This window comes from Kribbella alba (assembly GCF_039529635.1).
Taxonomy (GTDB): domain Bacteria; phylum Actinomycetota; class Actinomycetes; order Propionibacteriales; family Kribbellaceae; genus Kribbella; species Kribbella alba.
In genome coordinates, this window is the sequence record NZ_BAAANE010000007.1 from 682753 (window position 1) to 910514 (window position 227762).

The following is a 227762-nucleotide window of genomic DNA, read 5'->3' on the forward strand; positions in this document are numbered from 1 at the left end:
CTGCCGACGGCACAGACGTGACGGAGGCCATCCGCGATCCGCGGATCAGCGCCAGCGTGAGCAAGATCGCCACCAACCTGGCTGTCCGCGAGGAGCTGATCCGACGGCAGCGAGCGATCATCGACGAGGCCGTCGACGACACGGGCGGCATCGTGGTCGAGGGCCGGGACATCGCCACCGTGGTCGCTACCCACGCCGAGCTGAAGGTCCTGCTGACTGCCGACCAGGACGCCCGGATGGAGCGCCGGAAGGCCGAACTGGCCGAGGGCGCCGTGACCGCCGAGCAGTTGCGTGACCAGATCGTCCGCCGTGACGCCGACGACGCCACAGTCTCGGAGTTCCAGGTGGCCTCCGACGGCGCGGTCACCGTCGACTCCACCCATCTCTCGCTCGAGGAGGTCATCGATGTGATCAGCCGACTCGCCAAAGAGGCCGAGGCCGCCCCTCGCGACCGGGAGTCATGACCGCCGAGCTGACGAGGCACCTGGACCTGCCCCGGACCGACGACCTCCCCTCGCTGCCGTGGCGGCTCGCGCTGCCGATGCGCTGGATCGCCACCCCGTACTTCCGCCGCCGCTACGACCTGACCGTGTACAACGAGGACCGGTTCCCGCGGACCGGTCCCGTGCTGCTGGCGCCGAACCACCTCGGCCTGCTCGACGGACCCCTGCTGGGCGCGATCGCGCCGAGGATGCTGCACCAGCTCGGCAAGGTCGAGGCGTTCACCGGGCTTCAGGGCAGGGCCCTGCGGTGGATCGGGCAGATTCCCGTCGACCGTTCGACGTACGACCCGCTCGCGGTCCGGAGAGCGATCCAGGTACTTCGCGACGGCCGCGTGCTGAGCCTCTACGCGGAGGGGACCCGGGGGCCGGGTGACTTCCGCCGGGTGCGGACCGGGATCGGTTACCTGGCCGCGGTGACGGGGGCGCCGATCCTGCCGGTGGCGCTGCTCGGGACCCGGCTGGCGGGCGGCAATGTGGAGCATTTTCCGCCGCGGGGGACCCGGGTGGACGTGGTGTATGGCGAACCCTTCACCGTGGAGCGCGTACCCTTTCCCCGGAGGCACTCCGACGTACGCGCGATTGCCGACCAGATCGGCGAGGTGCTGCGGGCTCATGTCCGCGCGTCGGTCGAAGCCACCGGCAACCCGCTTCCGGGCGTGCCAGACGAGAAGGATCCTGATGAGTGACCTGCCCACCGGCTACGAGTTTGCCGAGCCGACCCACGAGCGCGAGGACACTGGCCCGCTGCCGGTGCTCGCCATCGTAGGCCGTCCGAACGTCGGCAAGTCGACGCTGGTGAACCGGATCATCGGCCGGCGCGAAGCCGTCGTCGAGGACACCCCGGGGGTCACCCGCGACCGGGTGTCGTACGACGCCAACTGGGCCGGCCGCGGGTTCACCGTGGTCGACACCGGCGGCTGGGACCCCGACGCGGTCGGCATGGCCGCGCTGGTAGCCGCCCAGGCCGAGGTGGCGATCAACGCTGCTGACGCCGTGCTGTTCGTGGTCGACGCGACCGTCGGGATCACCGACGCCGACGAGGCCGTAGTACGGGTGCTCCGCAAGTCGGGCAAGCCCGTCGTGCTGGCCGCGAACAAGGTGGACGACCAGCGGGTCGAGTCGGAGGCGATGAACCTCTGGAGCCTCGGCATCGGCGAGCCGTTCCCGATCTCCGCGATGCACGGACGCGGCACCGGCGACATGCTGGACGCGGTGCTCGCCGCCCTCCCCGAAGCACCGCCCGAGCGCGACGCCGAGACCGGGGGACCGCGGCGCGTCGCGATCGTCGGCAAGCCGAACGTGGGCAAGTCCTCGCTGCTGAACAAGGTGGCCAAGGAGGACCGCGTCGTCGTCAGCGAGGTCTCCGGCACGACGGTCGACCCGGTGGACGAACTGATCGTCCTGGGCGGCAAGCAGTGGCGGTTCATCGACACCGCCGGCATCCGCCGCAAGGTGAAGAACGTCCAGGGGCACGAATACTACGCCAGCCTCCGCACCAACAGCGCGATCGAGCGCGCCGAGGTGGTCGTGGTGGTGATCGACGCGTCGGAGCCGATGACCGAGCAGGATCTGCGGATCATGAACACGGTCGAGGAAGCCGGCAAGGCGCTGGTGATCGCGTACAACAAGTGGGACATGGTCGACGAGGACCGGCGCTACTACCTGGAGCGCGAGATCGACCGCGACCTGGTCCAGTTCCGCTGGGCGCCGCGGGTGAACATCAGCGCGCTGACCGGCCGGCACATGGAGAAGCTCGTGCCCGCCATCGAGGCCGCGCTGGACGGCTGGCAGACCCGCGTCCCGACGGGCCAGCTGAACGCGTTCCTCGGCCGGCTGGTCGCGGCGCACCCGCACCCGGTGCGCAGCGGCAAGCAGCCGAAGATCCTGTTCGGCACCCAGGCCACGACGATGCCGCCGACCTTCGCGATCTTCACCTCCGGCCAGTTCGAGCCGTCGTACCAGCGGTTCATCGAGCGCCGGCTGCGCGAGGACTTCGGCTTCGTCGGCAGCCCGGTGCACGTCCAGATCCGGGCCCGGCAGAAGAAAACCAAACGCTGAGAAACCTGGTGAGAACCACCCCATCGGATGGGGTAAGGTTTACCCGCTCGCTCCTTCGGGGGCCTGCGTTCGGGCTGTGGCCTAGTTGGTAAGGCGCTAGTCTGGGGGACTAGAGATCGCGAGTTCAAGTCTCGCCAGCCCGACACCCAAGAGGGGCACCGATACCCATCGGTGCCCCTCTTTCTCGTTGTACGTCGACGCCTTCGCAACTCCTGCCCCCACCTGCGCGTGCCTAGGGGGCACCTCCGTCGCCAGTCCCCGCCTGCCCTGGCCTGCGGGAGCTCCGTCGCTGCTGCCGGCGGCGGATTGACCGGCCAGCGTCAACGCCACGCCCGTCATCCCGCGGGAACCGGTAGGCCCCGGACCGCCAACACTCACCAAGCTCAGCTCGAACGGCGCACCCACGCTCGAGCCCGACCAGGGCAGAGAGCGCAACTGATCTTGGTGAGTGTTGGCGGTCCGGGCGGCTTCCCCGACTTCGGGTGAGGCGAGGGGGTTACCCACTCATCTTGTGGGTTGCCCCATCGGAATATCGGGCCAACCCACAAGATGAGTGGGCAACCCCAGCCGCGGGCCGCAGCACGCGCCGGATGGGTGGCTGGGCTGGAGACGGCAGGGCCTTGATTGCGCTGTAATGATGTAATCAGGAGGCGGCAAGATGGCAGAAGACGACGTACTGGATGCGTACTCCCGGGTAGTCTCGGGTGTCGCGGAACATCTCATCCCGCGGGTGGCGAGCCTGCGGGTCCAAGGCCGGCGAGGCGACTCGTCCGGATCTGCCGTCGTGCTGACTGACGACGGTCATCTGCTCACCAACGCGCACGTGGTCGGCGACGGGATCAGCGCCACCGCGGAGTTCGCCGACGGGACTGCTGCGCAGGCGCGGGTGGTCGGCGTGGACCGGCTGTCCGACCTGGCCGTACTGCGGGCCGACCGGGCGATCCCGGACCCGCCGGAGTACGGCGACGCGGATCTGCTGAAGGTCGGGAACCTGGTGGTTGCCGTGGGCAACCCCCTGGGACTTGCGGGGAGCGTCACGGCCGGCGTGGTGAGCGCTCTCGGGCGTTCCCTGCCGGTCCGGGCGGGGTCCGCGAACAGGATCATCGAGGACGTGATCCAGACCGACGCGGCCCTGAATCCGGGCAACTCCGGCGGAGCGCTTGCCGATGGCAACGGTCGGGTGATCGGCATCAACACGGCGGTCGCCGGGATCGGGCTCGGCTTGGCCGTCCCGATGAACTCGACAAGCCGCCGGATCATCTACTCCCTGCTGCACGACGGTCTGGTCCGTCGCGCGTATCTCGGACTGGTCACCACGCCGGCACCGCTGCGCCCGCAGTTGGTCGAGCGCTTCGGTCAACGGACTGCTTTGCGCGTGGTCGAGGTCCTCCCAGGCAGCCCGGCCGCGGAAGCCGGCCTACGCCAGGGCGATCTGGTGCTCGCCGTGGACGGCACCCCACTGCGGGACGCCCAATCCCTCCAGCGCCAACTCTTCGCCGAAGCGATCGGCCGCCGCACCGAGATCACCGCCGTCCGCAACGGCGCCATGGTCGACGTCGTCGCCGAACCAGCCGAGCTGACAGACAGATAGCGAACGGCCCCGCCGCCTCACGAGTTCGCCTGCGCTCAAGAGGTCGTGGGGCACCTGAGCGTCAAGAGGTCGTGGGGCACGAGCCCACCACGATCCAGACCTTTGAGATCCCGGACATCACCTTCTGACTCCCTAGGATCGACCGGAGCCGATGAGGGGCGGGTCACCTTGATGTTGCCCGCGAGTTGCTGGAGGCATCGAACAGGTCACCGCGGCACGCGCCCGACTCTGAGGGCGCTAGGCGAGTGGGCCGCCGCGGAGGGGGTGGCCGTCGACTGCGCGGTGTTCGTTGTCTCGGAGTCGGGGCTCGTAGTGGGCGAAGAAGATCTTGCCCACCAGGTCGCGGCGGCTGCGAACGCCGGTCTTGTCGAACACGCTCTTGAGGTGCTGTTGCACAGTATGAGCCGAGACGAAGAGTCGCTCGGCGATGTCAGTGGTCGAGTTGCCCTGGAGGACCAGCCGGGTGACCTCCTGCTCTCGATCAGTCAGCCCGTAGGCCGCCATCAGCAGCGGAGCGATGCGTGAAGGATGGGCAGGCTCGACGATGACGGCGACCCGGCGGGAGCTCGAGGAGATCAGCGAGGTCCCGTGCAGCACGACCCAGCGGCCCGTGCGCGACATGACCCGCGAGACCGCGACTTCGCCTGCCGCGTCCGGGTACGTTGCCGTTCTCAGAGCCCGGCCGGCGACCGCGAGCACTGATGAGGGCAACCGGCCCGTGGCCCAGTCGCCATCCGGCAACTCGGAGAGCCACTGCTCGACGCCAGGCGTCGCGGACTCGATCTGCCAGTCTTCGGTGACAACGATCAGGCCGGGCGCGTCCGCACCTTCCGGGTCGGTCGCTTCACCGAGGAGCAACGAGTTGCGGGCACCTTCCGCGAGGACAGGCGCGATCGCGTGGACGAAGTCCAGCTCGTCGGCATCAAACATCGGCTGCCCCGGCTCGCGGTAAAGGCCCAGCGCACCCCACACCTCGCCGCTCTTGGTCCGCAGGCACGCGATCAGCTCCTGGTCCCCACCGAGCGTCATGTTCTCGTGCCATCGAGGACTGCTGGCCGGGTCGCCACCCGTGGCTTCGTGCAACGTGGAGATGCCCTGCTCGGATCGGGCGACGTCGGCGAGGTTGTTGACGTCGTCCTGGTAGTACTCCTGCGCCAGCCATTCGGGCGGGAGGAGCGGCAACTGGTCGTTGAAATGGCTGGTGACCAGCAAGGAGGCCGGGTCCAGCGTGTACCAGCAGGGCGCCCAGTAGTACGGGACGGCGCCGGCGATGGCCTCGGACGCCTCCCGCCAAAGGGTCGGGAGATCGAGGCCCTGGCGCGTCAGCGTCGCGATCCTGTCCCTCGCCCCCCGCTTTGCATACCCGCTCACGTCACCACCGTACGGCCGCCGGCGTCGTTTGCAGATACCACATTTGTGGAATGTGCCGCGGTCGCTCCCGGTCGTAGCTTCAGTCGTGTCAACACAATCGAGGAGGCACGATGAACCAGCAGATCAAAGCCGCCATCAGCGTACGAGTCGTTGGCCCGACCGACGGCGAGACCATGACAGATCCACAGGGCCGGACCGACCGGTATCTGATCGACACGGCGGATACCGGTGGTGGGTTCTCGCTGGTGGAGCACACCCTGGCGCCCCACGTGCTGGCGGCTCCGCTGCATCTGCACACGCGGGAGGACGAGTACAGCTTCGTCCTCGAAGGCCGATTGGGGGCGCTACTCGGCGATGACGAGGTCTTCGCGGATGCCGGCACCCTGGTCTTCAAGCCGCGTGGCCAGTGGCACACGTTCTGGAATGCCGGTGACCAGCCGGTCCGCCTGCTCGAGATCATCTCGCCCGGCGGCTTGGAGCAATTGTTCCGCAAGCTCGGCGAGCCCGGCGGTGAGTACGACCCCGGGACGCTACCGGCGCTGGCGGCAAGCTACGGCTGTGAGGTCGACTTCGAGCGGACGATGCCGATCGTCGAGCGCCACGGCCTGGCGTTCTAGGCGTCATCGTGGCCGGCGCGCGAACCCCGGAGGAGCTCGAGACGATGCTCGAAGACGCGTTCGTCGTCCATGATCACGAGCTGCTCGAGCAACTCTTCGAGCCGGAAGCCGTGCTCCACACGAAGGGATCGCAGGCCTGCGGTCGAGCTGAGATCAAGCGCTTCGTCACCCGGCTGTGGGACCACCAGGGCACCTACCTCGCCGATCCAGGAACAGTCCTTCAGGCGCAGGGCACTGCCCTGATGGTCAGCGGTCGAGCCATCAACGTCGTACGCCGGGGCGAGAACGGGACGTGGCGCTACGCCATCGTGTTCCTCACCTTGAACAGCGGCCGGTAGAGGCTCACCAGCCGCGGGCGCGCCACTCGGGCAGGCTGGCGCGCTCGGCGCCGAGGGTGGTGTCGGCGCCGTGGCCGGGGTAGACCCAGGTCTCGTCGGGGAGCCGGTCGAACAGCTTGGTCTCGACGTCATGGATCAGCGACTCGAAGTTCTTCTTGTTGCCGCGGGTGTTGCCGACGCCACCGGGGAACAGCGAGTCTCCGGTGAACAGATGCGGCGCGCCGGTCGGGTCGTCGTACAGCAGGGCGATCGAGCCAGGGGTGTGGCCGACCAGCTGGATCACCTCCAGGCTGAGCTCGCCGAGCTGGATCCGGTCGCCGTCGCCCACGGGTTCGTCGGTCGGCACCGGGATGCCGTCGGCGTCGTCGCGGCCGGCCACCGTGATGGCGCCGGTCCTGGCGACGATCTCGGCGAGGGCCTGCCAGTGGTCGCCGTGCTGGTGGGTGGTGATGACCCGGGTGATGCCGCCGGAGCCGATCACCGTGAGCAGGGTGTCCGCCTCGTTCGCGGCGTCGATCAGCACCTGCTCGTCGGTCTGCCGGTTGCGCAGCAAGTACGCGTTGTTGTCCATCGGGCCCACGGCGACCTTGGTGATCATCAGCTTGGCGAGTTCGTGCGTCTGCACGGCCCCGCCGACGCGGACCTTGCCGTCATACTCCGTCATGCGCTCTCCCATGTCCCTCGCCTTTTCAGCCCCACACCGGCACGTCTGGCAACGCGCTGTCCGACGTGAGCGTGCTTCCGTCGCTGCGGCCGAGCACCCAGCTCAGAAGAGCCGCCGTGCCGCCAGTGACGATCCTTGCACCAGCCGGGCGCACAGGCGACGCCCACTCGCCCTCCGAGCTCTTCAGTACTACGGCAGTGTCGTCCGGCCACCTGGTGGTCACATACGTCAACAGCGCCTCGCGGAGCTCCGGCGGCACATCGTCGAAGGTGTACCCGAGGCCCAGATCGACGTGGTGCACCTCCAGCTCGTTCAACCGGGCCACCACGATCTGGTCCGCAGTACGAGTCATTCCGCTCGGCCACACCACCTCCGCGCGCCACGCATCGGCCGGCAGATCCTCGAACCGCTCCAGCAGCCGCGCCTCCGCTGCCACGAGATCCTCGACCTGTACTGCGAGGTTCCGCGCGGCGCCCGCCTCGATATCGGCCTCGCGGGCCTCCTTCGACGCGTACATCGGCTTGCGGACTCCGGTGAGAGCCCAGTCACACAGATTCACCAGAGCGTCGGCGTTCCGGGCGAGGTGGCTCAGCACGTGTCCCACCGTCCAGCCGGGCAGCAGGGAGGACCGCAGTACGTCGGCGTCCGTCAGCGGAGTCAGCGTGTCGAGCAGTCTCCGATTAGCGGACGGTAACTCCGCGACCAGCAGCGTCGTTGCGTCGGGTGCGACCATGGGCTGAGACTATCGAATATGCTTTCGAAGAGGCTGCCAGATCCGTCGGAGGACGGCCCCGGGTCCCCGGGCCGGACCTCGGCGGAAGTTTTTGTCGGAAGCCCTCGTTAGCATGATCGGGCATGTCCCCTGAGCGTGTCCGGAAGCCCCGTGGTGGGCACCCGGACGGCCACGAAACCCTCGAGAACGGCTGAGAGTGAGCTTGTGTCTGATCGTCTGATCGTGCGTGGAGCGCGTGAGCACAACCTGAAGGACGTCTCGCTCGACCTGCCACGCGACGCCATGATCGTCTTCACCGGGCTGTCCGGGTCCGGCAAGTCCAGCCTGGCCTTCGACACGATCTTCGCCGAGGGCCAGCGGCGCTACGTCGAGTCGCTGTCGGCGTATGCCCGCCAGTTCCTCGGTCAAATGGACAAACCGGACGTCGACTTCATCGAGGGTCTGTCCCCGGCCGTGTCGATCGACCAGAAGTCCACCTCGCGGAACCCGCGCTCCACCGTCGGCACCATCACCGAGGTCTACGACTACCTCCGGCTGCTGTTCGCGCGCGCCGGCCGGCCGCACTGTCCCGAGTGCGGCGAGCCGATCAGCCGGCAGACCCCGCAGCAGATCGTCGACCGGGTGCTGGAGCTGGACGAGGGCATCCGGTTCCAGGTGCTCGCGCCGGTGATCCGCGGCCGCAAGGGGGAGTACCTCGACCTCTTCCGGCAGCTGACCGGTCAGGGCTTCTCGCGCGCCCGCGTGGACGGCGAGACGATCCAGCTGACCGAGCCGCCGAAGCTGGACAAGCAGAAGAAGCACACCATCGACGTGGTGGTCGACCGGCTCGCGGTGAAGGGTTCCGCGAAACAGCGGCTGACCGACTCGGTCGAGACCGCGCTCGGCTTGGCCGGTGGCATCCTGACGCTGGACTTCGTCGACCTGCCGGAGGACGACCCGCACCGCGAGCGCCGGTTCTCCGAGAAGCTCGCCTGCCCGAACGACCACCCGCTGGCGATCGACGAGCTCGAGCCGCGCTCGTTCTCGTTCAACTCGCCGTACGGCGCCTGCCCGGTCTGCTCGGGGCTCGGCACCCGGATGGAGGTCGACCCGGAGCTGCTGGTCCCCGACCCGTCGAAGTCCCTCGACGAGGGCGCGATCCAGCCATGGTCGGGGGCGAACGTCTCGCAGTACTTCGAGCGGCTGCTCGGCGCGCTGGCCAAGGATCTGAAGATCAAGACGAGCACGCCGTTCGGGGAGCTCCCGGCGAAGGCGAAGAAGTCCCTGCTCACCGGGCACGACCGGCAGGTCCACGTCTCGTACAAGAACCGCTACGGCCGCGAGCGCTCGTACTACACCACCTTCGAAGGCGTCATCCCGTACGTCGAGCGCCGACACGCGGAATCGTCCAGCGACACGAGCCGGGAGCGGTTCGAGGGCTACATGCGCGAGGTCCCCTGCCTGGCCTGCAACGGCGCCCGGCTGAAGCCGATCTCGCTGGCGGTCACGCTCGGCGGCAAGAACATCGCCGAGATCAGCGCGATGTCGATCGACGAGGTGCATGGCTTCCTCGCCGACATGGAGCTCTCGCCGCGGGAGAAGCAGATCGCGGAGAGAGTGGTCAAGGAGATCGGCGAGCGGCTGCGGTTCCTGCTCGACGTGGGCCTGGACTACCTGGCCCTGAACCGCCCGGCCGGCTCGTTGTCCGGCGGCGAGGCGCAGCGGATCCGGCTGGCGACGCAGATCGGCTCCGGCCTGGTCGGCGTGCTCTACGTACTGGACGAGCCGTCCATCGGGCTGCACCAGCGCGACAACCGACGGCTGATCGACACCCTCGTCCGGCTGAAGGACCTCGGCAACACGCTGATCGTGGTCGAGCACGACGAGGACACCATCGACCACGCCGACTGGGTGGTCGACATCGGCCCGGGTGCTGGTGAGCACGGCGGCCAGGTCGTCGTGTCCGGTACGGTCGAGGACCTGCGCAACCACCCGGACTCCATCACCGGTGCGTATATCTCGGGTCGCAGGGAGATCCCGATCCCGCCGGTGCGCCGGCCGCTGACCGAGGGCCGCGAGCTCACTGTGTACGGCGCGCGCGAGCACAACCTGCAGGACATCGATGTGACGATCCCGCTCGGGGTCTTCGTCGCCGTCACCGGCGTGTCCGGCTCGGGCAAGTCGACGCTGGTGAACGACATCCTCTACACCTCGCTGGCGAGGCAGATCTACGGTGCCAGGACGATTCCCGGCCGGCACACGAAGATCAGCGGCATGGAGCTCGTGGACAAGGTGATCCACGTCGACCAGTCGCCGATCGGCCGGACGCCGAGGTCCAACCCGGCGACGTACACCGGGGTCTGGGACCACGTCCGCAGGCTGTTCGCGGAGACGCCGGAGGCGAAGGTCCGCGGCTACCAGCAGGGTCGGTTCTCGTTCAACGTCAAGGGCGGTCGCTGCGAGGCGTGCTCCGGCGACGGCACGCTGAAGATCGAGATGAACTTCCTGCCGGACGTCTACGTCCCGTGCGAGGTCTGCCACGGCGCCCGGTACAACCGCGAGACGCTCGAGGTCCACTACAAGGGCAAGACGGTCGCGGACATCCTGGACATGCCGATCGAGGAGGCTGCGGAGTTCTTCGCCGCGATCCCCGCGATCTCGCGCCACCTGACCACACTGAACGAGGTGGGTCTGGGGTATGTGCGGCTGGGTCAGCCGGCACCGACGCTGTCCGGTGGTGAGGCTCAGCGGGTGAAGCTGGCGTCGGAGTTGCAGAAGCGGTCGACCGGCCGCACGGTCTACGTGCTGGACGAGCCGACCACCGGTCTGCACTTCGAGGACATCCGCAAGCTGCTCGGCGTGCTCGGCAGCCTGGTGGACAAGGGCAACTCGGTGTTGGTGATCGAGCACAACCTCGACGTCATCAAGACCGCGGACTGGATTATCGACCTCGGTCCGGACGGCGGTCGCCGCGGCGGCACGCTGGTCGCGGAGGGCACCCCGGAGGAGGTCGCGACGAACCCGGGCTCCTACACAGGCGAGTTCCTCGCGGAGATCCTGCAGGGCCGGGCGGCCAAGCCCAGCGCGAAGAAGCTGGCGGCCGCTGCGAAGTCCGGCGCCACCACGACGAAGAAGGTCGCCGCCAAGAAGGTCGCTGCCAAGAAGGCCACCGCCACGACGGCGACCGGCGCGAAGACCGCGGCCGAGACGAAGACCGCCCCCGCGGGAAAGACCGCGTTGAAGAAGGCTGCTGCCAAGAAGGCACCGGCCAAGAAGGTCGCCGCGAAGCGAGCTGCGAGCTAGCACCACGGCCACCTCGATCACCGCGACGACGCCCGGCGCAGCAGGCCTGCCCGGGCGTCGGCCGTTTGTTGCCCAGCGATTCGTTGTCTATTGCAACGACTTTGACTCCGCCTCCAGACAAGCACGCCCGGATGTGCCAGAACTGCTGGCATCGCGGCCGTGATGGTGGTAGAGGTGACTAGCCGTAGTGAATCCGGATGATCCCGCCATCAGTTGAACCAGTCGGGCTGCTGCTCCGTGTATCGAAGACACCGGTCCTTTGCCGATTTGGGCAGATCGGCTAGAACAGTAAGTAGAGCGTTCAACTATTTTGTCAGCGTCCTGGAAGGAATTCGATCGATGACCAACGACATGACTGATCGGCGCGCAGTTCTTCGCGGTGCGGCCGTGGCCGGTCTCGCGGGGGTCAGCGTGCCGCTGATCGCTGCTTGCAGCAGCAACGACAGCAGCAGCACGCCGACCAGCTCGGCCCCGACGTCCGCTCCGTCCTCGGCTCCGTCATCGAGCGCACCCGCCGGGGGCGGGGTGCTCGGCCCGGCGGCGGACGTTCCGGTCGGCGGCGGTGCGGTGTTCAAAGACGCGAAGGTCGTCGTCACGCAACCGGCGGCCGGTCAGTACAAGGGGTTCACCGCGGTCTGCACGCACATGGGCTGCATCGTCGCTACAGTCGCGAACAACACGATCGACTGCCCGTGCCACGGCAGCAAGTACAGCGTGACTGACGGCAGCGTGGTGAACGGCCCGGCGACGAAGCCGCTCGCACCAGTCCCGGTCAGCATGAAGGACGGCAACATCGTCTCGGCCTGAACCGGCCTGAACAAGCGGGAAGCAGGCAGTAGAAAGCCCCAGCCAAGCACGGACCGGGCAGCGAAAGGTCTGACCGAGCGGTGAGCGGGCAGCGAGAGATCTGACCGAGCGGTGAGCGGGTAGCAGGAAGGCCCGGCCAGGTGGCCGGGCCTTCCTCGCTTGCGTCGGTTCGGGTCAGTGCTGCGCGCTCGCTGGGTCCACCGCGCCGACGTAGAGCAGCTTGTTCGGTGAGCCCGTGCCGGGATCGCCGACCTTGTCCGGAGTCGCCGCACCGGTCAGTGCCGTGGCGACGTCGGCCGGCTTGGCGTCCGGGTGCGCGCTCAGGTAGAGGGCGATGCCACCCGCCACGTGCGGGGTCGCCATCGACGTACCGCTCATCTTCACCGTCGCGTCGGGACCGGTGATGCCGACCGACTCGACATCGACGCCCGGTGCGAAGACGTCGACGCACCTGCCGAAGTTGGAGAAGGTGGCCCTGGCATCCTGATCGTCGGTCGCGCCGACGGTGATCGCGGACGGCTCGTCGGCCGGCGAGCTCGTGCAGGCGTCGGAACTTTCGTTGCCTGCCGCAACGGCATAGCTGACGCCGGAGCCGACGGAGGCCTTCACCGCCGCATCGAGGGCCTGATCGACGCCACCGCCGAGGCTCATATTGGCGACGGCCGGCTTCTTGGCGTTGGCCGTCACCCATTCGATGCCGGCCACGACACTCTCGGTCGTGCCGCCGCCCTTGCAGTCGAGCACCCGGACGCCGACGATTTTCGCGCCCTTGGCGAGCCCGAAGTTCGTGCCGGCGATGGTGCCGGCGACGTGGCTGCCGTGGCCCATGCAGTCGACGCCGTTCTGGCCGTCGCCGACCGTGTCGGTGCCCACGGATGCCCGGCCGCCGAAGTCCTTGTGGTCGGCATAGATACCCGTGTCGATCACATACACGTTGACGTTGTCCGCTGTCGCGGACGGCTCGAACTTGTTGTCCAGGGGCAGGGCCCGCTGGTCGGTGCGGTCCAGACCCCACGGCGGGTTGTCCTGGTTCGCGGTGATCTTCTGGTTCTGCTGCACGAACGCGACCCGCGAGTCACCGGCCATCTTCTTGGCCTGCTCCTCGGTCATGCTCGCGGAGAATCCCTTGATGGAAGCGCTGAACTGCCGCCGCACCTTGACGTCGTACGACGTCGCGAGGCTCTGGTTGGTGGCCCTGGTCGACGCGGGGGACCGGTTGCCCGCCAGCACGACGACATAGCTGCCCGGGATCGCCGTGGGACTGCCGGCGCCGCGGACGGAGACGTCGGCCGTCCGCGGCGAGGCCTCGCCGGCCTCGCTGGCATGGCCGGGCGCCGCGGTGGCGGCCAGTCCTGAGACGGCCAGCGTGGCAGCCGCTGCCGCGCCGAGCACGGTCCGTACTCCGCGCGGTGTGGCGAATGGGTTCATGGGCGGAACTCCCTCGAGTCAGCGCAAGGCCCGGTTGCCTCACGCAGGTCGTGCACGACCACCCTGAGTGACAAGCTACGGATCCGGCCCATCCCAATCTGGGGTCAAACCGGCGATATGGGGCGAGTCGCAACGCGACCTTTGCGGGATCGCAAGGTGCGTCCGGGGTTGTCGGCGGGGCGAACTAGGGTGGATCTGTGGCTGATCCCTCCTCCTACCGCCCGGCTCCGGGCTCGATTCCCGATTCGCCCGGGGTGTACCGCTTCAGCGATGCCGCCGGGCGGGTGATCTACGTCGGCAAGGCGAAGAACCTGCGGGCCCGGCTGTCGTCGTACTTCCAGGACCTGGTCAATCTGCACCCGCGCACGCAGTCGATGGTGACCACCGCGGCGAAGGTCGACTGGACCGTGGTGGCCAACGAGGTGGAGTCGCTGCAACTGGAGTACTCCTGGATCAAGGAGTACGACCCGCGCTTCAACGTGAAGTACCGCGACGACAAGTCGTACCCGTGGCTCGCGATCACCCTGAACGAGGAGTACCCGCGGGTGATGGTCGGCCGCGGCCCGAAGAAGAAGGGCGTCCGGTACTTCGGGCCCTACAGCCACGCCTGGGCGATCCGGGAGACCGTCGACCTGCTGCTGCGGGTGTTCCCGATGCGCTCGTGCAGCAAGGGCGTCTTCAACCGGCACCGCCAGATCGGCCGGCCCTGCCTGCTGGGCTACATCGGCAAGTGTTCCGCGCCCTGCACCGGTCAGGTGAGCCAGGACGAGCACCTCAAGATCGTGGAGGACTTCTCGGCGTTCCTGTCCGGCCAGACCACGACGTACGTGCGCCGGCTGGAGAAGGAGATGAAGGCCGCCGCGGCCGAGCTCGAGTACGAACGGGCAGCCAAGATCCGCGACGACCTGGCCGCGCTGGAGAAGGCGCTCGCCAAGAACGCGGTGGTCCTCGGCGATGGCACGGACACCGACGTGATCGCGCTGTCAGAGGATCCGCTCGAGGTCGCAGTACAGATCTTCTACGTCCGTGGCGGCCGGATCCGTGGTCAGCGGGGCTGGATCGCTGACAAGGCAGACGGGACGGCGACGACCGCGGACCTCGTCGAGAGGTTCATCCAGCAGACGTATGCGGGGGAGTCCGGCGACACGATCCCGCGGGAGATCCTGGTGCCGACCCTGCCGGAGGACCAGGAGGCTCTGACCGAGTGGCTTTCCGAGCTGCGCGGTTCGCGGGTCTCGATCCGGGTCCCGCAGCGCGGTGACAAGAAGGGCCTGATGGAGACCGTCGAGCGGAACGCGCTGCAGACGCTGACCATGCACAAAACCAAGCGGGCCAGCGATCTGACCACCCGAAACCAGGCGCTCGAGGAGATCCAGGCGGCCCTGGACCTGCCCGAGGCGCCGCTGCGGCTCGAGTGCTACGACGTGTCGAACCTGCAAGGCACCGAGGTGGTCGCGTCGATGGTGGTCTTCGAGGACGGCCTGCCGCGCAAGAGCGAGTACAGGCGGTTCGTGATCAAGGGCGTCGAGGGGCAGAACGACGTCGCCTCGATCGCCGAGGTGCTGACCCGGCGGTTCAAGCGGCTGCTCGATGAGCGCGGTACGAGTGTCGAGAGCGACGAGGACCCGACTGCCGGCCTGATCGACCCCGAGACCGGCCGGGCGAAGAAGTTCGCCTACACGCCGGGCCTGGTGGTCGTCGACGGTGGTCCGCCGCAGGTGGCCGCCGCGCGGCAGGCGATGGACGAGCTCGGCCTCGGCGACATCCCGGTCGTCGGTCTGGCCAAGCGACTGGAGGAGGTCTGGCTCCCTGACGACGAGGACCCCGTCATCTTCTCCCGTACTTCGGAGGGGCTCTACCTGCTGCAGCGCCTGCGCGACGAGGCACACCGGTTCGCCATCACGCACCACCGGAGCAGACGGTCCAAGTCGATGGTGGAGAGCGTGCTCGACGAGGTCCCCGGTCTAGGCGAGGTCCGCCGGAAGACCCTGCTGCGGCACTTCGGTTCGCTGAAGAAGTTGCGTCACGCCTCGGTGGACGAAGTCGCCGAACTGCCCGGTTTCGGACGTCGTACGGCGGAGTCCGTGGTCCTGGCGGTGAACTCAGCGGCAACTAAGGCCGACACAGGTCGCGCACCGGCCGTCAACACCGCCACCGGCGAGATACTGGACGATGACGCGCCGGTCGGCGTGCCGGACGGGGACCCAACGGGGAGATCTGAGAACTGATGGACGAGTCGAGCGGCAACCTCATCATCGTGTCGGGCATGTCCGGCGCGGGACGAAGTTCGGTCGCGGACGTGCTGGAGGACCTCGGCTGGTTCGTGGTCGACAACCTGCCGCCGATGTTCCTCACCACCATCGTGGAGCAGGTGGTAGGCACCGGCGCATCTCCGCGGCTGGCGGTGGTGGTCGACGTACGGACCGGGATGTTCTTCGACGAGCTCGGGTCGGCGCTGGAGGACCTGCGGGCCAAGGGATACCGCCCGCTCACGTTGTTCCTGGAGGCTTCGGACGACGTCATCGTGCGGCGGCAGGAGAGTGTGCGCAGACCGCATCCGTTGCAGGGCGAGGGCCGGCTGCTGACCGGGATCGAGCGCGAGCGTGAACTGCTCGGCGACATCCGGGCCGGCGCCGACCTGGTGATCGACACCTCGAACCTGAACATCCACCAGCTCGCCGCGAGGATCGTGAACGCCTTCGGCGACGAGGAGAACGTCGAGCTGCGGGCGACCGTGGTGTCGTTCGGCTTCAAGTACGGCATCCCCGTGGACGCGGACGTGGTGGCGGACATGCGCTTCGTGCCGAACCCGTACTGGCAGCCCGATCTGCGGCCGATGACCGGCCAGGACAAACCTGTGTCAGACTTCGTGCTCGGTCATCCGCTGGCCCAGCAGTTCCTGCAGAACTATGTGGACGTGCTGGACACGGTGCGGACCGGCTATCTGAACGAGGGCAAGCGGTTCGTCACGGTCGCGATCGGCTGCACCGGTGGGAAGCACCGGAGCGTCGCGATGGCCGAGGAGATCGCCAAACGGCTGCGCGAGAAGGGTTCACCGACGTTGGTCGTGCACAGGGACCTGGGGCGGGAGTGACCGCCTAGTGTCACGGGCTCCGCGAGTCGTCGCACTCGGCGGCGGGCATGGGCTGGCCGCCTCGTTGTCCGCCCTCCGCCACGTCACGGATCAGCTGACTGCCGTGGTGACGGTCGCCGACAACGGCGGCTCGTCCGGTCGGCTCCGCCGCGAGCTGGGCGTGCTGCCTCCAGGTGATCTGCGGATGGCGCTGGCCGCGTTGTGTCGCGACGACGAGTGGGGCCGCACCTGGGCCAGCGTGCTGCAGCACCGCTTCCGCAGCGACGGCGAGCTGCACGATCACGCGGTCGGCAACCTGCTCATCGTGGCGTTGTGGGAGCTGCTCGGCGAGGCGGTCGACGGTCTCGACTGGGTCGCGCGACTCCTTGGCGCGCAAGGCCGCGTGCTGCCGATGTCGGCCGTTCCGTTGGACATCACCGCGCGCGTGATCGGCCTGGATCCCTTGCATCCCGAGGTGATCACCGAGATCAGGGGCCAGGCCGAGGTGGCGACCACCGAGGGGCAGGTAGTGGACGTCGCACTCGATCCGGCCGACCCTCCGGCCTGCCCGGAAGCCCTGGTCGCGATCGCGGAGGCCGACTGGGTCGTGGTCGGCCCGGGGTCGTGGTTCACCTCGGTGATCCCGAACTTGCTCGTCCCGGCGCTGTCCCGCGGCCTTCAGGAGACCCAGGCGCGCAGACTGCTGACGTTGAACCTCGGCGAACAGAAGGGTGAGACCGACGGCTTCTCCCCGGAGACCCACCTCGAGGTATTGGCCGCGCATGCGCCGGACCTGCGGATCGACGTAGTACTGGCTGACGAGGACCATGTGCCGGACCCCGCGTCGTTGCGCCGTACGGCGGAGTCGCTGGGCGCGGAGCTGGTGATCGCCGACATCGCCGACGACCACCGCCACCTCCACCACGACCCGGTTAAACTCGCCAAGATCTACCGCGAGATCTTCGCCTGACCCGGTTCCAGAAGGACGCCCACTTCCAGAAGCAGGCCCACCTCCAGAAGCGGGCCCACCTCCAGAAGCGGGCCGACTTCGGGAAGCCGGTCTACTTCCGGAAGATCGGCTGCCTGTCCGCGTTGTAGCCGTCGACGGGGTTGTGCACGTTCGAGTCGAACCGCGCGACCTCCCGATCGCGGGAGTCGTAGAAGACGGCCGTGCATATCCTGACCCCCGCCCCACCACCCCGGTCAGGTGCATATCCTGACCCCCGCCCCACCACCCCGGTCAGGTGCATATCCTGACCCTCGCCCCGCCATCCCGGTTCAGGTCGGCCGTAACGGGGAACGGGGTCGGGGAGTTGGATCGGTGCGGGCACGAGGGTCTTTGACAGCAGTGGGAGGATTCCCTACATGGCGATGACAGCACAGGTGAAGTCCGAGCTGACCAGCATCCAGGTCACCAAGCCCTGTTGCCGCAAGGCCGAGGTCTCCTCCGTGCTGCGGTTCGCGGGCGGGCTGCACATCGTGTCCGGCCGGATCGTGGTCGAGGCCGAGCTGGACAGCGGTGCCGCGGCCCGGCGGCTCCGCAAGGACATCGCCGAGATCTTCGGGCACCCGTCGGACGTCGTGGTGATCTCCCCATCGGGGATCCGCAAGCAGACCAAGTACGTCGTGCGCGTCGTCCGCGACGGTGACGCCCTGGCGCGGCAGACGGGCCTCGTGGACAACCGCGGCCGCCCGGTCCGGGGTCTTCCCCCGGCAGTGGTGTCGGGGGCGTCCTGCGACGCCGTGGCGGCCTGGCGTGGAGCCTTCCTCGCGCACGGCTCGCTGACCGAGCCCGGCCGCTCCTCGTCGCTGGAGGTGACCTGCCCGGGCCCCGAGGCGGCGCTGGCGCTCGTGGGTGCCGCGCGGCGCCTCGGTATCGGTTCGAAGGCGCGGGAAGTCCGCAATGTGGACCGCGTCGTGATCCGCGACGGCGACGCGATCGGTGCGCTGCTGACCCGTCTCGGCGCGCACGAGTCGGTGCTGGCGTGGGAGGAGCGCCGGATGCGGCGCGAGGTCCGCGCGACCGCGAACCGGCTCGCGAACTTCGACGACGCGAACCTGCGCCGGTCCGCGCGCGCAGCTGTTGCCGCCGGTGCACGGGTCGAGCGGGCGCTGGAGATCCTCGGTGACGATGTCCCGGATCACCTGCAGGTGGCGGGAAAGCTGCGGCTGGAGCACAAGCAGGCCAGCCTCGAGGAGCTCGGCCAGCTGCACGAGCCGGCGCTGACCAAGGACGCGGTGGCGGGCCGGATCCGGCGGCTGCTGGCGATGGCCGACAAGCGCGCGTCCGACCTCGGCATCCCCAACACCGAGGCGAACCTCACCCCCGACATGCTCGACCCCGCCTGACCCGGATCACCTCGGGTTGTCCGGTGGTCACTGGTCATGAGTGGATGTAACCAGTGGGCCGGGTGGGCGGTTGGGCTAGTGTTTCGGGTGCTAGCAGTACTGCTCGGAGCCACTTTTGAGGAGACGTAGTCCCGTGACCGTTCGCGTAGGTATCAACGGCTTCGGCCGGATCGGCCGTAACTTCTTCCGCGCCGTACAGGCGTCCGGTGCCGACATCGAGGTCGTCGCCGTCAATGACTTGACCGACAACCAGACCCTGGCCCACCTGCTGAAGTACGACTCGATCCTGGGCCGCTTCCCCGGTGACGTGTCCGCGACCGAGACCGACATCAGCGTCAGCGGTCACACCTTCAAGGCGTTCGCCGAGCGCGACCCCGCGAACCTGAAGTGGTCTGATGTGGGCGCCGACATCGTGATCGAGTCGACCGGCTTCTTCACCGACGCCACCAAGGCCAAGACGCACGCCGACAACGGCGCCAAGAAGGTCATCATCTCCGCCCCGGCGAAGAACGAGGACCTGACCGTGGTGATGGGCGTGAACCACGAGCTGTACGACGCCGACCAGCACACGGTCATCTCGAACGCCTCCTGCACCACGAACTGCCTCGCGCCGATGGCCAAGGCCATCCACGACGAGTTCACCATCCAGCAGGGCCTGATGACGACGATCCACGCGTACACCCAGGACCAGAACCTGCAGGACGGTCCGCACCCGGACCTGCGCCGCGCCCGCGCCGCCGCGCTGAACATCGTGCCGACCTCGACCGGTGCCGCCAAGGCGATCGGCCTGGTCCTGCCGGAGCTCAAGGGCAAGCTGGACGGCTACGCGCTGCGCGTGCCGGTGCCGACCGGTTCGGCCACCGACCTGACCATCACCGTCGGCCGTGAGACCTCGGTCGAAGAGGTCAACGCCGCGGTCAAGGCCGCCGCAGAGGGTGGGCTGAAGGGCTACCTGAAGTACACCGAGGACCCGATCGTGTCGACCGACATCGTCACCGACCCGGCCTCCTGCATCTTCGACGCCGGCCTGACCAAGGTGCTCGGCAACCAGGTGAAGGTCGTCGGCTGGTACGACAACGAGTGGGGCTACTCCAACCGCCTCGTCGACCTCGTCACCTACGTCGGCGCCTCGCTCTGACGTTCCTTCCCCACAGCTTGCGTCCGAGGGAGCCCTGGTGCCTCTTCGGGCGCAAGCCTGTTCGACAGAGGATTGCTGAACTGTGAAGACGATCGAAGACCTGGGTGATGTCGCGGGGCTGCGGGTGCTGGTGCGCTCGGACCTGAACGTGCCCATCGACGGTGAGAAGATCGGCGACGACGGCCGCATCCGCGCCAGCGTGCCGACCCTGGTGAAGCTGGCCAGGGCCGGTGCCAAGGTGATCGTGACCGCGCACCTCGGCCGTCCGAAGGGCAAGCCGAACCCGGAGTTCAGCCTCGCCCCGGTCGCCAAGCGGCTGGGCGAGCTGCTGCAGCCCGAGGGCATCAAGGTGCACTTCGCCACCGACGTGACCGGCGACAGCGCACAGGAGAGCGTCCAGGAGCTGGACGAGGGCGAGGTGCTGCTGCTCGAGAACGTCCGGTTCGACCCGCGCGAGGAGAGCAAGGACGACGACGAGCGCAAGGCGCTGGCCGAGGAGCTCGCCGGTCTGGCGGACGTGTTCGTCAGCGACGGTTTCGGCGTGGTCCACCGCAAGCAGGCCAGCGTGTACGACGTGGCGCGTCTGCTTCCGCACGCGGCCGGCGACCTGGTCCTGGCCGAGGTCAACGTGCTGAAGAAGCTCACCGAGGACCCGGCCCGCCCGTACGTCGTCGTACTGGGTGGCGCGAAGGTGTCCGACAAGCTGGCCGTGATCGACAACCTGCTCGCCAAGGCGGACAAGCTGCTGATCGGTGGCGGCATGGTGTTCACCTTCCTCAAGGCCCAGGGCTTCGAGGTCGGCAAGAGCCTGCTCGAGGAGGACCAGCTCGACGCGGTCAGGGGCTACCTGGAGACCGCGAAGGCCAAGGGTGTCGAGATCGTGCTGCCGACCGACATCGTGGTCGCACCCGAGTTCAAGGCGGACGCACCGGCCACGGTCGTCGCCGCGGACGCGATCCCGGCCGACCAGCTCGGCCTGGACATCGGCCCCGACTCCGGCAAGGCGTTCGCCGCCGAGATCGCCGGTGCGCACACCGTCTTCTGGAACGGCCCGATGGGTGTCTTCGAGATGGAGCCGTTCGCCGGGGGGACCAAGGCCGTCGCGCAGGCGTTGACCGAGGTCGACGGGCTCAGCGTGGTGGGTGGTGGCGACTCGGCCGCCGCGGTCCGGCAGCTAGGCTTCGCCGACGACCAGTTCGGGCACATCTCCACCGGTGGTGGCGCGTCGCTCGAATACCTCGAGGGCAAAGAGCTCCCGGGTCTCGCTGTGCTGGAAGAGGACTGACACCTGATGGCTGACAACACCGCTCGCAGGGTTCTGATGGCGGGCAACTGGAAGATGAACGTCAACCATGTCGAGGCCGTGCACCTGCTGCAGAAGCTGAGCTGGACCCTGCAGGACAAGAAGCACGACTTCGAGCGGGTAGAGGTCGCGGTGCTTCCGCCGTACACCGACATCCGCAGCGTGCAGACGCTCGTCGACGGTGACCGGATGAAGATCGTGTACGGCGCGCAGGACGTTTCCCAGCACGACGAGGGTGCGTACACCGGCGAGATCTCGGCGAACATGCTCACCAAGCTCGGCTGCACCTACACGCTGGTCGGGCACTCCGAGCGCCGGCAGTACCACCACGAGGACGACGCGCTGGTCAACGCCAAGGCCGCCAAGGCGCTGGAGAAGGGACTCGTCCCGATCGTCTGTGTGGGTGAGGGGCTGGAGGTCCGCAAGGAGGGCAGGCACGTCGAGCACACGCTCGCCCAGCTGGACGCCGCGTTGGCCGGCCTCAAGCAGGACGACGTCCGCAAGGTCGTCATCGCCTACGAGCCGGTCTGGGCGATCGGCACCGGCGAGGTGGCCACCCCGGAGGACGCGCAGGAGGTCGGCGCCGCGATCCGGGGCCGGCTGGAGGAGACGATCTCACCCGCCGTGGCCGACTCGGTACGGATTCTTTACGGGGGGTCGGTGAAGATGAGCAGCGCAGGTGGCATCATGGCCCAGCCGGATATCGACGGCTGCCTGGTAGGCGGAGCAAGCCTCAAGGTGGACGAGTTCGCCGGTATCTGCCGTTACCTGGACCTTCAGTTAGGCTACTCCTCGTGATTCTCGCTTTCTCGATCGTCGTCGTCATCTGCAGCCTGATCCTCACGCTGCTCGTGCTGCTGCACAAAGGCCGCGGTGGCGGTCTTTCCGACCTGTTCGGTGGCGGGGTCTCGTCCAGTCTGGGCGGATCCTCGGTCGCCGAGCGGAACCTCGACCGGATCACGATCGGCGTCGGGCTGATCTGGTTCGCGGCCATCGTCGCGCTCGGCCTGCTGTACAAGCTCGGCTGAGAGGGGAGTAGCTCCCGTGGCTGGTGGTGGCAGCGCAATTCGTGGTAGCCGGGTCGGCGCCGGACCGATGGGCGAGGCGGAGCGCGGCGACACCGCGCCCCGGCAACGCATCGTGTTCTTCTGTGCCAACGGGCACGAGACCGCGACGGTGTTCGCCGTCGAGGCGGCCATCCCGGAGGCTTGGGACTGTCCGAGGTGCGGTCTACCGACCAGCACCGACGTCAACAACCCACCGCCCCCGCCGAAGATCGAGCCGTACAAGACGCACCTGGCCTACGTGAAGGAACGCCGCAGCGAGCAGGAAGCCGCCGAGATCCTCGAAGAGGCCCTCGAGAAGCTCCGTGCCCGGCGTGCCCGCGGCGAGGTCATCTTCTGATTCACCCGAAGGCCCGGGCAGTCCAGCACACAGGACCGCCCGGGCCTTCGGCATGCCCTACGGGTCGTGACCGGCCCCCACCTGCCGTCAGGTGCGTGGGGCCCGGATGTTGTCGGGGATCTCCGAGGCGGCGGATTCGTCCAGGAGCCAGAGAGTGCGGCTCAGGCCCTTGACGGCCGCGGCCGGGATCTGCGGCCGACCTGCGCCGGACAGGGCGAGGCGAACCGCCTTGGCCTTGTCCTCCCCGGACACCACGAACCACACCTCGTGCGCCCGCGACAACGCCGGGAACGTGAGCGAGATCCTCGTCGGCGGCGGCTTAGGCGACCCGTGTACAGCAACCACGGGCCGGTCGTCGACCTGCAACGCGGGATGCTCGGGGAACAGCGACGCCACGTGCCCGTCCGGACCGACACCGAGCATCAGCACGTCGAACGTCGGCACCCCGTCGCGGTCACCCGGACCAGCCACGGCAGCGAGCTCGGCAGCGTAGGCGTCGGCGGCTTCCTCAGCCGTCTGACCGGTGTCAGCCGGCATCGGATGCACCCGGGCTGGATCGACCTCGACGTGCGACAACAACGCCTCCCGGGCCTGGGTTTCATTGCGTTCGGGGTCGCCGTCGGGCAGGAATCGCTCGTCGCCCCACCAGAACTCCACCCGGCCCCAGTCGATCGCGCTGCGAGCGGGTGACTCCGCCACGGCCCGGTAGACGGCGGCAGCGACGCGACCGCCGGTGAGCACCACCTGCGCGATCTCGCCGCTGCTCTGGACATCGACCAGCCGGGTGATGAAGCGGGCCGCGACGGCGTGGGCGAGACCCTCGGCGTCGCGGTTGACCAGGACCGTGGGCGAACTCATGACCGCCCAGCCACCCTCTTGCCCGCGCTCTTCTTGGCGGCGACCCTCTTGCTCGCGGTCTTCTTCGACGCTGCCGTCTTCTTGGACGCCGCGGTCTTCTTGGACGCCGACGTCTTCTTCGAGGCCGCGGTCTTCTTCGTGGCAGCGGCAGGGGCGGTCGACTTCGAAGCAGCGACCTTCTTCGTCGTGGAGGAAGCCCCCTTCTCAGCGGCTACGGACTTCGCGGCAGGACTGTCCTGCTTCGAGGTCGCGGTCTTCCGCGCGCCGCGCGTCTTCCCAGCCGCCTTCGCCTGCAGCGATCGGGAGGCGGCCTTGCCCTTGACCGCCGTACGTTCGGCGGCCTTCTCCGCGGCGCCCTGAGCAGAACGGCGATCCGCCGAGCTGACCGTCTTCGCCTCGGCCGGCATCTTCTCCCGCTCGACCATGCACCCCAACGTCTGCGCGTACACGTCGTCCGGGTCCAGTCGCCGCAGTTCCTCGGACAACAACTCGGACGTCGTACGCCGCTTCAACGCCACCGGCCGGTCGGGCTGACCCGGAATGCTGAAGGTCGCCACCGCCCCGTCCGGTCGGGTCAGCGCGATCGGACCAGCCGGTGTGAACATCCGTACTGCGGTGATGCCCGGCCCGCGGGAGGTCCTCTGCTCCACGGGTACGCCGAGCCGGCACTGCAGCCAGGCGGCCATCAGGTCCGCGCTCGCGTTGCCCTTGGCAGACACGACCTCGGCACCTCTGACCTTGGTCGGGTACTGGTCCAGTGCGGCGGCCATCAACGCACGCCAAGGCGTCAACCGCGTCCAGGCGAAGTCCGTGTCGCCGGGTTCGTAACCCTCGGCTCGGGCGATGAAGGCATCGGCGGCCCGGCGGGTCGCCGCGGCATCCGTGACGCGACGCCGACCCAACTGGCCCAGCGGGTCCTCGGCAGGCGCCTTCGGCCCGCCGCCCGGCCACCACACGATGACGGGGGAGTCTGGCAGCAGGAGCGGGATGATGACCGACTCCGGCACCTTGGCGAGCTCGCCGTGCAGCCGGAGCAGCACGGCCTCACCGGGGATGCCTTCGCCGACCCGGACCTCCGCGTCCAGGCCGCCCTCGCCGCGGCCGGGCCGCAGGATCGCCACCAGGACACGGGACGGGTGTTCCCGGCCGGCCTCGTTCGCGGCCTTCATCGCGTCGTGGTGGGACGCCTCGTCGACGACCACCACGACCGTGCCGACCATGCCCATCGCCGGCGAGCCCGCGTTGCGGCGGGCCTTGAGCAACGCCGACGCGATCTCGCTAGACGTGGTGCGGGTGAGATCGATGATCATGGCCGCCTCCAGGCGCGTCCGTCGCGGGCGAGCATCTCGAAGGCGGATTGCGGGCCCCAGCTACCGGACGGGTACTGCTCCGGCTTGCCGTGCTCGGCCCAGTAGTTGATCACCGGGTCGAGGATCTTCCAGCCCAGCTCCACCTCGGTGTGTTGCGGGAACAGCGGCGGATCACCGAGCAGGACGTCGAGGATGAGCCGCTCGTAGGCCTCGGGGGACGACTCGGTGAACGACCCGCCGTACGCGAAGTCCATGTTCACGTCGCGGATCTCCATCATCGTGCCCGGCACCTTCGCGCCGAACCGCATGGTGATGCCCTCGTCCGGCTGGATCCGCATCACCAGGGCGTTCTGGCCAAGCTCCTCGGTCTCCGTCTGGCTGAACGGCAGGTGGGGTGCGCGCTTGAACATCACGGCGACCTCGGTGACGCGACGGCCGAGGCGCTTGCCCGTGCGCAGGTAGAACGGCACACCGGCCCAGCGGCGGGTGTCCACGTCGACGCGCAGGGCTGCGAACGTCTCGGTCTTGGAGTCCGGCGGGATCCCGTCCTCCTCCAGATAGCCCTTCACCTTGACGCCACCCGCCCAGCCGGCGGAGTACTGACCGCGGGCGGTGTGCTGGTCGAGTCGCTCCGGCAGCTTCACCGCTGCCAGCACCTTCTTCTTCTCCTGCCGCAGCGACCAGGCGTCGAAGCTGACGGGCTCCTCCATCGCGGTGAGCGCGAGCAGTTGCAGCAGGTGGTTCTGGATCACGTCACGGGCGGCGCCGATGCCGTCGTAGTACCCGGCGCGGCCACCGATGCCGATGTCCTCGGCCATGGTGATCTGCACGTGGTCGACGTAGTGGCTGTTCCAGACCGGCTCGAACATGGAGTTGGCGAAGCGCACCGCCAGCATGTTCTGGACGGTCTCCTTGCCCAGGTAGTGGTCGATCCGGAACACGGCCTCGGGCGGGAACACCGACTCGACCACACGGTTCAGCTCGCGGGCGCTCTTCAGGTCGTGGCCGAACGGCTTCTCGATCACCACCCGCCGCCAGGAGCCCGGCCTCTCCTCGGTCAGCCCGTGCTCCGACAGTTGCCGGACGACCTCCGGGAACAGTCCCGGCGGGATCGACAGGTAGAACGCGTGGTTGCCGCCGGTGCCGCGGTTGACGTCCAGCTCCTCCACGGTCTCCCGCAGCCGCTCGAACGCGGCGTCGTCGGTCAGGTCACCCGGCACGAACCGGAACCCCTCGGCGAGCTGCTGCCAGACCTCCTCGCGGAACGGCGTCCGCGCGTGCTCCTTGACCGAGTCGTGCACGATCTGCGCGAAGTCCTGGTTGGAGAAGTCGCGCCGGGCGAACCCGACGAGCGCGAAACCCGGCGGCAGCAGGCCGCGGTTGGCCAGGTCGTAGACGGCCGGCATCAGCTTCTTGCGCGCCAGGTCGCCGGTGACACCGAAGATCACCAGGCTGCAAGGTCCGGCGATCCGCGGAAGGCGCTTGTCCTGGGGATCCCGGAGCGGGTTCACCGGACGGGGCGCCAGCTCTTCATCGAGCTCTGCGGTCATGTGCCGCTTTCCTCCGACTTATCGTGTGCGTCGAGTAGGGAGATCAACTGCTGTACTCCGGCGGCCGGGTCGGTCAGGTGCAACCGCAGCACCGGGCGACCGCGATCCGCCAGTACCTTGGCGTCTCCGGTTGCCTGCGCGGAGATGAGGGTGCCGAAGGTGAACGGCCGGTCCGGGATCTCGACGTCGATCGACTCCGAACCGGTGATCTGCAGGAAGACGCCCTGCGGGTGGCCGCCCTTGTGGTACTGGCCGGTGGAATGCAAGAACCGCGGGCCCCAGCCGAAGGTGACGGGACGGCCGGTGCGGGTGGCCAGCGCGGGCCGGATCGCCATCAGGTTCTCGTCGCGCTCGGAGTCCAGGTACGCCATGACTGCGAGGTACCCATCGGCGGCGAGCTTGCTCAGGAGGGAGTCGATCGCACCCTGCACGCTGTCGATGCCGTCCAGCAGGCCCTCGGTGGCGCGGACCTCGACGACACCGTCGGTGAAGGCGGCAGGCTCCGGCTCGGGCTGTGCGTCCAGCAGACCTCGTGCGGCCTGCTTGGCGCTCTCCACGTCCGGCTGGTCGAACGGGTTGATCCCCAGCAGGTAGCCGGCCACAGCAGTAGCCGTCTCCCACAGCAGGAACTGCCCGCCAAGCGACCCCGACGTCAGAGCGGTCGGTACGTCGCTGGTGGCCTTGTCCGCGAGTAGTGCGTGGACGATGTCCGGCAGGTTGTTGTGGAGCTCAGGCGCGTGCATGCCCTTCACAGCGACAGGCAACACCCCCGTGCCGTTCTTGCCGGTGCTCTCAGCGATCAGTTGCTCGGCCCAGTCGGGGAAGCCGACGATGTCCGAGCCGTCCGATGCCACGATGGCCTTGTCCCGCCCAGGACTGGCAGCCAGTACTGCGCCCAGCAGCAGCGCAGGGTTGTCCGCGGAGTCGGCCTGAAGCGCGGGTGCTGCCTCAGCGGCCTGGTCGAGCAGTTCGGCCACATCGGCCCCGGCCAGAGCCGAGGGAACCAGGCCGAACGCTGTCAGGGCGCTGTAGCGGCCGCCGACGTGCGGGTCGGCCAGGAAGGTCTTCCGGTAGCCCTCGTCCTCCGAGAGCTTCTGAAAGGGTGAGCCCGGGTCGGTGACGACGACGATCCGCGAAGGCGCGTCGATCCCGGCGTCGGTGAACGCCTTGATGAACACCCGGCGCTGGCTGTCGGTCTCGACCGTGCCGCCGGACTTGCTCGACACCACCAGGACAGTGCGCTGGAGGTCGCCGGCAAGCGCCCGTGCGATCACGCTCGGGTTGGTCGAGTCCAGTACTACGAGCTCGACCCCGGCCGTCCGGGTGATCACCTCGGGAGCCAGCGAGGAACCGCCCATCCCGGCCAGCACGATCCGGTCCAGGCCCTCCGACCGCAGATCCGCCTGCAGCGCCTCGAGCTCGGCGAGCAGCGGCCGCGACGTCTCGTGCAGGTCGACCCAGTTCAGCCGGACGGAGGCCTCGGACTCGGCCTCCGGACCCCAGATGCTGGCGTCCTTGGCGGCGATCCGGGAGGCGATCTTCTCCGACACCAGCCGGTCGATCGTCTCCGTCCAGTCGCCGTTCTCGGTGCGAACGGTGGGGGTGCTCACTTTGCGGCCGCCTTCTTCAGGGCCGAGGTGACGGTGTCCTGCAGTTCGGTCCAGGACGCCTCGAACTTGCTCACACCCTCGTCCTCGAGCACCTGCACGACCTGGTCGTAGGAGATACCCAGCCCTTCGAGGTCCGCGATCACCTTGCGGGCCTCGTCGTAAGTGCCGCGCACGGTGTCACCCTTGACCTCGCCGTGGTCGGCGAAGGCGTCGATGGTTGCCTGCGGCATCGTGTTGACCACGCCGCTGGTGACCAGCTCCTCGACGTACATGGTGTCCTTGTACGACGGGTCCTTGACGCCGGTGGACGCCCACAGCGGGCGCTGCGGCTTGGCGCCGACGGTCTCGATCTCGCGCCAGCGGTCGGTTGCGAAGACCTCTTCGTACACCTCGAAGGCGAGCCGTGCGTTGGCGATCGCGGCCTTGCCCTTCAGGGCCTTCGCCTCATCGGTTCCGATGGCATCGAGCCGCTTGTCGACCTCGGTGTCGACCCGGCTGACGAAGAAGGAAGCCACGCTGCCCAGCTTGGTGACGTCGTGGCCGTTGTCGATCGCCTTCTCGACACCGGTCAGGAACGCGTCCGCGACGGCCTTGTAGCGGTCCAGCGAGAAGATCAGCGTCACGTTCACGCTGATGCCTTCCGCTAGCGTCGCCGTGATCGCCGGGATGCCCTCCTTGGTGGCCGGGATCTTGATGAAGACGTTCTCCCGTCCGACGATCTCCCACAGCTCCTTGGCCTGGTTGATCGTCTTCTCGGTGTCCCGGGCGAGACCGGGCTCGACCTCGATCGAGACCCGGCCGTCGACGCCGTCCGTGTCGTCGTACACCGGCTTGAAGAGGTCGGCGGCGTCGCGGACGTCGCCGGTGGTGATGACCCGGATCGCCTCGTCGGTGGACACGCCCTCGGCGGCCAGCCGGGCCACCTGCTCGGCGTACGCGCCGGCGTCGGAGATCGCCTTGGCGAAGATCGTCGGGTTGGTGGTCACCCCGCTGACGTGCTGGTCATGGATCATGCCTTCCAGGTTGCCGCTGGTCAGCCGCTGCCGGGACAGGTCGTCCAGCCAGATGGAGACGCCTGCGTCGACTAGTTCCTTCAAACGATCAGTCATGGTCCGAAGCCTCCGGATGTTCTGTTGTGGGTTGTTCAGTTGCGCTCGTTGGTGGCGTCGGCGTCCGGGTCGGCGCTCACACTCGGATCGTCGCCGGGCCCGACCGGACCCGCGGCTGCGCGACCGGCCGGAGCACCGGAGCCACCGAGCTCGGCGGCTGCGGCGATGCTGTCCCTGGCGGCCTGTACGACGGCGTCGGCGGTGATGCCGAACTCCTTGTACAGCACCTTGTAGTCGGCCGAAGCACCGAAGTGCTCCAGGCTCACGATGCGCCCGGCGTCACCGACGATCTCGCGCCAGCCCTGCGCGACGCCGGCCTCGACCGACACCCGGGCCCGGATCGCGGGCGGGATGACCTCGTCGCGGTAGGCGGAGTCCTGCTCGTCGAACCATTCACGGCTGACCATCGAGACGACCCGGGCCTTGATGCCCTCCTCGGCCAGCTTCGTCCGGGCCTCGACCGCGAGCTGCAGCTCGGAGCCGGTGCCGATCAGGACGACGTCCGGGGTGCCATCGGCATCGATCAGGGTGTAGCCACCCTTGGCCACGTTCTCCGTGGTCGCGAAGCCGTCAGTACCGCGCGGGAAGGTCGGCACGTTCTGCCGGGTCAGCGCGAGACCGGCCGGCCGGTCGGTGTGCTCCAGTACCGCGGCCCAGGCAGCCGCGGTCTCGTTGGCATCAGCGGGGCGAACCACGTCGAGGCCGGGGATCGCCCGCAGTGCCGCCAGCTGCTCCACCGGCTGGTGGGTCGGGCCGTCCTCGCCGAGGCCGATCGAGTCGTGCGTCCAGACGTAGGTGACGGGGAGCTTCATCAGCGCGGCCAGCCGGACCGCCGGGCGCATGTAGTCGCTGAAGATGAGGAACGTGCCGCCGTACGGGCGGGTGCCGCCGTGCAGGGTGATCCCGTTCAGGGTCGAGCCCATCGCGTGCTCACGGATGCCGAAGTGCAGCACGCGGCCGTACTCGTTGCCCTGGAACTCCTTGGTGGCGTGCTCGGCCGGGATGAACGACGGCTCACCCTTCGGGGTCGTGTTGTTCGAACCGGCCAGGTCGGCCGAACCGCCCCAGAGCTCGGGCAGCACCGGCGCGAGCTTGGTGAGCACCTCGCCGGAGGCGGCCCGGGTGGCGACACCCTTCGGGTCGGCCTCCCAGCTGGGCAGTGCGTCCTTCCAGCCGGCCGGCAGCTCGCGCTTCTCCAGCCGGGCGAAGAGCGCAGCGCGCTCCGGCGCCGCGGCTGCCCAGGCCTCGAACTTCTTCGTCCACTCCGCCTGGAGTGCCTTGCCCCGATCGATGGCGTGCCGGGTGTGGTCGATGATGTCCGCGGCGACGTCGAAGCTCTTCTCCGGGTCGAAGCCCAGGATCTTCTTGGTCGCGGCCACCTCTTCGGCCCCTGCGGCCGAGCCGTGGATCTTGCCGGTGTTCTGCTTGTTCGGTGCCGGCCAGCCGATGATCGTGCGCAGCCGGATGAAGGTCGGCTTGTCGGTGACCGCGTTCCCGGCCAGGATCGCGTCGTACAGCGCCTCGACGTCCTCCTCATAGCCGGTGCCGCCGTTGGTCCAGTCGACGTCATGGACGTCCCAGCCGTACGCCGCGTAGCGGGCCGCGACGTCCTCGGAGAACGCGATGTTGGTGTCGTCCTCGATCGAGATCCGGTTGTCGTCGTAGATCAGCGTCAGGTTGCCCAGCTTCTGGTGGCCGGCCAGCGAGGAGGCCTCCGAGGAGACGCCCTCCTCCAGGTCGCCGTCCGAGGCGATCGCGTAGATGTGGTGGTCGAACAGGCTCTCGCCCTTGGCCGTCTCCGGGTCGAACAGGCCGCGCTCGCGGCGGCTGGCCATCGCCATCCCGACCGCGTTCCCGACACCCTGGCCGAGCGGACCGGTGGTGGTCTCGACGCCCTTGGTGTGGCCGTGCTCCGGGTGGCCCGGGGTCAGGCTGCCCCAGGTCCGCAGCGCCTTGAGGTCGTCCAGCTCGAGACCGTACCCGGCGTAGTAGAGCTGGATGTAGAGGGTGAGGCTGGAGTGTCCGGCGGACAGCACGAACCGGTCGCGACCGGCCCAGGTCGGGTCGGCCGGGTTGTGCCGCATCACCTTCTGGTACAGCAGATACGCGGCGGGGGCGAGGCTCATCGCAGTACCGGGGTGGCCGTTGCCGACCTTCTCCACAGCATCCAGCGCGAGCACCCGCACGGTGTCGACCGCGCGCTTGTCGAGCTCGGTCCAGTCAAGCTTGGGGCTGGTCTTCTCCGTCACGCCGGCGGCGCTCCTCTCGATGGCTGCGAACACTCCGTCTGGTCGGTGTCCAGGGGCTGTCCGGGCCTGGCTCTCCCACGCCTTGCGCGCCCCCGCGCACCACCGTGAGCGAGCCTACTCGCCTGCTCCGGCTCAAACCCTCCATACCTCGGCAACCCGGCTTGTCCCCACCTTGTTCCCAGGTCCGGCCGCCCGTCTGCCATGTCACACAGTTCCCGGTGGCGTCCTTCTCATTCCTGCCCTGCCTCTTATCCCATGCCTTGATTACCGCAGCCCGACGACCGCGTTACCGCGGTGGCGCGGTTGGCCGTCAGACTGCCGTTCGCGCCGGCCGCCAGGGCTGCCCAGTGGCTGCGTGTGGGTGGGTGCGTGGGACTCCTACGGGCAGTCGTAGACTGTCGAACCGTCAGCGCCGCAACCGGCGTCATCCCACTCAGTTCGAGGTGTTCGTGACGGCCGTCGACCCGCGTCCAACCGCGACGACGTCGTACCCGGCGCCGCTGCCGACCGACGCATCCCTGCAGCTCGAGCAGTCTCAGGAGATGACCAGCCCGTCGGTGCGCGACGTGATCAAGGCGTACGTCGGTCTGACCAAGCCGCGCATCATCGAGCTCCTGCTGATCACGACCGTGCCGGTGATGTTCCTGGCCGCGGGCGGCGTTCCGGGGCTCGGGGTGGTCGCGGCGACCCTGGTGGGCGGCATCCTCGCCGCCGGCAGCGCCAACACCATCAACTGCGTGCTCGACCGCGACATCGACGAGCAGATGCGCCGCACCCGCCGCCGGCCGCTCCCGCGGCACGCGGTCAGTCCGCGCTCGGCGACGATCTTCGGGGTCGCGCTGGGCATCCTGGCCACGCTCGAGCTCGGCCTGCTGGTCAACTGGCTCTCGTCGATCCTGGCCCTGGCGGCGAACGCGTTCTACGTCTTCGGCTACACGATGATCCTGAAGCGCCGGACCGTCCAGAACATCGTGTGGGGCGGTATCGCCGGCTGTTTCCCGACCCTGATCGGCTGGACCTCGGTCACCAACGAACTGGCCTGGACCCCGCTTGTCCTGTTCGGCGTGGTCTTCTTCTGGACCCCGCCGCACACCTGGGCGCTGGCGATGCGCTACCGCGAGGACTACGCGTCGGTCGACGTCCCCATGCTCCCGGTGGTGGCGACACCGGTCGCCACGGCGCGTCAGATCCTTGCATACAGCATCGTCATGGTGATCACCTCGCTCGTGCTCTGGCCGGTCGCCGACACTGGCTTCGTCTACCCGCTGGCAGCCGTGATCCTGGGCGTGGTCTTCCTCCGCGAAGCCTTCGCTCTGCTCGCCCGGGCCCACACCGGAGCCGAAGGCGCAGCCCTCCGCCCGATGCGCCTGTTCCACTTCTCCAACATCTATCTCGCCCTGCTTTTCATTGCCGCGGCCATCGATCCGCTGCTGCACTGATCCCCGCGGGCCCCACCCGAGGGGTTGCCCCCTGAAGTTGTTGGTTGCCCCCTGAGATTTTCGTGGGGCAACCCACCAGCTGAAGGGCCAACCCACCAGCTGAAGGGCCAACCCACCATCTGGAGGGCCAACCTCGGCGCGAGGGATGGTTGCTGGGGGCATCGAAGAGGTGCACGAGGTGTGAAGGTGCTGATACGGAGCGTTGCAAGTAGGCGGTCGCCCGCGGGCGGTCCACGGATCGGTGGGGAGTCGGCCCGTTGACCTGTTGGGATCCCGGTGTTGCCATGGAGGGTCGGTGGAATCGTTCCACGCTGGGGAGGACGGGACGCAAGGGGGCACGTCGTGGGGGTCGCAAAAGCACGTATAGCGGCGGTATCCGCCGTAGCACTCGTCAGCACCGCTGTGCTCGCAGCCGGACCAGCTGGGGCCACTGGTGACGGCCGTAGCCACGGTCAAAGCCTCAAACCGGTCGTGACCAAGCTCAACGGGCCTCGCGGAGTCGCACTCACGAAGGACGGCAGCAAGGTCGTCTACAGCGTGGGCGACGGGACTGTGTACCAAGCCTCGGCCTACGGCACGAACAAACACATCAAGAAGCTGGGCAAGGTCCAGGGCGCCGGCGGCATCGCGCCTGCGGTCGACACCAACGCCTGGGGTACGACGTACGCGCTGACTGGTGCCGGTGTAGGGGGGCCTGGAAGCAAGCCCCCGAAGGGTGGCCAGACGTTGTACAAGCTGCGGCCGGGCAAGTCGCCGGTGAAGGTCGCGAACATCGCCAAGTACCAGGCGCACGACCCCGACCCGTACAACCGGGCCGACAGCCCGACGGAATCCAACCCGTTCGGCGTCGCGGCCCTGAAGGACGGCACGGTGCTCGTGTCCGATGCCGCCAACAACGACCTGCTCAGGGTCTGGCCGAACGGCCATATCCAGACGGTGGCGCGGCTCAAGCCGCGGTGGGTCAAGGTCCCGTCCGGTCTGAAGGGCGCGCCTCCTGCCGGGTCGAACTTCCTGGCCGAAGCGGTCGCGACCTCAGTGACCGTCGGTTCGGACGGTTACTACTACGTAGGCGAGCTCCGGGGCTTCCCGGCCACGCCTGGTACGTCGGAGATCTGGCGGATCAAGCCGGGATCGAAGGGCGCGGTGTGCGACCCGAAGCATCCGTACAAGGGCAACTGTCAGCGGTACGCGGACGGCTACACGTCGATCGTCGACCTGGCGGGCGGACCGCACGGCACGCTGGCCGTGGTCCAGCTCGCTAGGAACAGTTGGCTGAAGTGGGAGCAGAGCGGTAACCCGCCTTCCCCGACCGGGTCGGCGGCCATCGGCTCGCTCTACCTGCAGTACCCCGGCAAGCACCACAAGGCCGGCTACAAGAAGGAACTTGTTCGCGGCAAGCTCCACCTGCCAGGCGGTACAGCCATCAGCAAGCACGGCGTGGTCTACGTCGCGGGGCCGGTCTTCGGTCCTGGCTCAGTTTCCAAGGTGAAGTAGTACCTCAAGACGACCCGGGGCGTCCGGCCGCTGGCGGGCCGGGCGCTCCGGGTCCCACCCCCAAGGGCCGCACTAGGTAGCGGGCGTCCCGCGTTCGGCGTACACGGCGGTCACCAACGCGATCAGCACGGCCGCGAAGAACATATGGATGAGCACCAGCCCCCACGGCAACCCCGTGAAGTACTGCGTGAAGCCCACCGCGCCCTGCAACAACTCCATCGCCAGCAGCCAGGCAGCGAGCTTTCGCAAGGTCCGTGAGGTCGCGGTGACCCGGGTCGCGATCACCAAGGCGATCGTGACGCCCAGCAACGCGAACACCGAATCCGCGTGCAACTGACTGATCACCGTCTCGTCGAAACCGTTCCGGCCGGTCTCCGGATCACCGGAGTGCGGACCGGCCCCCGTGACGAGGGTGCCAACGGCAACAACCAGCCAGACCGCCACCACACAAGCAGTTGCCAGCGCGCGAACCACTGGGGGAGTGTGCGGGTAGGGGCTGGTCCGGGACCGGCGCATCATCGACACCGTGAGCGTGATGATGATCGGTGAGACCAGGAAGTGCGCCGAAACGATCCACGGGTTCAGCCCGGTGAGCACGCTCACCCCACCGATCACCGCCTGTAGCGGGATGCCCAGCGCGGCCGCAGTCGCCAGCCTGCGCAGATCCGTACGCCGCGGCCGGTACCGCATCACCACCAGCCAGGTGGCGATCGCGATGACCCCGACGACGAAGCCGAGCATCCGGTTGCCGAACTCGATCGCGCCGTGGATACCCAGCGCGCTGTGCGGCACGTACGACGAGTCGGTGCACGACGGCCAGGTCGGGCAGCCCAGACCTGACCCGGTGAGCCGGACCAGTCCACCCGTCACCACGATGCCGATGTTGGCCGCCACAGAGGCCCAGCCCCAGCGCCGGACAGCGTCAAGGCTCGGCTTGGGCACCAGCCGCCAGAATCCGGTGACGGGATCGGTTTCGCGGGTCGGGGTCTGGGTGGTCACCGGCACACTCTAGAGAATGGTTCGCTCAGTCCCAGCGGAAGGTCCGGGAGACCAGATAGCCCAGCACCCCGGCCCACAACGCCAACGAGAGCGCCGCGGCCCATGGCACCACCCCTTCCAGCGTCGCGTTCGCCAGCCCGTTGGCCAGCGCCGCACTGGGCAGAGCCCGTACTACGCCCCGCATCCCGGCGGGGTATTCGTCCACCGGAGTCATCACCGCGCCACCCACGAGCAGCAGCAGGTACAGCAGGTTCGCCGCGGCCAGCGTGGCCTCGGCCCGCAGGATCCCCGCCATCAGTAGGCCGAGCGCAGCGAAGGCCGCCGTCCCGCACAGCACCATCAGGATCACGCCGAGCACAGCGGCGGCGCCACCGACGGGCTTCCACCCCAGCGCGAACCCCGTGCCGATCAGCACGGCGAGCTGGATCACCTGGATCGCCAGCACCGAGCCGATCTTCCCGGCGAGCAGCCCGGTCCGGGACAGGGGAGAGGCGCCCAGCCGCTTGATCACGCCATACCGGCGTTCGAAGCCGGTGGCGATCGCCAGTGAGGTGAAGGAACTGGACAGCACAGCCAGGGCGAGGACCCGCGGAACGGCCAGATCAACGGTCGGTCCGTTGCCCAGCGGGAGCCGATCACCCAGCCCCGTCCCACCCAGCAGCAACAGCAGCCCCAGCGGAATCACCAGCGCGAGCAGCAGTTGTTCGCCGTTGCGTAGGAGCAGCCTGAACTCCATCCGGGCGTGAGCGAGCACCTTGCGCGGCCAAGGCGCGGAACCCGGGCGCGGGGCGTACGTAGTACTGGTACTCATCGGGTCTCCCGGGCGGGCGGCGCGGTGAGCGCCAGGTAGACGTCCTCGAGCGACTTCGCCCCATGCTCGGTCAGTTCGTCGGGACTGCCTGAGGCGATCACCTTGCCCGCGGACACGACGTGGACCTGGTCGGAGAGTTGCTCGGCCTCGTCCATCGCGTGGGTGGTCAGCACCACGGTGACCCCGTCGTCGCGCAGATCGCGGATCAGTTGCCAGATCTCCCGGCGCCCGTGCGGGTCGAGCCCCGTCGTGGGCTCGTCCAGGAACGCGATCTCGGGCCGCCCGACGATCGCCAGCGCGAGCGACAGCCGCTGCTTCTGCCCACCCGACAAGCGCCTGTACGGCGTCCGTCCGCAGGTGCCGAGGTCCAACCGCTCGGCCAGGGCCGGGAGATCGAGCGGATGCGCGTGCAGCGAGGCGACGTACCGGAGCATCTCCAGTGCGCGGACGCCCGACCAGGCCCCGCCTTCCTGCAGCATCACCCCGATCCGGGGCATGAGTTCGTCGTGGTCCGCGATCGGGTCGAGGCCGAGCACCCGGACCCGGCCGGAGTCGGGCCGGCGGAACCCCTCGCAGCTCTCCATCGTGGTGGTCTTGCCGGCACCGTTGGGGCCGAGCACGGACGTCACTGTTCCGCCGGTTACGGTGAGACTGAGACCGTCGACCGCGGCCTTCTCGCCGTACCTGACGACGAGGTTGTCGATCTCCACCGCACTAGGCACGTGTGCAGTCTAGGAAACGCCCGCGCGTGACGCTGCTCACGGTCCCTCCGGGCGCAGGCGGGGCCGTATGAACCGGTTAGGGCAGCCTTATTTGAAGGCCCCGGGTATTTACGCGACACTGATGTTGTGAAAACTCCCGTGACGACCAGTGGTGTGCCTTCCGGCACCGCTGCCGCGCGGGACGAGTCCACCCGGGACCGGGTCGCCCGCTCGATCCTGACCAACGGTCCGTCCAGTGCCGCGGTGCTGGCCGAGCGGCTCGAGTTGACCCCGGCGGCAGTGCGCCGGCACCTCGACCACCTGCTCGATGCGGGCCTGGTCTTGAGCCGCGACGAGCGGGTCTACGGCCCGCGCGGTCGTGGCCGCCCTGCGAAGGTCTTCGTGCTGACCGACACCGGTCGGCACGCTTTCCACCAGGCGTACGACGACCTGGCGGCCACCGCGCTGCAGTTCATCGCCAAGGCCGGCGGTGAGGACGCGGTCGCGGAGTTCGCCCGGATCCGGGTCCACGAGGTGGAGAAGCGGTACCGGAAGCTGGTCGACGAGGCTCCCGAGGGTAAGAAGGCGGAGGTGCTCGCCCAGGCGCTCAGCGCGGACGGGTTCGCCGCCTCCACCCAGCAAGCCGGTGCCGGCGAGCAACTGTGCCAGCACCACTGCCCGGTCGCGCACGTGGCCGAGCAGTTCCCCCAGCTCTGCGAGGCCGAGACCGAGGTGTTCTCCCGGTTGCTCGGCAAGCACGTCCAGAGACTGGCCACCATCGCGCACGGCGACGGTGTCTGCACGACGCACATTCCCGGTGCCCCGGCATCGGTTTCCCCTGTATCCGACGGCGAATCTGCGAGGACTGCACGATGACGCAAACCGCTCACCCCGAGCTCGAAGGGCTTGGCACGTACAAGTTCGGCTGGTCCGACAGTGACGCCGCCGGCTCCGTCGCGAAGCGCGGACTCAGCACCGACGTGGTGCGGGGCATCTCGACGCTGAAGAACGAGCCGGAGTGGATGCTGGACCTTCGGCTGAAGGGCTTGAAGCTCTTCGACCGCAAGCCGATGCCGTCGTGGGGTGCGGACCTGTCCGGGATCGACTTCGACAACATCAAGTACTTCGTCCGCTCCACCGAGAAGCAGGCGACCAGCTGGGACGAGCTGCCCGCGGACATCAAGAACACCTACGACAAGCTGGGCATCCCCGAGGCGGAGAAGCAGCGCCTGGTCGCCGGTGTCGCCGCGCAGTACGAGTCCGAGGTCGTCTACCACCAGATCCGCGAGGACCTGGAGGAGCAGGGCGTCATCTTCCTCGACACCGACACCGGCCTGCGCGAGCACCCGGAGCTCTTCCAGGAGTACTTCGGCTCCGTCATCCCGGTCGGCGACAACAAGTTCGCCTCGCTGAACACGGCGGTCTGGTCCGGCGGCTCGTTCATCTACGTGCCCAAGGGCGTCAAGGTGGACATCCCGCTGCAGGCCTACTTCCGGATCAACACCGAGAACATGGGCCAGTTCGAGCGGACGCTGATCATCGTCGACGAGGACGCCTACGTGCACTACGTCGAGGGCTGTACCGCGCCGATCTACAAGTCGGACTCGCTGCACTCCGCGGTGGTCGAGATCATCGTGAAGAAGGGCGCTCGCTGCCGCTACACGACCATCCAGAACTGGTCGAACAACGTCTACAACCTGGTCACCAAGCGCGCCACCTGCGAAGAGGGCGCGACGATGGAGTGGATCGACGGCAACATCGGTTCCAAGGTGACGATGAAGTACCCGGCGGTCTACCTGATGGGCGAGCACGCCAAGGGCGAGACCCTGTCGGTCGCGTTCGCGGGCGAGGGCCAGCACCAGGACGCCGGCTCGAAGATGGTGCACAACGCGCCGTACACCTCCAGCTCGATCGTGTCGAAGTCCGTGGCCCGCGGTGGCGGCCGGACCTCGTACCGGGGTCTGGTCGAGGTGGCGCCGGGTTCGCACCACAGCAAGTCCACGGTCCGGTGTGACGCGCTGCTGGTCGACACGATCAGCCGTTCGGACACCTACCCGTACGTCGACGTCCGCGAGGACGACGTGGCGATGGGGCACGAGGCGACCGTCTCCAAGGTCAGCGACGACCAGCTCTTCTACCTGATGAGCCGGGGCATGGCCGAGGACGAGGCGATGGCGATGATCGTGCGCGGCTTCATCGAGCCGATCGCCCGCGAGCTCCCGATGGAGTACGCGCTGGAACTGAACCGACTGATCGAGCTGCAGATGGAAGGGGCCGTCGGCTGATGCCAGCGATTGACACAGCCACCGAAACGTTAGTCACCACCGGTAACCAGGCGCACTCCCACGGGCCGGGCTCGCCGGTCCCGCTGCAGGCCCGCAGCGAGCGCGTCACGTCCTACGACGTGGCCGACTTCGCGGTGCCGAACGGCCGCGAGGAGGAGTGGCGCTTCACCCCGATCAAGGCTCTGAAGGGGCTATTCGCCGACGAGGCCGGGACCGAGACCGTCAAGGTCGAGGCTCACGGCCCGGACGGTGTGGTGGTGGAGAGCGTCGCCGCCGACGCGGTGAAGGCAGGCAAGCCGCAGGACCGGATCGCGGCTGTCTCGTGGAACCACGCGCCCGAGACGCTCGCGGTCAGGATCCCGGCCGACGCCGAGCTGACCGAGCCGGTGCACGTGAACGTCGCAAGCCTCGGCGCCCGCGGCTACACCCACCTGATCGTCGACGCCGGCCGGCACAGCCGCTCGACCGTCGTGATCGACCACACCGGCGCCGGCGAGCTGGCCTCGAACGTCGAGATCGTCGTCGGCGACGGTGCCCAGCTGCGGGTCGTCACGATCCAGCAGGGCGACCACGAGTCGATCCATGTCGCGCAGCACGACGCGCTGGTCGGCCGCGACGCCAAGCTCAACCACGTCGCGGTGACGCTGGGCGGCAAGGTCGTCCGCGTCTCCACCAACATCCGGTACGCCGGGCCGGGCGGCGACGCCGAGCTCCTCGGGGTCTACTTCGCCGAGTCCGGTCAGCACCACGAGCACCGGTTGTTCGTCGACCACGAGGCGATCAAGTGCAAGAGCAACGTGCTCTACAAGGGCGCGCTCGCCGGTGACAAGGCCCGCTCGGTGTGGATCGGCGATGTGCTGATCCGGGCCGCGGCCGAGGGCACCGACACGTTCGAGCTGAACCGCAACCTGGTCCTGACCGACGGGGCACGCGCCGACTCGGTGCCGAACCTGGAGATCGAGACCGGCGAGATCGAGGGTGCCGGGCACGCTTCGGCGACCGGCCGGTTCGACGACGAGCAGCTGTTCTACCTGCAGGCCCGCGGCATCCCCGAGGACGAAGCGCGTCGGCTGGTGGTGTCCGGCTTCTTCAACGACATCATCGGCAAGATCGGCGTCCCCGAGGTGGCCGAGCACCTGCACGAGGTGATCGAGCAGAAGCTGGCCAGGACGGCGGCCCTCACGCAGGCGACCAAGGTCTGATGAGCGACAGTTTCGAGCGCGTGTCCTCGGTCGCCGACATCCCCGAGGACGGAGTGATCTCGGTCGAGGTGGGCGGCGTGGAGGTGGCCGTCGTGAAGACCTGCGATCAGATCTTCGCGGTGCGCGACGAGTGCTCGCACGCGCAGATCCAGCTCTCGGAGGGCGAGGTCGCCGACTGCCAGATCGAATGCTGGCTGCACGGCTCCCGGTTCGACCTCCGCACCGGCGAGCCGACCGGTCTGCCGGCGTACGAGCCGGTGCCGGTCTACCCGGTGCGCATCGAAGGTGAGGACGTGCTGGTCGACGTCAAGAACCCCCTGAACAGTGCTAGTTAGAAGCTTCCTCAACAATTAGACGGAGATAGAAGAACCCCATGGCGACACTCGAGATCCGCGACCTGCATGTGTCGGTCGACACCGAGAACGGCCCCAAGGAGATCCTGCGCGGCGTCGACCTGACCATCGCCGGTGGCCAGACGCACGCGATCATGGGCCCGAACGGTTCCGGCAAGTCCACGCTGGCGTACTCGATCGCCGGCCACCCGAAGTACAACGTCACCAGCGGCACCGTGACCCTCGACGGCGAAGATGTCCTGGACATGAAGGTCGACGAGCGCGCCCGGGCCGGCCTGTTCCTGGCGATGCAGTATCCGGTCGAGGTGCCCGGCGTGACCGTGTCGAACTTCCTGCGGACCGCCAAGACCGCCATCGACGGCGAGGCGCCGAAGCTGCGCACCTGGGTCAAGGACGTCAACAAGGCGCTCTCCGACCTGGACATGGACGCCGACTTCGGCAACCGGAACGTGAACGAGGGCTTCTCCGGCGGTGAGAAGAAGCGGCACGAGATCGTCCAGCTGGAGCTGCTCGACCCGAAGATCGCGATCCTCGACGAGACCGACTCCGGTCTCGACATCGACGCGTTGAAGATCGTCTCCACCGGTGTGAACCGGTTCGCGGAGAAGGGTGACAAGGGCGTTCTGCTGATCACCCACTACACCCGGATCCTGCGCTACATCCACCCGGACTTCGTCCACGTGTTCGTCGACGGCCGGGTCGCCGAAGAGGGCGGCCCCGAGCTCGCCGAGGAGCTCGAGGCGAACGGGTACGAGCGGTTCCTGAAGACAGGCGCGAAGGCATGACCGAGGCCCGGACGTACAGCAGTCCCCTGCAGTCCTCTTTCGAGAGTCCGTTGGACTGGCAGTCGGTCCGGGCGGACTTCCCCATCTTGTCCCGTGAACTCTCAGGTGGGTTCCCGCTCGTCTACCTGGACTCGGCCAACTCCTCGCAGAAGCCGGTCCAGGTCGTGCAGGCGATCGAGGACCACTATCTGAAGCACAACGCCAACGTGGCCCGGGCGATGCACCAGCTCGGTGCGGAGGCCACCGCGGCGTACGAGGGTGGTCGCGACAAGGTGGCGGCGTTCATCGGCGCGCCGAACCGGGACGAGATCGTCTTCACCAAGAACGCCTCCGAGGCGCTCAACCTGGCAGCCCACACGCTGGGCGCTTCGCTGAAGCCGGGCGACGAGGTGGTGATCTCCGAGATGGAGCACCACAGCAACATCGTGCCGTGGCAGCTCGCCTGCGAGCGGACCGGCGCGACGCTGAAGTGGTTCGGGGTCACCGACGAGGGCCGGCTCGACCAGAGCAACATCGACGAGCTCCTCACCGAGCGCACCAAGGTCGTCTCGCTGACCTGGGTCTCGAACGCACTCGGCACGATCAACCCGATCACCGAGATCGCCACGAAGGCCCACGCGGTCGGCGCGACCGTGGTGGTCGACGCCTCGCAGGCGGTGCCGCAGTTCCCCGTCGACGTGTCGACGCTGGGCGCGGATCTGCTCGCCTTCACCGGCCACAAGGCCGTCGGCCCGACCGGGATCGGCGTGCTCTGGGGCCGCTACGACCTGCTCGCCCAGCTGCCGCCGTTCCTCGGCGGTGGAGAGATGATCGAGGTCGTGCGGATGACCGGCTCGACCTATGCGCCGCCGCCGTCCCGCTTCGAGGCCGGTACGCCGCCGATCGCGCAGGCGGTCGGACTCGGTGCGGCGCTGGACTACCTGGCCGGCATCGGGATGGACAAGATCGCGGCGCACGAGCAGGCCGTCACGGCGTACGCGCTGGAAGGTCTGAAGACCGTTCCGGGGCTGACCATTCTCGGTCCGACCGAGGCCGTCGACCGTGGCGGAGCGATCAGCTTCGAGCTCGAAGGAGTTCACCCGCACGACGTGGCAACCGTGCTGGACACGCGCGGGATCGCAGTACGGGCCGGGCATCACTGTGCGCGGCCGGTGCACGAGCGGTTCGGTGTGCAGTCCTCGACGCGGGCGTCCTTCTACCTGTACACGACGCCGGAGGAGATCGACGCGCTCGTCGACGGCCTCGGCTTCGTCCGCTCATTCTTCAAGGTGGCCTGACGTCTATGCAGCTGGATTCGCTGTACCAGGAGATCATCCTGGATCACTACCGGACTCCGCACCACGCGGGGCTCGCGGAGCCGTACGACGTGGAGGTGCACCACGTGAACCCGTCCTGCGGGGACGAGGTCACGCTGCGCGTCGAGCTCGACGGTGACACCGTGACCGGCGTGACCCACCACAGCGTCGGCTGTTCGATCAGCCAGGCGGCGACGTCGGTGATGAGCGACCTGGTGATCGGCAAGTCGGTCGCCGAGGGCATGGCGACGTACGAGAAGTTCCTGGAGCTGATGCAGGGCCGGGGTAAACAAGTGGAGCCGGACTCCGAGGACGCAGCAGTTTTGGAAGACGGCGTCGCCTTCGCGGGTGTCGCGCAGTTCCCGGCCCGGGTGAAGTGCGCACTGCTGGGCTGGTCGGCCTGGCGTGACGCCACCGCCCAGGCTCTGGCGAAGAAAGAAGGAGCGAGCAATGTCTGACCAGACCGAAGAGAAGATCGAGCTGCCCGAGGTGGACCTCGAAGCTGCGAACAAGCCGGCTGGTGGCAGCGTCGCCGTTGAGGACGTGACCGAGGCGCTCAAGGACGTCGTCGACCCCGAGCTCGGCATCAACGTGGTCGACCTGGGCCTGATCTACGGCGTGACCGTGGACGACACCACCACCGCGATCATCGACATGACGCTGACGTCCGCGGCCTGCCCGCTGACCGACGTGATCGAGGACCAGACCCGGACGGCGCTGGACGGCCTGGTGAACGACTTCCGGATCAACTGGGTCTGGATGCCGCCGTGGGGTCCGGAGAAGATCACCGACGACGGCCGCGACCAGCTGCGTGCACTGGGGTTCAACGTCTGAGTTCCCCCTTTGTGGAAGCCCGGGTCAGGATGGCCCGGGCTTTCGCCTGCGTGGGTGACCCGTTCGGATGCGTTAGCGTCGCTGCGTGACCCGATATGTCTCTGTTGCGCCCGCACGGCTCGAACGCTGGCTGTCCGGCTTCACCGAGCGCCACGGCGTCACCTCGTACCACGTGACGCCGTCGCGCCTGAGCGCGTCGGCTCAGGACGGTTCGCTCGCGGAGATCGACGTACCGTTCGGGCCACTCGAAGACCTCACCCCGGCCGGCCTGGTCGCCCACGTGCTCGCCGACCGCCGCCTCGGAGTACTGCTGGTACGGCGGGGCGGCTATGGTGCCGGGGTCTTCGTGGGCGGCGAGCTCGTGGATTCCAAGGTCGGCTCGCGGCATGTGCAGGGAACGACCAAGGCGGGCGGGTGGTCGCAACAGCGGTTCGCCCGGCGGCGGGACAACCAGGCACGCGAGGCGTTCGCGGCGGCCACGGAGGTCGCCGTACGGATTCTTGCGCCGGCCAAGCTCGACGTACTGGTGTGCGGGGGAGATCGCAAGGCGATCGATACGGTGCTCGAGGATCCTCGGCTCAAGGATCTCGTGCCGTTGGTCCGGCCGCCCTTCCTGGGCGTGGCCGATCCCAAGCAGAAGGTGCTCGAACAGGCTGGCGTGGACGCGCTGGCTGTCCGGATCGAGCTGACCGACCCTGCCTAGACCCTCTGTGCGCAGCGCAGGTCCGATCGCAGCGGCGTCAGCTCAGAGCCGGTCGGCGGACCAGGTGTCGCAGGCGGTCATGTCGCCGGAGTCCATGCCGGTCTTGAACCATTTCATCCGCTGCTCGGCGGTGCCGTGGCTGAAGCTCTCCGGGGTGACCTGACCCTGGGTCTTCTGCTGGATCCGGTCGTCACCCACCGAGGCTGCGGCGTCGAGGCCGCGGGCGATGTCGTCCTCGGTCAGGCCTTCGATGAAGGTCTTGCCGTTCTTGTCCGGCACCGTGGTCGCGTGGTTGGTCCAGATCCCGGCCAGGCAGTCTGCCTGCAACTCCGACCGGACCGAGTCCGAGGTCGGGCCTTCGCGGCTCTTGATCCGGTCGAGGATCCCGTAGAGGTTCTGGATGTGGTGCCCGTACTCGTGCGCCACCACGTAGGCCTCGGCGAAGTTGCCGCCCCGCGCGCCCAACTGGGTCTCCAAGGTCTTGAAGAAGCCCAGATCCAGGTAGACCCGGCGATCCGGCGGGCAGTAGAACGGCCCGACGGCGCTGGTCGCGGGACCGCAGCCGGTGTTCACCGAGCCGTCGAAGACCCGCAGCGGCGCCCTGACGTACTTCTTGCCGCGCCTGGGCAGCTCCGCGGCCCAGAAACCCTCGATCGAGTTCTGGTACAGGACGAACCGGCACTCCGGGTTCGACCCGATGTCCGAGCCCTTCTTGCACGCGTTGAGGTTTCCCGGTGCGGTGTTCTGTGTCACCGGCTGGTCACTGCTGCCTCCGCCGCCGGGCAGCCCGCCGTTCAGCAAGAGGATGACGACCAGCAGGATGATGCCGCCGATCCCGCCGCCGACCGGAATTCCCAGCCCGCCCGGCAGCAGGCCACCACCACCGCCGCCACCGCTGCCGCGGGTGTCCTCGACCCCGCTGGTGTCCAAGTCGGCGTCCGGGTTGAATTTCACAGCACATACACTAGACGCAGCCGCGGGAACAGGCCGTCTTGTGACGTGGCGTCGCCGACCCGCTCTCTTTCACCCCACCTCCGATTCTGAGGACTGCTGCGCCACGATGATCACCGTCTCCAATCTCGAGGTCCGCGTCGGGGCCAGGCAACTCCTCGCGCCTGCCTCCTTCCGGGTCGGACCGGGGGACAAAGTGGGCCTGGTCGGTCGGAACGGCGCCGGCAAGACGACGCTGACGAAGATCCTCGCCGGCGAGGGGCTGCCGGCCAGCGGATCGGTCACGTCGTCGGGCGAGATCGGCTACCTGCCGCAGGATCCGCGGACGGGCGACCTCGACGTACTGGCCCGGGACCGGATCCTGTCCGCTCGCGGCCTGGACGAGGTCGTCCGGCGGCTGCGCAACGCCGAGAAGGCGATGGCCAGCGCGGACGACAAGACCCGTGAGAAGGGCATGCGGCGGTACGAGCGGGCCGAGGCGGAGCTGCACGCGGCGGGTGGTTACGCCGCCGAGTCCGAGGCGGCCCGGATCGCTGCCAACCTGGGGCTTCCGGACAGGGTGCTGGGGCAACCGCTGAGCACTTTGTCGGGTGGTCAGCGTCGGCGCGTCGAGCTGGCCCGGATCCTGTTCGCGCAGGCGGAGACGCTGCTGCTGGACGAGCCGACCAACCACCTGGACGCCGACTCGATCGTCTGGCTCCGCGACTTCCTCAAGTCCTACGCGGGTGGCGTGATCATGATCAGCCACGACGTGAACCTGTTGGAGGAGACCGTCACCCGGGTGTTCCACCTGGACGCGAACCGGGCCGAGATCGACGTCTACAACGTCGGCTGGAAGGCGTACCTGACGCAGCGCGAGACCGACGAGCGCCGCCGCAAGCGCGAACGCGCGAACGCCGAGAAGAAGGCCGGCCAGCTGGTCGACCAGGCGAACAAGATGCGCGCGAAGGCGACCAAGGCGACCGCGGCTCAGCAGATGCTCAAGCGGGCCGAGAAGCTGATGGCCTCGCTCGAGGACGAGCGCGCTTCGGACCGCGTCGCCAAGATCGTGTTCCCGACGCCTGCACAATGCGGGAAGACGCCGCTGATGGCCAAGGAGCTCTCGAAGTCCTACGGCTCGCTGGAGATCTTCACGGACGTGGATCTGGCGATCGACCGCGGTTCGCGGGTCGTGGTCCTAGGCCTCAACGGCGCCGGTAAGACGACGCTGCTGCGGGTGCTGTCCGGGATCGAGAAGTCGGACACCGGCGAGGTCATCGACGGACACGGGCTCAAGCTCGGGTACTACGCGCAGGAGCACGAGACGCTCGACGTCGACCGGACCGTGCTGGAGAACATGAAGTCCGCCGCACCGGATCTGAACGAGACCCAGGCGCGGAGTGTGCTCGGTTCGTTCCTGTTCACCGGTGACGACGCGGACAAGCCGGCTCGGGTGCTGTCGGGTGGTGAGAAGACCCGGCTGGCGCTGGCGACGCTCGTCGTCTCGGCCGCGAACGTGCTGCTGCTCGACGAGCCGACGAACAACCTGGACCCCGCGTCGCGCACCGAGGTGCTGAACGCGATCCGCTCGTACGCCGGGGCGATCGTGCTGGTGACCCACGACGAGGGCGCGGTGGAGGCGCTCGAGCCCGAGCGGGTGCTGCTACTTCCCGACGGGGTCGAGGATCTGTGGACGAACGACTACGCCGACCTCGTTTCGCTCGCCTGAGTGGCGTCATCCACAGGTGACGATGACCGCACGGAAAGTGCGGATGGTTCGCGTATGTTCACTGGCATGACAGATCTCGGATTGCGGTTGACGGTGGACGGGCCGGTGGCCCGGGTGGTGCTGGACCGGCCGGAGGTGCGCAACGCGCAGACTCCCGCGATGTGGCGAGCCCTGGCCGACTTCGGTACGACGCTGCCGCCGGAGGTCCGGGTGGTCGTCGTATCGGGGGAGGGGCCTTCGTTCTCGGCCGGGCTTGATCGCCGGCTGATCATGGGCGAGACGGTGGACGGGGAGGAGCCGCTGCTCGCGCTCGGCGCCAGACCGCCTGCTGAGGTGCACGAGATCATCGGGGGCTTCCAGGCCGGGTTCTCCTGGCTCCGGCGGCCGGAGTTCGTCAGCATCGCCGCGGTGCAGGGTCACGCCGTCGGCGCCGGGTTCCAGCTGGCCTTGGCCTGTGACCTGCGGGTGGTGACGCCGGATGCGAAGTTCAGTATGCGCGAGCCTGCTCTCGGGTTGGTGCCTGACTTGGGCGGGACGCAGCCCCTCGTGCAACTCGTGGGGTACTCCCGCGCGTTGGAGATCTGTGCGACGTCGCGGTGGGTCGAGGCTGACGAGGCACGTCAGCTGGGGCTGGCGAACATCGTCGTACCGGCCGAGGAGCTGGCGGGGACCGTGAAGGATCTGAGCTCGGCTCTGCTGACTCCGCTCGCGGGGGCGGTGCGGGAGACGAAGGCGCTGCTGCTCGGCGCCGGCGACCGCTCGTACGAGGATCAGTTGAAGGCCGAGCGGGGGGCCCAGGCCCGGCGGCTGGCGGAGCTGCTGGCGAGTCTCGGCTGACCTGCCGGGAAGTTCTGAACGACCTGAAGTGTTGTCAAGGTTGACGAGTTGAGTGCAGGGAGGGAATGCGGATGTCTTCAGGGATGCGAATGGGTGGCGGCGCGGGCAGCTGGCGGCGGCAGGACGCGTCGGTGCTCGAGCGCAAGCTGGCCAAGGGCACTCTGAAGCGGATCCTCCGGTTCGCCAAGCCGTTCCGCTGGCACATCTCGGTCTTCTTGGTGCTGGTGGTCCTGTCGGCGTTCATGGTGATCGCCTCGCCGCTGCTGTTCAAGAAGATCGTTGACGACGGCATCAGCAAGGGCAACGCCGGCCTGGTGACCGCGCTCGCCCTGGTGGTCGCGCTGCTCGCCGTGGTGGAGGCCGCCCTCGGGTTGATGCAGCGCTGGTTCTCGGCGCGCATCGGTGAGGGGCTGATCTACGACCTGCGGACGAAGGTGTTCGCCCACGTCCAGCAGATGCCGGTCGCCTTCTTCACCCGCACCCAGACCGGTGCGCTGGTGTCGCGACTCAACAACGACGTGATCGGTGCTCAGCAGGCCTTCACTTCGACGCTTTCAGGCGTCGTCTCGAACGTGATCAGCCTGATCCTCGTGGTCGGCGCGATGCTGCTGCTGAGCTGGCAGCTCACGGTGGTGGCGATCCTGCTGCTGCCGGTGTTCCTGCTCCCGGCGCGCTATCTGGGCCGCAGGCTGGCCGCGATGACGCGCGAGCAGATGCAGCTCAACGCCGAGATGTCGACGGCGATGACCGAGCGGTTCAGCGTCGGTGGTGCCCTGCTGGTGACCCTGTTCGGCCAGCCCGAGATCGAGAACCGCGAGTTCGGCGCGACTTCGGGCCGGGTCCGCGACCTCGGCATCCGGATCGCGATGCTCGGCCGCGTCTTCTTCACCGCGCTCACCCTGGTCGCCGCCCTCGCAACGGCCCTCGTGTACGGCGTGGGCGGAAACCTCGCCGTCCGGGAGACCCTGACGGTCGGGACCTTGCTCGCGCTGGTCGCTCTGCTCGGCCGGCTTTACGGTCCGCTGACCGCGCTGTCCAACGTGCGGGTCGACGTGATGACCGCGCTGGTGTCGTTCGAGCGGGTCTTCGAGGTGCTCGACCTGGAGCCGATGATCAAGGACGCTCCGGACGCCCGCGAGCTTCCGGCAGATGCCACCACGGTCTCCTTCGACCACGTGTCGTTCTCCTACCCGACCGCGGAGCAGGTCTCGCTCGCGAGCCTGGAGTCCGTGGCCGTGCTGGACAAGCGAGCTTCGTCGCAGGTGCTCGAAGACATCACGTTCACCGTCGAGCCCGGCCAGATGGTCGCGCTGGTAGGCCCGTCCGGCGCAGGCAAGACGACCATCACGAACCTCGTCGCCCGGTTGTACGACGTCACGGGTGGGGCGGTCCTGGTGGCTGGGCATGACGTGCGCGAGGTGACCTTGCAGTCGCTGCACGACACCATCGGCTACGTCACCCAGGACGCGCACATGTTCCACGACACGATCCGCGCGAACCTGGCCTATGCGAAGCCCGACGCCGGCGACGACGAGATGATCGAAGCCCTTCGCTCGGCGCAGGTGTGGGACCTGGTCTCGTCGCTCCCGGACGGCCTGGACACGGTCGTCGGCGATCGCGGGCACCGCCTCTCCGGCGGAGAACGCCAGCGGCTGGCGATCGCCCGCCTGCTCCTGAAGGCGCCGCGCGTCGTCGTACTCGACGAGGCAACCGCGCACCTGGACTCGGAGTCCGAGGTCGCCGTGCAACAGGCCCTCGACACGGCCTTGGAAGGCCGCACCTCACTGGTCATCGCGCACCGCCTGTCGACCGTGCGAAACGCCGACCAGATCCTGGTAGTTGACCACGGCAACATTGTCGAACGAGGCACCCACGAAGAACTCCTCGCCCTCGACGGCGAATACGCCGACCTCTACCACACCCAGTTCGCCACCTCGGACACAGCCGCCGGCGTATAAGTCCGCCGGCGTCCTTCCGCCGACCCGCTGCGCCTGTCCGCCGACCCGCTGGCCGGTTTTTGGACGAGTAGCGGGCTTGTTCGACGCCAGCGGACGAAGAACCCGCCAGCCGGCAGCCGCCTTCGGTCAAGTTGCTGCCGTCAACCGACGCTGACTCGTCGAGTGGTGCGCTCAGTGCCTGGACTTACGCAGTTGGGGACTATCGATCGGGGTACTGTTCATAGGCGGCAGCATTGTCCTGACGTGAGGAGGACTGGGGGATGATCAAGTTCGCATTGGTCGTCTGCGCGGGCTACACAGGCTTCAAGCTCGCCTATCACTGCGAGGACGGCCAGCACTACGGCAAGGTCGGCGAACAGACCCTGCGCAGAGGTCTCTCCCTCTTCTTCGGCGCCCTCGCAAGCGGCCTCACCTACGCCGCCCTCGTCCTGCACTAGCCGCGCCCGCTTCCGCGTCCACGCGCAGGCGTCCACGCGCAGGCGCCCGATGCAGCCGCGGTCGGCCGACGTCAGTTGGTCGGCGCCTGCTTCCTCGCCTTGTGCTCGTCGTGCTCCAGCAGGTGAAGCACTGGTACGCCGAGGTGGCGGCGGGCGCTGTTGGTCCAGTCCAGGTGGAAGAACTCCGCCACGATGTGCGACCGGGTGAGGATGATGACCTCCTGGCCGCCCACCTTCTTCACTGTCGCGGTCAGCGCGTCGATCGGCCGGTCGTGGGAGATTCCGCCCTCGGCCCGCTGACCAAGATCCCGCAACCGCTGCACGCTCCGCCCGGTGCAGTCCTTGGCCTCGCTGTCGATCGCCTTCTGTGCCTCGGCCAGATCCTCTCGCTGGTCCACGAGGCCGGCCCCGTAGAGGTCCGCTGTGCCCAGTGCGCTCAGCGAGGCCTCCACACCTGCCTCGGCGTTGTGGCAGGGCACCAGCACGTGGTACTTGACCGTCTCAGGCATGTCCTGATGCAGGTCGACGACGCGCTTGGCGTCAGGCTCGGTCAGTTCCTGTTCGATGAGCAGTACGACGTCGTACATCTCCGTACCTCCGGTCCTACCGACTGGTATGGCACCATAATGCCCCGTCCGCAGGCAGAATGGCGGACATGCAGCTACCCGTGATGCCACCGGTCCCGCCGATGCTGGCGAAGGCGGTGAAGCAGTTCCCGGACGGCGACGTCAGCTTCGAGCCGAAGTGGGACGGCTTCCGCTCGATCATCTTCCGCGACGGCGACGAGGTCGAGATCGGCAGCCGCAACGAGAAGCCGATGACGCGGTACTTCCCGGAACTGGTCGAGGCGATCAAGGCGAACCTGCCGGAACGCTGCGTGGTCGACGGCGAGATCGTGGTCATCGGCCCGTCCGGCGATCGGCTGGAGTTCGAGGTGCTGCAGCAGCGGATCCACCCCGCGGCCTCCCGGGTGAAGATGCTCTCCGAGACGACCCCGGCACGTTTTGTCGCCTTCGATCTCCTTGCCCTCGGCGACACGGACTACACCGACCGGCCGTTCGCCGAGCGCCGCGCCGCCCTGGAGAAGGCGCTCGCCCCGGCCGAGGCGCCGATTCACCTCACCCGTACGACGACCGACCTGGCCACGGCGAAGGACTGGTTCGAACAGTTCGAGGGCGCCGGGCTCGACGGCGTGATCGCCAAGCCGCTGGACGGGTTGTACGAGCCGGACAAGCGGACCATGTTCAAGATCAAGCACGAGCGCACCGCCGACTGCGTGGTCGCGGGATACCGCCTGCACAAGAGCGGCCCGAACCGGATCGGCTCGTTGCTGCTGGGGCTCTTCAACGACGAGGGCGTCCTGGCCAGCGTCGGCGTGATCGGCGCGTTCCCGATGGCGCGGCGCGAGGAACTCTTCGAGGAGATGCAGGAACTCGTCACCGACTTCGACGACCACCCCTGGGCCTGGGCCAAGCAGGAGGAGGGCAACCGTACGCCGCGCAACGCCGAAGGCAGCAGGTGGCAGGCGGGCAAGGACCTGAGCTTCATCCCGCTGCGCCCGGAGCGGGTGGTCGAGGTCCGCTACGACCACATGGAGGGCGTCCGCTTCCGCCACACTGCCCAGTTCGTCCGCTGGCGCCCTGACCGTACCCCCGAATCCTGCACCTACGAACAGCTCGAGGAGCCGGTCAAGTTCGACCTCGCCGACGTCCTCGGCTGACCCGGCGACCCCGGGCGGGCGGAGCGTAGTACGGGTCTAGACCTGCGGAGGGGCTGCGCTGGACAGTGAACCGGGCAGCAGCCGACAATCCAGTCATGACATCGACGGGGCTGGAGACGACGCGGCCGTCGGATGCCGAGCGGGATCAGGCGCTGGCGGTCCTGCGCGAGGGCGCGGGCTCGGGCCGGCTGTCGCACGACACCTTCATCCGCCGGATGAACTTCGTACTGCGCGCCCAGACCCGCAGCGAGCTCGCCCACGCCACCCAGGATCTCCCCGGCGAGGAACCGAAGCTCCTGCGGCTGTTCCGTCAGCTCGTCGCACGGATCCCGCGCCTCAGCGTGACCCCGCGAACGCCCCCGCAGATCCCAGGCCTCGCCCTCCCGCGCCCCGGTTCCCCGACGCTACGAATCGGTCGCGGCCCCGGCGCCACCCTCCGCCTCACCGACATCTCGGTATCGCGGTTCCACGCCGAACTGCGCCACGTCGGCGACGGCTGGGTGGTCCGCGACCTCAACTCGATGAACGGCACCCACGTCAACGGCACCCGTATCACCAGCCCGACCCGAGTCCGCCCCGGCGACCACCTCCAGTTCGGCGTCATCCCCTTCACCCTCACCTGGACCGACCCTCACTGACGATTCGTCAGCCGTCACCTGTCGATTGAACGTCCCGCCCGCTGCGCTCTTGCCACTGCTGGATTCGGGAAGCCTCGGGCGAACGTATCGGTGAATTCGTCGCTCCACCAGCCGGTTGCGTCCGAAGGAGCGCGGGTTCTGCCCCATCCCTGTTCGGACGTAAACATCAGCACCCGCTAGCGTCCGAGGGAGCGCGGGTTCTGCCCCCTCCCTGTTCGGACGTAACACCAGCCCCCGCTAGCGTCCGAGGGAGTGCGGGTCCTGCCCCGCCTCTGGTCGGACGCAAGGTGGTCGGGGGGATTCTCGTAGGGTGGGCGGTATGCCGATTCGTCTCACCGGGCGCCGGCCGGAGGTGAGCCCGGACCGGTTGCTGTCGGAATGCGTGCCACCACCCCGCTTCTCCGGCGTACGGTTCGAGACCTACCGCCCCGACCCCGACGAACCGAGCCAGGCCGAAGCCCTCGCCGTACTCCGGCGACGCGGCGAGCTCCTCGCGGAGCCCCGTAGGGAGCGCTCTCTGTGGTCCCGCCTCCGCGGCTCGAAACCGGCCGGGCCCGAGAAGTCCGGGATCTACCTCGACGGCGGATTCGGCGTCGGTAAGACCCACCTGCTCGCTTCTCTGTGGCACGTCTCGGCCGACCCGAAGATGTACTGCACCTTCGTCGAGCTGACGAACCTGGTCGGCGCTCTTGGAATGCGCTCAGCCGTCGAGGCGCTGTCGGCGTACCGGTTGATCTGCATCGACGAGTTCGAGCTGGACGATCCGGGGGACACCGTGCTGATCTCGCGGCTGCTCGGGCAACTCGTCGGGGCCGGCGTCCAGCTGGCTGCCACCTCGAACACCCTGCCGGACAAGCTCGGCGAGGGGCGGTTCCAGGCGATCGACTTCCTCCGCGAAATCCAGGGTCTGTCCGCACACTTCGACGTACGCCGGATCGACGGGCCCGACTACCGCCACCGAGGCCTGCCGGTGGCTCCTGACCCTTGGTCGGACGCGCGCGTCGAGCAAGCTGCCGAGGAACGCCCGGGCTCCTCGTGCGACCACTTCGTCGACCTCCATCACCACCTCGCGGAACTTCATCCGAGCAAGTACGGCGCGCTCCTCGACGGAGTACAGACCGTCGGCATCCTCGACATCCGCGAACTCACCGACGAGAACGTCGCCCTCCGCCTCGTAGTACTGGCGGACCGCATGTATGACCGCGACATCCCGCTCGTCGCCAGCGGCATCCCCCTCGACCGCATGTTCACCCCTGCCATGCTCAAGGGCGGCTACCGCAAGAAATACCTCCGAGCCCTGTCCCGCCTGATAGCCCTCGCCAACACCGGCATGACAGACGCCTGACCCTGTTGGCGACCTCGGCGGCATGCTTCGGATGTGACTGTCGGGTGATGCGTGGACACGCAGCGTTCAGGCCTTTGCATGTGAGTGCAACGGGTGATGGGGGTAGACCTCGGGGCGGCTAGGCTGCGCGCGGAAACCGGTGCTGAGGGGGGTCCCAGTGCCATCGCCTGCATGACACAAGGAGCTATCACCGAATGATTCGTCGTACCCTCACGTCCGTCGTAGCGGCGATCGGCGTAGCTGCGCTGCTGCCGCTCGGCGCTTCGGCGAAGACGCCGGGGCCTGTCAGCCTGCCCAAGAGCGCGACCGCCAAGGCCAACGCTGTTGCGGCTGGTACCTGCAACCTCGCTGTGCCGAACCGTGTGGCCATCGGTCGGCCGTATGTCGGCCTCACGGTGAAGGTCACCGGCAACTGCACCGAACCCAACAGCCTCTCCGGCTGGAATCTGTACCACCCGAGCATGGGCGCCGTCGACGGCCTGCTGTTTGACAATGTGAACAGCCAGGTCTGGGACGTCTACTCGAACTACCCGATCGGCGTCATGACCTGGCGTCCCATCGGTGCGTTCGACGGCTCGGACAACACGCTGACGCAGAACACTCCCGGCACCACCGTCAAGCTGGCGGCCGGTGCGTGGATCTCGTCGTCGCGCACGGCTGACGTCGTCACCCTGAAGGGCACCTCGCTCCTCTACTCGACGTCGAGCAACACCTTCTTCAAGCGTTCCGCCGGGGGTGTGTTCCAGTTCCGTGAGCGGGGCACCACCACCTGGAAGACGCTGAAGTCGGTCTACACCAACTCCAAGGGTGAGGTCACCATGGCCTACCGCTACAGCAAGACCCGGGACTACCGGTTCTCGCTGTACTCCACCTCCATCAGCTGGGACCTCGGCAGCGCCGTCACCACCCGCTGACCGCAGTACGGGCTGAAGTCCTGCCCTGTCCTCACCGGTTCTCCGGTGGGGATGGGGCAGGATGTTCGAATGGCGAAGAACAAGAGCCCGAAGCCGGGTGAGGTCGACGTACCGACCGGCAAGTTGCTGGACGAGTTGCGGGTCCCGCCCGGCGCGGTCGACCTGAGCGCCTACGACACCCGTGCGACGACCGGGTTCTCGGGCAGCAAGGACGAGGGGAAGGTCGCCCTCGAGCAGCTCGGCGATGAGGTCTCGGACTGGCAGGAGCGTCTGTTCGCCGAGGGGCGCAAGGGTGGTCAGCGCCGCATCCTGCTCGTGTTGCAAGGGATGGACACGTCCGGCAAGGGCGGCGTGATCCGCCATGGCGCGGGTCTGATGGATCCGCAGGGCCTCCGGATCACCTCATTCAAAGCGCCGACGCCGGCTGAGAAGCGGCGCGGATTCCTCTGGCGGATCCGCCAGGCTCTCCCCGGGCCGGGCATCGTCGGGATCTTCGACCGGTCGCACTACGAGGACGTGCTGATCGCGCGGGTCCGCAACCTGGTGGCGCCGCCGGTGTGGAACCGCCGGTACGACCAGATCAACGAGTTCGAGGCCGAGGTGACGGCCGCCGGCGTCACGGTGGTGAAGTGCTTCCTGCACATCTCGCGGGAGGAGCAGAAGGCCCGGCTCCTGGCGCGGCTCGACGACCCGACGAAGCACTGGAAGTACAACCCGGGCGATGTGGACGAGCGGCAGCTCTGGCCGGCCTACGCCGAGGCGTACCAAGCCGCGCTGGAGCGGTGCAACACCGCGGATGCGCCGTGGTACGTGATCCCGAGCGACCGCAAGTGGTATCGCAACTGGGCAGTGACCACCCTGCTCCTCGAAACCCTGAAGGGCCTCGACCCGCAGTGGCCCCCGCCAGACTTCGACGTCGAAGCCGAAAAGGCCCGCCTCGAAGCCACCTGACCGTACTGCGAACACACCGCGCCAGCCGGTACTGCGGGTCGCCCGGGCGCCCGGCTGTTCGTAGTACGGGGGCGCGAACGTCAGGCGTCAGGGTCGACGTTGTTCTGGCGGAGCTTGTCGCCGAGGCGGGCGACTTCTTGGTGCAGGCGCTCGTTCTCGTCGAGCAGGCTCTTCAATTCGCCGAGCAGGTGGTGTCTGCGTCCGGGCGTGGCCCAGGAGAAGTTGCCGCTGTGCTCGGAGCCCTCGGCGAGGAATCCCGCGACGGCTGATTCGGCGCGCTGGCGTCGGTCGAGCCAGCTGAGAACCTGCTGGTGCAGCTTCGGCAAGTCGACGCCGAGTTTGACCAGCACCTGTGCGGCGACACCTTTGCCCTCGCCGATGAGGCCGAGCAGGAGGTGCTCGGTACCGAGGTAGGCGTGCCCGAGGTGCAGGGCCTCGCGGTTGCTCAGCTCCAGCACCTTCTTGGCCCGGGGTGTGAACGGGATGTTGCCGCTCGGCTCGCTCTGCCCACGGCCGATGGTCTCCACGACGCTCGCGCGAGCCGCCGCCGTCGAAATGCCGAGGGTCGCGAGGCTCTTCGCGGCGACGCCCTCACCTTCGGCGAGGATGCCGAGCAGCAGATGTTCGGTGCCGACGTAATTGTGCGAGAGCGTTATCGCCTCCTCCTGCGCGAGGACCATCACGCGTTGCGCCCGCTCCGTGAACTTCTCGAACATTCCGACCTCCTCGCAACGGACCTCATTGTGCTCGCCGAAGGTCGAGACGATCACGGCTGCGGCTTCTCTAGGGCGGAGTCGCCCACTCAGCACCTCGACCACTTCGGGCGTCGCCACTCGGGCGTCCTTGATGCGGTCGAGGAGGTCGTCGAGTTCCTCGACCGGTTCGAGCTCGAGGTCGGCGCCGTTGAGGCCGGCGAGCTGCAGCACCACCGCAATCGCGATCGTCCGGTTCGGACCAGCGAACGGCCGTGCCCGCACCAGCCCGGACAGCAACACTGCTGCCGACTCGGCGAGTTCGTCCCGCCACAGCGGTGAGGTCACGTCCAGCAGGACCTGCCCGACGACCTCCAGATCCGTACGGCGGATCGCGGCGTCCGGGTCGCACCGCATCACCCGCGCGGCAACGGCCAGTACGTCGTACAGGTCGAGGTGTTGCATCAGTCGTCCTCGCGCAGCCGCCGGAGCGACTGCTGGTGCCGCGCGAGGTTCTCCTCCAGCAGCCGGCTGAACTTCTCATCCGTTCGCCGGTGCTCCACCAGCGAGGCGATCGCCTCGCGAGCGACATCGGAAACGGACCGGCCCTCGACCTCGGCCACCAGGTGCAACCGCTCGGCCAGCTCCGGGTCCAACCGCAAGAGGATGTTCTTCGTCGCTTCCTTCGACATAGCTAGCAAGATATCACGATATCAACCCTCGGCTAGGGGACGTTGAGATGACGGCGAAGGCTGGGCTGGACGGCAGCGAGAGCGAGGGCGGCTGCGGCGCAGGTGGTCCAGAGGAGGATTGGGCCGGCGAGGTCGAGGAGCTGGGTGGCGGCGAGCGGGGCGAGAGTGGTGGCGATACCCCAACTGATGCCGTAGATCGCCAGGTAGCGGCCGCGCGCGTGCTCCGGCGCCAGTGCCGCCACGATCGTGAAGGCGCGGCTGAGAAGCAGGAGATCGCCCAGGCTCCACAGGACTGCGGCGGCCAGGAACGCGAGCAGATTCGTGGCGAACCCGTTGGCCAACAGACCGGCGGCGAGTAGCAGGTAGCCGATCGTCATCACCTGGAAGGTGTTCAGCTGTCGCAGCCGGCGAATTCGCTGGAGAGGCTGGGCGGCGACCAGCGTCAGCGCGGAGAGTCCGAGGACCAGGCCGATGTTTGATGGCGGCAGTTTGCGTGCGATGAGCGTCAAGGGCAAACCCAGGATGAGCGTCATGTAGATGGTCGCGAAAACGGTGCCGACGGCAAGCATCGCCAACAACCGGCGGTCCCGCCAACCTTCGCCGCCAGTCGCCGGCGTGCCCTGCGCGGTGGATGGGGGAGCAGCAGTGGGCAGTGCAAGGCCGACTAGTACGGCGCACGCCAAGCAGGTGGCTGCGTCGAGAACGAAGAGCCAGCGAAGACCCCAATGGGAGAGTGCTGCAGCGAGAACGCCGGCCGCAACGGCTGCCGCGGCCATGGCCGCGCCCAGTGCGGAGTAGGCGGTCGGTCGATCAGCCGGAGCGGTGACATCGGCGATGACAGCCTGGCTCGGCGGCTCGTAGATCTCGAACACCAATCCAAGCAGCGCGACCGCAAGAACCGCGGACCAGAGCTGGTCGGCCAACGCGATCCAGGTCTGGCTCACCGCGCAGCCGACGAGACCGACGATGATCGTCGGCTTCCGTCCCAGCCGGTCCGCGAGGTGACCGCCGAAGATCCGGGAGGGGATCGTGGCAAGTCCGAACAGCGTCATGACCAGCCCTGCCTCAGCGACCGTCGCACCCAGTTCGACCGTCAGCACGACAGCGAGGAACGGAAGGGTGAACGCGCCGAGCCGGTTGACAGCGCGCGCGATCACCAGGAGCCGGACAGCCGCGGGCAGCCCGGTCCACGACGGCCTCTCGGTTCCTGTCGCAACCGTCATCCGACACTCCTCCCGCGTGACTGTTGAAATGAGTATGGTTAGTCACGCAGGTCGACCCTACGAAGATTCGGAGTGACCAGTCAAGTGAACTTCGATAGTCACGTGCTGAGCCTCCTCACCGCCTCGGTCCAGCTGGTGAACCGGCTGACGGAAGGTCATGCGGGCGGTGTGGCGATTGTCGCGCCTGTCGGCGGCGCCAAGGTGGAAGCGGTCGCGGACGCCTTGGGCGCCGATGGTCGGCCTCGGCCGGTCGTGAAGCCGTCCGACGCCGACCATCTGGCCGCACTGGCGACCCGGATGAGGAAGGTTTTCGAAGCCGCTCACGACGGCAAGACTGACGACGCGGCCGTCGAGGTCAATGCTCTGCTGGTCGACACCGATGCCCGTCCTCAGCTGGACAGGACCGGCAACCCGGGCTGGAACCTGCATTTCCACGGTCCCGACGACACCCTGGCCAAGGGCTGGGCGGCCGGCTGTGCCGCGGGTCTCGCGATCGCGCTGGGCAGCGATCTCGCCGGACGGCTTGGGGTCTGTGCGGCGCCGCTGTGCGATCGCGTGTTCGTCGACACCTCGAAGAACAGCAAGCGTCGCTTCTGCTCACCGCAGTGCCAGAGCCGCGTGAAAGCAGCAGCTCACCGCGCTCGTGCGCGGTGAGCTGCTGTTCTCGATGACCAGTTGTTCTCGGGGTCAGGCGGTGCGGACCAACTCCGGCTGCATCAGAACAGGGCGAGGAGCAGGAGCGAGCGTCAGCAGGTCGAGGCCGGCCACGCCGTACCGGAGCAGGACCAAGCGGGCCACCTCTGCGCTCACTCCGAGCGGGCGGGAGACCGCGACAGCGCCGGCCTTGCGAGCGGTCTGCTCCGCGCGGTCCGGCAGCACGCCAGGCGCCAGGAAGAACGAGCCGACAGCCACGTGGCGACGGCCTTCCAGCCGCCATTGCAGAACGGCCTCGGCCGGGCTGGGCGATGCCGCGGTGGTGAAGGCGGCAACGACGGGGAGCTTGTGGCGCTGACCCCAGAGGCGAGCGAGCCTGGCGACGGCGGCATTCGCCTGCGTGTCGCTGGATCCGGCGCACGCGAGCACCAGCGCGTCCAGCTCACGCACCCGTCCGTCCTTGAGCTCGGCCCGCATGCGCCGGTCGAGCACGTCCAGCAGCGAGTCGTCGTACCCGAGGACGTCGGAGGCGATGATGCGCAGGGCGGGGAAGCGGCTGCGTGCCTCGTCGACCACGGCCGGTACGTCGACCCGGGCGTGGAAGGCGCTCGAGAGCAGCAGCGGCAGGATGACGATTTCCTCGACGCCTTCGGCGCTGAGCTTGTCGATCACCTGGAAGGGCTTCGGCGGGCAGTGGTCGAGGAAGGAGGCTTCGATCCGCAGGTCGTCACGCATCTCGCGCAGGCACTTCACGAGCGAGTGGACGGTGGCGGCCGAACGCGGATCGCGGCTGCCGTGGGCGAGGATCACGAGCGCTGGAGCAGTCACAGCAGTTCCCCTTCTTCGTCGTCGATCATGCCGGCTGCCAGCGTCCACCCGTCGTGGGCGTCGATCAGCAGGAACGATCCAGTGGTGTTGTTGCTGGAGTACGGATCGGCGGCCAGCGGTGCGGCGATCTTGAGCTGCACCTTGCCGATGTCGTTCAGGTCGAGCTCGGTGGCGGGCAAGATATCGAGCGTGCCTGTGCCACTGACGTCAAGCGCCCCGGTGATCTTGGTGACGATCGCCTGGGCAGTCGTGGTGGTGTGCTTGATCAGCAGCCGGGCGCCCACGGTCAGCGGACGGTCCGAGAGCCAGCACAGGGTCGCCGACAGTTCCCGGCGGGTGCCGGGGGAGGAGTCGGCGGAGACGATCACCGAGCCGCGCGCGACGTCGATGTCGTCGGCCAGCCGGACCGTGACGGCCTCGCCGGCTACTGCGGAAGGCCGCTCGGCCACCGCGGTCGAGGTCGCGCTGATCACGGCACGATCGATCCCGGCGACCGTGGTCCGCCGGCCGGCCGGCAGCACGATCACCTTGTCGCCGACGGAAACGGTGCCCGAGGCAACGGTTCCGGTGTAGCCGCGGTAGTCGCGGTACTCGTTGTCGGTCTGCGGCCGGATCACGTACTGCACCGGGAACCGCAGCGGCCGGGCCGAGGCGTCGGAACGCCCGGAAGCGCTCTCCAGGAACTGCAGCAAGGTCGGACCCTCGTACCACGAGGTCGCCGCAGAGCGATCAACGACGTTGTCCCCGACCAGGGCCGAGACCGGGATCGCCTGCACATCGGCGATCCCGAGCTGGTCCGCGAGCTCGGAGACGTCTTTGGCGATCCCTTGGTAGACGGCCTCGTCGTAGCCGACCAGGTCGATCTTGTTCACCGCCAGAACGACATGCGGCACCCGGAGCAGGCCTGCGACGGCGAGATGCCGCCGGGTCTGCTCCAGTACTCCGTGCCGCGCGTCGACGAGGATGATCACGACATCGGCAGTGGAGGCCCCGGTGACCGTGTTCCGCGTGTACTGCACGTGTCCCGGGCAGTCGGCGAGGATGAACGAGCGCTTCTCGGTCGCGAAGTAGCGGTAGGCGACATCGATGGTGATGCCCTGCTCGCGCTCGGCGCGCAGGCCGTCGGTCAGTAGAGCGAAGTCGAAATCAGTACCGTCGCCGCGGGCCCCTGCTCTTTGCGCAGTGACCGTTTGGACGTGGGCGATCTGGTCGGCCAGGATCGCCTTGCAGTCGTGCAGCAGTCGTCCGACCAGAGTGGACTTTCCGTCGTCCACCGAGCCGGCCGTCGCAAGTCGAAGCAGTGTGCTCATCAGAAGTACCCTTCCCGCTTGCGGTCTTCCATGGCTGCCTCGCTGACCCGGTCGTCCGCCCGGGTCGCGCCCCGCTCGGTGAGCTCGCTGGCCGCAACCTCGACGACGACCTCAGCCGCCGACGCCGCAGTACTGGCGACTGCTCCGGTGCAGGACATGTCGCCGACGGTCCGGTAGCGGACCACCCGGCGGGTCACCTCTTCGCTTGGGCGCGGCTGGGAGTAGGGGCCGACGGCAAGCAACATGCCGTCGCGCTCGAACACGTCCCGCTCGTGCGCGTAGTAGATGCTCGGGAGAGCGATCTCTTCGCGCTCGATGTAGTTCCAGATGTCCAGCTCGGTCCAGTTCGACAGCGGGAACACCCGCACATGCTCGCCCGGCCGGTGCCTGCCGTTGTACAGCGACCACAGCTCGGGCCGCTGGTTCCGCGGGTCCCACTGGCCGAACTCGTCGCGCAGGCTGAAGATCCGCTCCTTGGCCCGGGCGCGCTCCTCGTCCCGGCGACCGCCGCCGAAGACCGCGTCGAACCGGTGCCCGTTGATCGCATCGAGCAATGGAATCGTCTGCAGCTGGTTGCGGGTGCCATCAGCGCGCTCCCGGAGCCGCCCGTCCGCCAGGTAGTCCTCGACCCGAGCGACCTCCAGCCGCAGGCCCAGAGCGGCCACGGTTGCATCCCGGTAGTCCAGGACCTCTTGGAAGTTGTGACCCGTATCCACGTGCAGCAGCGTGAACGGCACCGGCGCCGGCGCGAACGCCTTCCGCGCCAGGTGCAGCATCACGATGGAGTCCTTGCCACCGGAGAAGAGGATCACCGGCCGCTCGAACTCGGCCGCCACCTCGCGGAAGACGAAGATCGACTCACTCTCCAGCGCGTCCAGCTCGGTCACCGTCGGCTTGGTGGTTCCGGTTGGCACTGAGATCTTCACAGTCGCCGGCTTCTCCGCTCCAATCGTCGCGGTCATACGTGCAACCCGCATTCGACCTTGCCCTGGCCGGCCCAGCGACCACTACGCGGATCCTCACCCGGAGCCACCTGCTTGGTGCACGGCTGGCACCCGATCGACGGGTAGCCGTCGTACTGGAGCAGGTTGACCAGGACGCCGTTGTCGTTGATGTACTCGTCGAGATCCGCCTGCGTCCACGGGGCGATCGGGTTCAGCTTGACCATGTCGCGCTTCTCGTCGTACTCGACGACCTGGGTGTTCGCCCGGGTCGGAGCCTCCTCGCGGCGTACGCCGGTGACCCAGGCCTTGTAGCCGGACAGCACCCGGTTCAGCGGCTCCACCTTGCGGAGCGCGCAGCACTTGTCGGGGTTGGAGGCGAAAAGATCCTTGCCGTACGTCGCGTCCTGCTCGGCGACGGTCTGCTTCGGGGTGGCGTTGATCAGGTTGATCGGCAGCGTCGCCGCCACCGCGTCACGGGTGCCGATGGTCTCCGCGAAGTGGTAGCCGGTGTCGAGGAACAGCACGTCGACACCCGGTGCCGCCTCGGCCGCGAGGTGGGGGAGTGCCCCGTCTGCCATCGAAGCGGTCACCACCAGCTCGTCGCCGAAGGTCTCCCGCGCCCACGCCAGCACCTCTTGCGCCGAGGCGTCGGCTAGTCGGTCGTTCGCCTCCTCGGCAAGCGCCTTCAGATCCGTACTCATTCCACCGTCACCCGCAGTCCGATCATCTTCAGCTGGAACACCCGTGCACAGGGCCGGCACTCCCACGCGCCGTGCCCTTCCTCGGAAGGACGAAGGTCCTCGTCACCGCAGTACGGGCAGTACAACGGCGCTGCTCGCTCACTCATCGACGTCCTCCCTTCGGTCCGGGCGCCCATCGGGCACAAGTCGCGCTGCACCCACTGGTGAACTCGCTTCGCTCCTTCACTGCAAAGCTCCTTCCTCGGCACGGACGACCCACTGGGCGAACCGCTCGCCCTCGGACCGCTCCTTCAGGTAGTTCTGGGTGACTCGCTCGACGTAGTCGGCCAGGCCTTCCGCGGTGACCTTGTGGCCACGCAACTTCCGGCCGAACCCGGCGTCCAGGCCGAGGCCGCCACCGAGGTGGACCTGGTAGCCGGGGACCTGCTTGCCGTCGGCATCGTTCACCAGTTGGCCCTTGAGACCGATGTCGGCGACCTGGATCCGGGCGCACGAGTTCGGGCAGCCGTTCACGTTCACGGTGATCGGCACGTCGAGCTCGGGGATGCGCTCCTCCATCTCGCCGATCAGCTGGGCCGCGCGGGCCTTCGTCTCGACGATCGCCAGCTTGCAGAACTCGATCCCGGTGCAGGCCATCGTGTTCTGCCGCCAGGCCGACGGGCGGGCCTGGAAACCGAGATCGGCCAGCTCGTGGATCAGCGACTCGACCCGGGACTCCTCGACGTCGAGCACGATCAGCTTCTGCTGCGCGGTGGTCCTGATCCGGTCGGATCCGTGCGCCGCGACGACGTCGGCCACCTTGGCCAGCGCACTGCCGGACACCCGGCCGACGACGGGAGCCACGCCCACGTAGTACCGGCCGTCCTTCTGCTTGTGGACGCCGACATGGTCACCCTGTACTGCGGGGATCTCGGGCGCGGGTCCATCGATCAGCTTGCGCTCGAGGTACTGCGTCTCGAGCACCTCACGGAATTTTTCAACGCCCCAGTCGGCGATCAGGAACTTGATCCGCGCGCGGGTGCGCAGCCGGCGGTAGCCGTAGTCGCGGAAGATGCTGACGACGCCCCACCAGGCCTTGTGCACCTCCTCGAGCGGGATCCAGGCGCCGAGCCGCTGGGCCAGCATCGGGTTGGTCGACAGGCCGCCGCCTACCCACAGGTCGAAGCCAGGGCCGTGCTCGGGGTGGACCACGCCGACGAAGGCGATGTCGTTCACCTCCGGCACCACGTCGTGCGACGGGTGGCCGGTCATCGCGGTCTTGAACTTGCGCGGCAGGTTGGAGAACTCGTCGCTGCCGATGTATCGCTCGACGATGTCGTCGATCGCCGGCGTCGGGTCGATGATCTCGTCCGCGGCGATGCCCGCCACCGGGCTGCCGATGATCACCCGCGGCACGTCGCCGCAGGCCTCGGTGGTGTAGAGCCCGACGGCTTCCAGCTTCTGCCAGATGGCCGGCACGTCCTCGACCCGGATCCAGTGCAGCTGGATGTTCTGCCGGTCGGTGATGTCGGCGGTGTCGCGTGCGTAGGTGGAGGAGACCTCGGCGATCACCCGGAGTTGCTCGGTGCTGAGCTGGCCGCCCTCGATCCGGACCCGGAGCATGAAGTACTTGTCGTCCAGCTCCTCCGGCTCGAGCGTGGCGGTCCGGCCACCGTCGATACCGGGCTTGCGCTGGGTGTAGAGACCCCACCAGCGGAACCGGCCGCGCAGGTCGGCGGGGTCGATCGAGTCGAAGCCACGGTGGGCGTAGATGTTCTCGATCCGGGCCCGGACGTGCAGCCCGTCGTCGTTCTTCTTGTTCTCCTCGTTCTTGTTGAGTGGCTCGCGATAGCCGAGCGCCCACTGGCCTTCGCCCTTGCCCTTGCGTGGGCGGGCGGGCTTGCGGGGAGCAGAGGTGACGCCAGTCATCCGGAACGTGTCCTTGTCTGCTAGAGACAGGTGCGTCCGCGAGGCGAGCTCGAAGCGTCGTCGATTCGATTCGGTCTGCGCGGTGCGCACCCAGCGGTGATCAGGTGATCGGGGGCCTTGAGCCGGCCCGCAGGGTGGCTGTCAGAGCGTCGAAGGACAACAGATGGCGCTGCGCATACGACCGAGGTCGACGTGAATCCGACCTACGAGATGTGTCGAGCGGGCAGCGAGCATGGTGATAAGCCTCGGCGTCGAAGCCTGACAAATCAACTCCCGTTCCTGCGATGTGAGACGCGATCTCACGATGTGACTAAGTCAATTAGTCTGGTCGGGATTGATTCAGGCGTGTTCTGTATACCGCAAGAAATCTTGTGCAAGATTCCTTGTGGAAGCTAATCTCACCCTATGGCCCCCGCGAACCGCCGTTCGGCTGATGTCTCCGTCATCGCCGCGATCCACCATCCGCTGCGCCGCCGCCTGCTCGACCTGCTCCACATCGACGGTCCGGCGACTGCCTCCCGGCTGGCCGCCGCGACCGGCGAACTGGTCGGCAACATGAGCCACCACCTCAAGGTTCTCGCCTCAGCAGGGGTGATCGAGGAGGCTCCGGAGCTGGCGAGGAACCGGCGCGAGCGGTGGTGGCGAGTCGCCGACAGGAGCGATTACTCCTGGTCCATCGCCGACGCCAAAGGCGACCCCGCGGGCGAGCTCGTCACGGCCTCCGCCGAGGATGCGAACCTGTCCCATCACGTCGGCAAAGTGCGGCAGTGGTTCGACATGCGGTACCGGTACGACGAGCCGTGGGTCCGCGCCGCGTACGCCACCGAGAGATGGCTCACACTCACCCCGGAGCGACTCGACGAGCTCAGCGAGCGGATCGAGAACGTGGTCCGCGAGTACGCCGAGAACCCGTCCGTCGGCGACGACGCCGACCGGGTGTTCTTCTTCGCCCACGCTGTCCCGGCCGAGCCGTGACGGGCACCCAGGAGACCGGCCGAGCCGTGACCGGCACCCAGCAGACCGGCCGAGCCGTGGTCCGTCGCGGCTGAAGACACCGGAGCCAGTCCTGTCAGGGTGATCTGGAGTGACCGATTCGTCCCGCGAGGTCTAGGAACCAGCTGGACGCTTGCCTATGCTGCTGTCAGTCAGAGAGGCGGCGATGCCGATGATGCCCAGTTCCGTGGCGCTCGGTGTCCCTGGAGTGCAGATCGCCCCAGGTGACCACATCTGTGCCTTCTACCCGAGTCTGGCCGACCGCGACGAGATCCTCATCCCGTATCTGAGGGAGGGGCTGAAGGCCGGCGACAAGTGCGTCTGCGTCGTGGACGCCTCCGATCCGGAGGCCGTGCTGGCCTCACTGGGTACCGAGGTCGATCTCGGGCCCTACCTCGGGCGGCATCAGCTCGAGGTGCAGCGGTCAGACGAGACCTACCTGCAGGGCGGGGCGTTCTCCACCGACGCGATGCTCGAGTTCTGGAACCAGTCGGTCGGCGGCGCGTTGACCGGTGAGTTCTCCTTCGCCCGCGCGGTCGGGGAGATGACCTGGGCGCTGCGGCAGATGCCGGGTGTGGAAGAGCTGGTCGGCTACGAGTCCCGGCTGAACCGGTTCCTGCCGCGGTATCCGCAGGTGATCCTCTGCCTCTACGAGCTCGACCAGTTCAGCGGCGAGGTCCTGGTCGACGTACTCAAGACCCATCCGAAGGTGTTGCTCGGGGGCATGGTGCTGGACAACCCGTACTACCTCGAGCCCGACGAGTTCCTCGCCACCCGATCATGAGCGCGCCGGTTGTGGCCTTTGCCCCCGCAGCCGGAGCGGATGCCGAGCTGCGCGACCAACTGTCCAATCTGCAGGGTCTGCTGATGCTCTCGATGCTGATGACCGAGAGCGGCGACGAGGACAAGATCGTCCAGCTCGCGGGCTCGTCACTTCCGTCGTTCGGTTGCTGCCGTCTGGTCGGCGTCTACTTCCCCGAGCGTGGTTGGGTCGCGGCCACGCCGTCGATGGCCGGGCGAACCATGCGAGCAGACCTCGAGACCCGGCTCGTCGCCGTCGGCCGGAGCGGTGGAACGATCGAGATTCCCGGCGAGAACTGGGCGTGGGCGCTCCCGATGCGCGGTGTCGCCGGACACGTGGGTTTCTTCGTGACCGCGGCAGAGACCGAACCCTCCACGCACGCGCAGTTCCTCTGCCGGGTGCTCGCCCAGCAGACCGGCGTGGCGCTCGCGAACGCCCGGCTGCATGCGAAGGAACGTGCGACCGCGGAGGAGCTCCGGGGCGCCAACACCGCGCTCGCCGAGACGGTCCGGGCGCTGGAGCAGACCACCCAGATCCACGACCGGTTCACCCGGGTAGCGGTGGCCGGCGAGGGACAGGAAGGCATTGCCCGGGCGGTCCACGAGCTGACCGGGTTCCCGGTCGCGGTGGAGGACCGCTACGGGAACCTGCGTGCGTGGGCCGGCCCGAACCGCCCGGACCCGTATCCGAAGGACCCCCGCGCACGCCGCGAGCAGATGCTGAGGCGCGCGCTGCGCGAGGGCGGCCCGGTCCGTGAGGGCGGTCGGCTGGTGGCGATCGCCAGCCCCGGTGCCGACGTACTGGGTGTGCTGGCGCTGGTGGATCCAGCCGGTGCGGCGGGGGACCAGGAGCAGATCGCGATCGAGCACGGTGCGACGGTCCTCGCGATGGAGCTGGCCCGGCTACGGAGTCTGGCCGAGGCTGAGCTGCGGGTACGACGGGACCTGGTGGAGGAGTTGCTGGCCGGGACGGACGAGGAGAGCGCGCTCGGTCGGGCCCAGGCGCTCGGATACGACTTGGAGCGCCGGCACCGGGTCGTCGTGGTCGAGGGCCGTGGCCGGACGCAGCACGACGACACGTTCTTCCATGCCGTCCGGAGAGCCGCCCGAGAGGCGCATGTCGGTTCGTTGCTGGTTGCCCGCGGCGGGGCTGTCGTGGTGCTGTCGGACTCGGACGCGTCGTGGGACCGATTCCGGTCCGCGGTGCTCACCGAGCTCGGCGGCGGTCGCTGCCGGGTAGGTGTGGGCGGTTGGTGTGAGCAGCCGCGAGACTTCCCGCGCTCCTACCGCGAGGCCCTGCTGGCGTTGAAGATGCAGCGCAGTGCGAGGGGTGCGGACAAGGCGACTTGCTACGAGGATCTCGGGGTGTTCCGGATCCTCTGCGAGGTCGAGGATCCCGCTACCATCGAACGCTTCGTCGGTCAGTGGCTCGGCGCCCTGCTGCAGTACGACGCGCGCAAACGTTCCGAACTGGTGGACACCTTGTGCCGGTACCTGGAGTGCGGAGGCAGCTACGACGCCACAGCGGCCGCATTGTCGGTGCATCGCAGCACGTTGAAGTACCGGTTGCAGCGCATCCGCGAGATCTCGGGACATGACCTGACCGACCCGACGACGAACTTCAACCTCCAGCTGGCCACCCGGGCCTGGCAGACGCTGCAAAGTCTCGGGGACTAGGTCCGGCTACTCGCCAGGGCGCGCATCCGGTTGGGCCGCGTCGGCCGGAACCGGAAGCTCACAGCACACCGACGTGCCGCCGCCCGGCGGGCTGTGCAAGGTGAAGGTCCCGCCCAGCGCGTCGATGCGGTCTTTCAGTCCGACCAGCCCCGAGCCCCGGAGCGGGTCGGCGCCGCCGGCGCCGTCGTCACGCACGCACACCCGAAGGGTGCCACCGGACGCTTCCGCGTTCACCTCGACAACCGACGCCCGGGCGTGCTTCGCCGCGTTGGTGAGCATCTCGGAGACGACGTAGTAGGCGCCGACCTCGAGCTGCTCGGGCAGTCGGCCGTTGATCCGCACGTCCATCTCGACCGGTACGGCTGAGCGGCGCGCCAGCGCTCGCAGGGCCGGCCGCAGGCCCGCGCTGGTGAGGATCGCTGGATGGATACCGCGGCAGGTCTCCCGCAGCTCGTCGATCACGGTCATCAGGCCGGCGGCCACGTCGGCGATCTCGATGCGGAGGTCTTCGCTCTCCTGGGGTGCCTCCGCCGCCGAGCGCAGCCTCAGCGCCAGGGCGACCAGGCCTTGCTGTGCGCCGTCATGCAGGTCCCGCTCGATCCGCCGGCGGGCCTCGTCCGCGGCCGCGACGATTCGCGCGCGGGAGCTGAGGAGCTCCGTCCGGTTCTGCGCGTTCGCGACCGCGGTGGCGACCAGGTCGGTGAACTGCGTCATCCGCTGCTCGGTGTCAGCGGGCATCGGGCCGTTCTCCGGCCCGACCGCGATCATTCCCCACAGCCGGCCGTCGACGTGGATCGGCACGGCCACCGCGGACCGTATCCCCTCGCGGACGGTCGACTCGCCGCCGACAATGGCGCCGTAGTCATCGACACGCGCGGCCCGGCCGGTACGCCGTACGGTCGTGGTCAGGCCGTTGGGCGGATAGCCCTCCCAGCGGTCGCCGACCCGCACGTCGGGGGCCGTTCTGCCTTCGTTGGCAACGAGGGTCGCCGATCCGTCGAGTTCGAACCGGATCATCCTGGCGGTGCCGTCACCGAAGTGCTGGAGAGCCTCCCTGGTCGCGGCCGCGAACACTTCCTCGGGTGGTGCTCCCCCCGCGACCAGCGTGGCGAGGCGACGCAGTGCGGCCTGGGTGCCGGCGAGTTGGCGCAGCTCCTGCTCGGCCCACGCGTTGGCGATCGCCGTCGCAGCTAGTTCCGTGAAGGCGGCCATCCGCGCCTCGGCGCCTGCCGGCAGGTCCTCCTGCGACGTCGCGGCCACAGTCACGCCCCAGCCGCGTCCCTCGACCATGATCGGCGTGGCCACCGCGGCGCGCATGCCGAGCGAGGCGACCCAGGAGCCGTGCGAGCCGTTCGCCAGCCGTTCACCGTAGACCCGGGCCGGGCGGCCGGTGCGCAGCGCGGTTTCCTGGACCATGCCGGGCAACAGCTCGAAGCGAACGCCGACCGGGATACGATCACTGACCTGACCGTAGGACCCCACGACCGTGATGTACGCGTCGAGCTCGCCGTCAGCTCCGGACTGGTGTTCGACGCGGGACACGGACGTCGTCTCGGCGCCGATCAGGCGGCCGAGCTCATCCGCGACGGCAGTGAACACCTCGGCCGGCTGTGCGCCGCCCGCTACCAACGTGGCCACGCGACGCAGGGCGGCCTGCTCGTCGGCAAGCTCACGTAACCGTGTCTGGTCGGGCGCAGCATAGGCTGCCCCAGCATCGGCGTGGTCCACGTTGGCGCCGTTACTCCGGCCAGTCAGAGTTCTGGATGACGTCGACGAAGTTGCCGCGCTCGTAGCCGGGGACGAATCGTTCCAGCACGTCCGCCTTGACGTTGCCGAACGTCGTCTCCGGCTTGGGTGCGATGCCTTCGGTGAACGCCTGGAGGATGCTGCGCTTGAAGTCCGGGCGCGGGTGCAGGGCGGTGATCTGGGCGCGGTCGGCGTCGCTGACGTCGTGGTACCCGATGCCGAGCACGTCGTACTCGACGCCTGCGGTCACCAGTGCTACCTCAGGTTCCATGAACTCGGGGATACCTGGCGTGGTGTGCAGCGCGATGGCTGTCCAGACCCTGCGGATACTGTCCTCGGGGACGCGGTGGCCCTGCAGGAAGCGGCGAGCCTCGTCCGCGCTGTCCACCTCGAAGCGCCGGCCGCTGCCGCGGAACTCCTCGTTCAGACCGAGATCGTGGAACATCGCCCCGATGTACAGCAGTTCAGGGTCGAAGCTGAGTCCGCGATTGCGGCCCTGCAGGCTGCCGAACCAGAAGACCCGGCGGGAATGGTTGTAGACCAGATCGGTCGTGGTATCGCGGACCAGGTCCGTCGCATCGCGGGCCAGCTTGGTGTCCGGCACCGTCACCCCAGCCGCGGTTTGTCCGTTGGTGGGCATCGACTACCTCCTCATGTGGCGTGAAAGGCGAGGTTGATCGCCTATCACTCACCGTGGCGCGACCGGGTGACTTGATCTGCCCCGCAGGCAGGCAACCGCAGTACCGGCTAGCAGGGGGCGCACCTGGGCGGTCGCAGCGATGCCGGCCGGCCGGCCGCATGAAAGACCCGCCCAGCTCCGCCACTCCCAACTACCTCGGGCGTGACTCGGCGCGGTTGGAGTTGCGGGCGTCCTTTCCTGCCTGGGTGAGCGCCAGCCGTGCGCAAGGGTGCGGTTTCAGGGGTCGGCTTCGGGCTCAGCCGTACCGACAGACAGGACGTAGTCGCGGCCCACGCCCGGCGCCCCGCGTGCAGCACCGGCACGGCGCCCCGATCCGACGACCACTTCCTGTCGGTCGGTACGGGCCGTCGCTCCTGGGGTGCCGCGGTCAGCGGCCGTGGCGTTCCCAGTGCGCGGCGAAGAGGTCTTCCTCGGTGACCGGGTGGGGAGCTATCGGACGGGAGACCCAGGTGAGGTTGACGAAGTGGCGGGCGTTCACGTTCTCGGTGGTGACGTTGCCGCCCCAGGTCCCGCAGCTGAGGCTGAGCGTGAACGGCAGACCGTTGCGGGGGCTGCCGGCGCCTTCGTTGAGGTTCTGGTTCACCAGGACCCGTGCGGTTTTGGTGCCCTGGGCAAGAGCTTCGACATGCTCGTCCCGGCTCGTGTGGATGCCGCAGGTGTGGCCGAGGCCCTGGTAGCCCGTGATGGCGTTGACGAGATCCACGGCCCGCGCGATGTCGCCGGTGTACCGGTAGGCGGCCAGTACGACGGACAGCTTCTCGCCCGAGAAGGGATGCTCAGGACCGGCACCGTCCTCCTCGACGATGAGGAACGTTCGGTCAGCGGGGATCGTGAAGCCGGCGAGCTCCGCGATGCGCGGTGCAGGCTTGGCGATGACATCGGGCGAGGGGATGTGCCCGCCATCCGGCCACATCCGTCGCCGCAACGCGTCCTTCTCCTCCTGGCTGCAGAGGTAACCGCCTGCTGCCGTGAGGCGATCCAGGAGGGCGTCGTACACGCTGGTCTCTGCCACGATCGCGTTGTCCGCCAGGCAGCTGGTGGCGTAGTCGAACGTCTTGGCCACCGCGATCGCGCTAGCCGCGTCATCCACGTCGGCAGTCTCGTCCACGACGTGTACTGCGTTGCCCACGCCCACGCCGTACGCCGGGGTGCCGGAACTGTAGGCGGCCTTGACCATCGCAGCACCACCGGTGGCCACGATCAGATCAGCCTGGCGCATCAGTTCCTGCGTCTTCGCGATCGACGGAGCCGGGAGCATCTGGACCAGGTCGGCCGGAGCTCCGACCTGCGTGCACGCCTCCCGCATGTACTCCACCACCGCGGCCGTCGTCTCCGTCGTCCGCGGGTGCGGGGCGACGACGATCGCGTTGCGACCTTTGAGCGCGAGCAACGCCTTGACCGGCGGCGTCGCGTCCGGGCCGGTGGTCGGGATGAGGGCGGCAACCACACCGACGGGCTTGGCGATCTTCACCAGCCCGCGCTCGGGATCCTCCTCCACGACACCCACGGTCCGCAGCGTTCGCATGTCCGCCAGCACGCCGAGGACGCGCTTGTTGATCTTGGTGACCTTGTCGGCATAGTTGCCGAACCCGCCCTCGTCGACCGCGAGCTTGGCCAGGGCCTCGGCCCGCTCCGGGCGCGCGACCGCCCACGCCACCGCGGTGCAGAGCTCGTCGACCTGTTCCTGCGTGTAGTCCTCGATCGTCGCCTGCGCAGCCCTTGCCCGGGTCACGACCTGCTCGACCTCACGCTGGATCCCTTCCTGCTTCGTCATGTCAGCCTGCTTCGCCGTGTCAGTCATGGCCCAACCCTGCCGGGGATCGCGTTCCGACGACTCGGCATGACGGGACGAATCTACTGCTCGGCGTCGTCCGCCCGGGACGGCACGGCGCCGGCTGCGGCATGGTCCCGTGAGGGCGGGAGCGGGAGAGTACTTCGGCTCCTGAGGACGTACCGGCCGTGGTCGGCGTCTCGCAAGCTGGCCACGACGCCAGCTTGAGGAGGAAGACCATGGACCTGCGGGACACCGTGCTGAACATGGGCGAGTGGGAGCGGTTGATCCATCGTGCGGAGACCGGCGAGATCACCGAGCCCCTGGAGAACGTCGACCGCGACGACCCCACGCCGTACGACGCGATCTTCGTCGGCGGCGGTGCCGGCGGCCGGTTCGGATCCGCCTACCTGCAGGCCAGGGGTGGCCGCCAGCTGGTCGTCGACAGGTGGCCCTTTCTCGGCGGCTCGTGCCCGCACCAGGCTTGTGTGCCGCATCACCTCTTCTCCGAAGCCGCGCGGGAGCTGGACTACGCGCGCTGGAACGCAGGGACGCTGTGGTTCGGTGAGTTCGACGAGAAGCGCGCCTCGATCCGCGATCTGATCGAGCTGTTCAAGGCCGGCCGGAACAACCCGCACGCCTTCATGAACTGGCAGAGCAAGGAACAGCTCGGGATGGAGTACATCCTCAACGCCGAGGCCACCGTGCTCGACGCGAACACCGTCGAAGTGGCCGGCAGGCGCTTCACCGCCCGGAACCTGGTGCTCGGCACCGGAGCCAGCACCTATGTGCCGGACATTCCGGGGATCAACCTCCCGGGGGTCTTCGACTTCGCCACCTTGATCGAGGAGCTCGACTACGAGCCTTCGCGCTGCGTCATCATCGGCGGTTCGAAGATCGCCCTCGAGTACGGCTCCTTCTTCCAGGCGGCCGGCTGCCAGACCACGATCGTCTCGCGCAGCCCCCTGATGCGTACTGCGAGCCTGCACCACGTGGACGAGGACCTGCGGACCTACGTCCTGGACGGGATGCGGAAGCGCGGGATGGAGCTGCTCGAAGGCGCCGAGCCGCTCGAGGTGATCGGGAACGGCAAGGTCACCGGGGTCCGGGTCCGGCTGGCCGATGGCGCCGAACTCACGATCGACACCGATTTCGTCTTCATCGGGACGGGCGAGCGCCCGCACTCGCAGCCGTACGTCGACGCGCTCGGCGTGGAGGTGGACGACCGGGGCTTCATCACGGTCGACTCCCGGATGCGGACTTCCGTCCCGGGGGTGTACGCCATCGGCGACCTGATCGGCTCGCCGATGGAGATGTTCAAGGCCCGCAAGTGCGGTATGACCGCGGCCCGCAACATCATGGGCGAGCCGTACGAGTTCGACTTCTCCGAGTACCCGGACTTCTTGCACACGACGTACGAGGTGACCTGGGTCGGGCTCACCGAGGCCGAGGCGCGCGCGCAGTACGACGACGTGGTGGTCATCCAGATGCCGCCCAAGGGCATCCGCGACGACGAACTCGCGCTGCCCTGTGCCGAGGGGTCGATGCTCTACGCCTTCACCCGTCCTGAGCTCACCGGGATGCAGAAGGCCATCTACGACGGGAAGACCCGTCGGCTGCTCGGCGCGCACCACGTCGGGTTCGGCGCCAAGGACGCGTTCCAGTACCTCGATCACCTGCTGCGCAAGGGCATCACGATCGACGAGATGGGCGACATGAACGAGCTGTTCCTCAACCCCGACCACTTCATCCAGCTCTCCCGGCTCCGCGCCGGCAACAGCAACCTCGTCGACCTGTGATGCCGGAACGGAGGCAGTCGTGAGCATCGTCGATGCCGGCTTGAGTCTGGCGGGACTCGCCACCGGAATCGCTCAGAACCGTGCCCGCTGGAAGGATGCCGTCCGCTTCGATCCGGACCAGCGGTACTACGCGCTGCTGGAGCGCACACCGGAGTACGAGGCCTGGCTGTTGACCTGGATGCCCGGACAACACACCGGTATCCACGACCACGGCAACGTCGCCGGAGCCTTCGCCATAGTCCGGGGGACACTCCAGGAGTCGGTCTATCGCGCCAGCCAGGTCGTGCGCACCTTCGACCGCGGCCGGGTCCGCGCCTTCGGTCCCACCCACATCCACGACCTCACGAACCCCGGCCCGTTCCCCGCCGTCAGCATCCACGTCTACTCGCCCCTCCTGACCACCATGACCCAGTACGCCGTACGGGACGGCCGCTTGGTAATCACCGCCCTGGAACAGGCCGGAACCGACTGGTGACCCCTGACTGCGGCACGCGGGTCGCTCCGCGCGGTTGAAGTTGCTGGCGTCCTTTCCTGGCTGGGTGGTCGGTGGCCGTGCGCAGAGGTGCGGTTTGGGGGTCGGCTTCGGGTTCAGCCGTACCGACCGACAGGACGTAGTCGCTGCCCAAGCCCGGCGCCGCGCGTGCAGCACCGGCACGGCGCCCCGATCCGGCGACCACGTCCTGTCCGTCGGTACGCCAAGCGCCCGGGCTGTGCGCCACCAAAACCAGCCGGCGAATGGCGGGGCTCAGCCAGTGGCTAGGGCTCGGGCGGTGGTGATCAAGTCGGCTTCGGAGGCCTGGGCGGTTTGGCGGCGGGTTTGGCGCCAGGCGGTGGATTCGGTTTGCCGATGGGCGAGGGAGCGGCAGTGGTCGCGGACCCGGTCCGGGGCGCTGCCGCCGAGTACTGTGCGGCCGGCCACGACGAGGGCGGGATCTAGCGCGGCGCGTAGGTTCTCGGGGGTGAGGGCCAGAGGATGGCCCAGTACTTCGGTGGCGGCGCGGGCCAAGTCTTCGGGGGTGAGGGTGGTTCGCGCGGTGTCGACGGCGGTGGCTACTGCGCGGCCGACGACTCGGTAGGCGGAGCGGTAGTCGAGGGCGTGGCGGAGGACTAGTTCTTCGGCCAGGTCAGCCGCGCCGGTGAAGTGGCTGCCGGCTGCCGCCGCCAGGGTGTCCCGGTCGATGGTCAGGGTTCGGGTCACTTCGGCGCCGAGTGCGACAACCCGCCGGGACAGGTCGAGAGCGCCGGCAACCTCGCCGTACGCGTGCAACCAGTTGTCTGTGCGGGCTGATGGGGTGCGCTGGGTGACAAGCAGGCCGGTGGCTCTGCCGACCAGGGTCCCTGCGCCCGCGCGGATCACGGCCAGGGCGTAGGGGTTGCGCTTCTGTGGCATCAGGACCGAGGCGCGACACAGAGAAGAGTCGAGGGTGACGTAGCCGAAGCCGGGGCTGGCGAAGATCTCGAGGTCCTCGGCCAGCCGGTCGACTGTGGTCGCGGCCTGCGTTGCGGCGACCACCGCGTCGGCGAGGCCATCGACCGCCCACATGACGTCGCGGGTATGTGCGCCTGCGCTCTCGAAGCCAAGCAGTCCGGCGAGCCGCTCGCGGTCCATCGGCACCCGGCTTCCACCGACGCCGCCTACGCCTGCTGGGGAGCGGTCGGCCCACCGATAGGCCTGCTCGAGCCGGTCGAGGTGACGCACGGCCTCTTCGCCGAAGCCCCCGAGGTAGTGGCCGAAAGTCGAGGGCTGCGCAGGCTGGAGATAGGTGGTGTCAGCCCAGATGGAGCCGGCATGCTCCGTCGCCTGGGTGGTCACAGCGCCCAGGAACCGGCCGACCGCCTCGTGCAGCTCGAGGAGGCGGTCGCGCAGGGCGAGCCGGAAGGCGATGCGGCCGGCCTCCCGCCGGGTGCGACCTGTGTGCAACCACCCTGCGACGCTGCCGAGACGGCGTTCGAGCTCACGTTCGCGGCTGTTGTAGGCGTCGCCGTAGAGCGGGTCGTAAGGGAAGTCCTCGGCTGGAATCTCCAGCAACTCGAGCAGCGCGGCCAACAGGACCCTGGCGTCAGCGGTCGGGATGATCTCGGCCTCGTGGAGTTCGAGGACGTGGGCGAGGTCCGCCAGGCCCAGACCGTGGTGCAGCAGCGGCGCGTCGGCTGTCTCTAGCGCATAACCGGCCTCGACTAGCTCGGGCGCGGGCCCGCTGGTGATCCGCGCCTCAGCGCCGAGGTATCCGTCCGGAACAAGTCGGCTCACAAGGATCCTTTCGGTCCGGCGAACAGTGTGGGCGCCCCGCCACTGACAAGGAAGACGACCGGGCCGTCGACGCTGCCGGCTCTCGCCGCGTCCACCAGGGCCGCCATTGCCTTGGCCCCGAACACAGGGTCGAGGAAGATGCCCTCGGTGCGGGCGACCAGCTGTGCGGCAGCGTCACCGGCGAGTGAGCCCCGCCCATAGCCTTGCCCCAGATATCCCCCGAGCACGGTCACGCAGCCGTCGTCGTCCGGCGAGAAGCCGAGTAGTGACGACGCCCCGCGAGCGAGTGACTCGACGCGGGTGACGCACTCGTCGACTGGACGGCTCACGCTCACCCCGACCACGTCGTACGGGCTGTGCAGCCAACGGGATCCGGCGACGAGACCAGCTTGCGTGCCACACGATCCGGTAGCGAGCCATAGCTGCGAGGGAGCGAGACCAGTGGCCATCAACTGTTCGGCCAGCTCCATGCTGGCGCGTACGTAGCCCGCGGCACCCAGTGGGGTCGCGCCGCCGCGCGGTACGAGATACGGCCGCCGTCCCGCTGCTGACAGCTCCGCCCCGAGCTTGTCGATTCCGGCGTCCACCGAGGCCCGTTCGAGCTCGCCGGTGAACCGCACGTCTGCGCCCAGAAACTCGCTGAGCAACAGGTTTCCGGTCGGCCGGGTTCGCGAGCCGTAGAAGACGAGGTACGGCGTGAGGCCACAGCGGCGTGCTGCAAGTGCGGCCAGCATCGCCCAGTTCGACTGCGACCCGGCGCCGGTGACGAGGCAGTCGCAACCCTGGTCGAGGGCATCACCGAGCAGGTACTCCAGCCCGCGGACCTTGTTGCCGCCGAGGCCCAAGCCGGTGAGGTCGTCCCGCTTGAACCACACCTCGACACCGATCTCCGCAGACAGGCGCGGCGCCGGCTGGAGCGGCGTGGCCGCCGCGACCAGCGGTATCCGCGGCAACGACACCAGGTGCTTCATCAGACGATCCAGTCGTTGCAGGAGGCAACCACTCGGTCGACGAACGCGGGCGCCGCCCCGAGAGCCCCCTGTACGTCGAGGCAGCGGGCGATCTCTTCCGGTGCGAGTTGTCCGGAGATCCGGGGATCGGCGAGCAGGGCGGTCTCCAGATCGACACCACGGTCGAGACCCGCGCGGGTCGCCTCGTACACCACCGTGTGTGCGGCGTGTTTGCCGATCCGGTCGGCCAGCGCATGCATCGCCGGCTCCGAGAGCACGTAGCCGCCGCGGGCTTGCAGATTCTCGCGCATCCGATCGGCGTCGACCTCGAGTCCTTCGAGCAGCCGACAGCCGAAGTCGAGAGCGGCGCCGGTGAGCAGACAGGCCTCGGGGAGCACCACCCACTCGGTCTTCCAGGCCCGTCCGTCTCGCTCGTGCTCGTGCACCATGCCCTCGACAGCGACCGTGGCGTCCGCCCGGACGATCTTGGACAGTGTGACGAGGTGCTCGGACAGTTCGGGGTTGCGCTTGTGCGGCATGGTGATGCTGCCGACCTGGCCGGGGGAGAACGGCTCGCGAAGTTCACCGATCTCGGGGCGCTGCAGGTCGTACACCTCCTGGCCGATCTTCGCGAGCGTCGCGGTCACCATCGCCAGCAGGCCGGCGAACTCGGCGATGCCGTCGCGCGCGGTGATCCAGGGGATGTCGGGAACACCCAGCCCGAGCCGGCGGGCGAACTCCTCGAGCAGTGACAGCGCACGGTCACCCCAGAACTCCATCGTCCCGAGCGCCCCGCCGAGCTGGACCACCTCCCAGCGGACGCGGCCCTCGGCGACCCGGATCCGATGGCGGTGCAGTTCCGACGCCCACACCGCCGCCTTGAACCCGAAGGTGATCGGCAGTCCCGGTTGCCCGTGGGTGCGCCCGCACATCACGGTGTCGCGATGGCGCTTCGCCAGTTCGAGAGCTGCCTTCTCGGCGCGGACGAGGTCGCGTTCGAGGATGTCGGCGACGCGGCGCATCAGGAGCGCGGTCCAGGTGTCCGAGAGGTCCTGCACGGTTGCGCCGTAGTACACCCATTCGCGTGCATCCGGCGGGAGTATTTCCAGCAGGCAGCGGATCAAACCGAGCGTGGAGTGGCCCGTGGCGCGGGTCTGCTCGGCCACCTGGGCAAGGTCGAGCAGGCCGACATCGGCGTGCTTCCTGATCGCGCGCGCCGCGTCCGCGGGGACGAGCCCGACGTCGGCCTGGGCCTCGGCCAGCGTGGCGAGGATCTCGAGCCAGGCCTGCAGGCGGCCTTCGTCGTCAAGCAGTCGGTGGATCTCCGGAGTACTCCAAAGGTGGCCGTAAAGCACGGAGTCGACGAGGTGCGCGCCCATCTAGCTCACCGTGGCTCCGTCGAGCCGCGCGACTCCGGTGAGGCTGCGCAAAGCGGTCCTGATCTCGTCGAGATTGGACCCCCACGGAACCACCGCCGAGCTGCCATCGACCTCCACACCGCGTTCGAGCAGACAGCACTTGGCCAGCGTCGGCTCCCGCCCCGAGACTCGCCGGCGGGGGCAGATGTCCGCCCGTGGTGGCTCGTCGCCGTAGAAGTGGCGGTGGAACTGCAGCGACCGTTCGCAGCCGATCATCAGCCAGTCCTCCCGTTCCGCCGGACGGGTGTCGAGGAACGCGACCTCGCCTCCGAGGTCGACGCCCGAGCCCCGGCACGGCAGCAGGTACTGCGGGGCCGGGTTGGCCGCCGCCAACTCCCTGATGTCGACCGCGTCGAGCACCAGCTCGATCGGCGGCAGGTCCTCGTCGAACGCCACCACCTGCTCGGCCATGGCGAACAGCTTCGGCGGCTCGGGCGGCACAACCTCGGTGACCCGGATCCGCACCGGCGTCGGCTCCCAGATGAAGTTCACGTGTTCGTAGCGGCCCTGCACGACATAGGCACGTACGCCGTCCCGCCGGTGGGCGAGCGCGGTCCGGGCGAGCGCGGTGGCATTGCCGACATCGGTTTCGGGCGAGCTGATCGAGACGACCTGCTCGGGCAGGGCCAGCACTCGTGCTTCGACGACGGGGGAGAAGAGCGGCTCGGTCGACGCCTTCCGTACTGCGACCACCGCGGCCTCGGCGTGGTTACGCAGTACGAGGTAGTCGGTCCGCCGGTACACCTCACGCCCGAGCAGGAACGGCACCAGGTCCAGCTCGGTGAGCGGCACCTCGACCTCCTGGACGGACAGTCCGCGGTAAGGCCGGGTGATGGTGTTCGGCACCGGGTCGGGAATCACCGCGCCGCCACCGATTCCGTGCTGATTGGTTCGGTGCTGATTGGTTCCGTGCTGATTGGTTCGGTGCTGATTGGTTCGGTGATGGCGGTGTCGGCGCGCAGGCCGAGACGCAGGGTCTCCAGGGCGAGTACTTCGTCGAGTGGCACGTTGCCGAGGTTGACGCCCGCGCCGAGCCGGCGGATCAGCCAGGTCTGCTGGGACTTGCGGGGGGCCTCGAAGATGACCCGGTCGACCGGGAGTCTGTCGGCGATCGCGTCGACCAGTTCGGTGCGTACGCTGCCGTCGTCGTGGTACAGCCCGACCGTGCCACTTTCGCGGCCCTCTGCGATGACCCAGCTCGCGCCGGCGACGAGATCCGCTTCCATCTCGGTCAGCCACTGCTCGGTCACGACCGGCGCGTGGCCGTCCTTCGCGCCGGTCTCGGCGAAGACGGTGAAGTCGGTCGCCAGGGCGCGGACGAGCTCGGCCTTCCGGGCCGGGGTGATCGCCTGCAGGCCGTCGGACACCTCGATCGCTCCGATGCCGATGCCCGCCGCCCACCGGCGCAGCTCGTCGACCCGGCCCTGGGCTTCACAGATCTCGAGCAGCGTCCCACCGAGGGACACCGTGACGCCGGCGGCGTTGCAGAGTGCGACGCGCTCCTTGACCGTCGGGTCCACGTAGGCGATCCCCCAGCCGATCTTCAGCACGTCCACGAACTCGCCCGCCTGATCCAGCAAGGCCTCGAGGGCGGCAGTGGTGACGCCCTTGTCGAGCACGTGACTGAGCCCGCGGCGCCGCGGCTTGCTATCACGCTCGGGCAGTTCAAGGAAGTCCGGACGTTCCCACACGGCCATACCTCCAGTCGTTGGCTTCGCCTCGAAGCTAGTTCGGGGGCTTGCCGCCGTCTGTGTCCCTGCTGGACGAACTCCGGGTGATCCTTCGCCCCGCCGGGCCATGGATGCTCCGCCGTCTCGTACCTAGCGTTCGAGCCAGTCAGGGAGGTGTGCCATGAGCCAGCGACTGGTAGTGGTCGGCGGTGGTGCGGCCGGGATGTCCGCCGCCTCCGCAGCTCGGCGGGTCGATCCCGCGCTCGAGATCGTCGTGCTCGAGGCGGGCGGCTATTCGGCGTACGGCATGTGTGGGCTGCCCTACTTCCTCAGCGGCACCGTGGCCCGGGCCGACGCGCTGGTCGCCTACCCGCCGGCGTTCTTCCGTGAGAAGCGTCGGCTCGACCTGCGCCTGCAGACCCGGGCGACGCGGCTCGAGCCGGACAAGCACGTCATTCACTACCGCGAGGACGGCCGCGAGCACCGGCTCGGCTATCACCGGCTGATCGTGGCCGCAGGTGGGAGCCCGTCGCTACCGCCGATCCCGGGCATCGACAACGACCACGTGTTCACCGTGCGCACGCTGGAGGATGCGATCAGCCTGCGGAGCCTGCTCGACGCGGGACATGTCGGGCGCGCTCTGGTCATCGGTGCCGGTTACATCGGCCTGGAGATGGCGGAGGCGCTGGTCCAGCGTGGGGTGGTCGTCACCGTGGCGGAGGAGTTGCCGAGGGTGATGCCGAACCTCGACCCGCCGATCGCCGCGCTGGTCGAGGAGGAGGTACGCCGCCAGGGCGTGGACCTGCGCCTCGGCTCCCGCGTCGACGCGATCCGTAGTACCGACGACGGGCTCGACGCTTTGATCGACGGACAGGTCGTTCCGGTTGACGCCGTGGTGGTCGCAGCCGGAGTGCGGCCAGCTGCGAGTGTCGCCGCTGCCGCGGGGGCGATCACTGGACCGGGCGGTGCGCTGCTGGTGGACGACAGCATGCGCACCTCCCTCCCGGACGTTCTCGCTGCGGGGGACTGCATCGCGCCGTACCACCGGGTGCTCGGCCGGCCTGCGTTCGTGCCGCTGGGACCTGCGGCCAACAAGACCGGGCGGGTGGCCGGCACGGTTGCCGCGGGTGGCGAGGCCACGTTCCCCGGAGTCGTCGGAACCGCAGTCGTCAAGGTCTTCGATCTCGCTGTCGCCCGTACTGGGCTTACGCTCGCGGAGGCCGAGGCCGAAGGAATGCATGCGGTCGCTACCGATGCGCTCGGCCGGTCCCGCGCGAAGTACTACCCCGGCGCTGGGCCGGTGAGCGTGCGGCTGGTGCACGAGAGTGGTGGCCGGTTGCTCGGAGCTCAGCTCGTCGGCAGCGGAGAAGGTGTCGCCAAGCGAATCGATGTCGTCGCCGTTGCGTTGCAGGCCGGCTTCAGCATCGAGGACCTGCTCGCGCTCGACCTGTCCTACGCCCCGCCGTACGCGCCCGTCTACGAACCGATCTTGCTCGCCGCCCAAGCCGCGACCACGAGCGCGCGCGACGCCGCAGTACCGGCCTGAAATCATGGCAGCCGAGCAGTTGGGTTCGGTCGACGAGAGTCGCGTGGCGGTCGTCACCGGCGGCGCGTCAGGTATCGGCCAGGCGACCGTCGCGCGGCTCGTCGCGGACGGCTTCCGCGTTGCCGTCCTCGACGTCGGCGATACGACCGGGGAGGCCAAGCTCGCGCTCCGCGTCGACGTGACCGACGCGTACGCCGTCGAGCGGGCGTTCACGCAGATCGTGGACACCTTCGGCCGCATCGACGTACTGGTCAACAACGCCGGTATCACCGGGTCGGCTGCTGCCACGAACTGCCACCAGACGCCGGTCGAGGAGTGGGACCGGGTACAGGCCGTCAATGTCCGCGGGCCGTTCCTCTGCACCCGGGCAGCGTTGCCGACAATGCTTGCTCAAGGCAACGGGCACGTGATCACCGTGGCCTCGGTAGCCGGTCTGATCGCCTTCCCAGGCAGGGCGGCGTACACCACTTCCAAGGGCGCGGCGGTGATGTTCACCAAGTCTCTGGCGGTCGATTACGCCGCTGCGGGCATCCGGGCCAACGCCGTCTGTCCAGGCATGGTCGAGACGCCGATGACGAAGTGGCGGCTCGACCAGCCGGACCTCCGGGCCCAGGTCGAGTCGAAGATCCCGCTGGGCCGGGTGGCTCAGCCTGACGAGATCGCCGAGGCCATCGCGTTGCTCGCCTCCGATCGGCTGGTCTACCTGACCGGCCACACCCTCGTTCTCGACGGCGGCTGGACCGCTCTCTGACCAACTCGGACATGAACGGACGGACTGACATGACAGGAAGACTGGACGGCAGGGTGGCGCTGATCACCGGCGCCGGCTCGGGGATCGGGCGAGCGGCGGCGGAACTGTTCGCCGCCGAGGGCGCAGCGGTGGCGGTGGTCGACCTCGTCACTGAAGCCGCGGAGGAGACGGTCGGCAAGATCACAGCCGGCGGTGGCCGGGCGGTGGCGCTGGCCGCCAACGTCGCGGTGGCCGAGGAGGTGGAATCTGCGGTCGCGCGAGCCGTCGGCGAACTGGGCCGGCTCGACGTTGTCTACAACAACGCCGGGGTGAACAGTTCGGGTTCAGTCGCGGACGCGACCGAGGACGACTGGGATCGCTGCTTCGCGGTCAATGCCAAGGGCACTTTCTTGTGCTCACGTGCCGCAGTCCCGTACCTCGAGTCCGCCGGTGGCGGCGCGATCGTCAACCAGGGTTCGGTCGCCGGCTTGGTCGCCGTGCCCAACTTCGCGGCGTACTGCGCCGCCAAAGGGGCGGTCGTCGCGCTGACGCGCTCGATGGCGATCGACCTCGCGGCCCGCCGGATCCGGGTCAACGCCATCTGCCCGGGCACGGTGTTCACACCCCTGATGGAGCCGATGCTGCGTGCTCGCGGTGATGGCGACCTCGAGGCCGGCCTGGCCAAGACCGTGGTCAAGTATCCGATCGGCCGGCTCGGCACGCCGGAGGAGATCGCCCGGGTGGCGCTGTTCCTGGCCAGCGACGAGGCGTCCTTCATGACCGGCTCGATCGTGACCGCCGACGGCGGCATGACGGCGCAGTAGGAGAGTCCGATGACCTTTCACCTCGACCCCGACAAGCTCGTCGATCTTGACCGAGCCGCGGCAGTCGTGACCGACGGGGCGCTGGTCGCCCTGGGTGGCGGGTTGTCGGCGCGGCTGCCGATGGCCTTGGTCCGGGAGCTGATCCGGCAGGGCCGCCGAGGCCTGCATGTCGTCGGCTCCGCCCACGGCATCGACGTCGACCTGCTCGTCGCCACCGGTTCGGTCGCGATCTGCGAGGAGAGCTATGTCGGCTTCGAGCAGGACTTCGGGCTCGCACCGGCCTATCGGCGCGCGGCCCAGACCGGGACGATCGAGATCCGCGAGAGCTGTTGCGGCACCATCCTCACCCAACTGCGCGCGGCCGAGTTCGGCGTTCCGTTCCTGCCGGTACGCGGGGTGAAGGGTTCCGACATCCGGCGTCTCCACCCTGAGTACGGCGAGGTCACCTGCCCGTTCACCGGCGAGATCCTGGTTGTCGTACCGCCGCTGCGGCCGGACGTCGCGCTGATCCACGCGCCGCTCGGGGACCGTCGGGGCAATCTCCACCTGGACCAGCCGTACGTGCTCGACGAGCGTTTCGCCGCCGCGTCCCGCAATGTCATCGCGACCGTCGAGCGCATCGCGTCCACCTCAGAAGTGGCCGAGGCCGGTGTGACCATCCCGGGCCACCTCGTGACGGCGGTGGCCGAGGTCCCGTACGGGGCTCATCCCAGCTCGTGCTATCCGCACTATGCCTACGACCGGCCGCACCTGGCGCAGTACGTGCAAGCGGCCACCGCCGGCGAGGCCGACCTGACCGCGTACCTGGACCGCTACGTCACCGGTACGCCGACCGAGGAGGCCTATCGCAAGGTCATCGGTGAGGAGCGGCTGGCTGCCATCGGGAGCTGGTCCGCCTCGACGGAGGCGTGGAAGGAGCTGTTCCGATGACCTTCTCGATCGACGAGTGGTTCGTGGTGGCCCTCGCCCGGACGATCCGCGACCGCGAGGTCGTCTTCCACGGCTTCGGCAGTCCTTGCGCCCAGGTGGCGATGCACGTCGCCCGGCACACCTCCGCGCGGGACATGCTGCTGGTCGAGGGCGCCACCTATGCGGTCAACCCGGATCCGCCGTTCATCCCGCCGACCGGCAACGACCTCAGCCTGCAGCGCGAGGCGTCGTACCGGATGCGTTTCGAGGAGTTCTTCGACGCGGCGCTTCGTGGTGACGTCGACCGGATGTTCCTGTCCGGCGGGCAGATCGATGCCTACGGCAACACCAATGTGACGGCGATCGGTCCGCCCGGCCGGCCGAAGGTGAAGCTCGGCGGGGGTGGCGGCGGCTGCAACCTCGCGGCGACCATCGGGCACCTGACGCTCTGGACGACGCGGCATCGTTCGGGCCGCGCGCTCGTCGAGCACTGCGACTTCGTCACCGACATGGGTCACCGCACGTCCGAGGGGACTCGCGCCGAGCTGGGATTCACCGGCGGTGGTCCCGAGTGGCTCGTGACCGAGCTGGGTGTCTTCGACTATGACGAACAAGGGCAGGCCCGGCTCCGCCAGGTGTTCCCGGACGTCGGTGTCGAGCAGGTCATGGCGGCGACCGGCTTCGAGCTGCGAGTCGCCGCGGACTTGCGGGTCGTGCCGATGCCGAGTGCGGCCGAGATCGCCGCGCTCCGGGCGGTCGATCCCCTCGGGGTACGCCGCTCGGAGTTCGCGCCGGAGGAGCTGCGCCGTACCTTCACCCATGGTGAGAAGGCTGGATGCCTGTGCTGAAAGGCGATCTGTCCGCGGTGTTCGAGCCGCGGCGCGTCGCACTGGTCGGAGCGTCCGACCAGCCCGGCAAGACCGGCGAGCTCTTCTGGCGGAACCTGGCGAGCTTCCCCGGCGAGGTGGTTCCGGTCACGTCCTCGGCCGAGACCGTGGCGGGGCACAAGGCCTATCCGACCCTGCGGGACGTGGAGGGCGAGATCGACCTCGCGGTCGTCGTGGTGCCCGCCGCTGGTGTTCCGGCGGTCATCCGTGACGCGTCGGCCAAGGGTGTGTCCGCTGCGATCGTCATCAGTGGTGGCTTCGCCGAGGCCGGCCCGGGAGGCATCCGCCTCCACGACGAGCTGGTCGCAGCGGCACGCGCGGGCGGCGTACGGATCGTGGGCCCGAACTGCTTCGGAGTCCAGAACTGCGACCTTCCCCTCAACGCGTCGATGGCCGCCGGAACTCCGCGAGGCGGCGGCGGGATCAGTCTCGTCACCCAGTCGGGTGCGTACGGCATGGCCATCCACTCGCTCGGTCTCGACGAGCAGATCGGCTTCGCCAAGGTCTACGCGGCCGGGAACAAGGCGGACATCGGCGACGCCGAGTTGTTGCGCTACCTCGCCGACGACGGGGCCAGCCGAACGCTGTGCTTCTTCCTCGAGTCGCTTCCCGACGGTCGTGCCTTCTTCGAGGCGGCCTGTCGCGCGACTCCTCGTAAGCCGGTGATCGTCGCCATGACCGGCCGCTCGGTCGACGGGGTCCGCGCGGCGCGGTCGCACACCGCGGGGCTTGCAGGCAGCGAGCGGGTCTGGCGCGCGGCGTTCGAGCAGGCCGGGGTGATCCTGGTCCGGTCGGGCCTGGAGATGATGGACGTCGCGCGTGCGCTCGACAGCCAGCCGCCGCCCGTGGGCCGCAGGGTCGCGGTCATCACGAATTCGGGTGGCACCGGCGTCGAGCTGACCGATCTGCTCGCCGATGAGGGACTCGAAGTACCAGAGCTGTCGGTGAAGTTGCAGGACGAGCTGCGGCTGTTGTTGCCGCCGCTCGCCAGCCCTGGCAATCCGGTGGACCTCACGCCGGTGTGGAGCCGGTTCGCCGAGCTGTATCCGCTGTTGGTGGATCGGTTGGCTCGTTCCGGTGAGGTCGACGCCGTCGTGCCCGTTCTGCTCCAGCGCTCGGCGAGTGACGAGCGGGTCGCCATGGGGATCCGTGATGCTGTGGACCGCCTGCGTGCTGACGGCGTGCGGGTGCCTGTCTATGTGTGTTGGGTGGCGCCCAGGACCTCGCGGCCGAATGCCGACCTGCTCCAAGCAGGGGGCGTGCCTTGCTTCGAGTGGCCTGAACGCACCGCGCGGGCGCTCGGGCACGCTGCCCGGTACGGCGAGGCGCGGGCGCCTGCCAGTGCTGGTGCGGTCGGTCCGGCCGCGGGATCGGTAGCGGCTTCGGCTGGTTCGGCTTCGGCTGGGTCGGCTTTGGGGTCGGCTTCGGCTGGGTCGGCTTTGGCTGGCGTGCCCGGGCCTGCTTTGGCGCCGGGGTGGCTAGGCATCGACGCTGCTGCTGAAGTGTTGGCCGGGACGGGAATCCAGACGGTTGCCGGCCGAATCTGCGGAACCGCCGCGGACGCTGTGGTCGCCGCCGACGACCTGGGCTATCCCGTTGTGGTGAAGGCGGTTCACCCAACTCTCCTGCACAAGACCGAGGCGGGCGGGGTGCGCCTTGACCTCGGCGATCCGTCGGCGGTTCAGGCCGCTGCCGCCGAGTTGCTGATGCTCGCCTCCGGCGCCGCAGTCCTCGTACAGCCGCAGGTCCCCGGCACGGAGCTCATCGTCGGCGGCCTCCGTGATCCACAGTTCGGCCCGACAGTGCTGGTCGGCCTCGGCGGAATCTTCGTCGAGGCGCTCGACGACACCGCACTGGGCCTCGCCCCACTGAACCACGAAGCCGCGCGCGGTCTGGTCGGCAAACTGCGCGGCTATCCGGTGTTGGCCGGTGCTCGCGGTGCTGAACCGATCGACCTCGACGCAGTGGCCGCCGTGATCACCGCGGTCGGCGACCTGCTCGTCACGACGCCTGAGATCGCCGAGCTCGACCTCAACCCGGTGCTCGCCGCACCTGACGGCTGCGTCGCCGTGGATTGGCGGATCCTGGTCGAGAATCCGCCCGGCCAGGACCAGGAACGCCCCCAGGATTCGCCCCGTCACGCCGGAGAAACGCGACGCCGCCCGTCGTAGCGTTCGGGCTGAGGCGTCACCGACAAACAACCGGAGAGTCGGGCCTCCGGTGAAAGGGGCCAAAATGCTAGTCGGAACGCAGGACGTGCTGCTTCCCACCACGATGGTGGGCAACTACCCCAACCCCCGCTGGTACGACGGGCAGGCCTTCGCGGTCTTCCCCAAGGGTGAGTTCATCTTCGACGCGATCAGCCGCGAGGCCTTCGAGGACGCGGTCGGCGCGATCGTGCACGACCAGGAGGCCGCCGGGATCGACGTGATCAGTGACGGCAAGGTGTACGGCGGCGACTCGCCGTACGGCCAGATCCTCTACCACTATGTCGAGCGCATGACCGGTTACAAGCTCTCTGGTCCACCGATCGGGCTGCCCATCTACTCCACGCTCTTCGCCCCGACCTGCGTCGGCGAGGTGCGCCGGGAGCACCCGTTCCACCTGGCCAATCTGCGAGCGGTGCGGAAGGCGACGAAGAAGCCGGTGAAGATCTCCTACACCGGCATCCAGGTGCTCGCCGCCGCGACGAACAACCAGTACTACAAGGAGACCAAGGAACTCGCGCTGGCGATCGCCAAGTCGTTCAACGAGGACTTCAAGGAGCTTGCCGACAACGGGTGCGACATCATCCAGGTGGACGAGTTCGTCTGGCCGTACGGGATGGGCGACTGGGAGGTCGAGGTACTCAACACCGCGATGGAGGGTGCCGACTGCCAGTTCTGGGTGCACACCTGCTGGGGCAACTACTCGGGCACGCCGGGGTACTTCCCCGATGACGAGGAGCGCGAGTTCGGCGCCTGGGTGCTGGACCACCGGCCGACCACGGCCTCGGCGCCGGAACGGGCGCACGCGATCTTCCCGAAGGTGCTCGACGCCAACATCGACGCGTTGAACTACGAGGTGGGCCGGACCGGCCCGGACGACCTCAAGCCGCTGGTCGACCACGAGTGGTCCAAGGCCTTCGTGGCCGGCGTGGTGGACGTCAAGAGCACCGTGACCGAGACCGCCGACGAGGTGGCCGACCGGATCCGTTCGGTGCTGGAGTTCGTTCCCGCCGAGAGGCTGGGGCTGTCGACGGACTGCGGGCTGATCAACCTGCCCAGGATGATCGCAGCGGGCAAGCTGCGCGCATTGGCAGACGGCGCCGCCATCGTCCGCGAGGAACTTGCCGCCGACAACAAGTAACGAGCTACCACTGCGGTGGCGAGCGGGTTTACCTACCCCCGGGCCCGCTCCCGCGCCAGCCCTCCGACCGATCGGGAGTCGGCCGGGGGGCTAGCGCGTCTCGGTCAACTTCGGCAGACCCTGCGCACCGGTCTCAGTTCAGGTCGAGGCCCGGGTAGAGCGGGTGCTTGTCGAGCAGTTCGGCGGAGGCGGCACGGACCTTGTCGGCCACGCCGTCGGCGAGCACGTACTTCGCCTTCGACGGAGCACCGGCCGAGGTGGTCGTCGGCGTGACGCTGGACAGCACGTCGACCATCAGGTCCGCGACCCGGTCGAACTCGTCCAGGCCGAACCCGCGGGTGGTCAGCGCCGGCGTACCGATCCGGACACCGGAGGTGTACCAGGCGCCGTTCGGGTCGCGGGGGATCGCGTTCCGGTTCGTCACGATGCCCGCGTCGAGCAGCGCGGACTCGGCCTGCCGGCCGGTGATCCCGTACGACGAGACGTCCAGCAGCACGAGGTGGTTGTCCGTGCCGTCCGTGACGAGCTTGACGCCACGCTTCATCAGGCCCTCCGCCAGGCCCACCGCGTTGTCCGCGACAGCCTGCGCGTACGTCTGGAACGAAGGCTGACGCGCCTCGGCGAGAGCGACGGCCTTCGCGGCCATCACCTGGCCCAGCGGACCACCGAGCACCATCGGGCAACCGCGGTCGACGGCGTCGGCGTACTCCGGCTGGCACAGCACCATGCCGCCACGGGGGCCGCGCAAGGACTTGTGCGTGGTGGTCGTGGTCACGTGCGCGAACGGGACCGGGTCGAAGTCGCCGGTGAAAACCTTGCCGGCGACGAGCCCGGCGAAGTGCGCCATGTCGACCATCAGGGTGGCGCCGACCTCGTCCGCGATCTCGCGCATCTTGGCGAAGTCCACCCTGCGCGGATACGCCGAGTAGCCGGCGATCAGGATCAGCGGCTTGAACTCACGGGCCGTCGCGGCGACCTTGTCGTAGTCCAGCAGACCGGTCTCCGGGTCGGTCCCGTAGGAGCTCTGGTTGAACATCTTGCCGGAGATGTTCGGCCGGAATCCGTGCGTCAGGTGGCCGCCGGCGTCGAGCGACATGCCGAGCATCTTCTGGTCGCCGAGCGCCCTGCGGAGCTTGGCCCAGTCCTCGTCGGACAGGTCGTTGACGTGCTTCGCGCCCACCTCGGCCAGTGCGGGGGACTCGATCCGCTGGGCCAGGATCGCCCAGAACGCGACCAGGTTGGCGTCGATCCCGGAGTGCGGCTGGACATAGGCGTGCGGAGCGCCGAAGAGCGCTCTCGCGTGATCCGCCGCGGCCTGCTCGACGGTGTCGACGTTCTGGCAGCCGGCGTAGAAGCGGTGCCCGATGGTGCCCTCGGCGTACTTGTCGGACAGCCAGTTGCCCATCGTCAGCAGCGTCGCCGGGGAGGCGTAGTTCTCGCTCGCGATCAGCTTCAGCGAGGACCGCTGGTCGGCCAGTTCGGCCTTGATCGCACCGGCGACGGTGGGCTCGACCGCCCCGATCACCTCAAGTGCGTTGCGGTACGCGGCCGATGCGGCGGCAGCATCGAAGGGTTGAGTCATCTTCGTCTCTCCTGAGGTTGCACTCGGTCGCGGCACCCAGGCGCACGGTGCCGGCGTCTTCTCGCTCCCCGGTGGTCGTTCCCACCTCAGCGCCAGTCGCGACGCCGTAACCCTAGCGCGTACGGCGGCCGCCGCACTCAGTTGCGTCCGAACAACCGCGGGACAGTTGCGTCCGAACAACCGCGGGACAGTTGCGTCCGAACAACCGCGGGGCAGGACCCTCACTTCTTCGGACGCAAGCGGCTAGAGGATGCGGTCGACGATGGTGGTGAAGGGGGTGGTGCGGGGGAGGGTGCCGAAGACGCCGCCCCAGTCGCCGGCCAGCCTGGAGGCGACGAAGGCGTCGGCGACCTCCGGGGTGGAGTAGCGGATCAGCAGCGACGCCTGCAGGCAGACGGCCATCCGGGCCGCCAGGCGTCGCGCGCCCGCCTCAGCCTCAGAAATGTCGGAGAGCGCTTCCAGTACGTCGGTCACGGCCGCGTCCAAGCGGTGATCCGCACCCCGGGCAGACCCGACCTCCAGCAGCCAGGCCTCGAGCGACTCCGGCCGCCGGAGCGCTCGGAGTACGTCGAGAGCGTTGACCGTGCCGGAACCTTCCCAGATCGAGTTGAGCGGGGACTCGCGGAACAGCAGGGGCAGCCCGGACTCCTCGACATACCCGTTCCCGCCCAGGCACTCGAGCGCCTCGGCCACCATCATCGAGGTCCGCTTGCACACCCAGAACTTCGCCAGCGGCAACGCGATCCGCCGGAAAGCCGCGGCCTGCTCGTCGCCAGCAAGGGAGGCGTCCACAGCTGCGGCCAGCCGCATCGAGAGAGCGGTTGCTGCTTCGCTCTCGAGCGCGAGATCGGCGAGCACGTTCTGCATCGCCGGCTTGTCCCGCAGCAACCCACCGAAGGCGCTGCGGTGCGACGTGTGCCAGGTCGCCTCGACCAGCGCCCGGCGCATCAGCGCGGCCGAGCCGAGCACGCAGTCCAGGCGGGTGGCCGCCACCATCTCGATGATCGTGCGGACACCGGCCCCTTCGTCGCCGAGGCGGTAGCCGATCGTGCCGTGGAACTCCACCTCGCTGGACGCGTTCGACCGGTTCCCGAGCTTGTCCTTCAACCGCTGCAGGGCAAACGTATTCCGGTTGCCGTCGGCAAGAACTCGCGGGACCACGAAGCAGCTCAGCCCCTCGGGCGCTTGCGCGAGGACGAGGAACACATCCACCTGTGGAGCCGAGCAGAACCACTTGTGCCCGTTCAGCAGGTACTCGTCGGCGGACCCTGACGGAGTCGCGGTCGTCAGGTTGGCCCGAACGTCGGAACCACCCTGCTTCTCGGTCATCCCCATGCCCGCCAGCACCCCCGCCTTGTCGGCCGACCTCAGCCGGCGAGCGTCGTACGACGTGGCGGCGAGGCCGGGGATCCACTCGGCGGCGAGTTCGGGGGAGGCCTTGAGCGCTGGGACCGCGGCGTAGGTCATCGAGATGGGGCAGCCGTGGCCGGGCTCGACCTGCGACCAGAGGTAGAAGCCGGCAGCGCGGGTGAGGTGCGGTGACGGGCTGTCGCTGGTCCAGGGCGCGGCCTGGAGGCCGAAGCCGACGGCCTTGTCCATCAGCCAGTGCCAGGACGGGTGGAACTCGACCTCGTCGATGCGGTTGCCGTAGCGGTCATGCGTGCGCAGCACCGGCGGGTTCTGGTTTGCCGGGAGAGCATGAGAGAGCGCTTCCTGCGATCCCGCGAGTTCTCCGATCGCGACCAGTCCCGGATCCCCGCCGAGGTCGGCGTACGGACGCAGAGCGTCACCGAGTGCCGCGTCCCTGGTGAAGAAGTTCACCCCCTGACATGGGGCAGCCTGATTCGTTACCGCAAAAGGGTCCGCCATGTCAGTACGGTAAGCGGTATGGCACGCTCTGGGTCCGAGACCTCCGTCTCATTCGACTGGGCCCGACGACTCCCCGGGACGACCTGGAAGCTGATCACCCAGACCGTCGGCGTCTGCCTGCGCTACCGCGTCACCGGGCTTGCGGCGGAGGCGGCCTTCTTCGCCATCCTGTCGCTGCCGCCACTGATCTTCGGGCTGGCCGGCAGCATCGGCTTCATCGCCGACCAGTTCTTCGCGGTCGAGACGATCGACAACATCAAGTCGCAGATCGCCGAGCTGGCCGGCCGCGCGTTGACCGCGCAGTCGGTCAGCGACGTGATCGTGCCGACGATCGACAAAGTGCTCGACGGCGGCCGTCCGGACGTCATCTCGATCGGTTTCCTGCTGGCGCTGTGGTCCGGCAGCCGCGCGCTGAATGTCTTCGTCGACACCATCACGATCATGTACGGGATGGGCGGTAAGCGCGGCATCGTCCGCACCCGGGCGCTGTCGTTCAGCCTGTACTGCGGTGCCCTCGTCATCGGCGTCATCGTGCTGCCACTGGTGCTGGCCGGGCCGAACGCGGTCGACGCGCTGCTGCCGCAGCGGGTCGACTTCCTGAACCAGCTGTACTGGCCGGTCGTGACGATCCTGTCGGCGGGCTTCCTGAACACCCTGTACCACCTGTCGGTCCCGGTCCGGACGCCGTGGGTGTCGGATCTGCCCGGGTCGTTCCTCGCGCTGTCGATCTGGATCCTCGGGAGCTTCGTGCTGCGCTGGATCCTGCAGAGCACGGTCGGCGGGACGTCGATCTACGGGCCGCTGGCGGCGCCGATCGCCGTGCTGATGTGGCTTTACATGTCGGCGATCGCGGTGCTGATCGGGGCGGCACTGAACGCGGTGGTGGACCGGTTGTGGCCGAACAAGACCCCCCAGGACCAAGCCGCGGAGCACGAGCCGGTGATGAAGGCCGAATCCGAGGTTCATCACGAGGAGGCCGTCGCGCCGACCGAGCGGCGCCCTGAGGTGAACATCGCCCGCGCCGTCGAAGCCCTTGGTGGATCTGCAGAAGAGAAAGAGCCTGGCGCAGCACCCGCGGGGGAGCCCGTTCCGGTGGTGGCCGAAGCGACCGTCGTAGAGGTGACCGCGGTGGAGGTGACCGCGGTGGAAGCGACGGCGGCGGATGCGGCGGTTGCGGAAGCGGCGGGTGCGGGAGCGGCCGGGGAGCCGGAAGCGGCGGTTACGGGAGCGGCGGGTGCGGGAGCGGCCAGGGAGGCGGAAGCGGCGCGTGCGGAAGCGGCCGGGGAGCCGAAAGCGGCGGGTGCGGAAGCAGCCGGGCAGCCGGAAGCGGACGGAAAGGCGGGGACGGCCGGCGAGCGGAAGCCCCCCACGGATCGGAAGCCGGCGCCGGTCGGAAAACCCGGTGCGCGGGCTGAGCGCGACGACATACGCTGAGGACATCGCGACAGTCCGTCAGCCCGACGGCAGACAGAGAAGGGAGATGACGACCCACATGAGCTTCGATCAGGCCTTCCGGGCCGCAGCCTCCCGCACCGTCCGTCCGCTGAGCTGATCTCGCGGCCGGACCTCTTGAAAGGTTCGTCGCACGATGTCAGCAGAACTCCGGGCCCTGGGTCTCGACAGCACCACGGCCGACTACCTGAACTCAGTTCCCGGTTCCGCCGAGCTCGTGCGGGGCCGCGTAGTACGGGTCGACAAAGGCCTGTCCACCGTGCTCACCGAGGACGGTCCGGTCCGTGCGACCTGGTCCGGCGGCGTGCTCGCGGCCATTGCCGTCGAGCCGCAAGCGACCCCTTGCACAGGGGACTGGGTCGCGCTGCGGCACTGGCCGGACGACCGCATCACCGTCGAAGCCCTCGCTCCACGCCGTACTGCGATAGTGCGGGCCGAGGCCAGCGGTACGTCCAGGGGCCAGGTGCTCGCCGCGAACGTCGACGTGATCGCGATCGTGGTCGGGCTCGAGCCGGAGCCGAACATCGGCCGCATCGAGCGCTTCCTCGCTCTGGCGTGGGAGAGCGGCGCGCGGCCGGTCGTAGTACTGACCAAGGCTGATCTGGTGATAGACGCGGACTCCGTGGCTGAGGACGTGGCGACCGCAGCACCCGGTGCCGACGTACTGGTGTGCAGTGCGACGACAGGAGAAGGCCTGGAAGCTGTCCGAGCTCTCCTGGACGACAACGCCACCATGGCTCTCCTAGGCGTCAGTGGCGCCGGCAAGTCGTCCCTGGTGAACGCACTGGCCGGTGTGGAGCTTCTAGACGTGCAGGCAATCCGCGAGGACGGCAAGGGCCGGCACACGTCTGTACGGCGTGAGCTGATCCTGCTGCCCGGGGGTGGCGTCGTCATTGATACGCCCGGGCTGCGGGGAATCGGGCTGCAGGAGTCCGGCGAGGGCCTAGCGGCGGCATTCCCCGACGTCACGGCTCTGGCCGAGCAGTGCAGGTTCACGGACTGCGCGCACGTGACCGAACCCGGCTGCGCAGTACAGGCGGCTCTGGAGGACGGCAGCCTGCCAGTGCGCCGCTACGAGAGCTGGAAGAAGCTGCAGCGCGAGGCAGCATTCATGGCGCGGCGTACTGACCTGCGGTTGCGGGCCGAAGCCAAGAAGGCGTGGGCCCGCCAGACCAAGGACTACCGCCGCGACTCCAAGCCCCGCCGATAGGCCCCGCGTCGGCCATGACGCCGGATGAAAGACTCGGCGGCATGAGCCGTGCAGTGCTGGTGACCGGAGCATCACGAGGAATCGGCGCGGCCGTGGCGAGGGCGTTCGCGGCTGCCGGTGATCGAGTCGCCGTGCATTACGGCTCATCGCTGGAGTCGGCCGAGGCCGTGCTGAAGGAGTTGCCGGGGGAGGGGCACGTCCTGGCGCACGCCGACCTCGCGGACCCGGCGGAGATCCAGCAGATGGTCGAGGGAGTCGCCTCAGGTCTGGGCAGCATCGACGTACTGGTGAACAACGCCGGCATCTACGAGCCGCATCCGATCCGGAAGTCGTCGTACGAAGAGTGGCAGCGTGCGTGGTCCGGCACGCTCGGGGTGAATCTGATCGGCGCCGCCAACGTCACGTGGTGCGCGGTGCGGCATATGGGCCGCGGCGGGCGGATCGTCAACGTATCGTCCCGCGGCGCGTTTCGGGGGGAACCGAACCAGCCCGCGTACGGCGCGAGCAAGGCGGCGCTGGTGTCGTTCGGTCAGTCACTCGCCCGGGCACTCGGTCCGGAGGGGATCGCCGTGACCACCATCGCGCCCGGCTGGACGACCACCGACATGGCAGCCGAGGCGCTCACCGGCGACGGGTATGACCGCCGGCGACTCGAGAGTCCGCTCGAGCGCGTGGCCTCACCGGACGAGGTCGCCGCCGCGGTCCTCTACCTGGCGTCACCCGAGGCCGAATTCGCCACCGGCACCGTGCTCGACTTCAACGGCGGCTCTCACCTGCGCATGTGAGGTCCGACGGCGCCCCGCAGTACGGGAAAAGCCTTGGAAACAAGGTGTCTCAGGTTGTTGCGGTCACGTCCTATGTTCTTGATCATGTCGCCGCCCGCGCAGTACGGGAGTAACGCCGAGAGGGCTCCTGGATTCCAGGAGCCCTCTGTTCGTGTGGACGATACTGGGATCGAACCAGTGACCTCTTCCGTGTCAGGGAAGCGCGCTACCGCTGCGCCAATCGTCCAAGTTGGTGTATCGAGGTGGAGACGGGATTCGAACCCGTGTACACGGCTTTGCAGGCCGTTGCCTCGCCTCTCGGCCACTCCACCAGAGAGTCCCAGACCGAAAGTCTCAGCCCACCGACCTGTTCCGAGCGAACGACCGGGTTCGAACCGGCGACCTCAACCTTGGCAAGGTTGCGCTCTACCAACTGAGCTACGTTCGCATCTCGCCTGAGCTTGTTCTGCTCGGTGCGAGAGCAGAACAGTAGCGCACTTTCCGCGCACTTCGAAACTGGGTATGCGGCTTGTCGCCAGACTCGGCGTGCAGGCGGGAGGATGCCCCTTTTGTCACACCAGCCCCACTAGGCCTCGAGCGCGGTGACCTCCACCTCGCGCAGGTATTCGGCGTCCGCCAGCAGTTGGATCGCGGTGATCCGGCCGTCGGTGACGGTGAACGCGAACACGACCTGCGGCTCGCCACGATGCGCCCAGACCAGGCCCGCGAGCCCATCGACCAGAGCGAGCTTCGCGGCCTTCGCGCGGCCGGAGAACGTCTCGGCGACCGCCGCGGCGCCGCGCACCATCGCGACGGCACCACCCATGGCGACAACGGTGTCGTCGGCGCGCAGAACCACGCCCGGATCGAGCATTTCCAGCAACGCCTCGAAGTCGCCGCCCCGCGACGCCGCCAGGAACGCGCCGACGATCTCGCGCTGCCGGGTCGAATCGGTGTCGGGAACCTCCGGCGCCCCCTGGACCCGCCGCCGCGCCCGACTCGCCAGCTGCCGCGCGGCCGCGGGGGAGCGGCCGACGATCGGGGCGATGTCGTCGAACGGCACCGCGAACATGTCATGCAGGACGAACGCCAGCCGCTCAGCCGGCGTCAGAGTCTCCAGTACTACGAGCAACGCGAGCCCGACGGAATCCGCCTGCACGGCTTCCAGCTCCGGATCCGGTACGTCGTGGTCGGTCAGCGCGGGTGAGTGTTCCCCGACCGCCTGTTCGGGTCGTCCGCGGCGCAGGCGCAGCATGTCCAGGCAGATCCGCCCGACTACGGTGGTCAGCCAGCCGCCGAGGTTGTCGATCGAGCCGGTGTCCGAGCGGCTGAGCCGGATCCAGGATTCCTGGACGGCGTCCTCGGCCTCCTGCTGAGACCCGAGCATCCGGTATGCCACGGCCCGCAGATGGTGTCGGTTCTCCTCGAAACGCGCCGCAAGCCAGTTGTCTTCCTGCATCGGGCCACTCTTTCATCCGGAGACGTCACACCTTCTGTCCGGTGTTCGCCATGGTGGTGACGTAGTGGAACCCGCGAATGTGACACTGCTAGACCCCGGACAGAGGAGACGAGCGTGACCGACCCCGCCCCACGGCCCCTGGAAACCCGCAAGCAGGACACCCTGCGCCGCCTCCAGGAAGACGTCGACGCCTGGGTCTCCACCGCCTCCCCGGACGGCACGCCGTACCTGATGCCGCTGTCCTTCCTCTGGGACGGCGAAACGCTTCTCCTGTCAACGGCCCACAAGAACCCCACGAGCCTCAACCTCCGGGCCAACAGCCCGATCCACCTGGCAATCGGCCAAACCCGCGACGTAGTCCTTATCACCGGCACCACCGAAACCCTCAACCCCGAAGACCTCTCCCAGCAGACCGGCGACGCCTTCGCAGAAAAGGCCGGTTTCGACCCCCGCACCCTGAAGAGCCCCTACCTCTACTTCCGAGTGACCCCCCACCGCGTCCAAGCCTGGCGCGAGGTCAACGAGCTAGCCGCCAGAACAATCATGGAACACGGCGAATGGCTGGCCTGACCAGGCGACGCCAACCAATGGGGGCCAGTCGACAGGCGACGCCAACCACAGGGGCCAGCCGACACGCGACGCCAACCACAGGGGCCAGCCGACAGACGACGCCAACCACAGACAAGGGGGTGTGGGTGGCGAAGCCCCCACTCCGCGACGGCGAAGCCGGCGCACAAATGACGAAGGCGACGTGTGTCCGCGCACTCCGCGGACACACGTCGCCTATCGCCTTCGTGGACGATACTGGGATCGAACCAGTGACCTCTTCCGTGTCAGGGAAGCGCGCTACCGCTGCGCCAATCGTCCAAGATCTTCAAGGGTGTATCGAGGTGGAGACGGGATTCGAACCCGTGTACACGGCTTTGCAGGCCGTTGCCTCGCCTCTCGGCCACTCCACCCGGTGAGAAAGCTGGCCTGCCGAACCCTCTCCGAGCGGACGACCGGGTTCGAACCGGCGACCTCAACCTTGGCAAGGTTGCGCTCTACCAACTGAGCTACGTCCGCGTTGCGACCGGGTTTTGTTCCCCTCGGCGCGAGAAGAACACTAGCCCATCTCCGCCTGAGTTCAAAAACCGGGGGGTCGCCTGTCGGCGCACCGGGCGTCACCACATCGTCACGCAAGGCCTGCGGATTAAGGTGTCCCGGTTGGAAGGAGCAGGAATGATCATCTGGCTGAACGGCACGCTGCACGAGGATCCGGCGACAGCCGGCATCTCGCCGTTGGACCATGGACTGACCACTGGCGACGGCGTTTTCGAGACGGTGAAGATCGTCGCTGGGCAACCGTTCGCTGTCACCAAGCACCTCGAGCGACTGGTGGGGTCGGCGACGGGACTCGGCCTGCCCGCGCCGGACGTCGCCAAGGTCGAAGAGGCGATCGCGGCGGTGGTGAAGGCGGACCCGGAGATCCCGTTCGGCCGGCTGCGCATCACCTACACCGGCGGGGTGTCGCCGCTGTCCTCCGATCGCGGTACTGCCGGGCCGACCTTGATCGTCGCGTCGCACGCGATCGAGCACCCGGCGCCGAGTTCGGCGATCGTCACGGTCCCGTGGGTCCGGAATGAGCGCAGCGCAACCTCCGGCCTCAAGACCACCTCGTACGCCGAGAACGTCCGCGCGCTCGCCTACGCCAAAGCGCGGGGCGGGAGCGAGGCGATCTTCGCGAACACCGTCGGCGATCTTTGCGAGGGAACCGGCTCGAACATCTTCTGCGTCTTCGACGGCGAGCTGGTCACGCCGACGCTCGAGTCGGGCGCGTTGGCCGGAGTCACCCGCGGCCTGGTGATCGCCTGGTTCGGCGCGGTCGAGCGGGACGTACCGCTGGGCCGCCTGGCCGAGGCGGATGAGATCTTCCTCACGTCGACGACTCGCGACGTCCAGGCGGTTCACCGGGTCGACGAACGCGACCTCGGCGTACCGGGGGAGGTGACCGCGGCGGTCGCCAAGGTCTTCGCCGAGCGCTCCGCCGAGGACATCGACCCTTAGCAACACAGCGTCAGCAACACACCGTCAGAAGAGCAACACAGCGTCCGAAGAACCGCGGGGCGGGCCCTACGGTCCTTCGGACGCAAGGATCACCGGGATCACTCGCCGGCGGACTTGCGGCGTTCGCGGTAGGCGGCGACGTGGAGACGGTTGCCGCAGGTGCGCGCATCGCAGTACCGCTTGGAGCGGTTGCGGGACAGGTCGATCAGGGCGTCGTCGCAGTCCGGTGCCTCGCAGCGGCGCAGGCGCTCGCGTTCGCCGGCCGAGATCACCTGGGCTAGCGCGATCCCGCACTCGACCGTGATCCGGCAGGTCAGCGAGGAGCCGTCCCGCGAGTAGTGGATGTGCCACGGATGACCGTCGTGGTTGGTCAGCCGCGGCGTGGTGGTGCCGCTGGCGACGATCGCGTTGATCATCGCGGCGGCTTCGGCGTCGGACCCGGTGGTGAAGACGGGGGAGAAGAGCGGCCGGAGCTCGCGGACCTCCTCGAGGTCGGTCTCGCTCAGATTCCCGACCGCGCTGAACTCCCGCTCGTGGACGAACTTCTCCAGATCCTCGAGCGTCTCCATGGTGTCGACCTGGCTACTCGGTCCGGGCAGGGTGTTGACGAGCCGGACCAGCGTGCCGAGCGCGTGCTCGGTGTCGTGCGAGAAAGTCACAGTCATGTCTCCAACGCGACGGGGTGTCCGCCTTGCAGACAGAGTAGCCCGGCCGGTTTCGTACGTCGCGGACCAATGCGCTATGGTTTCACCCGCACCGAAGGAAACAGCAACACACAGAGCAACACAGCACGAACTCCGGGCGATTGGCGCAGTGGTAGCGCGCTTCGTTCACACCGAAGAGGTCACTGGTTCGAACCCAGTATCGCCCACCCGGAAAAACAGCAGGTCAGAGCGGGAACCCGGCACCAGCCGAGTCCCCGCTCTCGTCGTTTCAGCCCTCGTCAGGCAGCGAAAGGCAGCAAGAGCCCCTAGAACCCGCTCTTGGGAGCCTCCCTGGACGTGGGTGTAGATCGCCAGGTTCGATCGCCCTCACTCGCGCAGACCAGAGAAGCGGTGAGAGCTGTCCGGGCAGGTCAGGCCGTGTGCGATCGCGAACGCCGCGGGTAGGCGCGACCCGCGGATTCGTTCCGCTTCAACGTCTAGCCCCTGGTCGGGCAGACGCGCGTCGTAGGGGTGTCGGTTCTGTCCAAGACCCCGCGGACACATGCGATATAACGTACGCGGGCCGAGCACGTCGACGGCCGCACGCCGTCGGACCGGAAGGAGAACCGCAGGATGCGCGACCTCATCTACACCGCCTTCATGTCGCTCGACGGCGTCGTGGACTCCCCGGGCGGTGGACCAGGGGAGGAACACCGCAGTGGTGGTTGGGTGGTGAAGGACATCGAGTTCCTGCCCGAGGCGTTCGCGCTCAAGGGTGAGGAACTCGCCGAGACCACGGCATTGATGTTCGGCAGGCGCAGCTACGAGGCCTTCGCCCCGACATGGCGCGATTCGCAGGACCACGCGGCGTACAAGGACCTGCCGAAGTACGTGGTCTCCTCGACGATCTCCGAGGACGCTCTCGTCGAGGGCTGGGGCCAGACCACGATCCTGCGCTCCACCACCGACGTCTCGAAGGTTAAGGAGGGCGAGGATGGGGCGATCTTCATCCACGGCAGCGCCGAGCTGGCCCGCAGGCTGTCGGACGCGAGACTGATCGACCGCTACAACTTGCTGGTCTTCCCAGTGCTGCTCGGTGCGGGCAAGAGCCTGTTCAGCGACGCCGACCGCGACAGGCAGATGTTGCGGCTGCGCGAGTCGCAGGGCTACCCGAACGGCGTCGTGAAGTTGCTCTACGACGTGGTCGGCTGAGGAAGGTCCAGCGCAAGGGCGCCGCCGCTGCCTTCGTGCAACTGGGAGGCCGTACGCCCGATGTAGCGGCGGAGCGCTCGCGCCAGATGTGGCTGGTCGAAGTAGCCCAGCGAGGCGACCACGTCGGTGGCCGTTTTCCCTGCGGCCAGCAGGTAGGCCGCCTCGCGTGCCCGCTCTATCTGGCGCACGGCACCCTGGGTGAGCCCGGTCGCCGCTCGGAACCTCCGCTCAAGAGTACGATCCGAAACATCGGGACGGCCGCCCCGCAACACGTCGCCGACGATCGGGTCGCGAACGATCGCGCCGTCTCTGACGAGGTGCTCGACCAGGGCTTCAGCGTCGTCCGGTACCGGCTTCTCCCAGCGTGACCCGGCGAGCTGGAAAGACCTCCGCGTCGTGTCGGGAAGCTCCACTCCGCCGTCGATGAGCGACGAGGTCGGCAGACCTCGCAGCGATGTGCCGATTGCGAACTCGATGCCTACGAAGCTCGCCCCCTCTGGAACCGGCGCGCTGCCGGTCGCGGTTTCGGGACCAGTCACCCCCGCGTGAGGCCGCCCGTCGTACTGCCAGAAGACCAGCCCGCATCGGGTTGCCGCCACCGATGTCATCTCGCTGACCTGGTCGCTGGTGCACGTCCACACGACATCGACCCACGGCGAGTCCGACCGGCGTGTGGTGAACCGCAGTCCCATGCGCCCATTCTCCAGGCCTCGCCCACGACGTCTCAGTAGTAGCGGCGAAGTTCGGGCCAGAGGGTGGACCACGGCTTGGCCGGGCCGGTGCAGAGGGTCAGCAGGGTGCCTTGTTCCTCGTTGTCGACGCCCTTGCCGTTGTCCACCTTGCCGGCCGGCGTGCAGGTGCCGAAGCGGGATTCGTAGTACGGCGTGGGCTCTTGTTCGATCAGGAGGACCGGGCCGGTTTGGGTGTCGCGGGGCGTGGCGAAGTCGGCGAAGCTCATGTGGCCGGAGTACGGCGTGGGGAGGCCGTGGGCGGGGCCGAACTTGGCGATGGCGCCTGCTTGGCCGTAGTTGACGGCGAAGATGGTTGCTCGGTCGCGCTGTTCGGCGGGGATCTGCTGCCACGCGTTGGCGGCGGCTGAGGTCAGCTGGGGCCAGCCGATCTGCTCGCCTTGCTCGGCGTTGATGGGGATGACGAAGTTGACGGCCGACGCGGGGAGCACTGGCAGGGTGAAGATCGCGGACGTCACCGCGGTGAGAACCGCCCCGGTCACGAGGAGGTTCCGACGTACCGACCGCTGTCCCTGGGCGAGCCAGTCGAGTGTCGGCTGACAACCTGCCGCTGTGAGAACTAGGAGCAGGGGCAGGGCGTAGTACGACTTGCCGCCGACGGCCAGTACTACGACGCAAAGCAGCGGATACGCCAGGGCGACGGCGCGCGACCAGCGGAGGGCCGGGGAACGCCACATGCGGAGGAAGCCGGTCACCCAGATCGGCACCAGGAAAGGTGACAGCTGCAGGATCTGCAGGGGGATGAACATGATCCGGTTCTCGGTGCCATCGTCCTCGCTGATCCCGCCGGCCACCGTTAGCTGGGGCCAGTCGTGGGAGATCTGCCACCACAGGTTCGGCGCCGCGACCAGTCCCGCGGCGACCACGCCGGCCAGGAGCCACCAGCTTCGCAGTACGTCGCGAGGTCCGACGATCAGCAAGGCGATCAGCAGCGCCGCGAGGGGCAGAACCACCAGGTACTTGTTCTCCAAGGCGATTCCCGTGGCAAGGCCGAGGGCGATCCACCATCGGCCGTCGCCGGTGCGGAGCAGCCTGAGCGCGAGCAGGGCGATGACCATCCAGGCGAGGAGGTCGTACGTCGCGGTCGAGGCGAGGTGGCCGACGCCGAGCAGAAAGCCGGAGATCGCGGCGCACCCAGCGGCCATGATCTGCGCCCGGCGATCGCCGCCGAACTCCCTGGCGATCAAGGCGACGACAACCACCGTGAGGGCGGCGGCGATGGTGGAGACCACGCGCAGGCCCATCGGCGTGCTGCCGAAGACGGCGGTCGAGATGCGAGTGAGCAGGGGCGTGAGAGGCGGCTGGTCTGTGTAGCCCCAGGCCAGGTGTTTGCCCGCAACGAGGAAGTAGAGCTCGTCGCGATGAAACCCGTAGCGGCCCGACAGGGCTGTGAGTACTGCGGCCACCACTGCTGCGATGGCGGCAACCGGACCCGTAGCGAACGCTGGGATCGACGAGCGACTGGCGGTCATGCGCGCATGCTGTCAGCCCACAGGTTCGTCGGAACACCTTTCAGCTGCGGACGTCTGGAACTAGCCACCCTGCTTTCCGTCCTCAAGAGCCGGGTCCGCGGTTGGATGCGTAGACGGGTGGTGGGTGTGGATCTAGCCTGAGTGACTGAAGGCCGTGCCTCATGCGTCGGCGGGGGAGCAGGAATTGGACACACTCGCAGCAGGTCGGGAGTGTTTCGTACAGCACGCTTGGGCGGACTGCTACGAGGCACTGACGGCTGTCGACCGCGAGTCGCCGCTAGGTCCGGACGACTTGCAGCTTGTCGGACTCGCGGCCTATCTGATCGGTCGGGAGAGCGAGAGCGTCGACGCCTTGGCGCGTGCGTACCAGTTGCTCGCCGAGGCCGGCGAGGCCGAGCGAGCCGCGCGGTGCGGCTTCTGGCTCGCGTTCGAGTTGTTCAACGCGGGCGAGTTCGCTCGGGGCGGCGGCTGGCTGGCACGGGCCCAGCGGCTACTGGAGGACGCGGGCCGCGACTGTGTGGAACAGGGGTATGTGCTCCTGCCGAGGGCGCATCAGATCCTCGGCACCGGCGACCCCGCGACGGCGTACGCGATGTTCGATCGGGCCGCGAAGCTCGGCGAGCGGTTCCACGAGCCGACTCTGACCGCGCTGGCCACGCTCGGCAAGGGGCAGGCTTCGATGGAACTCGGCCAGACCCGTCGAGCTACTGCCTTGCTCGACGAGGTGATGGTTGCTGTGACGGCCGGTGAGGTGTTCCCGATCGTTGCCGGGATCGCCTACTGCGCGATGATCATCATCTGTCAGGAAACGTTCGACCTCCGTCGGGCCAGGGAGTGGACGACCGCGCTGAGTCTGTGGTGCGAGTCCCAGCCCGACCTTGTTCCCTACCGCGGCCAGTGCCTGGTCCATCGCGCCCAGTTGATGCAGTTGCACGGCGCCTGGCCGGATGCGATGGAGGAGGCGGAGCGGGCGCGCGAACGGCTGTCCGACCCGCCGGGTCAACCGGCGGTCGGAATGGCGCTCTACGTAATGGGCGAGCTGTATCGGCTTCGTGGTGAGTTCGCCGCAGCCGAGAACGCGTACCGGGAGGCGAACCACTGGGGTCACCTGCCCCAGCCGGGGCTCTCGTTGTTGCGGCTGGCGCAGGCTCGTGTCGACGCCGCGACCACCGGGATCAAGCGTGCGATGGAAGAGGCTCCATGGCAGTTGGCCAGGGCGAGACTGCTGCCCGCGTACGTCGAGATCATGCTGGCCGCCGCCGACCTGGCCGCAGCACGTGCTGCGGCGGAGGAACTCGCGGAGACCGCGGCGGACCTGGCCGCGCCTTACCTTCAAACGCTGGCCGCGGACTCACTGGGCGCAGTACTGCTTGCTGAGGGCAACGGTAAGGCCGCGCTGGAGGAGCTGCGCCGTGCGTGGGCCGGTTGGCAGCAGATCGACGCGCCGTACGAGGCCGGCCGGGTGCGGGTGCTGATCGGGCTGGCATGCCGCCGACTCGGCGACGAGGATGGCTGCGAGATGGAGCTGGACGCGGCGCGGTGGGTCTTCCAGGAGCTCGGAGCCATACCGGATCTCGCCCGGGTGGAGGCACTCGCAGGGAAGGTGGTGACCGAGGCCGCGTGCGGGCTCACCGACCGGGAGGTGCAGGTGTTGCGTCTGGTGGCGACCGGTAGGACCAACCGGGCGATCTCCACCGAACTAGTCATCAGTGAGAAGACCGTGGCCAGGCATGTGAGCAACATCTTCACCAAGCTCGAGTTGTCGTCGCGGTCCGAGGCCACCGCCTACGCCTATCAGCACTCCCTGGTCTGAAGAACGCATACTCAGAAATACCCACGTCGGGTGGACAGCGGATGGGTAGTTCGCCCGACGCGGCCGCAGCCGTCGGCTCCTAACGTCGGGAGCAGTTCGAACTGGCGAGGCGGAGGCCATCATGAGCAATCAGTACGACGTGATGCAGCACAGCGCGGATTCAACTGGGGGAGCCGAACGCTTCGACACCGTGGTGGTCGGTGCGGGACAGGCCGGCCTCGCGCTCGGCTACCACCTGGCCAAGCGCGGGCAGTCCTTCGTCATCCTCGACGAGAACGGCCGGGTCGGCGATATCTGGCGACGGCGCTACGACTCGCTGCGGCTTTACACGCCGGCCAAGTACGACGGGCTGCCCGGCAGCCGCTTCCCAGCGAACCGCTACGAGTTCCCCAGCGGGCGGCAGGTCGCGGACTATCTGGAGGGGTACGTCGCGGAGCACCGACTGCCGGTGCGGCCGCGCGTTTTCGTGGACGGGGTGCACAAGACCGCGCAGGGCTTCGTCGTGACCGCAGGAGGTCAGCGGTTCGAGGCAGCTCAGGTTGTCGTGGCGACTGGCGGTCAGCAGTTGCCACGCACCCCTGACTTCGCGGCCGAGCTGGACCCGGGAATCCGGCAGCTCCATTCGTCGGAGTACCGGAATCCGTCGCAGCTGCTGCCCTGCGACGTGCTCGTGGTCGGCGCCAGCCATTCGGGCGCCGATCTTGCCCATGAGATCGCCGGGTCGGGGCATCGGACGGTGTTGTGCGGGCCGTCGCGGGGCGAGATTCCCTTCGACATCGAAGGTCGGCCGGCGCGGCAGATCACGCGGTTGCTGTGGTTCGCGGCCAACCATGTGCTCACCGAGCGGACTCCGATCGGCCGGAAGATGCAGGCCGAGGTGCGTAGCGAGGGCGGCCCGCTGCTCCGGGTGAAATCGGCCGATCTGGCCTCGGCCGGAGTCGAGCGGATCGAGAACCGGATGGCGGGCGTCCAGGACGGCCTGCCGATGCTCGATGACGGCCGCGTGCTCGATGTGGAGAACGTGATCTGGTGCACCGGCTTCCGTCGCGACTTCAGCTGGATCGACGGACCTGTTCTCGGCGAAGACGGCTGGCCGGCGCAGTACCGCGGCGTCTCCGCGACCTGTCCAGGGCTGTACTTCCTGGGCCTGATCTTCCAGTACGCCTTCGCCTCGATGCTGGTCGGCGGCGCCGGCCGGGACGCGGAGTACGTTGCCAAGCACATCGTTGCCCGAACCAAGCGCCTAGCCACGGTCGGGAACTGACTCAGGTGGCCGCTCGGGCAGCAGCATCACCCGGCCGGCGAGGTCGTCTCGCTCGACGCCCGCCTCTCAGAGCGCAGTCGGCGATGGTGGTCGCCGCGGCGGATGAGCGCATGGGGCCGCCTTCTTGGGCGGTTCCGGGCATTGCCATGCGCGCGTGCTCGGATCGTAGGGAGGCCAGTTGACATAGGTCAATATGTCGGAGCCCCGCTCTTGCGCCTGATCGGTCGGGCTGGGACGGTATATCAACTTGTCTGGCCCGGAGGGTGATCATGGCGCTGCTGTACGAGCAGATCAGTACGCATGTGCTCGACGAGATCCGCCGCGGGGCGCTCGGGCCCGGCGACCGAGTGGCGTCGGAGATGGAACTGGCGGCGCAGTTCGAGGTCAGCCGGATCACCTCGAAGCGCGCCCTGGAGGTCCTGCGGGAGGCCGGGCTGATCGAACGCATCCGCGGCAAGGGCTCGTTCGTGGTGAAACACCTGCCGGATCTAGAGGGGATCACTGTGCCCCTCAAGGGGCGGCTCCCACTGCGTCCGTCACGCGGTAACAACCAGCCAGGCGCGATCGCGCTCGTCGTACCGGATGTCTCCGAAGCCTATGGACTGGAGTTGCTCTGCGCGGTGGAGGAACGTTGCGCGGAGCAAGGAGCGAGTCTGATCGTACGGCGGACCCGTGGGCGGCAGAGCGATGAGGAACAGGCCGTGGAGTCGCTGGTCGCGTCCCGCGAGGTGGACGGGTTGATCGTGTTCCCGGTGCACGGCGACTTCTACAACGCGAGCCTGCTGCGGCAGGTGCTCGACGGCTATCCGGTCGTCCTGGTGGACCGGCATCTGTCCGGCATCCCGGTCTCGGCCGTACACACCGACAACGTGGCGGCGTCTCGTGCGCTCACCGAGAGGTTGCTCGACCTGGGCCACCGGCACATCGCGTTCGTCTCGCCCCCGCCGCTGAACACGTCCAGCATCGAGGACCGGCTGGAGGGATTCCGGGCCGCGTTCTCCGAGCGCGAACCCGGCAACTACCAGGCTCATCAGTTGACGGAACTCCGGAGCACGCTGCCGGGGTCGTTCACGCCAGAGAGCGTTCTCTCCGATCTCGAGCTGATCCGGGCCTTCCGCGACAAGGTGCCGGACGTGACCGCGTTCGTGGCCTGTGAGTACAACCTGGCCAGGATGCTGGACCGCGCTCTCGGCCGGCCCCGCGATCAGGTGATCGCCTGTTTCGACTCACCGGGTGACCCGATCGCCGGCCCGCCGTACCTGCATGTTCGGCAGAACCAGCGCGAAATGGGGCGGCAGGCGGTCGACCTGCTCTTCGCGCAACTCCGGGGCGAATCCGTCCCCAAGCTGTCGATCGTGCCGTTCGAACTGGTCGACGCTCACTGAGGCCTCTTGATGAAAGAGGTAAATGGATTACACTTCTTTCATCAAGCAAATAGGCCCCTGAGGAGGCACCCATGTCCACCACCCCGCTGTCGTACGAAGTCTTCGTGTCGGATGGGCCTGTCAGAGCGGGGGACCAGAGGATGCCGAACGGGGATCGGCTGGTGTGGAACCCGCTGTCGACGACGTTGATCTTCGGTGGCGAGGACGCCGTACTGGTCGACCCGCCCTTCACGCGGGAGCAGATCCAGGAGGTCGGCGACTGGGTCGAACAGTCCGGGAAGCGGCTCGCCTTTATCTATGCGACGCACGGACACGGCGACCACTGGTTCGGAACCGGGGAGCTGGTCAAGCGGTTCCCGGGCGCCACCGTCTACGCCACCGAGGGCACGATCGAGGTGATGCGCCAGCAGGCTGGTCGGGGGCGAGAGCAACTGTGGGACAGGATCTTCCCTGACCAGATTCCCGATACTCCGGTGCTGGCCGAGGTCATTCCTGCAGACGGGTTCCTGTTGGAGGGTAACCAGCTCGTGGCCGTCGAGACGGGGCATACCGATACGGATCACACGTCGGTGCTGCACGTTCCGTCGATCGGGCTGGTCGTTGCCGGCGACGTCGTCTACAACGGCGTCCACCAGTACATCCTGGAAGGCGGCGAGGGCGGCCTGCGCGACTGGCTGAGGGGCCTGGATCGGGTTGCTGCACTCGAGCCGCGTGCGGTGGTCGCAGGCCATAAGAACAAGGAACTCGCCGACAGTCCAGCTGCCCTGGATGCGACCCGGCGGTACCTCGAGGACGTGATCCGGTTGCTGGACCGGAAGCCGACGGCCGAGGAGTTCTTCGACGAGATGTTGAAGCTGCACCCGAACCGGCTGAACCCGGGGCCGCTCTGGTACGGCGGCCTCGGCCTGCTGGGTGGGTGAGCCGCACTAGGGAGCTTGAGCCGGGGTTTGTGATGTTGCGGGGACAGGCCCGGACTGCGCAGCGGTCCTCAAGCGGCGACCTTGAACACCAAACAGGGACCACGGACACGAAATAACCTGTTCAAGGCCCCGACGACCTGTCCCAGGTCGCCACTCTTGGTCAGGGCCACATCCCACCCAGCCCTCCGCGGCCCCCTGCCGAAAGGCATCACCACGAACTACGGCCTCGTACTAGCCGTGTGGAAGTCTGTACGACCGCCAAACGACCGGCACAGCGATCGGGCAGTCTGGTGTTCAGCGAGGAGAGGTTTGTATGGCGTGGTCTGCAACGAGCCGGTTCGACATCGAGCCGGCTCCAACCGGTCTGGCACTCGTCCAGGACCTGCTGAACACCGCGGCCGCCGGCCCGGCACCCGACCTCCTCTCCGAGGTAGACAGCGCCGAGGTCTGGCTGAGCGCCGCCCTGGCCGAGTGGTCCTCGGCGACCGGGCGCCCTGTTGCCGAGGTGGTGCTGGACGCTGAGGCTCTGCAGGAACTGCGAGCCTTCCGCGACAACCTCCGCGGGTTGATCACCGGCGCGCAGGAACCCGCACCGGAGACTGTGCCCGACGCTGAACCTGAGTCGCCTTCAACTGCGGCGCGTGACGGCGCCTGCGACCTGCCAGCCGGCGCCGCCGTGCTCGAGCTTGCCAAGGATGGGTCCGTTTACCTGCGACCACAGGAGACCGGTCACGAGATGCTGGTCACGCTGGTTCTGGCGGCTCTGTTCGAGGGCCAGCAGACTGATAAGCGGCGCCGTCTGAAGACTTGCCGCAACCCGCGATGCCAGGTCGCGTTCTATGACCATTCCCGCAACGCCAGCGGTGTCTGGCACTCGGTCCGCACCTGCGGCAACGTCTCCAATCTGCGCGCCCACCGAGCTCGCCGTCGCACTGAGCAAACCTGACCCGGCACACCCGTCCTGGCGGAGGACTCCCGCGGGGCCGGGTGTGGACGGTGGTTATTTTCGGCTGTACTGGGGGAGCTAGGGGGCTGTGCAGCGTCTTGGTTCGTGAACTGGGTGCGAAAGTGGCTGCGAAGTGAGCGAGTAGTGCTGACCGGTAGCGGCCAGGTCACTGGGTCGAGGGATTGGTGCGGCAGGATCGGAGTGGCCGGGCGACGCTCCGGCGGGTGACATCGCGTGGACTCCCGGTCATGGGATAGTGGACCTCTCCTGGGGGTACTCGCCCCCGGACCGTTCCAGCAAATCTCAGAGGGAGCGCCTCGCCGCCCCTCTCTCACAGAATCAGGGGATCGAGGTCGTGACCGACTCGCACAACTCCGGACAGCACAAGGACCGGGAAGCGGCGGCGGCCGAGGTCCGGAGGATGTGGCAGCCGACCCCTTCCTGGACCCAGCCGGATCCGAACGCCACTCCCGCGGCCGACCCAGAGCCGACCGACCAGGCGGATCTGGTGGACAAGGCACCCAGGAGCAGCAAGGCCGTCCCCGAGGACGACCAGGCGGACGAGCTCTCGCAGGACTTCCCGGGTGATTCCTGGTCGCAGCCTGCTCCGCCGCTCGCGTCGGACCCGTGGACCCACCCGGTGTCCGAGCACAACGACCCTGCGCCGACCCCGTCGTCGGGCCCTGAGCTCTCTCCGGCCGCGCAGCACTTCTTCCCGCAGGGCATCCCCGGCCAGCACGCGCCGCAGCCCGAGCGGCAGGTGTCCTACCGCGCCGACGAGCTCCTGCAGGCGCTGCCGCTGCCCCGTGAAGCTCCGGCGGAGAAGGGCGTCCGCAGCGTGCTGCGGCTGCGCCCGGGCTCGTCCGAGCGACTCGAGCGGGTCGCCCGCGCGACCGCGGCGACCGCCTTCCGGCGGCCGGTGACGATCACGGTCGCCAACCCCAAGGGCGGATCGGGCAAGACGCCGACCACGCTCCTGCTGGCAGGTGCGCTCGGCCAGGCTCGCGGCGGCGGTGTCGTCGCCTGGGACAACAACGAGCTGCGCGGCAACATGCACCTGCGCACGCACGACACGAACAGCCGGTCCACCGTGACCGACCTGCTGCAGGCGATGACGATGCTCACCCAGCCGGATGCGCGGCTCGGTGACGTCGGCGCCTACCTGCGGCACCAGGTGTCGGGCCAGTACGACGTGCTGACGTCCGCGACCACGACGTACGCCCAGATCGAGGCCAAGGACTTCGACCAGATCCACCGGCTGCTGAGCCGCTTCTACAAGGTGCTGGTGATCGACACCGGCAACAACGAGGGCTCCAGCAACTGGCGCGAGGCGATGAAGGCATCGGACGTGCTCGTCATCCCGATCAAGTGGAAGAGCCTGTCCTGCGCGGCCGCTGTGCAGATGCTGGAGGAGCTCGACCACCAGGGCCCGGACGCCCAGCGACTGATCCGGCGCGCGGTGATCGCGGTCAGCAACGGCCCCGGCGACGTGAACAAGGAAGTCGAGAAGCAGCTTCGCCCGTACTTCGAGTCGCGGGCCGCCGCCGTCGTCGACATCCCGACCGATCCGCACATCGCTGCCGAGGGTCCGCTGGACCACTCGGCGCTGCAGCCCGCCACCCGGCGTGCCGCTCTGGAACTGGCGGCGAAGGTGGCCGAACAGATCACCATCGCCCTCAACGTTCCTCGGTAACTTCTGAACGTCGCGTAACTGATGGGTGGTGGGCCTGCAAAGGCCCACCGCCCATCAGCGTTTTAGGCGTCTCGGCCGCTTTGGCGGGAGGGCGATCGCCTTCCTCGCCACCACGTTCCGTCGTACAGGCGTCCATTGCAGCGTCGAACGGATGCTGTCAGTCGCGTACTCCGAGGTCACGGACAGCGGCGCGAACGCCGCGATCCAGACCGCTCCGCACAGGCTGCCCACGGTCGACCTCTGCTGGACCGTGATGGTTGCCGTGCTCAGCATTCTCCCGACTTCAGCAGTTCGGGCTCAGCCTCGACCTGAGCTCGAGGGACACGACGCCGCGAAGAAGGAGAAGTTCCGCACCGGATACCGGACCGAGCCCATCGTCAGCGTCACTGCGGCGCGCCCGCCCGGCACATACCGCGCGACCACCCGGTCCACGGCCGGCCCGCTGGCCTGTGGATACGCCGTGCTGGCGCGGAAGCGGAGTCGATACCATCTCCGGTGTGACGGCCCGCTGTGGGCCGGCCTACTTGAGGAGTGAACGTGCCGGAAGTCAAGGTCCATCTGGTCGGCGTCGAGGGCGAGGCTGAGCGGAGTGTGACCGAGACGACGACGATCGGGGAGCTGTTCGCCGAGATCTTCGGCCAGGACCGCTCCGCCATCGCCGCCAAGGTCAACGGCGAACTGCGCGATCTCGCCCGGGTGGTGGCGGACGGCGACGTGATCGAGCCGGTGAAGAGCGACTCCGAGGACGGCCGCGCGATCATCCGGCACTCCACCGCGCACGTGCTCGCCCAGGCCGTGCAAGAGCTTTTCCCGGACGCGAAGCTGGGCATCGGCCCGCCGGTGGAGAACGGGTTCTACTACGACTTCGACGTGGCCACCCCGTTCACCCCGGAGGACCTGGCCAAGCTCGAGAAGAAGATGCAGCAGATCATCAAGGAGCGGCAGCGGTTCAGCCGCCGGGTGGTCTCGGACGACGACGCCCGCGCGGAGCTGGCCGACGAGCCGTACAAGCTGGAGCTGATCGGCATCAAGGGGTCCGCGTCGGCAGAGGCGGCCGAGGGCGCGTCCGTGGAGGTCGGTGCCGGCGAGCTGACGATCTACGACAACGTGCGGCGCGACGACACGGTGGCCTGGAAGGATCTCTGCCGCGGGCCGCACGTGCCCGCCACCGGGTATCTGGGCAACTTCAAGCTGATGCGCGTCGCCGCGGCGTACTGGCGGGGGAGCGAGAAAAACCCGCAGCTGCAGCGGATCTACGGCACCGCCTGGGAGTCCCGGGACGCGCTGAAGGCCTATCTGAACCGCCTCGAGGAAGCCGCCAAGCGCGACCACCGCAAGCTGGGCACCGAGCTCGACCTGTTCAGCTTCCCGGACGAGATCGGCTCCGGGCTCGCCGTCTTCCATCCCAAGGGCGGCGTGCTCCGCAAGGTGATGGAGGACTACTCCCGCCAGCGGCATGTCGAGGACGGCTACGAGTTCGTCTACACGCCGCACATCACCAAGGCGCAGCTGTTCGAGACCTCCGGACACCTCGACTGGTACGCCGACGGCATGTACCCGCCCATGCACCTGGACGAGGAGCGCGGGCCGGACGGCGAGATCCGCAAGCAGGGCCAGGACTACTACCTGAAGCCGATGAACTGCCCGATGCACAACCTGATCTTCGACTCGCGCGGCCGGTCGTACCGGGAGTTGCCGCTGCGCCTGTTCGAGTTCGGCACGGTGTACCGGCTGGAGAAGTCCGGCGTCATCCACGGCATGACCCGGGCCCGCGGTTTCACCCAGGACGACGCGCACATCTACTGCACCCGTGAGCAGATGCGCGACGAGCTGAAGAACCTGCTGACGTTCGTGCTCGGCCTGCTGGCGGACTACGGCCTCGACGACTTCTACCTGGAGCTGTCGACGAAGAACCCGGAGAAGTTCGTCGGCTCGGACGAGGTCTGGGAAGAAGCGACCGAGACCCTGCGGGAGGTCGCCGAGGGCTCGGGCCTGGAGCTGGTCCCGGACCCGGGCGGTGCGGCGTTCTACGGCCCGAAGATCTCGGTGCAGGCACGCGACGCGATCGGCCGGACCTGGCAGATGTCGACGATCCAGCTGGACTTCAACCTGCCGGAGCGGTTCGAGCTCGAGTACACGGCTTCCGACGGCTCGCGGCAGCGGCCGGTGATGATCCACCGCGCCCTGTTCGGCTCGATCGAGCGGTTCGTCGCCGTCCTCACCGAGCACTATGCCGGCGCCTTCCCGCCCTGGCTCGCGCCGGTCCAGGTGATCGGCATCCCGATCACCGACGGCCATGTGGACTACCTGTACGACGTGGCGGCGCAGCTCAAGGCGCAGGGAATCCGGATCGAGGTCGACGCCTCCGACGACCGGATGCAGAAGAAGATCCGCAACGCCCAGAAGGCGAAGGTGCCCTACATGCTGATCGCGGGTGACGAGGACATGGCGGCCGGCTCGGTCTCCTTCCGCTACCGCGACGGTTCCCAGAAGAACGGCATCCCGATCGCCGACGCGATCGCCGAGATCGTCGAAACCGTCAAGAAGCGCGAGCAGGTATGACGGACGACCCGGTCCCGCCCGGCAACCCTCCCGCCGATCAGTCAGGCCGTCATTCCGCTGGCGAGGCAGGCCTTCCGCTCGACCAGCCGGCCGGTTCGGCCGCTGGCGAGGCGGTCGATCTTCCGGCTGAGCAGTCGGGTGGTTCGCCGTATGAGCCGGAGGAGTTCGTCGAGCGGGACGGGGTCGGGGTGCCGGATCCGTTCCTGCGATTGTGGACGCCGCACCGGATGGCCTACATCGCCGGGGAGAACAAGCCCACGAGCACCGAGGCGGGATCCGGTTGCCCGTTCTGCCGGATTCCCGGGCTGCCGGATGCCGACGGGCTGATCGTGCAACGCGCGGACGCGGCGTACGCAGTACTGAATCTGTATCCGTACAACCCCGGGCACCTGATGATCGTTCCGTACAGGCATGTCGCGGACTACACCGAGCTGACCGCGGCCGAGGTTGCCGACGTGGCGAGGTTGACGCAGCAGGCGATGCAGGCGGTGCGAATCGTGTCGGCCGCGCACGGGTTCAACATCGGCATGAACCAGGGGGAGATCGCCGGCGCCGGGATCGCGGCTCACCTGCACCAGCACGTCGTGCCGCGCTGGGGAGGCGACACCAACTTCATGCCGGTCGTCGCCCAGACGAAGGTCCTCCCGCAGCTCCTCAGCGACACCCGGGCGTTGCTGGCGAAGTCCTGGCCGACCGATTAGTCATCTGTAGAAGAGCGGCATCAGCGGGCCGACGAGGGCGAGCAGGGTTTCGAGGCTGACCTCGCGGGCCGGGTTCGTCAGGCCGGTCACGCGGACCACCCGGCGACCTTGGCGGAAGACGAGTTCGCCCTGGTCCGGAAGGTAGTACCCGGGCCTGCCGATCGGCGCGAACAGCGGCGGCGGATTCTGCGCGGCCTCCGGGATCGTGTCGGCGTGGAACGACTCGACGATCGCGACGGTCGCGTCGTAGGTCCCCCAGATGCAGGTCAGCGCGCCGTTCACCCGGTAGTCGCGGCGAAGCTGGACCAGCGCGCCGACGAACCGTTCCGCAGCCTGGTTGGACACCTGACAGGCCGGATCCGACTGCCTCGCGTTGCGCAGGACGTCCGGTACCGCGTCCCGCGCCGCCAGACCGATCGCGATCGCCTTGGCCCGGTCGATGCCAGTGGCCGAACCGCGATCGATCCCGCCTGGCGAGGTGACCCGGACGGCGCGGTCCTCGACTCCGAAGACGAGCCGGGACGCCCCGATCCGCGCCTCCGGGCCGAGCTCGGGCACTCCGATCGTCAGCCCGTTCCCGGTGGCCAGTCGATCGAGGGAGTCGGGTTGCTTCGGGAGAGCGCTGATTCCGATCACCACCGGCCGATCCTCGAGCAGCAAGGTGCACAGGTCGAGCGCGGGGAGTCCGCCGTCGTTCCACGAGTTCGGCTTGGCCGTGACCTTGACGCCGAGCTCGCTGGTCAGGCGGCCAGTGATGGTCGAACACACGTGCGGACCAGGCACCCCGGCGGTCCCGTCAAGCCCTTCGGCCTGCGGAGGAGCGGCCACGGTAGGCGCAGTCACGGGCGCCGGACTCGGTTCCAGCCGGGCCTGGTCCGCCCTCCGAGCCACCGAGCACCCGACTGCGAGCGCGACCACCAGAGCCAAGGGGACAAGCCGGCCAACCCGGCCGGCCGGCCGACGAAGGGCCGGCCTCTGTGCCCGGCGCAACACTGTCGCCGCGGCGGACCGCAGTACGGTCATCGTGGCCTCCTCGGCGGTTGGCGGCCGGGAACACCAGCGGCACGAGGTCGACGGCGGGCCCTCCCGGTGAGGCCATGGTGAGGCACCGGCGAGGCGCGCGGAAGCGTTGCGGGTGCCGCTGTCACCCGATGGTGACCCGCCTGGACTACGATCGCGTCGCCATGATTAGCAGATTCCGGCAGTTCTGGACCAAGGTGATCTCGCCGATCGCCAACCTCCTGCTCAGGCTCGGCGTGAGCGCCGATGCCGTCACGCTGGTCGGCACCATCGGCGTCTCCGCCGGTGCGCTGATCTTCTTCCCGCGCGGCCACTTGTGGCTGGGCGTGGTCGTGATCACCTGCTTCGTCTTCTCCGACCTGATCGACGGCTACATGGCCCGCACCTCGGGCACGTCGTCGAAGTGGGGTTCGTTCCTGGACTCCACCCTGGACCGGCTGGGCGACGGCGCGGTCTTCGGCGGCCTCGTCCTGTACTACGCGGGCAGCGCGGGCCACTCCCGTTGGATGGCGGCGGTGACCTTGTGGGCGCTGGTGATGGGCGCGACCACCTCGTACGCCCGGGCCAAGGCGGAGAGCCTCGGTCTGCAGGCGAGCGGTGGTCTGGCCGAGCGGTCGGACCGGCTGGTGTCCGTGCTGGTGATCGCGTTCTTCTCCGACGTGCTGAACCTGCCGATCCTGCTGAAGATCGTCCTCTGGGCCATCGCGATCGCCAGCACGATCACCGTGGTCCAGCGTGCCGTGTCCGTCCGCAAGCAGGTTTTGGCCGACCCCACCAACGCCCGCCTCGGGACGCCGACCGCGCCGAACCCGGCGGCTGCCGACCCGTCGACTGCGAACCCGACGGCGCCGAACCCGTCGGCGCCGAACCCGACGGCGCCGAACCCGACCTCGGACGGCTCGGTCGCGAGGTCGGCCGAGCACAAAACGCCGGGGCCGGACACGCCGCCGACGACGTCCTGAGCCGTGGACGGGTTGCGCCAGCGAGCCGTCGACCTGGCGTTCGCGCTTGCCTGGGCCCTGGTCCGGCGGCTGCCGGAGTCTGTGGTCAGCTGGCTGTTCCACCGCATCGCCGACATCGCCGTACGGCGGAACGGGCGCGGCGTGCGGCGCCTCCGGAGCAACCTGCAAGTGGTGCGCCCGAGCGCGACCGAGGCTGAGCTCGATGCCCTCACCAGCGCCGGGATGCGGTCATACCTGCGCTACTGGCAGGAGGCATTCCGCCTGCCCGAGTGGGACGACGGGCGCATCGTCGGGCGGGTCCGTACGGTCAACGAGAAGCTGCTCCGAGACGCGCACGAGGCTGGGCGCGGGGTGATCTGCGCGCTGCCGCATCTGGCCAACTACGACCACGCGGGCGCCTGGGCCGGCCAAACGGGGATGCCTGTGTCGACCGTGGCTGAGCGGCTCCGGCCGGAATCGTTGTTCGACCGGTTCGTCGCATATCGCAAGAAGCTCGGTATGGAGGTGTTGCCGCTGACCGGGAGCGGCGAGCAGGTGTTCGGGGTGCTCGCCGACCGGCTCCGCGCGGGTGGTTTCGTTTGCCTGGTGGCGGATCGGGACCTGTCGGAACGAGGCGTGCCGGTGAAGTTCTTCGGCAGGCAATCGCGAATGCCCGCCGGCCCCGCCGCGCTGAGCGTCCGGACCGGGGCGCCGCTGATCCCAGCGACGCTGCACTACGACGGTCCAGACCTGGTGATCACCTTCCACGACGCGATCGAGCCTGCCGGGGGAGCGGCCGCGATGACCCAGCGGTGCGCGGACGCCTTCGCCGAGGGCATCGCGGCGCATCCGGAGGACTGGCACATGCTGCAACGGATCTTCGTGGACTGATGAGGATCGGCGTGGTCTGCCCCTACTCACTCGGTACGCCGGGCGGAGTGCAGAACCACGTTCGCGATCTCGCCGAAGCCCTGCTGGCTCGCGGTCACCAGGTCTCGGTCCTCGCCCCGGTCGACGACAGCGTGACTGCTGCCGGTACCCACGATCAGGGGGAACACGGCCGTGCAACGGTGCCGCCCTACGTCGCGAGCGCCGGGCACGCTGTGGGCGTTCCCTACAACGGGTCGGTCGCCCGGGTCACCTTCGGTCCACGGACGGCTGCGCGGGTCAGGACCTGGCTGGCCGAGGGCGACTTCGATGTCGTGCACGTCCACGAACCGACCTCGCCGAGTACCTCCATCATCGCCTTGTGGTCGGGCGACGGGCCGTTCGTCGCGACGTTCCATACCTGGCAGGTCAGGTCCCGCGCGATGAGTGCCGCGGCCGGCTTGCTCCGGCCGGCGCTGGAGAAGATCGACGCGCGGATCGCGGTGTCGGAGAACGCCCGCTCGATGATGGTCCAGCACATCGGCGGCGAGGCCGTGGTGATCCCGAACGGTCTTTACACGGCGCACTTCAACGGCCAGGCCCGGCCCGAGTGGCAAGGTGCGGACGGCACGATCAGCTTCCTCGGGCGGATGGACGAACCGCGCAAGGGCCTCGGCGTTCTGCTCGCGGCTGTTCCTCGGTTGGTGTCCGAACGTCGAGGGCTTCGAGTCCTGGTGGCCGGCGCGGGACAGGCGGAGGAGGCGCGAAGGTCGCTGCCCCCGTTCTGTCGCGACAACGTCGTCTTCCTCGGGGCGATCGACGATGTGGCGCGGGCGGACATGCTTGCCGGGTCTGACGTGTACGTCGCGCCTCACCTGGGCGGGGAGAGCTTCGGGATCGTGCTGCTGGAGGCGATGGCCGCGGGCGCGCCCGTGCTCGCGAGCGACCTGGCCGCCTTCCGGCAGGTGCTCGACGGAGGTCTCCTGGGGGAGTTGTTCGAGCCCGGCAACGCCGACGCACTGGCTACGCGCGCCCTGCGGCTGCTCGGCTCAGCTGATGAACGGACGAAACTCCGCGGGGCCGGGCAGAACGCAGTACAGAGGTATGACTGGGATGTCCTGACCGGCGAGATCCTGTCCGTCTACGAACTGGTCGCGCGACGCTAGTGCTGAGAGCGGAAGGCGTCGAGGAGTTGTTGAGGAGTTGCAGCGCCGCAGTACTGACCGGCCGGGGCGGCGTACTGTGCGCCGGGGCCAGGCCAGGGGTCAGCGGAGTTCCTGGGCGGTGGCGGCGATGCTGTCCATGTCTCCCGAGCTCGGCTGCCACGGGAGTTTCAGTGGGTCGTCCAGGTAGCGGGGGATGACGTGGAGGTGGGTGTGGAACACGCTCTGCCACGCGGCCGCACCGATGCAGCTGAGCAGGTTCGCGCCGTCGGCGTCAAGACGGTCGATCACCCGGCTGACCATCGACTGGGCCAGCAGGGTGGCCGCGATCAGATCCTCGGGAGCGCTCTCCCGCAGGTCCGTCGCGTGTTCCCGGGGAATCACCAGCAGGTGCCCGCGGGTGGCGGGGTTGATGTCCATGAAGGCGATCGCGCGGTCGTTCGAGGCGACCTGCTCCGACGGAATGGTGCCCGCGACGATGCCGCAGAAAAGACAGTTCTCGCTCATCGCGCCAGCCTAAGGCTCCACCTGCTCGCGCTTGTGGAACCCCTGTGCGTTTGGTGGTGCAGGGGACAACTGGCACGAGGCTGGCCTAAACTGCGCGGGCCTGGATGAACCTAGGGAGCCCCATGCCGGACGAACTGCTGCGCCCGACCATCGGCGCCGGCGTCGACCTTTCCGTCCGCCCGTGGCGGCTGATGTCCCAGACCTACGTCGCGTTCTTCGGCGGTGTGATCTCTGTGACGGTGATCGCGTTCCTGAACGCTCGCCGCCTCGGCGTGGCCCCCGACAAGCGCAGGCTCATCCTTCTCGTCGGCGGCATCGGCCTGCTGCTGGCAGCAGTGGTGATCTCCCTGCTGACGACGGACAGCACCACCTCGGCTGGCATCCGAGTGGCAATCCGCGTCGTGGCCGTGGCCACCTGCCTCGTGCAGCTGCGGATCCAGCGACCGATGGACCGGGCGTTCCAGCTCCGTGCCGGCGAGTACGGCTCGCTGTGGGGACCAGGGATCGCTGCCGTCATCGGTGGCGGTCTGATCGAGGCGATTCTGCTGGCGGTTGTGGCGATCGCACTATGAGCGAACCAGCCGAGGCTAGATTGCAGCTGGCCGGTCATTGGCTGCAGATCGGTCACCCTGAACGCACCCTCGACGAGCTGCAGGGCCTCTGGGGTGACGCCGCGCTCGACTACCGGGCGTACTTGTTCCGTGGTGCCGCGCTGCACCAGCTTGATCGCAATGCGGAAGCGATCGACGTACTGCGGGACGGCCTGTCCCACCACGGCCCCTTCCTCCCGCTGCTGCAGATTCTCGGTTCGGCGCTTCGAGCGGAGGGACGTCTACCCGAGGCCGAAGCGGTGTTCCTCCAAGGCCTGAGCCTCGACCCCAACGAACCTGACCTGCTGCTCGGGTACGCGATGGTCTGCCTGGCCGCGGGGCAGGCCGAGAAGGCCGGGGCATTGGTCGAACGCGCCGCCTCGCACGCCCCCGAGAGCGCGGCGGTCTCGGCCGCCAGAGCGCAGGTGGCCTTTGCCCTCGGCAAGGACAAGGACATGCATCGGCACACCCAGGAAGCGCTCTCTGTGGATCCCGAGGATCCCTCTGCGCGAGCCCTGCACGGCGCGTCGTCCATGCTCACCGGCGACTCGCGATCGGGATACCGCTCTCTCGCGTCCGCGGCAGCGGCCCACCCGGATGATCCTGATCTCCGCGAGGCAGCCCGTGCGGCCAAGCTGGCGAACCATCCGCTGATGCGTCCGCTACGGCCGTTCCAGCGGTTCAATCCGTTGGTGGTCTGGGTGGGCGCGGTCGCCGTGATCTATGGTCTGCGTCTCGCGGGACTCGGCGTTCTCTCGGCCCTGGTGGCGGTCGGGTGGTTCGCGTTCTGCGTCTACTCGTGGGTCGCGCCGCCGCTGGTACGACGCTGGATCAACCGAAGGTGGGGTTCATGACCGACGACCGGATCTCCGCACTGCGCAAGGCGGTCGAGGCGAACCCGGACGACGTCCTGCTCCGACTGGTCCTCGCCGAATCACTCGTCGCCGCGGGCGAGACGGAGCCCGCGCTCGACCAGTACGTCGTACTGCTCGATCAGCAAGGCCTTCCCGATGACCAGCTGGTGGTCGTCGGCGAACTGGCGGCGGCGAACGGCCGGCTCGCGCTGCTGAGGAGCTGCCTCGAAGCGGCACGGCAGGCCGGCATCGTCGAGGGAACTGGTCGGCTCCAGCAGTTGGTGGACGAGATGATCGCCAGTCGGAGTGGTGTGAAGGTGAAGGTCGGCCCGGAGACCGACGAGCTGTTCGTCAGCGACGCGCCCAAGGAGCCGACGACCTTCGACCAGGTCGGCGGGATGGACGAGATCAAGCGGGTGATCCACCGGATGGTGATCCTTCCGCTGAGCCGGCCGGAGCTGTACGAGAAGTACGGCCGCAGGTCCGGCGGGGGCGTCATGCTCTACGGACCGCCCGGTTGCGGCAAGACGCTGCTGGCCCGGGCGACCGCCGGTGAGTGCGGCCTGCCCTTCGTGAACGTCCGCATCGAAGACGTGATGGACCCGTACCTCGGCGTCTCCGAGCGGAACCTGCACGCGGCGTTCGAGAGAGCGCGAGCAAACGCTCCCTGCGTTCTCTTCCTGGACGAGCTGGACGCGCTGGCCTTCGCCCGGCACAAGCACGGCGGCTCCGAATCACGCCGGCTGGTCGACGTACTGCTGCAAGAGCTCGACGCGATCGGCTCGGAGAACGACGGGCTCCTGGTCCTCGCGGCGACCAACGCGCCGTGGGATGTCGACGAGGCGATGCTGCGGCCGGGGAGGTTCGACCGCGTGATCTTCGTGCCGCCGCCGGACGAGCCTGCGCGGGCGGGCATTCTGTCGGTGCTGCTGAAGGATGTCCCTGCAGACGCGATCGATCTGCGGGAGCTCGCGAGGCTGTCGCCGATGTTCAGCGGCGCCGACCTGCGCGCGCTGGTGGAACGCTCGGTCGACCGCGTCATCGACGAGGCCTTGGCGACCGGGGGAGAGCCGCCGCTGTCGATGCGGCACCTGACCGACGCGCTGCCGATGGTGAAGCCGTCCACCCTGGACTGGCTGCACCGCGTCCGGTCCTACATCGAGTTCGCCAACCAGACCGAACGCTACGACGACGTCGCCGCCTACCTCCGCACCCGAGACGTCCGCCGCCGGCTGAGCTGACCCGCGCGCTCTTTTCGCCTGCACGTACTCCGGGGTGCAGGTGTCAGCTGACTGTCTGTTTCACCGGGATCAGACGGACGACTTGACCCGGGCGGCTGCGGAGTCCGGCATCGCTTCGTAGCGAGCGAAGCTTCTGGAGAACGAAGCTGCGCCGTGAGAGAGCGATCTCAGGTCGATCGAGTACCGGGTGATCTCCACCTGCGGCACTTCGGCCTTCACCAGCGTGCGGTTGTCGCCGACGCGCTCGGTGCCGAGGAGTCGTCCCCGGCGGCCCGACAGATCGCTCATCACCGCGCCGACCAGATCGTCCGGCACCAGCACCGAGACAAGGTCCACAGGCTCCAGCAAGCTCACCTTCGTCGCGCTGGCCGCCTCCCGCAACGCCAGTCCGCCGGCCATCTGGAATGCCATGTCCGACGAGTCGACGCTGTGCGCCTTGCCGTCCAGCAGCGTGACCCGGATGTTGACGACCGGATAGCCCGCGCCGACGCCCTTCTCCATCTGCGCGCGAACGCCCTTCTCAACACTCGGGATGAACTGCCGCGGCACCGACCCGCCGACCACCTTGTCGACGAACTCGAACTCCGTGCCATCCGGCAGCGGTTCCACCTCGATGTCGCACACGGCGTACTGACCATGCCCGCCGGACTGCTTCACATGCCGGCCGTGCCCCTTCGCCTTGCCGCCGAAGGTCTCCCGCAGCGGTACACGGAGTTCCACCGTGTCGACCGTCACGCCGTACCGGTTCGCGAGCGCGTCGAGCACCACGTCCGAGTGCGCTTCACCCATGCACCAGAGCACGATCTGATGGGTTTCCGGGTTCTGCTCGATCCGCAGCGTCGGATCCTCCGCGGCCAACCGCTGCAGCCCACCCGACAGCTTGTCTTCATCGGTCTTCGCATGAGCCTGTACTGCGATCGGCAGCAGCGGCTCCGGCATCGTCCATGGTTTGAGCAGCAATGGTTCGGTCTTGTCCGACAACGTGTCGCCGGTCTCTGCGCGGGTCAGTCGCCCGATCGCACAGAGGTCGCCCGCCACCACCGAGGAGGCGGGTCGTTGCTGCCGGCCGATGGGGAACGAGAGGGTGCCGATGCGCTCGTCCTCGTCGTGGTCGGCGTGGGTGTTGCTCTCGCCGAAGAAGGACGCGAAATGGCCCGACACATGAACCGTCGTGTCGGGCCTGATGGTGCCGGAGAACACCCGGACCAGGCTGACCCTGCCGACGTACGGGTCCGACGTCGTCTTCACCACCTCGGCCAGCAGAGGTCCGTCCGGATCGCAGGTCAGCTTCTTGCGGGCGACGCCGTGCGGTGTGAACACCTCGGGCAGCGGGTGCTCGAGCGGCGACGGGAATCCGCTGGTCGCGACTTCCAGGAGTTCCTGGGTGCCGACGCCCGTTCCACTGCAGACCGGGATCGCCGGGAAGAACGATCCGCGAGCAACCGCTCTCTCGAGGTCCTCGATCAGGACCGCCTGGTCGATCTCCTCACCGCCGAGATACCGGTCCATCAGGGACTCGTCCTCGGATTCCTCGATGATCCCCTCGATCAGGGTGCCGCGCTGCTCCTCGATCTGGTCCGCGTACGACGGGTCGAGCGCTTGCGTGGTCCGCTTGCCGTCGGAGTACTCGTACTGCGTCTGCGACAGCAGGCCGACCAGCCCCTCACCCGCAGGCAGGTACAGCGGCAGGACCTTGTCGCCGAACGCGTTCTGGGCAGACGAGAGCGCGTTCTCATAGTTCGCCCGGGCGTGATCGAGCTTCGTGATCACCACAGCCCGCGGCATCCCGACCTGGTCGCACTCCTGCCAGAGCGCCTTGGTGGTTTCGTCGACGGCTTCGTTCGCCGGGATCACGAAAAGAGCGCAATCTGCCGCTCTCAATCCGGCCCGGAGCTCACCCACGAAGTCGGCATAGCCCGGGGTGTCGATCAGGTTCACCTTGATGCCGTCGTGGGGGAGCGGGGCCAGCGCCAGCCCCACTGATCGCTGCTGCCTGATCTCCGCGTCATCGCAGTCGCAGACCGTCGTCCCGTCAACCACGGAACCAGGTCTGGACAACACCCCGGAGGCAACCAGCAGGGCCTCGACGAGGGTGGTCTTGCCGGCGCCGGACGGCCCGACAAGCACCACGTTGCGAATGGCGGCCGGACTGTCCGCAATAGGAGCGGCTCCAGCGCCCGGGGAAGTATTCGTCTTGTCTGCCATGACGTTCCTCCTAGTTAAGCCACCATTCCCCCAACTCCCCGTCCCTGACAAGACCAATCACCTCCAGAACCGTCCGACCTGGTCCGGCCCGCCCCCTCATCGCTTGGGTGGAGCCCGGCCGAGCTGGCACACCCAACCTCCGGCCGCCGGCGCAGAAGCTGGGACCTCGGACAGGCAGTTGGGACCTCGGACAGGCCGCCTGGACCTCGGACAAGAAATGGCCTGTCCGAGGCGCCCACGGCCTGTCCGAACCCCCGACTTCGGCCCTCAGTCCGGGCGCCACCTGAAGTTGGGACCTCGGACAGGCGACCGGGACCTCGGACACGCCGCCTGGACCTCGGACAAGAAATGGCCTGTCCGAGGCGCCCACGGCCTGTCCGAACCCCCGACTTCGGCCCTCAGTCCGGGCGCCACTTGAAGTTGGGACCTCGGACAGGCAACCGGGACCTCGGACAAGAAATGGCCTGTCCGAGGTGCCCACGGCCTGTCCGAACCCCCGACTTCGGCCTGCGGTCCGGGCGCCACTTGGCGACAGCCTGCTCAAGCTCAGCCGTCCCGCAGCCGGAAACCGTGCTGGGCGCCATGCTGATGTGCGGCAGGGGGAGGTTGTGCCTTGCGGTTGGGGTGGTCAGGCGCTGGATCTGGTGGTGAGGGCCGTGAGGACGGCTTGGAGATCTGCGGGGTGGAGGCGCGCGGGGTCGGCCTGGGTCAGTTCGGCGCGAAGGCTGTTGAGCTCGGCGGCCGCTTCGGCAGCGGCTTGGGCGGCTGCTTTCCGGTGGTTCTGACGTTCTTCCTCGAGGCGTGCGGCAAGGGATTCGTAGTCAGTTCGGGCCTGGCGCGTGTCTGCCTCTGCCTGCTGACGGAGGCGGGCGAGTTCTTGCTCGGCTCTGGTCAGCGCCTGGGATGCGGCTTCCTCGGCGGCGAGGCGGTTGGCGTCCGCGTGCGCTCGGGCGGTCTCGGCCTCGCGTGAGCGGTCTCGTTCCAGTGCCAGTTCCGCGCGGAGTGCCTCGGCGTCCGCCCTGACCTGCGCTTCGGCGGAGCGCGCGGCATCGCGCTCTCCTGCGGTTCGTTCGGCGAGTACTGCGACTTCGCGGGTCTCGCGTTCGGCGGCAAGAGCGCGTTCATCTTGCCGGGAAGCAACGGCCTCCGCTGTTCTGCGAGCGGTGGTTGCCTCATCGGCTTCTTGGCGGGCGGCGCCCAGAGCCTCGGTTGCTTGGAGGGCTTGGCGCGCTGCCGCGTTTGCCCGCTCGACCGCCTCGGCCCGTTCCTTGCCGGCCCGCTCAGCCGCCGCCAGGCTCTGCCGAGTGCGATGCTCCGCCGCCTCCCGAGCTTCCTCAGCCGCGACGCGAGCCCGCTCTGCTTCGGCCACTTGAGCGTGCGCAACCTCCACTGCCGCGACTGCCGCTGCCTCAACCTGATCAAGCCGTGTCGTCACCGCGGCAAGCGCGGCCGTCAGGGACTCCACCGGCCCTCTGACGGCATCGAGATGTTCCCGCAACCGCTCCGCATCCAGCCTGAAGGTGTTGCTGCCCGCGTCGAGCCCCAGCGCGCCGAGTGCCTCCCGCTCTGCCCGAGCCATCTGCGAGCAGGTCCGCCCGCCATCCCACCGCGTATCCCGGCAGAAACTCCGAGGCCGCCCGCCCTGAACGCCAGGCGCAGGCAACTCCGCCCGGCACTTGCTATAGCCACATCGCCCGACGTCCTCGCGCACCGTCAACTCCACGTCGCCCCTCCAGAAAGCCCGTTTCGTACGCTCCGGAGCGTAGACGTTCGCGGTTTCAAAACCTGGAAACCGATTCGGCGTTTCGCAAACCAAACCAGTAGCCCACGAAACCAGCGTTTCGTTGGTGCGAGACTGCGGCAGGCGACTTAACGGCTGGCGGCTCGGGCAGGCGTTGGCCGCGCAGGGACTGAGGCTCGAACTGGTGGTCACGCCGGTCGGACGAGTGGGTGGTTGTTCGGTGGTGGTTGGCGTCAGCGCGGCTGCGGGGGTGGTGCTGATAGCGGTGCTGAGCGGCTGGTGCCGATCGCGGTGCTGAGCGGCTGCTGCTGAGCGGGTTGTGCCAAGCGGGTGGTGCCAAGCGGGTGGTGCTGAGTGGCTGGTGCTGAGCAGGTGGTGCTGAGCGAGGCGGTGCTGAGCGAGGTGGTGCTGAGCGAGGCGGCGCGTTCGGCTCAGCGGGGGCGAGTCCCGTCCTTGTGCACAGCCCAGCCGTTTCCGGGCCGTGTAAATGACTGGGCCGCGCACAAGGTCACCACTCAGGGCCGGTTTCCCACCACCCGGCCGAGTGCGCCAGGCCCGATGCCGGGCTGTTTGACCGATAGCGGCTTGCTTGGCGCCAGCCGACGAAATGGCCGCCAGCCGACCGGCTGGCGGGTGGCTCAGAAGGGGTGCTTGGTGGTGGACGCGCGGTGCGCCGGCGGAGAGCGAGTGGTCTGAGAAAGGTGCTCGGTGGGGGTCGGGCGGAGTGAGAAGGCGTGTGGTCGGGCGGCGTCGGAAGGCTGCTCGGTGGGGGTCAGTGTGCCAGGCCCGATGCCGGGCTGTTTGACCGATAGCGGCTTGCTTGGCGCCAGCCGACGAAATGGCCGCCAGCCGACCGGCTGGCGGGTGCCTGAGAAGGGGCGCTTGGTGGTGGACGAGCGGTGCGCCGGCGGAGAGCGAGTGGTCTGAGAAGGGTGCTCGGTGGGGCTCGGGCGGCGTGAGAAGGGTGCTCGATGGGGGTCGGGCGGCGTGAGAAGGCTGCTCGGTGGGGGTCGGGCGGCGTGGGAAAGGCAGGCGGTGGGTGGAGGTGGGCGAGGATCGGGGAGTGGGCGACTTGATGGGTGGCGGTTCCGGCAGCGACAGCGAAGGGCTGCTGGTGGTGCTCGAGGCTGTCCGGACCCAGTTGGCGGCGCCCGAGCGCTCCGAGCAGGAATGGCCTGGTGTCGAGGACGCTGACGTGCTTCAGGCGTTGATCGCGGACTGGCTGAGTCAGTACGCGAATGCAGGAACCCGCCGCACTTACGCCTACGCGCTAGGACTACCCCAGCACTGGGTGGAAACAATGAGCCCGGCCAGCACAAGCGCAGTACCGAAGGCGGCGCCGCCCGCGGCAAGCAGTGGGCCGCTGCATCAGCTGGCGTGGTTTAGGTGGTGTGCAAGCCGCGCGATGGATCCACGTGCGGCAACTGGCCTCGACGTGAAGGCCTGGCTCCACACCCTTGAAGCAGCAGGAGCCGAGAAGCGCACCCGGCAGCGGATGCTCTCGACCCTGTCCGCCTTCTACGGCCATCTCACCGAGGTCGGCGCAGTGGCCGCCAACCCTGCGGCGCTCAACCGAACGCGCCTAGGCCTCAACCGCAGCGCCCGTGATGCTTCGCCGACTATCCGCCTCACGGCCGGGCAACTGCGCGCGCTACTCGACGCAGCAGCCCAGCTACCCAACCGCACCCGCCACCGCGACCTGTACGCCGCTCGCGCGGTCGCTGTAGTCGCCCTGCTGACCCTAGGACTTCGGGTCTCCGAGCTAGTGGGCCTCGACCGCGACAAGCTGATGGTGTCCGGGGGTGAGCCGATGCTGCGTGTCCTGGGCAAAGGTGGCATCCACCGCGAGGTCTACCTGACCGAGCTCGCCGCGACCGCCTTACAGAACTACCTAGCCGAGCGAGACCGCACAGCAGGCACCGCAACCCCTGTACTACGCGGCCGCACGAACGCAGCAGCCGTGTCACCACTGATCGCCACGCGGGACGGTGGACGCTGCTCGCGCTTCGACGTGAATGCCTTGCTCCGGCGAGTCGCAGTACAGGCTGGTCCGGCGCTAGCGGACGTCGCCGATCGCATCCATCCGCACGCGCTCCGGCACGCGTACGTGACGATCGCGCTCGAGCAAGACGCACGGATCCAGCACGTGCAGGCCGATGTGGGACATGCGAGCATCGCGACCACGCAGTACTACGACCGCGGCCGCCGCACCCGGGACACGACTGCCGCGGACCTGGTCGAGGCAGCGATCCGGGCAGCCGGCGACACCAAGCCGAACTGATACGCCCCACGGACCCCGACTGTCGCTACTGTCACGACATGCGTAGGGGACTCTTCGCCGCGGTCACATCGGCCTTCGTGGGCCTGATCCTGGCCGGCTTCGCGGGCGCCACACCAGCCTCGGCCCACACCACCAGCCCGGCCGACCTCGGCGACGTCGTCAACACCATGCAGATCGACTACACCGTCGACAGCGACGGAGTACTGAAGGTCATCGAAAAGATCGACTACCACTTCGGCAGCCCGGGCCGGCACGGCATCTACCGCAACCTGATCACCCGCGAGGTCTACGCCGACGATCGGTCGAAGGATCAGAAGTACGAGATCTCCGACATCAAGGTCTCGAGCCCGACCGGCGCGAGCGCCGAGTTCAGCGAGACGACAAACAAGTCCAACAACGACCGCGATGAGAGCCTGCAGCTCAAGATCGGCTCCGCCGACCAGACCATCAGCTCTACCGAGGCGACCTACATCATCTCGTACGACGTCCGCGGGGCGCTGCGGCACTTCGAGGATCACAGTGAGCTCTATTGGGATGCCACCGGCGACGGCTGGGATGCGGTCCTGCGCAAAGTGTCGGTGAAGGTCGCCGTTCCCGAAGGGGTTCAGCAGGTCGACTGTTTCGCCGGCCCGGTGGGGTCGACCGATACCTGCGAGCAGAAGTCGATCACAGGTGAGTCCGGACTCTTCGGGGCCTCGAACCTGAACCGTGGCGAGCAGTTGACGGTCGTCGCCGGCATCAGGGCCGGCGTGGTCACCAACGACACACCGATCGTGGTCGACCCGCCCGGAGTGCTTCAGCGGGCGGGTGTCAGCGTGCCCGGGCTCATCGGCTCCGGACTCGCCACGCTCGGCGCGATCGTCGCCGCGGTCCTGTACACCAAGAACGGCAACCGCGACCAGCGCTTCGCCGGCCTGCCGCCCGGAACGTTCCCGCCGAGCGGGGTGAACGCCGAACCGGTCAAGGACGACCTGAGCGAGGACCAGATCCCGGTCGCCTTCTCGCCGCCGAAGATCCCGGTCGCCGAGGGCGGCCTGCTGATCGACGCGAAGGCCGACACCACCGAGACCGCGGCGACCCTGATCGACCTCGCCGTTCGAGGCGGACTACGGATCGACAACACCGGTGCCGAGCAGAAGGCGGTTCTGCTGAACCCAGGCGTCGCCACAGCTCCGCACGAGCAGGTGCTGCTGCAGGGTCTGTTCCCCTCGCTGCAGCCGGGTTCGGAGATCACTCTGGAACGCAGGCCGGTGGGGGACACCTCGATGCGGCACGCACACGATGCGATGATCGCGGCCCTGCGCGAGCAGATCAGGCAGCGGCAGTGGTACCTGCGGATGCCCCGCGCCGGCGGCGGCTCCAGCTTCGCAAGTGGCGCCCGCTGCGCCTGCCTCGCCATGGTCGGCATCTGGGTTTTCGGAGCAGGCATCGCCGGTACTGCGATCGGCGCGGCGACGGGTGGCCTGGGCCGGGCCGCCATCATCGTCATCCCGGTCGTCGCGGTACTCGTTGCCGTCGGCATCTGGATCGGGAAGCGCGGCCAGGGCCAGCGGAATCCGGCCGGTCGCGCGGTGACCGATCAGCTGATCGGATTCCGGACCTACCTGGCCACTGCCGAAGCGGACCAGCTCCGGTTCGAAGAGGGCGAGGACATCTTCAGCAGGTACCTGCCCTGGGCGATCGCCTTCGATCTCGCGGATCGGTGGCAGCGGGTCTGCGCCCAACTGGTCGCCGCAGGGCGGATCCCGTCCGATCCCTACTGGTACACGGGACCCTCGTATTACAGCTCGGGCTTCGCGGCCGGCAGCATCAGTCAGACCGTGGCCCACACGTTCGACCCACCCCCGGCGCCTGCCGGAAGCGGTGGCGGAGGCGGTAGCTCCTCCGGCTTCAGCGGCGGCTCATCCGGCGGCGGTGGAGGCGGCGGAGGCGGCGGCTCCTGGTAAAGACCCGCCGCCCTGGGTCAGACCTTGCCGCCGGCGGCGGGAGGTGCGGTCGGGTCTGCGCCGGCGTCGCCGACGACCTCGCGGGCCAGGAAGTCCTCGAGGTGGAAGAGGTTGTCGCCGGCCCGCTTGGCGACGTTGACCAGCGTTGTCATCGCGGCGACCTCCTCGACCTGTTCCTTGAGGAACCACTGCATGAACTGCTCGCCGATGTAGTCGCTCTCGTCGCGCGCCGTCCGGGCCAGCGTCTCGATCTGCTTGGTGACCGTGACCTCCTGCCGCAGCGCGAGTTCGAGCGGCGCCAGCGCGGTGTCGAAGTCGTTCACCACGTCACCGGAGCCGGGGATCTGCGGTCGGATGTCCTTGTCGAGCAGGTACCGGACCATCATCATCGCGTGGTTCCGCTCTTCCAGGGCCTGCTTGTAGAAGTGCCCCGCGAGCCGCGGGAGGTCCTGGTCGTCGTACCAGACAGCCACTGCCGTGTACTGCTGCGCCGCCGTGAATTCGTTACGAATCTGTTCCTGGAGGAGTTTCGCGTACGTGCTCATCCCGCCAATGTAGTGCGCCTGCCTCCGATTCTCACCGTTGGCAAGCCCGCACGGCCCCAGAAACCAGCTCAGCCCAGCCTGACGGTTTCCGTCTCCGCCCCTGGCAAGGTGATAGTCACCTCGTGACCGGACACCGCAAGTTCGATGCCATCGGCAAGCGCCTCGGGCGGGATCGCGTCCCTGGTCAGCAACACAGCGTGCACGAGCACCAGTGGCTCACCGAGATGACCAGCCGTCAGGTACGGCGTGGCTGAGTGCGCGCCGAACGGGTTCGCCCCGAGATCGCGGTACACCCCGGCCTCGCCGTACCCGTGCAGGTCGACGACCGCCGACATCAGCCCGTCCGCGTTCCGCGCCGAGGCCCAGCCGGCGCCGGCCGTTGCCGCAGGCAAGGAGTCGCCCGCGACCGCGAAGCCACCGCTCCGGACCAGGGCCCCGGCCGGCCCTTCCACCAGCGCGCAGCGGATCTCCCAGCCGCCGTGAACCACCGACGCCGTCTCGATCCGCCACGGTCCCTCCTCGCCGAGCCACGCCTTGTGCCACGAGGCCGCGGACCGCGCGCCGATGGAGATCCGCCGGATCCGCCCTCGGCTGCTCGACCGGCCCTGCCGATCGACCAGCGCGATCAGGTTGTCGACGCGGGCGGAGGAGTCGGTCAGCTCGGGCCCGGCGTGGTTGGCGAACGCAAGGCGGTCGTAGTGCGGATCGCCCGCCGGCTCGACACCTTCCGGCTCGGTCGGTGGCGCGTGGTCGGCGCCGTGGTTGATCAACCGCACGACCTGGTCGTGCCGGCTCGCGTGCACCAACCAGCCCGGCGCGGGCATCGAACGGACCTGGTCGGCCTCGTCGAGCGGGATCGTCTCCTCGGGATCACTCCACACCGGGTGCTCCGGCGGCAGCAACAGGCCGATGAACCCCTTGCTCGCCCAGTACGGCGAACCAGGTCCGGAGTACGACTGGGTCGTCGGCAGGAACGTGTCGTACCAACCCAGCGACAGCAACCCGCGCTCATCCGGTACGCCGTGCTGCACGAAGTGGCGGGCGATCCCCGAGCACAGCCGCCGGGTCTGCCCCGGGCTGAGCGGTGTCGCGTCGAGCACCTGACCCATCCAGTACGGCGTGGCCGCGGCCATCCGATACGTCAGCGAACGCCCTTGATACACGGGAGCCCCGTCGTTCCCGACCAGGTGCACCGCGTCCTGGAGGAACAATCGCAGCCTGTCCTGGTAGACCTTCAGCCGATCGTCGTACTCCGCGCCCGGTGTGGCGGCGGCCATCCGCGTCCACAGGCCCGGGTAGAGGTGCATGGCCCAGCCGATGTAGTTGTCGAAGTTCTGCCCGTCACCGTCGGAATACCAGCCGTCGCCGACGTACCAGTCCTCGATCCGGTCCAGCCCACCCTCGATGTCCTCCTTCGAGTACGGCGCGCCGACCGACGCCAGGAACTGCTCGCTGACGACCTGGAACAACCGCCAGTTGTTGTCGTGCGTGGTGGAACCGATGAACCCGCCGAGCCACTCGGCCACGTGCTCCTGAGCGCGGGTGTCGAGCCGGTCCCAGATCCACTCGCGCGACTCGTGCAGCGCGACCGCGATCGCCGCGGCCTCCACCATCTGCTGGGACTTCGGCGTGAGCCGCAGCCAGGCCTCCGGGTGGTCGGGGTTCGCGCCGTTGGCCACACCACGCGCGTACCGCTCGATCAGCTGCTCACAGCCCTTGCCGCGCACGCCGGCGATCCGGAACGCGGCCAGCATGAACGAACGCGCGAATCCCTCGAGCTCGTCGGACGCGGTCCCGGACCGGCTGGGCCGACCGGGCAGCACGACGCGAGCGGCACCGGGGGAGAAGTACGGAACCAGCGAGTCGAGCAGGTGATCCGCGAGCGCCTCCCAGTGGGCCCGGACCCAGCCGGTCTGGCGGGACAGGACGCGATCGGTGTCAGGGAGCACGAGGCGGCTCATGCGATCCTCCCGAGGTCGGTGGCAGTGATGGCATGGAGAAGAGGCACGCCGGCGGCGAAACGTTCGACCTCACCCACTGCGAGTTCGCCCAACCGCGCGACCTCGTTCCCGACGGCGCCGGCCAGGTGCGGGGTGAGGAACACGTTGGGCAGTTCGAGCAGCGGGGAGTCCGGCGGCAGCGGTTCGGGGTCGGTCACGTCGAGGACCGCGTCGATCCGGCCGGACCGGCACTCCTTCTCGAGCGCGGCGGCGTCGATGATCCGGCCGCGGGCGGTGTTGATCAGCACCGAGCCGTCGCGCAGCAACCCGAGCAGCCTGGCGTCCACCAGCCCGACGGTCTCCGGCAGCAGTGGGGCGTGCACGCTGAGGATGTCGCTGCGACTGAACAAGGCGTCCAGCTCGACCAGCTCAGCACCCAACTCGGAAGCCTCTGCTTCGCTCAGATACGGATCGCTGATCAGTACTTCGAGGTCGAAGGCGCGCAGGCGCTCCGCCACCATCCGGCCGATCCGAGACGCCCCGAGCAGGCCGACCGTGCTGCCGTAGTTGCCCGGCACGTTGCTGGGATCCGGCCGATGCTTGGTTGCCTTGTACTCCGCCCCCAGGCGGAGGGCGCGCTTCCCGCTGAGGATGATCATGGCGACCGTGAATTCGGCGACCGGCAACGCATTCGCGACGACCGCGGACGAGACCTGGATGCCGCGGTCGAACACGGCAGGGTCGACGAACCCCTTCACCGAGCCGGCCGCGTGGATGATCGCCTGCAGCTTCGGCGCCGCGACGAGCACCTCGGGGGAGATCGCAGGACACCCCCAACCTGTCAGCAGCACGTCCACCTCGCCGAGGGCGTCCCGGATCTCGGGGTCGGCGAGGAACGCGGCGCCCGGGCCGACCCGCAGTACGTGGGCGACGCGGTCGAGACGGGCGTGGACCGCGGGGACCAGCACCCGGGCGCGGCTGGACTCGTTCATCGCCAGCATCACGGTCGGCTGGGTCGAACCGCCTGCGGGCGGGGCGGAGACGGATGGATCGGATTCGGTGCGCACAGGAGCACGCTAGCAAGCGCTTTCCGAATCCGCTCGTCGTGTCCGCGTCGTGGCACTTGCCGCCAGCCCGGCCGGGACCTTCCTGCCGGCCGGAGGTGGAGCTCAGAAAAGTTCCCAGCAGCAGGAATTCCTGCCCGCCGGGGCGACGTTGAACCCTCAGAAGGCAGGATAGAGGGGCCTACCCGCCCTGAAGGCCACTGTGAAGGAGAACGACGATGCTGCGACCGGACGACCTCTACGAGATCGTCGACGAGTCGGTGGCGACCGGCCCGGCGGCTTCGCCGAAGGTCATGGTGCTCTCGCTGGACGGGTTCATGGACGCCGGGCAGGCCGGCCGCGTGACCGCCGACCACTTGCTCGAAGTGCTGGAGAACAGCCTGCTGGCGCGTTTCGACGTCGATCTCCTGCACGACTACCGCGCCCGCCGTCCCGAGGTGACGTTCGCGGAAGACCGGTTCATCGACTACAGCCCGCCGCAGCTGTCCCTTCACCTGATGAAGGACGACGCCGGCGTGGAATTCCTGCTGCTCGAGGGTGCCGAGCCCGACAACCACTGGAACCGGTTCGCTGGTGCGGTGCGCCAGCTGATCGATCGATACAACGTGACCCTGACCGTTGGTGTGCACGGCATCCCGATGGGCGTGCCGCACACGCGGCCGCTGGGGCTGACCGCCCACGCCACCCGGCCCGAGCTGGTGACGCGGTCGAACATCTGGGACGGCGAGATGCGGCTGCCGTCGAGCGCGGCGACCATGTTGCAGGTGCGGCTCGGTGAGGCCGGCAAGGACGCCATGGGGTTCGCGGTGCACGTGCCGCACTACTTGGCGGAAAACCGCTTCCCCGCTGCTGCGCTGGCGCTGGTGCACGCGATCTCGGCTGCGACCGGCCTGCTTTTACCTAGCAAGGCGTTGCTGGACGAGGCTGCCGTGACCGGGCGACTGGTGGACGAGCAGATCGAGGCTTCCGACGATGCCGCGGCCGTGGTGAACGCGCTGGAGACGCAGTACGACGCTGCTGCCGGCTCTCTTAGCCGCGGGAGTCTGCTGGCCGGCTCCACGCCGTCGGCCGAGGAGCTGGGCGCAGAGGTCGAGCAGTTCCTCGCCGAGCTCAACCGCGACGACGACAACTGAGTACTACGTGACGTCGGTCGGCCGGGCTGCCAAAAGGCAGCCCGGCCGACCGCTGTCTGGACGAGGCGCGCAGGGGCGGGCCCGGAGCGTTCATCGACTTACCGCGTGCGACCGAGAGCTCACCGAAAACCACCGCGTGACCGCAGCCACACCTGCTCAGTCCGGGTCTGCACGGTGTGAGCCGCGTGGACCTGTCAGGATGAGGCATGCCCGAGTCCCTGGAGGATCTGGTCGAGTTGCTCGACCTGGAGATGATCGACGACGACCTGTTTCGCGGCCGGCAGCCGCAGACCTCGGCGCAGCGCGTCTTCGGGGGACAGGTGCTCGGCCAGGCCCTGGTCGCAGCCAGCGGTACGGTCGACCCGGAGCGGATCGTGCACTCGCTGCACGGCTACTTCCTGCGGCCGGGCGACACCGCAGTACCGATCGAGTATCAGACCGAGCGGATCAGGGACGGTAAGTCCTTCAGCAGCCGCCGGGTGGTCGCGTCGCAGCATGGCAGGACGATCTTCTACATGTCGGCGTCGTACCAGCGTCCCGAGCCGGGGCTGGACCACTCCGATCCGATGCCGGACGAGCTGGTTCCACCGGAGCATGCGCCCACCCTCGCCTCGGTCTTCGAGCAGGCCTCGGGTCGCAAGGCCGAGGACTGGAACAAGGAGTGGGCCGCGCTCGACGTCCGGCTCGCCGGTGTAAGTGGCCGGCAGTTCTGGATCCGTGCCGCAGGCAAGCTTCCGGATGATCCGGCCTTGCATGCTTGCGTCCTGGCGTATGCGAGTGACCTGACGTTGCTCGGGGCAAGCTTGTTGCCGCACGGCATCATCATCGGCGACGAGCGGATCCAGCCGGCTTCGCTCGACCATGCGCTCTGGTTCCACCGGCCGTTCCGGGCCGACGAGTGGCTGCTCTACGACCAGGCCTCGCCGTCGGCCTCGGGTGCGCGCGGGTTCGCCACCGGGCGGCTCTTCAGTGAGGACGGCCGGCTGGTCGCCTCGGTCGCGCAGGAAGGCCTGATCCGCCCGGTCGGGCTCGATCTCGGCGAGGAAGACAGTTGACTGGGTCTGTTAGCTTCGACGGCATGAAGCAGCGCGCTGTAGAGACGACGACGCCGAGGTATGTCCCGGCGCGCTGACAGTTGACTGTCGAAATTCGAAGCCCCGGGGCGAGTGCCCCGGGGCTTCGCCATGTGGACACTCGCCTCACCATCTTGAGGAGTCCACATGTACGACCACCGCAAACTCGGCCGTGAACTCGGCCTGTTCGACTCGGATCCGCTGATCGGAGCGGGTCTGCCCTACTGGTTGCCCGCTGGTGCCGCGATCCGGCAGGCGCTCGAGCGGTACATCGTCGAGGTCGAACGGAAAGCCGGTTATCAGCAGGTCTATTCGCCGGTGCTCGGCAAGCGCGAGCTCTATGAGATCTCGGGCCACTGGTCGAAGTACAGCGACGACATGTACCCGCCGATGGATATCGGCGGTGAGCAGATCGTGCTGCGGCCGAGCCTGTGTCCACACCACGCGCTGATCTACCGCTCCCGCGCGCACAGTTATCGCGAACTGCCGCTGCGGATCTCCGAGCTCGGCGGACAGTACCGTTCGGAGCTTTCCGGTGTGCTCGGCGGCCTCACCAGGGTGCGCGCTATGCAGCTCAATGACGGGCACATCTTCTGCAGCCTCGACCAGGTCGCGGAGGAGGCCGGCAAGGCGCTCGAGTTGATCAACCAGGCGTACCGCGACCTCGGGATCAGCGCCGCTCGGTACCTGCTGTCGCTGCCTGCGGAGGGTGCGAAGTTCGGCGAACCGGACAGCAAGTACGTCGGGGATGCGGATAGTTGGGCGCGTGCCGCCGGGCTGCTGAAGGACGTGCTCGACAATGCGGGCATCGACTACGAGGAAGCCCCGGGAGAGGCGGCGTTCTATGGTCCGAAGATCGACATCCAGATGGAGGATGCGGCCGGTCGGGAGTTCAGCCTGTCGACCATCCAGGTGGACTTCCACCAGCCGGCCGCCTTCGGCCTGGAGTACATCGGTGCCGACGGCAACAAGCATCGCCCGGTGATGGTGCATCGCGCGATCGTCGGCAGCATCGAACGAGCCGTCGCCCACCTGATCGAGGTCCACGGCGGCGCCTTCCCGGCGTGGCTCGCCCCGGTCCAGCTCGTAGTACTGCCCATCTCTGACAACGAAGAGAAGGCAGCCGCTGAGGTGGTCCGGCGTGCGATGGATCGTGGGTTGCGAGTCGAGTTGGCGCATGCCGACGAAGGCAGCCTCGGCGCCCGTATCCGAGAGAACCGACTGGCTCCGTACCAGGCCGTCATCGGCGCCCGCGAGGCCGCCGACGGCCTCATCGCCGTCCGCCAACGCGATGGCCGGCGACAGGACCCGGCCGAGATCTCGCCGATCCTCGACCACCTCCGCGACAGCTGCCAACCCCCATCACTCCAACACGCAGCCAGCCGGTCGGAGGCGGTGATGTCGTGACAGCGGGCAGGTCACCTGGGGTGGTCCGAGGTCTGCCGGGGTGAAGGCCTGGAGCCGGCGCGCCTTGGACGGTTCAGCGAGTCTGCAGTTGGCCGACGAGGTGGGTTTGGGTCTGGTCGCCGTTGTAGAGGGCGAAGTCGATCGTGTTGTCGGTGCGGCGGTGCCCGAACCGGACGTGGGAGGGGAGGAGGAGCGGTTTGCGGAAGTCGACGCGGACCGTGTAGGCCTCGGGCAGTCCGCCGGCGCGCTCGATCGACGCGAGGGATGCCGCCTTGGCCCACATGCCGTGAGCGATCTGGCGGGGGAAGCCGAACGCCTGGGCCGACAGCTTGAACAGGTGGATCGGGTTCCGGTCGCCCGAGGCCGCGGCGTACCGGCGGCCCAGGTTGCCGCGGAGATCCCAGAACGCTGTCGGCTCCAGTTCCGGATCCGGTAGGAGGTCCGGATGCGCCGAGGGCGTCCCCGACGAACGGCTCAGCAGCGCGGTCGAGTCCGTCCACACGACCTCGTTGTCCACGCTCACCGAGCTGAGGACGTCGAACACGGTCCCCTTCGGATGCGGCCGTTCCGGACTGCTGTGCACGTTGATCGCGAACTCCGCGTGCATCGGCAGCGGCTTCAGCTGGGTGATCGTGTTCGACAGATGCACGATCCCCATCGGCTTGTACGGGAACGACGGGTCCGACATCAGATCCAGGTGCAGCGGGAAGGCCAGCACGTGGGGATACGTCACCGGCAGAGCCGGCCCCGCGCTGAACCCGGTCACCTCCCGGTACGCCGCGAGGTGGTCCTGGTCGACCGTCGCGCGCGGGAGTTCCAGCGTCAGCCCGTCCGTGTCCGGCTCGTACTCCGCTTTGCGCAGGGTCGCCTTCACCGTCCGGGCATAGAGCGAGCCGAGCCCGGGCGAATCGTCGTACCGGCGGGTCGGCATGTCAGGCGCCGAGCAGGCTCTGGCCGCAGACGCGGACCACGTTGCCGGTGACGCCTGCGGAGGCCGGATCGGCGAACCAGGCGATCGTTTCGGCCACGTCGATCGGCAACCCGCCCTGCTGCAGGGAGTTCAGCCGGCGCCCGACCTCGCGGATCGTGAACGGGATCTTCGCTGTCATCTCGGTCTCGATGAAGCCCGGGGCGACCGCGTTGATCCGGATCTGCCGGTCACTCAGCCGCGGCGCCAACGCCTGCACCAGGCCGATCACGCCGGCCTTGGAGGTCGCGTAGTTCGTCTGGCCGTTGTTGCCCGCGATCCCCGCGATCGAGGAGACCCCGATCACCGAGCCGCCGTCCTTCAGCGCGCCGGACTCCACCAGGTGCGCGGTGATTCGCTCGGGTGCGCGCAGGTTGACGTCGAGCACTGCGTCCCAGGTGTCCGTGCGCATGTTCGCCAGGCGCTTGTCCCGGGTGATCCCTGCGTTGTGGACGACGATGTCGAGCCCACCAAGCTGCTCGGCTGCCGCCGCGACCCTTTGCGGAGCATCGATCGCGGTGACATCCAGGAGCAGCTCGTGGCCGCCGATCGACTTCACGACCTGCCGCAGGTCGTTGGCGTTCTGCGGTACGTCGACGCCGAGCACGGTGGCTCCGTCGCGGGCCAGTGTCCTGGCGATGGCCTCGCCGATACCCCGGGCGGCTCCGGTCACCAGTGCGACCTTCCCGGTGAGCGGTCCGTCCGGGTCGTTGCCGACCACCGGGCCGGTGCCGATCCGCACCACCTGAGCACTCACGTACGCCGACTTGGGCGAAAGGAAGAACCGCAGCGTGGAGTCCAGCTGGTCATGCGCGTCAGGTGCCACGTAGACCAGGTTGACCGTTGCGCCGCGCTTGACCTCCTTGCCGAGCGACCGGGTGAATCCCTCCAGCGCGCGCTGGGCGATCTGCTGCTCGGGACTCGCGGCCAGCTCTGGGGTCCGGCCGACGACGATCACCCGGCCCGCAGTACCGAGCTGGCGGATGACGGGGGAGAAGAACCGCTGCAGCGAGGTGAGATCCGCGGTGGACGAGGCACCGGTCGCGTCGAACACCAGCGCCTTCGGCCGCAACTCGCTCGACGCGACCCCCTCGGCCGCAGTACTGAAGGAGGCTCCGACATCGCGCAGCAGGGCCTGGATCGCCTTGCCCGCGTCGGTTTCGCCGATTGCGCCGAAGACCACCGGTCCGTCGATCACCGCCGCGCCTTCGGTCCACCGCGGCAGCGGTGCCGGGTCCGGCAGCCCCAGGTTCTTCACCAAGGTCCGGCCCAGCGGCGTCCGGGTGAAGGTCTGATAGCGGTCCGTCATCTGTTGCTCCCCTCCAGGATGGCGACGACGCCCTGGCCGCCGGCCGCGCAGATCGAGATCAGCCCGCGCCCACCGCCGCTCTCGTGCAGCTGCTTGGCCAGCGCGGCGACGATCCGCCCGCCGGTCGCGGCGAACGGGTGACCTGCCGCGAGCGAACTGCCGTTCACGTTCAGTTTGTCGCGGTCGATCTCACCCAGCGGCGCGTCCAGGCCGAGGCGCTCCTTGCAGAAGATCGGGTCCTCCCAGGCCTTCAGCGTCGCCAGCACCTGGGACGCGAACGCCTCGTGGATCTCGTAGTAGTCGAAATCCTGCAGAGTCAGCCCGGCGCGCGCCAGCATCCGCGGTACGGCGTACGCGGGTGCCATCAGCAGGCCTTCCGCACCCTTGACGTAGTCGACGGCCGCGGTCTGGGAGTGCGTGAGGTACGCGAGCGGACGCAACCCGCGCTCGGCGGCCCACTCCTCGGTGGACAGCAGCACCGTCGACGCGCCATCCGTCAGGGGAGTGGAGTTCCCCGCGGTCATCGTCGCGGTCTCGCCCTTGCCGAACACCGGCTTGAGCTTCGCGAGCTTCTCGACCGTGGTGTCCGGGCGCAGGTTCTGATCCTTCTCGAGCCCCAGGTACGGCGTGATCAGGTCGTTCTGGAAGCCGCGATCGTAGGCGGCCGCCAGGTTCTGGTGCGAGCGGTACGCCAGCTCGTCCTGCGCCTCGCGGGTGATGCCCCATTCGAGCGCGGTCAGGGCAGCGTGCTCGCCCATCGACTTGCGGGTCCGCGGCTCGGCGTTGCGGGGGATCTCGGGGACGATGTCCTTCGGGCGGAGCTTGGCCAGCACCTTGAGCCGGTCGGGGAGGGACTTGGCCCGGTTGAGGTCGAGCAAGACGTTGCGGAGCTCGTCGTTCACCGCGATCGGCGCGTCGGAGGCTGTGTCGACGCCGCCTGCGATGCCTGCGTCGATCTGCCCGAGGGCGATCTTGTTCGCCACCAGGATGGCCGCCTCCAGCCCGGTCCCGCAGGCCTGCTGGATGTCGTATGCCGGGGTCGTCGGCGCGAGCTTCGATCCGAGCACGACCTCGCGGACCATGTTCCAGTCGCGCGCGTGCTTCAACACAGCACCGGCGACCACCTCGCCGAGCTCCTGGCCGCCGAGTCCGGTGCGATCGACCAGGCCGTTCAGCGCGGCCGTGAGCATGTCGGAGTTCGAGGCGTGCCGGTAGGTCTTGTCCTGCCGGGCGAACGGGATTCGGTTGCCGGCGACAACGGCCACCTTGCGGGTCTCGGTCACGGGTTATCTCCTGCTTTTCGTGAGGTGGAGCGCCGGGTGCTGGTCAGGGCTTTGCGGCCTACTGCGGTGGCCAGGGTGGCGGTGATGGCCGTAGACCGGACGGTGTCGATGTCGGCATGGTGCACGACCGGGTGGCCGGGGCTGTTGCTCGACACGATCAGGCCCATCCGGGCCATGTGCATCGCACCGAGCGTCTGGGTGTAGAGGTGGTTGGCCAGGTAGTCGGTGTCCACCTCGTCGAAGACCCCGGACTTCTGCCCCGCCCGCAGGATCACCGAGATCCGCTCCAGCGCGGTGCCCATCGCCGTACCGAGCTTTGTCATCACCGGTTCGGTGATCTCGCCGAACAGTTCCTCGCCGGTGCGCCGCAACAGGCTCATCGCGCAATCGGCGAACGCGGGGTATTCCAGGCAGAAGTCGACGAAGACCTCGCTCAGCGCGCGGAGCCGGTTCATCGGCGCGCGCCGGGGGCCGTCGACCGCGTCCAGGCGCTCGTCAAGCTCGCCGAGGTAGTCGACCAGCGTGAGCGCGAACAACTCTTCCTTGCCGGCGAAGTGCCGGTAGATCAGGGCCTTGTTGATGCCGACGCGTTTGGCGATGTCGTCGATCTGGGCGTCGATGGTGCCGCGCTCGTCGAACAACTCCCGGGTGGCCCGGATGATGTCCCGCTCCCGGTCGCGACGACGCTCCGCCGTGGTCCGGCGGCGTCCGATCGCGAGCAACGCGGAGCTCATGCCTCCGATCTTAGTCACAGCGGTACCCCTCGGTGCAAACGATAGTTACACTCGTGGGTAACATCACTGTTGAAGCTCCTACCCCTGCAGGTTCGCCGGAGGATTCGATGACCATGACCGACCCGAAGACGCCGCAGCTGTCGGCCGATGTGATGGCGCTGGCGGGGGAGTTGGCCGCCGAGCGTTCGAAGCCGGAGTGGAGCACCTTCTCGCTCCAGCTGAACGACGAGCAGAAGGAGATCCGCGACTGGGCGCACGAGTTCGCCGCGTCCGTGATCCGCCCGGCCGCCTCCGAGTGGGACGAGCGTGAGACGACGCCCTGGCCGGTGATCCAGGAAGCCGCGAAGGTCGGCCTCTACGGTCTGGACGCGAACATCAACCTCTTCATCGACCCGTCCGGCCTGCTGATGCCGCTGGTGCACGAGGAACTCTTCTGGGGTGATGCCGGGATCGGCATGTCCCTGATGGGCACCGGACTGGCCAGCTCCGCGATCTTCTCCAACGGAACCCCCGAGCAGTGGAGCCAGTGGCTGCCGCGCTGCTACGGCACGGCTGACGATGTGCGCGTCGCTGCCTTCTGTTCGTCCGAGCCGGGCGCCGGCTCCGACGTATCCGCGATCCGTACCAAGGCGACGTACGACGAGAAGACCGATCAGTGGATCATCAACGGGCAGAAGGCCTGGGCCACGAACGGTGGAATCGCCGACATCCACGTCGTCGTCGCCACGGTCGACCCGTCGCTGGGGACGAAGGGCCAGGCCGCGTTCGTAGTACCGAAGTCCGAGGTGAAGGGGCTCGAGCAGGGCACCAAGCTGCGGAAGCACGGCCTCCGTGCGTCCCACACCGCCGACGTCTTCTTCGACAACGTGCGGATCCCGGGCGCGAACGTGCTCGGCGGCAAGGAGAAGCTCGACGCCCGCCTCGCCAAGGCGCGGGAGCCCCGCGACGGCAACCGGGCGCGGAACGCATCCATGGCGACCTTCGAGATGACCCGGCACATCGTCGGGGCGCAGGCGGTCGGCATCGCGCGGGCGGCGTACGAGTTCGCGCTCGACTACGCCAAGGGCCGCGAGCAGTTCGGTCGGCCGATCATCGACAACCAGGGCATCGCCTTCAAGCTCGCCGACATGGCGATGGAGATCGACGCGGCCCGCCTGCTCGTCTGGCGTGCCGCCAACATGTCCGCGGCCCTGATGCGCGGCGAGACCCCCGACTACCGCAACGGCGAGGGGTCGATGGCGAAGCTCAAGGCCGGCGAGGTGGCGGTGAAGGTCTCCGAGGAAGCCATCCAGATCCTCGGCGGCAACGGCTACACCCGCGAATACCCGGTAGAGCGCATGCACCGAGACGCCAAGATCTACACCATCTTCGAAGGGACCTCGGAGATTCAGCGGCTGGTGATTTCTCGGGCGATCTCGGGGATGCGTATCCGCTGACGTTCCCACAGCTCAGAGACTGATTCCAGGCTCTCCGCAATCCAGGCCGTCGTGCGGCTCCCATGAGGTAGTGGGCGAGCGTATGGCGGCCTGCTCCATCCCTGCTCCGTGAGATTTCAGAGCGAAAAGCCGAGCCAACCTGGAGTCCACAGCCTTCCGCGCCCGCTCAACCGCAGCGACGATTCGTACTTGATCGCACTGGCCGGATCCACAACCCGCGACGCCAACCACCGCTCCGCCGCAACCTCAAACCGAACCTTCCCCGCATTCGGATCGATGTACTCCCCACGCTCCCGATCGGTCTCCATGGCAGCCCCATGTCGCTCCGCAGCCACCTTCGTCCCAAACGCCTTCGACCGCTCGTCCCCTGAGGATCAATCCAAACTGCCAACCACCGCTTCCCACGTCCCCACTTCCGATTACGCACCCGCTCCGTCGTCCCATCGGCCTTCTTCTCCGGCCGAGTCCACTGATCCTTCGCGTAGGCCATGACGCCGCGCCTCCCTCGTGTTGACGTGCGGTAGCTCAACGCGCGGGTCGAGGAGAGAACGGCGTTCTTGCAGCCGATGGGCGACCACCTTCACCTCGCCCGGCCTCAGCGGCGAGACGGCATCTGCGGTGCGTGACACGCCAGCTACTGTTCGCCTTTGATCGCATTCAACCTAGACTGCAAGTCCATGCAAGCTCGCGAACGGAGTAGAGACATGGCATTGCGATACATCGGCACGGACAACCCCTGCCCGAACACGAACTGTCCGACAGTTTGGGTCGACGACGCCGACAACAGCATCGTCATCCAGGGCTTCAAGCTCGACGCTGAGACGATGGCAGAGGTGAACGCCACGGCCGCAGTACAGGACAACGAGACGGTAGTGCGGATCCCGGCTCGAATGGCGTCGGTACTGAGAGGAGCAATAGGTGACAGCTGAACCCCTGGCCTTCCAACTGTTCCGCTCGGCTCAGCACAGCGCGCTGCACCTCGAGACTCGGGATCTGTACGAACCCGACGACCCGGACTGGAACGAGTGGAAGGCGGGCAACCACTTCGATCCTGCCGAGCGCTGGCAGACGTTCCATGACCTAGTGCGTGACACGACAGGCAGGGGAGTCGAGGTACGGCGAGCCCGCATCGTGTCGGAGCCGATCAGTGAGTACGTGCAGTTCGAGTATGACGTCACCGAGCCGCACAACATAGCCGCCGGCGAGCAGGTGCGTTGGCTGCCGCGGAAGCTGACGGCCGGGCTGTTGGTCCCACCGAACGACTTCTGGGTGTTCGACGAGCAAGTCGTGCTGTGGAACTTCTGCGACGGCAACGGGACATGGGTCGGTGAAGAGCGCACTGACGATCCCGGTCTGGCTAAGTTATGCGTAGCTGCGTTCGATGCTGTGTGGGATCGTGCGATCCCGCACGCGGAGTACAAACCGAGCTGACAAGAGGCCTGTAACCGTTGCCGACGCCCCCTGCCTTCTCGAACGCTCAGAAGGCCAAACGTGACTTTGGTGTCCGTCTCGGTGAGATCCGGAAGACTGCCGGCCTCACCGGGCGGGCACTCGCGTCATCGTGCGGCTGGAGCGAGTCGAAGGTCTCGCGCATAGAGAACGGCAAGACCGCACCATCGGCAGAAGACCTTCGTCTCTGGGCTGCGCAGTGTGGGGCGCCTGATCAGACCGCCGACCTCATCGCCTCGCTGGAAGCGATCGAGGGCATGTTCGTCCAGTGGAGGCGGATGGAACGTGGCGGGCTTCGGCGTGCCCATGAGTCCGTGATGCCTGTCTGGCAGCGCACCAAACGCTTCCGTACGTACTCGCCGTGGCTGATCCCTGGCGCAGTGCAGACCGAGAGCTACACGCGCGCTCTCCTTCGCGGCACCGCAGCCCGCCGCGGACTGCCCGATGACGTCGAGGGTGCCGTCCAGGTGCGGAACGAGCGCCTGAAGTTGCTCCACCAGAAGGACCGGACGTTCGCCGTTTTGATCGAGGAGGCCGTCCTCCGGAACGTCATGGGGGACACCGACGTCATGGCCGGCCAGCTCGGCTACCTCCTCACCGTCAGCGAGTTGCCGTCAGTCTCCCTCGGCATCCTGCCCCTCGGCGCGGACCGTACTGCGATGCCCCCAGTCGAGGATTTCTGGATCTTCGACGACGCCCAGGTCAACGTCGAACTGATCTCCGGGTACCTCACCATCACTCAGCCCGGCGAAATCGCAATGTACGCCGACGCCTTCGCCCGGTTGGCCGAGATCGCCGTTGTCGGAGCCCCCGCGAGACGCCTGATCGCCACTGCTCTCGAGGTTCTCGAATAGCCATGCAAGTCCGTGCAAGTTCGTAGTGGCGGAGTCTTCTGAACTCATACCGTCTAACCACGGTCAGGGCGATGGGTGAGCCCCAGCGTGCGTAGGGCGGCGCGTAGTTCTCCTGCCCTGTCGCCCTGGCCGATCCAAGCGTCAGCAGTGATCGGAGGACGGCAGAGTGAACCTGACCAGGCAGCGGACGCGCGAGTGGCCGGTGCTGCGTTCAGCACAAGAACTGGATTGCGACGGCCGCAACCCGCATACCGATGATCCATGTCTCCTCGGCTACCACCAGGGCCCACACAGGGACGCGGCCGGCATTGCGTGGCTCGACGACGGTGACCTCTCGCGGCCCGACTGGCTGTTTGGGTAGGCGACGGAACGTCGTGACCGGCAATTGCGCCGATGGGTCCTCCGGGCGATGGCGGTGGAACGCCGCAACGGAGGCCGGCCGGATGGCTACGACCCACGCCATCGTTCAGTCGTAAGTGAGCCGCATAAACATACGGATGTCCACCCAGATGTGGGGCCATGCCCCCTATCCCTTGCGGGGCTTCTTCGAGTAGACCTTCGGTTGCCAATCGGCAGCATCGCGGACGAAGTAGTTGTATCGCTGGCTCAGGCGAAACCTGGCGGCCATGAGCTCAGGATCAAGGCCTGCTTGGTCGAGGAACAGGAGTCGGAGAATCCAACGGAGTGACTCGGACGCGGTGAGTAGACGGTCGATTTCGGCCTCGCTCATCCACTCTGTGGATGGTTGGTGCGCATACTCGTTGCGGATGGCGAAGACGAGGTCCTTCCAGCGGGGCGGTATGCCCAGTAATTCCCGGGACGAGTTTCTCGGCGCGGGCGGCCAGCTGCCGTAGTCGAGTTGCGTAGCTGACCTCATGCACGTGGCTGAGGAAACCGCTCACTGCGTCCGCAGCTGCAGGACGGATCGCGCGAACTGCTTCAGTCGCAGCCTGTCGAACTATCGCTCCTTCGTCCTCGGGGAATCGCTTCTCGTCGGGATGCAAGGCTCGGTGCAGGCCTTCGGCGGCCGTGGTCAGGATGAGGATCTGAGCGTCCATGGGCAGGCCGTCCTGCCAGGCGCTGGCGACACCCGCGGGGAGCGATCCAAACACGTCTGCGCGGTCTAACCAGGTTGCCAGGATGCGAAGCGAGATGTCGGACGGTCTAATCAAGGCGTGCGGGGACGCGGAGTTGGCCGCAACGTGGGACGCAGCGTGCACTGACCACCAGGTGCCTGGCCGGGGGCCTGGTTGGATCTCCGACGGTCTGATGCGTTTGCCCGTAGCAAGGGTTAGGAGGGTGCAAATTCACGACAGATCGGCAGAAGCGTGCTGACATAGTGTCCATGGGCGAATCGGCGAAGACGGAAGAGACCGCCGCGCTCTCTGTCCGGGCATTGGATGATGAGACGTGGCCGGCGTTTGCGCGACTGGTGGAGGCGAACAACGGCGTCTGGGGCGGCTGCTGGTGTGTGGGCTTCCACGTCAAGCTCGGCAAGGGTCGTACGGCGGCCGAGAACCGGGCCGAGAAGGAGCAGCGCGTCCACGAGGGGCGTACCCATGCCGCGCTGGTGTTCTCCGACGACGAGTGCCTGGGGTGGTGCCAGTTCGGCAGTCCCGAGGAGCTGCCGGAGGTCAAGAGCCGTCGCCTCTACGAGAAAGGCTTGGTCACCCTGCCTGACTGGCGTATCACCTGCTTCTTCACCGGCAAGGGCTTGCGCGGCCGCGGGGTGGCGAATGCTGCACTCGGTGGCGCGCTGGCCAAGATCGCTCGCCTGGGTGGCGGTACGGTCGAGGGCTATCCCGAAGAGACTGACGATCGCAAAGTGTCGGGATCGTTCCTGCACACCGGACCGATGGTCGCCTTCGAGAACCACGGCTTCACTCGTACGCGTCCGATCTCCCCGCACCGCTGGGTTGTCACCCGCACCGTCGCCCCAGCCTGACCTGCCCCAAACACCCTGCGCGATAGCGTTTGCCCGACCCGAACACCACCGGCAGCACGTCCATCGCCACCTAGTCCACGAGGCCGGGCCCGGCGAGCATGGCGAACAGGCAGCCCATGGCATTCGTCTCGCGCAGTCATGGTCGGCCCACTAGGGGCGACGGTTGACCTGGATCGTTGCTGAGAGCTGACGGTGAGCATCATCCGTGCGGGGTGAATTGATTCGGGTGTTGCACGCCGCTCAAGGCACCTAGTCCGCCCGGGGTGAGGCTTCCCACCGGGGCTGTAGGCATTGTCGACGAGAGGTACGTCGCACTGCGTGCGGCCGCTGTAGCCTGATCAGAGGAGAGACCCGTGGGATCTGACATCAAGGCTTCAGTCGACCTGTACATCGCTGCGTACCCGGACGCGGAGGCGGCGCGAGGTGGCCTCATGTCCCACCGAGAAGAGGCGGCGATCAAGGCCGACGTCGAAGACACCTTGCCGCCCAACAGTTCGCATGCGGACAAGGTGACCAAGCACGAGGTCGACGCGGACAGTACGACGGAGGTCAGGAACGCGGCCAAAGTAGTCCCGAGGAGAAGCACGCCGCGAAAGGGCTGTCCGGGAAGCTGACCCAACACGAAGAGAGCTGACATGAAGGACTATCCGCTGATCGCGGACCACGGCTTGATCGGGGATCTGCAGACTGCCGCGCTCGTCAGCACGGACGGCTCGATCGAGTGGTTCTGCGCGCCCCGCTTCGACTCGCCGAGTGTGTTCGGGGCGCTGCTGGACCACGAGAAGGGCGGCCACCTCCGCATCCGTCCGTCGCATGGCACCTTCGACACCAAGCAGCTGTATCTCCCGGACACGGCTATCCTCGTCACTCGCTTCCTCACCGAGGCCGGCGTTGGTGAGGTGATCGACTTCATGCCGGCGACGAGCAGCACGCACGCGACCCAGAACCACCGAATCGTGCGGCTGCTGCGCTGCGTCCGCGGACGGATGACCTTCGATCTGGACATCGCACCGCGGTTCGACTACGGGCGCAAGGCTCATCAGTGGCACTTGACCGAGCACGGCGGTGTCTGCACGAGCGACGACTCGACGCTGACCTTTCACGATGTGAGGGAGCCCGACGACGAGCGCCTCGTCCAGCCGCAGGTCGACGACGCAGGGGATCTGCAGATCTCGTTCACCCTGGAGGCCGGGCAGCTACGCGGGCTGATGCTCGAGACGGCCGCCGACGGACCGCCACGGGAGATCCGGGCCGCCGAGGCACAGCAGCTGTTCGACGACACGGCGCGCTTCTGGCGGACGTGGCTCGAGCAGTCCACCTACACCGGCCGATGGCGGGAGATGCTCGAGCGGTCGGCGATCACGCTGAAGCTGATGACCTACGCACCGAGCGGCGGCCTGGTAGCCGCGCCCACGGCCGCGCTGCCGGAGCAGATCGGCGGTGAGCGGAACTGGGACTACCGCTACACGTGGATCCGGGACGCGTCGTTCTCCATCTATGCCCTGCTCCGGATGGGGTTCACCGAGGAGGCGACCGCCTTCGCCGGCTGGATGCGGGACCGCGTGCAGGAGAAGGCAGGTGGGGCCAGCGGACCGCTGAACATCATGTACCGCGTCGACGGTTCCTCCGACCTCGTAGAGGAGACCCTGGAGCACTGGGAGGGGTACCGCGGCTCCCGGCCGGTGCACATCGGTAACGGCGCCGCCGACCAGCTGCAGCTGGACATCTACGGCGAAGCACTGGACAGCCTCTATTTCGGCGATCAGCGCGGCCTCACCATAGGCCACGCGGGCTGGCTCGCGGTCCGGGACCTGCTCGACTGGCTCGTCGACAACTGGGACCAGCCCGAGGAGGGCATCTGGGAGACCCGGGGTGGGCGCAAGGACTTCACCTACGGCCGGGTGATGAGCTGGACCGCCTTCGACCGGGCGATCCGGCTCGCCACCAGCCGGTCGCGGCCAGGGCCGGTGGATCGGTGGACCCGTGCCCGGGACGCGATCTACGACCAGGTCATGGAGCGCGGATGGGACCCGGAACGCCGTGCGTTCGTTCAGCAGTACGGCGGCAAGGTGCTCGACTCGTCACTGCTTCGCATGCCCACGGTGGGGTTCATCACCCCACACGATCCCCTGTGGCTGTCGACACTGCGGGCGATGGACTCCGAGCTGGTCACCGACAGCCTCGTCTACCGGTACAACCCCGAGGCGTCGCCGGATGGCCTCCGCGGGTCGGAGGGCACGTTCTCTCTGTGTACGTTCATGTACGTCGACGCGCTCGGCAAGGCCGGCCGGGTCGAGGAGGCACGGCTCACCTTCGAGAAGATGCTCACCTACGCCAACCACCTCGGCCTGTACTCCGAGGAGATCGCCCTGACCGGCGAGCAGATCGGCAACTTCCCCCAGGCGTTCACCCACCTCGCCCTGATCGACGCAGCCATGACCCTGGACGCCCAGCTCGACCGGACGTGATCCGGAAACGTCCTGCGGTGGTCAGACGTCCTGGATGGCCTCGATCCGGTTCGAGGCGATGGCTTTGGCGAAGGCTGCGAAGTCCTGGTCGTTCTGGGCTGCGTAGCGTTCGGAGAAGTCGGTGATCGACTTGTCGAAGGCATCGCCTTCGCCGAGGTAGGCAGCGATGGAAACCGGGTCGCCGGATCGTGCGTGTGCACGGGCCAGGGTCCACCCGCACGTGCGGCCGTACCAGGCCAGCGCTGCGGGTGCCATCAGCTCCACGAGCGCTGAGCCCTTCATGTCGGGCAGTTGGCGCCAATAGTAGTAGCGGTCGGCCTGAACACCCTTGGACCAGCCCAGGAAGATGTCGCTACTGGCCTGCATCAAGCGCTGGCCCTGAACCACCCGTTCGCCAGGTTGATTGAACGCGCTCTTGCGCAAGGTTCCTTCGAGAACCGACCTGGTGGCTTCCTTGACTTGGAGGAAAAGCGGATCGCCGCGGTCACGGCCCTGCAGGAGGACGATGAACGCTCGAGTTCCGACACTGCCGACGCCGACGACCTTGCGGGCCCAGTCGACGATCTCGAAGCGCTCCAGTAGTTGTCGAACGTCGAGCCGAAGACTGGAACGGTACCCCCGGAACTGACCTCTGACGACTTCCTCGAGTTCCCCGGGCTCTACGCCGTACGTCGTGTGGAGCTCGCGCACGGGGACGATCACCGGCGGGACACTGGCGATGCGGTAGCGGCCGTCGACCTCTTCGCCGAGCTTGGCGAGGGCCTGATCGCTGGTGCGGGAATGCGCCTTCTGTGCGTCCTTCTCAAAGCGCTTCTGGGCCTGTTTTGCCTGCTTCGGCGTCAACCCGCTCATACCGTCCTGCTCGCGGGTGCCCTTGCTCCTGCCCTTCTTGTTGCCTTTGCCTTTGCCCTCGCCTTCGGCGCCGGACAGGAAGGCGGTCACCGACTGCTTGATCTGGTCCTCGGCGAGGTGGGCGTACCACACGTCGAGAGTCTTCATGGCGGCGAACTCGGCCATCGACTCCCGGTAGGAGGTGACACCGGCCTTCGTGATCGCACGAGCGTCCGACTCCGAGCAGCCGTTGTTCTGTGCCGCGACCGTGAGGCTCGCTGCCAGACGTTTGACGTCGTACTCGAACGGGCCCGGAAGAGTCTCGTCGAAGTCGTTGATGTCGAACACCAGATTTCGCTCCGGTGATGCGAAGACCCCGAAGTTCGACAGGTGGGCGTCCCCGCACAGTTGGACCTGGAGACCGGCCGTGGGCGTCTCAGCAAGGTCCGCCGCCATGATCTTGGCAGCACCACGGTAGAACGTGAACGGCGAGGCCATCATCCGGCCGTGCCGCACCGGAACCAGGTCTGCGTCACGCCGGAGGTTCTGCTCCTCGATGAGTGCTACCGGGTCCGGCCGGTCCGCGGCGGGCTTCCACCCTGCGTGACTGTCCGGCATCGCTCGGGTGCGAGCCTCAAGGCCGCCCGCGCGGCGCTCCTCCAGAGTCAGATGTTCAACTGTCGTCGACATGATCGGCCGCCCTTCTCTCCGTCGCAGGCGCTCGTCGGACGAGCCGGGCCCACCCTGCAATCCGCGTACTCCGCCAACGATTCAGCATGACTCGGATCGCCGCATCATCCCTGAAACGCCCGCGCCACACAGGTCCAGCACGTGATCGAGGTCCTCGACCCGCTGGATCCCGTAGAGGTCCGCCGCGGGGAACCACAGGAACCCGGGCAGATGCCACTGGCTCTTCGGCATGTCCCTCCTGGGCCTACCTGACATCGACCACATTCGCGCTCGGAGCTTTACATCGCACCCGTGGAACACCATGGTCTCAACCCTGCCGGCCCCGGATCCCGGAGGACCCGTGGTCTGGCACGTGGGGTGTACGGGTCCGACGGAGGTCGTGGGTGCGGAGTATCGGTGACATGACCAATTCAGGTGACATGACCAATTCAACCGTTCACCTCGAGGACGCGCTGGTCACCGGGGGGACGAAGCGCGGACGTTCGAGCCGGACCGCGGGCTTCTGGGCCGTGGCCGCGAGTATGTCGGTCCTGACGGCCTTCTCCACCGCGCCGAGCGCGTTGTACGGCATCTACCGACGACAGGACCATCTGTCGTCCATCACCGTCACGATCGTGTACGCCGTCTTCGCTGCCGGGATCGTGACAAGTCTGCTGCTCGTGGGTCATCTCTCGGACTGGTACGGACGACGGACGTTGCTCATTCCCGCTCTGCTGACGGGCTTGCTGGCTGCAGTGATCTTCGCCAACTCCACTTCGCTGCCGGCCTTGTTCATCGGGCGAGTGCTCACCGGTCTCGCCTTGGGCGCGGCCACCGCGACAGCCACCGCCTACCTGACCGACCTTGCTGCAGGTCCGAACGGGGTACCCACGCGGCGAGCGCAAATAACGTCCACGGTCGCGAACGTCGGCGGCCTGGCGGTCGGCCCCTTGGCGGCCGGGTTGCTCGCGACGTACGTTCCCAGCTTTCCCCGACTGATCTACGTCATCCTCGCGGTGTTGTTGGCGCTCGCGCTGGCCGCCACCTGGGCGGCTCCTGAGGTCAGGCCGCTGCCCAGGCCTCGCCCCCGTTACCGCCCGCAACGGCTGGCGCTTCCTGGAGCTGCACGCACCCAGTTCGGTGCCGCGCTCACCGGCGACTTCCTGGTGTTCAGCGTGTACGGCGTCTTCGCCGGGCTGGCGTCCGCGTTCCTGTCAGGGGCGCTGCATCGCTCGTCGCCCGTCCTGGCCGGCCTGACCGTCTTCATCGCCTTCGGCGTCGGAGCGCTCACTCAGATCATCACCAGGAGCTGGCCGCTGCGCCGCCTACTCGCCGTCGGCATCCCCGTGCTGCTCCTGGGCCTAGGCGTGATTGTGACCGCGGCCTGGTTGCAACCGCCGAGCCTTACCTTCTTCCTGATCGGAGCGGCACTGGTCGGCGTAGGAACCGGCAGCATCTTCCGAAGTGCCTTGACTGTCGTCATCACGACCGCGCCGCCCAACGATCGCGCCGCTGCCTTGGCCCTGTTCTTCGTCGTGGGCTATCTCGGCCTCTCGCTCCCCGTCGTCGGCGCTGGGATCGCCTTGCAGTACGTGACTTTCAAGGTCATCCTCCTCGCCTTTGCCGTCGTCGTCGCCGTCGGCATCCTCATCGCCTCACCATTGCTACTTCGCAGCCTCGTGGACAGGAAGGACAACTGAGATGACTCCCCACTACGACACGTTGACCGTGCAGCAGGAGGGCGCCGTACTGTTCGCGGGCATCAACAGCCCGCCGATGAATCTCCTCGGACCTGAGCTGGTTCGTGACCTGGTGTCGCTGATTCAGCGGGCCGAGGTCGACGGCTCCATCCAGGTGCTCGTGTTCAAGAGCGAGGACCCTGACTACTTCATCCCGCACGTCGACGTGACCCGGATCGCGTCGTACCGGGCCGAGGCGGCCAAGCTGGTGGGCGAGCCGTCGATTGCGCTGCTCTTCCGTCATTTGAGCGCGAGCCGTCTGGTGACGATCGCGCAGATCGAGGGACGGGTACGGGGTGCCGGCAGCGAGTTCGTCCTGGCGTGTGACATGCGGTTCGCCGCACGCGAGTCGGCGATCTTCGGTCAGTTCGAGCCCGCGTTCGGTCAAGTGCCCGGTGGGGGAGCGACCCAGCACCTGGTTCGTCTGATGGGTCGCGGCCGGGCGCTCGAGGTTATGTTGAGCGCGCGGGACTATGACGCCGAGCTCGCCGAGCGATACGGCTGGATCAACCGTGCACTCCCCGCCGACGAACTCGACGAATTCGTCCGCGAGCTCGCCCACCGCATCGCCGGCCTCCCGGCCTCGGGTCAGACTGCAGTCAAGGACCGCGTCAACGCGATCGCCCTCGCACCGGCCGATGACTTCCGCCGCGACTCCGACCTCTTCGGAGAGAGTGTGCGCACCCCCGAGGCCCAGGCCCGAATCCAAGCGGCCTTGTCCAGCGGCTTCCAAACCAGAGAAGCAGAGCTAGACCTTCCTGAATTACTAGGACATCTACCTGTCTAGTACGACAGCCGTAGTTCGTGATGATGCCTTTCGGCAGGGGCCGCGGAGGGCTGGGTGGGTGCGGCCCTGACCAAGAGTGGGGACTTGGGACAGGTAGTCGGGGCCTTGAACACGTTATTTCGTGTCCGCGGTCCCTGCTTGGTGTTCAAGGTCCCCGCTTCGTGACCGCTGGCAGTCGGGGCCCGTCCCCGCAACATCACAAACTCCGGCTGTAGTACTAAGAGCCGTGGAGTTCCGCTCGGGCAGCGAGAACCAGCTCCTCGTTGGTATAGGCGTGGCCCTGCAGTCCCCACCCGCCAGGAGCCGCCTCGGTGAGCAGAACCCAGGTGCGCTCAATCAGAGTGGGATCGTCAGCGGCAGTGGCGACGATCTGGCTGAGTTGTTCGACGACAGCGAGCTGTTTGTCCCGGTCCAGGGCACCGGCGTTCGTGAGGAGCTGGATCCGGACGTAGCTGCCATCCCCGTTCACGTTGGCCAGGCTGCCCGCGGGCAGTTCGTGTACGAACGCCGCAGTGTTCTTCCGGAACATCCCGATATCCGGTACCTGCTCGATGGTCATCACCGCGGTGGCCAGGTCGACGGCGAGCTGGTGGTGGTCGGCGAAGGTGCCGGTTGCGGCGTACACGTCAATCATCGGCACGGTGGACTCCTTCCGCCGCGGCGCGGATGAGTTCGGCGACCTCGTCGGGGTGGGAGATCATCGCGAGGTGGCCGGCCGGGAGTTCGATGGTGGTGGCGCCCATGCGGCTCGCGAACAGGCGTTGGGCGTCGGGCGGGATGGCCTCGTCCTCGGCGGCCACGGCGTACCAAGTCGGCAACGCCTTCCACGCCGGTACGCCGATCACGTCGGCGAACGTGGATCCGGCCAGGGGCTGTTGTACGGCGTGCAGAACCTTGGCGCGGGCAGGGTCGACGCCGGCGGCGAAGTGGTTGACGAAGTCATCCTCGGTCAGCCAGGCGAAACCCTGCTTGTCCGTGAACAGATGCTCGAGCGCGGGCGGCGTGGGCCCCTGGGACAGTAGGGCTCCGAGGGCCTCGCCGTTGTCCAGGCCGAAGGCCGCGACGTAGACCAGGCCGACCACGTTCGGGGCTTCGGTACTCAGGGCGGTGATGATCTGTCCGCCGTACGAGTGCCCGGCGACGATCGTGGTGCCGTCCTGGAGCTCGAGCACGTGCCGCAGCCGGGCCACGTCGTCGGCCAGCGAGGTCAGCGGGAACTGTGGGGCTGTCACGTGGTAGCCGTCGGCTTGCAGCCGCTCGATGACACCGCTCCAGCAAGAACCATCGGCCCAGGCGCCGTGCACGAGGACGATGTTCGGTCGCGCGTTCATCTCGGTACGTCCCTCCGGTCAGGGTGTCGTTGCCGTCATGCTCTCCAACCGATCGCTGCCCGGGTATCCGTATGCTGACTGCAGTTGGGATCGCACGAGGGGTCGAGGTGACTGCCGCGGACATCGGGTTGATCGGGCGGGACCGCGAGCTGGCAGGCTTGTCACAGCTCGTTGACGAACCGCCGGCCGCAAGCCGGGTCCAGGTCCTGCTGGGTGAGCCGGGAGTGGGCAAGACCGCACTGCTGGCTGAATTGACGCGACGTGCACGGTCCACAGGTCTGCAGGTGCTGAGCGTCACCGGCCGGGTCTCCGAGCGCGACCTTGCGTTCGCCGGTCTGCACCAGCTGCTACGGCCGGTAGTCGATCGCCTGCCCGCGCTGCCTGGCCGGCAGGCCAAGGCGTTGCTCAACGCGTTCGCACTGACCGATGACCCGGTGCCACCCGACGCCCTGCTCACCGGGATCGCCGTCCTCACCCTGCTGTCGGCCGTCGCCGACGAAAGTCCGTTGCTCGTGGTCGTCGACGACGGCCAGTGGCTGGACCGCGCGTCGCTCGACAGCCTGGCATTCGCCGTACGGCGACTGGACACCGAGCCTCTCGTACTGCTGTTCGCAGCACGCGGGCCAAGCGCTCCAACTGGATTCGATCGTGACTTCGACGAACTGAAAGTGCCACCCTTGGATACGCCGCAAGCCGGGCGGCTGCTCGACAAGCAGCCACGCCCTCCGCACGGCCGGGCACGCGAACACGTACTGATACAAGCCGACGGCAACCCCCTCGCGCTGATCGAGCTGTCGAAAGTCATCGCCGCGGACCCGGGCGCAGGTCGGCGCTGGACTGCCGAACCGCTTCCGTTGACCGAGAGACTGACACACGTGATGGCCGACCAGTTCGGCGTACTGGCGCCGTCCGCCCGGGCGGCGCTGCTGCTCGCCGCAGTGGCGGACAGCCCGGGAGTGGCCGCGCGGATCCCGGGAGTCGGCGCGACCAGCCTCGCCCCTGCCGAGCGGGCTGGGCTGATTCGTGTCGACGAATCCGGACCGCAGTTCACCCATCCGCTCATCCGTGCTGCCGTCTACCACGCGGTTCCGTTCGCCGAGCGTGCAGCGGCCCACCGGGTCGTCGCGGAGGTTCTGCGCGACCGGCCCGATCGTCGCGGCTGGCACCTCGCGACAGCCGCACTCGAACCCGATGAGCGCCTGGCGGCCCTCTTGGAGGACACGGCCATGCAGGCCCAGCGGCGAGGCGGCGCGGCGGCCGCGGCGCGAGCTCTGGAACGGGCCGCTGAACTCAGCCCCGCCGAAGCGGACCAGGCCAGACGGTTGCTGGCCGCCGCCGGACTTGCTCTCGCCGCCGGTCAGGCGGACTGGGTTCAGGACCTCGCCCGCCAGGTGCTTGCCGTAACGGCCGATCCGCAGTTGCGTCTCGCTGCGCGGGCGCGGATCGGGTGGGCGCTCGTGTGGTCCAACCAGCACGCAGCAGCTTTGTCCACCCTGCTCGCTGTCGTTGAGGGGGCAACACCTGACCTGCCGGTCGTGGCGTGGGACGCGATCGGGTTGGCAGCCACCGTCGCCTACCAGTCCGGCGCAGCCGCCGATCGAATTGCTGTCGTGCGCACGCTGGACCGGCTGTCCGAGCCGGTCCAGCCGCCCGCCGATTGGCCGGTCGGCTTGGCCGACGAGCAACGCGTTTGGGTCAGGGCATGCGTCGAGCCGCTGACTGCGCATACGAAAGGCGTCGACGCGCTGCACCGGATCGCCGCCGGCCGAGTCACGGATCTGGCCAAGGTCGGGGCGTCGGCCTGGCTCCTGGACGAGACTCAACTCGCGGTAGATCTCCTGCGCGACGCACTGAGCCGGCTCCGGGCGCCCGGGCTGTCAGGTGCCAGCGGGGCCGCGCTATCGGCGCTCGAATGGGCATGCATCGACAGCGGCCGTTGGGACGAAGCGCTCGCGGCTGCGCGGGAAGCAGCCGACGCGGCGGCGGCGTACCGAATGGAGATCGTTGCCGCGACGGCCGACCTGTGCACGGCCACGATCAGCGCCCTGCGGGGTGAGTACGAAGAGATCCCGAAGCTGCTGGCCAGCGCAGGGACGAGCACTGATGCGAGAGAGTACCGGTCAATCGCCGCCCGGGCCCGCCATGCTGCCGGATTGTCGGCGTTCGCACAGGGCAACTTCGGACTGGCATACGCCCAGCTTCGGCAGCTCTTCGATCAGACCGGCGCACCGGTGCACCACCATGTGTCGTACCTGGCGATCGCTGACCTCGGCGCCGCCGCGGTACGGGCCGGACGACGGTCCGATGCCAAGACGCTCGTCGAGCGCGCGCTGGCCCCGGTCGAGGAGACCAGCGGTCCGCGATTGCACCAACTCGCTGCTCGTGCCCGCGCACTCCTCGCCGAGTCCTCGAACGCTGAGGCCTACTTCGACAGAGGGCTGGCCGAGGCTGACGGAGAGCAGTGGCCGTTCGAGCGGGCTCAGCTGCGACTCGACTTTGGGGAGTGGCTGCGCCGGCAACGACGGATCAACGAGGCCAAGCCCGTCCTTGCGTCTGCCCTGGAGACGTTCCGCCGTCTGGGTGCGGCGCCGTGGAGCCGGCGTGCCGAAACCGAACTGCGCGCGTGTGGCGTGGCCGAGCCGGTCACGACCACGTCGACCGACCCTCTCGCGGAACTCACCGCACAGCAGCGTGAGATCGTCATTCTCGCGGCTCGCGGCCTGACCAACCCGGAGATCGGCGACCGTCTCTTCCTGTCACCGCGCACAGTTGCCTCGCACCTGTACCGCGCCTTCCCGAAGCTCGGTGTCGCCGGCCGCCACCAACTCCGCGACCTCACCGACCCACCGCACGGGTCGTGAGGACGGACCAGGGACTTTGCCTGGTACCAGCGCAGGCGCCGTCGTGCAGTCGGTCTCGCGCATGACGAGGCCCTGCGGTTGCCGGCGAGCGCATCACGCTGTCTGTTGCTCGTTCACGAACAAGGTCCTTCGCTCGGCCCGCGGTCCGATGGCGATCGTCCCGACCTTCGAAGCGGACTGACCCGCCAGGCGGTGCACCCGTTGGCACACCAGGGGAATCGACTGGCGTGACTGGTTCCGAACCGACGAACAGTGAAGGTAGTGGATCCCTCCAGGGCATCCCTCAAGGAAACGGAACGCACATGTCCACCATTCATTTCACCGAGATCACCACCTCGACACCTGAGCAGTTCATCGCCGGACTCACCGACTTCGGGCCGGGCCGGGCGCAGTTGTTCGCCAACAGTTCGGACGACTTCCTGAAGGTCCACGCCCAGGGGCCCGGGTACGCCGATGTCACCGAGGGCTCAGGCGGCGTCTGGGAACGCCTGCACTACGACTGGTCCGATCCGAACCACATCGTCCTCAAGACCACCGACTCCAACCTCTGGGGCGGCGCGTCCGGCCACACCTACACCCTCCACCGCCGGGCCGACGGGGCGACCACGATCGACGTCTCGATCGTGCGCCAGGGCAAGAACCTGAAGGGCCGGCTGCTCGGGATCGTGTTCGGCCTGTTCGGCAAGAGCGTCCTCGGCAAGCCCTTCCACAACTCCGTCAAGGCCATCGAGGCCCGCAACCTCCAAGCTCCCATCACCAACAACGTAGAGGCGTGAACACCATGATGAGCCTGATTCGCAAGGCACGAAACCTGAGCCGCAACGTCGTTCTGACCGCACTGGGCGGCGCCGTACTGCTGGCCGGCGCAAGCACCGCACCAGCCACGGTGGGAATGCAAACCAATGAGAAACCGACCATCGTCCTGCTCCACGGGGCGTTTGCCGATGGCAACAGCTGGTCCGAGGTGACCGGCCGGCTGCAGAACGACGGCTACCAGGTTGTCGCTCCGGCCGTCCCACTCCGGGGCATCGCGTCCGACACGTCGTATCTGAGCGGCGTACTCGCGACTATCCCCGGTCCGATGGTGCTCGTTGGGCATTCGTACGGCGGTGCCCTGGTCAGCGAGCTGGCTGATACCGCGGGCGTGAAGTCGCTCGTCTACGTGTCCGCGTTCATCCCGGAGGCCGGTGAGACGCTGGGTGCGCTGAACTCGCGGTTCCCCGGGAGCGACCTCGGTTCGGCCACCACGCCGATCACCTACCCGGGTGGGCTCGATCTCGCGATCAAGCCCGACAACGCCCGCGCGGTCTTCGCCGCCGACATCCCGGCCCGCCAGGCCGCCGCGTTCGTGGCCGCCCAGCGTCCGGTCGCAGCCGCGGCCTTCGGCGAGCCGATCGAGCGGACCGCCCCGGCCGCATTGCCGAAGTACGCCGTCGTCCCGACCGGTGACCACGCGATCGCCCCGGCCGCGGAGCGCTTCATGGCCAACCGGGCCGGCGCGAAGATCCTCGAGGTCAACGGCGCCTCCCACCTGGTCATGCTGTCCCAGCCCTCGACCGTGACGAAGGTGATCGAACAAGCCGCCCGCTGAACCCACGCCACAACAACCAAGCCGACCGGAGCAGAACGCTCCGGCCGGCTGGCGCGTCCAGGCTCAAGTGGGGTCGGCTCAGGTGGTGGCTGCGACCCAGTCACCCAGTCGCTGGGGCTAGAGTGAATTCCCTCTTGTCGTGGGGACAGCTGATGGGGAGACCGGGAAGGCGACGCTCGTTCAGCCGGCCACATCGCTCGGGTGAGATGCGAGATCGACAGGCCGAGCGCGACACCGTGGGCGAGTCCCTGGGGGTTCGTGCTGGCCGGAGACCCTGCGTGAGTCGCACACAGGGCGGAGGGAGGTCGTCATGAAGGGGACAAATCGCTGGCGCACCGCATTGTCCCGGCTGGTGCCGTCTGCCCACGACGGCTCCGAGGATCATGCCCTGGCGGCGCTCGGTCTCGCGACCACGTGGCTGAACTCGCGGCCGCTGACCGCGGCCGAGCTGAGAGGTCACGTCGTCCTGGTCGATTTCTGGACTTACACCTGCATCAACTGGCTGCGCACTCTGCCGTATCGCCGGGCTTGGCTCGGGAAGTACGGCGGATACGGACTCGTCCTGATCGGCGTGCACACACCCGAGTTCGGCTTCGAGCACGACCTCGGCAATGTACGGCGGGCGGTCGAAGCGATCGGGGTCGAGCATCCGGTGGCGGTGGACAACGACTACGACGTCTGGACGTCGTTCGACAACCGCTACTGGCCGGCGCTCTACTTCATCGACGCCAGCGGGCAGATCCGTCATCACCACTTTGGTGAGGGCGGGTACGACCAGTCGGAGCGGATGATCCAGCGGCTGCTGGCCGAGTCCGGTGCGAGCGGCTTCAGCACGGACCTCGTCCAGGTTGACCCGGCGGGTGTCGAAGCCGCGGCCGACTGGACCGATCTGTGGTCACCCGAGAACTATCTCGGCTCCGAGCGCGCCGAGAACTTCGCCTCACCCAACGGCGCGGTTCTCGGGACCAGTCACACGTATGTGGTTCCGCCGCAGCTGCCCTTGAACTACTGGGCGCTCGCGGGGGACTGGACCGTCACCCGGCAAGCCGTCGTGCTGAACAGGGCCGGTGGCGTGATCAGCTACCGCTTCCATGCCCGCGACGTGAACCTGGTAATGGCTCCGGCCACGCCGGGCAGTCGCATCCTATTTCAGCTGCGGATCGACGGGCTGCCACCCGCTGCCGCACAGGGAACCGATGTAGATGCTGAGGGCAACGGTGTGCTCGACCAGCCCCGTCTCTACCAGCTCGTCCGTCAGGCCGGTCCCATCACCGACCACACCTTCGAGATCGCCTTCCAGGAGGCCGGTGCCCAGGCCTTTGCCTTCACCTTCGGCTGACCGGATCCTCCAGCCGCACCGCGAGCCGACCCCCGACTACGTCATCGGCTCGCGGCGCCGCCACCAAGCACGCCGCCGTTTGCCGGCCGATGTGCCCGTGCTTACGCCGATCGGGAAAGTTGCCTCGGCGGGGTGCCGGTTCCAGGACTGCTGGACGTCCTCGCCCCCACGCGCCCGATAGCGGGTCCACCAGGGGTAGGGCACGGGACCAGGCATGTGGCCAGGGGTGTTCCCTGGCTCTTCCGGGCGCTGGGGCCGCGAGTCTCGAGGTAGCGGCATCGTCCGATACCGCGAAACCAACTGGAGCAGGGAGCTCAATCATGAACACGAACGGCACAACGAAGGCAAGTGTGGTCGGCACCATCTCCAAGGCGCTCGTGTGGCGCGGTCTTCTGGCGATCGGGATCGGAGCCGTCTCCGTCATCTGGCCGGATATCACCATCGGTGCATTCGTCATCCTCTTCGCGGTGTACGCCTTCATCGCGTCGGCAATGGATGCGGGCCGCGCCTTCAGCAGCGACCGAGGTGGGTCTGTCGTCGGCCATCTGCTGCTCTCGGTGCTGTCGCTGGCGGCCGGAGTCGTCGCACTGATCTGGCCAGGGCCCACGGCAGTGGTCCTGACGCTCATCGTGGGCTGGTGGGCCCTGTTCACCGGTCTGGTGGAAATCGCGATGGTGTTCACGAGCGGCCGTCGGGCCGGAGAGCGCGCCTGGTTGATCCTGAGTGGCCTGGTCTCGATCGCGTTCGCTGCGGCCCTGTTCGTCCGGCCCGATCTCGGCGCGCTGTCGCTGGCGACCGTCTTCGGCCTCTACAGCATCTTCTACGGCGTCAGCACGCTCGTCGTCGCCGGCGAGGGTCGCCAACTGCAGCACACGACCCGGCGCGTCGCCGAGGCCGTTTCCTGATCCGCACCAATCCCAGCAAGGAGCAGACGATGAACTACACCGAGCAACTGGAAGACCTGCAGCAGCGTGTCGACGGCACCGTCGAGGAGGTCCGGCAGGCCGCCGCGGAGGACCACGAACAACTCGCGGCTCGCATCGACAAGAACCAGCAGAACCTGCAGTCAGTGGTCCACAAGGGGCAGCAGCGTCTCGACCAGACGGCGGACCAGATCGATAGCAAATGGGCTCAGGTCAAGGCCGATGCATCCGTCAAGATGGCCGATCTGAAGGCCAAGATGGAACAACGCCGCAGGGAGCGGGATGCCGAGGCAGCCACGACGGACGCCGACTGGGCCGAGGCCGACGCCGAAGCTGCCATCGACCTGGCCTCGTGGGCCACGGACAATGCCCGGCTCGCGATCCTCGACGCTCTCGACGCACGCTGGTACGCCGACGACCTGACCAAGCTGGCCGCCCACCCCCGCTGAACCAGCAGTCACACTGTGGAGGCTGTCGTCTCTGACGACGGCCTCCACAGCTGCGCCGCCGTACTTCGCTGACCGTTCCCGGTCCTGCCTGCCGGTCCTATCATGACGACGTGGTTGCACCGCCGGGACCGGTCCTGCATGGGCGTTCACGCGAGCGCCAGGAGATCGACCGCGCCCTCGGCTGTATCCGGGGCGGTGAGAGCGCGGTGCTGGTCATCCGGGGTGAGGCAGGGATGGGGAAGACCGCGCTGATGCACTACTGCGCCGACCAAGCCTCCGATTGCCAGGTCGCGCAGATCGCCGGGGTCGAGTCCGAGCTCGAGTTGCCGTTCGCGGCCCTCCATCAGCTGTGCACTCCGCTGCTGAAGGAACTTCCGCCTCTGCCCGAGCCGCAGGAGCGGGCGCTCCGGGTGGCCCTCGGGCTTGCTGACGGCAGCATTCCGGGTCGGTTCCTGGTGGGTCTCGCCGTACTGAGCTCACTCGCCGAAGTCGCCGCCAAGCGGCCGCTGGTCTGTCTGGTCGACGACGCCCAATGGCTTGATGAAGCCAGCTCGCAAGTACTCGGATTCGTCGGCCGGCGCCTTCTGGCCGAATCCGTCCTGCTGGTGTTCGCAGTCCGCGAGGAGTCCGACGTACAGCTGTTCGAGGGTCTGCCGACCCTGGCTCTCGAAGGGCTGAGTGACGATGACGCCCGCGATCTACTCACCGCCACCGTCTCCGGCCAACTGGACGCGCAAGTCCGGGACCGCATCATCGCAGAGACCGGCGGAAACCCTCTGAGCCTTCTGGAACTGCCGAGAGCAATGAGCGCCGCGGAGCTGGCAGGCGGCTTCGCCGTCCCACCGACAGCCACGCTGTCAGGTCACCTTCAAGACCTCTACGTGCGGCGGTTGCTGGCCCTGCCTGAGCCAACTCGGCAACTGATGCTGCTGGCGGCCACCGATCCCACCGGAGATGCGACGTTGTTGTGGCGCGCAGCGCAGACGCTCGGAGTGACACGAGAGGCTGCAGAGGCAGCCGAGACGGAGAAGTTGCTCGACATCAGTTCCAGGGTGAAGTTCCGGCATCCAGTGGTGCGGTCCGCTGTTCAGGCAGTCGCCTCCCCGGCGGAGCGCCGCGCAGCGCACCTGGCGATCGCCTCGGTGACCGATGCACAGCAGGATCCAGACCGTCGGATCTGGCATCTGGCCGCTGCAGCGACCGGACCGGACAAGGACTTGGCCGCCGAGCTCGAGCGTTCGGCGGGCCGAGCGCAGGACCGCGCGGGGCTGGCGGCCGCGGCTGCGTTCCTGCAGCGGTCAGCCGCTTTGACCCCAAGTCCCAGGCTACGGGCGGACCGGATCCTCGCTGCCGCACACGCGCACCTGCACGCAGGCGCGTTCGGCACGGCGCTCAGCTTGCTGGCCGAGGCCGAGGCAGCCGCCGTCGACGAGTTGCAGGGCGCCCAGGTCGACCTGCTCCGTGGTCAGGTCGACCGCGCGGCGAGCGCCGGCCGGGAGGCGCCGGTACGGCTGCTCCAGGCTGCCAGGAAACTCGAGTCTCTCGACATCCGTCTCGCACTGAACACCTATCTCGACGCCGCGGCGGCTGCGGCGGTGGCGGGTGGCCTGGCGCGGCTCGGTGGCCGGCTGATCGACGTCGTGACGGCCGCGCAGGCGGCCCCTCCGCCACCAGCAGGCCTGCAGTCGGGTGACTACCTGCTCGAAGGCCTGGCGGTTTCTATCACGGCCGGCCCTGCGGCCGCAGCGCCCGCTCTACGCCGGGCAGTGGACGGAATCCTCCGCGGTCAATTGTCTCCGGACCAGTGGTTTCATTGGGGAATCCTTGCCTCGATGGCCGCGCTCAGCCTGTGGGACTACGAGACCTGGACCAAGTTGAGCGCGCGCCAGGCCGAGGTCGCCCGGTCATCCGGCGCCCTGGCTCCGCTGGCGACCGCACTGAATCTGCAACGGGTGATGGCGACCTTGTCCGGCGACCTGGAGTTGGCAACCTCTCTCGGCGTCGAGGAGGACGCCCTGAAGAAGGCGACGGGGACCAGCAGAACGTCGTACGGCGCCCTGGTTCTGGCCGCTTACCGAGGCCGTGCGGACCAGGCCACCCGGCTCATCGCCAAGGCCGCTGACGAGGCGCTCGCGCGCGGCGAAGGGCTCGGACAACAAAGCGCTTACCTGGCCACCGCAATTCTCAACAACGGGCTTGGCCGGTACACCGCGGCGTTGACCGCAGCGCTGCGCAGCGTGCAGGAGGACTACGTTGTTTTCACGAGGTGGGGGCTCGCCGAGGTGGTCGAGTCCGCGGCGCGAAGCGGAAGACCGGAGCTCGCCGACGATGCGCTCCAACGACTGACGGACGTCACTCTGAAGGGTTCCGATTGGGCCGCGGCCATCGCGGCGCGCTCGCGAGCCCTCCTCAGCAAGGGGACGGTGGCGGACAGTTGCTACCTCGAAGCCGTCGAGCGGTTCGCTCGTACGCCGCTGCGGCCAGAGCTCGCCCGGGCACACCTGCTGTACGGCGAGTGGCTGCGTCGCGAGGACCGACGGCTTGATGCCCGTGAACAACTGCGAACCGCTCACGACCTGTTCACCGAAATGGGTGCCGAGGCCTTCGCCGAGCGTGCACGCAGGGAACTGCTGGCCGTTGGCGACTCGGTCCGCAGACGCAAACCTGACGCTCAGAACGGTCTCACCGCACAGGAACTCCACATCGCTCGGTTGGCACGAGACGGACGCACCAATGGCGAGATCGGCGAGGAGCTCTACCTCAGCGCCCGGACCGTCGAGTGGCACCTGCGCAAGGTCTTCGCGAAGCTGCACATCACCTCGCGGAGGGGTCTCCAGGACGCCCTACCGACCCGTTGAGGCCTGAACGCGGGCCATCGTGGACCGCGAGGGACCGGCAGGGGACTGTGAGACGTGAGAACGGTGTGCGATGCTGTGCCAACCATGAGTGAGGTGGCACGTCGGGACGCAGCGGAGCCTGTGACGCCGCGGACTGCGGAGTCATTGGCCGGCAGCGTGCTGCTTCACCTGCCTGCGGTAACCGACGCGCTTGTAGAAACCATCTACGAGCAGAACCCTGCCTATCGCGAGGTGGACTCGGTTCCGCCGGATGACCTGTGGCAGTCATGTCACGACAACGTCGCCCGGGTTGTGCAGATGATCGCCGGTGCGGATCGCCGCCCGGGCCGGTCCGCAACCGATGAATACTTCGATGCGGCGCATGAGACCGGGCGGCGCCGGGCCGAGCAGCGGATGCCGCTGGATGACGTGCTCCGTTCGTTCCGTCTCGGCGGGCGGTTGGTGTGGGAGGCACTGATTGACGAGGCCCGTGCGCAGGGCGTGGTCGACTCCGATGCGCTGCTGGAGATCGCGAGCAAGGTCTGGGAGGTCGTCGACAACACGTCCTCGCAGGTGGCGATCGCTTATCACAACGCAGAGCGCCAGCTCGTCCGCGCCGACGAGCGACGCAGATCGACGCTGTGGGAAGGGTTGCTGCATGGCCGCGCGAAGGACCGAGTTTTCGTCCAGGAGGCCGCGACAGTCCTCGACATCCCGGTGAATGGCCCCTACGCGGTCGTGGCGATCGACAACCTGATCGACGATGACTGCACGGCTGCCTCGCTCAAACGGCGGTTGGCCGGCGTACGAGTCGCCTCGGCGTGGCAGGTGCGTACGCACACTGTCGTCGGGTTGCTTGCCCTGGGCGCGCAATCTTTGGACGCGGTACTCCGATCGCTGCGCGACGCGGTACACGCGCCTGCCGGCCTGTCCAGTGTCGTAGCTGGACTGGCCGATGTGGACGCTGCCTACCATCAGGCGACGCTGGCTCGGCGAACCCTGCCGGCTGGTCAGGTGGGCGTGGCGTCGCTGACGGAACGGCTGCCCGAGGCGTTGCTACTCAGTGCTCCGGAGCTGGCCGAGCAACTCGTCCGGACGTGGCTGGTGCCGCTCATGAAGGTACCCGCTGCCGAGCGTGAATTACTGCTCGACACCCTTGAGAGGTGGGTGACCGCGGGCGGTTCCGTCCGGCGCACAGCCGAGTTGGCGCACTGCCACCGCAACACGGTGATCAATCGGCTCCACCGGATCCATCAGATCACCGGCCGCAACCTGACCGACGCGGCCTTCCAGGTGGAGCTCGGCCTCGCGCTGCGTGCCATCCGGCTGTTTCCGCCCCAGAGCCGCTGATCCCTCCGGCTGTGCGTTGTGCACAGTCCGGCTGAGCCAAACGTAGGCGTCCTGGCCATGCCGTGATGCCGTCCGCGGTGCCAGACTGCGTTCCCAGCATTGGTCCAGCACGGAGGAATTCTTCATGGCCGAACACCGGCGTTCGCCGCACCACCCCGCCGAGAGCCCCGCCGACGAAGGTGGACGGGTGACACGCCGGCGCGTCCTCGGGTATCTGATCGCCGCGCCCACCCTGGCGGTCGGTGTGAGCTGGATCGCCGACTCGACCGACCCACGGAAGGCGGATGCCGCGGTTCCCTCGCTGCCGCAGCCGGAGGACATTTTCGACCTCGGGGATTTGCAGAACCTCGCCGCGGCACCGACATCCGGCCTGATCTCGGTCGAGCTGAAGACCGACGGCACCGCGTTCTTCGCAGTACCCAGGGCCGAGGTCGGCCAGGGCGTGACCACCGCGATCGCGATGATGGTCGCCGAGGAGCTGGACCTGCCGATGGACAAGATCACCATCGGCCTCGCCGACGCGCGGCCGGAGTTGCTGATGAATCAGCTGACCGGCGGTTCGAACTCGATGCGCAGCATGTACATCCCGGTCCGCACGGCCGCCGCGATCGCGCGGCAGCGCCTGGTGGAGACGGCCGCCGCGCAATGGGGTGTGTCGGCCAGCCAGCTGGCAACCCACGATGGTGTGGTCAGTGGCCCGAGCGGACGAACCGCGACTTACGGGTCATTGGCCCGGGCGGCCGCCAGTTCCCAGACGATCACGGTGTCGGCCCACCTCAAGTCCAAGTCCCAGTTCACCGTCCTTGGACGCCCGCACAACCGCGTCGACGCCCTCGACATCGTCACCGGCAGCAAGCAGTTCGGGATGGACATGCAGGTCCCGAACGCGAAACCGACCATGGTGGCCCGGCCGCCGACGATCAACGGCACGGTGAAGTCGGTCCACAATCTCGCCGCCGTGCGTGCGATGCCGGGCATCACCGACGTCGTCGCCATCACCCACGGTGTGGCGATCCGAGGCGAGACGTTCGGCCAGTGCATCGACGCGATCCAGGTGGTCGACGCGACCTGGGGTCCCGGCACGGTTGACGCCGAGTCCGATGCCACCGTCCTGGCGAAGCTGCGCGCGGCCCAGTTGCCGATGGCCGTGCCGCCGCTGCTGTCGAGCACGATCGACGCCGAGTTCGTCTTCGCCTTCGCCAGCAACAGCCCGCTCGAACCGGACTGTGCGATTGCGGATGTTCGGCCGGACAAGGCGGAGATCTGGTCCAGCCTCAAGGTGCCGATCGTCGCTCAGGAGGACATCGCCAAACAGCTCGGTCTGCCGATCGACGCGGTGAAGGTGCACGTCATCCAAGGTGGCGGCTCTTTCGGCCGGCACCTGTTCCATGATGTGGCAGCCGAGGCGGCGGAGATCTCCCAGAAGATGGGCAAGCCGGTGAAGCTGTCCTGGTCGCGCACAGACAACTTCCGCCAGGGGCGCGTTCACCCGATGTGCACGTCGCGCGTGCGAGTGAACTACCTGGCCGGCAACGTGCTCAGCTACGAGCAGCGGCACACGAGTGTGCAGACCGACTTCGGTCACGGACTCGGCGAGATGATCACCTCGACCGCCGCGCACCTTCCGGTTGGCGGCAACCTGTCGTTCGCCGAGACGATCTTCGCGCTCAGCCAGTCCTCGCCGTACAACTTCGGCGTCACCACGCAGCTGCTCAACGAGGTCCCGCTGAAGTTCAACACTGGCAGCATGCGCAATATCTACTCGCCGAACGTGGTTTGTGCCGAGGAGCTCGTGGTCGACCGGCTGGCCGCGAAGTTGGGCCAGGACCCGGTGCGGTTCCGCCGCAACTTCCTGAAGGATCAGCGGTTGCTGGCGGTGCTGAACAAGGCGGCCGAGGTCGGCCAATGGGGTAAGGCGATGCCGAAGGGCACGGCCCAGGGCGTCGGGCTGCACGCGGAGTACCGGGGCGCCGTCGCAACGCTGGTAGAGATCGACTGCCGGCCGGAAACGGTGAACAGGCCCATTCGGCACGGCGTGAGCGGGCCCCGGGTGACCAAGGCCCTGATCGTGGTCGATCCCGGCTTCTGCATCAACCCTCGCGGGCTGGAAGCGCAGATGATCGGCGGCCTGCAGGACGCCATCGCGCTCGCGCTGACCTCGAGCCTGCACATCAAGAACGGCATTCCCCTGGAAGGTAGCTGGGACGACTACTTCTACACCCGGGAGTGGAACACGCCGCCGGACGTACAGGTCGTCATCATGCCCAACACCAGTGACAGTCCCAGCGGCGCCGGCGAGCTGGCGGTCGCGCCGGCTTTCGCCGCGGTCGCGTGTGCCTATGCCCGCGCCACCGGAACCATGCCGACGTATTTCCCGATCAACCACGGCACGCTCGGCTTCGAACCGTTGCCGCTGGAGCCGTCCACCCCGCAGTCGCCGACCGACGGCCTCGACCACACCTTCTGAGGAATCCATGCCCACGCACACTTTCAAGCTCAACGGCAAGCAGATCAGCGTCGAGGCCGAGGACAACGTCCGGCTCCTGTGGGTTCTCCGCGACCTGCTCGGCGTCACCGGCCCGAAATACGGATGCGCGCTCGAGGTCTGCAAGTCCTGCACCTCTCACATCAACGGCAAAGCGTTCAACCCATGCTCGGTGCAGGTCAAAGACATCCAGCCGACCGATGAGATCACCACCATCGAAGGCCTGCCGGCGACTGTCGGCAAGGACCTGCACCCGATGCAGCAGGCCTGGCTGGACAATGACGTCTCCCAGTGCGGCTACTGCCAGCCCGGCCAGATCATGGCAGCCGTGGCCAAGGTCAAGCAGGCTCGCGCGGAGGGCCACGAGATCGCCGACGCGGACCTCGACGAGCTGCGCAATATCTGCCGGTGCGGCACCTACTCCCGTATTCGCGAGGCCATCAAGGCCGGCGCCAAGGGCATGTGAGGGTCCGGATGATGCACGGCCTGATGCAGGATCGACCGCTGGCACTGCCGCACGTGTTCCACCGCGCCGAGCGACTGTTCGGTCACAAGAACATCGTGACCGCGACCGCCACCGGCGAGGACACCGTCACCTACGCCGAGTGGGCGCAGCGCGTCCGACGGCTCGCGACCGTCCTGGACCAGCTCGACCTCGGTCCGCAGGCCCGCGTAGGCAGCTTCGGCTGGAACACCCGGCGCCACCTGGAGTTGTACTTCGCCGTGCCCTGCACCGGGCGAATCCTGCACACGCTGAACATCCGGTTGTTCGCCGAACAGCTCACCTACATCGTCCAGCACGCCGACGACGAGGTGATCTTCGTGGACCGCTCGCTGTTGCCGGTTCTGTGGCCGCTGGCCGGTCAACTGCCGTCGGTGCGGTTCTTCGTGGTGATGGACGACGGCGCCGACACACCGATCCCGGCCGACCCGCGGGTGCTGGACTATGAAAACCTGCTGGCCGAGGCCGAGCCGAAGCAGGGACAGTTCCAGATCGACGATGAGAACACCGCCGCCGCTCTGTGCTACACCTCCGGCACCACCGGCAACCCCAAGGGCGTGCTCTACTCGCATCGGTCCACCGTTCTGCATTCACTGATGCCCCTGACCGCGGATGTGTTCGCGCTCAGCGAGCGGGACGTTCTGCTGCCGGTCGTACCGATGTTCCATGTCAACGCGTGGGGCCTGCCCTATGCCGCTGTATTCGCCGGCGCCGACCTGGTGTTTCCTGGACCGTTGATGACGCCGGCCGCGCTGCTGCGGCTCATCGAACGGCACCGGGTGACGTTGACCGCCGGTGTGCCCACCATCTGGATGGGCGCGGTGCCCCTGTTGAAGGAGCACGACCTGAGCAGCCTGCGGTTGGTCGTCGGCGGCGGGTCGGCGGTGCCGCCAGCCCTGTCCGAGTCATGGCGAGAGGCGATCGGGCTGCCGATCACCCAGGCATGGGGGATGACGGAGACCAGTCCGGTCGGCACCGCGGCGACCCTGCGCTCACACCACGCGGATCTCACCCAGGAGGAGTTGCAGCGTGTGCGGGCCAGCCAGGGTCAGCCGGTGCCGCTGGTGGATCTGCGGATCGTGGACCCGGACAGCGGAGCCGAACAAGCCTGGGACGGGGTATCCGCGGGCGAGTTGCAGGCCGCCGGCCCCTGGATCGCCAGCGGCTACTTCGGCGGCCTCGCGGATCCGAACTTCACCGATGACGGCTGGCTGCGCACCGGGGACGTGGCGGTGATCGAGGAGGACGGCTACCTGCGGCTGGTCGACCGGGTCAAGGACCTGGTCAAGTCTGGCGGCGAGTGGATTTCCTCGGTGGAGTTGGAAAATCACATCATGGCGCACCCGGATGTGTCCGAGGCGGCCGTGATCGCCAAGCCGGATGTCAAATGGTCGGAGCGTCCTGTCGCCTGTGTGGTCGTCAAGCCTGGGGCGGTGCTGGCCGCCCAAGACATCCTGGAGCACCTGCGCCCCCGTGTCGCCCGGTGGTGGCTCCCCGACGAAATCCGATTCGTCGACGAGGTCCCCAAGACCAGCACCGGAAAGTTCTCCAAGAAGACCCTGCGGGAACAGCTCTACCCAGCGCCGTCCGATACGCACCCCATGGCCGGTGAGGGTCGACGTGCGTGACCTTCTCCCACACATTCGGCAGTGGTACGCCGACGGTGACCGGTTCGCAGTGGCTACGGTCATCGACACGTTCCACTCAGCGCCTCGCCAGCCGGGCGCGGCGATGGCGGTCTCCGGCGACGGCGTCGCGGTGGGCAGCGTGTCGGGCGGCTGTGTCGAAGCCGACGTGTATGAAGTGGCTCATGAGGTCATCCAGACCGGCTTGCCGTCGGTACGGCGGTACGGCGTGTCCGATGATGACGTGTTCGCCGTAGGCCTGACCTGCGGCGGCATGATCGAGGTCCTGGTGGAGCCGGTCGACCTAGCCTCGTACGCCGAGTTCGATGCGGTGTCCGACGCGGTCGACTCGGGTAGGCCGGTCGCCGTCGCGACCGTTGTCACTGCCGGAGACCGCCTGGGCCGGCGACTGGTCGTTTCGCCGGACAGGGTCGCTGGCAGCCTCGGTGACTGGCGCCTGGACGCTGCCGTGGTTGAGGACGCCGCGGGCATGCTTGACCAGGGCGCCACAGCGATCCGGTACTACGGCGCACAGGGCGAATGCGGGCGCACCGACGTCGCGGTGTTCGTACAGGCGTTCACGCCACCGCCGCGGATGTTCGTGTTCGGCGCGATCGACTTCGCGATGGCCGTGGCCCGGGTCGGCAAGTTTCTCGGCTACCACGTGACCGTGTGCGACGCGCGAGGAGTGTTCGCCACCCGGCTGCGGTTTCCCGAGGCGGACGAGGTAGTGGTCAGCTGGCCCCACCGCTTCCTCGAAGAAGCCCTCGAACAGGGCCTGGTGGATCGCCGCACCGTACTGTGCGTGCTGACCCACGACCCGAAGTTCGACGTGCCGTTGCTGGAAGTGGCGTTGCGCACCGAGGCCGGCTACATCGGCGCGATGGGCTCGCGCCGTACCCACGACGATCGGCTGTCCCGGTTGCGAGCGGTGGGCGTGACCGAGGCCGAGCTCGCCCGGCTTTCCTCACCCATCGGTCTGGATCTCGGCGCACGGACCCCTGAGGAGACGGCGATCTCCATCGCGGCGGAGATCATCGCGAGCCGCTCCGACGCCAGCGGACAGCCGCTGTCGTCGACCCTGGGGAGGATTCACGCTGAGACCGTGGACCGGGCCACTGCACGTCAGGAATCACGATCGTTGCCCTCAGCAAGGTCTTCGCAGGGAACGAGCGTGCAACCGGCGGCGTTGAGGTAGGCGTTTGCGCCGCGGTCGCCATGCGCCGCGGCCAGTGCGCCGGCCCAGTGCGCTCGGCCCAGCAGCACCGGATGCCCACCCGATCCGTGGAAGCCCGCCCGCAACAGCACCTGGGTCGGATCATTGCTCCTGCCTGCCGCGACGACGCGACGAACGACGTCCGCGCCCACGTCCGGGAGATCGACCAGGTGGACCACGGCGGCGTCAGCGTCTGTCGCGGCGGCCCACGCCAGGCCGCTCTTCAGAGAAGCGGAAACGCCGTCCTGCCAGGAAAGTGATGGCACGATCGCGACGTCTGCAGCGGCAAGGAGGTCCACCACCTGATCGGCCGCGGCGCCGACCACGACGGCGATCCCGGTGCACCCGCCGGCGCGGAGTACATCGACTGACCGGAGCACCCAAGGCACACCGTCGGCGTCCCGCACGAGGGCCTTCGGCCTACCCATCCGGGTCCCGGCGCCGGCCGCAAGCAGCACCCCGACCGGACTCATAGCCTCACAGTATCCGGCGCGATCGGCAGACCGCCAGCTAGCACCTGGTCGGCCGCTCAATAGCCGTTGCCGCCGTAGTCATAACCAGTCGGTGCCTTGGTGTCGCTGGGGGTTGCGGCGGCTGAGGTGCTTGCGGCGCGCCAGGTGAATTCGGCGTTGCCGAAGCTGTCGTCGAGGTTGTGTCCGTTGTGTTGGGCTGGGCCATTGTCGAGTTTGAAGGTGTACAGAGGCTTGCCGTGATAGGTCAGTTGGTCCATGCCGTTGTCCGGCCGATGGATCACCGCGAGGCCCGGTACGGCGGCCGTGGAGGCGGTGGTGGAATCACCGGGCACCGGGAACCAGAATCCCAGGCAGTCACCTACGCACTTGATCGCCCCGGCTGCTTCCTGGTCGCTGAAGTACAAGGTCTTGCCTGCGCCGTCCACGAGCGCACTGCCGACGTCCGGGACTTCCTTCACTGCCACCGTTCCCGACGAAGGTCCCGAAGAGCTGCCGGTCGGTGCTGGGCCGCCGCCGTACCCACCACCTCCGCTGCACCCAGCGAACGCGAGAGCTGCGAAACCAAAGCCCGCGGCGCGGGGGATCCAGCGGCGGCTGGACGTCCGCCTGAACCCGATGCGCGAGGCAACCATCATCACCGGCTCCTTCTGATAGCCGACCGCCTACCTGCGGCCTCTCGCGGCTGAATACGCGAACGACGTCGAATCGGTTCAGGTCGCCGTTTCCTGGTGACGATGGTGAACCGAATGCTCCTGCTCGGCGTACTAGCCAGCTGAAGCGCAGCCGACATGAGCAGGGGGTGACTGGCCCGTGAGGTGTGGAGAGGCGAGTTCGATCGGTGCGTATGTTCTTGGTGCACTCGACCTGCGTGAGCGTCTCGCGATGGAGCAGCACCTCGGTGTGTGCGCGATGTGCCGTCAGGAACTGATCGAGGTCGCGCACCTGCCGGGGCTGCTGCACCGGCTCACCCTGGACGATGTCATCAAGCGTGCAGCTACGCCCGACAGTTAGCTGTCATCGCGTCGAGTCCGAAACAGAGGTAATGACCTTGTTGTCAGAGTTGACGACGTCTATGCGAGTGATCTCTGAGATGGCGAACGACGAGCTGGCGGGTACGTCCGCCTCAGGTACGTTGGCTGTCGTCGTCCACCATCCTGTGGTCTCTGACTGTCCGCCGCGAGTGTGCACGACCAATGTGCATCGCTGCCCTGGCTGCAGGTCGTTCAGGCGTAGGTTGATGTCCGTTCCCCAGTCGCGCCTGCTGAGCTTCACCAGGGCGTCGATCCCGCCGACGCCATCTGTCGCGGACCAGGTGACACCTCCCCGCGCCTGCGGTGACGGAGTTGTCGAGTACCCGACCAGTTGGCGACCGGTCAGTCCGCCGGCGAGAAACAGGACCACCGCCGCAGCAGCGAGAATCATCCGCCTCGGAGTGAACGGCCGCCGCCTGACCCGCCGGCCGCCTTCAGGTTGGAGATCGTCGTCGAGCGGCAGTGCCAAGACATCTTCCAGTGTGAGTTTGTGCAGCACTCCCGGGAGGTGGGCGAATTGCAAGACCGCCTCGGTGCAGCTCGCGCAGCCTTGGATGTGGTGTTCGATCTGATGGTGTTCCCCCGGGTCGAGCGCACCAAGTACGTAGGCACCGATCGCCTGAGCCTCCGGACAAGTCATGAGCTGGTCACTCCTCGCTCCTCCAGGGCCGCTCGCAGCGCGTGCATCGCATAGAAGCTCCGTGATTTCACTGTTCCGACCGGAATCCGGAGGAGGGTGGCTGTTTCGGAGACTGTTCGCCGGCGATAGAACAGTTCGACGATCACCTCGCGGTGTTCGCGGCTCAGTCCCCGGAGGACCTCGGCGACCTGCCAAGCCTGCAGGGTCCGGTCGATGTCGTCTCCGACTGCCTGCAACTCCTCCTCCACGATCGGTACTTCAGCCGCGCGCGCCTTGCGCCTGCGATGCCCGGAGATGACAAGGTTCCGCGCAACCGTGAAGAGCCAAGGGCCGGCTCGCTCCGGGTCGAGCGAGTCCGAATTCTGCCAAGCGCGCAGCATCGTCTCTTGGACGATGTCCTCCGCGTACTGATAGTCGCCGCCGACCGAGCGCAGGACGTAGCCGAACAACGGGCGCTCGAACCGGTCGTACAGCGCTCCGATGTCCCCTTCGCCGGCGGATCCTCGGTCCACACTCGAGTACTACGCGGCGGTGGTGCCGATGGTTCACACAACTCGGGAAGTGCCGCCCGCGCAGATCTGGCATGGTCGGGGGATGAGCGAGGGGATGGATGCCTGGGCGGTTGAGCGCCCGCGACCGATCGATGAGGGCCCGCTGCGGTTGGTACGCCGTGCCGTTCCGTCGCCGGGGCCCGGAGAGGTCCTCGTCCGGGTGCTTGCCTGCGGACTTTGCCGGACGGACCTGCATCTGTGCGAGGGAGACCTCGAGCCGCGCCGCCCCGGCGTCGTACCAGGACACCAGGCCGTGGGGGAGGTCGTGGACCGTGCGGCCGGGGCCGACAGGTTCGAGGTCGGGGATCGGATCGGGATCGCGTGGCTGCGACGGACCTGTGGATCGTGTGAGTTCTGCAGACGCGGAGCCGAGAACCTGTGTCCGTGGTCGAAGTACACCGGTTGGGACGCGGACGGTGGTTTCGCGGAGTATGTGGTCGTCCCGCAGGACTACGCGTACGCGCTACCGACCGATCGGAGCCCGGTGGAGCTTGCGCCGCTGCTCTGTGCGGGGATCATCGGCTACCGGGCACTGAACCGATCGAAACTTCCGCCAGGCGGTCGGCTCGGCATCTATGGGTTCGGTTCGAGTGCACACCTCACCGCACAGTTGGCGGCAGCGCAAGGCGCCGAGATCTTCGTGATGACCAGGGGAGAGGGGAACCAGGCACTGGCTCGTGAGCTCGGCGTCGCGTATGTCGGTGGTGCCCAGGACAGGCCCCCGGTCGCGCTGGACTCGGCGATCGTCTTCGCCCCCGCCGGCGAGATCGTGCCCTTCGCACTTCAGGCGTTGAAGCCGGGCGGCACGGTGGCCGTGGCCGGGATCTACCTCAGTGACGTGCCGTCGCTGAACTACGAACGCGATCTGTTCCGGGAGCGCGACTGCGCAGTGTCACCTCGAACACCCGCGCCGACGGTGAGGAGCTGTTCCGGCTGGCCGCTCGTCTGTCCGTCGTACCCCGGACCACGGTCGTGTCGTTCGGCCAGATCGATCGGGCTTTGGCGGATCTTGCTCACGGCCGGGCATCGGGATCGCTGGTGGCGGACCTGATCGGCCAGTAGCCCGAGGGGGCGTCACTGGACGTTGGCCGTGGCCGTGACGGGCACAGCAGAGGTTCGGTTCACCCCCGACCCTGCACTGTCAGTCACAGCGTGGTAGCGGGGAGCGCGCGCCGAACCAGGCGTCCAGGACGGCATCGTCGCCGTTGACGCCTTGGCCGGACGGCCCCCGTTCCAGGATCCGCAGGAGCGCGATCAGTCGTCGTGCAGCCTCACTCGTCACCATCGTGTCCAACTCCTCCCTCTGGCTCTATCGGTTCAGCGGGGTGGAGTGTTTCAGGACGTCTGCGGATCAGTACGCCGTGGCTGTGCCGCGGCACGCGAGCAGTGAAGCACGCGGCCGGAGGCCAGTCGTCCGATTTCGGTGGCGCGGTGTGAGAGTCCCGTGAGAGCTGCAGCGCCACCTATGAGAAGTCTGAGAGAAGGCTGCTGACGGGGCAGTCAGCGGTGTGCAGTGAATGTCATGAGTACCAATGCCGAGGAGTGGGGCCGATGAAAGACCTCGTCTATCTCGTGGTCTGTGTAGCTGTCTTCGCGTCGATCTGGTTCGCGCTGCGGGGGGTGGAGAAGCTGTGAGCGCCGAGAACATCGCCGGCCTGGTGGTCGCCGCGGCCCTCGTCCTCTACCTCGTCGCCGCGTTGATCTTTCCCGAGAGGTTCTGATGTCCGACACCGCCGCCGGCCTGTTGCAGGTCGGCCTCTTGGTCGCGCTCCTGGCGGCCGTCTACCGTCCCCTGGGCGGATACATGGCCCGGGTTTACACCACCGACAAGGACCTGCGGGTCGAGCGCGGCGCCTACCGACTGCTGGGGGTCGACTCCAAAGCCGACCAGACCTGGGGGGTCTACGCCCGGTCGCTGATCGCCTTCTCCGCCGTCAGCGTCATCCTGCTCTACCTGCTCCAGCGGCTTCAGGACCACTTGCCGCTCTCCCTCGGACTGCCCGGGGTCGAGTCGGGGTTGGCGTTCAACACCGCCGTGTCCTTCGTCACGAACACCGACTGGCAGTCGTACTCGCCCGAGGTGACGATGGGCCACCTGGTCCAGTTCGCCGGCCTCGCGGTGCAGAACTTCCTCTCCGCCGCCGTCGGCATCGTCGTCGCGATCGCGCTCATCCGCGGCTTCACGCGGTCCAGGACGGACCGGCTGGGCAACTTCTGGGTCGACCTGACCCGGACCGTACTGCGGATCCTCCTGCCGATGGCTGTCGTCGGGGGTCTGGTGCTCGTGGCGATGGGCATCGTGCAGAACTTCTCCGGCGGCCATGAGGTGACCTCGGTGATCGGCCAGACCCAGACCATCCCCGGTGGACCGGTCGCGAGTCAGGAGATCATCAAAGAGATCGGCACCAACGGCGGTGGCTTCTACAACGCCAACTCCGGTCACCCGTTCGAGAACCCGAACCCGCTGTCCAACCTGTTCGAGATCTTCCTGCTGCTGCTGATCCCGGTGGCTCTGACCCGCACCTTCGGCCTGATGGTCAAGGACAAGCGGCAGGGTTACGCGATCCTCGGCGTGATGGGCACGCTGTGGGCGGCGTTCACGTTCTCTGCGACCTTCTTCGAGACCCAGGGCGCAGGTACGGCGACCCAGGCAGCGGGTGCCGCGATGGAGGGCAAGGAGACCCGCTTCGGCGAGTGGGCGTCCGCGCTGTTCGCCACCTCGACCACGGGTACGTCGACAGGTGCGGTCAACTCCGCCCACGACTCGTTCACCCCGCTCGGCGGCGGTACTGCGCTGTTCCACATGATGTTGGGCGAAGTCACACCAGGCGGTACCGGGTCCGGCCTGTACGGCATGCTCGTGCTCGCGGTGATGGCCGTCTTCGTCGCCGGGCTGATGGTTGGCCGGACGCCGGAGTATCTGCGGAAGAAGATCACCGCGCGGGAGATGAAGCTGGTCTCGCTGTACATCCTGACCACGCCGACCGTCGTACTGGTCGGTGCCTCGGTCGCGATGGGCCTGGCGGTGGCGCGCGCGTCGATCTTCAACACCGACAGCCCGCACGGATTCTCAGAAGTGCTGTACGCCTTCACCTCGGCCGGCAACAACAACGGCAGCGCATTCGGCGGCATCAGTGCGAACATCCCCTTCTACAACACCGCTCTCGGGCTGGTGATGGCATTCGGGCGATTCGTGCCGATCGTCCTCGTGCTGGCCCTGGCCGGCTCCTTCGCCAAGCAGCAGCCAGTCCCGGTCACCCAGGGCACGCTGCCCACGCACAAGGCACTGTTCGTGGCGATGCTGATCGGCGTCGTGCTGATCGTCACCGGCCTGACCTACTTTCCCGCACTCACCCTCGGACCCCTCGCGGAGGGACTGTGACCACGCTGTTGAAGACCCCACCCCCGGCATCGGAGAAGGTGGCGAAGAAGACGGCCTCGGGTCTGTTCGACCCGAAGATGCTGCTGACCTCGCTGCCGGACGCGCTGCGCAAGCTCGACCCGCGGGTGATGGTGAAGAACCCGGTGATGTTCGTGGTCGAGGTGGGCGCCGTCGCTTCCACGATCCTCGCCTTCAAAGACCCGAGTGTGTTCGTCTGGTGGATCGTGGTCTGGCTCTGGCTCACGGCCGTCTTCGCCAACCTGGCCGAGGCGGTCGCCGAGGGGCGGGGCAAGGCCCAGGCCGAGACGCTGCGACGCGCGAAGACCGAGACCACGGCTCGTCGGCTGACCGGCGACGGCGCTGCGGAGGAGGAAGTCCCCGCGACCGCGCTACAGCTCGGTGACCTGGTGGTCGTTGAAGCAGGTCAGATCATCCCCGGTGACGGTGACGTCGTCGAGGGTGTGGCCAGTGTGGACGAGTCGGCGATCACCGGTGAGTCGGCGCCGGTGATCCGCGAGTCCGGTGGCGATCGTAGCGCCGTCACCGGCGGCACCAAAGTGCTGTCGGACCGGATCGTCGTCAAGATCACCACCAGGCCGGGGGAGAGCTTCATCGACCGGATGATCGCGCTGGTCGAGGGCGCGTCGCGGCAGAAGACGCCGAACGAGATCGCCCTGAACATCCTGTTGGCGAGTCTGACGATCGTCTTCCTGATCGCCACCGTCACGTTGCCGACGTTCGCCAACTACGCCAAGGTCAACCTGAGCATCGTCGTCCTGGTCGCGCTGCTGGTCTGCCTGATCCCCACCACCATCGGCGCGCTGCTGTCCGCCATCGGTATCGCCGGCATGGATCGGCTCGTCCAGCGCAACGTGCTGGCGATGTCCGGTCGTGCGGTGGAGGCGGCCGGTGACGTGAACACCCTGCTGTTGGACAAGACCGGCACCATCACACTCGGGAACCGGCAGGCCTCGGAGTTCATCCCGTTGGCCGGGGTCAGCGAGACCGAGTTGGCCGATGCGGCGCAGTTGTCGAGCCTGGCCGACGAGACCCCCGAGGGCCGGTCGATCGTCGTGCTGGCGAAGTCGCAGTACGGGCTACGTGAGCGGCACACCGGAGAGTTGCCGCATGCGACGTTCGTGGAGTTCACTGCGCAGACCCGGATGAGCGGAGTCGACGTCGACGGCCGCCAGGTCCGCAAGGGCGCAGCCGGCGCGGTCAACGCCTGGATCCACGGCCAGGGTGGTGCGACGGACGTCGCGCTCGGCGAGATCGTCGACGGCATCTCGGCCTCCGGTGGCACCCCGCTGGTGGTTGCCATCAGCAAGGACGGAGTGGCTCGAGCGCTCGGCGTGATCCACCTCAAGGACGTGGTGAAGGCGGGCATGCGGGAGCGGTTCGACCAGATGCGGGCGATGGGCATCCGGACCGTGATGATCACCGGCGACAACCAGCTGACCGCGAAGGCGATCGCCGAGGAGGCCGGGGTCGACGACTTCCTGGCCGAGGCGACGCCCGAGGACAAGATGGCGCTGATCAAGAAGGAGCAGGAGGGCGGGCGGCTCGTCGCGATGACGGGTGACGGCACGAACGATGCTCCGGCGCTGGCGCAGGCCGATGTCGGGGTCGCGATGAACAGCGGGACGTCGGCCGCCAAGGAGGCCGGCAACATGGTCGACCTGGACTCCAACCCGACCAAGCTGATCGAGATCGTCGAGATCGGCAAGCAGTTGCTGATCACCCGGGGTTCACTGACCACGTTCTCGATCGCGAACGACGTGGCCAAGTACTTCGCGATCCTGCCCGCCCTGTTCGCTGCGGCGTACCCGGGGCTGGACAAGCTGAACGTCATGCAGCTGCACTCGCCCCAGTCGGCGATCGTGTCGGCCATCGTGTTCAACGCGCTGGTGATCGTGGCCCTGGTGCCGCTGGCCCTGCGTGGGGTCCAGTACAAGCCGTCGTCGGCATCGGCGATGCTGCGGCGCAACCTGCTGATCTACGGCGTCGGCGGTCTGATCACGCCGTTCATCGGCATCAAGCTCCTCGACCTGCTGATCTCCCTGATTCCGGGCATCGGCTGATGACACTCTTCAGAAAGGCAAACAGCAATGGCTAGCAGACTCCCCGGCTCGGTCGGGCAGTTCGGGGTGGCGATCCGGGCCCTGGTGGTCTTCACCATCGCCCTCGGCATCATCTACCCGCTGGCGATGACGGGAGCCGCCCAGGTGCTGTTCCACGGCAATGCGAACGGCTCGATCGTGCAGGTGAACGGTAAGGATGTCGCCTCCGACCTGATCGGGCAGGCCTACACCAAGCAGGCGGTCAAGAACGGCAAACCCGAGGTCGATGCCGCCGGCAAACCGGTGATGGTGGCCGACCCGCTGTGGTTCCAGACCCGGCCGTCCGCGGTCGCCTACGACGCGATGGGCAGCGCGGCCTCGCAGTACGGGCCGAACAACGCCGACCTGCTCACCGCGGTCAACGAGCGGCGCCAGGCTGTCGCGGCGCTCGAGCAGGTGGACCCGTCGCAGGTGCCGCCGGACGCGGTGACTGCCAGCGGCAGCGGGCTCGACCCGCACATCAGCCCGGCGTACGCCGCGTTGCAGGTGAACCGGGTCGCGCGAGAGCGCGGACTCAGCGTTGCCCAGGTCAAGCAGTTGGTGAAGCAGAACACCGAGGGCCGGACGCTCGGATTCCTCGGTGAGCCCAGGGTCAACGTAGTGACGCTCAACAACGATCTGTCCGCACTGGGTTGAGCCACGACCGAGACGGTGGGTGCATGAGCGGTAGTGGTCGTGGGCATCTGCGGATCTACCTTGGTGCGGCGCCTGGCGTCGGCAAGACCTACAAGATGCTGGGCGAGGCCCAACGGCGACGGCAACGCGGCACGGACGTGGTGGTCGGCTTCGTGGAAACTCACGGCCGGCCACACACCGCCGCCATGCTCGACGGCTTGGAGGTGGTGCCGCGGCGCATCCTCGACCATCGCGGTGCAAGTTTCACCGAGCTGGACCTGGATGCGCTGCTGGCCCGCCGGCCGGAGGTCGCCGTCGTGGATGAGCTCGCGCACACCAACGTCCCGGGCAGCCGGAACGAGAAGCGATGGCAGGACATCGATGAGCTGTTGACCGCCGGGATCGATGTGATCTCCGCGGTCAATATCCAGCATCTCGAGTCGATCAACGACGTGGTCGAGAAGATCACCGGCGTGCCCCAGCAGGAGACGGTGCCGGACCGGGTGGTGCGGGCGGCCGATCAGCTCGAGCTGGTCGACATGACGCCGGAGGCGCTGCGCCGACGGATGGCGCACGGCAACGTCTACGCCGCCGACAAGGTGGATGCTGCCCTGGGCAACTACTTCCGGATCGGCAACCTGTCCGCCCTGCGCGAACTGGCGTTGTTGTGGCTGGCGGACCGGGTCGACGCGGGCCTGCAGCAATACCGGCTGCAAAATGACATCGACTCCACGTGGGAAGCGCGAGAACGGGTTGTCGTCGCGCTCACGGGCGGTCCCGAAGGCGAGACCCTGATCCGGCGTGCCGCCCGCATCGCTGCCCGGTCCTCCGGAGGGGACCTGCTCGCCGTTCACGTCACCCGGTCAGACGGACTGACCGGCGCCAACCCGACCGCGCTGGCCGAACAACGTCGCCTGGTCGAGAGCCTCGGCGGCACCTATCACCAGACCGTCGGCGACGACGTACCGGCCGCGCTGCTGTCCTTCGCCCGCGCCGAGAACGCCACCCAACTGGTGCTTGGCGGCAGCCGCCGCCCCTGGTTCTCGTCGTTGCTCGGGCCGGGCGTCGGCGCCGGCACCATCCGTGAGTCCGGCGACATCGACGTCCACATCGTCACCCATTCGGAGATGGGTCGCGGCCGGCTGCCGCAGTTGCGTGGGAGCCTCTCGCGCCGGCGACAAGCCTATGGTTTCGTGCTGGCTATTCTGCTGCCGCCGTTGCTGGCCCTGCTGCTCGGTCTCGGTAGCGACACGCTGAACCTGACGAGCAACGTGCTCGCCTTCTTGCTCGCAGTTGTCGTGGTTGCACTGGTCGGCGGGCTGTGGCCTGCGCTCCTGACCGCGGTCGCCGGCACGGTGGTGCTGAACTACTTCTTCACTCCGCCGACCCGCACCTTCAGGATCTCCGAGCCCAACAACGCGCTGGCGCTGGCGATCTTCGTTCTGGTCGCCGCCATGGTCAGCTCTGTCGTCGACCGTGCCGCGCGAAGGACCCGGCAGGCAGCCAGGTCTACAGCCGAGTCGGAGACGCTAGCGACGCTGGCGGGTACGGTCCTGCGCGGAGAGACGGCCCTGCCCGCGTTGATGGAGCGGCTACGGGAGGCTTTCGGCATGACCGGGGTGTGTCTGATGGAGCGGGTCAGCACCGACGAGCTGACCGAGACCTGGCGACCGATCGCCTCAGCCGGCACAGCGACCTGCCGACGGCCTGAGGAAGGCGATGCCGAGATCCCCGCCAGGGATGATCTCGTGCTGGTGCTGCAGGGTCGGTCGCTGGCAGCCGACGAGCGTCGGCTGGTGGGCGCCTTCGCGGACCACGCCGCGGCCCTGGTTGATCGGGCCCGTTTGAGCGAAGCTGCCGCGGAGGCCAAGCCACTAGCAGAGGCCGACAAGTTGCGTACTGCGCTGCTGCGGGCGGTCGGCCACGATCTGCGCTCACCGTTGGCCTCGGCCAAGGCATCGGTCACCAGTCTTCGCAGCGGCGACGTCGAGTGGACCGAGTCCGAGCGGGACGAACTGCTGACGACTGCGGACGAGTCGCTGGATCGCCTGAGCCGTCTGGTCGACAACCTGCTGGACCTGAGTCGTCTCCAGGCCGGTGCCTTGCCGGTGTTCACCCGTCCGATGGCGCTGGACGAGATCATGCCCGCAGTACTGGCCGAGGTGGGTGACGACAGCGGCAAGGTGAAAGTGGACATGCCCCACACCCTTCCGCTGGTGGAGGCGGATCCGGACTTGCTGGAGCGGGTGATCGCCAATCTGCTGGCGAACGCCATCAGGTACTCGCCGGCCAGTCGTCCGCCGCTACTGATCGGGAGCGCGCTCGGTGACGTGGTCGAGATCCGGATCGTCGATCGCGGGCCGGGGATCCCGGCCGCCGACCGGGACCGGGTGTTCGCGCCGTTCCAGCGGCTGGGCGACACCGACAACACGGTTGGCGTCGGCCTCGGTTTGGCGTTGGCCCGCGGATTGGCCGAGGCGATGCACGGGACCCTGCAGCCGGAGGACACCCCCGGCGGCGGTCTGACCATGGTCGTCTCGATGCCGGCCGCGGCGCCCACAGCAGACAAGGCTCCAGTGCCGGGCAGCCGAGAGCGGTCCGAAGCTGAGACGGGGGAGCGCGAATGACCAGGGTGCTGGTGGTCGACGACGAGCCACAGATCGTGCGGGCGCTGCAGATCAACCTGAGGGCCCGGCGATACGAAGTACAGGTCGCGGACAGCGGTGCGTCGGCACTCAAGGTGGCGGCCCAACACCCGCCGGACCTGGTGATCCTCGACCTCGGGCTCCCGGACTTCGACGGGGTCGAGGTGATCCGCGGGCTGCGTGGCTGGACCGAGGCGCCGATCCTGGTGCTGTCCGGACGGACAGACAGCACCGACAAGGTGGAAGCGCTCGACGCCGGAGCCGACGACTACATGACCAAGCCGTTCGGCGTCGACGAGTTGCTCGCCCGGCTGCGCGCGGCCCTGCGGCGCCGCAACCCGGTCCCGGATCAGCCGGTCGTCACCTTGGGTGGCGCTCAGATAGACCTGTCCGCCAAGCGGGTGGAGCTGGCCAGTGGTGAGGACATCCATCTCACGCCGACCGAGTGGCATCTGCTGGAGGTACTGCTCCGGCATCCCGGCAAGCTGATGACCCAGCACCAGCTCCTCACTGAGGTGTGGGGGCCGGGCTACGAGACGGCGAGCGGCAATCTGCGCTTCTACATGGGGCAGCTGCGCCGCAAGCTCGAAGCCGATCCGGCGCGGCCGGTATATCTGCTGACCGAGCCCGGCATGGGTTACCGCTTCGAGCCCTGATGAGTTTCGTTCGTGCCGGGTGAGGAGCTGGTTGCGTCGTGGGTGTGGTGGACAACGCCGTGTACGTCGATGGATGCCGGGCTTGTGAGCCGGATTCGTTGGAGGACACGTACGAACTGCTTCGTGATCGGCATGGGATGGGGTGGATCGGCCTCTACCGTCCCGACGCGCTCGAGGTCGAGTCTTCAAGAAGCCCGGCCGGCTCTAACCTGTGCTTCCATGGCTAGGTGGTCAGTGGAGCTCTGTATGACGACGGGTCGGTCCGGCTGGATGACCATGCCGTCACGCTTCGGCGCTATTACTTCCCACTTGGCGCTAGCAAGCGGATCCCGTACGGACGGATTGAGGCTGTGGGCTCTCAGCAGATGGGATTGGCGACGGGCAAGCTCCGGCTCTGGGGAACCACGCACCCGGCCTACTGGCTTCCCCTCGACCTCAGCCGTCCACGAAAGAACACGTTGATCGTGCTGGACGTCGGTGCCAAGGTGAAGCCGGCGTTCAGCCCAGCCGATCCAGCGAAGGTTTTGGAGCTGCTACATCAGCGAACTCGCAGCGGCTAGTGGTGTCTCGTTACTAGCCGGTGATTGATGCGAGTGCGAGGCCTTCGTGCAGGGGTCTGTGCGGCATGCCAGAACCGGAAGGGCGACCAGCAGGAAACCCGCAGTTATCCGAGGCGCCGTAGCGCTGTCTCGATAGCGACCTCGACCCGGGAAGTCATACCGGGCACATCGACGGGACGGCGCCCAGCGACCTGACTACGGATCCACTTCGGCCCGCTATCGTCATAGTGCAGCAGGGCATACAGGTCCCACCACGGGTCGAGAGTCACCCCGGCGATCGACTCATAGAGCGACCGGAGCTGCTCCGACCACTCGGGCGAGTAGAGCGCCGCCAAGTATCGCCGACAGTGCCCGACGTCAATCGCGCGCGCCCCCCGATGGATGGAGTTCCAGTCGGTCAGTCCGGTAATCCTCCCGCGCGACCACAGCATGTTGACAGGCAGGAGATCGCAGTGCAGAAAGACGGCAGTGTCCTTTGGCGGCGGCGCCGCCATGACACCAAACGCCGCCTTCCACACAGCCGGCTTCTGTGCGTCCACCGGCACCTGAAACCCGTCTAGAGGAGCGATCCAAGAATCCGTCCAAGGTCTGAACATCTTCGCGGGGAGATCGAGGGAATGCAGCAATACAGCAATCTCCGCGATCCTCGTCATCCACGACCGAGGTTCCGCCGGATTGAGGTGAACATGCCCCTGCAACCGTGTCATCAGCAACGATGGCGCGCCCCCCGTCGAAGCACCAGCAACATCAGTAGCCAGGATGCTCGGAACCGGGAGCCCGCTTCCCGCCACCACACCAAGGTTGGCGATCTCCTTCTCCAAGCTCCCCTGCAGGCCAAGCCCGCCCGGGTACTGCCGCAGTACGACGAACGTTCGCATTCCACGTCGCTCGACAGTCAGCCGATTCACGGCGGAGCAGACGCCACCGGTCAAGCGGCGATAGCCAACGATGCGACTGCCCCGGCCCATCGACGCCGCAACCCAGGCGAGAGTCTCCACGGAGGGCCGACGCTGCCTGAACCCGCCATCCCTCCAGTCGCCGTCGGTCACGAGCGCGAGCCTATTCGTCAGGGGGCTGCGGCGATAGGAGTTTTCTAACCCGCCAGCGGCAGTGACCCGGCTGCTGGATGGCCGTCACCATCTGGACCTGCCGTACACCAGCACCAGCACCAGCAGCAGTACGGCGATGGCGATCGTCACCGGATCGTCTGAGGTGACAGTCACCTGTTCACTGTCGGCCCTGTCGGCGGGCTCGATACCCATTCCTCACGGACTCCTCATGCGGTTGCGGCCCGTTCTCACACACTGAGTTGACCTCGACCCTGCGTCAGGGTTCGAGCGGAGCGGCAGCGGTTGATGAAGCTCCTCTTCGCCGACGTTCCACGAGGCCGGCCGTGAGAGGCGTGTGCGAGATCAGTCGGTTGCTGTGGGAGGGGTGTTAGTGGACAGCTCATCAGGCGATCCGACGCCTAGCGTCGAGGGGTGAGCAGATCGATGGATGACCCAGTCCCGCTATTTGTGCCTACCCGGACGGCCGGCGCGCAGGATGTGGCGGCGCCGCAAGTCGGGCGGAGGCCCGACGGGGTCCGGGTAGGCATTGCATTCAGCAGCCTCGAACTCCTCCGTGCGGCGTCAGGACCGCGGCAGGACTGGATGCGGCTGCACGAGGACAATCTGCGCGAACTGTTGGCGGCGCTCGGCGTCAGCGTGATCCAGCTCGATCCGGTGTTGGTCGGACCCGAGGTCGGAGCCCCCGCTCCGGAGCTGGTGGGTTCCCGTGGCCGCTGAGAATCACAAGCCGAAGCCGCCCAAACCGCGGACCGAAGGGTTCGACCCGGAGTTCGTGGCGATGGTCCGGATCGTGCTGGTGACCGGCGCCCTCGCAGTACTGCTCTGGGCCTTGAGCCACCTGGGCTAAGACATGGCGAGGAGCTCAGGGGGTGTTGGCAGGTGGCGATCGCAAGCGAGCCGCCGGACAGGTCGTCCGCGGGCAGCCACAGAGCAGGCGATCCTCGATGCCGCCCTGTTGCAATTGGACGCGGGCGGGGCAGCTTCGGTGCGAAGTACTTCACGACCGAGCAGTTCGTCTGGGGGCTGCAGCGAGTCCTCGACGGACTCGACCCCCACACCTGAGCAGTGCCGCCCGCGGATGGGCGGGGACATTTTCGGGTCGGCGGTCGTTAGTGATCTTGTGTCATCAGATTGGTTGAGATGAGTGAGACGTCCGGCCGGCGTGCTCGCCGGGCGCGGCCGAGCCGTCGGGCTGGGTCTGCTTCGCGCGCGATCGGTCTGACCTTGGTGAGCGCGTTGCTTCCCGGTTCGGGGTTGGTGATGGGCGGCCGGAGGAAGCTCGGCGTCCTCGTCATGACGGTCAGTGTCGGACTGCTCGCGCTCGGTGCGTACTTCGGGTTTGCCCGGCGCCAGGCAGTTCTCGCGCTAGCGGTCAGTCCGAGTCAGTTGTTGATAGCGGCCGCGGTCGTGGTGCTGCTCGGCTTCTGCTGGATCTGCATCGTCATCTTCTCGCACAGGCTGCTCCGTCCGGTCAGCCTGTCCGCCACGGGACGGTTGGCCGGGGCCGCCTTCGTGGGGCTGATCTGCTTCGCCATCGCCGTGCCGACGACTGTCGCCGCGCAGACTGTGATGGCCCAGAGAGACCTGGTCGGCAGCGTGTTCGCCTCCCAGGGCAACTCGAAGAGCGCCACCCGACCCAAGCTCGGCAACCAGAGCGATCCTTGGGCGAAGACGCCGCGACTGAACATCTTGCTGCTGGGCGCCGATGACGGCGCGGGCCGCACCGGGACCCGCACCGACACCGTCATGGTTGCCAGCATCGACACGAAGACGGGTGACACCGCGCTGATGTCGCTGAGCCGGAACTGGATGCGGATGCCGTTCCCGGCGGACTCACCACTGCACAAGGTCTACCCGACCGGGTACTGGGATCCCAGCCTGGGCAACGTCGAGCAGCCCGGGTATTACCTGGACTCCATGTACGACACCATCCCGAAGAAGTACCCAGGCATCCTCGGCGCCTCCGACAACGAGGGCGCGGACGTGCTGAAGGTGTCGGTCGGCGCGGCGATGGGCCTGAAGATCGACTACTACATGCAGGTCAACCTGGCGGGCTTCGAGCAGATCGTCAACGCGCTCGGCGGCATCACCGTCAACATCAACTACAAGGTCCCGATCGGTGGTGACTACGGAACCGGCCCTGGGGCGGGCAATGCGACGCTGCCGTCGGGCTACTTGCAGCCTGGTCCGAACCAGAAACTGAACGGCCACGACGCGCTCTGGTTCGCGCGCGGCCGCTACGGCCTCGATGACGCGTCCAGGCAGGAGCGGCAGCGTTGCACGATCAATGCGATCGTGAACAGCGCAAACCCGGGGACCCTGGTGACGAAGTACAAGCAGATCGCTGCCGCCGGTAAGCAACTACTGCGCACCGACATCCCGCAGGAGATCCTGCCGGCGTTCATCGACCTCGGGCTCAAGGTGAAGAACGCCAGCGTCTCCAGTGTCGACCTGGACGGGAGTAAGAACTTCCCGACGGGGAGGAACCCGAACTACACGGCGATGCGCGAACTTGTCCAGAAGGCCATCCAGCCGAAGACCACCAAACCCAGCACATCGAGCACACCGTCGACCACGACGAAGCCAGGCAAGAAGACCTCGACGCCGCCCGCCGGTACGACTCAGAACCTCGCCGACGCCTGCGCCTACCACCCCACCGGCCAGTGACGTAGACGACCGCGCCGCTCCGGGAGCTGACCACCTGAGGTGAGTTCTCCCGAAGCCCGACGGCGTTGTGATCTAGACAAGAACAAGCCTCGGTGGGGGCGCGTCCGGCCAGCGGCTTCAGCCGGGCAGCGAAGAAGCCACCGTCCAGGAGGCTTGTGCTTCCAGGTGCCCGGCGCGCACGATGAGAACACCAGACCTCTTTATATACTGGTCTGATGCTGTCGGCCGGTAGGCCGAACCCCTCCGGTGCTGCCGGTCGACGAGCTACGGGAGGGGTCGGGGAGCGGAAGAAGGCGCGCCATGGACAGGCACGATATCGAGACCTATTGCGAGCAGGGCGTCTGGAAGAACCGCCGTCGCGACTGTGAGCAACCCTTCTCCAGTGGAGGTTCAAGGCTCCGGCAGGTCGCTGCCGGCGCCGAGGTCGCTCGATGGGTCCAGGGCCGCCACATCATTCGTGGCGAAGACGGCGCAGTGGCAGAGATCATCACCTATGGCACCGACTCTCACGCCTAGGTGCCGACCACAAGGCAGCCTCGATCGCCGGTCCGGTCTGAGGTTCCGCACCCAGCTGGGCTGACGACCGAACCTGACCGCCGCCCACTGATCTTGTGGCGGCCAGTTGACGTTCGCTGAGTCCTCCAGGTGCTGCACGGCATGTTCGGGGCCATAGGCAAGGAAGATTGTCGGTTACATGGACGATGCCGCCCCGGGAGGTCGGTGACGGCGTGTAACGCAACACCGCGGTCCGTCTCCACCGCGTGGTTGAATGATCGGGTGGATATGGCGGATGAGTAGTCGCGCAGCGGGGGCGCGGAAGGCTACTTGGGCGGCGGTGACGGTCGGGGCACTGGGGGTCGTGTTCGGCGACATCGGGACCAGTCCCATCTACACGATCCAGACGGTCTTCAACCCCAGCGATCCGCACCCGGTCCCGGTCTCGACCGAAAGCGTCTTCGGCGTCATCTCGCTGATCTTCTGGTCGGTCACCATCATCGTGACGATCAAGTACGTCCTGCTCGTACTCCGGGCCGACAACGACGGCGAGGGCGGCATCCTCGCCCTCATCACCCTGATCAGGGGGCGGCGGGTCCCCGGCGGTCGACGAACGAAACTGATCCTCGCGGCACTGGGCATCTTCGGCGCCTCGCTGTTCTTCGGCGACAGCATGATCACGCCCGCTATCTCGGTCCTGTCCGCGGTCGAGGGGCTCAAGGTCGTCCAGCCGGGCCTGGGCCAGCTGATCGTGCCGATCACCGCGACCATCATCATCGTGTTGTTCGCGGTACAGCGGCTGGGAACCGCACGAATCGGCCGTTCCTTCGGACCGGTGATGATCTTCTGGTTCCTGGCGATCGGAGCCTGCGGCATCTCCGGTATCGCGCGCCACCCCGACGTACTCAAGGCGCTCTCGCCGACCTATGCCATCGGTTTCCTCACCGGCCACTTCTCCGTCGCGTTCTTCGCCCTCGCCGCCGTCGTGCTCGCGATCACCGGAGCCGAGGCGTTGTACGCCGATCTGGGCCATTTCGGGCGGGCGCCGATCACCCGTGCCTGGCTGTTCCTCGTCTTCCCGGCTTGCATCCTCAGCTACTTCGGCCAGGGCGCTCTTGTGCTGGCCGACCCGAACACGATCAGCAGCCCCTTCTTCCTGCTCATCCCAGGTTGGGCGCGACTGCCGATGGTGCTGTTGGCGACTGCAGCCACCGTCATCGCCTCACAGGCAGTCATCACCGGCGCATTCTCCGTGGCCCACCAGGCCGTCCAGCTCGGCTACCTGCCACGGCTGCGCATCACGCACACGTCCCAGGAGACCTTCGGTCAGATCTACGTGCCCTGGATCAACTGGGTGCTGATGATCTCCGTGCTGACGCTGGTCTTCGCCTTCCAGACGTCCGCGGCGCTCGCCTACGCGTTCGGGATGGCAGTCACCGGCACGATCACCATCACCTCGCTGCTCTTCTTCTACATCGTCCGGCACCAGTGGGGTAAACCACTCTGGCTCGTGCTGGTCGGTGCCGGCACGTTCCTCACCGTCGAACTCCTGTTCCTGGCCGCGAACCTGACCAAGATCATGCACGGCGCGTGGCTCCCGCTCCTGATCGCAGTCACGGTCTTCACTGTCCTCACCACCTGGCAACGGGGGCGCGAACTGGTGACCAGGAGGCGTGAACTCGAGGAGGGGGAACTACCGGTCTTCGTCGACGAACTGCATCAGTCGCAGCCGCAGCGAGTCCCTGGTACGGCGGTGTTCCTCAACCGTGGCAAGGCGACCGTCCCGTTGGCGATGCGCGCCAACGTCGAGCACAACCACATCCTGCACGAGAACGTGGTGATCCTCTCGATCGAGACGCTCCCGGTTCCGCATGTCCCAGACGATGACCGCGTCACTGTCGACGATCTCGGCTACACCGACGACGGCATCATCCATGTCAGCGCCCGGTTCGGCTACGTGCAGAGTCCCGACGTCCCCGAAGTACTGCGGTCGGCCGCCGCCGCGAGCGCGGAACTCAGTCTCGAACTGGAGGAGACGTCGTACTTCCTCTCCACGATCGAGCTCAGCGTGGGCGACGCGCCCGGGATGACTCGCTGGCGTAAGCGGCTCTTCGTTGCCACCTCGAGGATCAGTGCGGACGCAGCCGAGTACTTCCGCCTGCCCCGCGACCGGGTGGTCATCATGGGCTCCCGCATCAGCGTCTAGACCGGTAGGAAAAGACCCCCTTCCAGCTAGCCGGAAGGCGGATTGCCCGCTGGCGGTGCAGATCCCCGCCGTGCGGCGCGCGAGGCTAGCAGAGAGCACCAGTGCGAGGAGATTCGCGATGACAGGCTCTTCTGTATTCGTCACCACCTTCCTGGCAGCCGCTGTCGAGGTGATCGAGATGGTGATCATCGTCGTGGGCGTCGGCAGTGTGCGCGGGTGGCGATCGACGTGGTTCGGGGCGATCAGTAGTCTCGCTGTTCTGGCGGTTCTCGTCCTGGGAGTTGGGACCGCTCTCACGGCGGTGCCGATCAACGCGCTGCGGCTGGTCGTGGGGTCCCTGCTGCTCGTCTTCGGGCTGCAATGGCTCCGCAAGGGAATCCGGCGGGTCAGCGCGAACGGATTCCGGGGCATGGGGGAGCGGACAGCCCCGGCAGAACAGATCCCTGATCACGGCGTCGACTGGACCGCGTTCGTTCTGTCGTTCAAGGGAGTACTGCTGGAGGGCCTGGAGATCACGTTCATCGTGGTCAGCTTCGGCGTCGCGGCCCAGCAACTTGGCAGTGCCGTACTCGGCGCGGTGTTGGCCTTCGTCGTGGTCGCGAGCGCAGGCATGCTCGCCAGCCGGGTGGTGCAGCGCATCCCGCGGAGCGCCCTGCAGTTGCTCGTGGGCACGCTGCTGTCGAGCTTCGGAACCTTCTGGGCCGTGGAAGGAATGGGGATCAATTGGCCCGGCAGTGACGCTGCGATCCTCGCGCTGGTCGCCTGGTACGCGCTCGCGGCGGTCAGCTATGTCGGACTGCTGCGTCGAGCCGGACGCAAGCTCACTACCCGGGAGGTGGTCGTATGAGCACGATCCTGCGCTGGCTGACCGGCTTCGGACGGTTCTGGTACGGGTTCATCGTGGGAGACGACTGGACCGTGGCGGCCACGGTGGTGGTCGCGTTGTTGATGACCTGGCTGCTCTACACCGCATCGGTCGCCGCGTGGTTGCTGCCGCCGCTGGCCGCGGTCGCGGCGGTTGGACTGAGCCTGCGCCGGCACCAATGAGCGCGCGGGGAATACGTCTCGGCCATGACTGGTTCACCGCGATACCCCCGTGGGGTATGGTGATGGTGACGACGAGACGGAGTGTGACATGAGCGACCACGACGCGCACGGTGACCACGGCGCCCATGCCGGGCATCCCGAGCACACCGGCCATGCCGACCACGCCGGCCATGGCGGGCATGCCGACCACCCCGACCATGGCGGGCATGGCGGGCACGGCGATCATGCGGCGCAGTTCAAGGACCGGTTCTGGATCAGCCTGGCGCTCGCGGTACCAGTGGTGTTCTTCAGTGAGATGTTCGCCAATCTGCTCGGCTACATGCCGCCGCAGTTTCCAGGCTCGGGGCTGATCGCGCCGGTGCTCGGCACGGTCATCTTCGTCTATGGCGGGCAGCCGTTCCTGGCCGGAGGCTGGAGCGAGTTGAAGACGCGGCAGCCCGGGATGATGCTGCTGATCGCGATGGCGATCACGGTCGCGTTCGTCGCCTCGTGGGTGACCACACTGGGGATCGGCGGGTTCAGCCTGGACTTCTGGTGGGAGCTCGCGCTGCTGATCGTGATCATGCTGCTCGGCCACTGGCTGGAGATGCGGGCGCTGGGCGCCGCGTCCGGGGCGCTGGACGCCCTCGCCGCGCTGTTGCCTGACACCGCCGAGAAGGTCACCGACGACGGCGTCGTCGAGGTGGCGCTGAGCGACCTGACCGAAGGTGAGGTCGTGCTGGTGCGGTCCGGTGGCCGGGTCCCTGCCGACGGGGTGATCGTGGACGGCCAGGCCGAGGTCGACGAGTCGATGATCACCGGCGAGTCAAGGCCCGTACTGCGGGGCGGGGGCGACGCGGTCGTCGCAGGAACCGTGGCAACGGACAGCGCGTTGCGAGTGCGGATCACCGCGGTGGGGGACGACACGGCGTTGGCGGGGATCCAGCGCCTGGTCGCCGAAGCACAGGCCTCGTCGTCTCGAGCTCAGGCGCTGGCGGACCGCGCTGCGGCATTCCTGTTCTACTTCGCCTCGAGCGCCGGGCTGATCACCTTCGTGGTCTGGTCGCTGCTGGGAAGGGTCGACGAGGCTGTCACCCGAACCGTCACGGTGCTGGTGATCGCCTGCCCCCACGCGCTCGGGCTGGCGATCCCGCTGGTGATCGCCATCTCCACTGAGCGTGCCGCCAGGGCCGGAGTACTGGTGAAGAATAGGCTCGCGTTGGAGCGGATGCGGACCGTTGACGTGGTGTTGTTCGACAAGACCGGCACCCTGACCAAGGGCGAGCCTGCTGTCACAGGCGTCGCCACCGTCGCAGCGGTGACCGAGGAGGAGCTCCTGGAGCTCGCGGCGGCAGCGGAGTCCGACAGCGAGCATCCGTTGGCCAAGGCAATCGTTCGAGCAGCCAAGGACCGTGTTCCAGCCGGAGGCGGCCGTCGCGTCGTCGCATCGGACTTCCGGTCGTTGACCGGGCGTGGCGTCCAGGCTGTCGTCGATGGCGCGGAGGTCGCGGTTGGCGGGCCCGCGTTGCTACGCGAGACGGGCGCAAGGGTGCCCGCCGAGCTCGCCGACAACACACAAGCCTGGATCGCTCGCGGGGCAGCGGTGCTGTACGTGATCCGTGACGGCCAGGTCCTTGGCGCGGTCGCCCTTGAGGACGAGATTCGACCGGAGTCCAAGCAGGCTGTGGATGCGCTGCACCGGCACGGCGTGAAGGTCGCGATGATCACCGGCGACGCACACCAGGTCGCCGAGGCCGTGGCCGCGCAGCTGGGCATCGACGAGGTGTTCGCCGAGGTGCTGCCGAAGGACAAGGACGCCAAGGTCGCCCAGCTCCAGGCCCGTGGGCTGAAGGTGGCGATGGTCGGCGACGGCGTGAATGACGCACCGGCGTTGGCCCGGGCCGAGGTCGGCATCGCCATCGGCGCCGGCACCGACGTGGCGATCGAGTCGGCCGGTGTGGTTCTGGCTTCCAACGACCCGCGGGCGGTGTTGTCAGTGATCGAACTGTCGAAGGCCAGCTACCGCAAGATGTGGCAGAACCTGGTCTGGGCCACTGGCTACAACGTCATCGCAGTACCGCTGGCCGCCGGCGTGCTTGCCTTCGCTGGGATCGTGCTCTCGCCGGCCGCGGGCGCAGTACTGATGTCTTTGTCGACGATCGTGGTCGCACTCAACGCGCAACTGCTGCGCCGCCTCGATCTGGCTCCGGAGCGGCTCGCGCGAAGCTGACATCACCCACGGCGCCGGGCTTCCTCGGGAGAGTTCGGCGCTTCGTCAGGTCGGTGGGTGGAGTCCTGTCAGGACCACTTTGACGAGCCGCCTGGTGGCGGCTTTGGAGCGCAGACTGTCGGCCGCGGCGAGGGCATGAAGGCAGTAGGCGGCCAGTTCCTGCGGCGGTACATCGTCACGCAGCTCACCGGCCGCCGCACCCTCGGCGATGAGCGTCTGGAGGAATCCGGCGAGTTGGTGACGCGCGTCGGTGACATGTTCGCTGCGATGCACCAGCGTCGCGAGGGCGGTCGCTTCATGGCCGCGCGACATCAGCGCATAGGACTCCAGCACGGCCTCGAGCCGCCGCTCGGCGCTACCGGCCTGGTCGCGGATCAGTTCGAGTTGCCGCAGGTGCTCGCGCACCTGGCGTTCGTGCCAGGCGGCGAGGATCGCTTCGACGTCGGGGAAGTATTTGTACAGCGTGGCTCGTCCGATGCCGGTCTCCTGCGCGATCTGCGACATCGTCACCGACGTCGGCCCGTGCTCGGACACCAGTGCCGCGGTCGCATCCAGGACCGCTTCGCGCACGGCGTGACGGTGCGCATCGATGGTGTCGTTCCACAGCTTCGGCACCAGGCAAAAGTACATCATGTCCATCGCTTCGACACTATGACAGTATCGGGACACTATGTATCGCAAACTGTGAGAGGGTTCTGATGGTCAGTTTCGAAGCGTTCGTGAACACCAGCCGGGCCGACCGGTACGTCGAGCAGTTCAGCCGGCACTTCGTCCATCAACCCGGCGGGATCACGGCACGGTCCGACGTCCAGGGACAACTCCTCATCAACGTCGGTGGTGGAACCTGCCTGATGCGAGCCGAGCCCGACGGTCTGGCCCTACGCGTTGACGGACCCGATGCCGAAGCGGCGAGCGCCATCAAGGGCAAGGTCGGCGAACGAGTGGAGCAGGTCGGCCGCCGCGAAGGCCTCCTGGTCCGCTGGCGGCCGGTCCCGGAGCAGAGCAGCGCTGACGACCGCGGCACGCGCCACGAGGAGCCGTGATCGACCACTACTCGTGGCGCGCGCGTGCGGCGCGGGTCAGCTGACCGGCAGTTGACCCATCAGCCTTTGCATAGTCGCGATCTCGCGGTTCTGGTCGGTTTCGATCTTCTTAGCTAGAGCGATCGCCGCGGCCTCCTTGCCTGCGGCCTGTTCCGTCTTGGCCATCGTGACCGCACCCTGATGGTGCTTGACCATCAGCTGCGTCCACATCCGGTCGAACATCGTGCCGGTGGCGTTGCCGAGGTCGGACATCTCTTGGTCGCTCATCATGCCGGCCATCGATCCCGACATGTCGTGGCCGTGCATGGGGGTGGGGACAGGCTTGCCCCAAGTGGTCAGCCAGCCGGACATCAGCTTGATCTCGGGGTCCTGTGCGGCCTTGATCGCCGTCGCGAGTTGCTTCACTGCCGGGGTGGTCGCCTTCCTGATGCCCATGTCGGCCATCTGCACCGCCTGCTGGTGGTGCGGAATCATCTGGCTCGCGAAGGCGACATCGGCATCGTTGAACTGACCGGCCGGCGCGGAGGAACTGGTGGTCGCCGGCGTCATGCCAGACATGGATCCAGGCTCAGGGTTGTCGCCGCACCCGGTTAGTAGCAGTGCTCCGGTGATGATCAGCGTGGTCGTGGCAACGATGGTTCGTCTGAGGTGCTTCATAGGTGTAGTCCTCGGTCTCGCTTCGAAGGCAACTGCGGATCATGAATGTGGTGGCGCGCCGGACAGCGCGGCCACCCGGGCCGACAGGCCTAGGTCCGCAGTACGCACAGTTTCGAAAGCGATGGAGCAAGCCAAGGTGGGGAACGCCCGGTCAGTACGAACCTCTCGACCGGTACTGCGACCTGGACGGCGCGCCAGGCCAGGAGACTGCGCAGGCCCAGCAAGAGCGTCAGCAGCAGCGCCAGTGCAGTCAACATCGCGAGGCACACACCGTCCATCGCGTGATCGTGCTCGTCCGCCGAGATGACCGCATCCCGCGCTGCCTTGGTGTGACCACCGGCGGGGCTGGACATCGCGCTCAGCTGCGGCTCGACCATCGTGACGTCGTGATTTCCCGTCAGACCGTGCATGGCGAACACACCGACGAGCACTACCAAGACCCCCAGGACTCGGGTGATACCCGACCGCGTCGCCCTGACCTGGATGCTCATCGCCCCCAACAATAGCCGGGCAGCCCGCGCCGACTACGCAGTAGTGAGGTCGGCTAGGGCGGGGATGGGGTGGCCGGGTGGGGTGAGGGTCGTCGCCCGATGGGGTGCGCACATCTACTCGGCGCAGCTCAGCCCTTGATCGCGTCTGCCTTGTCCACCAGTTCGGTGATCTCGAGGAGCTCGGCAGCTGTCAACGAGAGACTCGCCGCCTGTGCCGAGTCCCGGATGCTGGCAGGTCGGCTCGCACCGACCAGCGGGAGAACGGGGGAGGACTGAAGGAGCCAGGCCAGTGCGACCTGCTGCGGGCTCGCGCCGCGCGCCTCCCCGAACTCGCGTAGGACTTCCAGCCGACCGGTACCTGAACGACCGCCGCCGGACAGCGGAGAGTAGGCAAGGTAGGCGATGCCCCGCTCGTGGGCCCACCGCGCAAGCGGGGCATCAACGCGGTCGAAGATCGAGAGGTGGTTCTGTACTGCGTCGATGCGAGCCGACCGCCCGGCTTGTTCGAGCTGGGCCTGGCTGACGTTGGAGAGCCCGACCGCGCGGATCTTGCCGAGGCTCCGCAGCTCTTCGAGCGCACCGGCGCTCTCCTCGATCGGGACCTGGGGGTCGGGCCAGTGCAGGAAGTAGAGGTCGATTGCCTCCTGCCCCAGCGCCTTGAGGCTCAGGTCGACGTGGCTGCGGAGGACCTCCGGACGCCCGTCGATCGGGAAATTCTCGGCTGTGCGCCAATGGCCGCCCTTCGAGACCACGAACGCCGATGAGCCGGACGGGTGGCTCTGCAGGGCCTGTGCGATCAGCGACTCGTTGTGATTCAGCCCGTCCAGCGTGGTGTAGGCGTAGGCGGTGTCGATCAGGCGGACCCCGGCGTCCAGGGCCGCGTGGATCACCTCGATCGAGCGACCGTCGTCATGATCGGCCGACAGCGACAGGGCGGCCGCTCCGAGTCCGATGTAGCAGACGGCGGACGCGCCCACGCTTCGTTCGTTGATCACGCTGCATGGTAGATCGATTTCCGAGGGATCCGGCGGCCGTGCCACAGTTTGGGCCGGGCGTACCGCGAGTGGACGGGCCGAAGGTCCCGCGGACTAGTGGCCCTCGGTCCTGTTGATCAGAGCCCGGCGGCACTGACCGCCGGTGTCTCAGCAGCGAGACGCTGTGAGTAGTCAAACGGGAGGGTCGACATGGGGGCTTGCACAAGGACTGGGCCGGTGGTCGTCGAGGTCGACGGTACTGCCCTTGGACTCCCGGTCGTGGACTACGCAGCAGCGGAGGCGATTCGCCACGGCGCCAAGTTGATCCTCGTTGCGCCCTACGAGCCGCATAGCTCGCACGGCCCTATCACGCAGGGTTACGGCCCATGGCCGCCCGCCGACCTGGCGGATGAGGCCCTCCGTGCGGCGGTCGCTCACGTGCGCCAGCTTCACGGCCATGGACTGGCACTCAAGAGCGTGTCGCAGGAGGGCTCACAGCTCAAGGTCCTGTCGCAGGCTGCCCGGGACGCGCGCCTACTGGTCGTCGGCCGCACCCGCGCGCGTGGGCCGCAGCGCTTGGTCGCCGCCCAGGGCAACATCTTCCTCGCCGCCCGGACCGGCTGCCCGGTCGTCGTCGTACCGAACACCTGGAAGCCGACCGCGATGGACCGAAAGGTTGTTGTAGGCATCGACGGTAGGCAGTTGTCGCGATCGGCCGTGGAGTTCGCCTTCCGGACCGCTGCCGAGCGGGAGGCCGGCCTGACCGTGCTCCAGGCGCAGGAAGCATCGCGATCCGACCACCAGGGCAACGGTGTCAGGAACTCCCGGGTTCGCTGGGCGGATCTGCTGGTCGCCGAGACTCTGGCCGGCTGGATAGACGAGTACCCCGACCTGCCGCTGACCCGATCGCTGACCGCACGGCCCGTGGTCGAAGCGCTGGTTCACGAAGGCGCGGAGGCCGGCCTGGTCGTCCTCGGTGCTCGGGCAGGGCTCCTACCGGCTGATGACCCCGTTGCCCGTCGAGCTGTGGCCGCCATGAGTTGCCCGGTCGCGATCGTGCCGCACTGGGTGACCGGACCGAAGCGCAACCAGCGTGCTCGTCGGCTTCGGCCCGCGACGGACATCGTCGTAGCGACGTACTGATCCGGCGTTGGTCGGGTTTCCGTCGGAGGCCGCGGGTACCCGGGCGACCTGGATGCCACACGACCGGGGCGGCCGGTCGGCTCGGGTGGCAGAGGTTCCGGGGGGAGGGGCGGCTCTGGAGGATCGGGTGGTTCCGGCGGCTCGGGGGGTATCGGCGGTCTGGGGATCACCGAATCGATCAAGCCGTCCCGCAGCGCGTCCTCGCAGGTCGATAGTTCGGTCACCACGGCATCGCTGTACCCCAGATGCCTACGGAGTAGTCCCGGGTGATCAATCGGATCCCGCGACCTCGGACGCACCTGCGGGTGGTGATGCCGACCTGTACCGAGCGGTGGCCGTTTCTCAAACCGGAAGTTGTCAGGAGGGGATCGGGACGGCTTGGCGGAACCAGGTGATCGTCGATGCGAGGCCTTCGCGCCAGTCGACCTGGGGTTTCCAGCTGAGGAGTTCCTCGGCCAACGTCGTGTCAGGGCGCCGTACGCCGGGGTCGTCCACCGGGCGGTCCACGAACTCGATGGTGGACCTCGACCCGGTGGCGGCGATCACGTCCTGCGCGATCCGCAGGACGGGACGTTCGTCGGGGTTGCCGATGTTGACTGGCCCGGACTGGCCACTGAAGGCGAGCCGCAGGATGCCTTCGACCGTGTCGTCGACGTAGCAGATCGAGCGGGTCTGACTGCCGTCGCCGGCCACCGTCACGGGCTCTGCGGCGAGGGCCTGGCGGATGAACGTCGGGATGGCGCGGCCGTCGTCGGGGCGCATCCGCGGGCCATAGGTGTTGAAGATCCGGACGATCGCGGTGTCGAGTCCCTCGCTCGTGCGGTACGCCGTGGTGAGAGCCTCGGCATACCGCTTCGCCTCGTCGTACACACCTCGGGGGCCGATCGGATTCACGTGTCCCCAGTACGACTCGGGCTGCGGGTGGACCTGCGGGTCGCCGTACACCTCGGACGTGCTCGCCAGCAGGAAGCGGGCATTCTTCTCGCGGGCAAGGCCGAGCGCGTGCCAGGTGCCGATCGCGCCGACCTTGAGGGTCTGGATCGGGAGTCGCAGGTAGTCGATCGGTGAGGCCGGGCTGGCGAAGTGCAGGATCACGTCGACGTCACCGGGGATGTACACGAACTCGGTCAGGTCGGAGCGCGTGCAGGTGAAGTTGGGATCCTCGAGCAGGTGCGCGACGTTGTCCGGCGTACCGGTGACGAAGTTGTCGAGGCAGGTGACCCGATGGCCGTCGCGCAGCAGTCGCTCACACAGGTGACTACCGACGAACCCCGCGCCACCGGTCACGACCACGTGTGCCCCACTCATGTCGCGGTCGGTACCCCTCGAAAGGCCCCCGAAACGGCTCCGTTGTGATGGCGAACCTTTGTTCGGGGCCCGGCCGATTCCGCTTGAGGCACCGGTGATCGCAACGATCAGCTGCGACGGCCCTGGGCCAGCAACGCCAACCGCTTCAGGGTTTCGTCATTGCGCAGCCGGAGAACAGGGTCGAGCACGGCTTCGGGAATCAGCGTGGCTGGACCCTTCACGGCCTCCTCGCGCATGACCAGCTGACACTCGCCGCCCTTGTCTGTGGCCTCGAACTCGACCCGCCCCTCGCCGGTGGGCCAGGCCCGCACCCTGAGTTGCAGGAAGCGAAGGGGCTCGTACCGTTCGGCGGTGGTGGTGTCGCTGATCAGCAGGGGCCAGACGCCGACGGAGTGGTGGATGCTGTGACCGGGCTGCGGGAAGCCTTGCTCGACGTCGCGGATCCTGGACGCACCAACCACCCAGGCGGCGTAGGTCCACCCGTCCGTGAGGATCGCGAAGACGTCTTCGACTGAGGCGTGGATCAGGCATTCGTTCTCGGTCATACCGAGCCGGTACCCAGTATCACCGGCCGCACGTGCATGCAGCTGCCTGTCATGGCCGTTGGGCGATCGTGCACGACGATCCGTTCGCGTTCCTCCACTCCCGGGCTTCGGCTGAGATTCGGCTACAGGACGTCACGATGCATGACGCTGAAGAAACGGGGTACGGGCTCAGCAGGCAATTGACCGTGGTCCAGAGATGTGCCACGCCGTGACTCAACGTCGCGAGGTCAAACGATGGTTTCTACTCTCAATGCCGCCGCAGCAGTACCCACGCAGTGTCTGACCGCCGAGGACAGAGCCGCCCGCGAGGCCGCCACCCGGGAGTTGTTGGAGCGCCGGGCCCGGACCACCGACGAGACCGAACGGCAGGTGCTGCTCGAAGAGGTCGTCGAACTGAACATCGAGATCGCCCGAGGTATCTCGCACCGCTTCCGCGGTCGCGGTGCCGAGGCGGACGATCTCGAACAGGTCGCCTATCTGGGGCTGGTGAAGGCCGCGCATCATTACCGGCTTGACGCCGAGACCCCGTTCATCGGGTTCGCGATCCCGACCATCCGTGGCGAGGTGAAGCGGTATTTCCGCGACTGCGCCTGGACCGTCCGAATCCCGCGCCGGTTGCAGGAGTTGCAGGGCACGATCTCCAGCAAGCTTCCGGAGCTCGAGCAGCAGTTGAACCGTGAGCCGTCAGCGGCCGAGATCGCCGAGTACCTCGAGGTGGACCAGGACGAGGTGGAGCAGGCGATGGCCGCGAAGGGCTGTTTCAACGTGTTGTCGCTGGATCGACCGTCCGACGCCGATGCGACCCTGACCCTGGCCGATGTGGTCGCCGATGAGGACGACCGGTCGGTGGATCAACTGGAGGCGGTGGACATGCTGCAGCCAGTGCTGGAGGACCTCGGCCCGCGCGAGCGGCGGATCCTGCAGTTGCGGTTCATCGAGGGCTGGACCCAGTCCGAGATCGGCAAGGACATCGGGGTCAGCCAGATGCAGGTCTCGCGCGTGCTTCGCAAGATCCTCGACGACCTCCGTGACAAGCTCTCCCCGCTGCCTGCCGCCGCCTGACCAGCGGCTTTTCAGGAGCCGCTGAGGTCGCGACCGGAGCCAATGCCCTGCACGTCGGGAGTCCGGGCTTGCTCAGCGGCGCGATCGTCGGGCATGTGATCGGCGGCCCGGTCGAGGAGTCGGAGCTGCTGCTCGAGTGCCTTGCGTCGCCCGCCCGAGGCGACGGAGCTGAGATCGAGCAGTGCCGAGCGAAGCCGGCGCGCCACCTTGGGGATGCGTGCGCCGGCTTCACGGACCTCGTCGAAGGCGAGCCGGACGTAGCCGTCCCAGTCCAGCACCCGGATGACGAGGCGCAGTTCGCCGTCCCCATCGGTGTACCGGCCGGTGGGGAGTTCGCGGCCCGCGAGGTTGCGCAGCGCGTCGTGGATGCGGTCGACCGCCTGGACCGTCGTGCTGGGGTCCTCGGCGATCCGTCGGGTCGCGATCTCCACCAGCTTCGTCAGGGCGAACACCGGATCGTCGTGGTGCGTCCGTTCCGGCCCCAGCAGGATGGCTTCGTTCACCCGATCAACCTCCAGCCGGCCGACGTCGCCGTGGATCCGTGCCAGCGGTCCACCGGCAGGCACGAAATCGCCCATCATGACGCAGAGCTCGATCAGCACGTCGGCGTCCCGGGCAAGCCGGACGAGGCGCGACTCGTCTATAGCCACGATGACGCCGGGCTCTGTCGCGAGGATCAGCTCGCTGGGCCGGTACTGCGTACGGTCGGGCAGCCGGGGGAGCTTCTCGATCTCGTGCTGCAGGTGGTCGCCCACCAGATCGATCAGCCCGGCCGCCCGGAGGGCATCCCCGGACCGGCTGATGTAGAGGATCAGCACGACAAGACTGGTGAGCATCAGCAGGTAACTGATGACGACGGTGAGGCCGGGCACTCGGCCGTTCTGGTCATCGATCGAGGTCGCCGCGATGAATGCGAACGCCGCTGCGCCGCCGAACAGACCCATGCTGAGTTTGTTGCCCCGGTCCCGCAGGAGGGCCGGCACGATACGGGGTGAGAACTGCTCCATCGCGAGCTGCACGGCCAGGGTCATGATGGTCAGCACCAGTGTCATCAGGGTGACCATCGCCGTGACGGTCGTGCTGAGCAGCGTCTGGGCCGCGGTCGCCGTACCGGTGATCGTCTCGGGCACGAGGCTGTAGTCGAACCTCCGGTCGATCGCCAGCGTGGTCAGGGCAAGGGCGATCGCGCCGAGGACACAGATCATCGGCAGCACCCAATGGTTCTGATCAAGGAACCTGGTGATCCGGAGCCGCAACGGCATACTCCTATCCTGGCTCCTCCTGGTTACCCGAAGAGAAACGTCGGAAACACAGGGGAGTTCGTTTCCCGCGGGGACGGCTGGAAGGTTCCGGTACCCGACCTCACGCCGAACGGGAACCCAGGTCTGCCAGCAAGGCGTCGGAGCGGATCGTCGTGAGGGATCCGGTCGGCGTCTTGCGGACGGCGTCGAGGAAGCGAGTCGCAAGTTCTCGCAGCGGCAGCCGGCTGCAGCGTGAGTGCCAGACCAGCAGGGCGAACGCCGCATCCTGATCCAGTCCGTAGACGACCATCAGGATGCCCTTGGCCTGATCGATCGTCGCGCGGGTGAGCAGTGCGCGATGAAGATTGCGAACCTCCGCCAGCAGCGTCTCCTGATCGGGCCGGGGCGCACCCGGTGCGGACATCAGCTGCTGCACAGCGTCCTGGAACGAAGGAACTGCCCGTACGTCAAGGTTCCGCTCGGCCGACACCCGCACGAAGGTGTCCCGATGGGCGGGTGCCAACCCGCACACCGCGACCGGTACTGCGTCAGGAACAGTCCGATCCAGGGATTCGGCCAGCCCGACGAGCCCTTGGTCGTCACAGCTGACGAGACCCGACGTGTCCACCACCAACCGCTCGGGCCGCTGCGTCAGCGCATCGCGGAACGAGGCTCTGAGGTACTTCCGGGATCGCGCGGCCAGCTGACCGGACAGCCTGCCGACCAGCAAGGCGGGGGTGAAGTCGAGACTGAGATGAAGTCCGGGCCCCGTTGCCGCAGACAACTGGAACCGGGAGCCGTCCTCGCTCCTCCTTGATCTGATGATCTCGTGCATAGCGATGGATCCTCACCCAGAGGAGGGACTCGGCTGCACTTTGAACCTTTCTCCAAGGTAGGTAGTCACGGTGGTTGCTGTCGAGAGCCGTTCGCTAAGCGGAGAGTGCCGACCTCAGCACCACCAGGATCTGGTGCAGCAATCGCGAGACCTGCATCTGGCTGACTCCGATCTCGTCGCCGATCTCCGCCTGGGTCCGGTGGTCGACGAACCGCCTGCGCAGGATGAGCCGGTCCCGCGGCGGCAGGTCCGCGACGGCGGGACGCAACGCCTCGAGGTTGTCGACCAGTCGGTACGTGTCGTTCTCGTCGGCGACGATGTTCGCCAGCGACAGCGACGAAGTCGTGGTGAGCCGGGCGTCGAGCGAGACCGGGTGAAAACACCCCTGGGCACGCTGGGCGTCGATGATCTGCTCCACCGGTACGCCGATGGCTTCGGCCAGGTCCTTCTCGGTCGGCCAGCGGTGCAGGATCGCAGGTAGTTCACCTTCGGCGGCGTTGATGGCGGTCTGCAGATCCTGGATCCGGCGAGGCGGTCGAACCATCCAGGCGCGGTCGCGGAAGTGGCGGCGGATCTCGCCGCGGATCGTGGGGATCGCGTAGGAACGGAAGTCTGTCTCCGGACCGGGCCGGTAGCCGTGCGCGGCTTTCACCAGGCCGACGTAGGCGACCTGAGCCAGATCGTCGGTGTCCACACCCCGGCGCTGATAGCGAGCAGCCAGGGTGCGGGCCATCGGAACACTCAAGATGATTGCCTGCTCGAGCTGTTCTGACCTTCGCGGGTTCTGCCGGTCAGCGGCATTTCGCAGCAATTTCTCGATCTCGCCTGACGGGAGATTGCGACGGTCCCGTGCGGATCCCGGGGCCGCAGTAGAGGGCCGGGACATCATACTGTTGATGGTCATCGGAAACCTGCTCGCGGATTCCGGCAAGTGCGGCAAGGGGTTTGGGCCACGGGCCGGATGTCGATCTCGTACCCAGGTTTAGCAGACCGAATCGCCTCCCCGAACCCCGTGTTCACGCAGCCGTGGCGAAATCCGCCTGTCTGGCCGGCCCGCTGAGCTCTGCTGCGTCGCCTGTTCGCCACCTTCGATACGCGACTCGCCCGAGGGCGAGCAGTGCTACGACGGTGACACCACCGGCGATCAATCCGCCACGCGCTCCCGCGAACTGCAGGATCAGCCCCAGCACCGAGGGCCCGGCAAGGCCCCAACCGGTGCTCGCGGTTCGCCAGGCACCCAGGACCCGGCCGCGCAGCTCGCGCGGTGGGACGGTCTGGAGCATGGTCGCGGTGGTCGTGGCAGCCGCTGCCTCAGCGGCTGCCATCGGGATGACCACACCGACCAGAACCGCCACGAGTGGTGCCACCCCGGTCAGAACCTGGAGACCAGCCGCGATCGCGGAGAGCAACACGACGTTGCGTAGCCGGGGCTGCCGAAGCCGACCGGCGACGATCGAGCCCGCGATACCTCCGACCGCCAGTGCGGCGGCCACCAGCCCGTACGCCGAACCTGTGGCGTGCAGCGGGCCGGTGACCAGCGCCGCCATGCTCAGCGAGTAGTTGCGGCCGAGCAGGCTGGTCAACGCACCGATCCCGACGAGCGCCAGCAACGTTCGGTGACGGGCGAGGTAGCGCAGCCCGTCCCGAGCACCGCCCGGCGCGGCGACCTCGACCGGCCCCTCCGGGGCGACGTCGGCCAGCTTGAGAAGCGGGATCGTGAGGGCGACCAGGAGGAACGAGATCCCGTTGGCCGCGTAGGCAAGCGGGATACCGATGGCCGCGACGACGGCGCCCGCGGCTGTTCCCGCGAGCCTGCCCACGTTGCCGGCGACCGAGCCGACCGCGATCGCGGACGGCACATCGCGACGGGGCACCAGGTCGTTGCCCAGCAGTGTGCAGGCAGGGCCGTCGACCGTCGCCACGATGCCGGTCAGCAGACCGAACATCATCAGCAGTGGCACGTTGAGGGCGCCCAGGGCGGCAAGGCCGGCTGTGGCGAAGGCGATGGTGGCCATCGCGAGCTGCCCCAGCCCGGCGGTTAGCCGACGGGGCCAGCGGTCCACCAGCGAGCCACCGGCGACGCCGAGCACGATCCCGGGAAGGGCTTGTACCGACAGCGAGACGCCGGTGATCGCGACGGAGCCTGTCAGTCGAAGGACCAGCAGGTTCTGCGCGACCATCTGCATCCACGCACCGGCGTTGCTGAGGGTGTTGGCGACGACCCACAGCCGCATACTCCGGCTCCGCAAGGCGCGCCAGGGACTCGATAATCCGGTTTTGGGAAGGGCAGGACTGCGTCTGTTGGAGACGCGTTGAAGCATCAGGAAATCACTCGTCAAGCAGATCGACTACAGGGAAGAGCCGGAACGGATCAGGAGCCGCGATGGCGACGAAACACCCGCAGGGCAGCCCGTTCACTCACGTCCGACCTTTGTCACAACACCACGGTTCTCCACCGGATTCCCTGCCGGCGCCCGTCACCCGATCGCTTCGGTTCCACCGTATTGACCGGCCGGCGGGCCGATGCGGTTGCCGATGCGGTTGCATGCCATCGGCAACCGCATCGGCCGACGGGGAGTGCCTGGGGTCGGCGCTGGGTACCCGGGGGAGCCAATCGACGACTTGCCTGGGAGTGACGAGATGACTGACAAACCGCAGGACCCGACCAGCCGATTCCCCGGCCCTGAGCAGCAGGGGAGCGAGCAGCTCGACCATCCCGGTGTCACCCGCGACATGAACCTCAAGCCCGACCACGGCGAGGACAGCTACCGGGGCACCGGCAAGCTGACCGACAAGCGGGCGATCATCACCGGCGGCGACTCGGGGATCGGTCGAGCGGTCGCCCTTGCCTTCGCCCGGGAAGGCGCCGACGTCCTGATCGCGTACCTGCCCAGCGAGGAGGACGATGCCCGGGAGACCTGCCGCCTGGTGGAGGACGCAGGCCGCAAGGCCGTCGCGGTGGCCGGTGACATCCAGGACGAGCAGCACTGCGTCGACCTGGTCGAGCGAGCCGTCTCCGATCTCGGCGGGCTCGACATCCTGGTCAACAATGCTGCCTACCAGATGTCGCAAAGCGGGATCGCCGACATCACCACCGAGCAGTTCGACCGCGTGATGAAGACGAACGTCTACGCCATGTTCTGGCTCTGCAAGGCCGCGCTGCCACACTTGGAGCCGGGATCCTCGATCATCAACACGACTTCGATCCAGGCTTATCAGCCGTCCCCGCAACTGCTGGACTACGCGACCTCGAAGGCCGCGATCCTCAACTTCACCAAGGGCCTCGCGCAGGAGCTCGGGCCGCGGGGGATCCGGGTCAACGCCGTCGCCCCCGGTCCGATCTGGACGCCACTGATCCCGGCGACGATGCCGCCCGACAAGGTGGAGCAGTTCGGCGCCGACACCCCGCTGGGCCGTGCCGGACAACCTGCTGAGCTCGCACCGGCGTACGTGTTCCTGGCCTCGAATGATGCCAGCTACATCACCGGCGAACGCATCGGCGTGACCGGCGGCAACCCACTGCCCTGAGTTGCCTCGACGTCGCGTGCATAGCGCTTCGATCACCGGGCACCGGGTCGCCTCAGGCCCGCGACACAGACAGCAGGTAGGTGACCATCATGACCACGGCACGCGAAATCATGACACCAGGCGCGGAGTGCGTCGGTGAGAACGAGACGCTGGTCGCTGCCGCGCGGAAGATGCGTGACCTTGACGTCGGAGCGTTGCCGATCTGTGGCGAGGACAACCGCCTCAAGGGTGTGCTCACCGACCGCGACATCGTTGTCCGCAGCATCGCTGAGGGCGGCGACCCTGCCACCGCGGTGGCAGGACAACTCGCCCAGGGCAAGCCCGTCACGATCGGCGCCGACGACAGTATCGAAGAGGCTCTGCGGACGATGACCGAGCACAAGGTCCGGCGACTGCCCGTGATCGACGGGCACGACCTCGTCGGCATGATCTCACTAGCCGATATCGCCCGCGCGTTGCCGGACGAGGCCACCGGCCGCACAGTCGAAGAGATCACCCAGCCCTCGTAGCGGGCAGGGCTTGGCAGGTCCGCAACCCAGCAGAGGGTTGACCTAGATGGGCTGACCACCTTGCGTCCGAAGAACCGTGGTGCAGGGCCCTCGTTCTTTCGGACGCAAGGACCACCCGGCGGAGCTGCCGACGGCCGCGACGTTCGCTGCGATCGCCGTCCAACTGCATGACGCCGATCGCGGTGGGCGCAGATGATCACCGGGCTCTGTGTCCACAGTGTGGTGCAGGTGCCGATGCTGATCGGCGGACAGGTCGCGGCGAGCTGTCCGCGACGTAGTCGTCAGGCAAAGACCTGCTTGTGCTGCACGGCGGGGCGCGCCGCGACGGGTGAGGACCCAGCCGGTCTACCCCGGGCAGATCAGCGCGACCGAATCAGTCCGGCTGCCCGCTCGCCGTGGCTCGGTCGTCCTGGCTGATGTCGAAGATCACGCCGCGCAGCTCCCGGATGACGGCGTCCGTCTCCTCGATGAACGGCAGGTACGTGTGCGCGTTGCGGGGTTCACGGGCGGCGGCCGAGCTCAGCATCAGGCCGAGGGCGAAGACGCGCTGGATGGTGCGTTCCTGCAGGTCGGCTGCCATCCGGGCGCGCTCGTCGTTCACCGCGAGCACCTGCCGGGCCGCCAGCAGGTCGCGCGAGTTCCGCACCAGACTTGCGCGCATCTTCTCGACGGCCTCAGCCAGCTGGTTGATCTCGGTCGGGCCGCCTGGAGCGATCGCGTGGTCGTAGGAGCCGTCCGCAACGACTTGAACCTGCGCGACGAGGCGCTCGAGCGGCAGCGTGATGAGGCGTCGCAGGGTGGGGATCGAGAGCACCGTGACCGCGATGGCCAGCACGATGGCCAGACCGTTGACCACGTACGCCGCGCGCTGCGCCGACGCGATTCGCCCGAGCTCCTGCGAGACCAGGCCGTCCACATGATCGCTGAGCCCGGCCAGCCCGGAGCGCAGCCGGTCGAACAGAGCCTTGCCTTCGGCAGCGAACCTCTGCAGTTGATCCGCTGGGATGGCGCCCGGGCGTCGGGCCGTGATCCCTGGCTTAGCCGCCTTCGTCTGCCACTCGAGTGCGGCCGCCTCCACCACGCCGACCAACCGAGTGCCCTCCCCTTCCCGGCTGAGGAAGTCCTTCAGGTCGGCCAGTGCCGTGGCCGCCGCGGACTCACCGGCCCGGTACGGCTCGAGGAACTCGACCGCGCCAGTGATCAGGTACCCACGCTGGCCGGTCTCTTGATCGACGTAGGCCTTGATGAGGTTGTCGGTCGTCTTCTGGGCCGGGATCAGCCTGGTCTGCAGGTCATGCTGCGCAGCGGCGACCAGGCGGCGGCCAACCGCGCTCCCGCCGGCGCTGAGCAACAGCAGCACCAGGAAGAAGACGACAGCGAGTTGAACGATGGACCGCACCGTGCGGGGGCGGAGCAGCGAGGACGTCCTCAAGGCGGACGCGAGCCTGCTGGTCACTGACGTGCCCGCGGCGGCGTCCCTTGTCATCCGCCCAGATTAGATCCAGGTCGGCCGGTAGGGCTGCACGATCTCGATGCGCCGATGTGTGGGCTCGCCGGTCGGAGGGTGGTGGTAGATCTCCCAGGCATCGCCGACGGGGGTGCCGCCGTGGGCCTGGAACCAGTCGGCCAGCAGTTCGTAGGCACTGCCGGTCTTGTCGCCTGGTCCGACGTACAGGGTCACGGCGACCGGTCCGGGCGGCAGCACGGCTGCCTGGGCCTGACCGTCACTCACGACGGGTACTGCGACCGGGAAGCCCGCTTCGACTTCCAGGCGGCCCTCGGTCCAGGTGTGGAATCGCGCGAAGGGGAAGCCGTAGGCACGGACACCGCGCCTGCGCAGGAACTCGGACACCTCGCCGAAGGCGCCGACGAACCAGCTGGTCAGCTCGGCGGGCCGAAGTACTGCTCGCCGGACAGCGGTCGGTTGCGCGGCGAGAATCCGCGTCTCGATCACAGCCGTCTGCATGATGCGCTCCTCTCGGACTGCCCGATACCCATTCAACCCGCCAACAGACGATCGCCACAGGGCAGACCCTGTGTCCTGGCCCACCGTCCCGGATGATCGGGACTTTCGACTCTGACCGGTGACCAGGTCCGCGGCCGATGCTGGTCACAGAGGGGGAACGACCGGCTCGCCGGAAGCGGAAACACCTGGTGGCCCGAGGCGGGCGGGCCAGGGCCACTGGGTGTGTCCTAGGACAGTCACCGCTTCCAGGCGAGTCGGTCGACCTTGATCCGGAGCGTGGGGATGTGCACGGCTGTGATCGTGCGCTGATCGAGGGGCGACTCCTGATCAGCTGGAGGGCGCGTGAAGGGGAGCGCGCAACTCCAGCACGGTGCCGTGCGGCTGGTTGGACCCCAGCCGTATGGCACCACCCAATGCGGCCGCACGGTCCTCCAGATTGCGCAGGCCGCTGCGCCGGTCGGAGGAGGTGACGCCGACGCCGTCGTCGGTCACCCGGGCGGTCACGTCCGCGCTGGTCACCGCGAGCTCGACCTTCACCGTGGACGCTTGCGCATGACGGACGACGTTCGACAAGGATTCGCGAACCGCGGCGAGGATCTGCGGTCGCACCGACGCCGGGACCGCGCTGTCGATCGGCCCGGTGCAGATCAGCTCCGGACGGAACCCCAGAGCAGAGGCGTACTCCTCCACCAGCCCTTGGACGTCTGCCCGCAGTGAGCGTTGTCCCGGCTGGTGGTGCAGCTCGAAGATCGCCGCACGCAGATCGCGGATGGTGGCATCGATGTCCTCGACGGCCCGGCTGACCCGCTCCTGCACGTCCGGCCGCACCATCCGGTGCATGCCCTGTAGCTGCAACCCGGTCGCGAAGAGGCGCTGGATCACCAGGTCGTGCAGATCCCGCGCGATCCGGTCCCGGTCCTCCAGAACGGCCAGCATCGACTGGTCCCGCTGGGCCTGCGCCCGGTCCAGCGCCAACGTCGCCTGGTTGGCGAACATCCGGACCAGGTCCGTCCCGACCGTGACACCAAGTACCGCGCCGTGCTGGGCGGCGACCATCAGGATGCCGCCGGCACTACCAGACCCCGGGGGCAGCGGAGCGAAGATGGTGCGACCGAGATCCTCGAGTTCGGGTGTCTCGGAGAGGTGCCCCGTCTCCTTGGCCAGCTGGGCCAGGTCCTCCACCACCACCTGCTCGTCGCCACGGAGCACATCGCCGAGGACCGGCCGGTCGGTCGGCACCCGCCTGCCGAGGTACTTTTCGAAGGAAGCGGGACCGTCCACCGCCTCCACGACGAGGTGATCTCCGTCCAGCAGCAGCACGGCACCAAGCATGCATCCGGAGACCTGACGGGCCCGTCTGGCGATCAGCTGCAACGCCTGCTGCGGGTCGAAGTCGCCGAGCATGAGCTGGGTGATCTCGGTCGTCACCTCATGCCAGCGACGCCGGCGCTCGCTGTCGGCGTACAGGCGGGCGTTGTCGATCATCACGCCCGCGGCGGCGGCCAGTGCGGTCACCAGACGTTCGTCGTCCTCGGTGAAGTCGGCACCCTCGGCCTTCTCGGTCAGGTAGAGGTTGCCGTAGGCATGGTCGCGGGTCCGGATCGGGACGCCCAGGAAGCTGCGCATCGGCGGATGGTTCGGTGGGAAACCGAACGACCCCTCGTGGTCGGCGAGGTCGGCGAGCCGGAGCGGCTCCGGGTGATCGATCAGCAGACCGAGAATCCCGTGACCCTCGGGGGAGGGCCCGATGTCGGCGATCGCCTCGGCGGTCAGTCCGTGGGTGATGAAACGGATGAGACGCTTGCCGTCATGGCCGACGACGCCGAGCGCGCCGTATTGGGCGCCGACAAGGTCACAGGCCGCCGTCACGATCCGGTCCAGCGTGCTGGTCAGGTCGAGGTCGGAACCGATCCCGACCACCGCGTCGAGCAGGTTCCGGAGCCGCTCCTGGGAGCCCACGATCTCGTCGACGCGCCCCAGGAGTTCCTGCAGCAACGCGTCGAGCCGCACTCTGCTCAGCCCGGCGGATTCCAGCGCGCCTTCATCCCACAATCCCCGGTGATGCCCTTCCCGCCCACCCATGGCGTCCACCGTACGGCGGCAACCGACGGTTGGGAACCGCTCCCAAGTCGCCCCGCGTAGCGGTCAGTGCAGCTCGTCCTGCCGCGGATCCTCGTGCCGTTGGACCCACGCGACGAGCCGGCGTCCGTCCAGCGACTCGATGCCGAGCCGGATCAAGTGCCGTTCGCGATCCGGCGGCCACGGCCGTCGCGGCAGTGTCTGCAGCAGGTCCTCGAATTCGTCGGCGTCCACGACGGACAGATGCCCGACCGCGGTGACGGTCCAGCCGCCGTGTTCGTCCAGGTCGATGTCGTCGACCTCGAACGCGACCACGTCTCCTCGCTCGGCGGCGCGGTACCTGTCGGCGTCAGCTGTCGCGAAGACGATCGTGTCGGCGTCCACGACGAAATTGACCAGCCGGACAGTGGGCAATGCGGCGCTGGTGAACAGAAGCCGGCCGACCCGGACCGATCCGAGCAACTTGTGGCACTCGGCCGCGCTGAGGATCTCCAGCCCCGACTGGTCGAAGCGTCGGGAACAGCCGTTCATCGAACCGCCTCCGAGCGACGGATGCGGTCTAGTCTGGGCACCTGGCGAGTCCGTGATCCCGGGAGCGAGTCGGTATGACGATCAAGGTTTTCCTGCTCGACGACCACGAGGTGGTCCGGCTGGGACTTCGGCAACTGCTGGAGAGCGAGTCCGACATCGAGGTGGCGGGCGAGGCATCCACCGCCGCACAGGCCATCGCCCGGGTTCCGGCGCTGCAACCTGACGTGGCGGTGCTCGATGTGCGGCTGCCCGACGGCGACGGAATCACGGTCTGCCGGGAGATCCGCTCGTCGATGGACCGGCCGCCGGCCTGCCTGATGCTGACGTCGTTCTCCGATGACGAGGCACTGTTCACCGCGATCATGGCCGGTGCCGCCGGCTACCTGCTGAAGCAGGTGAGCGGCACAGACCTGATCGGCGCCGTACGCCGGTTGGCGGCGGGGGAGTCCTTGCTCGACCCTGCCATGACGACCGCGGTCCTGGACCGGTTGCGCAATCCCGACGACGAGGACGACGACCCGCGGTACAAGTCGCTCACCGACCAGGAGCGCAAGATCCTCGACCTGATCGCCGAGGGAAAGACGAACAGGCAGATCGCCGAGACCCTTTTCCTGGCAGAGAAGACGGTGAAGAACTACGTCTCCGGCCTGCTCCGCAAGCTCGGGATGGAACGTCGCACGGAGGCGGCCGTCTACGCGGTGGAACGCGCCAAGCGCCGTCCGCCGCGGTGATCGGTGCCAGCCGAGGTTCGACATGAGGTGAACCAGCGTGGCTGGCTGACAGGCAGCCGCACTAGGGCCGAAAGTCCCTAACCGATCGTGGTCCCAAGCAGGCGGGGATGCGCTGCCGGCCGCGTCGCTCCACCGCACTCCGCGGCGGCAGGGGAAGGTCGAAAGTCCCTGTGGCGATGGCCTTCGGTCCCGTCGATGAGAGACGCCGTGCCCTGCTGCGCGACAGCCCCCGGACGAGATCCTCGAGGGAGCGTGAAGGCGAGGATCTGATGGAGAGCTGGGCACGGACGGGGCCGGTGGTCGTCGAGGTCGACGGCAGCGCCGAAGGACGCCGCGTCGTCGAGTACGCCTGTCGTGAAGCGATGCGCTCCGGCAGCGGCCTCCTGCTCGCCGCGCCGTACCAGCCCTACAGCCTGCTCCCCGTCTCCGGCGAGTGGCAGTCACCCGCCGATCTCCTCCGTACTGCGGTCGCGCAGGTCCGGCACCTCGCCGGATCACACCTTCAGCTGGACTCCGTCGCTGTGGAGGGTTCGCGACTGAAGGCGCTGGCCAAGGTGGCCCGCGACGCCCGGGTGCTGGTGGTCGGCCGGACTCCGGTCCGCGGGCCGCAGCGGCTCGTCACGGCGCACGGCGACATCTTCTTGACCGCACGCACAGGTTGTCCGGTGATCGTGGTGCCCGCCACCTGGCGAACGTCCGAGCTCGACCGCCAGGTTGCTGTGGGCATCGACGGTACGCCGTTGTCGCTGGACGCGGTCGAGTTCGCCTTCCGGACCGCGGCAGATCGCGCCGGCGGTCTGACGGTGGTTCACGCCCAGCATGCGCCGCGCCACGGCCGGGACCTGTCGAGCACGGACGAGCTGAGTGTGTCGGAAACCCTGGCGGACTGGGCCCAGCGATTTCCCGAGGTCAAGGTCACCCGCTTCCTGACCGGGCGGCCGGTGGTCGAGGCCTTGGTGCAGGAGGGGCGGCAGGTCGGTCTGGTCGTGGTCGGGGCGCCGGCCGGGTTGCTACCTATCGGTGATCCGGTGGTCCGGCGCACGGTGGCAGGCATGAGTTGCCCCGTGGCCGTCGTACCGCATCAAGCCGTCGACGAGCGGGCCGATACCGCTTACCCCTTTGATCAATCGCTGGAGAATCATGTCTGACCCGGTCCGGGCTCTGGTGGTCTACGAGTCCCTCTTCGGCAATACCGAGCGGATCGCCGGGGCGATCTGCGCGGGACTGCGTTCGTCCCTGCAGGTCGAACTCGTCCGCGTCGACCGGGCGCCTGTGGTGTTGCCTGCGGAGCTGGAGTTGCTGGTTGTCGGCGGTCCTACCCACGCCTTCGGGATGAGCAGGCACGCCGGTCGGGTCCTCAGTGCTTCGGCCCAGGGGCCTGTGGTGATGCCGCTCCACACGGGCATCCGGGACTGGCTGGACCAGTTGCGCCATCGCCAGGGTCTGGCCGCGACCTTTGACACCCGGCTGGCGAAGTCACGCTGGATGCCGGGATCGGCGGCGAAGTCAGCCGCGAGGGTGCTCGATCGGAGGGGCTACAAGTTCCTCGCCGACCCGGCCGGCTTCCTGGTCGAGGATGCTTTGGGTCCGTTGGTTCCGGGCGAGCTGATCCGGGCCCGGGAGTGGGGCGAGCAACTGGCCCTCAGCCTCCACTCGCAAACCCGCCCGAACACGGCCGACACCAGCCCTGGCGACACCGACCACCGCCACACCGCCTGAGTCCCCTTCGTAAGCAGGGAACGTCCCCCCTCGTCGGCCACACCGGCCACCGCGGCGGATGACCGAGCTCGATGTCAGGCGATGATCCCAAACTATCGGTGCTACCGATCAAAAGCATCGGAGATCATCGCTTTTCACGATGCCGAGGCGCCTCCTACAGTCCCGACTATGCCTACCAATGACCAACTCGTGCGGCTCGGGGACGTCGAGCTCTGCGTCGAGACCTTCGGCGATCCAGCCGATCCGGGCGTGCTGCTTATCCAGGGTGGGGCAGCGTCGATGCTCTGGTGGGAAGCCGAGCTGTGCCGTCGGATCGCGGCGCACGGTCGCTACGTCATCCGCTACGACAACCGGGACACCGGCCGATCCACGAACTACCCGCCCGGGCGTCCCGCCTACGCGCTGAGCGATCTCGCCCGCGACGCGCTCGGCATCCTCGACTCGCTGGACATCGATCGCGCTCATGTCGTCGCCCAGTCGATGTCCGGCGGGATCGCCCTCATCCTCGGCGTCGACCACCCGACCAGGATCGCCTCCCTGACCTTCGTCTCCACCAGCACCGGCGCCCCCGGCCTACCGCCGCCGACGTGGTCGTCGTCGGCCGAGCCGACGCCGGCCGAGCCGGACTTCGACAACCTTCCCGCAGTAGTCGACTACATCGTGAGCTGGGCCAGGAGGGAGGCAGGTGATTCGCCGTACTTCGACGAGCAGGCCACGCGCGTTCTGGTCGAGCAAGATGTCGCCCGCGCTCGCAACATCGCCTCGACGCTCACCAACCACTATGCCCAGCGCTTCGACGGCCCGGCCGGAGGTAGCTTCGGCGACATCACCGCGCCTACGCTCGTGATTCACGGAGACCGCGATCCGCTGTTCCCACTCGCTCACGGCGAGGCGCTGCGCGACGCGATCCCGGGTGCCGAACTGCTGGTACTCGAGCAGGCAGGCCACGGTGTACCGCGACCCCTCTGGGACGTCTTCGTCGCAGCGCTGGTCCAGCACACGGGTCGGTGATGGTCGGGTGCTCCGTGCTGTGGTTGCCGCTGTCCGATGAGTGCGCTGCCCCAGACGGCGGACGGGCCTACTCCAGTCGCCGGAGGATTGCGGCCAGCTGGGCCTCGGCTTCCTGTGGGCGAGGGCCGGAGACGGCGAGTGCGTCGAGGATGTGGGTGTAGGCGTCGAGATCGTCCGGCTTGTCGAGGTACAGCGCGCTGGTGAGGTGTTCCAGGTAGACGATGTCGGGCAGATCCGGCTCGGGGAACCGGAGCACGCTGAACGCTCCACCCATGGCCGGGTGGCCGGCGCTTCCGGTCGGGATGATCTGCAGGGTGATGTTGGGCTTGCGAACAGCCTCGATCAACGCGCCGAGCTGCTCGCGCTCCACCTGTGCTCCGCCGATCGGCCGCCACAGCACGGATTCCTCCATCACGGCCCAGAGGCGCAGCGGCGGCTCTCGCTCGAGCACTTGCTGGCGGGTCCTGCGCAGCGCCACAACCTGCTCGACCTCGGCATCCGTCCGCTCACCGCCAGGCGTCAGCCGCGCCACAGCCCTCGTGTACTCCGGGGTCTGCAGCAGGCCCGGCACGAACTGGACCTCATAGGTGCGGATCAGCTCCGCGGCCGCCTCCAATCCGAGATACGCGTCGAACCAGTCGGGCGTGATGCCGCCGTACCGATGCCACCAACCGCGGTTGTTCGCGTCCTGAGCCAGCTTCAGCAGGCGCTCTCGCTCAGCGGGATCGGTCACGCCGTACAAGGTCAGGAGATCGTCGACATCACGCTCCTTGAACCCCACCCGCCCGAGCTCGAGCCTGCTGATCTTCGACTCGGACGAGCGGATCGCCCAGCCGGCGTCCGAGCGGGTGACGCCACTGCGCTCGCGCAACCGGCGCAGATGTGCGCCGAGCATGATCCGCAGCACCGTAGGTCCCGGCTCGTTCCGCCCTGCCATGGACCAAGCCTAGCCCAGATTCGAACATATGTTCCCATAGAATTTCCGGTCCATGCTCTGCCATTGGGCGCCGACTCGGGCTAGCCTTCTGGTTGTGGATGAGGTGATCGCCACGGACGGGCGTGGGAATGCCCTGTTGGCCGTCGCAATCCGGAAAGAGTCGGCTCTCGACGGGCTTGATGCAGCCTGTCCGTTGGCGCTTGCCATCGTTTGGCATCAAGGGCGCTGCCTGATGGTCTTCGATCGCTGGAAGCAGGCGTGGGAACTTCCTGGCGGCAGCCGCGAGGAGGGCGAAACGGCGCGAGCTGCGGCTCTCCGGGAGCTCGCCGAGGAGACCGGCCTGGAACCGCCGTCCCTTTCCTATGTTGGGATCGCCAAGTTCCGGCTGGCCGACGGGCCCGAGGAGTACGGAGCGATCTATCAGTGCGAGGTCGACGCCCTGCGAGAGTTCGATCCGAGCGTCGAGATCGAGCGAGTCACCTGGTGGGACCCTGGGGAACCGCTCGAAGGCGCGGACGGCCCGGACATCTCCATCGTCCGCTGGGTGCACGAACGCAAATCGCGTCGCGGCGGTCCGGCCCGGGTGCAGGATCGCCAGCCGGTTCCGTGAGAGTCAGTCGCGGAGGTATTCGGCGCGCCAGCGGAGCACAGTCGGGTCCGATGGGCTGGGGAAGCGGTCGAGCTGGATCAGCCTGAGGTCAGCGATCGCGAAGGAGTCGATCGCGGCGCGGGTGAGTGGCCAGGGTGGGCCTTCGATGTCGGCGTCGGGCAGGTCGTCGTCGCGGGCGGCCGCGATCACCAGCAGAGTTCCACCAGGTCTCACCTGCTCGCCGACCTGCCTGATGGCCGTCGGCTGGAGCGGGATCGGCAGGGCCTGGACGGTGTAGATCTCGACGACCAGGTCGAAGGCCCGATGCCACTCCGCCGGCGGGTTGAGGAGATCAGCGGTGAGGTACTGCGCCTTCGAGTCCGGGTGGGTCCGCTTCGCCGTCTCGATCGCGCTCGGCGAGATGTCGAAGGCGATCGTGTCGTAGCCGCGATCGGCGATCAGCTCCGCATCCCAGCCCGTGCCGGCGCCGACCACGAGCGCGGACTTGCCGGTGCCGTCCGGCTCGGCGGTGGCGATCCAGTCCGACAGCAGGACGTGGGCCGACCCGCGATCCCACGGTACGACGGCCTGGCCAACCTCGGCTGCCGAGTACAACCGCTCGAACCACCCCGTCGGGTCGTCCGCGGCCAGCGACTCGCGCGCGAACTGCCGCGTCGCGACCTCGGGGTCAACGGGCTCAGTGCTCATCGGTACGTCCTTCACTGGGCTCGTCGGTCGGTTGGTGGTCATCCGTCGGCCGGTGGATGGCTCGCACCGCCTGAACTGTATCCACCTCGGCGGGTGTCTTGTCCTCCCGGTATCGCAGTACGCGGGCGAACCGCAAGGCCATCCCACCGGGATACCGCGTCGAACTCTGCACCCCGTCGAAGGCGATCTCCACCACCACCTCCGGCCTGAGATACACCGTGTACGAGTCCCGGCCGGTCTCGAGCTGCTGGAACTTCTCGGTCTGCCAGCGCAACAGCTCGTCCGTCAGCCCCTTGAAGGTCTTGCCCAGCATGACGAACTCGCCGGTCTCCTCGTCCCGCGCACCCAGATGCAGGTTGGACAACCAGCCCGTCCGACGGCCATGACCCCACTCCGCGGCGAGCACGATGAGGTCGAGCGTGTGTGTCTGTTTGACCTTGACCCAGCCGGAGCCACGCCGGCCGGCCTCATACGGCACCGACAGGGACTTCACCATCACACCCTCGTGGCCGCGTTTCACCGCATCGGTGAAGAACGCCTCGCCCGCTCCGGGATCCTCGGTGACGAAGCGCGGAATCCGCCGCTCCTCGGGGACCACGTGGCTGAGCCACTCGTGCCGCTCGGTGCTGTCGAGGCCAAGCAGGTCGTGCCCGTCGAGGTGCAGGATGTCGAAGAAGTACGGCGTCAGCGGCACCGTCTCGGGACCAGTCGCGGCCCGGGTCGCAGTACGGGAGCCCGTGACCTGGAACGCCTCGGGGCGGCCGTCCGGACGCAGCGCGATCAGCTCGCCGTCGAGGACCACCTGCTCGGCCTTCAGCTCGAGCACAGCTGTGACGACCTCCGGCACCCGGCTGGTGATGTCGTCCAGGGTCCGGGTGTAGACCACGACCTCGTCCCCGTCGCGATGCACCTGGATGCGGATGCCGTCCAGCTTCCACTCGATGGCGGCCGGGCTGCCGGTCTTGGCCATCGCCTCGGCGATGCTGGTGGCGGACTGCGCGAGCATCGGCTGGACGCCGCGCCCGACCTCGAGCCCGAACTGGTCGAGCCCCGCCTCGCCTTCGGTCAGCACAGCCACCGCGACGGGAGCCGCTGCGCCGCGCAGCATGGTCGCCGCGCGGATCTTGTCCAGCGGGATCCCCGTGGCCTTGCCGACCGCGTCGGCCATCACGCCGTCGAGTGCGCCCTGACGCAGCTCGCCCCCGACCAACTGGCGGAGGAACTGCTGCTCCTCCGCCGTGGCCCGGCTGAAGAGCGCGTCGACCGCGTCCCGCCGCTTGGCCTGGGAGCCGGTCCCAGCGAACAAGCTCAGCTCGGCGAACGCCTGGTCGACCTCCTCGATCGTCAGCGAAGGCTTGTCCGCGGGGGCCGGAGCGTCCGCGAGAGTCCGCCAGCCAACGCCCGTACGGCGCTGTCGCAGCTCGCCGGACAGGTAGGTCACGACGATCTCGGTCTCCACCGGATCGGTGGCGGTGGTGAGCAGGGTCGCGATCAGGTCAGCCTTCGCCCGGCGCGACCGGGTCTGGCTCAGCGCGGTAGACGTGGCGACCACATCAGCGAGCAACATGGCCCCAGTGTTCCCCACACCCCCGACAATTTCCGGGGAACCCCGTCAGCGCCTGAGCCGAAGGAGATTCGCAACTCAGGGGGCCGGTGGCAGGTGATCGAGGAAGTTGGCCGACGGGGTGAAGAACAGCGTCCCGGTCGCGGCGGTGGAGAAGTCGAGGATGCGGTCGTAGTTGCCCTCCGGCTCGCCCAGGAACATCCGGCGCAGCATCAGCTCGGTGACGCCGGGGTCCTTGGCGTAGCCGATGAAGTACGTGCCGAACTCCTGGGTGCCGATCTCGCCGAACGGCATGTTGTCGCGCAGGATCTGCAGCTCGTTGCCGTCCTCGTCCTCGATCACGGTCAGCGCGATGTGCGAGTTCGACGGCTTCACGTCGTCGGCGAGCTCGATGTCCTCGAGCTTCGTCCGTCCGACCACGTGCTCCTGCTGCTCGACCGCCATCGAGTTCCACGCCTTCAGGTCGTGCAGGTACTTCTGCACGATCACGTAGCTGCCGCCCGCGAACGACGGGTCCTCCGCGCCGATCACCACCGCCTCGTCGGCCTCGTCGCCGCTCGGGTTCTCCGTCCCGTCGACGAATCCGAGCAGGTCGCGCATCTCGAAGTACTTGAACCCGTGCACTTCGTCGATCACGGTCGCCGCGCCGTCCAGTTCGTTCATGATCTGCGAGGCGAGTTCGAAGCACATGTCCAGCTGGTCCGCCCTGATATGGAACAGCAGGTCGCCGGGTGTCGAGACAGCCTTGTGCTTCGCCCCGGTCAGCTCGATGAACGGGTGCAGCCTGGCGGGGCGCGGACCACTGAACAGCCGGTCCCAGAGCTCGGAGCCGATGCTCGTGACACACGAGAGATTGCCCGCGGGCACCCGGAACCCGACGGCACGGGTCAGCCCGGTGACGCGCTCCAGCAAGCCTCGTGCCGCGTCTTCGCCGCCCGGCTCGATCCGAACGACCAGGAAGATCGCAGCTCCGGTCAGTGGGACGAGGACGGACTGCGGCAACGCACGGGTCGACGCGTACGGTCCAGGAGTCGGATCGGTGACCATCTAGGTTCTCCCCTTCACGGATTCACGAAGCCGGCACAAGCAGTCGATCGTCAGCATGCATCAGAGCGGTCAACGCCGCGTCAGGTGGGTCGCATCAGCCGGCCAGGAAGGCGATCACGGCCGCGATGCCGAGCGTGTCGGTCAGATAGGGCGCTCGGAAGTCACCCACACCTCGCTTGGACGGATCTCATAGAGTCTCGCCATGGGATCGAACCCGGGCGCACCGCCGCCCGAGCAACCGCCTTCGGGGCCTGGCCACGAGGGACCAGGCTTCTGGTCGCCGGACCAGCCACCTCCCTGGGCAGCCCAGCAACCCCCGCCTCAGCGAGGCCAGCAGCCCCCGCCCCCGGAAGGCCAGCAGCCCCCGGCTCGGTGGGCACCACAGCAGCAACAACAGGGCCAGCCGCCCCAGCAGCAACAACCCGGCCAGCGGGGTCCCCAGCAGCCGCCCGGGCAGTGGGGTCCCCAGCAGCCGCCCGGGCAGTGGGGTCCGCCGCCACCTGGTTGGGGCCCGCAGCCTCCCGCGCCTTGGGATCAGCAGCAGCCTGCTCCCTGGGGTCAGCAGCACTGGCAGCAGCAACCTTGGCTGCAGCAGCCGCAGCAGCCGCAGTACTGGCCCTACGGCGCGCGACCGGTCGAACCAAAGGTCTTCCCGGCACCGCCCGGCGAGCCGTACCACCGGCTCGCTCGCAACGCAGTCCACCGCTGGTGGCGCCCGCTGGTCGGCACCTTGCTGCTCGCCGTCCTGGCCTTCTTCCTGACCGCAGCCGTGCTCGTGGCTTGGGCGATCGTGCACCTGCTGGTCGCCGGTGACTTCCCGCAGCCAGAGGGCAACAACATCTTCCCCAGCCCCCTCGAGAACCTGGCCGCCACCCTGGTGATGCTCGGCGTCCTGACGCCCGCGGTCCTCCTGGTGGCCCGGATCGTGCAGCGCCGGCCGGCGTGGAGCGTCGCGTCGGTCGTGAACCGCCTGCGGCTGCGGTGGCTCCTGCTGTGCTGCGTGCCCGCTCTCGGTTACCTCGCGCTTTCCTACGGTCTCGGCATAGCAGTCGATGCGATCTTCCCGAATGCCGATTCCTCACCGCAGGACTCCGGATCCTGGGTCGGGTTCGCCAGTTTCATCGGTCCGGCTCTGCTGATCCTGCTGCTGGTGCCGTTCCAGTCCGCGGCCGAGGAGTTCGTTTTCCGCGGCTGGCTGGTTCAGGCGATCGGCGCGTATGGCCCACAGAATGCCGACAACGTGTTCAAGCGCATCCTGCGGTCGCCCTGGCCTGCTCTGGTGATCAGCAGCGCCCTCTTCGTCTCGGCCCACGGCTACACAGGCTGGGCGATGGCCGACATCTTCCTGTTCGCGATGACTGTCGGGTGGCTCTCCATCCGGACCGGGGGCCTGGAGTCCGGCATCGCGTTGCACGCGATGAACAACATCGTCGCCTTCTTGTTGCCTGCGGCAACCGGTCAGCTGGACGGCTGGGCCGATCAGGGCGCCGGCCCCTGGACCTTGTTCGTGACCGACATCCCCTGCCTGGCCTTCTACGCGTTCGCGGTGCTGTGGCTGGCCAAGCGGAAGCAGATCGCCCGGGTCAGCTGATATCCGGAGGAGATTGTCCGCGCCGTCTGGCAACCTAGGCGCCGTGACGAACGTGGAGAAGGAACCGATCGAGGCCGTGCTGTTCGACTGGGGCGGCACCCTGGCGACCTGGCACACCATCGACCTGTACGCCGTGTGGCGGTCCGTGGCGGAGCTGATCGACGAGGCGCGGGCCGAGGAGCTGGCGGCCAAGCTGGTCGCGGCCGAGGAGTCCGTCTGGCTGCGCTCCCGCGACGAGCACGTCAGCAGCACGCTGGAGGAGGTCTGCCTGCTGGCCGAGGTGGCGATGACCCCGGCCGCCCTCGCGGAGTACGAGCGTCAGTGGCATCCCCACACCGAGCTGGATCCGGACGCAGTGCGGACGCTGCACCAGCTGCGCGACCGTGGGCTGAAGCTGGGAGTGCTCTCGAACACGATCTGGTCGCGGCAGCGGCACGAGGACATCTTCGCCCGGGACGGCGTGCTCGAGCTGTTCGACGGTGCGGTCTACACCAGCGAGGTCCCCTGGACGAAGCCGCACCCCGAGGCGTTCCTCGCGGCGATGCACGCGACCGGGCTCACGGAGCCGGCCCGTTGTCTCTTCGTCGGCGACCGGCTGTTCGACGACGTCTGGGGCGCCCAGAACGTCGGCATGCGCGCCGTCCACATTCCGCACAGCGCGATCCCGACCAACCAGATAGGCCACACCGAGGGAGTCCCGGACGCCACCATCCAGCGCCTCTCGGAGCTCCCCGCTCTCGTAGACACCTGGAATGCCGCCTGACCCACGTCGGTCGCCCAGGGTCGCCTGCCGGCGAGCCGCCTGACGCGGGCGTCGAGCGAGGCCTGGGACGCCGGCAACCCCGCGCTGCAGGGGACGCAGCACGGGGTTGCCGGCGTAGTACGGAGTACAGAAGGACCCCCGGCCGGGGAGGGCGGGGGTCCTTGGGGTGGGGTTCAGTCGGCTAGCTGTCCAGGGGCTCGGTCCTAGGCGGCCAGAGTCGGGTCGGCGAGCAGCCGGAGCCGCCCTAGCGCCTCGCGCTCGATCTGCCGCACCCGCTCGGCGGAGATGCCGTGCACCGCGCCGATGTCGGCCAGCTTCGCCTGGCGGCCGTCGTGCAGGCCGTAGCGGCGCCGGATCACGTCCGCCGACCGCGGGTCGAGCTGGTCGACCAGGCTGAACAGGCCCGAGCGGTCCGACGCGTCGGCGACCAGCTGGTCCGGGCCCGGCGCGGTCTCGGCCGCGATCAGGTCGCCCAGTGAGGTCTCACCCTCGTCGTCGATCGGGTTGTCCAGGCTGATGTGGTCCCGGCCGATCCGGATCAGGTCGGTGACCCGCTCGACCTCCAGGTCCAGCTCCGCCGCGATCTCCTCGATCTCCGGCTCCCGCCCGAGCTTGCGCTCCAGCGTGCGCCGGGCGGAACCGATCTGGTTCAGCTGCTCCACCACGTGCACCGGCAGCCGGACCACCCGGGCCTGCTGCGCGATCCCGCGCGTGATGGCCTGACGCACCCACCAGGTGGCATACGTCGAGAACTTGAATCCCTTGCGGTAGTCGAACTTCTCCACCGCGCGGATCAGGCCCGTGTTGCCTTCCTGGACCAGGTCCAGGAGCGGCATCTGGGACCGTCCGTAGCGGCGGGCGATCGACACCACCAGTCGGAGGTTGGCGGTCACGAACCGCTGCTGCGCGCGCTGGCCCTCTTCAGCCAGCCACTGCAGCTCTTCCTCCGTCGCATATTTGGGCGCTCCGCCCTTCTTGCGTCCAACCCGCCCCTCGGCCAGCAGTTGCTCCGCCAGGAGCCCTGCCTCGACCGTCTCAGCGAGCTCGACCTCTTCTTCTGCGGTCAGCAAAGGGGTGCGAGCGATCTCTTCCAGGTAGAGACCGACGCTGTCCTTGCCGTCGATTCCGTCGTCCGTTGACCGGACGCGAGCCATGCGAGCCACCGAAACTCCCTTCGTCGTTACATGGAGAGCAACGCTCGAGTGAGGTTCAAGATTCCATGATGAGTGTGTAAACAGCCTGAACGTTCCCTGAGATTTCCCGGCACCGTTCCTCATCCGACACCACATCGGGAATCCCGCGAGCGGACCGATTCTGCGCGCGTAAACCGCTTAGCGTGCAGAATTGCTTGATCTACTGGGTTTCCGGTCTTTGGACGCCTTCGCACACGACGCGGTTGACGCCAGGCGACCGTTGTCCTGTCAGCGATGCGGCCGCCCGGATGTGTTGCAGCACACACCATCACGGCAACCTCACACTCTGGAACAACGTTTCAGGTACCCGCCGTCTTCCCGGGGAAACGACCAGGCCACGGCAGGGGCGGGCCCTGCGGTTCAACGCGCCGTCGGCCGGGCTGGCCGCGAGCGGGTTCTGGTCAGCACCGGCATCACCGACCGCATCGCGAACCGGGAGACAACGCCGGCATTCCTGGCTGATCCGTGCCGGAACGAACTCCGGGTTAGACGACACGGACGTCGACCCCGGCCGGCAGCCGACGGGCATATTCGTGGATCAGCTGAATCTTCGCGAGCTTGCTGGTGGAATTGCCCAGCGGCCGTTGCTGCGGCTCCGCCAAGGGCCTCAGGTGTCGCCAAACCGGGCCGGGGACCATCTCCACTAGGACCCGCAGTACGACGGTGGCCCGGATCCGTGGACCCGGGCCACCTCGAGCTCAGACCAGGCCGAGCACGTCCAGCTCCCAGGCCAGGGTGAACGCGATCTCCCGCCACGCGTCGTACCGGCCGCTGCGGCCGCCGTGGCCGGCCTCCATCTCGGTCTTCAGCAGGACGTCGACCTCACCGGCCGCGGTGGCTCGCAGCTTCGCCACCCACTTGGCCGGCTCGACGAAGAAGACGCGGGTGTCGTTCAGGCTGGTGATCGCCAGGATCCGCGGATACTGCTGGGCGCTCACGTTCTCGTACGGCGAGTAGGACTTCATGTACCGGTAGACCTCGGGGTCCTCCAGTGGGTTGCCCCACTCCTCCCACTCGATCACCGTCAACGGCAGCGAGGGGTCGAGGATCGTGGTCAGCGCGTCCACGAACGGCACCTCGGCCACGACTCCACCGAAGGCGTGCGGGGCGAGGTTCGCGACCGCGCCCATCAGCAGGCCGCCCGCGCTGCCGCCCTGCGCGACGATCCGCTCCGGCCGGGTCCAGCCTTCCTTGACCAGGTGCTCGGCGGCCGCGATGAAGTCCGTGAAGGTGTTCCGCTTGGTCAACGTCTTGCCGTTGTCGTACCACTGCCGGCCGAGCTCGCCACCGCCGCGGACGTGGGCGATCGCGAAGACCACACCCCGGTCCAGCAGCGACAGCCGCGGGATCGAGAACCACGGGTCCATCGAGCTCTCGTACGAGCCGTACCCGTAGAGCACGACCGGCGCGTTCCCGTCCTTGGCGACGTCCTTGCGCGCGACCATCGAGATCGGCACCTGCGTCCCGTCCGGCGCCGTGGCCCACTCCCGGTACTGCGTGTACGCGCTGAGGTCGACGCCACCGAGGACGGGCTGCTGCTTGAGCAACCGGCGTTCCCCGCTGACCACGTCCACGTCGTACGTCGTGCTGGGTGTCACGAGCGAGGTGTAGCCGAACCGGTACCGGGTGTCCTGCCACTCGTCGTTGCGGCCGGGGGAGACCGTGTAGATCGGCTCGTCGAACGTGAGCACCTCGGGCGACCCGAAGGAGCCGTCCTCGCGGCGCATGATCGCCAGCTCGGTGAGGGCGTCGCGCCGGCGGCAGAGGATCACGTGGTTCGCGAAGGCGTCCACACCGAGCAGCCGGCTCGAGTCGTCGCCCTGGATCAAAGTGGACCAGTCGCCGGGGGAGTCCAGTGAGGCGGTCGCGAGGGAGAAGTTCGCCGCGTCCGCGTTGTGCACGATCAGCAGTTGGTCGCCCGCGTGCTCGACGTCGTACTCGACGCCCTCACGCCGCGGCGCGACCACGACGGGCTCGCCGGTCGGGTCCTGCGCGTCGAGCAGCCAGACCTCACTCGTGAGCTTGCTGCCGAGGCTGATCTGGATGGCCTGCTCGTTCCTGGTCAGGTCGACGCCGACCCAGAAGCGCTCGTCCGACTCCTCCATCACGAGCACGTCTTCGGTCTGCCCCAGGGTGTGCCGCCAGACCTGGTACGGCCGCCACGCATCGTCCACCTTCGTGTAGAAGATGGTCGAACCATCGGCGGACCAGGCCGAGCCGTAGTGCACCTCGGGGAGCTCGTCCGGCAGCAGCTCGCCGGTCGAAAGGTCCTTGATCCGCAGGGTGAACCGCTCGTCGCCGGTCAGGTCGGTGGAGTAGGCGAGCAGCCGGCCGTCGGGGGCGACGTCGACCGTGCCCAGCGAGAAGAACTCCGAATCACCGGCGACCTCGTTGCCGTCGAGCAGCACCTCCTCGCCGGGGATCTGGCCGTCGGTCGCGGGCGGTTCGTCGCCGTCCACCTTGACCCGGCAACTGATCGCGTACTGCTTCCCCTCGACGGTGCGGGTGTAGTACCAGTACCCGCCACGCCTGGCCGGAACGCTCAGGTCGGTCTGCAGGGTGCGGTCGGAGACCTCCTGAAAGATTGCCTGACGCAACGATTCCAGGTGGGCCGTGCGCGCCTGCGTGTACTCGTTCTCGGACCGCAGGTAGCCCAGGACCTCTTCGTCGGTCTTGTCCCGCAACCACTCGTAGTCATCGACGAACACATCCCCGTGATGACTACGTTCGATCGGTTTACGGTCAGCGACAGGAGGCTTCAACTCGGACATGCGAGCGACATTACAGCGTCAGCCGGGAGCGCTCACTCCGATTCCCGGCGCGCTCATTTCAGATCGCGTACGTCGCGACGACGGGCGCGTGGTCACTCCACCGTTCGGCGTAGGTCGGGGCCCGATCGACCACGCAACCGGCGGCGGTTCGGGCCAGTTCGGGGGAGGCGATCTGGTAGTCGATCCGCCAGCCCGCATCGTTGTCGAAGGCCTTGCCACGCCACGACCACCAGGAGTACGGCCCGGGTCCCTCGCCACCGAACCGGCGGCCGAGATCCACCCAGCCGGACTCGAACAGGCTGTCCAGCCAGGCTCGTTCCTCCGGCAGGAACCCGCTCTTCTTCCGGTTCGCCTTCCAGGCCTTCAGGTCGACCTCGCGGTGCGCGATGTTGAGGTCGCCGCACATCAGCACGTGGCGGCCGTCCGCTCGCAGGCCGGTCAGACGCTTGCTGATCGCGTCCAGGAACGCGTACTTCTCGGCCTGCCGCGGGGGTGTCTCGAACTCGCCCGTGAACACGTAGGTGCTGATCGCGGTAAGCGTCGATCCGTCGTCAAGCACCACGTCCGCCTCGACCCAACGGCCGCACCCGGCGAACCGCTCCGGCCCGATGTCCCGGGTCTCCGCCTTGATCGGCCGGCGGCTCGCCACGGCGACACCCGCGCGGCCCTTGCTGCCGTCGATCACGGGCTCGGCATGGGCGAGGTGCCAGTCGCCGCCGAGGTGGTCCCGCAAGACCTCATCTGTCGCGCGAACCTCCTGCATCAGCAGCAGATCAGGGTCCGTCGTCTCCAGCCAGGCCGCCATGCCGCGACGGTAGGCAGCCCGGACCCCGTTGACATTGACGGTCGCAACCTTCAGCACGCGAGAGACCCTAGCCTGCCGATCGAGTGGTGCTGAGGATGGCGTCGAGCGAGCCCTCGCAGAGCCGTTCGAGCTCAGC

At 67.9% G+C, this 227762-nt stretch carries 206 protein-coding genes, 8 tRNA genes, 2 pseudogenes and 1 riboswitch (2 of these 217 only partly in view); of the genes and pseudogenes, 129 read left to right on the plus strand and 87 right to left on the minus strand.

The window, feature by feature from the left end; genetic code table 11:
• The 5 genes from cmk to ABD210_RS21120 form a co-directional block, all read left to right on the plus strand.
• Window positions 1-464, plus strand: the 3' portion of a protein-coding gene (cmk, locus tag ABD210_RS21100; RefSeq protein WP_344113570.1) for a (d)CMP kinase. 226 nt of this gene lie to the left of the window's left edge; the window shows 464 of its 690 coding nt (coding positions 227-690); its start codon lies beyond the left edge, outside the window; its stop codon occupies window positions 462-464.
• Complete coding sequence (locus ABD210_RS21105; RefSeq protein WP_344113572.1) at window positions 461-1189, plus strand: lysophospholipid acyltransferase family protein; 729 nt, start codon at window positions 461-463, stop codon at window positions 1187-1189. The genes cmk and ABD210_RS21105 overlap by 4 nt, the downstream gene beginning before the upstream one ends.
• Window positions 1182-2561 (plus strand): ribosome biogenesis GTPase Der, encoded by a 1380-nt coding sequence (der, locus tag ABD210_RS21110; RefSeq protein ID WP_344113574.1) that lies wholly within the window; start codon window positions 1182-1184, stop codon window positions 2559-2561. The genes ABD210_RS21105 and der overlap by 8 nt, the downstream gene beginning before the upstream one ends.
• 70 nt (window positions 2562-2631) lie before the next feature.
• A tRNA-Pro gene (locus tag ABD210_RS21115) sits at window positions 2632-2704 on the plus strand.
• 515 nt (window positions 2705-3219) lie between these two features.
• Complete coding sequence (locus tag ABD210_RS21120; protein ID WP_344113576.1) at window positions 3220-4152, plus strand: S1C family serine protease; 933 nt, start codon at window positions 3220-3222, stop codon at window positions 4150-4152.
• A gap of 237 nt (window positions 4153-4389) precedes the next feature.
• Here ABD210_RS21120 and ABD210_RS21125 read toward each other — a convergent pair whose 3' ends face one another.
• Complete coding sequence (locus tag ABD210_RS21125) at window positions 4390-5523, minus strand: helix-turn-helix transcriptional regulator (RefSeq protein ID WP_344113577.1); 1134 nt, start codon at window positions 5521-5523, stop codon at window positions 4390-4392.
• Between the two features lie 110 nt (window positions 5524-5633).
• Here ABD210_RS21125 and ABD210_RS21130 point away from each other — a divergent pair, with 110 nt between their 5' ends.
• On the plus strand, window positions 5634-6140 hold the full coding sequence (locus ABD210_RS21130; protein WP_344113578.1) for a cupin domain-containing protein: 507 nt from the start codon (window positions 5634-5636) through the stop codon (window positions 6138-6140).
• A gap of 8 nt (window positions 6141-6148) precedes the next feature.
• Window positions 6149-6478 carry a YybH family protein gene (locus tag ABD210_RS21135; RefSeq protein WP_344113579.1) on the plus strand — a complete coding sequence of 110 codons (330 nt, stop codon included), beginning with the start codon at window positions 6149-6151 and terminating at the stop codon, window positions 6476-6478.
• A 4-nt stretch (window positions 6479-6482) separates the two neighbouring features.
• Here the strand turns inward: ABD210_RS21135 and ABD210_RS21140 are convergent, their stop codons facing one another.
• Both ABD210_RS21140 and ABD210_RS21145 read right to left on the minus strand, forming a co-directional pair.
• On the minus strand, window positions 6483-7142 hold the full coding sequence (locus ABD210_RS21140; RefSeq protein ID WP_344113581.1) for an MBL fold metallo-hydrolase: 660 nt from the start codon (window positions 7140-7142) through the stop codon (window positions 6483-6485).
• A 25-nt stretch (window positions 7143-7167) separates the two neighbouring features.
• Window positions 7168-7875: a maleylpyruvate isomerase family mycothiol-dependent enzyme gene (locus tag ABD210_RS21145; RefSeq protein WP_344113583.1), complete on the minus strand. Its 708-nt coding sequence runs from the start codon at window positions 7873-7875 to the stop codon at window positions 7168-7170.
• Between the two features lie 204 nt (window positions 7876-8079).
• On the opposite strand from ABD210_RS21145, the gene uvrA reads away from it, so the two are divergent.
• Together uvrA and ABD210_RS21155 are read left to right on the plus strand one after the other, a co-directional pair.
• Window positions 8080-11157, plus strand: a complete 3078-nt coding sequence (gene uvrA, locus ABD210_RS21150; protein ID WP_344113584.1) for an excinuclease ABC subunit UvrA — start codon at window positions 8080-8082, stop codon at window positions 11155-11157.
• A gap of 339 nt (window positions 11158-11496) precedes the next feature.
• On the plus strand, window positions 11497-11964 hold the full coding sequence (locus ABD210_RS21155; protein WP_344113586.1) for a Rieske (2Fe-2S) protein: 468 nt from the start codon (window positions 11497-11499) through the stop codon (window positions 11962-11964).
• Between the two features lie 174 nt (window positions 11965-12138).
• Here the strand turns inward: ABD210_RS21155 and ABD210_RS21160 are convergent, their stop codons facing one another.
• Window positions 12139-13392 carry a S8 family peptidase gene (locus ABD210_RS21160; RefSeq protein ID WP_344113587.1) on the minus strand — a complete coding sequence of 418 codons (1254 nt, stop codon included), beginning with the start codon at window positions 13390-13392 and terminating at the stop codon, window positions 12139-12141.
• Between the two features lie 197 nt (window positions 13393-13589).
• Between ABD210_RS21160 and uvrC the strand changes: the two genes are divergently transcribed.
• From uvrC to ABD210_RS21205, 9 genes are all read left to right on the plus strand, one after another.
• Window positions 13590-15620: an excinuclease ABC subunit UvrC gene (uvrC, locus tag ABD210_RS21165; RefSeq protein WP_344113588.1), complete on the plus strand. Its 2031-nt coding sequence runs from the start codon at window positions 13590-13592 to the stop codon at window positions 15618-15620.
• The gene (rapZ, locus tag ABD210_RS21170) at window positions 15620-16486 is read left to right on the plus strand and encodes an RNase adapter RapZ (RefSeq protein ID WP_344113589.1); all 867 of its coding nucleotides are present in this window, start codon (window positions 15620-15622) and stop codon (window positions 16484-16486) included. The genes uvrC and rapZ overlap by 1 nt, the downstream gene beginning before the upstream one ends.
• Window positions 16487-16493: 7 nt before the next feature.
• Entirely contained in the window at window positions 16494-17435 is a 942-nt protein-coding gene (locus ABD210_RS21175) for a gluconeogenesis factor YvcK family protein (RefSeq protein WP_344113590.1), read from the plus strand.
• A 395-nt stretch (window positions 17436-17830) separates the two neighbouring features.
• On the plus strand, window positions 17831-18814 hold the full coding sequence (gene whiA / locus ABD210_RS21180; protein WP_270138945.1) for a DNA-binding protein WhiA: 984 nt from the start codon (window positions 17831-17833) through the stop codon (window positions 18812-18814).
• 133 nt (window positions 18815-18947) lie between these two features.
• A complete protein-coding gene (gene gap, locus ABD210_RS21185; protein WP_344113591.1) occupies window positions 18948-19952 on the plus strand; it encodes a type I glyceraldehyde-3-phosphate dehydrogenase in 1005 nt (334 codons plus the stop codon).
• Between the two features lie 82 nt (window positions 19953-20034).
• On the plus strand, window positions 20035-21237 hold the full coding sequence (locus ABD210_RS21190; RefSeq protein ID WP_344113592.1) for a phosphoglycerate kinase: 1203 nt from the start codon (window positions 20035-20037) through the stop codon (window positions 21235-21237).
• 6 nt (window positions 21238-21243) lie between these two features.
• Window positions 21244-22053: a triose-phosphate isomerase gene (gene tpiA / locus ABD210_RS21195; RefSeq protein ID WP_344113593.1), complete on the plus strand. Its 810-nt coding sequence runs from the start codon at window positions 21244-21246 to the stop codon at window positions 22051-22053.
• On the plus strand, window positions 22050-22283 hold the full coding sequence (secG, locus tag ABD210_RS21200) for a preprotein translocase subunit SecG (protein WP_145811694.1): 234 nt from the start codon (window positions 22050-22052) through the stop codon (window positions 22281-22283). The genes tpiA and secG overlap by 4 nt, the downstream gene beginning before the upstream one ends.
• A 16-nt stretch (window positions 22284-22299) precedes the next feature.
• Complete coding sequence (locus ABD210_RS21205; RefSeq protein ID WP_131515924.1) at window positions 22300-22659, plus strand: RNA polymerase-binding protein RbpA; 360 nt, start codon at window positions 22300-22302, stop codon at window positions 22657-22659.
• 87 nt (window positions 22660-22746) lie between these two features.
• Here the strand turns inward: ABD210_RS21205 and pgl are convergent, their stop codons facing one another.
• The 6 genes from pgl to tkt are packed head-to-tail and all read right to left on the minus strand — an operon-like array spanning window position 22747 to window position 31345.
• Window positions 22747-23517 (minus strand): 6-phosphogluconolactonase, encoded by a 771-nt coding sequence (pgl, locus tag ABD210_RS21210; RefSeq protein ID WP_344113596.1) that lies wholly within the window; start codon window positions 23515-23517, stop codon window positions 22747-22749.
• Window positions 23514-24827, minus strand: coding sequence for a glucose-6-phosphate dehydrogenase assembly protein OpcA (locus ABD210_RS21215; RefSeq protein WP_344113597.1), 1314 nt, complete (start codon window positions 24825-24827; stop codon window positions 23514-23516). The genes pgl and ABD210_RS21215 overlap by 4 nt, the downstream gene beginning before the upstream one ends.
• Window positions 24824-26377: a glucose-6-phosphate dehydrogenase gene (zwf, locus tag ABD210_RS21220; RefSeq protein ID WP_344113599.1), complete on the minus strand. Its 1554-nt coding sequence runs from the start codon at window positions 26375-26377 to the stop codon at window positions 24824-24826. Before zwf ends, ABD210_RS21215 begins: the two co-directional genes overlap by 4 nt.
• Window positions 26374-27987: a glucose-6-phosphate isomerase gene (locus ABD210_RS21225; RefSeq protein ID WP_344113601.1), complete on the minus strand. Its 1614-nt coding sequence runs from the start codon at window positions 27985-27987 to the stop codon at window positions 26374-26376. Before ABD210_RS21225 ends, zwf begins: the two co-directional genes overlap by 4 nt.
• Window positions 27984-29096, minus strand: a complete 1113-nt coding sequence (tal, locus tag ABD210_RS21230; RefSeq protein ID WP_344113602.1) for a transaldolase — start codon at window positions 29094-29096, stop codon at window positions 27984-27986. The genes ABD210_RS21225 and tal overlap by 4 nt, the downstream gene beginning before the upstream one ends.
• Window positions 29097-29131: 35 nt before the next feature.
• The gene (gene tkt, locus ABD210_RS21235; protein ID WP_344113604.1) at window positions 29132-31345 is read right to left on the minus strand and encodes a transketolase; all 2214 of its coding nucleotides are present in this window, start codon (window positions 31343-31345) and stop codon (window positions 29132-29134) included.
• 443 nt (window positions 31346-31788) lie between these two features.
• Between tkt and ABD210_RS21240 the strand changes: the two genes are divergently transcribed.
• Together ABD210_RS21240 and ABD210_RS21245 are read left to right on the plus strand one after the other, a co-directional pair.
• Complete coding sequence (locus ABD210_RS21240; RefSeq protein ID WP_425552694.1) at window positions 31789-32784, plus strand: heme o synthase; 996 nt, start codon at window positions 31789-31791, stop codon at window positions 32782-32784.
• A gap of 471 nt (window positions 32785-33255) precedes the next feature.
• Window positions 33256-34278, plus strand: a complete 1023-nt coding sequence (locus ABD210_RS21245) for a ScyD/ScyE family protein (protein WP_344113605.1) — start codon at window positions 33256-33258, stop codon at window positions 34276-34278.
• 72 nt (window positions 34279-34350) lie between these two features.
• Here the strand turns inward: ABD210_RS21245 and ABD210_RS21250 are convergent, their stop codons facing one another.
• Genes ABD210_RS21250 through ABD210_RS21260 form a run of 3 tightly spaced genes read right to left on the minus strand, consistent with a single transcriptional unit; the run spans window position 34351 to window position 36798 of the window.
• Window positions 34351-35277 (minus strand): COX15/CtaA family protein, encoded by a 927-nt coding sequence (locus ABD210_RS21250; RefSeq protein WP_344113606.1) that lies wholly within the window; start codon window positions 35275-35277, stop codon window positions 34351-34353.
• A gap of 25 nt (window positions 35278-35302) precedes the next feature.
• On the minus strand, window positions 35303-36088 hold the full coding sequence (locus tag ABD210_RS21255; protein ID WP_344113608.1) for an ABC transporter permease: 786 nt from the start codon (window positions 36086-36088) through the stop codon (window positions 35303-35305).
• Window positions 36085-36798 (minus strand): ABC transporter ATP-binding protein, encoded by a 714-nt coding sequence (locus tag ABD210_RS21260; protein ID WP_425552716.1) that lies wholly within the window; start codon window positions 36796-36798, stop codon window positions 36085-36087. The genes ABD210_RS21255 and ABD210_RS21260 overlap by 4 nt, the downstream gene beginning before the upstream one ends.
• Before the next feature lie 138 nt (window positions 36799-36936).
• On the opposite strand from ABD210_RS21260, the gene ABD210_RS21265 reads away from it, so the two are divergent.
• The 9 genes from ABD210_RS21265 (at window position 36937) to ABD210_RS21305 (ending at window position 44246) form a co-directional block, all read left to right on the plus strand.
• Complete coding sequence (locus ABD210_RS21265) at window positions 36937-37665, plus strand: helix-turn-helix transcriptional regulator (protein WP_425552695.1); 729 nt, start codon at window positions 36937-36939, stop codon at window positions 37663-37665.
• Window positions 37662-39074 carry a Fe-S cluster assembly protein SufB gene (gene sufB / locus ABD210_RS21270; RefSeq protein WP_344113611.1) on the plus strand — a complete coding sequence of 471 codons (1413 nt, stop codon included), beginning with the start codon at window positions 37662-37664 and terminating at the stop codon, window positions 39072-39074. The genes ABD210_RS21265 and sufB overlap by 4 nt, the downstream gene beginning before the upstream one ends.
• Window positions 39074-40276 carry a Fe-S cluster assembly protein SufD gene (sufD, locus tag ABD210_RS21275; RefSeq protein WP_344113612.1) on the plus strand — a complete coding sequence of 401 codons (1203 nt, stop codon included), beginning with the start codon at window positions 39074-39076 and terminating at the stop codon, window positions 40274-40276. Before sufB ends, sufD begins: the two co-directional genes overlap by 1 nt.
• Entirely contained in the window at window positions 40276-40611 is a 336-nt protein-coding gene (locus tag ABD210_RS21280; protein ID WP_344113613.1) for a non-heme iron oxygenase ferredoxin subunit, read from the plus strand. Before sufD ends, ABD210_RS21280 begins: the two co-directional genes overlap by 1 nt.
• Before the next feature lie 38 nt (window positions 40612-40649).
• Window positions 40650-41414, plus strand: coding sequence for a Fe-S cluster assembly ATPase SufC (gene sufC / locus ABD210_RS21285; protein WP_344113615.1), 765 nt, complete (start codon window positions 40650-40652; stop codon window positions 41412-41414).
• The gene (locus tag ABD210_RS21290) at window positions 41411-42691 is read left to right on the plus strand and encodes a cysteine desulfurase (protein WP_344113616.1); all 1281 of its coding nucleotides are present in this window, start codon (window positions 41411-41413) and stop codon (window positions 42689-42691) included. Before sufC ends, ABD210_RS21290 begins: the two co-directional genes overlap by 4 nt.
• A 5-nt stretch (window positions 42692-42696) precedes the next feature.
• Window positions 42697-43167 carry a Fe-S cluster assembly sulfur transfer protein SufU gene (gene sufU / locus ABD210_RS21295; protein ID WP_344113617.1) on the plus strand — a complete coding sequence of 157 codons (471 nt, stop codon included), beginning with the start codon at window positions 42697-42699 and terminating at the stop codon, window positions 43165-43167.
• On the plus strand, window positions 43160-43543 hold the full coding sequence (locus tag ABD210_RS21300; RefSeq protein ID WP_344113618.1) for a metal-sulfur cluster assembly factor: 384 nt from the start codon (window positions 43160-43162) through the stop codon (window positions 43541-43543). The genes sufU and ABD210_RS21300 overlap by 8 nt, the downstream gene beginning before the upstream one ends.
• 85 nt (window positions 43544-43628) lie before the next feature.
• Complete coding sequence (locus ABD210_RS21305; protein ID WP_344113619.1) at window positions 43629-44246, plus strand: acVLRF1 family peptidyl-tRNA hydrolase; 618 nt, start codon at window positions 43629-43631, stop codon at window positions 44244-44246.
• Between the two features lie 42 nt (window positions 44247-44288).
• On the opposite strand, the gene ypfJ is transcribed toward ABD210_RS21305, so the two are convergent.
• Window positions 44289-45200 (minus strand): KPN_02809 family neutral zinc metallopeptidase, encoded by a 912-nt coding sequence (gene ypfJ, locus ABD210_RS21310; RefSeq protein ID WP_344113620.1) that lies wholly within the window; start codon window positions 45198-45200, stop codon window positions 44289-44291.
• 106 nt (window positions 45201-45306) lie between these two features.
• Here ypfJ and abc-f point away from each other — a divergent pair, with 106 nt between their 5' ends.
• The 4 genes from abc-f (at window position 45307) to ABD210_RS21330 (ending at window position 50137) form a co-directional block, all read left to right on the plus strand.
• Window positions 45307-46905, plus strand: coding sequence for a ribosomal protection-like ABC-F family protein (gene abc-f, locus ABD210_RS21315; RefSeq protein ID WP_344113621.1), 1599 nt, complete (start codon window positions 45307-45309; stop codon window positions 46903-46905).
• A 66-nt stretch (window positions 46906-46971) separates the two neighbouring features.
• Window positions 46972-47742 (plus strand): enoyl-CoA hydratase/isomerase family protein, encoded by a 771-nt coding sequence (locus ABD210_RS21320; RefSeq protein WP_344113622.1) that lies wholly within the window; start codon window positions 46972-46974, stop codon window positions 47740-47742.
• A gap of 71 nt (window positions 47743-47813) precedes the next feature.
• On the plus strand, window positions 47814-49700 hold the full coding sequence (locus ABD210_RS21325) for an ABC transporter ATP-binding protein (RefSeq protein ID WP_344113623.1): 1887 nt from the start codon (window positions 47814-47816) through the stop codon (window positions 49698-49700).
• A 260-nt stretch (window positions 49701-49960) separates the two neighbouring features.
• A complete protein-coding gene (locus ABD210_RS21330) occupies window positions 49961-50137 on the plus strand; it encodes a hypothetical protein (protein WP_344113624.1) in 177 nt (58 codons plus the stop codon).
• A gap of 71 nt (window positions 50138-50208) precedes the next feature.
• On the opposite strand, the gene ABD210_RS21335 is transcribed toward ABD210_RS21330, so the two are convergent.
• Entirely contained in the window at window positions 50209-50724 is a 516-nt protein-coding gene (locus ABD210_RS21335) for a hypothetical protein (protein ID WP_344113625.1), read from the minus strand.
• Between the two features lie 68 nt (window positions 50725-50792).
• Between ABD210_RS21335 and ABD210_RS21340 the strand changes: the two genes are divergently transcribed.
• From ABD210_RS21340 to ABD210_RS21360, 5 genes are all read left to right on the plus strand, one after another.
• On the plus strand, window positions 50793-51857 hold the full coding sequence (locus ABD210_RS21340; protein ID WP_344113627.1) for an ATP-dependent DNA ligase: 1065 nt from the start codon (window positions 50793-50795) through the stop codon (window positions 51855-51857).
• Between the two features lie 95 nt (window positions 51858-51952).
• Window positions 51953-52495, plus strand: a complete 543-nt coding sequence (locus tag ABD210_RS21345; RefSeq protein WP_344113629.1) for an FHA domain-containing protein — start codon at window positions 51953-51955, stop codon at window positions 52493-52495.
• Window positions 52496-52814: 319 nt separating this feature from the next.
• Entirely contained in the window at window positions 52815-53840 is a 1026-nt protein-coding gene (gene zapE / locus ABD210_RS21350) for a cell division protein ZapE (protein ID WP_344113630.1), read from the plus strand.
• A 194-nt stretch (window positions 53841-54034) separates the two neighbouring features.
• Complete coding sequence (locus ABD210_RS21355) at window positions 54035-54754, plus strand: hypothetical protein (protein WP_344113631.1); 720 nt, start codon at window positions 54035-54037, stop codon at window positions 54752-54754.
• A gap of 69 nt (window positions 54755-54823) precedes the next feature.
• Window positions 54824-55705: a PPK2 family polyphosphate kinase gene (locus ABD210_RS21360; protein ID WP_344113632.1), complete on the plus strand. Its 882-nt coding sequence runs from the start codon at window positions 54824-54826 to the stop codon at window positions 55703-55705.
• 239 nt (window positions 55706-55944) lie between these two features.
• Here ABD210_RS21360 and ABD210_RS21365 read toward each other — a convergent pair.
• From ABD210_RS21365 to ABD210_RS21375, 3 genes and pseudogenes are all read right to left on the minus strand, one after another.
• Window positions 55945-56421: pseudogene (locus ABD210_RS21365) on the minus strand (Clp protease N-terminal domain-containing protein); the annotation flags it as partial.
• A gap of 440 nt (window positions 56422-56861) precedes the next feature.
• On the minus strand, window positions 56862-57089 hold the full coding sequence (locus ABD210_RS21370; protein WP_344113633.1) for a ribbon-helix-helix protein, CopG family: 228 nt from the start codon (window positions 57087-57089) through the stop codon (window positions 56862-56864).
• Window positions 57090-57121: 32 nt separating this feature from the next.
• Entirely contained in the window at window positions 57122-58312 is a 1191-nt protein-coding gene (locus ABD210_RS21375) for an MFS transporter (protein ID WP_344113634.1), read from the minus strand.
• A 72-nt stretch (window positions 58313-58384) separates the two neighbouring features.
• Here ABD210_RS21375 and ABD210_RS21380 point away from each other — a divergent pair, with 72 nt between their 5' ends.
• On the plus strand, window positions 58385-58966 hold the full coding sequence (locus ABD210_RS21380) for a CGNR zinc finger domain-containing protein (RefSeq protein ID WP_344113635.1): 582 nt from the start codon (window positions 58385-58387) through the stop codon (window positions 58964-58966).
• 33 nt (window positions 58967-58999) lie between these two features.
• Here the strand turns inward: ABD210_RS21380 and ABD210_RS21385 are convergent, their stop codons facing one another.
• The 6 genes from ABD210_RS21385 to ABD210_RS21410 all read right to left on the minus strand — a co-directional run bounded on the left by ABD210_RS21385 (window position 59000) and on the right by ABD210_RS21410 (window position 64657).
• On the minus strand, window positions 59000-59794 hold the full coding sequence (locus ABD210_RS21385; RefSeq protein WP_344113636.1) for a sirohydrochlorin chelatase: 795 nt from the start codon (window positions 59792-59794) through the stop codon (window positions 59000-59002).
• Window positions 59791-61104 (minus strand): sulfate adenylyltransferase subunit 1, encoded by a 1314-nt coding sequence (locus tag ABD210_RS21390; protein WP_344113638.1) that lies wholly within the window; start codon window positions 61102-61104, stop codon window positions 59791-59793. Before ABD210_RS21390 ends, ABD210_RS21385 begins: the two co-directional genes overlap by 4 nt.
• Window positions 61104-62066 (minus strand): sulfate adenylyltransferase subunit CysD, encoded by a 963-nt coding sequence (cysD, locus tag ABD210_RS21395; protein ID WP_344113640.1) that lies wholly within the window; start codon window positions 62064-62066, stop codon window positions 61104-61106. The genes ABD210_RS21390 and cysD overlap by 1 nt, the downstream gene beginning before the upstream one ends.
• Entirely contained in the window at window positions 62063-62749 is a 687-nt protein-coding gene (locus ABD210_RS21400) for a phosphoadenylyl-sulfate reductase (RefSeq protein WP_344113641.1), read from the minus strand. Before ABD210_RS21400 ends, cysD begins: the two co-directional genes overlap by 4 nt.
• On the minus strand, window positions 62746-62895 hold the full coding sequence (locus ABD210_RS21405; protein WP_166665480.1) for a hypothetical protein: 150 nt from the start codon (window positions 62893-62895) through the stop codon (window positions 62746-62748). Before ABD210_RS21405 ends, ABD210_RS21400 begins: the two co-directional genes overlap by 4 nt.
• Window positions 62896-62971: 76 nt before the next feature.
• Window positions 62972-64657, minus strand: coding sequence for a nitrite/sulfite reductase (locus tag ABD210_RS21410; protein WP_344113642.1), 1686 nt, complete (start codon window positions 64655-64657; stop codon window positions 62972-62974).
• Window positions 64658-65062: 405 nt separating this feature from the next.
• Between ABD210_RS21410 and ABD210_RS21415 the strand changes: the two genes are divergently transcribed.
• From ABD210_RS21415 to ABD210_RS21425, 3 genes are all read left to right on the plus strand, one after another.
• Window positions 65063-65632: an ArsR/SmtB family transcription factor gene (locus ABD210_RS21415; RefSeq protein ID WP_344113644.1), complete on the plus strand. Its 570-nt coding sequence runs from the start codon at window positions 65063-65065 to the stop codon at window positions 65630-65632.
• 190 nt (window positions 65633-65822) lie between these two features.
• The gene (locus ABD210_RS21420) at window positions 65823-66434 is read left to right on the plus strand and encodes an MEDS domain-containing protein (RefSeq protein ID WP_344113646.1); all 612 of its coding nucleotides are present in this window, start codon (window positions 65823-65825) and stop codon (window positions 66432-66434) included.
• The gene (locus ABD210_RS21425) at window positions 66431-68128 is read left to right on the plus strand and encodes a PucR family transcriptional regulator (RefSeq protein WP_344113648.1); all 1698 of its coding nucleotides are present in this window, start codon (window positions 66431-66433) and stop codon (window positions 68126-68128) included. The genes ABD210_RS21420 and ABD210_RS21425 overlap by 4 nt, the downstream gene beginning before the upstream one ends.
• Before the next feature lie 6 nt (window positions 68129-68134).
• Here the strand turns inward: ABD210_RS21425 and ABD210_RS21430 are convergent, their stop codons facing one another.
• The 3 genes from ABD210_RS21430 to ABD210_RS21440 form a co-directional block, all read right to left on the minus strand.
• Complete coding sequence (locus ABD210_RS21430) at window positions 68135-69766, minus strand: GAF domain-containing sensor histidine kinase (protein ID WP_344113649.1); 1632 nt, start codon at window positions 69764-69766, stop codon at window positions 68135-68137.
• Between the two features lie 100 nt (window positions 69767-69866).
• A complete protein-coding gene (locus tag ABD210_RS21435) occupies window positions 69867-70514 on the minus strand; it encodes an HD domain-containing protein (RefSeq protein ID WP_344113651.1) in 648 nt (215 codons plus the stop codon).
• Window positions 70515-70941: 427 nt separating this feature from the next.
• A complete protein-coding gene (locus ABD210_RS21440) occupies window positions 70942-72375 on the minus strand; it encodes an aldehyde dehydrogenase family protein (protein WP_344113652.1) in 1434 nt (477 codons plus the stop codon).
• A gap of 209 nt (window positions 72376-72584) precedes the next feature.
• On the opposite strand from ABD210_RS21440, the gene ABD210_RS21445 reads away from it, so the two are divergent.
• A complete protein-coding gene (locus ABD210_RS21445; protein ID WP_344113654.1) occupies window positions 72585-74144 on the plus strand; it encodes an FAD-dependent oxidoreductase in 1560 nt (519 codons plus the stop codon).
• 19 nt (window positions 74145-74163) lie between these two features.
• Window positions 74164-74619, plus strand: coding sequence for a cysteine dioxygenase (locus ABD210_RS21450; protein WP_344113655.1), 456 nt, complete (start codon window positions 74164-74166; stop codon window positions 74617-74619).
• 270 nt (window positions 74620-74889) lie between these two features.
• Here ABD210_RS21450 and ABD210_RS21455 read toward each other — a convergent pair whose 3' ends face one another.
• Genes ABD210_RS21455 through ABD210_RS21475 form a run of 5 tightly spaced genes read right to left on the minus strand, consistent with a single transcriptional unit; the run spans window position 74890 to window position 80460 of the window.
• A complete protein-coding gene (locus ABD210_RS21455) occupies window positions 74890-76395 on the minus strand; it encodes a lyase family protein (protein WP_344113657.1) in 1506 nt (501 codons plus the stop codon).
• Window positions 76392-77366: a 1-aminocyclopropane-1-carboxylate deaminase/D-cysteine desulfhydrase gene (locus ABD210_RS21460; protein WP_344113660.1), complete on the minus strand. Its 975-nt coding sequence runs from the start codon at window positions 77364-77366 to the stop codon at window positions 76392-76394. The genes ABD210_RS21455 and ABD210_RS21460 overlap by 4 nt, the downstream gene beginning before the upstream one ends.
• Entirely contained in the window at window positions 77366-78724 is a 1359-nt protein-coding gene (gene xcbD / locus ABD210_RS21465; protein ID WP_344113662.1) for a 3-sulfopropionylcysteine synthase XcbD, read from the minus strand. Before xcbD ends, ABD210_RS21460 begins: the two co-directional genes overlap by 1 nt.
• Window positions 78725-79624: an XcbA family protein gene (locus ABD210_RS21470; RefSeq protein ID WP_344113663.1), complete on the minus strand. Its 900-nt coding sequence runs from the start codon at window positions 79622-79624 to the stop codon at window positions 78725-78727.
• The gene (locus ABD210_RS21475) at window positions 79621-80460 is read right to left on the minus strand and encodes a phosphosulfolactate synthase (RefSeq protein WP_344113665.1); all 840 of its coding nucleotides are present in this window, start codon (window positions 80458-80460) and stop codon (window positions 79621-79623) included. The genes ABD210_RS21470 and ABD210_RS21475 overlap by 4 nt, the downstream gene beginning before the upstream one ends.
• 154 nt (window positions 80461-80614) lie before the next feature.
• Here ABD210_RS21475 and ABD210_RS21480 point away from each other — a divergent pair, with 154 nt between their 5' ends.
• The 7 genes from ABD210_RS21480 (at window position 80615) to ABD210_RS21510 (ending at window position 88677) form a co-directional block, all read left to right on the plus strand.
• Window positions 80615-81979: an FAD-dependent oxidoreductase gene (locus ABD210_RS21480; protein WP_344113666.1), complete on the plus strand. Its 1365-nt coding sequence runs from the start codon at window positions 80615-80617 to the stop codon at window positions 81977-81979.
• Between the two features lie 4 nt (window positions 81980-81983).
• Window positions 81984-82730 (plus strand): SDR family NAD(P)-dependent oxidoreductase, encoded by a 747-nt coding sequence (locus ABD210_RS21485; protein WP_344113667.1) that lies wholly within the window; start codon window positions 81984-81986, stop codon window positions 82728-82730.
• A 29-nt stretch (window positions 82731-82759) separates the two neighbouring features.
• Complete coding sequence (locus ABD210_RS21490) at window positions 82760-83533, plus strand: SDR family NAD(P)-dependent oxidoreductase (protein ID WP_344113670.1); 774 nt, start codon at window positions 82760-82762, stop codon at window positions 83531-83533.
• 9 nt (window positions 83534-83542) lie between these two features.
• Window positions 83543-84463, plus strand: coding sequence for a CoA transferase subunit A (locus ABD210_RS21495; protein ID WP_344113671.1), 921 nt, complete (start codon window positions 83543-83545; stop codon window positions 84461-84463).
• Window positions 84460-85290 carry a CoA-transferase subunit beta gene (locus ABD210_RS21500; RefSeq protein WP_344113672.1) on the plus strand — a complete coding sequence of 277 codons (831 nt, stop codon included), beginning with the start codon at window positions 84460-84462 and terminating at the stop codon, window positions 85288-85290. The genes ABD210_RS21495 and ABD210_RS21500 overlap by 4 nt, the downstream gene beginning before the upstream one ends.
• Window positions 85278-87500 carry an acetate--CoA ligase family protein gene (locus ABD210_RS21505; protein WP_344113674.1) on the plus strand — a complete coding sequence of 741 codons (2223 nt, stop codon included), beginning with the start codon at window positions 85278-85280 and terminating at the stop codon, window positions 87498-87500. The genes ABD210_RS21500 and ABD210_RS21505 overlap by 13 nt, the downstream gene beginning before the upstream one ends.
• A gap of 64 nt (window positions 87501-87564) precedes the next feature.
• Entirely contained in the window at window positions 87565-88677 is a 1113-nt protein-coding gene (locus ABD210_RS21510) for a cobalamin-independent methionine synthase II family protein (protein ID WP_344113675.1), read from the plus strand.
• A gap of 133 nt (window positions 88678-88810) precedes the next feature.
• Here ABD210_RS21510 and ABD210_RS21515 read toward each other — a convergent pair whose 3' ends face one another.
• On the minus strand, window positions 88811-90259 hold the full coding sequence (locus ABD210_RS21515) for a glycine hydroxymethyltransferase (RefSeq protein ID WP_344113677.1): 1449 nt from the start codon (window positions 90257-90259) through the stop codon (window positions 88811-88813).
• A gap of 27 nt (window positions 90260-90286) precedes the next feature.
• A riboswitch (ZMP/ZTP riboswitch) is annotated at window positions 90287-90369 on the minus strand.
• 133 nt (window positions 90370-90502) lie between these two features.
• Window positions 90503-92128 carry an acyl-CoA dehydrogenase family protein gene (locus tag ABD210_RS21520; protein ID WP_344113679.1) on the minus strand — a complete coding sequence of 542 codons (1626 nt, stop codon included), beginning with the start codon at window positions 92126-92128 and terminating at the stop codon, window positions 90503-90505.
• An 18-nt stretch (window positions 92129-92146) separates the two neighbouring features.
• On the opposite strand from ABD210_RS21520, the gene ABD210_RS21525 reads away from it, so the two are divergent.
• The 3 genes from ABD210_RS21525 (at window position 92147) to ABD210_RS21535 (ending at window position 95575) form a co-directional block, all read left to right on the plus strand.
• On the plus strand, window positions 92147-93562 hold the full coding sequence (locus ABD210_RS21525) for a YihY/virulence factor BrkB family protein (RefSeq protein ID WP_344113680.1): 1416 nt from the start codon (window positions 92147-92149) through the stop codon (window positions 93560-93562).
• Between the two features lie 154 nt (window positions 93563-93716).
• Window positions 93717-94790, plus strand: a complete 1074-nt coding sequence (gene rsgA, locus ABD210_RS21530) for a ribosome small subunit-dependent GTPase A (protein WP_344113682.1) — start codon at window positions 93717-93719, stop codon at window positions 94788-94790.
• 41 nt (window positions 94791-94831) lie between these two features.
• Window positions 94832-95575, plus strand: coding sequence for an SDR family NAD(P)-dependent oxidoreductase (locus tag ABD210_RS21535; protein WP_344113683.1), 744 nt, complete (start codon window positions 94832-94834; stop codon window positions 95573-95575).
• Window positions 95576-95729: 154 nt separating this feature from the next.
• Here ABD210_RS21535 and ABD210_RS21540 read toward each other — a convergent pair.
• The 4 genes from ABD210_RS21540 to ABD210_RS21555 form a co-directional block, all read right to left on the minus strand.
• Window positions 95730-95801 (minus strand) — tRNA-Val (locus tag ABD210_RS21540).
• A 14-nt stretch (window positions 95802-95815) separates the two neighbouring features.
• Window positions 95816-95886, minus strand: a tRNA-Cys gene (locus ABD210_RS21545).
• A gap of 43 nt (window positions 95887-95929) precedes the next feature.
• A tRNA-Gly gene (locus ABD210_RS21550) sits at window positions 95930-96002 on the minus strand.
• 138 nt (window positions 96003-96140) lie between these two features.
• Window positions 96141-97013 (minus strand): sigma-70 family RNA polymerase sigma factor, encoded by an 873-nt coding sequence (locus ABD210_RS21555; protein WP_344113685.1) that lies wholly within the window; start codon window positions 97011-97013, stop codon window positions 96141-96143.
• Between the two features lie 114 nt (window positions 97014-97127).
• Between ABD210_RS21555 and ABD210_RS21560 the strand changes: the two genes are divergently transcribed.
• The gene (locus ABD210_RS21560; protein ID WP_344113686.1) at window positions 97128-97583 is read left to right on the plus strand and encodes a pyridoxamine 5'-phosphate oxidase family protein; all 456 of its coding nucleotides are present in this window, start codon (window positions 97128-97130) and stop codon (window positions 97581-97583) included.
• 225 nt (window positions 97584-97808) lie between these two features.
• On the opposite strand, the gene ABD210_RS21565 is transcribed toward ABD210_RS21560, so the two are convergent.
• From ABD210_RS21565 to ABD210_RS21575, 3 genes are all read right to left on the minus strand, one after another.
• Window positions 97809-97880: transfer RNA gene (locus ABD210_RS21565), tRNA-Val, on the minus strand.
• A 21-nt stretch (window positions 97881-97901) separates the two neighbouring features.
• Window positions 97902-97972, minus strand: a tRNA-Cys gene (locus ABD210_RS21570).
• A gap of 33 nt (window positions 97973-98005) precedes the next feature.
• A tRNA-Gly gene (locus ABD210_RS21575) sits at window positions 98006-98078 on the minus strand.
• A 156-nt stretch (window positions 98079-98234) separates the two neighbouring features.
• Between ABD210_RS21575 and ABD210_RS21580 the strand changes: the two genes are divergently transcribed.
• On the plus strand, window positions 98235-99059 hold the full coding sequence (locus ABD210_RS21580) for an aminotransferase class IV (RefSeq protein WP_344113687.1): 825 nt from the start codon (window positions 98235-98237) through the stop codon (window positions 99057-99059).
• Window positions 99060-99157: 98 nt separating this feature from the next.
• On the opposite strand, the gene ABD210_RS21585 is transcribed toward ABD210_RS21580, so the two are convergent.
• Window positions 99158-99724 carry a CGNR zinc finger domain-containing protein gene (locus tag ABD210_RS21585; protein WP_344113688.1) on the minus strand — a complete coding sequence of 189 codons (567 nt, stop codon included), beginning with the start codon at window positions 99722-99724 and terminating at the stop codon, window positions 99158-99160.
• 134 nt (window positions 99725-99858) lie between these two features.
• Between ABD210_RS21585 and ABD210_RS21590 the strand changes: the two genes are divergently transcribed.
• Window positions 99859-99930 (plus strand) — tRNA-Val (locus ABD210_RS21590).
• A gap of 406 nt (window positions 99931-100336) precedes the next feature.
• Window positions 100337-100915 (plus strand): dihydrofolate reductase family protein, encoded by a 579-nt coding sequence (locus ABD210_RS21595; RefSeq protein ID WP_344113690.1) that lies wholly within the window; start codon window positions 100337-100339, stop codon window positions 100913-100915.
• On the opposite strand, the gene ABD210_RS21600 is transcribed toward ABD210_RS21595, so the two are convergent.
• Complete coding sequence (locus tag ABD210_RS21600; RefSeq protein ID WP_344113691.1) at window positions 100897-101607, minus strand: helix-turn-helix domain-containing protein; 711 nt, start codon at window positions 101605-101607, stop codon at window positions 100897-100899. The genes ABD210_RS21595 and ABD210_RS21600 overlap by 19 nt on opposite strands.
• Before the next feature lie 32 nt (window positions 101608-101639).
• Entirely contained in the window at window positions 101640-103136 is a 1497-nt protein-coding gene (locus ABD210_RS21605; protein ID WP_344113692.1) for an ArnT family glycosyltransferase, read from the minus strand.
• A 184-nt stretch (window positions 103137-103320) separates the two neighbouring features.
• On the opposite strand from ABD210_RS21605, the gene ABD210_RS21610 reads away from it, so the two are divergent.
• From ABD210_RS21610 to ABD210_RS21650, 9 genes are all read left to right on the plus strand, one after another.
• Window positions 103321-104949, plus strand: a complete 1629-nt coding sequence (locus tag ABD210_RS21610; RefSeq protein WP_344113693.1) for a LuxR C-terminal-related transcriptional regulator — start codon at window positions 103321-103323, stop codon at window positions 104947-104949.
• Between the two features lie 121 nt (window positions 104950-105070).
• On the plus strand, window positions 105071-106213 hold the full coding sequence (locus ABD210_RS21615) for a flavin-containing monooxygenase (protein ID WP_344113694.1): 1143 nt from the start codon (window positions 105071-105073) through the stop codon (window positions 106211-106213).
• Window positions 106214-106482: 269 nt separating this feature from the next.
• Window positions 106483-107598, plus strand: coding sequence for a GntR family transcriptional regulator (locus ABD210_RS21620; RefSeq protein WP_344113695.1), 1116 nt, complete (start codon window positions 106483-106485; stop codon window positions 107596-107598).
• Window positions 107599-107669: 71 nt separating this feature from the next.
• Complete coding sequence (locus ABD210_RS21625; protein WP_344113697.1) at window positions 107670-108518, plus strand: MBL fold metallo-hydrolase; 849 nt, start codon at window positions 107670-107672, stop codon at window positions 108516-108518.
• Window positions 108519-108831: 313 nt separating this feature from the next.
• The gene (locus ABD210_RS21630) at window positions 108832-109464 is read left to right on the plus strand and encodes a CGNR zinc finger domain-containing protein (protein ID WP_344113698.1); all 633 of its coding nucleotides are present in this window, start codon (window positions 108832-108834) and stop codon (window positions 109462-109464) included.
• A gap of 355 nt (window positions 109465-109819) precedes the next feature.
• Window positions 109820-111157, plus strand: a complete 1338-nt coding sequence (locus tag ABD210_RS21635; RefSeq protein ID WP_344113700.1) for a MinD/ParA family ATP-binding protein — start codon at window positions 109820-109822, stop codon at window positions 111155-111157.
• Window positions 111158-111308: 151 nt separating this feature from the next.
• On the plus strand, window positions 111309-111692 hold the full coding sequence (locus ABD210_RS21640) for a hypothetical protein (protein ID WP_344113701.1): 384 nt from the start codon (window positions 111309-111311) through the stop codon (window positions 111690-111692).
• 2 nt (window positions 111693-111694) lie between these two features.
• A complete protein-coding gene (thrS, locus tag ABD210_RS21645) occupies window positions 111695-113719 on the plus strand; it encodes a threonine--tRNA ligase (protein ID WP_344113702.1) in 2025 nt (674 codons plus the stop codon).
• On the plus strand, window positions 113716-114420 hold the full coding sequence (locus tag ABD210_RS21650; protein ID WP_425552699.1) for an HIT family protein: 705 nt from the start codon (window positions 113716-113718) through the stop codon (window positions 114418-114420). The genes thrS (ABD210_RS21645) and ABD210_RS21650 overlap by 4 nt, the downstream gene beginning before the upstream one ends.
• Here the strand turns inward: ABD210_RS21650 and ABD210_RS21655 are convergent, their stop codons facing one another.
• Window positions 114421-115443: a hypothetical protein gene (locus ABD210_RS21655; protein ID WP_344113704.1), complete on the minus strand. Its 1023-nt coding sequence runs from the start codon at window positions 115441-115443 to the stop codon at window positions 114421-114423.
• A gap of 161 nt (window positions 115444-115604) precedes the next feature.
• Here ABD210_RS21655 and pgsA point away from each other — a divergent pair, with 161 nt between their 5' ends.
• The 3 genes from pgsA to ABD210_RS21670 are packed head-to-tail and all read left to right on the plus strand — an operon-like array spanning window position 115605 to window position 118414.
• Complete coding sequence (pgsA, locus tag ABD210_RS21660) at window positions 115605-116402, plus strand: phosphatidylinositol phosphate synthase (protein WP_344113705.1); 798 nt, start codon at window positions 115605-115607, stop codon at window positions 116400-116402.
• A gap of 3 nt (window positions 116403-116405) precedes the next feature.
• Window positions 116406-117272, plus strand: coding sequence for a phosphatidylinositol mannoside acyltransferase (locus ABD210_RS21665; RefSeq protein WP_344113706.1), 867 nt, complete (start codon window positions 116406-116408; stop codon window positions 117270-117272).
• Window positions 117272-118414, plus strand: a complete 1143-nt coding sequence (locus ABD210_RS21670; RefSeq protein WP_344113708.1) for a glycosyltransferase family 4 protein — start codon at window positions 117272-117274, stop codon at window positions 118412-118414. Before ABD210_RS21665 ends, ABD210_RS21670 begins: the two co-directional genes overlap by 1 nt.
• A gap of 99 nt (window positions 118415-118513) precedes the next feature.
• Here ABD210_RS21670 and ABD210_RS21675 read toward each other — a convergent pair whose 3' ends face one another.
• Window positions 118514-118918 carry an HIT family protein gene (locus ABD210_RS21675; protein ID WP_344113710.1) on the minus strand — a complete coding sequence of 135 codons (405 nt, stop codon included), beginning with the start codon at window positions 118916-118918 and terminating at the stop codon, window positions 118514-118516.
• Between the two features lie 122 nt (window positions 118919-119040).
• Between ABD210_RS21675 and ABD210_RS21680 the strand changes: the two genes are divergently transcribed.
• The 3 genes from ABD210_RS21680 to ABD210_RS21690 are packed head-to-tail and all read left to right on the plus strand — an operon-like array spanning window position 119041 to window position 121603.
• A complete protein-coding gene (locus ABD210_RS21680; protein ID WP_344113712.1) occupies window positions 119041-119490 on the plus strand; it encodes a hypothetical protein in 450 nt (149 codons plus the stop codon).
• The gene (locus ABD210_RS21685) at window positions 119487-120362 is read left to right on the plus strand and encodes a tetratricopeptide repeat protein (protein WP_344113713.1); all 876 of its coding nucleotides are present in this window, start codon (window positions 119487-119489) and stop codon (window positions 120360-120362) included. Before ABD210_RS21680 ends, ABD210_RS21685 begins: the two co-directional genes overlap by 4 nt.
• Entirely contained in the window at window positions 120359-121603 is a 1245-nt protein-coding gene (locus ABD210_RS21690) for a tetratricopeptide repeat protein (RefSeq protein WP_344113715.1), read from the plus strand. Before ABD210_RS21685 ends, ABD210_RS21690 begins: the two co-directional genes overlap by 4 nt.
• A 69-nt stretch (window positions 121604-121672) precedes the next feature.
• Here the strand turns inward: ABD210_RS21690 and ABD210_RS21695 are convergent, their stop codons facing one another.
• Window positions 121673-123808, minus strand: coding sequence for an elongation factor G-like protein EF-G2 (locus ABD210_RS21695; RefSeq protein WP_344113716.1), 2136 nt, complete (start codon window positions 123806-123808; stop codon window positions 121673-121675).
• Window positions 123809-124436: 628 nt separating this feature from the next.
• Window positions 124437-125387: a coiled-coil domain-containing protein gene (locus ABD210_RS21700; protein WP_344113717.1), complete on the minus strand. Its 951-nt coding sequence runs from the start codon at window positions 125385-125387 to the stop codon at window positions 124437-124439.
• 1225 nt (window positions 125388-126612) lie between these two features.
• Here ABD210_RS21700 and ABD210_RS21705 point away from each other — a divergent pair.
• Both ABD210_RS21705 and ABD210_RS21710 read left to right on the plus strand, forming a co-directional pair.
• A complete protein-coding gene (locus tag ABD210_RS21705; protein WP_344113718.1) occupies window positions 126613-127830 on the plus strand; it encodes a tyrosine-type recombinase/integrase in 1218 nt (405 codons plus the stop codon).
• Between the two features lie 38 nt (window positions 127831-127868).
• Window positions 127869-129776 carry a DUF2207 domain-containing protein gene (locus tag ABD210_RS21710; RefSeq protein ID WP_344113719.1) on the plus strand — a complete coding sequence of 636 codons (1908 nt, stop codon included), beginning with the start codon at window positions 127869-127871 and terminating at the stop codon, window positions 129774-129776.
• 17 nt (window positions 129777-129793) lie between these two features.
• Here the strand turns inward: ABD210_RS21710 and ABD210_RS21715 are convergent, their stop codons facing one another.
• The 3 genes from ABD210_RS21715 to ABD210_RS21725 form a co-directional block, all read right to left on the minus strand.
• The gene (locus ABD210_RS21715) at window positions 129794-130321 is read right to left on the minus strand and encodes a ferritin (protein ID WP_344113720.1); all 528 of its coding nucleotides are present in this window, start codon (window positions 130319-130321) and stop codon (window positions 129794-129796) included.
• Window positions 130322-130389: 68 nt separating this feature from the next.
• Window positions 130390-132282: a DUF2264 domain-containing protein gene (locus tag ABD210_RS21720; protein WP_344113721.1), complete on the minus strand. Its 1893-nt coding sequence runs from the start codon at window positions 132280-132282 to the stop codon at window positions 130390-130392.
• A complete protein-coding gene (locus ABD210_RS21725) occupies window positions 132279-133328 on the minus strand; it encodes a hydroxyacid dehydrogenase (RefSeq protein ID WP_344113723.1) in 1050 nt (349 codons plus the stop codon). The genes ABD210_RS21720 and ABD210_RS21725 overlap by 4 nt, the downstream gene beginning before the upstream one ends.
• Before the next feature lie 215 nt (window positions 133329-133543).
• On the opposite strand from ABD210_RS21725, the gene ABD210_RS21730 reads away from it, so the two are divergent.
• The 3 genes from ABD210_RS21730 (at window position 133544) to thrS (ABD210_RS21740) (ending at window position 136938) form a co-directional block, all read left to right on the plus strand.
• Entirely contained in the window at window positions 133544-134458 is a 915-nt protein-coding gene (locus tag ABD210_RS21730) for a proteasome assembly chaperone family protein (RefSeq protein WP_344113724.1), read from the plus strand.
• Window positions 134459-134664: 206 nt separating this feature from the next.
• Complete coding sequence (locus ABD210_RS21735) at window positions 134665-135513, plus strand: acyl-CoA thioesterase (RefSeq protein ID WP_344113725.1); 849 nt, start codon at window positions 134665-134667, stop codon at window positions 135511-135513.
• A 165-nt stretch (window positions 135514-135678) separates the two neighbouring features.
• Window positions 135679-136938: a threonine--tRNA ligase gene (gene thrS, locus ABD210_RS21740; RefSeq protein ID WP_344113727.1), complete on the plus strand. Its 1260-nt coding sequence runs from the start codon at window positions 135679-135681 to the stop codon at window positions 136936-136938.
• Window positions 136939-137011: 73 nt separating this feature from the next.
• Here the strand turns inward: thrS (ABD210_RS21740) and ABD210_RS21745 are convergent, their stop codons facing one another.
• The 4 genes from ABD210_RS21745 to ABD210_RS21760 are packed head-to-tail and all read right to left on the minus strand — an operon-like array spanning window position 137012 to window position 141231.
• Window positions 137012-137869 carry a MaoC/PaaZ C-terminal domain-containing protein gene (locus tag ABD210_RS21745; protein ID WP_344113728.1) on the minus strand — a complete coding sequence of 286 codons (858 nt, stop codon included), beginning with the start codon at window positions 137867-137869 and terminating at the stop codon, window positions 137012-137014.
• A gap of 1 nt (window position 137870) precedes the next feature.
• Complete coding sequence (locus tag ABD210_RS21750; RefSeq protein ID WP_344113730.1) at window positions 137871-139214, minus strand: 3-oxoacyl-ACP reductase; 1344 nt, start codon at window positions 139212-139214, stop codon at window positions 137871-137873.
• On the minus strand, window positions 139211-140497 hold the full coding sequence (locus tag ABD210_RS21755; RefSeq protein WP_344113731.1) for an acetyl-CoA C-acetyltransferase: 1287 nt from the start codon (window positions 140495-140497) through the stop codon (window positions 139211-139213). Before ABD210_RS21755 ends, ABD210_RS21750 begins: the two co-directional genes overlap by 4 nt.
• On the minus strand, window positions 140494-141231 hold the full coding sequence (locus ABD210_RS21760; protein ID WP_344113733.1) for a TetR/AcrR family transcriptional regulator: 738 nt from the start codon (window positions 141229-141231) through the stop codon (window positions 140494-140496). The genes ABD210_RS21755 and ABD210_RS21760 overlap by 4 nt, the downstream gene beginning before the upstream one ends.
• A 113-nt stretch (window positions 141232-141344) precedes the next feature.
• On the opposite strand from ABD210_RS21760, the gene ABD210_RS21765 reads away from it, so the two are divergent.
• From ABD210_RS21765 to ABD210_RS21800, 8 genes and pseudogenes are all read left to right on the plus strand, one after another.
• Window positions 141345-142667 (plus strand): acyl-CoA dehydrogenase family protein, encoded by a 1323-nt coding sequence (locus ABD210_RS21765; protein ID WP_344113734.1) that lies wholly within the window; start codon window positions 141345-141347, stop codon window positions 142665-142667.
• Window positions 142668-143371: 704 nt separating this feature from the next.
• Window positions 143372-143596 (plus strand): hypothetical protein, encoded by a 225-nt coding sequence (locus ABD210_RS21770; protein WP_344113735.1) that lies wholly within the window; start codon window positions 143372-143374, stop codon window positions 143594-143596.
• The gene (locus ABD210_RS21775; protein ID WP_344113736.1) at window positions 143586-144098 is read left to right on the plus strand and encodes a DUF6879 family protein; all 513 of its coding nucleotides are present in this window, start codon (window positions 143586-143588) and stop codon (window positions 144096-144098) included. Before ABD210_RS21770 ends, ABD210_RS21775 begins: the two co-directional genes overlap by 11 nt.
• Window positions 144099-144115: 17 nt before the next feature.
• Window positions 144116-144328, plus strand: a pseudogene (locus ABD210_RS21780) (helix-turn-helix domain-containing protein); the annotation flags it as partial.
• 105 nt (window positions 144329-144433) lie between these two features.
• Complete coding sequence (locus ABD210_RS21785; protein ID WP_344114131.1) at window positions 144434-144970, plus strand: DUF5753 domain-containing protein; 537 nt, start codon at window positions 144434-144436, stop codon at window positions 144968-144970.
• A 1345-nt stretch (window positions 144971-146315) separates the two neighbouring features.
• Window positions 146316-146915, plus strand: a complete 600-nt coding sequence (locus ABD210_RS21790; protein WP_344113737.1) for a GNAT family N-acetyltransferase — start codon at window positions 146316-146318, stop codon at window positions 146913-146915.
• A 353-nt stretch (window positions 146916-147268) separates the two neighbouring features.
• Window positions 147269-147529, plus strand: coding sequence for a hypothetical protein (locus tag ABD210_RS21795; RefSeq protein WP_344113738.1), 261 nt, complete (start codon window positions 147269-147271; stop codon window positions 147527-147529).
• A 21-nt stretch (window positions 147530-147550) separates the two neighbouring features.
• Window positions 147551-149383: a glycoside hydrolase family 15 protein gene (locus tag ABD210_RS21800; protein WP_344113740.1), complete on the plus strand. Its 1833-nt coding sequence runs from the start codon at window positions 147551-147553 to the stop codon at window positions 149381-149383.
• A 21-nt stretch (window positions 149384-149404) separates the two neighbouring features.
• On the opposite strand, the gene ABD210_RS21805 is transcribed toward ABD210_RS21800, so the two are convergent.
• Window positions 149405-150904: a DUF2252 domain-containing protein gene (locus tag ABD210_RS21805; protein ID WP_344113741.1), complete on the minus strand. Its 1500-nt coding sequence runs from the start codon at window positions 150902-150904 to the stop codon at window positions 149405-149407.
• 81 nt (window positions 150905-150985) lie between these two features.
• A complete protein-coding gene (locus ABD210_RS21810; protein WP_344113742.1) occupies window positions 150986-151135 on the minus strand; it encodes a hypothetical protein in 150 nt (49 codons plus the stop codon).
• A gap of 170 nt (window positions 151136-151305) precedes the next feature.
• Here ABD210_RS21810 and ABD210_RS21815 point away from each other — a divergent pair, with 170 nt between their 5' ends.
• A complete protein-coding gene (locus tag ABD210_RS21815) occupies window positions 151306-152583 on the plus strand; it encodes an MFS transporter (protein WP_344113743.1) in 1278 nt (425 codons plus the stop codon).
• A 1-nt stretch (window position 152584) separates the two neighbouring features.
• Window positions 152585-153409, plus strand: coding sequence for an enoyl-CoA hydratase/isomerase family protein (locus tag ABD210_RS21820; RefSeq protein WP_344113744.1), 825 nt, complete (start codon window positions 152585-152587; stop codon window positions 153407-153409).
• Between the two features lie 217 nt (window positions 153410-153626).
• On the opposite strand, the gene ABD210_RS21825 is transcribed toward ABD210_RS21820, so the two are convergent.
• The gene (locus ABD210_RS21825; protein ID WP_344113745.1) at window positions 153627-154049 is read right to left on the minus strand and encodes a tautomerase family protein; all 423 of its coding nucleotides are present in this window, start codon (window positions 154047-154049) and stop codon (window positions 153627-153629) included.
• The gene (locus ABD210_RS21830; RefSeq protein ID WP_344113746.1) at window positions 154036-154740 is read right to left on the minus strand and encodes an alpha/beta fold hydrolase; all 705 of its coding nucleotides are present in this window, start codon (window positions 154738-154740) and stop codon (window positions 154036-154038) included. Before ABD210_RS21830 ends, ABD210_RS21825 begins: the two co-directional genes overlap by 14 nt.
• 71 nt (window positions 154741-154811) lie before the next feature.
• On the opposite strand from ABD210_RS21830, the gene ABD210_RS21835 reads away from it, so the two are divergent.
• From ABD210_RS21835 to ABD210_RS21890, 12 genes are all read left to right on the plus strand, one after another.
• The gene (locus tag ABD210_RS21835; protein ID WP_344113747.1) at window positions 154812-157601 is read left to right on the plus strand and encodes an AAA family ATPase; all 2790 of its coding nucleotides are present in this window, start codon (window positions 154812-154814) and stop codon (window positions 157599-157601) included.
• A gap of 302 nt (window positions 157602-157903) precedes the next feature.
• Window positions 157904-158377 carry a hypothetical protein gene (locus tag ABD210_RS21840; RefSeq protein WP_344113749.1) on the plus strand — a complete coding sequence of 158 codons (474 nt, stop codon included), beginning with the start codon at window positions 157904-157906 and terminating at the stop codon, window positions 158375-158377.
• Between the two features lie 5 nt (window positions 158378-158382).
• Window positions 158383-159192, plus strand: a complete 810-nt coding sequence (locus ABD210_RS21845; protein WP_344114133.1) for an alpha/beta fold hydrolase — start codon at window positions 158383-158385, stop codon at window positions 159190-159192.
• A gap of 310 nt (window positions 159193-159502) precedes the next feature.
• Window positions 159503-160531: a thioredoxin family protein gene (locus ABD210_RS21850; protein ID WP_344113751.1), complete on the plus strand. Its 1029-nt coding sequence runs from the start codon at window positions 159503-159505 to the stop codon at window positions 160529-160531.
• A 320-nt stretch (window positions 160532-160851) separates the two neighbouring features.
• A complete protein-coding gene (locus tag ABD210_RS21855; RefSeq protein ID WP_344113752.1) occupies window positions 160852-161436 on the plus strand; it encodes an HdeD family acid-resistance protein in 585 nt (194 codons plus the stop codon).
• 29 nt (window positions 161437-161465) lie between these two features.
• On the plus strand, window positions 161466-161903 hold the full coding sequence (locus ABD210_RS21860) for a hypothetical protein (RefSeq protein WP_344113753.1): 438 nt from the start codon (window positions 161466-161468) through the stop codon (window positions 161901-161903).
• Window positions 161904-162013: 110 nt separating this feature from the next.
• The gene (locus ABD210_RS21865) at window positions 162014-164761 is read left to right on the plus strand and encodes a helix-turn-helix transcriptional regulator (RefSeq protein WP_344113754.1); all 2748 of its coding nucleotides are present in this window, start codon (window positions 162014-162016) and stop codon (window positions 164759-164761) included.
• An 84-nt stretch (window positions 164762-164845) separates the two neighbouring features.
• Entirely contained in the window at window positions 164846-166090 is a 1245-nt protein-coding gene (locus ABD210_RS21870; RefSeq protein WP_344113755.1) for a PucR family transcriptional regulator, read from the plus strand.
• 124 nt (window positions 166091-166214) lie between these two features.
• The gene (locus tag ABD210_RS21875; protein ID WP_344113756.1) at window positions 166215-168557 is read left to right on the plus strand and encodes a molybdopterin cofactor-binding domain-containing protein; all 2343 of its coding nucleotides are present in this window, start codon (window positions 166215-166217) and stop codon (window positions 168555-168557) included.
• Between the two features lie 7 nt (window positions 168558-168564).
• Complete coding sequence (locus ABD210_RS21880) at window positions 168565-169041, plus strand: (2Fe-2S)-binding protein (protein WP_344113757.1); 477 nt, start codon at window positions 168565-168567, stop codon at window positions 169039-169041.
• Window positions 169042-169064: 23 nt separating this feature from the next.
• On the plus strand, window positions 169065-170705 hold the full coding sequence (locus ABD210_RS21885) for a long-chain fatty acid--CoA ligase (RefSeq protein ID WP_344113759.1): 1641 nt from the start codon (window positions 169065-169067) through the stop codon (window positions 170703-170705).
• Window positions 170698-171900, plus strand: a complete 1203-nt coding sequence (locus ABD210_RS21890; RefSeq protein WP_344113760.1) for an XdhC family protein — start codon at window positions 170698-170700, stop codon at window positions 171898-171900. The genes ABD210_RS21885 and ABD210_RS21890 overlap by 8 nt, the downstream gene beginning before the upstream one ends.
• Here ABD210_RS21890 and ABD210_RS21895 read toward each other — a convergent pair.
• Together ABD210_RS21895 and ABD210_RS21900 are read right to left on the minus strand one after the other, a co-directional pair.
• Entirely contained in the window at window positions 171828-172391 is a 564-nt protein-coding gene (locus tag ABD210_RS21895) for a nucleotidyltransferase family protein (RefSeq protein WP_344113761.1), read from the minus strand. The two genes, ABD210_RS21890 and ABD210_RS21895, sit on opposite strands and share 73 nt — an antisense overlap.
• Before the next feature lie 56 nt (window positions 172392-172447).
• Window positions 172448-172849 carry a COG4315 family predicted lipoprotein gene (locus ABD210_RS21900; RefSeq protein ID WP_344113762.1) on the minus strand — a complete coding sequence of 134 codons (402 nt, stop codon included), beginning with the start codon at window positions 172847-172849 and terminating at the stop codon, window positions 172448-172450.
• A 352-nt stretch (window positions 172850-173201) separates the two neighbouring features.
• Here ABD210_RS21900 and ABD210_RS21905 point away from each other — a divergent pair, with 352 nt between their 5' ends.
• Window positions 173202-173402, plus strand: coding sequence for a zf-HC2 domain-containing protein (locus tag ABD210_RS21905; protein WP_344113763.1), 201 nt, complete (start codon window positions 173202-173204; stop codon window positions 173400-173402).
• Between the two features lie 3 nt (window positions 173403-173405).
• Here the strand turns inward: ABD210_RS21905 and ABD210_RS32520 are convergent, their stop codons facing one another.
• On the minus strand, window positions 173406-174062 hold the full coding sequence (locus ABD210_RS32520; protein ID WP_425552702.1) for an anti-sigma factor family protein: 657 nt from the start codon (window positions 174060-174062) through the stop codon (window positions 173406-173408).
• Window positions 174059-174574 carry a sigma-70 family RNA polymerase sigma factor gene (locus tag ABD210_RS21910; RefSeq protein WP_344113765.1) on the minus strand — a complete coding sequence of 172 codons (516 nt, stop codon included), beginning with the start codon at window positions 174572-174574 and terminating at the stop codon, window positions 174059-174061. Before ABD210_RS21910 ends, ABD210_RS32520 begins: the two co-directional genes overlap by 4 nt.
• Window positions 174575-174656: 82 nt before the next feature.
• Here ABD210_RS21910 and ABD210_RS21915 point away from each other — a divergent pair, with 82 nt between their 5' ends.
• Window positions 174657-175664: a zinc-binding alcohol dehydrogenase family protein gene (locus ABD210_RS21915; protein WP_344113767.1), complete on the plus strand. Its 1008-nt coding sequence runs from the start codon at window positions 174657-174659 to the stop codon at window positions 175662-175664.
• Window positions 175665-175754: 90 nt separating this feature from the next.
• On the opposite strand, the gene ABD210_RS21920 is transcribed toward ABD210_RS21915, so the two are convergent.
• Window positions 175755-175898, minus strand: a complete 144-nt coding sequence (locus tag ABD210_RS21920; RefSeq protein ID WP_344113769.1) for a hypothetical protein — start codon at window positions 175896-175898, stop codon at window positions 175755-175757.
• A 346-nt stretch (window positions 175899-176244) separates the two neighbouring features.
• Here ABD210_RS21920 and kdpF point away from each other — a divergent pair, with 346 nt between their 5' ends.
• The 7 genes from kdpF (at window position 176245) to ABD210_RS21955 (ending at window position 184591) form a co-directional block, all read left to right on the plus strand.
• A complete protein-coding gene (gene kdpF / locus ABD210_RS21925) occupies window positions 176245-176334 on the plus strand; it encodes a K(+)-transporting ATPase subunit F (protein WP_130442715.1) in 90 nt (29 codons plus the stop codon).
• Complete coding sequence (gene kdpA, locus ABD210_RS21930; protein ID WP_344113771.1) at window positions 176334-177995, plus strand: potassium-transporting ATPase subunit KdpA; 1662 nt, start codon at window positions 176334-176336, stop codon at window positions 177993-177995. The genes kdpF and kdpA overlap by 1 nt, the downstream gene beginning before the upstream one ends.
• Window positions 177996-178033: 38 nt before the next feature.
• The gene (kdpB, locus tag ABD210_RS21935) at window positions 178034-180076 is read left to right on the plus strand and encodes a potassium-transporting ATPase subunit KdpB (RefSeq protein WP_344114134.1); all 2043 of its coding nucleotides are present in this window, start codon (window positions 178034-178036) and stop codon (window positions 180074-180076) included.
• Window positions 180077-180103: 27 nt separating this feature from the next.
• A complete protein-coding gene (kdpC, locus tag ABD210_RS21940) occupies window positions 180104-180751 on the plus strand; it encodes a K(+)-transporting ATPase subunit C (RefSeq protein WP_344113772.1) in 648 nt (215 codons plus the stop codon).
• A 53-nt stretch (window positions 180752-180804) separates the two neighbouring features.
• A complete protein-coding gene (locus tag ABD210_RS21945; protein WP_425552717.1) occupies window positions 180805-183357 on the plus strand; it encodes a sensor histidine kinase in 2553 nt (850 codons plus the stop codon).
• The gene (locus ABD210_RS21950; RefSeq protein WP_344113775.1) at window positions 183354-184031 is read left to right on the plus strand and encodes a response regulator; all 678 of its coding nucleotides are present in this window, start codon (window positions 183354-183356) and stop codon (window positions 184029-184031) included. The genes ABD210_RS21945 and ABD210_RS21950 overlap by 4 nt, the downstream gene beginning before the upstream one ends.
• A 350-nt stretch (window positions 184032-184381) precedes the next feature.
• Window positions 184382-184591, plus strand: a complete 210-nt coding sequence (locus tag ABD210_RS21955; RefSeq protein ID WP_344113776.1) for a hypothetical protein — start codon at window positions 184382-184384, stop codon at window positions 184589-184591.
• 104 nt (window positions 184592-184695) lie between these two features.
• Here the strand turns inward: ABD210_RS21955 and ABD210_RS21960 are convergent, their stop codons facing one another.
• Window positions 184696-185640, minus strand: coding sequence for a phosphotransferase family protein (locus ABD210_RS21960; protein ID WP_132284135.1), 945 nt, complete (start codon window positions 185638-185640; stop codon window positions 184696-184698).
• Between the two features lie 432 nt (window positions 185641-186072).
• On the opposite strand from ABD210_RS21960, the gene ABD210_RS21965 reads away from it, so the two are divergent.
• The 8 genes from ABD210_RS21965 (at window position 186073) to ABD210_RS22000 (ending at window position 194285) form a co-directional block, all read left to right on the plus strand.
• A complete protein-coding gene (locus ABD210_RS21965; protein ID WP_344113778.1) occupies window positions 186073-186378 on the plus strand; it encodes an SAV_915 family protein in 306 nt (101 codons plus the stop codon).
• Entirely contained in the window at window positions 186368-186508 is a 141-nt protein-coding gene (locus tag ABD210_RS21970) for a hypothetical protein (protein ID WP_344113780.1), read from the plus strand. The genes ABD210_RS21965 and ABD210_RS21970 overlap by 11 nt, the downstream gene beginning before the upstream one ends.
• Before the next feature lie 293 nt (window positions 186509-186801).
• Window positions 186802-188328, plus strand: a complete 1527-nt coding sequence (locus ABD210_RS21975) for an LCP family protein (RefSeq protein WP_344113782.1) — start codon at window positions 186802-186804, stop codon at window positions 188326-188328.
• A 300-nt stretch (window positions 188329-188628) separates the two neighbouring features.
• Window positions 188629-188844, plus strand: a complete 216-nt coding sequence (locus ABD210_RS21980; protein ID WP_344113784.1) for a DUF2188 domain-containing protein — start codon at window positions 188629-188631, stop codon at window positions 188842-188844.
• Window positions 188845-189118: 274 nt separating this feature from the next.
• The gene (locus ABD210_RS21985; RefSeq protein ID WP_344113785.1) at window positions 189119-191029 is read left to right on the plus strand and encodes a potassium transporter Kup; all 1911 of its coding nucleotides are present in this window, start codon (window positions 189119-189121) and stop codon (window positions 191027-191029) included.
• Window positions 191030-191147: 118 nt separating this feature from the next.
• Window positions 191148-191876 carry a hypothetical protein gene (locus ABD210_RS21990; RefSeq protein ID WP_344113786.1) on the plus strand — a complete coding sequence of 243 codons (729 nt, stop codon included), beginning with the start codon at window positions 191148-191150 and terminating at the stop codon, window positions 191874-191876.
• Window positions 191873-192076, plus strand: a complete 204-nt coding sequence (locus tag ABD210_RS21995; RefSeq protein ID WP_344113787.1) for a hypothetical protein — start codon at window positions 191873-191875, stop codon at window positions 192074-192076. The genes ABD210_RS21990 and ABD210_RS21995 overlap by 4 nt, the downstream gene beginning before the upstream one ends.
• 88 nt (window positions 192077-192164) lie before the next feature.
• Window positions 192165-194285, plus strand: coding sequence for a heavy metal translocating P-type ATPase (locus ABD210_RS22000; RefSeq protein WP_344113789.1), 2121 nt, complete (start codon window positions 192165-192167; stop codon window positions 194283-194285).
• A 45-nt stretch (window positions 194286-194330) separates the two neighbouring features.
• Here the strand turns inward: ABD210_RS22000 and ABD210_RS22005 are convergent, their stop codons facing one another.
• A complete protein-coding gene (locus ABD210_RS22005; protein ID WP_344113791.1) occupies window positions 194331-194924 on the minus strand; it encodes a TetR/AcrR family transcriptional regulator in 594 nt (197 codons plus the stop codon).
• A 59-nt stretch (window positions 194925-194983) separates the two neighbouring features.
• Between ABD210_RS22005 and ABD210_RS22010 the strand changes: the two genes are divergently transcribed.
• Window positions 194984-195328: a DUF2218 domain-containing protein gene (locus ABD210_RS22010; RefSeq protein ID WP_344113793.1), complete on the plus strand. Its 345-nt coding sequence runs from the start codon at window positions 194984-194986 to the stop codon at window positions 195326-195328.
• Between the two features lie 36 nt (window positions 195329-195364).
• On the opposite strand, the gene ABD210_RS22015 is transcribed toward ABD210_RS22010, so the two are convergent.
• The 3 genes from ABD210_RS22015 to ABD210_RS22025 form a co-directional block, all read right to left on the minus strand.
• On the minus strand, window positions 195365-195877 hold the full coding sequence (locus ABD210_RS22015) for a DUF305 domain-containing protein (protein WP_344113795.1): 513 nt from the start codon (window positions 195875-195877) through the stop codon (window positions 195365-195367).
• A 197-nt stretch (window positions 195878-196074) separates the two neighbouring features.
• Window positions 196075-196476, minus strand: a complete 402-nt coding sequence (locus ABD210_RS22020) for a DUF6153 family protein (protein ID WP_344113797.1) — start codon at window positions 196474-196476, stop codon at window positions 196075-196077.
• A 128-nt stretch (window positions 196477-196604) separates the two neighbouring features.
• Window positions 196605-197471, minus strand: a complete 867-nt coding sequence (locus tag ABD210_RS22025) for an aldo/keto reductase (protein WP_344113799.1) — start codon at window positions 197469-197471, stop codon at window positions 196605-196607.
• A gap of 216 nt (window positions 197472-197687) precedes the next feature.
• Here ABD210_RS22025 and ABD210_RS22030 point away from each other — a divergent pair, with 216 nt between their 5' ends.
• On the plus strand, window positions 197688-198593 hold the full coding sequence (locus tag ABD210_RS22030; protein WP_344113800.1) for a universal stress protein: 906 nt from the start codon (window positions 197688-197690) through the stop codon (window positions 198591-198593).
• Window positions 198594-198950: 357 nt separating this feature from the next.
• Here ABD210_RS22030 and ABD210_RS22035 read toward each other — a convergent pair whose 3' ends face one another.
• Together ABD210_RS22035 and ABD210_RS22040 are read right to left on the minus strand one after the other, a co-directional pair.
• Window positions 198951-199901, minus strand: a complete 951-nt coding sequence (locus tag ABD210_RS22035; RefSeq protein WP_344113801.1) for a UDP-glucuronic acid decarboxylase family protein — start codon at window positions 199899-199901, stop codon at window positions 198951-198953.
• 107 nt (window positions 199902-200008) lie between these two features.
• Entirely contained in the window at window positions 200009-200446 is a 438-nt protein-coding gene (locus ABD210_RS22040) for an SRPBCC family protein (protein WP_344113802.1), read from the minus strand.
• 234 nt (window positions 200447-200680) lie between these two features.
• On the opposite strand from ABD210_RS22040, the gene ABD210_RS22045 reads away from it, so the two are divergent.
• Window positions 200681-201508: a SigB/SigF/SigG family RNA polymerase sigma factor gene (locus ABD210_RS22045; RefSeq protein ID WP_344113803.1), complete on the plus strand. Its 828-nt coding sequence runs from the start codon at window positions 200681-200683 to the stop codon at window positions 201506-201508.
• Window positions 201509-201519: 11 nt separating this feature from the next.
• Here ABD210_RS22045 and ABD210_RS22050 read toward each other — a convergent pair whose 3' ends face one another.
• The 4 genes from ABD210_RS22050 to ABD210_RS22065 form a co-directional block, all read right to left on the minus strand.
• Window positions 201520-202770 carry a DUF2254 domain-containing protein gene (locus tag ABD210_RS22050; protein WP_344113804.1) on the minus strand — a complete coding sequence of 417 codons (1251 nt, stop codon included), beginning with the start codon at window positions 202768-202770 and terminating at the stop codon, window positions 201520-201522.
• Window positions 202771-202870: 100 nt separating this feature from the next.
• Window positions 202871-203584, minus strand: coding sequence for an ANTAR domain-containing protein (locus ABD210_RS22055; protein WP_344113806.1), 714 nt, complete (start codon window positions 203582-203584; stop codon window positions 202871-202873).
• Window positions 203585-203678: 94 nt separating this feature from the next.
• Complete coding sequence (locus tag ABD210_RS22060) at window positions 203679-204317, minus strand: sigma-70 family RNA polymerase sigma factor (RefSeq protein WP_344113807.1); 639 nt, start codon at window positions 204315-204317, stop codon at window positions 203679-203681.
• A 283-nt stretch (window positions 204318-204600) separates the two neighbouring features.
• Window positions 204601-205905 (minus strand): MFS transporter, encoded by a 1305-nt coding sequence (locus ABD210_RS22065; protein WP_344114136.1) that lies wholly within the window; start codon window positions 205903-205905, stop codon window positions 204601-204603.
• 319 nt (window positions 205906-206224) lie between these two features.
• Between ABD210_RS22065 and ABD210_RS22070 the strand changes: the two genes are divergently transcribed.
• Window positions 206225-207112, plus strand: a complete 888-nt coding sequence (locus ABD210_RS22070; RefSeq protein WP_344113808.1) for an SDR family oxidoreductase — start codon at window positions 206225-206227, stop codon at window positions 207110-207112.
• 89 nt (window positions 207113-207201) lie between these two features.
• A complete protein-coding gene (locus ABD210_RS22075) occupies window positions 207202-207621 on the plus strand; it encodes a CBS domain-containing protein (protein ID WP_344113810.1) in 420 nt (139 codons plus the stop codon).
• Between the two features lie 373 nt (window positions 207622-207994).
• Here ABD210_RS22075 and ABD210_RS22080 read toward each other — a convergent pair whose 3' ends face one another.
• The 4 genes from ABD210_RS22080 to ABD210_RS22095 form a co-directional block, all read right to left on the minus strand.
• Window positions 207995-209107 (minus strand): CHASE3 domain-containing protein, encoded by a 1113-nt coding sequence (locus ABD210_RS22080; RefSeq protein ID WP_344113811.1) that lies wholly within the window; start codon window positions 209105-209107, stop codon window positions 207995-207997.
• Window positions 209108-209116: 9 nt separating this feature from the next.
• On the minus strand, window positions 209117-209587 hold the full coding sequence (locus ABD210_RS22085; RefSeq protein ID WP_344113812.1) for a GyrI-like domain-containing protein: 471 nt from the start codon (window positions 209585-209587) through the stop codon (window positions 209117-209119).
• Between the two features lie 327 nt (window positions 209588-209914).
• The gene (locus tag ABD210_RS22090) at window positions 209915-211669 is read right to left on the minus strand and encodes a GAF domain-containing sensor histidine kinase (protein WP_344113813.1); all 1755 of its coding nucleotides are present in this window, start codon (window positions 211667-211669) and stop codon (window positions 209915-209917) included.
• 63 nt (window positions 211670-211732) lie between these two features.
• A complete protein-coding gene (locus tag ABD210_RS22095) occupies window positions 211733-212197 on the minus strand; it encodes a pyridoxamine 5'-phosphate oxidase family protein (protein WP_344113814.1) in 465 nt (154 codons plus the stop codon).
• 74 nt (window positions 212198-212271) lie between these two features.
• Here ABD210_RS22095 and ABD210_RS22100 point away from each other — a divergent pair, with 74 nt between their 5' ends.
• The 4 genes from ABD210_RS22100 (at window position 212272) to ABD210_RS22115 (ending at window position 215658) form a co-directional block, all read left to right on the plus strand.
• Entirely contained in the window at window positions 212272-212928 is a 657-nt protein-coding gene (locus tag ABD210_RS22100) for a response regulator (protein WP_344113815.1), read from the plus strand.
• A gap of 269 nt (window positions 212929-213197) precedes the next feature.
• Entirely contained in the window at window positions 213198-214076 is an 879-nt protein-coding gene (locus ABD210_RS22105) for a universal stress protein (RefSeq protein WP_344113817.1), read from the plus strand.
• Entirely contained in the window at window positions 214069-214647 is a 579-nt protein-coding gene (locus ABD210_RS22110; RefSeq protein WP_344113819.1) for a flavodoxin family protein, read from the plus strand. The genes ABD210_RS22105 and ABD210_RS22110 overlap by 8 nt, the downstream gene beginning before the upstream one ends.
• Before the next feature lie 168 nt (window positions 214648-214815).
• The gene (locus ABD210_RS22115) at window positions 214816-215658 is read left to right on the plus strand and encodes an alpha/beta fold hydrolase (protein WP_344113820.1); all 843 of its coding nucleotides are present in this window, start codon (window positions 214816-214818) and stop codon (window positions 215656-215658) included.
• A 67-nt stretch (window positions 215659-215725) separates the two neighbouring features.
• Here ABD210_RS22115 and ABD210_RS22120 read toward each other — a convergent pair whose 3' ends face one another.
• Window positions 215726-216595 (minus strand): helix-turn-helix domain-containing protein, encoded by an 870-nt coding sequence (locus ABD210_RS22120; protein ID WP_344113821.1) that lies wholly within the window; start codon window positions 216593-216595, stop codon window positions 215726-215728.
• A 52-nt stretch (window positions 216596-216647) separates the two neighbouring features.
• Here ABD210_RS22120 and ABD210_RS22125 point away from each other — a divergent pair, with 52 nt between their 5' ends.
• A complete protein-coding gene (locus tag ABD210_RS22125) occupies window positions 216648-217205 on the plus strand; it encodes an NUDIX domain-containing protein (RefSeq protein WP_344113822.1) in 558 nt (185 codons plus the stop codon).
• A gap of 3 nt (window positions 217206-217208) precedes the next feature.
• On the opposite strand, the gene ABD210_RS22130 is transcribed toward ABD210_RS22125, so the two are convergent.
• The 3 genes from ABD210_RS22130 to ABD210_RS22140 form a co-directional block, all read right to left on the minus strand.
• Window positions 217209-217892, minus strand: a complete 684-nt coding sequence (locus ABD210_RS22130; protein WP_344113824.1) for a class I SAM-dependent methyltransferase — start codon at window positions 217890-217892, stop codon at window positions 217209-217211.
• Complete coding sequence (locus tag ABD210_RS22135) at window positions 217882-219459, minus strand: ATP-dependent DNA ligase (protein WP_344113825.1); 1578 nt, start codon at window positions 219457-219459, stop codon at window positions 217882-217884. The genes ABD210_RS22130 and ABD210_RS22135 overlap by 11 nt, the downstream gene beginning before the upstream one ends.
• Before the next feature lie 75 nt (window positions 219460-219534).
• A complete protein-coding gene (locus ABD210_RS22140; RefSeq protein ID WP_344113826.1) occupies window positions 219535-220503 on the minus strand; it encodes a Dyp-type peroxidase in 969 nt (322 codons plus the stop codon).
• Between the two features lie 202 nt (window positions 220504-220705).
• Here ABD210_RS22140 and ABD210_RS22145 point away from each other — a divergent pair, with 202 nt between their 5' ends.
• Complete coding sequence (locus ABD210_RS22145; protein WP_344113827.1) at window positions 220706-222094, plus strand: CPBP family intramembrane glutamic endopeptidase; 1389 nt, start codon at window positions 220706-220708, stop codon at window positions 222092-222094.
• Window positions 222095-222137: 43 nt separating this feature from the next.
• Complete coding sequence (locus tag ABD210_RS22150; protein ID WP_344113828.1) at window positions 222138-222857, plus strand: HAD family hydrolase; 720 nt, start codon at window positions 222138-222140, stop codon at window positions 222855-222857.
• A 203-nt stretch (window positions 222858-223060) separates the two neighbouring features.
• Here ABD210_RS22150 and ABD210_RS22155 read toward each other — a convergent pair whose 3' ends face one another.
• The 4 genes from ABD210_RS22155 to ABD210_RS22170 form a co-directional block, all read right to left on the minus strand.
• Window positions 223061-224020, minus strand: a complete 960-nt coding sequence (locus tag ABD210_RS22155) for a sigma-70 family RNA polymerase sigma factor (protein ID WP_344113829.1) — start codon at window positions 224018-224020, stop codon at window positions 223061-223063.
• A 728-nt stretch (window positions 224021-224748) separates the two neighbouring features.
• On the minus strand, window positions 224749-226821 hold the full coding sequence (locus ABD210_RS22160; RefSeq protein WP_344113830.1) for a S9 family peptidase: 2073 nt from the start codon (window positions 226819-226821) through the stop codon (window positions 224749-224751).
• Window positions 226822-226879: 58 nt separating this feature from the next.
• The gene (gene xth / locus ABD210_RS22165; RefSeq protein WP_344113831.1) at window positions 226880-227683 is read right to left on the minus strand and encodes an exodeoxyribonuclease III; all 804 of its coding nucleotides are present in this window, start codon (window positions 227681-227683) and stop codon (window positions 226880-226882) included.
• 10 nt (window positions 227684-227693) lie between these two features.
• Window positions 227694-227762, minus strand: the 3' portion of a protein-coding gene (locus ABD210_RS22170) for a TetR/AcrR family transcriptional regulator (protein WP_344113832.1). Its footprint extends 579 nt past the window's final position; the window shows 69 of its 648 coding nt (coding positions 580-648); its start codon lies off the right edge, out of view; the stop codon is at window positions 227694-227696.

Excerpts from the sequence above, each read along its gene's own strand:
- ABD210_RS22160 (WP_344113830.1), bottom strand. The coding sequence starts at position 226,821 with ATGTCCGAGTTGAAGCCTCCTGTCGCTGACCGTAAACCGATCGAACGT.
- cysD (WP_344113640.1), bottom strand. The coding sequence starts at position 62,066 with ATGACCGCGACGATTGGAGCGGAGAAGCCGGCGACTGTGAAGATCTCA.
- ABD210_RS21615 (WP_344113694.1), top strand. The coding sequence starts at position 105,071 with ATGAGCAATCAGTACGACGTGATGCAGCACAGCGCGGATTCAACTGGG.
- ABD210_RS21995 (WP_344113787.1), top strand. The coding sequence starts at position 191,873 with ATGAGCACGATCCTGCGCTGGCTGACCGGCTTCGGACGGTTCTGGTAC.
- ABD210_RS22120 (WP_344113821.1), bottom strand. The coding sequence starts at position 216,595 with ATGGCAGGGCGGAACGAGCCGGGACCTACGGTGCTGCGGATCATGCTC.
- ABD210_RS21325 (WP_344113623.1), top strand. The coding sequence starts at position 47,814 with ATGTCTTCAGGGATGCGAATGGGTGGCGGCGCGGGCAGCTGGCGGCGG.
- ABD210_RS21600 (WP_344113691.1), bottom strand. The coding sequence starts at position 101,607 with ATGGGACTGCGGTTCACCACACGCCGGTCGGACTCGCCGTGGGTCGAT.
- ABD210_RS21340 (WP_344113627.1), top strand. The coding sequence starts at position 50,793 with ATGCAGCTACCCGTGATGCCACCGGTCCCGCCGATGCTGGCGAAGGCG.
- ABD210_RS21605 (WP_344113692.1), bottom strand. The coding sequence starts at position 103,136 with ATGACCGCCAGTCGCTCGTCGATCCCAGCGTTCGCTACGGGTCCGGTT.
- ABD210_RS21920 (WP_344113769.1), bottom strand. The coding sequence starts at position 175,898 with ATGGTGACGAGTGAGGCTGCACGACGACTGATCGCGCTCCTGCGGATC.
- ABD210_RS21505 (WP_344113674.1), top strand. The coding sequence starts at position 85,278 with ATGCCTGTGCTGAAAGGCGATCTGTCCGCGGTGTTCGAGCCGCGGCGC.
- ABD210_RS21475 (WP_344113665.1), bottom strand. The coding sequence starts at position 80,460 with ATGGCCGTGTGGGAACGTCCGGACTTCCTTGAACTGCCCGAGCGTGAT.
- ABD210_RS21120 (WP_344113576.1), top strand. The coding sequence starts at position 3,220 with ATGGCAGAAGACGACGTACTGGATGCGTACTCCCGGGTAGTCTCGGGT.
- ABD210_RS21840 (WP_344113749.1), top strand. The coding sequence starts at position 157,904 with ATGTCCACCATTCATTTCACCGAGATCACCACCTCGACACCTGAGCAG.
- ABD210_RS22050 (WP_344113804.1), bottom strand. The coding sequence starts at position 202,770 with ATGCCGTTGCGGCTCCGGATCACCAGGTTCCTTGATCAGAACCATTGG.
- ABD210_RS21730 (WP_344113724.1), top strand. The coding sequence starts at position 133,544 with ATGCTGCGACCGGACGACCTCTACGAGATCGTCGACGAGTCGGTGGCG.
- ABD210_RS21500 (WP_344113672.1), top strand. The coding sequence starts at position 84,460 with ATGACCTTCTCGATCGACGAGTGGTTCGTGGTGGCCCTCGCCCGGACG.
- tal (WP_344113602.1), bottom strand. The coding sequence starts at position 29,096 with ATGACTGATCGTTTGAAGGAACTAGTCGACGCAGGCGTCTCCATCTGG.
- ABD210_RS21145 (WP_344113583.1), bottom strand. The coding sequence starts at position 7,875 with ATGGTCGCACCCGACGCAACGACGCTGCTGGTCGCGGAGTTACCGTCC.
- ABD210_RS22095 (WP_344113814.1), bottom strand. The coding sequence starts at position 212,197 with ATGAACGGCTGTTCCCGACGCTTCGACCAGTCGGGGCTGGAGATCCTC.
- ABD210_RS21695 (WP_344113716.1), bottom strand. The coding sequence starts at position 123,808 with ATGGCAGACAAGACGAATACTTCCCCGGGCGCTGGAGCCGCTCCTATT.
- ABD210_RS21290 (WP_344113616.1), top strand. The coding sequence starts at position 41,411 with ATGACCGAGGCCCGGACGTACAGCAGTCCCCTGCAGTCCTCTTTCGAG.
- ABD210_RS21785 (WP_344114131.1), top strand. The coding sequence starts at position 144,434 with ATGCCTGTCTGGCAGCGCACCAAACGCTTCCGTACGTACTCGCCGTGG.
- ABD210_RS21510 (WP_344113675.1), top strand. The coding sequence starts at position 87,565 with ATGCTAGTCGGAACGCAGGACGTGCTGCTTCCCACCACGATGGTGGGC.
- ABD210_RS21490 (WP_344113670.1), top strand. The coding sequence starts at position 82,760 with ATGACAGGAAGACTGGACGGCAGGGTGGCGCTGATCACCGGCGCCGGC.
- ABD210_RS21770 (WP_344113735.1), top strand. The coding sequence starts at position 143,372 with ATGGCATTGCGATACATCGGCACGGACAACCCCTGCCCGAACACGAAC.
- ABD210_RS22145 (WP_344113827.1), top strand. The coding sequence starts at position 220,706 with ATGGGATCGAACCCGGGCGCACCGCCGCCCGAGCAACCGCCTTCGGGG.
- ABD210_RS21855 (WP_344113752.1), top strand. The coding sequence starts at position 160,852 with ATGAACACGAACGGCACAACGAAGGCAAGTGTGGTCGGCACCATCTCC.
- sufB (WP_344113611.1), top strand. The coding sequence starts at position 37,662 with ATGACGCAAACCGCTCACCCCGAGCTCGAAGGGCTTGGCACGTACAAG.
- ABD210_RS22125 (WP_344113822.1), top strand. The coding sequence starts at position 216,648 with ATGCTCTGCCATTGGGCGCCGACTCGGGCTAGCCTTCTGGTTGTGGAT.
- ABD210_RS21710 (WP_344113719.1), top strand. The coding sequence starts at position 127,869 with ATGCGTAGGGGACTCTTCGCCGCGGTCACATCGGCCTTCGTGGGCCTG.
- ABD210_RS22070 (WP_344113808.1), top strand. The coding sequence starts at position 206,225 with ATGACTGACAAACCGCAGGACCCGACCAGCCGATTCCCCGGCCCTGAG.
- ABD210_RS21595 (WP_344113690.1), top strand. The coding sequence starts at position 100,337 with ATGCGCGACCTCATCTACACCGCCTTCATGTCGCTCGACGGCGTCGTG.
- ABD210_RS32520 (WP_425552702.1), bottom strand. The coding sequence starts at position 174,062 with ATGACTTGTCCGGAGGCTCAGGCGATCGGTGCCTACGTACTTGGTGCG.
- ABD210_RS21555 (WP_344113685.1), bottom strand. The coding sequence starts at position 97,013 with ATGCAGGAAGACAACTGGCTTGCGGCGCGTTTCGAGGAGAACCGACAC.
- ABD210_RS21320 (WP_344113622.1), top strand. The coding sequence starts at position 46,972 with ATGACAGATCTCGGATTGCGGTTGACGGTGGACGGGCCGGTGGCCCGG.
- ABD210_RS21650 (WP_425552699.1), top strand. The coding sequence starts at position 113,716 with ATGACGGACGACCCGGTCCCGCCCGGCAACCCTCCCGCCGATCAGTCA.
- rsgA (WP_344113682.1), top strand. The coding sequence starts at position 93,717 with ATGTCAGCAGAACTCCGGGCCCTGGGTCTCGACAGCACCACGGCCGAC.
- ABD210_RS21745 (WP_344113728.1), bottom strand. The coding sequence starts at position 137,869 with ATGCCGACCCGCCGGTACGACGATTCGCCCGGGCTCGGCTCGCTCTAT.
- sufC (WP_344113615.1), top strand. The coding sequence starts at position 40,650 with ATGGCGACACTCGAGATCCGCGACCTGCATGTGTCGGTCGACACCGAG.
- ABD210_RS21760 (WP_344113733.1), bottom strand. The coding sequence starts at position 141,231 with ATGAGCTCCGCGTTGCTCGCGATCGGACGCCGCCGGACCACGGCGGAG.
- ABD210_RS21985 (WP_344113785.1), top strand. The coding sequence starts at position 189,119 with ATGAGTAGTCGCGCAGCGGGGGCGCGGAAGGCTACTTGGGCGGCGGTG.
- ABD210_RS21845 (WP_344114133.1), top strand. The coding sequence starts at position 158,383 with ATGATGAGCCTGATTCGCAAGGCACGAAACCTGAGCCGCAACGTCGTT.
- ABD210_RS21440 (WP_344113652.1), bottom strand. The coding sequence starts at position 72,375 with ATGACTGACACGGCGAAGCAGGCTGACATGACGAAGCAGGAAGGGATC.
- ABD210_RS21345 (WP_344113629.1), top strand. The coding sequence starts at position 51,953 with ATGACATCGACGGGGCTGGAGACGACGCGGCCGTCGGATGCCGAGCGG.
- ABD210_RS21815 (WP_344113743.1), top strand. The coding sequence starts at position 151,306 with ATGACCAATTCAGGTGACATGACCAATTCAACCGTTCACCTCGAGGAC.
- ABD210_RS21535 (WP_344113683.1), top strand. The coding sequence starts at position 94,832 with ATGAGCCGTGCAGTGCTGGTGACCGGAGCATCACGAGGAATCGGCGCG.
- ABD210_RS22100 (WP_344113815.1), top strand. The coding sequence starts at position 212,272 with ATGACGATCAAGGTTTTCCTGCTCGACGACCACGAGGTGGTCCGGCTG.
- ABD210_RS21830 (WP_344113746.1), bottom strand. The coding sequence starts at position 154,740 with ATGAACGCGCGACCGAACATCGTCCTCGTGCACGGCGCCTGGGCCGAT.
- ABD210_RS21880 (WP_344113757.1), top strand. The coding sequence starts at position 168,565 with ATGCCCACGCACACTTTCAAGCTCAACGGCAAGCAGATCAGCGTCGAG.
- pgl (WP_344113596.1), bottom strand. The coding sequence starts at position 23,517 with ATGAGTTCGCCCACGGTCCTGGTCAACCGCGACGCCGAGGGTCTCGCC.
- ABD210_RS21585 (WP_344113688.1), bottom strand. The coding sequence starts at position 99,724 with ATGACTGTGACTTTCTCGCACGACACCGAGCACGCGCTCGGCACGCTG.
- ABD210_RS21415 (WP_344113644.1), top strand. The coding sequence starts at position 65,063 with ATGGCCCCCGCGAACCGCCGTTCGGCTGATGTCTCCGTCATCGCCGCG.
- ABD210_RS22035 (WP_344113801.1), bottom strand. The coding sequence starts at position 199,901 with ATGAGTGGGGCACACGTGGTCGTGACCGGTGGCGCGGGGTTCGTCGGT.
- ABD210_RS22090 (WP_344113813.1), bottom strand. The coding sequence starts at position 211,669 with ATGGGTGGGCGGGAAGGGCATCACCGGGGATTGTGGGATGAAGGCGCG.
- zwf (WP_344113599.1), bottom strand. The coding sequence starts at position 26,377 with ATGACCGCAGAGCTCGATGAAGAGCTGGCGCCCCGTCCGGTGAACCCG.
- ABD210_RS21580 (WP_344113687.1), top strand. The coding sequence starts at position 98,235 with ATGATCATCTGGCTGAACGGCACGCTGCACGAGGATCCGGCGACAGCC.
- ABD210_RS21400 (WP_344113641.1), bottom strand. The coding sequence starts at position 62,749 with ATGAGTACGGATCTGAAGGCGCTTGCCGAGGAGGCGAACGACCGACTA.
- ABD210_RS21915 (WP_344113767.1), top strand. The coding sequence starts at position 174,657 with ATGAGCGAGGGGATGGATGCCTGGGCGGTTGAGCGCCCGCGACCGATC.
- ABD210_RS22045 (WP_344113803.1), top strand. The coding sequence starts at position 200,681 with ATGGTTTCTACTCTCAATGCCGCCGCAGCAGTACCCACGCAGTGTCTG.
- ABD210_RS21335 (WP_344113625.1), bottom strand. The coding sequence starts at position 50,724 with ATGTACGACGTCGTACTGCTCATCGAACAGGAACTGACCGAGCCTGAC.
- ABD210_RS21680 (WP_344113712.1), top strand. The coding sequence starts at position 119,041 with ATGCCGGACGAACTGCTGCGCCCGACCATCGGCGCCGGCGTCGACCTT.
- der (WP_344113574.1), top strand. The coding sequence starts at position 1,182 with ATGAGTGACCTGCCCACCGGCTACGAGTTTGCCGAGCCGACCCACGAG.
- ABD210_RS21950 (WP_344113775.1), top strand. The coding sequence starts at position 183,354 with ATGACCAGGGTGCTGGTGGTCGACGACGAGCCACAGATCGTGCGGGCG.
- ABD210_RS22085 (WP_344113812.1), bottom strand. The coding sequence starts at position 209,587 with ATGCAGACGGCTGTGATCGAGACGCGGATTCTCGCCGCGCAACCGACC.
- ABD210_RS21980 (WP_344113784.1), top strand. The coding sequence starts at position 188,629 with ATGGACAGGCACGATATCGAGACCTATTGCGAGCAGGGCGTCTGGAAG.
- ABD210_RS21850 (WP_344113751.1), top strand. The coding sequence starts at position 159,503 with ATGAAGGGGACAAATCGCTGGCGCACCGCATTGTCCCGGCTGGTGCCG.
- ABD210_RS21765 (WP_344113734.1), top strand. The coding sequence starts at position 141,345 with ATGACCGACCCGAAGACGCCGCAGCTGTCGGCCGATGTGATGGCGCTG.
- kdpC (WP_344113772.1), top strand. The coding sequence starts at position 180,104 with ATGGCTAGCAGACTCCCCGGCTCGGTCGGGCAGTTCGGGGTGGCGATC.
- ABD210_RS22060 (WP_344113807.1), bottom strand. The coding sequence starts at position 204,317 with ATGGCCCGCACCCTGGCTGCTCGCTATCAGCGCCGGGGTGTGGACACC.
- ABD210_RS22135 (WP_344113825.1), bottom strand. The coding sequence starts at position 219,459 with ATGTTGCTCGCTGATGTGGTCGCCACGTCTACCGCGCTGAGCCAGACC.
- ABD210_RS21390 (WP_344113638.1), bottom strand. The coding sequence starts at position 61,104 with ATGAGCACACTGCTTCGACTTGCGACGGCCGGCTCGGTGGACGACGGA.
- ABD210_RS21370 (WP_344113633.1), bottom strand. The coding sequence starts at position 57,089 with ATGTCGAAGGAAGCGACGAAGAACATCCTCTTGCGGTTGGACCCGGAG.
- ABD210_RS21140 (WP_344113581.1), bottom strand. The coding sequence starts at position 7,142 with ATGACGGAGTATGACGGCAAGGTCCGCGTCGGCGGGGCCGTGCAGACG.
- ABD210_RS21675 (WP_344113710.1), bottom strand. The coding sequence starts at position 118,918 with ATGAGCGAGAACTGTCTTTTCTGCGGCATCGTCGCGGGCACCATTCCG.
- ABD210_RS21215 (WP_344113597.1), bottom strand. The coding sequence starts at position 24,827 with ATGATCATCGATCTCACCCGCACCACGTCTAGCGAGATCGCGTCGGCG.
- ABD210_RS21640 (WP_344113701.1), top strand. The coding sequence starts at position 111,309 with ATGCTGTCAGTCGCGTACTCCGAGGTCACGGACAGCGGCGCGAACGCC.
- ABD210_RS21875 (WP_344113756.1), top strand. The coding sequence starts at position 166,215 with ATGGCCGAACACCGGCGTTCGCCGCACCACCCCGCCGAGAGCCCCGCC.
- ABD210_RS21870 (WP_344113755.1), top strand. The coding sequence starts at position 164,846 with ATGAGTGAGGTGGCACGTCGGGACGCAGCGGAGCCTGTGACGCCGCGG.
- ABD210_RS21685 (WP_344113713.1), top strand. The coding sequence starts at position 119,487 with ATGAGCGAACCAGCCGAGGCTAGATTGCAGCTGGCCGGTCATTGGCTG.
- ABD210_RS22110 (WP_344113819.1), top strand. The coding sequence starts at position 214,069 with ATGTCTGACCCGGTCCGGGCTCTGGTGGTCTACGAGTCCCTCTTCGGC.
- ABD210_RS21750 (WP_344113730.1), bottom strand. The coding sequence starts at position 139,214 with ATGACGGACCGCTATCAGACCTTCACCCGGACGCCGCTGGGCCGGACC.
- ABD210_RS21405 (WP_166665480.1), bottom strand. The coding sequence starts at position 62,895 with ATGAGTGAGCGAGCAGCGCCGTTGTACTGCCCGTACTGCGGTGACGAG.
- pgsA (WP_344113705.1), top strand. The coding sequence starts at position 115,605 with ATGATTAGCAGATTCCGGCAGTTCTGGACCAAGGTGATCTCGCCGATC.
- ABD210_RS22065 (WP_344114136.1), bottom strand. The coding sequence starts at position 205,905 with ATGCTTCAACGCGTCTCCAACAGACGCAGTCCTGCCCTTCCCAAAACC.
- ABD210_RS21700 (WP_344113717.1), bottom strand. The coding sequence starts at position 125,387 with ATGGCTCGGGCAGAGCGGGAGGCACTCGGCGCGCTGGGGCTCGACGCG.
- ABD210_RS21690 (WP_344113715.1), top strand. The coding sequence starts at position 120,359 with ATGACCGACGACCGGATCTCCGCACTGCGCAAGGCGGTCGAGGCGAAC.
- ABD210_RS21460 (WP_344113660.1), bottom strand. The coding sequence starts at position 77,366 with ATGAAGCACCTGGTGTCGTTGCCGCGGATACCGCTGGTCGCGGCGGCC.
- rapZ (WP_344113589.1), top strand. The coding sequence starts at position 15,620 with ATGGACGAGTCGAGCGGCAACCTCATCATCGTGTCGGGCATGTCCGGC.
- ABD210_RS21255 (WP_344113608.1), bottom strand. The coding sequence starts at position 36,088 with ATGAGTACCAGTACTACGTACGCCCCGCGCCCGGGTTCCGCGCCTTGG.
- ABD210_RS22140 (WP_344113826.1), bottom strand. The coding sequence starts at position 220,503 with ATGGTCACCGATCCGACTCCTGGACCGTACGCGTCGACCCGTGCGTTG.
- xcbD (WP_344113662.1), bottom strand. The coding sequence starts at position 78,724 with ATGGGCGCGCACCTCGTCGACTCCGTGCTTTACGGCCACCTTTGGAGT.
- ABD210_RS21485 (WP_344113667.1), top strand. The coding sequence starts at position 81,984 with ATGGCAGCCGAGCAGTTGGGTTCGGTCGACGAGAGTCGCGTGGCGGTC.
- thrS (WP_344113727.1), top strand. The coding sequence starts at position 135,679 with ATGTACGACCACCGCAAACTCGGCCGTGAACTCGGCCTGTTCGACTCG.
- ABD210_RS21820 (WP_344113744.1), top strand. The coding sequence starts at position 152,585 with ATGACTCCCCACTACGACACGTTGACCGTGCAGCAGGAGGGCGCCGTA.
- tpiA (WP_344113593.1), top strand. The coding sequence starts at position 21,244 with ATGGCTGACAACACCGCTCGCAGGGTTCTGATGGCGGGCAACTGGAAG.
- ABD210_RS21975 (WP_344113782.1), top strand. The coding sequence starts at position 186,802 with ATGAGTGAGACGTCCGGCCGGCGTGCTCGCCGGGCGCGGCCGAGCCGT.
- ABD210_RS22055 (WP_344113806.1), bottom strand. The coding sequence starts at position 203,584 with ATGCACGAGATCATCAGATCAAGGAGGAGCGAGGACGGCTCCCGGTTC.
- ABD210_RS21990 (WP_344113786.1), top strand. The coding sequence starts at position 191,148 with ATGACAGGCTCTTCTGTATTCGTCACCACCTTCCTGGCAGCCGCTGTC.
- ABD210_RS21515 (WP_344113677.1), bottom strand. The coding sequence starts at position 90,259 with ATGACTCAACCCTTCGATGCTGCCGCCGCATCGGCCGCGTACCGCAAC.
- ABD210_RS22115 (WP_344113820.1), top strand. The coding sequence starts at position 214,816 with ATGCCTACCAATGACCAACTCGTGCGGCTCGGGGACGTCGAGCTCTGC.
- ABD210_RS21620 (WP_344113695.1), top strand. The coding sequence starts at position 106,483 with ATGGCGCTGCTGTACGAGCAGATCAGTACGCATGTGCTCGACGAGATC.
- ABD210_RS22020 (WP_344113797.1), bottom strand. The coding sequence starts at position 196,476 with ATGAGCATCCAGGTCAGGGCGACGCGGTCGGGTATCACCCGAGTCCTG.
- abc-f (WP_344113621.1), top strand. The coding sequence starts at position 45,307 with ATGATCACCGTCTCCAATCTCGAGGTCCGCGTCGGGGCCAGGCAACTC.
- whiA (WP_270138945.1), top strand. The coding sequence starts at position 17,831 with ATGGCGATGACAGCACAGGTGAAGTCCGAGCTGACCAGCATCCAGGTC.
- ABD210_RS21105 (WP_344113572.1), top strand. The coding sequence starts at position 461 with ATGACCGCCGAGCTGACGAGGCACCTGGACCTGCCCCGGACCGACGAC.
- ABD210_RS21330 (WP_344113624.1), top strand. The coding sequence starts at position 49,961 with ATGATCAAGTTCGCATTGGTCGTCTGCGCGGGCTACACAGGCTTCAAG.
- ABD210_RS21160 (WP_344113587.1), bottom strand. The coding sequence starts at position 13,392 with ATGAACCCATTCGCCACACCGCGCGGAGTACGGACCGTGCTCGGCGCG.
- ABD210_RS21300 (WP_344113618.1), top strand. The coding sequence starts at position 43,160 with ATGTCTGACCAGACCGAAGAGAAGATCGAGCTGCCCGAGGTGGACCTC.
- ABD210_RS21410 (WP_344113642.1), bottom strand. The coding sequence starts at position 64,657 with ATGACTGGCGTCACCTCTGCTCCCCGCAAGCCCGCCCGCCCACGCAAG.
- kdpA (WP_344113771.1), top strand. The coding sequence starts at position 176,334 with ATGTCCGACACCGCCGCCGGCCTGTTGCAGGTCGGCCTCTTGGTCGCG.
- ABD210_RS21715 (WP_344113720.1), bottom strand. The coding sequence starts at position 130,321 with ATGAGCACGTACGCGAAACTCCTCCAGGAACAGATTCGTAACGAATTC.
- ABD210_RS21445 (WP_344113654.1), top strand. The coding sequence starts at position 72,585 with ATGGACCTGCGGGACACCGTGCTGAACATGGGCGAGTGGGAGCGGTTG.
- zapE (WP_344113630.1), top strand. The coding sequence starts at position 52,815 with ATGCCGATTCGTCTCACCGGGCGCCGGCCGGAGGTGAGCCCGGACCGG.
- ABD210_RS21420 (WP_344113646.1), top strand. The coding sequence starts at position 65,823 with ATGATGCCCAGTTCCGTGGCGCTCGGTGTCCCTGGAGTGCAGATCGCC.
- ABD210_RS21655 (WP_344113704.1), bottom strand. The coding sequence starts at position 115,443 with ATGACCGTACTGCGGTCCGCCGCGGCGACAGTGTTGCGCCGGGCACAG.
- ABD210_RS21435 (WP_344113651.1), bottom strand. The coding sequence starts at position 70,514 with ATGCCCACCAACGGACAAACCGCGGCTGGGGTGACGGTGCCGGACACC.
- ABD210_RS21130 (WP_344113578.1), top strand. The coding sequence starts at position 5,634 with ATGAACCAGCAGATCAAAGCCGCCATCAGCGTACGAGTCGTTGGCCCG.
- ABD210_RS21280 (WP_344113613.1), top strand. The coding sequence starts at position 40,276 with ATGAGCGACAGTTTCGAGCGCGTGTCCTCGGTCGCCGACATCCCCGAG.
- ABD210_RS21790 (WP_344113737.1), top strand. The coding sequence starts at position 146,316 with ATGGGCGAATCGGCGAAGACGGAAGAGACCGCCGCGCTCTCTGTCCGG.
- ABD210_RS21810 (WP_344113742.1), bottom strand. The coding sequence starts at position 151,135 with ATGCCGAAGAGCCAGTGGCATCTGCCCGGGTTCCTGTGGTTCCCCGCG.
- ABD210_RS22040 (WP_344113802.1), bottom strand. The coding sequence starts at position 200,446 with ATGACCGAGAACGAATGCCTGATCCACGCCTCAGTCGAAGACGTCTTC.
- ABD210_RS22010 (WP_344113793.1), top strand. The coding sequence starts at position 194,984 with ATGGTCAGTTTCGAAGCGTTCGTGAACACCAGCCGGGCCGACCGGTAC.
- ABD210_RS21625 (WP_344113697.1), top strand. The coding sequence starts at position 107,670 with ATGTCCACCACCCCGCTGTCGTACGAAGTCTTCGTGTCGGATGGGCCT.
- ABD210_RS21495 (WP_344113671.1), top strand. The coding sequence starts at position 83,543 with ATGACCTTTCACCTCGACCCCGACAAGCTCGTCGATCTTGACCGAGCC.
- ABD210_RS22000 (WP_344113789.1), top strand. The coding sequence starts at position 192,165 with ATGAGCGACCACGACGCGCACGGTGACCACGGCGCCCATGCCGGGCAT.
- ABD210_RS21720 (WP_344113721.1), bottom strand. The coding sequence starts at position 132,282 with ATGAGCCGCCTCGTGCTCCCTGACACCGATCGCGTCCTGTCCCGCCAG.
- ABD210_RS22005 (WP_344113791.1), bottom strand. The coding sequence starts at position 194,924 with ATGGACATGATGTACTTTTGCCTGGTGCCGAAGCTGTGGAACGACACC.
- ABD210_RS21480 (WP_344113666.1), top strand. The coding sequence starts at position 80,615 with ATGAGCCAGCGACTGGTAGTGGTCGGCGGTGGTGCGGCCGGGATGTCC.
- ABD210_RS22105 (WP_344113817.1), top strand. The coding sequence starts at position 213,198 with ATGGAGAGCTGGGCACGGACGGGGCCGGTGGTCGTCGAGGTCGACGGC.
- sufU (WP_344113617.1), top strand. The coding sequence starts at position 42,697 with ATGCAGCTGGATTCGCTGTACCAGGAGATCATCCTGGATCACTACCGG.
- ABD210_RS21670 (WP_344113708.1), top strand. The coding sequence starts at position 117,272 with ATGAGGATCGGCGTGGTCTGCCCCTACTCACTCGGTACGCCGGGCGGA.
- ABD210_RS21885 (WP_344113759.1), top strand. The coding sequence starts at position 169,065 with ATGCAGGATCGACCGCTGGCACTGCCGCACGTGTTCCACCGCGCCGAG.
- ABD210_RS22130 (WP_344113824.1), bottom strand. The coding sequence starts at position 217,892 with ATGAGCACTGAGCCCGTTGACCCCGAGGTCGCGACGCGGCAGTTCGCG.
- ABD210_RS22080 (WP_344113811.1), bottom strand. The coding sequence starts at position 209,107 with ATGACAAGGGACGCCGCCGCGGGCACGTCAGTGACCAGCAGGCTCGCG.
- ABD210_RS21355 (WP_344113631.1), top strand. The coding sequence starts at position 54,035 with ATGATTCGTCGTACCCTCACGTCCGTCGTAGCGGCGATCGGCGTAGCT.
- ABD210_RS21360 (WP_344113632.1), top strand. The coding sequence starts at position 54,824 with ATGGCGAAGAACAAGAGCCCGAAGCCGGGTGAGGTCGACGTACCGACC.
- ABD210_RS21525 (WP_344113680.1), top strand. The coding sequence starts at position 92,147 with ATGGCACGCTCTGGGTCCGAGACCTCCGTCTCATTCGACTGGGCCCGA.
- sufD (WP_344113612.1), top strand. The coding sequence starts at position 39,074 with ATGCCAGCGATTGACACAGCCACCGAAACGTTAGTCACCACCGGTAAC.
- ABD210_RS22015 (WP_344113795.1), bottom strand. The coding sequence starts at position 195,877 with ATGACGCCGGCGACCACCAGTTCCTCCGCGCCGGCCGGTCAGTTCAAC.
- ABD210_RS21375 (WP_344113634.1), bottom strand. The coding sequence starts at position 58,312 with ATGACGGTTGCGACAGGAACCGAGAGGCCGTCGTGGACCGGGCTGCCC.
- ABD210_RS21860 (WP_344113753.1), top strand. The coding sequence starts at position 161,466 with ATGAACTACACCGAGCAACTGGAAGACCTGCAGCAGCGTGTCGACGGC.
- ABD210_RS21155 (WP_344113586.1), top strand. The coding sequence starts at position 11,497 with ATGACCAACGACATGACTGATCGGCGCGCAGTTCTTCGCGGTGCGGCC.
- ABD210_RS21805 (WP_344113741.1), bottom strand. The coding sequence starts at position 150,904 with ATGTCGACGACAGTTGAACATCTGACTCTGGAGGAGCGCCGCGCGGGC.
- ABD210_RS21895 (WP_344113761.1), bottom strand. The coding sequence starts at position 172,391 with ATGAGTCCGGTCGGGGTGCTGCTTGCGGCCGGCGCCGGGACCCGGATG.
- ABD210_RS21800 (WP_344113740.1), top strand. The coding sequence starts at position 147,551 with ATGAAGGACTATCCGCTGATCGCGGACCACGGCTTGATCGGGGATCTG.
- ABD210_RS22075 (WP_344113810.1), top strand. The coding sequence starts at position 207,202 with ATGACCACGGCACGCGAAATCATGACACCAGGCGCGGAGTGCGTCGGT.
- ABD210_RS21425 (WP_344113648.1), top strand. The coding sequence starts at position 66,431 with ATGAGCGCGCCGGTTGTGGCCTTTGCCCCCGCAGCCGGAGCGGATGCC.
- ABD210_RS21520 (WP_344113679.1), bottom strand. The coding sequence starts at position 92,128 with ATGGCGGACCCTTTTGCGGTAACGAATCAGGCTGCCCCATGTCAGGGG.
- ABD210_RS21630 (WP_344113698.1), top strand. The coding sequence starts at position 108,832 with ATGGCGTGGTCTGCAACGAGCCGGTTCGACATCGAGCCGGCTCCAACC.
- ABD210_RS21735 (WP_344113725.1), top strand. The coding sequence starts at position 134,665 with ATGCCCGAGTCCCTGGAGGATCTGGTCGAGTTGCTCGACCTGGAGATG.
- ABD210_RS21835 (WP_344113747.1), top strand. The coding sequence starts at position 154,812 with ATGCTGACTGCAGTTGGGATCGCACGAGGGGTCGAGGTGACTGCCGCG.